The following is a 230,686-nucleotide window of genomic DNA, read 5'->3' as shown; positions in this document are numbered from 1 at the left end:
TGGAAGGCACTGATGATCGCGCCTTATAAGCAGGCAAATACCGCGATGAACCAGCAGCGGTTGATGATGACCCTCAGCAATATGCTGTTCATTTTTGCGCTGATGGTCGTTCTGGCGCTCATTATTTCTCACTTTACCGGCACCCTGAAAGAAGTGGCGGATAAAGTGCGGCCTGGCCTGATGCCGTGGACTAAACAGCCTAAACGGCTGTTCCCGGAAATTGCCAACCTCGATGAGGCGCTGAATAACGTCTCGCAGACCCTGCCTGGGGCCTTCGAAAATAAGCGTAAGAAGTTAGAAGAGGATCCGGAAACCGGCTTTTTAAACCGCAACGGCCTGCTGCTGACCGAGTCGCTGTATGACAACCGCAACCTGTTAGCGATGGTGCATGTCAGCAACTACAACTCGGTGAAGAACGTGCTAGGCAATGAGCTGGCACGCCAGTTTATCCGCCAGTTTGCCCTGCGTATCCGCGAGATCCTGCCGGAAGGGGCGCTGTGCTGCCGCGATCGTGAAGATCTGTTTATCATCGCGTTTGCCGGAACCTATGAAAGCAAAGATGTGGCCTATTACAGCTCATTGCTCTCCTCGATATTCCGCCTGGCGACGCCGGAGTCATCCGGTGATGCGCATATTTTCACCGGCCACGTCGGGATGGTTCAGGACACGCTGTCGCAGGAGAACATCAGCGAATGCCTGATGAACGTCAGTATTGCCTTACAGCATGCGCAACTTCAACGCAGCGGAGCCAGCGAGTTGTTTACCTCGCAAATGCGCGAAGAAGAGGTCAATAACCTGCGTCTGCACCAGGCCCTGTGCGATGACCTGCAGACCGAAGGTTTCCACCTGGTGTTGCAGCCCATCGTCTCCTTTGAAGAAGGCAGCCACTGCAAAGAGGGTGAATGCCTGATCCGCTGGCAGTCCAACGTGCTGGGCTTTGTGCCGCCGGACAAATTTATTGGTCTGGCCGAGCATACCGGCATGATTGTGCCGCTCGGTAAGTGGATTGTCGAAACCGCCTGTCGCGAACTGGCAGCCTTTATCGCCAACGGTGCGCCGCAGGACTTTAAACTGCATGTGAATATTTCCGCGGTGCAGCTACAACAACCTGATTTCTCGACTCATTTACTGGCTGCCATCCAGCGCTATGAGCTGATGAACAGCAATATTTGCATCGAAATTACGGAAAGCGTCCTGCTGCACGATACCCACCGGGTGGTGAAGATCCTCGCCTATTTGCGCCGTCTGGGCGTATCGGTGGCGATTGATGATTTTGGCTCTGGTTATTCCAGCCTCTCTTACCTGCATTCATTACCGTTTGACTGCCTGAAAATCGATCGCGGGTTTGTGAAAAACGTGCTGGATGACAAGAAGAGTGAGGCGGTGATCGCCTCCGTACTGATGCTGGCACAAAGCTTTGAAGTTCCGCTGGTTGCCGAAGGGGTCGAAACCGCAGAAATGGCGGCCAAGCTCAAGGAGATGGGATGTGACCTCGCTCAGGGTTACTACTACTCCCGACCGAAGGCCTTCGATCAATTCGCACCGGAAAACGGCATTTTGTTTGTCGAGCCGGAATAACGGCGGCACCTTCGGGAGACTCTATGCAAATTCTCAAGAAACAGTTTTCGATCAAGAGCTATCCGCTGTCGCTGGCGCACATGATTCCGTTAACGCTGCTTACTACCGTCATCGCGGTTTTGCTGATCGTTTATACTTTTCTCTACTTCCAGGGCTCGGCTTTTATTGATGAAGTCAGCCAGAGCATTCTCAGCGCCAGGCGAATCGCCATCGAAGAGGCCATCCACGACTATATCGATGTTCCGATCCAGTCGAATGCCATTATTGTTCATGCCATTGGCCGTGAAGAGGGCGATACCATCGAGGTTCGTCATCTGGTCAGCGATATCGCCAATACCCTCAACAATGTGTTTATCAATAAGCAGTATCTGAGCACCATTGAGTTTGGTAGCGTAAATGGCGACCTGGTTCAGGTGGCACATGATAAAGCGCATTCGGATAACGACTATCTCTCGCTCAAGGATGCGCAAACTCAGCATCAACTGACGGTCTACAACCATCTCAGCGTGAACGCCAGCGTCGATAAAACGATCGACAATGTGGATGTTTTACAGAGCGCGTGGTTTAAGCCTGTCGCACACAGCCAGAATGCTGGCTGGACAACCCCTTTTCAGAACGATGAGCATCGTCAGGAAATCGCGGTCGCGTACAGTTCCCCGGCGTTTAACCGTCAGGGGAAATTTGTCGGCGTGGTGGCCAGCGAAATGCATCTCGAAGAACTGAATCAGCAACTGGAAAAACTCAAACCCTTTCCGGGCAGCGTGCTGTTGATCGTCAACGAGCAGCAGCAATTGATCGCCTCATCCCTGCCGACGCTGGCGCACGGTATGTTGAAAAAAGAGGGGCAGAGCGCGCTCACGCTGCAAAAGCTGGATTCCCTCGACAACCCGGTTATCGTCGCGGCGAACGAGGCGATAAAACAGGCGCAGCAGCCAGGCCTGCAAGCGATGACGGTGCAGGGCAAAGATTATTACGTCGACGCCTTCCCGGTACGAGACCGCGAGTCATTACTGCAATGGCAGGGGGTGATTATCAGCCCGGCGAAGACCATTACCCACACGGTAGTGAAGTATTCGATGATGACGATGGCGGTGCAGTTTCTGGTGCTGATTACTGGCCTTCTGGTGGTGTTCTGGGTGTTGAAACGGGTGGCGAAACCGCTGCAGGATATCGTGCGTAAGTCCGACCAACTGGCGACACACCGCTGGACCCCGCCGGATAATAAGCGGCATTTCCCGGAGATTGTCTCCCTCGAAACCACCTTTATGGCGCTGTCGTACAAGCTGGCGGAAAGTTTTGAAAGCCAGCGGCGGAAAATTGAAGAGGATGAAAGCACGGGGCTTTTTACCCGGGCGGGGCTGCTGCAACAAGATGCGCTCTACAGTCGCCGCAACCTGCTGGGGCTGGTGAGTATCAGCAACATGAACACCATTATTAACTCGCTAGGGGCGGAGTACGGCAACACCTTTATTAATGAGTTTATCCGCCGTCTGCAGACATTGCTGCCGACGGACACGCTGCTCGCCCGCGATAAAGACGATAAGATCATTATTGTTTTCCCAGGGATGAATCAGCAAAAGGATTATCAACGCTACCGCGACATTTTATCGTCACTGTTTATCAGCGAAGAACTGGAGCACTATCCCTCAGATAAAAAGTATGTCTATACCGGTAATGTCGGGATGGTGTTCAGCGAGATCACCGCGCAGAACGTGACCCAGGTGCTGCAGGAAGCCTGGATTACGTTGAAGCAGGCGCAAAAGCAGGGCAATGGTGTGGTTACGCTGTTCTCCAGCGAAATGCGCGATCACGAACTGTTTAATATCCGCCTGCATGAGCACCTGAGCGATGCGATTCATCGGCAGGAGTTTCATCTGGTCCTGCAGCCTATTATCGATCAGGGCGATGAGGAACATTGCCGTGAAGGGGAGTGTCTGATCCGCTGGCATTCTGAGGTGCTGGGTGACGTTCCTCCTGACCGCTTTATTCCGCTGGCCGAAGAAACCGGGCTTATCATCCCGCTGGGGAAATGGATCATTGAAGAGGCGTGCCGTGAGCTGGCCGCGATGATTGCCCGCGGCGCGCCGAAAGATTTCGTTATCTATATTAATGTCTCGGCGATCCAGATCCTGCAGCAGGATTTTGCCTGGCACTTAATGGATTCCATCCGCCGCAATGGGCTGTCAAATGCCAACGTCTGCATCGAGATCACCGAACGCGTGCTGGCCAATAATGTTGAGCGGATTGGTAAGATGTTGAGCTACCTGCGTCGCCACGGTATATCGGTCTCGCTCGATGACTTTGGCGCCAATTTCTCCAGCCTGTCCTATTTGCATACGCTACCGTTCGACAGTATTAAAATCGACCAGCAGTTTATCAGCGATTATCTGGATGATGAGAAAGCGACATCGGTGATTAACTCGCTGATCGTGCTGGCTCGCGGGTTTAAAGTGCCGCTGATTGCTGAAGGGATAGAAGATGAGGGCGTGAAGCAGCAGCTGCAGAAGCTGGGGTGCCAGAAGGCGCAAGGGTACTACTTCCATCACCCGGCGGCCTTTTCCAGCTTCCGCTGCGAAACCGGGGCCTTCTATTACCAGAATGAGAGCCCCGCTGACGATGAAAAAGAGGGTGAACCTGCGTGAAATTGTGCGCAACAGGGAGGATAAAGGCGGCAATCTGACGCATAATCGATGGAGCCTGTAGACCGGCGTAGCAGGCGAATGCAACGCAAAGCAGCATTCATTTTTTAGTTAGTGTAGAATAGCCGCCCACGTAGACGGGCGGGCCCGGCTTTGGCTGAAGATAACGCCCCCCTTTGATGTAGAAAGCATCTACAAAACAACTGGTTATATAGCTATCCGGTTGTTTTATAAAGTATACCAGACGCCTGGGAAGGCGACACCTTAAGGAAGCTCAATGAGCGAGAAACTACAGAAAGTGCTGGCCCGCGCCGGCCACGGCTCCCGCCGTGAGATTGAATCTAAAATCGAAGCTGGCCGCGTCAGCGTCGATGGCAAAATCGCCACCCTCGGCGATCGCGTTGAAGTTGTACAGGGTATGAAAATTCGTATTGATGGTCATGTGATCTCGGTGAAAGAGTCTGCTGAGCAGATTTGCCGCGTCCTGGCGTACTACAAACCGGAAGGTGAACTCTGTACCCGTAACGATCCGGAAGGCCGTCCGACGGTGTTTGACCGTTTACCAAAACTGCGTGGCGCACGCTGGATTGCGGTGGGGCGTCTGGACGTCAACACCTGCGGTCTGCTGCTGTTTACCACCGATGGTGAACTGGCAAACCGACTGATGCACCCAAGCCGTGAAGTCGAACGTGAATACGCCGTGCGCGTGTTTGGTCAGGTTGACGAAGACAAACTGCGTCAGCTGTCTCGCGGCGTGCAGCTGGAAGATGGCCCGGCGGCCTTTAAAACTATCAAGTTTGCCGGCGGTGAAGGGATCAACCAGTGGTATAACGTCACGCTGACCGAAGGGCGTAACCGTGAAGTCCGTCGCCTGTGGGAGGCCGTCGGTGTTCAGGTCAGCCGTCTGATCCGCGTTCGCTACGGCGATATCCCGCTGCCAAAAGGCCTGCCTCGCGGCGGCTATACCGAGCTGGATCTGGCGCAGACCAACTACCTGCGTGAGCTGGTGGAGCTGCCGGCAGAAACCACCACTAAAGTAGCGGTAGAGAAAGATCGTCGTCGTGTGAAGGCGAATCAGATTCGTCGCGCTGTCAAACGCCATAGCCAGGTGGGCAACAGCAGCAATCGCCGCTCTGGTGGCAGCCGTAACAACGGCTAATCTCCTGATGTCCGGTGGGTTCCCGCCGGACACCTCTTTGCAGTAAATCTTCCTGTAGTGCCTCTACCGCTGTCGTCATTGACGCTGGCGTACCATCATGCGTGGTGGGTACGGCGAGCGCTTAGTAATCAATTCCCATCTGCGCTTTGATCCCGGCATCGAAGGCGTGCTTCACCGGCCGCAGCTCGCTGACGGTATCGGCCAGGTCGATTAACTCGCGATGACAGCCGCGCCCGGTGATAATCACCGTTTGTTGGGCAGGGCGGTTGCGCAGTGCCGACAGCACCTCTTCAAGCGGCAGGTAGTCGTAGGCCACCATGTAGGTCAGCTCGTCAAGCAGAACCATATCCAGCGTCTCGTCAGCCAGCATCCGCCGCGCGTGTTGCCAGACGGCGAGGCAGGCAGCGGTGTCGCTTTCCCGATCCTGGGTATTCCAGGTAAACCCGGTGGCCATCACCTGAAATTCAACCCCGTGTGGCTCCAGCAGGTTGCGCTCGCCATTGGGCCAGGTACCTTTAATAAACTGGATGACGCCGGCTTTTTTACCATGCCCGATGGCACGGGTGACGGTGCCAAAACCGGCGGTGGTTTTTCCTTTCCCGTTACCGGTGAACACGATAACAATGCCGCGTTCTTCCTGCGCTGCCGCCACTCGGGCGTCGACTTTATCTTTTACCCGCTGCTGGCGTTCACGGTAACGTTCATCACTCATTGTGCAATTCCTGGTTTGCGCCCGGGCTGGGCATCGAAGGTCATTCCCGTCTTACGACGGCTGTCATCGCCCATCAACCATAAATAGACCGGCATGATATCGGCGGGAGTTTTCAGCTTTTGCGGATCTTCCGTCGGGAAGGCATTGGCGCGCATTTTGGTGCGCGTGCCACCCGGATTAATGCAGTTCACCCGCAGGTGACGGCTCTGATACTCTTCGGCCAGCACCTGCATCATCCCTTCAGTCGCAAACTTGGAGGCAGCGTATGCGCCCCAGTTGGCGCGTCCCTGACGGCCAACGCTGGAGGAGGTGAAGACCAATGAGCCCGACTCGGACTTCAGTAATAAAGGAAGCAGGGCCTGGGTCAGCATAAAGGTGCCGTTGACGTTAACCTGCATTACCTGCTGCCAGACGTCCGGTTTTTGCTGGTCCATCGGACACACGTCGCCCAGCAGGCCGGCGTTATGCAGCACGCCATCGAGGCGCGGGTAGTGGATGCTTATCTGTTGCGCCAGCTGCTGACACGCCTGAGGGGTACAGGTGAGCAGATCCAGCGTAAACCACGGCGCGGGGATCCCGCCGGCCTGTTGAATTTCATGCGAGACGCTTTTCAGCTTCTCTTCGTTACGCCCGACCAGGATAACGCTGGCGTTGTAGCGCGCGTAGGTCAGCGCGGCTTCACGACCGATCCCATCGCTGGCGCCGGTAACCAGAATGATGCGATCTTTTAATAAATGACTCTGCGGCTGATAGTGCACGGCGACTCCTTGAGCAATCTGCAGACGATCGCACGGTGTATTCGGTATCTCACTTTTGCGTTTTATGCCTGAAACAGGCGGCTATTGCAATCGGCGAAGGGGGAAACACGTATCGAAATGAATATCTTGCAACGTTTTCAGCGTCGCTAAAAAAAAGAGGAACGAGCCTCGTACCGCACACAAAGCGCAGAGACTTCCTGAAGGCGGCTGATGTACACTGTGCTTCAACGTCAGTGGTTTACACAAGGTGAAAACGTGGAATTACTTGCTCAATATGGCCTGTTTTTGGCCAAAATCGTGACAGTGGTTGTCGCGATTGCGGTTATTGCCGCAATTATCGTTAACCAGGCTCTGCGCAAGAAACAGCGCGGTGAGCTGCGGGTGACTAATCTTAGCGAGCAATACAAGGATATGCGGGAAGAGCTGGCGGTAGCGCTGCTCGATGGCCCGCATCAAAAGCTCTGGCATAAAGCGCAAAAGAAAAAGCTCAAGCAGGAGGCGAAAGCCGCCAAAGCGCGAGCCAAACTGGGATCGGCGGAGCCGGACAGCAAACCGCGTGCCTGGGTGCTGGATTTTAAAGGCAGTATGGATGCGCACGAAGTCGGTAGCCTGCGCGAAGAGATAACCGCAGTGCTGGCGGCGGTAAAACCCCGCGACCAGGTTATTCTGCGTCTGGAAAGCCCCGGTGGCGTGGTCCACGGTTATGGCCTGGCAGCCTCGCAACTGCAGCGTCTGCGTGACAAAAAAATTCCACTCACCGTCGCGGTCGATAAAGTCGCGGCCAGCGGTGGCTATATGATGGCCTGCGTGGCGAACAACATTGTTGCCGCTCCCTTTGCCATCCTCGGCTCTATCGGTGTGGTGGCGCAGATCCCAAACCTTCACCGTTTCCTGAAGAGCAAAGAGATCGATATTGAGCTGCATACCGCCGGGCAGTACAAACGGACCTTAACACTGCTGGGTGAGAACACCGATGAAGGCCGCCGCAAGTTCCGCGAAGACCTGAACGAGACCCATCAGTTGTTCAAAGATTTTGTCCATGAAATGCGCCCCTCGCTGGATATCGAGCAAGTGGCAACCGGTGAACACTGGTATGGCGTGCAGGCGCTGGAGAAGGGGCTGGTGGACGCGGTGAAAACCAGTGACGAGCTGCTTCTGGGCCTGATTGACACTCATGACGTGATTGCCGTGCGTTACCAGCAGCGTAAAAAAATGCTCGACCGCTTTACCGGGAGCGCCGCGGAAAGTGCCGACCGGTTACTGCTCCGCTGGTGGCAGCGGGGACAAAAACCGCTGATGTAACTGACTTATCAAACAACAACGCGAGGCAAATGCCTCGCGTTGACATTATGGGCTTTGGATATATTACAAAGCCTAATCTGCCAGGTGGTATTTGTCTGACAGCGTATGCGCCAGATATTTGAACATATTAAATACCGCAGTGCTCCTGGGCGTTGGCAGGCCTTGCTCATCAAGATAAAACTCGCCGCTGAAAACCAGTACGCCATTACGTTGAACAACGTCGGTCGCTTCGATTCCGGCGAGCGTGTCTTCATGTTCACGAATGAGTTTATTCGCTACTTCAAGTAGTGTCTGGCGATCGATAGGTTGGGTTGTATCTTGCATAACGGACTCCTGTGTTTCTTCCTGCGATAGTTTACGCCGCGTGGCGAGCAGGGGCAAATTTTCCATTTAGAATACATGGATAATGGCAAGGGTCTAAGAAACATGACTTTACTGGCAGGATTTGCATTTGCATGCTAATAAAGTTGCGTAACGAATTTTATCAGGTACAGTGTGACGCTTTCGGCGATCTGGCAACAGATTTGCTTGACATTCGGCCAAAAATTCTTCGTGCTATGTCACCTGACGGGCAAACGTCAGTAAACTCAGCTATCTGGTTTTATGGATGTGAAACCAGACGTGCAAAGGGTTGATATCCATCGACGGCGTCGCAACATTTGACGTACGCCACCCATGGATGGTGAATCAACATGTGCGATCTATTCCTGGATGAATCAAATTAGGTAAAGGTGAATATGGGTAAAGCTCTCGTTATCGTTGAGTCCCCGGCAAAAGCCAAAACGATCAATAAGTATCTGGGTAATGACTACGTGGTGAAATCCAGCGTCGGTCATATCCGCGATTTGCCGACCAGTGGCTCAGCCTCCAAAAAGAGCGCCGACTCTACCTCCACCAAAGGGGCTAAAAAGCCTAAAAAGGATGAACGTAGCGCTCTGGTCAATCGTATGGGCGTCGACCCATGGCATGACTGGGATGCACAGTACGAAGTACTTCCGGGTAAAGAAAAGGTAGTTTCAGAACTCAAACAGTTGGCTGAAAAAGCCGACCATATCTATCTCGCAACTGACCTTGACCGCGAAGGGGAGGCCATTGCATGGCACCTGCGGGAAGTTATCGGTGGAGATGAAAAACGCTATAGCCGCGTGGTGTTCAATGAAATCACTAAAAACGCGATCCGTCAGGCATTTGATAAGCCAGGCGAGCTGAATATCGATCGTGTGAATGCCCAGCAGGCGCGTCGCTTTATGGACCGCGTCGTGGGCTATATGGTTTCTCCGCTGCTGTGGAAAAAAATTGCGCGTGGCCTGTCTGCCGGCCGAGTCCAGTCCGTTGCTGTGCGTCTGGTGGTTGAACGCGAACGCGAAATTAAAGCCTTCGTCCCGGAAGAGTTCTGGGAAATCGACGCCAGTACCACCACGCCGGGGGGCGATGCCCTACCGCTGGAAGTCACGCATAAGCACGACAAGCCATTCCGTCCGGTTAACCGTGACGAGACCATGGCCGCGGTGGCGTTGCTGGAAAAAGCCAGCTACAGCGTCCTCGAGCGTGAAGATAAACCGACCAGCAGCAAGCCGGGTGCGCCGTTTATCACCTCGACGTTGCAGCAGGCCGCCAGTACGCGTCTGGGCTTTGGGGTAAAGAAAACCATGATGATGGCGCAGCGTCTCTATGAGGCGGGCTACATCACCTATATGCGTACCGACTCCACCAACCTGAGCCAGGACGCGCTCAGCATGGTTCGCGGGTATATCGACGATAACTTTGGTAAAAAGTATCTGCCGGAAAACGCCAACCAGTACACCAGCAAAGAAAACTCGCAGGAAGCGCACGAAGCGATTCGTCCTTCTGATGTGAGCGTGATGGCTGAAGACCTGAAAGGGATGGAAGCGGACGCGCTGAAACTGTATCAGCTGATCTGGCGCCAGTTTGTCGCCTGTCAGATGACACCGGCGCAGTACGACTCCACCACGCTGACCGTGAAGGCCGGTGACTTCAAACTGAAAGCGCGTGGTCGTACCCTGCGCTTTGACGGTTGGACCAAAGTGATGCCGGCGCTGCGTAAAGGCGATGAAGATCGCACCTTACCGGTGGTCAATCAGGGCGAGAGCCTGACCCTGGTTGAACTGATGCCAGCGCAGCACTTCACCAAACCGCCGGCGCGCTTTAGTGAAGCGTCGTTGGTAAAAGAGCTGGAGAAACGCGGTATCGGCCGTCCGTCTACCTATGCGTCGATCATCTCGACCATTCAGGATCGCGGTTACGTGCGGGTAGAAAACCGTCGCTTCTATGCAGAAAAAATGGGTGAGATTGTCACCGATCGCCTCGAAGAGAACTTCCGCGATCTGATGAACTACGATTTCACCGCGCAGATGGAAGACCGTCTTGACCAGGTGGCTAACCACCAGGCCGAGTGGCGTAAGGTGCTGGACCACTTCTTTGGCGACTTCACCACCCAGCTGGAAACGGCTGAGAAGGATCCGGAAGAGGGCGGCATGCAGCCGAACCCGATGGTGCTGACCAGCATCGACTGTCCGACCTGTGGCCGCAAGATGGGTATTCGTACCGCCAGCACCGGTGTGTTCCTCGGCTGCTCTGGCTACGCGTTGCCGCCGAAAGAACGCTGCAAAACCACCATTAACCTGGTGCCGGAAAATGAAGTGCTCAACGTGCTGGAAGGCGATGACGCCGAAACCAACGCGCTGCGTGCCAAACGTCGTTGCCAGAAATGCGGCACGGCGATGGACAGCTACCTGATCGATCCGAAGCGCAAGCTGCACGTCTGTGGTAACAACCCGACCTGCGACGGCTACGAGATTGAAGAGGGCGAATTCCGCATCAAGGGCTATGACGGCCCGGTCGTGGAGTGCGAGAAATGTGGTTCTGAAATGCACCTGAAAATGGGGCGTTTCGGCAAATACATGGCCTGCACCAACGACGAATGTAAGAATACGCGTAAAATTCTGCGTAATGGCGAAGTGGCTCCGCCGAAGGAAGATCCGGTTCCATTACCGGAACTGCCTTGTGAAAAATCGGATGCCTATTTTGTGCTGCGTGATGGTGCGGCAGGGGTCTTCCTTGCGGCTAACACCTTCCCGAAATCACGTGAAACACGTGCGCCATTAGTTGAAGAACTGTACCGCTTCCGCGATCGTCTGGCCGAGAAACTGCGTTATCTCGCCGATGCACCGCAGCAGGATCCTGAAGGCAACAAAACGCTGGTGCGTTTTAGCCGTAAGACCAAGCAGCAGTACGTGGCCTCAGAGAAAGATGGCAAAGCGACCGGCTGGTCAGCCTTCTATATTGATGGCAAATGGACTGAAGCGAAAAAGTAAGCGCATGACTCTCCTTGAAAGGGCCGCATAGCGGCCCTTTTTCTTGCTGATTTTTCAGCTAAAATGGTTTTTATTCCCCGCCTGAACGCTGCCTTATAACCGGCTTATTATTTTTTGTTAGTGTCTATACACTGAAGGTATAAATGATATAGTGGTTATAGTTAATCTCTTTTTTATTATTAAATCGTCTTATACATCATCGTTTCAGCGTGCCTGATGGCGATATCACTGCAACCCGCAGGGATCGTCCTGGCGTGCAACAGACCTCAATCGATTGAAACGTTCATGTATCAAGCTGGCTCATTTTACGCGTTAACGGATATCAGCCATGAAATTACAGCAGCTCCGCTACATCGTTGAGGTGGTTAACCATAATCTGAACGTCTCTTCTACTGCCGAAGGCCTGTATACCTCACAGCCCGGCATCAGTAAGCAGGTTCGGATGCTGGAAGATGAACTTGGCATTCAGATTTTTGCCCGTAGCGGCAAACACTTAACTCAGGTCACTCCTGCCGGCCAGGAGATCATCCGTATTGCACGCGAAGTGCTGTCCAAGGTTGATGCGATTAAATCGGTGGCCGGCGAACATACCTGGCCCGACAAAGGCTCATTGTACGTGGCCACCACCCACACCCAGGCCCGCTATGCGCTCCCTGGCGTGATTAAGGGCTTTATTGAACGTTATCCTCGAGTCTCTCTGCATATGCATCAGGGCTCGCCGACGCAGATTGCTGAAGCGGTCTCAAAGGGCAATGCCGATTTCGCCATCGCCACCGAAGCGCTGCATCTGTACGATGACCTGGTGATGCTACCGTGCTACCACTGGAATCGCTCGATCGTGGTGACGCCGGAACATCCGCTGGCCTCCCGAGGCTCGGTGACGATTGAAGAGCTGGCGCAATACCCGCTGGTGACCTACACCTTTGGCTTTACCGGCCGCTCCGAACTGGATACCGCGTTTAACCGTGCCGGGCTGACGCCGCGTATCGTCTTCACCGCCACCGATGCCGATGTCATCAAAACCTATGTGCGTCTGGGCCTTGGCGTCGGGGTGATTGCCAGCATGGCGGTTGATCCGGTCTCCGATCCGGATCTCGTCAAGCTGGATGCTAACGGCATCTTCAGCCACAGCACCACCAAAATAGGCTTCCGTCGCAGCACCTTCCTGCGTAGCTATATGTATGATTTTATTCAACGTTTTGCGCCGCATTTGACGCGTGATGTGGTTGATACGGCGGTGGCTTTACGTTCGAATGAAGACATTGAGGCGATGTTTAAAGATATTAAACTGCCGGAAAAGTGAGAGCACTGCATATCTGGCATCCCCGGGTGGGATGCCAAATCCTATAATGGCCCTTAATTACATTTGTAAACGTCGTCTAAATCACAAAAATCATTATTTCTATTAACACGAATGCAAATATACCCGGTGGGGTCAAAATAATAATCAAAGATAATAGGAGAAATCAGAATTCACTGGATTAATTTATTATCTCTAATTAAGCTTTAACTGTACCTGATAATTTTAGCGATTGGTGGTGATAAAATGATTAGTGATATCGATTATATGAAGTTGGCGATGTCACAGGAAAGTGACAAAACGGAGATTGATCCTGTGTTGAGGAGTCGGGCCTGGAGCGCCGTACTCATCGGGTTAGCGATGTTCTGGAGTATCATCGCGCTCGTCGTCTGTAACGTTTGGATCATCAGCTGAGCGTACATTTTCTGGAAGGCGGTATGTTTCATTTTTATGACAGCGAAATCGTGAGAAATTATTTTAGTTAATAACCCGCGGCGACAAGGAGGATATATTTCGCGACCACAAGTTTTAAACAATCATCCCTTCTGTTGAACTAATCGTCAGACACCTGGCGATTAGTTCTTTCTGTACTCATGTACTAATACGATTCCCTCAGACATATTCCTTTCTATCAATTTCATTCGACAATATACCCTGTCTTTATTCAGGTTTTTTGTTTTTAGCGCTTTTGCCGATTTTAGCAATTTGGGTTGTTATCAAAGTGTTATGGCTGGGATGTGTTATCTTTATTATTAACCCTGAGGAGATTCAGGGCATGCCATCCCTGCAATAAAGGAGGAGCTATGTCGTCAACCCTACGAGCAGCCAGTAAGGATACGCTACAGGTCAAAAATAAAACCTACCATTACTACAGCTTACCGCTGGCCGCTAAACAACTGGGCGATCTGACCCGTCTACCCAAATCGCTCAAAGTACTGCTGGAAAACCTGCTGCGCTGGCAGGACGGTGACTCCGTGACCGCCGAAGACATTCAGGCCCTCGCGGGCTGGCTTGAACATGCGCATGCTGACCGGGAGATTGCCTATCGTCCTGCGCGCGTGTTGATGCAAGATTTTACCGGCGTCCCGGCAGTGGTCGATTTAGCCGCCATGCGTGAAGCGGTAAAACGGTTGGGAGGAGATACGGCGAAGGTTAATCCGCTGTCGCCCGTTGATCTGGTGATTGACCACTCGGTGACGGTCGACCGCTTTGGCCATCAGTCGGCGTTCGAAGAGAACGTCCGCCTTGAAATGGAACGCAACCACGAACGGTATGTGTTCCTGCGCTGGGGGCAGCAGGCCTTCAGCCGCTTCAGCGTCGTGCCGCCGGGCACCGGTATTTGCCACCAGGTTAACCTCGAATACCTCGGGAAAGCGGTCTGGAGCGAAGAGCAAAACGGCGAGTGGCTCGCCTGGCCTGACACCCTGGTGGGAACCGACTCGCATACCACGATGATCAACGGGTTGGGGGTACTCGGCTGGGGCGTCGGCGGCATTGAAGCGGAAGCCGCAATGTTAGGACAGCCGGTCTCCATGCTGATCCCGGATGTGGTGGGCTTTAAGCTCAGCGGTAAACTGCGCGAAGGGATCACCGCCACCGACCTGGTGCTGACGGTAACCCAGATGCTGCGCCAGCATGGCGTGGTTGGTAAGTTTGTCGAATTCTATGGTGATGGTCTGGATTCACTGCCGCTGGCGGACCGTGCTACCATCGCCAATATGGCGCCTGAATACGGGGCGACCTGCGGTTTCTTCCCGATCGACGCCGTCACCCTGAGCTACATGCGCCTGAGTGGCCGCAGCGACGAGCAGGTGGCGCTGGTGGAAGCCTATGCCAAAGCGCAGGGCATGTGGCGCCAGTCCGGGGATGAGCCGGTCTTCACCAGCACGCTGGCGTTGGATATGGTTTCGGTGGAAGCCAGCCTGGCAGGGCCGAAGCGGCCGCAGGATCGCGTGGCGCTGGGCGATGTACCCAAGGCATTCACCGCCAGCAGCGAGCTGGAAGTCAATCGGGCACAAAACGCTCGTCAGCCGGTAGACTATACGCTGAACGGACACCATTACGCTTTGCCGGACGGTGCAGTGGCCATTGCCGCCATTACGTCGTGCACCAATACCTCCAACCCCAGCGTGCTGATGGCGGCCGGTCTGCTGGCGAAAAAAGCGGTGGAACTGGGCCTCAAACCACAGCCGTGGGTCAAAGCATCGCTGGCGCCGGGGTCCAAAGTGGTCTCGGATTACCTGGCGCATGCCGGACTGACGCCGTACCTCGATGCGCTTGGTTTTAACCTCGTCGGTTATGGCTGCACCACCTGTATCGGTAACTCCGGGCCGCTGCCAGAACCGATCGAAGAGGCCATCAAAAAAGGTGATTTAACCGTCGGCGCGGTGCTGTCGGGTAACCGTAACTTTGAAGGGCGCATTCATCCGCTGGTGAAAACCAACTGGCTGGCGTCGCCGCCGCTGGTGGTGGCCTATGCGCTGGCCGGGAATATGAACATCAACCTGACGAGCGACCCGCTGGGTACCAGTAAAGAGGGGCAGCCGGTCTATCTGAAAGATATCTGGCCGAGCGGCCATGAGATTGCTCGGGCGGTGGAGCAGGTCTCGACCGAGATGTTCCACAAAGAGTACGCGGAGGTGTTTGAAGGTACTGCGGAGTGGAAAGCGATTGAGGTCGAACGCTCCGACACCTATGACTGGCAGGAAGACTCCACCTACATTCGCCTGTCGCCCTTTTTTGATGACATGGGGGTACAGCCGAAGCCGGTGGAAGATATTCACGGGGCGCGCATTCTGGCGATGCTCGGGGACTCGGTCACTACCGACCATATTTCCCCTGCCGGGAGTATCAAAGCCGACAGCCCGGCCGGGCGCTATTTGCAAGAGCACGGCGTGGCGCGCGCGGACTTTAACTCCTACGGCTCCCGTCGCGGTAACCACGAAGTGATGATGCGCGGTACTTTTGCCAACATCCGTATTCGCAACGAAATGGTACCGGGCGTTGAGGGGGGGATGACCCGCCACCTGCCGGGCAGCGAACCAATCGCTATCTATGACGCGGCGATGCAGTATAAACGCGAGGGCGTACCGCTGGCGGTGGTCGCCGGGAAAGAGTACGGCTCCGGCTCCAGCCGCGACTGGGCAGCTAAAGGGCCGCGTCTGCTGGGCGTGCGGGTGGTGATTGCCGAGTCCTTCGAGCGTATTCACCGTTCTAACCTGATTGGGATGGGGATCCTGCCGCTGGAGTTCCCGCAGGGCGTCACGCGCAAAACGCTGGGCCTCAGTGGTGAAGAGCAGATCGACATCGGCAATCTTCAGGCGCTACAGCCTGGTGCAACGGTTGAGGTGGTCTTAACGCGCGCGGACGGCAGGCGGGAAGTGCTTGACTGCCGCTGCCGCATCGATACCGCCACAGAGCTCACCTACTATCAGAATGACGGCATTCTGCATTATGTGATCCGCAATATGCTGTAAATGTTGTAAAAAAAGGGCCAGCAATCGCTGGCCCTGAATCTTTTCAGACACCTTACTTATTCAGCAGGTGACCCATCTTCGCGGCTTTCGTATCCAGATAATGGGCATTCTTCGGATTGCGGCCGACAATCAGCGGCACGCGCTCGACGATATTGATACCGGCTTCGGTCAGGATTTCGACCTTCTTCGGGTTGTTGGTCAGCAGACGAACCTGGTCAACATGCAGAAGTTTGAACATATCGGCACACAGCGTGAAATCGCGCTCATCGGCGGCAAAACCCAGCTGATGGTTCGCTTCTACGGTGTCGTAGCCCTGATCCTGTAACGCATAGGCGCGGATCTTATTCAGCAGACCGATATTACGGCCTTCCTGACGATGGTACAGCAGAATGCCGCGTCCCTCTTCGGCAATATGGGAAAGGGCCGCTTCCAGCTGAAAACCACAATCACAACGCAGACTAAAAAGGGCATCGCCCGTTAAGCACTCAGAGTGTACGCGAGCCAGGACGGGCTGCTGGCCCGAAATGTCGCCGAATACCAGTGCGACATGGTCCTGCCCGGTTGCCAGTTCTTCAAATCCCACCATCAGGAAATCGCCCCAGGGGGTTGGCAGTTTGGCTTCTGCCACACGTTTAAGCTGCATGTGATTCTCCAGATTTTGTCAGCACCTGAATGTGCTTTCTGTTTGCCGCTATTTTGCCACAATGCCGTGACGTTCTCCTAATTACGCACGGCTGCCTGCGCGTAAAGCGCACAAACGAACCACTTTCCGTTATGATAGTCGGAAGATGAAATAAGGAGATAAGATGCTGTCGATAGCCAGACGAACTGCCGTTGCGGCGACACTGCTCATTGTTATGCCCGCCGTGGTCTGGATATCCGGATGGAAGTGGCAGCCCGGACTGCATGGTGCCGAACTCAAACTGCTGTACTGGGTGACCGAGAGCGTGACCCAGCCGTGGGGAATTATCACCCATACGCTGTTATGCGGCTGGTTCCTGTGGTGTCTGCGTTTTCGCCTGCGCGCGGCCGTGGTGCTGTTTATGATACTGGCGGCGGCAATATTGCTGGGGCAGGGCATTAAATCCTGGATTAAAGAGCAGGCGCAGGAACCGCGCCCGTATGTGGTCTGGTTAGAAAAGAGTCAACAGGTGCCCGTCGATCAATTCTACGCGTTAAAACGCAAAGAACGCGCTAAACTGGTGCATGAACAGCTGGCGCAGCAGCAGGATATTCCTAAATTCCTGCGTAAGCACTGGCAAAAAGAAACCGGGTTTGCGTTCCCTTCCGGCCACACCATGTTTGCCGCCAGCTGGGCGCTGCTCGGCGTGGGGCTGCTGTGGCCGCGTCGGCGTTGGTTGACCATGGCCGTTCTGCTGACGTGGGCAACGGCGGTGATGGGCAGCCGCCTGGCGCTGGGTATGCACTGGCCGCAGGACCTGATTGTTGCAACGCTTATCTCGTGGTTGCTGGTGACGCTGGCGACCTGGCTCACGCAGCGGCTGTGCGGTCCGCTTACGCCACCGGGCGAAGAGGCCCAGGATATTAAGAAACGGGCGATAAAACAGGAATAGCGTTGATTTTCGCGCCAGCCGGACACATATCCTGACAGGGTGTCATGCTTTTCCATTTCACCACTGCAGCGAAAATGATACTTTATAGGGCTGAATGCGGGATTTTTTCGCTCAACCCACAAAACGGGAAGTAGTGTGAAATATTTACTTATTTTCTTACTGGTACTCGCCATCTTCGTCATCTCGGTGACGCTGGGCGCGCAAAATGATCAACAGGTCACCTTCAACTATCTGCTTGCGCAGGGTGAATTCCGTATTTCAACGTTGCTGGCGGTCCTTTTCGCCGCAGGTTTTGCGATTGGCTGGCTGATTTGCGGCCTTTTCTGGCTGCGGGTACGCGTTTCCCTGGTTCGCGCTGAACGTAAAATTAAGCGTCTCGAACATCAAATTGCTCCTGCCAGCACCACGCCGGCTGGCGCAGCCGTTCCTGCGCTGAAGGAATAATCATTTATGCTGGAGTTGTTGTTTCTGCTTTTGCCCGTTGCCGCTGCTTATGGATGGTATATGGGGCGCAGAAGTGCACAACAGTCCAAACAGGACGATGCGAGCCGCCTGTCACGTGATTACGTGACCGGGGTGAACTTCCTGTTGAGCAATCAGCAGGATAAAGCCGTGGATCTGTTCCTCGACATGCTGAAAGAGGACACCGGCACCGTTGAGGCCCACCTGACGCTGGGTAACCTGTTCCGCTCCCGCGGCGAGGTTGACCGGGCAATTCGTATTCACCAGAGCCTGATGGAAAGCGCCTCGCTGACCTACGACCAGCGACTGCTGGCCGTGCAGCAGCTTGGTCGCGACTACATGGCCGCCGGCCTCTACGACCGCGCGGAAGATATGTTCAAGCAGCTGGTAGACGAGACCGATTTTCGCCTTGGCGCGTTGCAGCAGTTGCTGCAAATCTATCAGGCCACCAGCGACTGGCAGTCTGCTATTGATGTCGCCGAACGGCTGGTTAAGCTCGGCAAAGAAAAACACCGGGGCGATATCGCCAACTTCTGGTGTGAGCTGGCGCTGCAGCAGATGGCAAACAGCGATATGGACAAAGCCATGACGCTGCTGAAGAAAGGCGCAGCGGCTGACCGCAACAGCGCCCGGGTATCGATAATGATGGGCCGGGTGTGGATGGAGAAGGGCGACTACGCTAAAGCGGTAGAAAGCCTCGAGCGGGTCATCAATCAGGATAAAGAGCTGGTGGGGGAAACCCTCGATATGCTGCAGACCTGCTACCAGCAGCTGGGGAAACTCGACGAGTGGGAGCAGTTCTTACGCCGCTGTGCCGATGAAAACACCGGCGCCACCGCCGAGCTGATGCTGGCGCAAATTCTTGAGCAGCGGGAAGGGATCGAGTCTGCGCAAAACTATGTGACCCGCCAGCTGGAGCGTCATCCGACTATGCGGGTGTTCCACAAGCTGATGGACTATCACCTCAATGAAGCCGAAGAAGGGCGCGCGAAAGAGAGCCTCGGCGTGCTGCGCAATATGGTGGGTGAGCAGGTGCGCAGTAAACCGCGCTATCGCTGCCAGAAATGTGGTTTCACCGCCCATACGCTCTACTGGCACTGCCCGTCCTGCCGCTCATGGTCAACCATTAAACCGATTCGCGGCCTCGACGGACAATAACCGCCGCAAGGTCTAAAAAAAGTCGCGTTTTAGTTACAACATACTAATGAGTTTATCGCGTTTCACCACTTCAGCGCCGCAGACAGCCTCGTCTGGCAGGGGATAAAAGCAGCCTGTCAATTTGCCGATATCGCAGGTAGAATGCTGCCCGTTTACCTTTTTTGCGCCAGACGGCGCCTATCAACAATTAAGGTCTGGTCACGATGTCTACTGCTACCTCTTCTCCTCGCGTTGTTACATCCTCTCCGGTTGTTGTTGCGCTCGATTATGATAACCGCGACAAAGCGCTGGCATTTGTTGACCTTATCGACCCGCGCGATTGCCGCCTGAAGGTGGGCAAAGAGATGTTTACGCTGCTGGGGCCGCAGTTTGTTCGCGATCTGCATCAGCGTGGCTTCGAGGTGTTCCTCGATCTGAAATTCCATGATATCCCGAACACCACCGCTCGTGCTGTGGCAGCGGCGGCAGAGCTTGGCGTCTGGATGGTTAACGTGCATGCCTCCGGCGGCGCGCGGATGATGACCGCGGCGCGTGAAGCGCTGCTGCCGTTTGGTAACGATGCGCCACTGCTGATTGCCGTAACCGTACTGACCAGTATGGAAGCCTGCGACCTGCAGGATCTCGGGATCACGTTATCGCCTGCCGATCATGCAGCGAAGCTGGCGGCATTAACCCAGCGCTGTGGTCTGGATGGCGTGGTGTGCTCGGCGCAAGAAGCGGTGCGCTTCAAGCAGGAGCTGGGCCAGGCATTTAAGCTGGTCACGCCGGGTATCCGTCCGCAGGGCAGCGACGCGGGCGATCAGCGTCGTATTATGACCCCGGAACAGGCACAGGAAGCCGGCGTTGACTATATGGTTATCGGTCGTCCGGTCACCCAGTCTGCGGACCCGGCTGCGACCTTACGCAGCATCAATGCATCACTGCACAAGGGGGCATAATGAGCGATTCTAATAGCCGGCTGGTCTATTCGACCGACAGCGGCCGCATCGATGAACCCAAGGCGGTGGTGGAACGTCCGAAAGGTGACGGCGTGGTACGCATTCAGCGCCAGACCAGCGGCCGTAAAGGTAAGGGCGTATGCCTGATCACCGGAATCGACCTCGATGATGATGCGCTGGCGAAACTGGCCGCTGAGCTGAAAAAGAAATGCGGCTGCGGCGGTTCAGTTAAGGACGGTATTATTGAGATTCAGGGAGATAAGCGGGATCTGCTGAAATCGCTGCTGGAAGCCAAAGGCATGAAAGTAAAACTGGCGGGCGGTTAATATGACAAGGCCACGGTAAATACCGTGGCCTTGATACTTTCAGGTGCGTAAGTCTGATGAAGTAAATTATTTTTATTGGTTGTTCAGTTTAAAACTTATTTGCCAACCTGGTGGCCGATAATCCCACCGACAGCCGCGCCACCCAGAGTCCCCAGGGTGCTACCATCGGTTAATACTGCGCCACCAATTGCGCCCGCACCCGCACCAATAGCGGTATTACGATCGCGTTTAGACCAGTTAGAGCAAGCGCTCAGAGACATTGCGACGGTGATAGCCAGTACTGCGGCAGCCATTTTTTTGCTCGTTGAAGTCATCATAATTTTTCTCCTGAATAATCTATTCATGGATCCAACTTCCCTTAAATCATAGCGTGATGCTCAGGCTTAAGGGCTATTCCATGAAACTTAAGTTGCGCAGGTGTTACTTTAATCACGCGGGTGATAGTCACTTCCTGTTATATCGCTAACATTAATTCTACTTTTTTTAAATTTTACCGGCAGGTAAAAACTCTTAATTGCCGGCTCGGAAAACTCTCAGATAGGCCGCGTGGCGCCTGCGCCCACGATGGTGGGCGGCGGAAGGAGAAGCGAAAGGAGAAGGGGATGACTGGGGAGAAATCAGCTGCAGCTGACGATATCAACGGTTAAACCATTGGCCGCCAGCTGCTGGCGTGCATCGTCACTCAGGTTTTCATCGGTAATCAGGCGGCTAAAGAGCGTCGTCGGCCCGAGCGGATACGGATGCACCACGCTGAACTTCGAACTGTCGCTCAACACAATGGCTTCACATCCTTTCGCCAGCACCGCGTTGACCACATCGGCGCGCATCATATCTTTCCCGGTAAAACCGGTTTCCGGCTGCCAGCCATCAATACCGATAAAGGCCTTGCTGAAATGCACCTGCTGGATAAATTGCCGGGTCAGGGGGCCGACCATGCTTTCGCTGCGTTTCTGGTACAGTCCGCCGAGCAGAATTACTTCGCCAGGGGTCTCCTTCAGCAGATGGGCAATATAGCTGCTGACGGTAATGATGGTGATATCCCCGCGCTCAGCCAGCGTACGGGCCAGCAGGGCGTTACAGCTGCCGTTTTCGATAAACACCGTCTCTCCGGCATTGACCAGGCTGGCGGCCCGGCTGGCGAGCTCTCGCTTGATAGAGAAGTAGGTCATCATGCGGGTTTCGACATCTTCACTGTCCAACGGAACGGCGAAACCGTGAGTCCGGCGCAGATAGCTCTGCTTTTCCAGTAAATTTAAATCCTGGCGAATCGTAACTTCGGAAACACCGGTCATTTTGGCGAGATCGGCCACGCTCATGCGGCCTTTATCGATGACCATTTGCAAAATACTTTGTTGTCGGGCGTTCATAGCAACATCGCAGTTAGAGGGCTATTTTGCCGACAATCGACTCCAGCGGGCGATTGTGGCGAGATGGACGTTCAGATTTCCCAGGGTGCTTTTGGCTGGCCGGGCTTTGTTTCCGCTTGATCGTCAGTGAGCGCCTGAAGCTCCGCTTTCAGGATCTCCAGATTGTGGATCGCAGAGTGATAATCTCCAGCAACCAGAATATCCAGCACGGTATCGATGCGTTGGGCGAGCAGGCGGGCATTCAATTCAGACATAGCATTATCCTGGTGACAAAAACGAATGAAATCAATGATGCAAAAAACGGATGAAAAAGAGAAGTGAAAAAATAGCACAACATAAATCATTCGAGCATAAATGGCGGAGAAATGCGGTCAAATGAGGTGATAAAAAGAGCGGCCCCTGGGTTCAGGAGCCGCTGAGGCGTGCTATCAGGCGAACGGACGCGCGATGACGCTGCGGGTTTCCATGCGAACTTCAGCAATCTTGACGTCGATAACGTCAGTCACCTTGTAGACGGTCTCACCTTTGATCTGGACGGTGCCGTTTTCCTGGCTGCAGACCAGCTCATCGCGGACGGCGTGCAGGAACGGCGCCGGGATAAAGGCGACGGCGCCGTTATCCACCAGACGTACGCGCATACCGCCACGGCTGATATCAATGATTTCAGCGGCAAAACGGGTATCGGTCCCCGCCTGCGGATTCAGATAACGGGCATACAGCCAGTCACCGACATCGCGCTCGGCCATGCGGTTCAGGCGACGACGCTCGGCCATCTGAACGGCAACTTCATCCTGCGGACGAGAGGCACTTTCACCTTTGATAATCGCTTTCAGCAGACGATGGTTAATCATGTCGCCATACTTACGAATCGGTGAAGTCCAGGTGGCATAGGCTTCCAGGCCAAGGCCGAAGTGCGGGCCTGGCTCGGTGCTGATCTCTGCGTAGGACTGGAAACGACGAATGCGGCTGTCGAGGAAGCCTGATGGTTGGGCATCCAGTTCGCGACGCAGTTTACAGAAGCCGTCGAGGGTCAGGACTTCGACCGGATCAACATGCACGTCATGCGTTTTCAGCAGTGCTGCCAGCTGCTCGGTGTTCGCCGGATCAAAACCGGTATGAACGTTATAAACACCAAAGCCCAGCTTGTCGCGCAGGACACGAGCGGCGCAGATGTTGGCGGCAATCATTGACTCTTCGACGATGCGGTTGGCGATGCGGCGCGGTTCGGCCACGATATCCAGCACTTCGCCTTTTTCACCCAGCACGAAACGGTAGTCCGGGCGGTCTTTGAACACCAGCGCATGGGTCTGACGCCATTGGCTGCGGCGCAGGCAGACATCCTGCAGCAGGTTAATCTGCTGTGCGATAGCGTCGCTTTCTGGCTGCCAGCTGCCGGTTTTTTCCAGCCAGTCGGAGACGTTGTCATAAGCCAGCTTCGCTTTTGACTCGATGGTAGCGGCGAAGAATTCAATATCATCTTCGATAGTACCGTCGGCGGCCAGCGTCATGCGGCAGGCCAGAACCGGGCGCACAACCTGGGGGCGCAGCGAGCACAGGTCGTCAGACAGTTCACGCGGCAGCATCGGGATATTGAAGCCCGGCAGATAGTTGGTGAACGCGCGGATTTTTGCGGTCTGATCCAGCTTGCTACCTTCAGCAATCCAGGCGGTCGGATCGGCAATCGCGACGGTCAGGTGCAGTTTGCCGTCGTCGGCTGTCTCGACATACAGCGCATCATCCATATCTTCGGTGCTGGCGCTGTCGATGGTGACGAAGTCCAGCGCCGTTAAATCGCGACGTTCCAGACCTTCATCCTGCATCTCGGTGGCGACGCCATCCGGGGCTTCTTTTTCCAGATTATGGCGTGCCAGCGTGACCCACCAGGGAACGAAATGATCGTCACTGAAGGTAATGAACTGGGTTAATTCCGCGTAAAAACCACGGTCGCCTTTCAGCGGATGACGGCGCATTTCTGCAACGGCCCAGTCACCCTGTTGAAAATCATGGCTCACGCTACGGTCGGCGCGGCAAGGGATAGCGTCTTTCAGCAGCGGATGATCGGGAACAATCGACAGGCGGTCATCTTTCTTATGCACTTTACCGACGAAACGCGTCAGGAAAGGCTCAATCAATGTTTCCGGCTCAGCGCTTTCGCGCTCTTTTTCAGTGTGGATCACGGCGCTGATACGGTCGCCATGCATCACTTTTTTCATTTGCGGCGGCGGAATAAAGTAGCTTTTCTGCGCATCAACTTCGAGGAAGCCAAAGCCTTTTTCCGTACCCTTTACGACCCCTTCAACACGAGGAGTCTGAGAATGCAGTTGCTGTTTAAGCTGCGCGAGCAGCGGGTTGTCCTGAAACATAATTAGGTATTTTCGTGGCTAAAAGAGCGGCTGACATTTTTACGCGATAATGCCTGTTGCAGCAAGCGATGTTTGGCATTTTAGGTCTGCTGACTCACATTCCCGAGGGCGATTTTCAGACGATTAATCCAGCCGCACAAACCGCACCACGCCAGAATATCGATAATCTCTCGCGGCGAAAGCCCCTGCTCGATCAACGGGGTTAATTGCGCAGCGCTTAACCGGGCAGGAGCGCGGGTTAAAAGTTGTGCCGCCTGCAGCAGCGCGTACTCATCGGGATGGTTTTTTCCCCAGTGCGTCAGGCCGTTATCGTCATGACGCAGCAGTGTGGACAGCGCGTCGCTTTCTCCGTCCGTCTGCACCCAGGCGTTAAAACAGCTGACGCTTCCGTTGATGCGGGCGGACAGCAGCGCCATCGACGCGGCATGGGGCTGAAGGTCGTGTAAACGGCCCAGCAGGGTATTCTGGGTTTTGAAAATGGCTTCGTGGGTCGCCAGCAGCGGCGCCAGCGCGGAAAATTCAGAGTGTGGCTGACAGCTTGCCAGCAGGGCCTGGCGATCATCATCCGCATAGCGCCATTCGGTTTCGTTCACATCGGGCTGCCAGCTGACGGGATCGGGCGAAAACAGCTCTGCCGGGGCATCGTCTTGCTGCGGCATACCCGGCATCCAGCGCACCGGGAAGCCCATTAGCGCGTGAAAGGTGGCAATGGTCCGCGCCTGAAAGCCGATAAAGCCAATAATTTGATTGATGAGGATGATATCGCGTGGGGTTAAGCCCACCTCATCGAGCTGGCTGCGGGACAGCGCGGTAATTACCGACGGGGAACTGGCTAACTGGCGGGCATATTGCGTAATTTGTGCCAGCCGGCGATTGCTTTCCCGGGAAGAGTCCGGGCCGGACAGCGGCGCGAGGCGTGCGGCATAATGATTACACAGCCGCTGGACGCCATACACCTGGGCGACGGTCAGGGCGGTGCTCAGGCGATCGTAGGCACTCAATGTATGTAATCGGTTGACCATCACGGTGGCAGGGAAAAAGGCATCGGCCAGCCGCCTGGCCGGCAGCAGCCAGCCTGCATGCACCTGGCTCCAGGCTTCCGGCAACGTCAGATCGAGTAAAAAGCGGTCTTCGACATCGGCGGCTTCAGGGACGAGTGGCAGTACATCGACCGGGCAGATGGTTGACTGGGTTTCATGATACCAGTGATTTTTGCCATAAACGCGGCGTTGCTCCATGGGCGTTCCTTGATAGGTATATGACTAGCCGCACTTTTGTGGGCCATATATGCATAACTATCCTGGCGTAACCCTGAGGCAGTAGAAAATATTGATCCGTGCTAACAAATAGCGGATTGGAATAACAGAAAGGGGAACAGGCGGGGGAGACCCCTCCTCAGAGACCCGAGGAGGGGAAGGAACTTATTTCAGTTCCAGCTCATTCATTGCCGCGATGCTAAAGCCACCATCGACATGAACGACTTCACCGGAGATACCGGCAGACAGGTCAGAGCACAGGAAGGCTGCGCTGTTGCCGACGTCTTCGGTAGTGACGGTGCGACGAATCGGGGTAACCGCTTCGCAGTGGGCCAGCATTTTACGGAAATCTTTGATCCCGGATGCTGCCAGAGTACGGATCGGACCCGCAGAGATAGCGTTGACGCGCACGCCTTCCGGACCCATCGCGTTCGCCATATAGCGTACGTTAGCTTCCAGGGATGCTTTCGCCAGACCCATGACGTTGTAGTTCGGGATTGCGCGCTCTGCGCCCAGGTAGGACAGGGTCAGCAGGGCCGAACCCGGATTCAGCATGCCGCGGCAGGCTTTCGCCATCGCCACGAAGCTGTAAGCGCTGATGTCGTGGGCAATTTTGAAGCCTTCACGGGTGACCGCGTTAACGTAATCGCCGTCCAGCTGATCCGCCGGTGCGAAACCGATGGAGTGAACGAAACCGTCAAACTTCGGCCACACGTTGCTCAGTTCAGTGAACAGAGACTCGATGCTCTCATCTTCAGCCACGTCGCACGGCAGTACGATGTTTGAACCCAGTGCCGCAGCAAATTCTTCCACACGACCTTTCAGTTTTTCGTTCTGATAGGTGAACGCCAGTTCAGCCCCTTCACGGTGCATTGCTTGCGCAATACCGTAGGCGATGGACAGTTTGCTGGCAACGCCAGTCACCAGAATGCGCTTACCGGAAAGAAAACCCATAGCTTTAATCCTTATCGTTATTGCTTATTTTTACTTTAACAATCATGGGGTTAAGGTTGTTATTTCAAAATAACTCAAATTTAGCCGAGAATTATATCCCACTGACGACCCCTTGTGTCACGCTATTTTCGTGTCTTCACACGTAATGACGACCGGACACCCTCCAGTATATCACCGGATATCAGCCCCGTTTGACGTCATTCACCCGGCCAATTTCACTCGGGTGACGGGTAATTTGGGCCAGCAATAACAGGGCATCGGCAGAGTCCGGCGTCATGATGCCAGGCGACTCCCCCTGCCAGCCGACCCCTGAGCGGGCATCATAGCTAGCGCCAGCCAGCTGCCAGCGTCCCTGCAGCACCCAGGCAATCCCTTCGCTGCCGGGCAGTTGCTGGTCGGAGACGATGCTGACGCTGGCGCTGGCCCGGCTGCGCTGGGTCATAATATTAAAATCCAGCCCCGGAGCGGTGATGCCTTCGCTCCTGAGCGCCCATTCGCCGGGAAATGCCCACGGCTGCTGATGCCTCAGCTGATGATTAATTCCGTCGCCCCGCAGCCACAGCGGTTCGCCTTCCAGCAGCATGATCACCCGATCGATGCCGGTAAACTGGGAGAACGGGCCGTCGCTTTGCAGCGTGGCGATGCTGGCGCGCCAGAGAAACGGCGCATCGGGGTCGGGTGACGGAACGCAGAGGATTTCACGTGTCGTACCGCCGCCGTTTTTCCACGGCGTCATCGGCAAAGAGGAGAAGGTAAAGGAAGTCAGCATCGCAGTTTCACCATCAGGTCAGTTTTTTGGTTGTGTAACGCTGCGTCATCATTGTGAGCGATGAGGGATTTGTCAATGCTTGTATAGACAAGTGCTGTTGGCGGAGGGGACAAAATTAAAAGCAGGTGTGGGCGATCGCGGGAAATGGAATATCCTGACGGCAGCGCCGTCAGGATAGTATACAGACGGTTATTTCCCGTCTTTACGCCAGGCATCGGCGGTGAGCGCTTCACCGAAGTGTCCGGCAATCAGGCGTCTGGTCAAATCGTGCAGCGGCGAAGCCAGCACGTCGGCGGTGCTGCCGCGCTCGACCACTTCCCCCTGGTGCATCACCAGCACCTGATCGCTGATATGTTTCATCATACCGAGATGCTGGGTGACATAGATATATGAAATTCCCTGTTTTTCCTGAAGCTCCAGCATCAGGTTAATCAGCTGCGAGCGCATCGACATATCCAGCGAGGCGAGGGCTTCATCGCAGATGATTACCTTCGGGCGCAGGATCAGCGCTCGGGCCAGACCCAGACGCTGTTTCTGTCCCGGTGCCAGCATATGGGGATAGTAGCTGACGTGATCCGGCAACAGGCCGACCATTCGCAGCGTTTCAATGATCTGCTTCTCCCGGGCCTCGGGTTCGAGGTCGGTATTCAGGCGCAGCGGAAAGTCGAGGATCTGCGAAATCCGCTGGCGCGGGTTAAGCGAAGTGGAGGGATCCTGGAAGATCATGCGAATCCGCTGGCTACGGAACGAGTAATCGCCAAACGCCAGAGGATGATCGTCGATCAGCAGGTCGCCGGAGGTCGGCTCAATCATCCCGGCCAGCATTTTCGCCAGGGTTGATTTCCCCGAGCCGTTCTCACCAATGATCGCCAGAGTTTGACGCTCGCGCAGGGTAAAACTCAGCGGTTTGACCGCTTCCACCGTCTGACGCCGAAACCAACCGGTACGGTAGCGAAAGGTCTTACTCAGATTGCGGACTTCGAGCAATGTTTCGACCATTTCACTCTTTCTCCATGTTCAACGGGAAATGACAGGCGTACAGATGCGTTCTGGCACCGACCAGACGCGGCGTCTCAATGCATTCTCGTTGCGCGTACGGGCAGCGCGGCCCCAACCGACAGCCGATCGGCAGTTGTTCAAGCAGGGGAATCGCGCCCGACAGGGTATTAAGACGGCTTTTATGCGGCAAGGCGCTACCGAAATCAGGGATCGCGCGGATCAATGCCTGGGTGTACGGATGGTGGGGCGTGTTCACCAGCTCTTCGCTGAGCGCCGTCTCCACCGTTTGCCCGCAGTACATCACATTGATTTTATCCGCCCACTTGCTGAGCATCTGCATATCGTGGCTGATCAGCAAAATCGTGGTGTTATTGTTCTGGTTCAAGCGGGTGAGCAGGCGGATGATCTGCGCCTGGGTCGTTGGCTCCATGGCGTTGGTCGGCTCATCGGCGATCAGCAGACGCGGCTGGTTGGCGAGGGCGATGGCAATCATCACCTTCTGACACTCCCCGTCGGTTAATTCATAGGGAAAACTGCGCATCGCATCTTTGTGGTCTTTGATCCCGACGCGATGGAGCAGTTCGATGGCCCGGCGTTTACGCCAGCCTATACGCTGCCACCAGTGGCCTTTAAAGGTCCAGCCGGGGATATTCTGCATCAACTGCAGACCGATGCGTTCAGACGGATCCAGACAGGATTGCGGCTCCTGGAAAATCATCGACACGTTGTGGCCGATAAGCTTGCGGCGCTCGCGGTTGGAGAGGCGCAGCAGGTCGATATCATCGAAGCGCATGCGGTCTGCGGTAACCCGCCAGTTATCTTTGGTCACCCCGCAGATCGCTTTGGCGATCAGGCTTTTACCGGAGCCGGATTCTCCCACCAGGCCACGAATTTCCCCTTCCGCGAGGGTCAGGCTGACGCGGTCGACGGCTTTGACCCAGCCTTCGTTGGTTTTGAACTCAATGGTTAAATTGCGAATATCGAGTAACGGCATTATTCCACCCCGGCGATAATGGCACGGCGGATACCGTCGCCCAGCAGATTGACCAACAGCACGCTAATCATGATTGCCGCACCGGGCAGCATGACCGTCCACGGGGCCACGTAGATAAGCTCCAGCGCGTCGCCTAGCATCGCGCCCCATTCCGGCGAAGGGAGCTGGGCACCAAGGTCGAGAAAACCGAGGGCGGCAATATCCAGAATGGCCATCGACAGGGCGCGGGTGATCTCCGTCACCAGCCCGGAAGCGATATTGGGCAGCACCGCAAACCACAAAATATTGAGGGTCGAGGCCCCGTCGAGACGGGCGGCGATGACGTACTCTTTTTCCAGTTCGTCATGCACCATGCTGTAGACCGAGCGGACGATGCGCGGCAGCAACGCCAGCCACACGGCAAACATCGCATGGCTCAGATGCGGCCCGGCAAAGGCGACGACGATAATCGCCAGCAGCAGCGACGGAATCGACAGCAGGGTATCGAGGATGTGGTTCAGCATCGCCGACAGCAGGCCGTGGGTCGAACCGGCGATAACCCCGAGCACCAGGCCGAACAGGGTGGCCGCGAAGGTCACCACAAAGGCGCCGCCCACGGTGGGAGCCGCGCCGCTTAACAGCCGACTCAGCACATCGCGACCGAGATCGTCGGTGCCGAGGAAGAACGACACTTCACCATAGCGCGACCATGATGGCGGCAGCAGCTGATAGCCGAGGAACTGCTGATCGATACCGTAGGGGGCAAACCAGCCGCCGAAAACACACAGCAGGATCAGAGCGGCACAGCCATACAGGCCGATCATAGCGGTGGTATCGCCGTAGAATTTCCGCCATACGGTACGCAGCGCGCCAGGCGGGCGCTTTTCCAGATAGACGCTATCGTAGGGCATATGAATCCGTTTTAAGTTTGTTAGTCATGCTTAATTTCTTTTCAAGAATCCCGCTATTATCAACGCCTTGTCAGTATGTAACGCTTTATTTTTGTGTGTTCTTCATAGATTTGAAGGTTATCAATTTACGCATAATGTGTACACTGATGTGTATATCTTCTTCCGGAGTGTACACATTGCTTACCGACACAAAATTAAGAAAAGCTCTTGGCAAAAAAAGAGACCAAATCGAGGTCATTTCAGACGCACATGGTCTGAATGTCAGGTTGTCTACATCCGGCAGTATAACATTCTTTTACCGCTACAGATGGAACGGGAAAGCCGCTCAACTAACGATTGGTGATTATCCAACCACCTCATTAGCTCATGCGCGAGAACGTAGGCAGCAGTTCAGGGCTTGGCTAGCGGAAGGGCTTGATCCTAGACGGCAAGTAGTACTCGAGAAACAGAAAAAAGTAGAAGCGCTTACAGTGAAAGAAGCATTCGATTACTGGGAGAAGTACTACTGCATCCCTGAAGGTCTGGTAAAAATCAAAGTTAACCGCCGCGACTTCAATAATCATATAGCCCCAGTGCTCGGAAATATGATTGTAGATCAGACAACTAAAGCTCACTGGCTAAATCTTTTTGACGGTATGGGGCGAAGAGTGGTTACAGGGCAAATGCTCGGTTTGATGCAGCGCACATTTCGTTTCTGTTCCAACCGTGGGGTAATTAACGTGAACCCTATTGAAAGCCTTAGACGATCAGATGTAGGGCTCACAGCAGCTGTAAAAGATCGCAGGTTAAGTGATGATGAAATCATTACAGTTTGGAATGCCCTGCCTGAGATGAAATATAGGCAGCAATTGATAATGAAGTTTCTCATTATGACTGGCTGTCGAAGTACAGAGATCAGAACAGCAAAATGGGAATGGTTTGATTTCAAGGAACAAACATGGACTATCCCGGCAAGTGACTATAAAACTGGGAAGTCGGTGAGAAGGGCGCTTCCTGAGGCTGTAATACAGATGATGGTAGCTGAAAAAGAAACATCAGTTTCAAAACATGTTGTGACGTTGTCACGATACAGGGGGCCAGAAGATGACAGGCCGCCACTTCAACCAAACGTGGCTCTGTTCTCTGCGCAGATAATTGCAAAAACAGGGATGAAACCTTGGTCGCTTCATGATTTGAGAAGAACAGTGGCGACGCGCCTTTCTGAATTAGGTGCGCCACCACATGTTGTGGAAATACTACTAGGGCATCATATGTCTGGAGTCATGGCGCGGTATAACCTCCACGATTATTTGGATGATCAGCGTCATTGGCTTGCTGTTTGGCAACGTCATCTTGAGAAGTTGATTGGCCAGCCTCTGGTTTGATACCCATGTTGTCTTCCCAAGCAAGAAGGTCTGACAAACGCCATCTTTTAGGACTGCCATTTATTTTTGGCTTCGGAAACGGCTGAGAAAAGTACGATGGCATCCGGGATGGTGTGCTCCAGAAATACAGTGTGCTGCGCGAAATTTTGTATCTGGACAGAATGTCACTGGTTATCAATATTTCATCTTGGAAATGAGATGCGTTATTCATAAAAGCCCCTTAGTTACATTGTCCAGGAAGATGCTGCAGCCTACGGGCGCAGCTCATGGCCGTCGCCACATAACTGCATTTTCTGTTTACAACTTCTACAGTGATCTTTGAGCCTTGAACCACCACCGTATAAGTTCTCTTCGTTTTCTGTCGCCCGTAGGCGCCATAAAGCTCAACATGTTTTGCCAGTGCGGCATCACAAGCCTGGCGGCCCAGCGGTGATTGCTTGCTTCGGTTTATCAGTCGCATATCCACCTCACACAAATATATCAACTGGATCGCCAGCTGCGCGCGCGTTGTCGTTCGCCTCCCGACGGAGGCCGAGAACATAGCCAACGGGATCCCAACTGGACAGAATTGCATTGAGCTCTTTCTGGCTGTGCCAGGTTGTCAGGCGTTTTTTAAGCTCGGTGGCGCAGGCGCGCAAGTTCTCCCGAGTAGGGCCGGCCATCTTCATGCACAAGCACAAAGTCAGAAGCAGATCCGAATATTCGTCGGCGGCCGCGCGCAATGCCGCAGGGTCGATGCTGGCTTACCGGGTTGATCCCGACTATCTTTACGGCTCTGGATACCGTATCCCGCGAACAGGTCGGTTTTATCCCGGCTGTATCGCGCAATGCGAAAGCTGATGCGGCGGCGAAGGATCAGACTGTTACTGCGCCAGTTGCTCCACCGGCAACCACAGTTGATATTACGCCGGGGGCTACTGCACCAAATGATGGCGACCAGACGATCGGTACCGTTGATGTCAAAATCACCAAATCCAAAATGGCCCCGGTCAAATGGAACGGCGAAGAGCAGTTGGCCCTTGGTCCGGCCGGTACTTACAACACCATCCTGGCGGATCAGTTCAAGCAAGCGTTCCGTGCGCTGGCAAATGAGATGGACTCGGATCTCGCGGCTTTGTATTTCGCTTCCTCCCGCGCTGTCGGTACGGCTGGTACTACTCCATTCGGGATTGCTGGCGATCTGTCGGATGCGGTAAATGCGCGCCAGGTATTGTCCGATAACGGCTCCCCGACTACCGATTTGCAGATGGTCCTTGGTTCCTCTGCGATTGCTAACCTCCGTGGTAAACAGTCAGTTCTGTTCAAGGTGAACGAGTCTGGTACCGATGCGCTGCTGCGTGAGGGTATCGTGGGGCGACTGGAAGGATTCAACATCCATGAATCCGCGCATGTTAAGAAACGCGCGGCATCGGCTGCCACTGATTATCTGGTAAATGGTGCAAAATCGGAGGGTGATATCCTGATCGCGATTGATAAAGGCCATGTTTTTTGCTCCAAAAAGAAGATTCGCCCAAACGAGGGTTTGAGCGAAAGTCAGGAGCTTTTTACAATCAGCTATTTCAAGGAGTTAGAGAGTGCTGATTGGCTATGCGAGGGTCTCAACGGTAGACCAAAACCTCGATTTACAGAAAAATGCACTAATTCGTGCAGAATGTGAGCTTGTTTTTGAAGATATGGCCAGCGGGAAAAATGCCAGGCGACCTGGTTTAAAGCGTGCGTTGCGCAGACTCAAGCCTGGTGATGTGCTGGTGGTCTGGAAGCTGGATCGGCTTGGGCGCAGCGTGCGCGACTTAATAACTATGGTATCGGAGCTACAGCAGCGCGGCGTAAACTTTCGCAGCCTGACTGACTCGATCGACACGTCGACCCCTGCAGGCCGTTTCTTCTTTCATGTCATGAGTGCGCTGGCAGAAATGGAACGAGAGTTGATCGTCGAACGTACTCGCGCTGGTTTAGCCGCAGCAAGGGAGCAGGGGAGAATTGGAGGGCGGCGTCGGGTAATGACGACTGATATCGTGGAACATTGCCGCCGGATGCTCGCAAATGGAGCTACCCGACAGCAGGCTGCAGATGTTATTGGGGTTGGGGTAAAGACGATTTACAAATATTTCCCTGTAGCTGGCGTAGGGAATTTTGAGAATCAGTAATCGTCAGGGATGTTGGAGATACCGCCCCACACGATAATCAGGCCAAGTATAGTCATGGCAAATAAGGTTACAGATACGCCTGAGATGATTAAAAATGTCATATAGTTCCTTGAGGTGTGTGTTGTCATTCATTAGACAGCAGGAACTGTAGAAGGTTGTGAGCTTTACAAATTTCTGGCAATCGTTTTTTGGTTAAGTAAACGGCCAATGGCTATATGTAAGAGTTAGTTGGGAACCACCAAGTACTTACTCGGGAACCTCTTGGTAAAGAATTGCAGGGATAATCGGAGATAGTTTGAAGACTACTAAGATATTTCCCCGGAAAACATTGCCTCATCCTTATAAACTTAAGGTTTTCAACGTGGTAAAGCCTGCTGCTATTACAAAGTAGTCAGCAAGATAGATTCATGGTACATGACAAGTAGAATGGTTCATTTATATAAAGAGGCTTCGCCTTCAGGACGCGTTTTGAATCTGCGATGCATCCACAGGTATTGCTCAGGGGCTCGGAGAATTTCATGCTCGATGATCTTATTCATATAACCCGCTGCGGCGACCTTGTCTTCCCCTGGATAGCCTGACAACGGATTGCTGATATACATGCGATAACCTTTTTTATCGCTACGTCGAATCATGCTAAGTGTGATCAGTTGTGCACCTGCGAGTTTTGACAGAGCATATGTTCCGTTCGTTGAGGCTGCTTTTTTTACCGAGAAAAAAGGTGCAAAAACGCTTCCCTTAGGCCCATAATCCTGATCTGGTGCAAACCACACGGCTTCACCAGCTTTCAATGCATGAACAAAACCAGATAAATTACGCCGATTAATCATCGCCTTATTTGAACGCATACGACCTTTTGTCTGTACCCATTCCATTAATAGATTATTGTGTGGGCGATACGTAGCCATCATAGGATGGCATAAACCCATTACTCTTCCACACAACTCAAGGGACATAAAATGAATCCCGACAACCATTACCCCTCTGGTCGCACCGGTCAGGTTTTCAAGCCCTTCGACATCAAACCATTTTTTGACTCTCGCATCACTCCAGAACCAGGCCATTCCTGTTTCCATCAGTCCCAGTCCGAGAGAAACAAAGTTTTTCTTGACCATCTGGTTTCGGGCAAACGGTGTCATTCCTGGAAAGCAGAGTTCGATATTTCTAATCGCAATTCCTTCCCGACGTTTCAGAAAGGGTCTGGATATTTTTCCAAGACCAGAGCCCAGAATATGTAAAACCGGGTAAGGAAGCTGAACGAGAAGCCACAGCAGACCCAAACCAGTCCAGGTAAGCCAGTAGCGGGGATGGAGTAAATTATAAGTAAAAGTCTGTGACATAAATTTCCTTAATGCTAATGGAGTTATAACGCAAAAGGGAAATGCTGAGAAAATTCGTCTTTAGCGATACTCATTCTTTTAGACAGTTTGAATTCGTATAAATTCAGAAGAAACAATTTCAATTACTGGCAACAGTTTTTGAATAGTCAGGGATACATTGTAAATCAGCAAAGTTATGCTGTTATAACTTCATGGGTTTTTCATTGATATTCAAGAAATTGTCTTCTGGATTCATCATCATCAAGGTACTCAAAAGAAAGAAGGCGAATTTTGGTAAGTTTATAAAACCACTCACAATCGTTTCGTTGAATAATTTCGCCTGGTATGAAACATATCCCGGATGCCACCCGGATAATGGCATATTTACCATTACTAAACCTGACCCGGTGAATACAGAAAGGTTGGCCAGCCTGCCCGTGACAGCTGTTCGACAGGATACGTCCTTCAATAAAAACAGATTTTTTAGATTTCATTATCATACCCTCGACAACTGCAGTACAGGAGGAACGTTGTCATTTTCCGACATCACTGACGTTAAGTGGCAGAAGCTAATCAGCCGCCGATACACCAGCATTCTGAAGGTCTGAACAACAGTCCGCAGGCAGGGCACTCAAGAACCGCATCTTTTCTTAGCTTACCTGCTTTCTGATCAGCTCTGTGTGCGCATACCGGGCAGGCAACATGAACCGGTCTTTCTTTAAAATATCTGAGCCCTTTTGTATAAGACATAAATGATTCTCTGAGGAATACAGTAATTATTATACGCTTTGATATAAAAATAACTGGCATAAGTTATGTTAAGTTGTGTCTGAATCAGGATGTAAGATATTGAAAATTGAACGTCTGATTTATGATACACTATCCTTCCGTGAGAAATTTATGATGAAATCAGAAGACACCCTTGACTGGTATCCGGCACAACTACCGCCAGTGAAAATTATTCTTGGTGAAGCCGTGCTGGCTGTGGGTAAACAGGGCAGACCGATTAATACCCGCACCTTGCTGGAATACCTTCAGGTCATGCAGGACAAACAAAAAAGGCGGGATGACAAAATCGCCATGCAGACTGCGATTGATGTTCTCAGGGATAATCAGCGCATTAACGGCAGACGTTAATGCACCTCCGGGATCAGTGTCAGTTCTGAATGATCTCAACCGTATGGTTTTGTCCATCATCCTTCAGCGGTATTCTGTCATCAGGGAGGAGAACACCATCCAGCGTCACGGAATATTCTGCATCGCCGCGTGAGACACTAATCTGATAGTGGCTTTCACCATACTGATAAGCAATAGAAAAAGACGGCCACGCATCCGGTAATAGGGCATGAACACTAAAGTCAGTGCCGGTGCGTTTTATCCCCAGTAATTCCTCGGTAAGTAAACGCCAGGCCCAGCCTGCAGAACCGGTGTACCAGCTCCAGCCTGCACGACCAGTATGGGGAGCTACGCTGTAGACATCAGCACTCATGACATAAGGTTCAGCTTTATAAATCCCGACAGAGCCCGCATTGAGAGTATGATTTACAGGGTTGAGCATTGACCAGAGTTGCCAGGCACGTTTGGCATTCCCCATCCGGGCAAATGCCATCACGGCCCAGATGGCGCCATGAGTATACTGCCCTCCGTTTTCCCGCACACCGGGCAGGTACCCCTGTATGTAGCCCGGATTTGGACCGTGTCCGTCGAAAGGAGGCGTTAACAGTTTGATCAGCCCGCCTTTGTTATCCACAAGGTGCTTATCCAGCGCCTGCAGGGCCTTTACGCACCGTCCCGGGCTCGCGGCACCGGACAATACAGACCAGCTCTGCGCAATCGCATCAATCCGGCAGTCCTGTGAGGTTTTCGATCCCAGGGGAGTACCATCGTCAAAATACCCGCGCCGGTACCATTCCCCATCCCAGGCGTGGGCTTCGAGATTGCTTTGCAGGCGCAGAGCCTGTGAATGGCACATCGCGGCGACGCTTTCATCCAGCCTGCGCTCCGCCAGCGCTGCAAACCGCTGCAAAATGTCGTACAGGAAGAAGCCCAGCCAGACGCTTTCACCTTTGCCTTCGATACCCACCCGGTTCATCCCGTCATTCCAGTCACCAGCCCCCATCAGCGGCAGGCCATGCCCCCCGAACCGAAGTCCATGGCGAATAGCTTTGACACAGTGTAACCAGAGAGTCTCTCCGATGCCGCTGATGACCGGCGTGTCATAGACAGACTCTTCACCAGGCGGAAGCGGGCGCCCCTCCAGATAAGGAATATGTATTCCCAGAGCCTCCATATCCCCCGTCGTTTCAACATAGTGGCAAACGGCAAGCGGCAGCCACAGGTAGTCATCTGAACAACGGGTACGGACACCGTTACCGTGTGGTGGGTGCCACCAGTGCTGCACATCCCCCTCGATAAACTGCCGGGAGGCACAGAGTATTATCTGTTCACGCAACCGGTTCGGATCAGCATGGCTCAGTGCCAGTGAATCCTGCAACTGATCGCGAAAACCATATGCACCGCCAGACTGATAGTAACCACTGCGGGCCATAAGGCGACAGGCGACTGTCTGATATAACAGCCAGCCATTGACCAGTAAATTTACTGACGTGTCGGGGGTGTTAACCACGATTTTATCGAGCACATTGTGCCAGTGGTTATGAATCCGGTTCAGCTCCTGGCGGACTGTATCCTCGTTCATGTAATGGGCCAGCGTCTCATTAGCACAAACATCATTCTCTTCTGCGCCGAGGATAAAAATAAACGTCCTCTGATCCCCATCAATTAATGTTACCGTCGATTGTACCGCCCCGCAGGGATCCAGACCGGCGCCCGTGTTACCTGAAAGCCTGCGCAGTTTCATGGCTGACGGCGCGTGAAGGGAACCATTACGGCCAATAAACTCCCGACGGTCCCCGGTCAGCGAACAGTCATTACCGCTGACGGCAAAAAATGCAGTTCGGCCTCCACCATTATCACCATAAAAGTTGTTCGCCAGCACCCCGCAACCGCCAGACGTTCTGGCCGCATGTGTCACAATGTGAGGAGCTGAGCGAGTTCGTGATCCTCCGAGCGTCCACTCTACATAACCTGTGACGGAGAGTTGACGTGTCCGTCCCGAAGAGTTACTGAGTGTCAGGAGCACCAGTTTAACTGGCGCCTCTTCGGCAACCAGGACCGTCAGCTCGCTGTCTATTCCACTCTCTCGATGGGTAAAAACGCTGTAGCCAAAACCATGCCGGGTCAGGTAATCACCGTGTCCGCGAACAGGCAACGCTGTCGGTGACCAGTTTTCCCCGGTCTCTTCATCACGCAGATAAAACGCCTCGCCAGAGCGATCGCTCACAGGATCGTTTTCCCAGGGTGTTAACCGGTATTCATGGGCATTCTCATACCAGGTATAGGCCTGTCCTGCCTCTGAGATCACGCTGCCAAAACGGGGATTTGCCAGTACGTTTGACCAGGGAGCCGGTGTCTGCGCATTTTCCCGCATAACAATTTGATATTCCCGTCCATCCTGAGAAAATCCACCGAACCCATTGAAATAGCATAACTGACTGATATCGGGGGGCCAGTCCGTATGTTGATTACGCTCGCGCACTGCACGCGGCATGAATGCTATGACCGGCGATTTCAGGGTATGGATACGCTGGTTAAGCTGCTCATTAATACTCCCTGCGCGGTCATCAAGATAAAGACAGGCCACGCTCATCAGAAGCAACTTATCTTCTGCGGAGAGATGCTCGCCATTACGGACAAAAAGACCGCCCGTTTTGTCCAGCAGACTGGCTTCAGACCCCGCATAAATTAATTCCATAATTTGATTTTGTAATCCCTGCTGGTAGCCACCGGGGCTGTTATTCAGGATAACCAAATCAACATCCAGTCCTTTCTGTCGCCAGTAACGGTGTGCCTGAATCAGTGTGGTCACTGAGGCGATACTTTCTTCGCCGGTTATACTGAGCAGTACTATCGGCAGATCGCCTGAAATTGCCCAGCCCCACAGACCGGACTGACCACGCCGGTTGCGGCTGATCACCTGGCCTTCAGCGCGTAGCTCCTGGACAGGGTAAAGCACAGCACTGGCGAGACGATTAAACAAAGTTGCATCATCTTCACTGGCATTCATCTGGCGTAATACCACCAGACTGTGAGACCAGGCCAGTTCAAAGACGCGATCGGCAATAGGGTAATCGCGATATTTTTCCAGCAGGGCCAGGCTCTGCTGGCGGTTCTCGCTGATACCATAAACGATATCAATCGTAACCGGATGCCCCGGCTGTAGAGTGATGGAGTGACGTATAGCCAGTATCGGATCCAGCACTGACCCCGACGTGTTGCTGAGCGTCCCTCCCGCCTCTATTGCCTGGGCATTCGCAGGATTTCTGCCACGTCCAATAAACCTTGCCCTGTCCGTTTCAAACGACACGTTATTTCGGTTATCGCCGTGCACCACCATCATGTGAAACAGGCAAGGATCCGGTTCATCCGGTGAGCGCGGGCGCCGGTGGCAAAGAATAGCGTCACGCTCAGGAGCCAGCTCAGTCTGAATAAACAGATTGCTGAATGCCGGGTGTGCCAGATCGCTGGCAGCCGCTGCCAGGACCACTTCAACATAGGTTGTCAGCTCCAGAGAGCGAGGCTTGCGACCACGATGAATCAGTGTGAGCCGTCGCAATTCAACATCATCCTCCGGAGAGATCACCACCTGAGTTTTGACGCTGAGTCCCCCGAAGCTGCGTCTGAATTCTGCCCCCGCATCGGTGAATAACACTTCCTCGTCTTGTCCGCTGATGTAGCCTGTCGGTTGCCAGGTATTGCTCCACACATCTCCCGTCTGGGTATCGCGGATATAGCAGAATGCTCCCCAGTTATCACGGGTGGTATCACTGCGCCAGCGTGTTATTGCAATATCGTTCCAGCGACTGTAACCGCCGCCGGCTGCGGTCAGCATCAGATGATAATGGCCGTTGGACAGAAGTTGAATATCCGGGGCAGGGGTATCCACGCTATAGAAAATACGGGGTTCATAGCGGATGGGTTTGACCCTGCCCTCATGAGATTCAAAATGACGGCGCGGACTGTACAGATCGACCGCATCCGGCACGCGCTCCTGTAACAGCAGACTCGCTGACCGGAATACCGTACTGGACATAAAGCGTTCAGTCATGGGGGCGTCAAGCAGCACATGAGCCAGCGCCTGAAATGCCATACCCTGGTGATGCGCCATCCAGGACTGTACCACCGCATAGAGCTGACCGGTTGCAAGACGTGAGGGGGTATAGTCCAGCGCTTCATAAAAACCGTATTCTCCGCGTGCACCATTTTTTTGCAGCCTGAACAGGTTCTCACAGGCTTTCTGCGGGGAAACCATCAGCGCCAGCAGCGTGGCGTAAGGAGCAACAACCATGTCATCGGCAAGCCCCCTGCGCAGACCGAGCCCCGGTACGCCAAATGCCTGATACTGATAATTATGCTGAACATCAAAAGCATGATAGCCAGACTCTGAAACACCCCATGGTACCCCGCGTTCTTTCCCCCAGTGAATCTGGCGCATAACCGCCGACTGACTCATTTCATCGAGCAGGCTGCCGGGCCAGGTGGGCATCACCAGATTCGGCATCAGATATTCAAACATGGATCCGCTCCATGACATCAGGGCCGTTTCATTATCAATCGTGGTAAACAATCGACCCAGCGCGTACCAGCTTTTAAGAGGCAGCTGATTAGTCGCAATGGCAAGAAAACTGGTCAGGCGGATTTCAGACGGCAGGAGATCGTAGTGGCTCTTGTCAGGTGTATTCGTGTCACAGTTATAACCGACGCTGAGCAGACTGGTTGCTTCACTGTACAGAAAGGCGAAATCCATCCGGGCATGCTCATCCAGCCGCTGTTCCAGCTCGGTGATAATATTGAGTCGCATTCGGGCCTGCTCCGCCACTGACGCCGGAGGCGTTTCTGTACCGGTTAATGTCGGACGGGCAAGCTCGCTCAGCGTCGGCAGCGTCTGCTCATTCCAGGATACAGGTAACCAGCCAAGCAACAGAGACCACTCATGGCAAAGCTGAACCAGTTGATGCTCCAGATGTCCTGCCCAGCGCATCTGAAGAGGTGACCCCTGATGGCATAACATGGTCAGATGGTTGCACTGGGTGCGCATGTTTTTCAGTTCGCTGATAAACGCCTGCGGAGAGAGCGACACCGCATTCAGGCAATGCTTGCGCAGCAGTCTCAGGCTGTCAGGTGGGTTCTTACCCCACTGTTTTTCCAGAATATCCAGCGTATCGTTCAGTCCTGCCAGTATCTGTTGGCTGCTTAAAACAGGCTGATGACGCATGGCGGACAGCCCTGCACGCAGCGTCAACAAATGCCCGGCCATGTTGCCGCTGTCGACGCTGGAGATATAGCGTGGACTGAGGGGGACCAGCGTACGGGTGTCATACCAGTTGTACAGATGGCCCCGGTAGTGCTCCATTTTATCCAGCGTGTCGAGTGTGAGCGACACGCGCCGGAGCACCTCTCCGCCGGGCAGGTAGCCAAAGTCCCATGCCGTCAGGTTAGCCATTAGTGAAAGACCAATATTGGTAGGAGAAGTTCGGTGTGCCACCGTCGGTTGTGGTATTTCCTGATAATTATCAGGCGGAAGCCAGTTCTCTTTTTCTGTGGCAAAGGTTTCAAAAAATGCCCAGATTTCACGGCTTGTCTGGCGTAACTGCTGTTTTTGTTCCTGACCTGGCGAAAAAACCTTACGCACGGGCTGACGACTCAGCCAGCTCATCAGCAACGGCGCCACACACCATACCAAACCGATCGGTAACACAATCCCCAGCAGCTGGGGGGCCAATTTTCCGGTCAGAATTATCAGCGTCACGCCACCGGCAACATTCAGCCACATCGCCTGATAAAAACGTGCAACAGTGGATCTGGCCTGATTGCTGTCCTGGCTGTGGCTGACCCACTGGCTGAGGTGACGCCTGCTTATCCCCAGTCGCCATAGCGTCACGGCGATCGCTTTCAGCGAATATCCGGCTTCGTGTGGCAGTATCGCAAAATTAAGGCTGATACCTGACAGACGCTTTAGCGCGCCCGCCCCCACCAGTAACAGATGCGGCTTCACGCGGCGACGCAGAGGTTTATGCAGAAGGTCATGGGTGATGCAGAGGAGGGCTGGCAACAGCCATATCAGCAACAGTATGCCCAGCCAGTAAACCGGATTGGGTACCCAAAGCAGAGCGAAGAACAGCAATATCAGTAAGGAGGGGGCGACCAGACTGCGACGTAGATTATCGAGTAATTTCCAGTAAGAAAGCGCGGTCAGCGGATTCCTGACCCGGGTTCCATCGGCTTTTCTGACGCGTGGTTTTAGCCAGTTAAGCAGTTGCCAGTCACCCCGGATCCAGCGTGAACGGCGTGCAACGTCCGACAGATAATTATTAGGGTACTGTTCGTAGAGTAACACCTCACTCAGCAGACCCGAGCGCGCATAGCATCCTTCAAGCAGATCGTGGCTGAGTACCAGATTTTCCGGGCAGATGTTCGTAGTGGCCTGCATAAAAATATCAACATCGTAAATCCCTTTGCCCACAAACGAGCCTTCCCCAAAGAGATCCTGATAAATATCCGAAGACATCATAGAATAGGGGTTATTACCCGGTATGCTGCTGCGCAGGGCGGCGTAACGCCCCTGACCGTTACGTGGTATCTCCTCAGCAAGACCGGGTTGTAAAATACCAAATCCTTTGACCACCCTCTGGCGTACCGGATCATACTCTGGCGTATTCAACGGATGGGCCATCGCCGCGACCAGTTTGTGAGCCGTATCGCGCGGCAACACCGTATCACTGTCCAGGGTAATGACGTATTTTATGTGACCCGGTAAAAGGTGGGCAGGCATGTCTGCAACGCTGACGAATTGCGTTCCGGGATGGCGCAACCAGCTGTTCAGTAACGCCAGTTTTCCCCGCTTGCGTTCATAGCCCATCCACGCTCCTTCCGAGGGGTTCCATTCAGGCTGGCGATGTAACAGATAAAAACGTGGTCGGCCGGAGGGGTAGCGGCGATTAAGCGCCTGCGTATCGGCGATAGCCTGTCTGAGCAGCGCGTGACTTTCCGGCGAGGGTTCATTTTCAGAATCAGCAAAATCAGTGAGCAGCGCGAACCTGAGATTTTCGTTTTCATTCCCCAACCAGCAGACTTCAAGACTGGTGAGGAGCTGGCTGAAACTTTCGTGGCTGGTCAACATGCAGGGAATGACTAACATGGTGGCACTGTCAGCGGGAATACCGGCTGAAAAATCCATCCCCGGCAAGGGTCGAGGAACGCGAAAACGGGTGGTTGCATCACTGAGCAAATCGCTCATTAACTGAGTTAAAGCGATAACCAGAGGTAATATCACCGCGATTAACAACCAACCTGCGCCCTGCATGGCAGTTTCGTGCAATATTGCCGCGGTCGCTGCGGTTGTCAACAACGCCAGGCTACCAAGCCATGACAGCAGGGTTATTCTGTTGAAACTGTGCCGCAAGCGTATGAGTCTTGAGGTGTCTGCCAGGAGATGTATATCCAGTGCCTGTCGACCTTCGCCGGCGAGATAATAACCAACATGATGTTCCGGTGTATTGGGGGCTTTTTCCTCTGAAAGCGCCAGCACCCTGTCAGCAACCTCAGGCTCGCTGAGCCCACTGTCTCTGGCCAGGACCTCAACTACGTGCCGGTAATGATCCCGGGTATTGAAGTGCATCCGGGGATAGATACCGGCAGGATCATTGCTTAATACCTGTTCGACGACGCTTATCGTTTCGGCGAAATCAGCCCAGTCCGTTTCACCCAGTAATCGCAGACCTGCGATGCTGTTACTGACAGACAGCTGGCTGGCGGCAAGCTGTTGATTGAAGTTATTTATGAGAATGTCAGTGGTGACTCCCTGTTCCCGAAGGCACTGATCAACCCAGGTAAGAGGTAACGACAGCGCGTTGCCGTGCCCCTGCAGACGCCGCACCAGTTCTGCGACAAACGCGCTGGATAACGGAGGACGGGAGCGCGCCAAATCGGCAACCACCATAATTAAATCACCAGGCGCACTCTCTGCACATTCGAAAATCCTGGTTATCCACGTATCTGCCAGGTTTCTGTCCTGTTGCGCTTTTATCACTTCCATACTGATACGACGAAGATTTTCAATCAGCGCCAGTCGAAGCATTCCCGGTAATGCCCAGACTTCACCCAGCGTCAGCGGCGTCACCTGTTGATAGGCAGCGAGATAGCTGGTCAGACTGGTGGCATCCCAGCGGCCATCACCGTGAGCAATGGCCTCTGATGCGATATGATAAATTCTTGGGCAATTCAGCGGCGACATCAGCGACGGGAGACCTTTACCAAAACTTTTCGGCAAGTGCTGGCGGACGGTACGGATTTGTTCCTCAATCAGATAATAATTGTCCAGCAACCACTCCCCGGCGGGCATGATACTGGTCTTTTTACCTGCATTAAGCTCATAGCAGTTTTGGGTGATAACGGCCTCATTGTCGCCAAGCCGTTTCAGAAGATAATAGGGATGTTTATCCGGTGATACTTTATGGGTCCGCGCCAGCTTCTGACCATAGCGTTCCATCTGGGCAGTCGAAAAGAGTTCTGACCGCGGAGTGCTTTCGCTTGCAGGATCGTTCGCCGAAAACGTTACGTTTTCGGCAGCATTCACCGGAATACGGGGGCGGTTAAACCACGCTCTGGGGTTCATTTTCATAGCATTGCTCTGATGCGACATTAGCGCGCAGGAGCAGTTGCGAAATCAGTTCAGAAACGTTCTCTCAGGATGGGCGTAAGGCATCAGGGATTTAACAGCTGCTGGGATTTAACTTAAGTATAGAAGATGGTTCTGTCCACGGCGGATCAGTTGATACTAGCGCCGTGAGATAAACAGGGCTTTACACCGAGGGCAAAGCATGGCCTGATTGCGCCGGATTTTTGCCATCGGTTGAACTGATTTGAAACCACAAACAGTGCAGACAACAGTGGCAGTAGATGCACCGCTGAAGAATTTCATTGCGTAATTGATAATAGACATAACCATTAACCTTTCAATGAATGAACTTCACCGTATCACATATGGTTAAGTTTTAATCTGTTTATTTTGTGACCCTGAAATTCAGGAGAGGTAAATGTTCGCAGCCACAGGCCCTCTGGGACCATTGATCCGACAGAATTCTATGCGGCTTCCTGGGATGAGTAATTCTGATTCGCGGGAGTTAACGGCTGAAATGTGAAGCAGAACATCTTTTCGCCCATCTGAAGGGATGATGAGGCCTTTACCACTGAGAATGTCAAAGCTTTTGACAATGCCTGTCATTTTATGGGACAAGTCGATTCCTTATTAAAAACACGTAAAGACTATACATTCAAAATAGTATATTGCCACACTTAATTTTCCTGCAGGACTTCTGGATGGCTAAAAAATAATTTGCGTATTAGTATCTCCCGTGTCTTAATGAATCCTGTTAGTTCAATGTACAAACGAACGTTAAACATTTTCTGGTCAGTCCTCATTACCAGGCGCTATCGCTGATATCCCCTCCTTTTGAGTCATACCTTTAATACTATACGTTTACTATTAATACTATCATGTATAACGGGAGTCAGTATGTCCACAAGAATTAAAGGTTTGGTAAAATGGTTTAACGAAGATAAAGGTTTTGGTTTCATTTCACCTCTTGACGGAAGCAAGGATGTCTTCGTCCATTTTTCCGCACTCCATGGTGAGAATTTCAATACCTTATTTGAAGGGCAGAAAGTTGAGTTCGCCATGCAGAGTGGTGAAAAAGGGCCTGCTGCTACAAACGTAATACTTTGCGATAAATGAAGATTTGTGGGCCCGCGACAACGATGAAGGATTATTCCTGAGTAGACAGGTCCATAAATTAAATCAGAGAAAGTCGGTTGTTTTTTTAATATCAGGTCAACATGTTTTTCGCAATTATGAGTGTGCTGACCGATGTGATGAAGTGCAGGACTGCTGCCTGAAAGCCTGAAAGCCTGAAAGCCTGAAAGCCTGAAAGCCTGAAAGCCTGAAAGCCTGAAAGCCTGAAAGCCTGAAAGCAGAAGCTAACTGCTTGTTAAATAATAAAGTGCGTAAGAGACGAGACTGCCTTCGAAAGCATCACGTCCCTGATTGTATTTTAATTGCATCGGCATTTATAGAAGAGAGTGACGGGAAAGACTAACAGAATTATGGTGGCATATGATAAAAGTACTCGTTTTCTTTAATACCGAATCCTGTAAAGTCATGACCGTTCCGGAGGGTACATCCTCAATCAGACAGGAATACCCAAACGGTGAAGAAATACATCTACAGATTATGTCTGCAGGCTTTCCTTCATTAACCGGTGATCATGATGTTATTTACGTAGCCTCTGACAGACAGTTAATGTCACAGGAAATACTCGATGCGTTCCGGAAATATTTATAGCATTTTCGTTATGTTCTCTGCTTCAAATTGAATTGCGTATTTACCCTATTTATCAGAAGCGAACAAAGAATGAGTTAAAATCTTTGTGGCTTGCTAATAGCAGGCTTTTTTTTACATGTTCATTTTTAATAATCGGTCTCATATAAGGAAGTCACTCTTTGTGCACTGACAAAATGCAGATATCTTTCTAACCTGATGACTTTGCTGCTGGAATGTTCATCATGCACGACTGAAGCCGCGAGTCATGGGGGGATACCTAAATATTTACCGGGAGGAACCCGGCATCATATTGATACATCCAGACAATGCAACAAGGGCTTTTTCACCGGATATTCCGTTTTCTGACCCAGTAAGTTATTATCGAAAAATTATTATTTATTTCCGCTTTTGGCATTAGGCGTACGTCTGGCTATGTGCATTTGATTGCCTCAATCAATTATTCCCCTGATTTTTCACATTTCTTACGGCGCGCGTCACTGCATGCCAGATAAATTTGTCTGCGGGCACGGTGCCATTCGCAGCTAACTCCTCTGACTCTTTCCCTCCAATGTCCTGCCTCATCCATTATCTTGCTGCTTCTGGCGACAGTACCAGAGGCTGGTGGTCGTGGATATCTATTAGACCTTTTTCTGTTGCTGCGGTGACGATCAGAAAGCCTTCTGTTTCGTCTCCACGTTCAAATGGTGTGCTTCCGATTGCCGCCATGAATATCGGCTGGCCATCGGCGCGATGGATAAAGTAGAGTGGGTTGCTTCTTGTCACCTTCTTTCTTCCATCCGAAGCCCCCATCAGCAAAGCAGATCGCCCGGCCATGTTGCCATAGCGCCTTAAACATCCTGCTGGTGGCCACAGTTTCAACACGCGCGTTAATCAGTGGAGCCTTATCCCACCACCCGGGCGCATAACCCCAGAAGACAGGATCGATATGCAGTTGTTCGTCGCGTTCGCTCAGGAGCAAAACCTTTGTACCTGGCGACACGTTGTACCGGCCGATTGGTTCGGGGTCATAAGCGATATCCCGCTCAGCCTCTTCAGCCAAATAAGCCAGGTACTCTTCACGGGTTTGTGATTGAGCAAAGCGTCCGCACATGGTTACCTCCCGTTTGCAGACTGAAAGTATAGAATGTGTGGAGGAGTAGGAAGAGAACTCCGACAGCAATCAAACTGATGACTGTCGGAGCTAACGTTAAAAACAATGTGTACAAAATTGTGTATTAAAGTCAGGAATATCGAAGAATTTTAAAATTTAACTCATTGTTTTTAATTGATAAAGGTTTTTGCTTTGTAGGTGCTATCGTAAGGCATACCATTCCTTATGTTTCAGCGGGTTAGCCATCGCTCCCAGAATGTCTGATATCACGTTGACGGTAATCACCAGTGCGCCAATCACCATCACGCCTGCCGAAATCGCGGCGTAATCCTGCTGGCGGATGGCATTAATCAACCAGCGGCCCAGGCCCGGCCAGCTAAAGACCATCTCGGTGATCATCGCCAGGGTCAGCATGGTTGAAAACTGCAGGCCAAGACGCGGGATCACCGGCGGCAGGGCGTTGTGCAGCACGTGGCGATGTAAAATCGTGCGTCGTGAAACGCCACGGGTGGCGGCGGCCTTAACATAGTTGGTGTCATACACTTCGCTGGTGCTGATGCGCATCAGGCGGATCACTTCGGTGGTAGGCGCCACCGCCAGCGTGAGGACCGGTAAAACCATATGGCGCGCGGCGCTAACGATCATCTCATGGCGCCACGGTGAATCGGAAAGCCAGGCGTCAATCAGTGCAAAGCCGGTAACGGTTTTCACTTCATAGAGCAAGTCAAAGCGCCCGGAAACCGGGAACCAGCCGAGCGTCAGGGAGAAAAACAGCGTCAGCAATAGCGCCAGCCAGAACACCGGAATCGAAAATCCCACCAGCGCGAGGGCGCTGATCAGGGTATCCGGCCACTTATTGCGCATGATGCCCGCCAGCATCCCCACCGGGATACCGATTAACAGCGCAAAGCCAAACGCGAGGATGCACAGCTCCATGGTCGCCGGGAACACCTCTTTCAACTGCTCTGAAATCAGCTGGCCGTTAATGCTGGAGACGCCGAAGTCCCAATGTAGCAGTCCGGTGAACCAGAACTGCCAGGCATTCCACAACGAGGCGCCCTGCAACGGGGCATGGGGCGTAAAATAGCTCAGGCTGAAGCCCACGAAGGTCAGGAAAAAGAGCGTCACCAGCAGGAGCAGCAGGCGGCGCAGGGTAAAAATAATCATGGTTTTTTCACCTCGTCTTTTTTCTCCCGCGAGACGCCCGCAAAGGAGGCGTTACCGAACGGACTCAGGATCAGACCTTTCATATCATAGCGGTAGGCCTGCAGGCGCAGCGATGACGCCAGCGGCAGCACCGGCAGGTCGCGAGCCAGGATATGCTGCGCTTCTTTATAAGCCTCAATGCGTGAAGCCAGTTGCTGTGAGCGTAGCGCTTTTTGCAGCACCTCATCGAATTCGCGGTTGCACCAGTGGGCAAAGTTGGTCTGCGAGGCAATGGCCGCGCAGCTCAGCAGCGGACGGAAAAAACTGTCCGGGTCATTACTGTCGGTAGCCCAACCGGAAAGGGTCAGATCGTGGTTCATGTCCATCAATCTGGCTTCCTGGAATCGGCCCTCCACCGGCACGATAATGACCTTCACGCCAATTTGCGCCATGTCCGCCTGGATAAGCTCCGCGGTTTTCAGCGGGCTGGGGTTCCAGGCCTGCGAGCTGGTCGGGACCCAGAGCTTCAGCGTCAGCTTTTCCAGACCTAGCGCTTTAAGCTGGGCCCGGGCTTCCTTCGGGTTGTATTCCGTGATTTTTGCGTCGTTATCGTAGGCCCACGAGGCGCGCGGCAGCATCGACGCGGCGGTTTCGGCGGTACCGTAATAAATGGACTGCATCAGACGCTGGTTATTAATGGCCAGCGCCAGCGCGTGGCGAACTTCGGGTTTATCAAGCGGCGGTCGGGCGGTATTGAACGCCAGCCACGCGATGTTCATGCCCGGGCGCAGCGTCAGGCGCAGGCGCGGATCGTCACGGAGGATCGTTAACTGGCTGGCAGCCGGCCAGGCCAGCACATCGCACTCACCGGTTAACAGTTTCGACAAACGCCCCGTGCCGCCAGAGCCGAGATCGACCACCACCTGCGGCATCAGCGGCTTACCGCGCCAGTAGCCAGGATGGCGCTGCAGGCGTACATACTGCCCCGCGCGATACTCTTCAAGCTGGAACGGACCGGTGCCGACCGGCTGGCGATCGAGCTGTTCCTGGCGATCGACTTTGGCCAGCTGTGCGCCATATTCCGCCGACATCACCGAGGCATAGTGGGTCGCCAGATGCCAGAGGAACGAGGCATCCGGCTGTTTCAGGCGAAATTCGACGGTTTGATTATCCAGCTTGCGCACGCTCTCAACGCTGTCGGCGAACTGCAAACTGTCGAAATAGGGGAAGCTGCTGCCGTTGACGTTGTGCCACGGATCGTCGCGCTTAAAAATGCGGTTGAAGGTGAAAATCACATCGTCTGCATTAAAAGCGCGAGAGGGCTTAAACCAGGAGGTTGACTGGAAAGCGACGTGAGGACGCAGATGGAAGCGGTATGTGGCACCGTTATCCAGCACTTCCCAGCTTTCCGCCAGCTGCGGCACCAGCCGGTAGGTATAAGGGTCGACATCCAGCAGGCGGTCGTAGAGTTGAGCCGCTAAGGTATCGACAATCAGCCCGCTGCTGACTTTCTGCGGGTTAAAGGTATTGACCTGACCGCTCACACAGTAAACAAAACCGCTGTCGCGGATGTCGGCATCTGGCGGCAACGTGGGCGCGGCCATTGCCTGCGTACACAGCAGCGATAGCGTCGCCAGCAGGGAGGAGAGTTTCAGGCGCATAATATTTTTTTGGTTATAGAGCAGAGCTCTGTTTTATTAATGTTCAATGACATATTCCATCACCTTAAACGCTCACAGGAACCATTTCGTCAGTCGCTGCGTTATGTGCAAGAGCACCACTCCTTCGAGTATACCTCGTAAACCCATCCGGCGTTTTTATCTGCCATTTCCCTGAATAAACGCGTAAAACCCGCGAGGGCGCAAGCCGCGCCGATCGTCATGCGTCCAGGGAGGTGACGGGTTGATATTCATCAAAAACCTGAGGGTATGGTGCTCTTTTAAGCGCTTCTCAGCATATTCATGCGTTGTATGGGGGATAATGAAACATGGTATCTTTTTATGGCTGAATTCTCCAGTAAGCTTGGTGATTACAGCGGAAGCAGGCGGTTATAACGCCCGATATACTCCTTGGGTGTGATTTCAATTTCTGAGCCTTCACGATGGGTGGCCACGAAAGTCCGCAATACCATCCCGCTGCGTTTCTCGCTAATTTCCCAGCCTTGCTGGCGATAGGCATCAAGAGTCGAACGAATACACAGGTCCGAGAAAATCATCATCACCGACAGCGCAGGTGAATGATGATGCTTCATGGTGTGGGTTAAGCTGACGTGGGCCGCATAGCGACTAAGAGTATGAATATTAACCGGAATCATGTGCGTTTTCAGTCCATTGAACGATGATGGCGCAGACTATAATTCACATTGACACATCTTGCCAGTTACAAATATTTAACCGCCAGTGTGCTGAAAACACAGGGCAATCTGGCCAGGCAGACGACGGGGGGTAAAATGCGGGTTACTGCTGTTGCGAGCGACCCGCATGGCATCGCGAAGGCTGGAATCAGGCGCTATCAGGTGAGCGAATGGGCCAGTCTGGTCAGGGCAAACTGCAGTACTTTTTCGCCATCAAAGGCGGCGTAGGGCAGGCTTTCAATCACCGCAATCTGCTGGTTATCCAGCAACACGGCAGCGATCTCATCGGTCTTATATTGAATATGTGGCGCCACTAAAACCGCGTGGTAGGCGGGAGCCACGCTAAAGACATTCTCCAGACCGACGGCGCTAATCAGCATATTCATCCCCTGAGCATCCGCGATTTTTTGCATTTTCTTCGCTAAGAGGTTCGCGGTTTCCCCGAACAAGCAACATATCAGTAGTTTTTTCACGGTGTGATCCTCGATGGAGTCCCGTGTCTACATTATGCCGCTGCGGTTGATGAAAATGCGCAGTGCATCAATTAGTGCAGCAAATTGTCTGATTAATCACCTAACGGGGTGAACTCATAAAGCACCAGCGCATTGCTGTCCAGGGAGTCGACAATATGCCAGCCGCTCTCCGGTGCCTCTTCCGAAACGCTCAGCGCCGGGCGGGCCTTGTGCATCAGCCAGTGATAATCCTCATCGTCCGGGCCGCTGTGGCTGCGAAAGGCTTCAAACAGCGGGAATAATGCGCCGTGATGCTGATCGAACAGATGCTGCTTCACCCGCCAGCGCCCGTCAAGTCCGGACAGTCGGACGCTGTAGGGCTGACGAAAGCGCTGGATAAACGCCTCTTCGCTGGAGAGCCAGGGGTTGAACACCACCGTATTACGCAGCAGAAGCTGATACTGATTACCGTGACGTAACAGCAACATTTTTTTGTCGTTAACCAGCACGTCGCCGCGCAGCCGTCGCCATAACCACAGCACCCAGTATACGGGACGGGGCAGGCCGTGGAGATAATGCAGCGCCAGGCTGGAGGTATCCAGCTTACCGGTAACGCTCGATTCCCCTTGCAGGCCAGAGTTGAGCCAGAAGCCCGCCAGCCATACCTGCTCCGCCAGCCCCAGCAGGTTATCCATCAGCAATGCGCCGCGGAAAAACCGACCGTTGGTGTCGCGGGTATTGCCGGTTAAGGTATTCCAGGACAGCAGCCAGACCGGCAGCGACAGCTGACGCTGGCGCAGGGCGCTGTGGATCTGCCGCAGCTTATGTACCGGATAGTTTTCGCTCGAGGCCAGCTTGCTGCTATCCAACTGGGCCAGATCCAGTAGCTCATTGGCGTCGGCCTGGCAGGCGAGAAAGCTGGCTTCGCTGAGGATGGGCGACTGCAGCAGCGGATCATCGCCAATGGCAAGCTCCGGGAAGCGGTGCCAGACCCCCAGCTGCGGCTGCGACAGATAAGTCTGTAAGGTCTCTCGCTGCTGCAGCCAGGCATGCTGGCGGGCCGCTTCGGTGGCCTGGGGAGACCAGTGCCAGACAAAACGCCAGCTGGCGAGGGTTGCCGCCGGGAAATGGTTGGCGGCGAGGCGCAAAAAGCGCTGTAGCAAATCGCAGCGGGTGGTCAGCCCGGTATGTAAAATCACCCCCCAACCCATTTTCGCCAGCCAGCTGAAAATCTGCTGCAGGTTATACCAGCAGGCGTAGCCGGCCATTTGCGGGTCGTCCCAGCCGGTGGCAAACAGCCGGCTGCTGAGAAAAGGATCGTTAATATCAATCGCGTAGACCGGCAGGCTGCGGTGCAGCTGCTCCAGCTCGCGGCGTACATCCTCACGCAGTAAATCATCCAGCTCCCGGACGGTGACCACCATGCGGGTGTGGCGTAAGGTGGCGACGCGGGCCGGCAGCTGGCGCAGATCGATCTGCCGGGTTTGCTGCGGGTTGAGCAGCGGCGGCGGGTTGTCCCAGCCATTCTGTTCCGGCTCGTTGAGGCGGGCATAGAGACGCTCGACGGCCACCGGCTGCCAGATATCCACCAGCCCGGTGCGCGGGCGCCCGGATTCGCCGCTGGTTTGCGGGTGCTGCTGGCGAAACTGACGCGGTGTCACCTCATGCAGGCGTTTAAACAGATCGCTCATGATGCGGGTGCTGGCGAAACCTTGTTCCTGGGCAATCTGCTGGACCGGTTTGCGGGTGGCGATCAGCTGCTCCGCCGCCTTATTGAGGCGCAGGGCGGTAATGTACTGCATGAAGCTCATGCCCACTTCCTTGCGAAACAGGCGCGACAGCCAGGCTTCAGAGACAAACTCGGCGGCGGCAACATCGTGGAGCGAAAGCCGACGCTGGTAGTTTGCATCGATACGCGCCACCACCCGCGCAATGCGCCGGCTCCACTTCTCGGCCCCGCGTTTGGGGCTGGAAGCCAGCGGGCGGGAGAAGCGGGTAGAGAGCAGCAGGGCAATCTCGCTCAGCCAGCGGTTGGCTTCAAGCCGGTAGCGGGCCTGATGATTCACCAGCTCTATCACCAGCAGCTGGCGCATTAACCGGCGGAGGTTATCATCGGCGTCGCGCGTTTCGTCGCTGACCTGGTAGCCCACGGCAAAGAACTCGCTATCGAGGCGTGTCAGCCAGCTGCAGGACAAGGTCAGGAGCATCACTGCGTTACCGGCCGCCGCGTGCAGGCGCCACCGACGATTGCGGTTTACGATGGCCAGCTCGTCAGGGTGCAGTATCTGCTGCCCGTCGCCGTCATGCAGCTCTACGCGACCTTCCAGCACCCAGATCAGGGTTAACAGCTCACTCTCCGGCTGATTGAACTGCCGAATATCGCGGACCGCGACGCTAAAATCGCCTGAATGATGCTCCACCGTCACCTCTTCTCAAGGACAAAAAACAACAGGTCATTTTTTGTCATAACCGATCAGTATGAAAAACACTCATGAATAATCCGTCAATATAAAACAAAAAACCGCACTTTAATGCTAATCGGACAGCATAAACTCGAAAGTGTCGCGCAAACACAATCAAGGAATAACAAAAATGACACATCCGCTTATTGAGGCATTACAGGTTAAAGAAGCATCGTTTATTGAGCTGCGCCGTCGATTCCATCAGCAACCGGAAATTGGCTTCGAAGAACATAAAACCAGCGATGAGGTGGCTCGTCTGCTGACGGAGTGGGGTTATGAGGTACACCGTGGTCTGGCAGGGACCGGAGTGGTCGGAACCCTGAAGGTGGGCAACGGCGAGCGTCGTCTGGGTCTGCGGGCAGATATGGACGCGTTACCGATGCAGGAGGCCAGCGGCAAGGCCTGGGCCAGCCAGACCGATGGCCGGTTTCACGGCTGTGGCCATGATGGACATACCACCACGCTACTCTACGCCGCCGAATATCTGGCGCGTACCCGGCAGTTCGACGGCACGCTGCATTTGATTTTCCAGCCGGCGGAAGAGTTGCTGTATGGCGGGCGGGTGATGGTCGAAGATGGTCTGTTCGATAAATTCCCCTGCGATATCCTGTTTGGCCTGCACAACATGCCGGGGCAGGCGCTGGGGAAAATTGGCCTGCGCGACGGCGCGATGATGGCCTCTTCCGATACGCTGCATATTGAAGTAAAAGGGGTCGGCGGGCATGGGGCAGTACCGGAACACACCGTCGACGCGACGCTGGTCGCCTGTCATATCACCCTCGCGCTGCAATCTATTGTGTCGCGCAATATCACCCCCTTTGAACCGGCGGTGGTGACCGTGGGCAGTATCCAGGCCGGGCATGCGCCCAATATCATCAACGACAAAGTGCTGATGAAGCTGACGGTACGTACCCTCAACGAACAGGTACGTGAAATGGTCCTCCAGCGGATCCACGATATTGCCGTTGCCCAGGCGGAAAGCTTTAACGCCACTGCCACTTTAAGCCACATCAACGGCAGCCCGGTGCTTAAAAACGATCCTGCCGCCAATGAGATGGTGCGCACGGTGGCAACCGCGTTGTTTGGCGAAGCGCAGGTCGGCGAAGTGAAGCCCTTTATGGGCAGCGAAGATTTCGCCTTTATGCTGGAGCATAACCCGCACGGAAGCTACTTCACCATCGGCGCCGGGGACGAAGCCGACCGCTGCATGGTGCATAACCCGGGCTACGACTTCAATGATGAGATCCTGCTCAAGGGCGCGGCGCTGTGGTGCGGCCTGACGGAACATTATCTGCGTTAACCACTCGCGATGGGGAGGACCCACTTATGAGTTCCGTATCTCTGACCGAAGCACCTTTTGTTGGTACCGACCGTCTGCTGGCGGGCATTGTATTGAGCGTGTTGACCTTCTGGCTGTTTGCCCAGTCGGTGATTAACGTCGTACCGGCAATGAAAAACAGTCTTGATATCTCCCTTGAAACGTTGACGCTGGCGGTGAGCCTCAGCGCGTTGTTCAGCGGTTGCTTTGTGGTGGCCAGCGGCGGGCTGGCGGATAAATTTGGCCGGATGCGCATGACCCATATCGGCCTGATGCTGAGTATTGGCGGCAGTGCTCTGCTGGTGCTGGCGCAGGGGCCGTGGTTGTTTCTGGCCGGGCGGGTCCTGCAGGGGTTATCGGCGGCCTGCATTATGCCGGCTACCCTGGCGCTGATAAAAACCTGGTACGAAGGCAAAGCGCGCCAGCGGGCGGTGAGCTTCTGGGTCATCGGTTCGTGGGGCGGCAGCGGCTTATGCTCGTTTGTCGGCGGGGCTATCGCGACCGGGCTGGGCTGGCGCTGGATCTTTGTCTTCTCCATTGCCGTGGCGCTGGTGGCCTTGCTGCTGTTGCGCGGCACGCCGGAGAGCCGTAGCGCCAGCGCGCAGGAGCACAAGCTGGATATCAGTGGTTTGTTGAGCCTGATCGTCTCGCTGGTGCTGTTTAATCTGTTTATCAGCAAAGGCCACAGTTGGGGCTGGAGCAGCGGCCTGTCGCTGGCGATGCTCGCCGGCTCGCTGGTATCGGGCGGGTATTTCATCCGCAGCGGGCTGCGTAAAGGGGAATCGGCGCTGATTGATTTTGCGCTGTTTCGCAACCGGGCCTACAGCGCTGCGGTACTGTCAAACTTTATGCTCAATGGCGCCGTCGGCACGATGATGATCACCAGCATCTGGCTGCAGAAGGGGCACAACCTGAGCCCGCTGGAAACCGGCGGAATGACGCTGGGCTATCTGGTCACCGTGCTGGCGATGATCCGCGTCGGTGAAAAGCTGCTGCAGCGCTACGGGGCCAGGCTGCCGATGATGACCGGGCCGGTCTTTACCGCGGTGGCGATCCTGCTGATCTCCTGTACCTTCCTCGATAAATCCGTCTATATCGTTACGGTCTTTCTCAGTAACGTGTTGTTTGGCCTTGGGCTGGGCTGCTACGCCACGCCGTCAACCGACACCGCGGTGGTGAACGCCCCGGAAAATAAAGTCGGTGTCGCTTCAGGGATTTACAAGATGGGCAGTTCGTTGGGCGGGGCGATGGGGATTGCCGTGACAGCGTCACTTTTCGCGCTGCTGTTACCGCTTGGCATGGCCAGCGCCGCGCAGTATGCCCTGTGGTTCAACGCGGCGATGTGCCTGGGCGCGACGGTAGTCAGCGCCCTGATGCTGCCGCGGCTGTCTCACAGCTGATGCTTTTTCAGCAACGCCCGTAGCTGGTGGTAGGTTAAGCCGAGCAACTGCGCCGCCTGTTTCTGATTGAACTTCGCCTGCTGTAGGCTTGCCTGCAGCAGGTTTTTTTCTTGCTCATGCTGGAAGTTTCGCAGATCCAGCGGTAGCGCAGTCCCGGCGGTTTGCAGGTCGGCATCGGCGCGCTGAGGTGACGACGCCGACGATTGTTGTTGATGAAAAGGGTTGATGATGATGTTGTCGAGTTCGCTGTCGCTGGTGCCATGGCGATAGACCGAACGCTCCACCACGTTTTTCAGCTCACGAATATTCCCCGGCCAGCGGTAGCCCAGCAGCGTGTCGCAGGCGTTTTCGCTGAATCCCGGAAACAACGGTAGCCCCAGTTCGCGGCACATCTGAATGGCAAACTGATTCGCCAGCAGCATGATGTCGCTTTGCCGTTCGCGCAGTGGCGGCAGCTGCACCACATCAAAGGCCAGGCGGTCGAGAAGGTCGGCACGAAAATGGCCGGATTCAACCATTGCAGGCAGGTCGGCATTGGTGGCACACACCAGCCGCACGTTGACCTGTAACGGCTGGCTGCCGCCGACGCGCTCCAGCTCACCATATTCAATCACCCGCAGTAGCTTTTCCTGTACCAGCATCGGCGCCGTGGCCAGCTCATCGAGAAACAGCGTTCCGCCATCGGCGCGTTCAAAGCGGCCGGGATGACGTTTGCTGGCGCCGGTAAACGCCCCGGCCTCATGACCGAACAGTTCGCTATCCAGCAGGTTTTCATTTAATGCCGCGCAGTTGAGGGAGATAAACGGCCCCTGCCAGCGGGAAGAGAGAAAGTGCAGGCGGTTAGCGATCAGCTCTTTACCAGTACCGCGCTCGCCAATGACCAGCACCGGTTTATCGAGCGGTGCCAGCCGCGAAACCTGTTCCAGTACCTCGATAAAGCTGTTGGCTTCGCCGAGCAGGTTGTCCTTGTAGTCCGCCATGATGAAATTCGCCATTTAATCGTGTGATTCACCAGGTTACTCTAGCAACCCGTTGTGCAGATAACAATCACTTCTTTTTAAATCAATAAGATAAAAACTTGGCACGCAACTTGTATTAATACTCTCAGTATTGCCACAGGCCACCGCCTGATATCAGAACTATGAGGATTATTATTATGGGTATTTTTTCTCGTTTTGCCGACATCGTGAACGCCAACATCAACTCCCTGCTGGAGAAAGCAGAAGATCCGCAGAAGCTGGTTCGCCTGATGATTCAGGAAATGGAAGACACTCTGGTGGAAGTACGTTCCACTTCGGCCCGCGCGCTGGCCGAAAAGAAACAGCTGAGCCGCCGTATCGAACAAGCCCTTGCCCAGCAGGCAGAGTGGCAGGAAAAAGCCGAACTGGCGCTGCGCAAAGATAAAGAAGATCTGGCTCGTGCGGCGCTGATCGAAAAACAAAAACTGACCGACCTTATTGCCAGCCTCGAAAATGAAGCGCAGATGATCGATGAAACCCTGACGCGCATGAAAAAAGAGATTGGCGAGCTGGAAAACAAACTGAGCGAAACCCGCGCGCGCCAGCAGGCGTTAACCTTACGTCATCAGGCAGCCAGCTCCTCTCGCGACGTACGTCGTCAGCTGGACAGTGGCAAAATTGATGAAGCGATGGCGCGTTTTGAATCTTTTGAACGTCGCATCGACCATATGGAAGCGGAAGCAGAGAGCCATGGTTTTGGCAAACAGAAAACCCTGGACCAACAGTTTGCCGACCTGAAAGCGGACGACGAAATCAGCGAACAGCTGGCGGCCTTAAAAAGTAAAATGAACCAAAACAACTAATGGAATACGCCCACGCCTTCGGCACATGCTGTGCAGTTCCGGCAGACTGAAGGCGCAGGTGTTGCGGCGCGATCATGCGCCGCCGTTCACTCACTGTAAGGAGTACACATGAGTACGCTTTTTATTGCCATACCCCTGACGCTGTTCGTGCTGTTCGTATTACCGGTCTGGCTGTGGCTGCACTACAACAACCGCAGCGCCAGCGGCAGTTTATCGCAGAACGAACAGCAGCGTTTATTGCAGCTGACCGATGATGCGAAGCGCATGCGCGAACGTATCCAGACGCTGGAAGACATTCTTGATGCCGAACATCCGAACTGGAGAGAAAAATAATGGGCGGACTGGACCTGAATAAAAAACTCTGGCGCGTGCCGCAGCTTGGCATGGTCAAAGGGGTCTGCGCCGGTATTGCGCAGTACCTGGATGTACCGGTCAAACTGGTGCGCTTAATTACTGTGCTGGCGATGATATTTGGCCTGTTTTTCTTTGTGGTGGTGGCGTACATCATCCTGACCTTCGTTCTCGACCCGATGCCGGATAGCGAACTGCATGGCGAGAAAATGCCCTCCAGCGGTGAACTGTTAGCCGCGGCGGACAGGGAGCTGGCGGCCAGTGAGCGCCGTCTGCGGGAAATGGAGCGTTACGTCACGTCAGATACTTTTACGCTGCGCAGCCGGTTCCGCCAGCTGTAGCCTAACGACGAGGTCACGCATGAATATCAAATGGCAGCAAACAGGACAAAAGATGAAGCCCGGTCTGAAAATCGTGGGCAAACTGGTGCTGCTGACGGCGTTACGCTACGGGCCGGCCGGCGTTGCTGGCTGGGCGGTGAAGTCGGTGGCGCGTCGACCGTTAAAAATGCTGCTGGCCGTTGCCCTTGAGCCGGTGCTCAGCCGCCTGGCCCATCGCTTTGCCCGCGGGATGAAATAAAAGGCCGGGCAGGCGTACCTGGCGCCTGCGGCACAGTCAGCAGAACTTTCTGCTTATCTTCACCTAATAGCTTATAATAAAAGCACTTTCCTTCAGCGCACTACAGGATGGCAATGAAGCGACTCAAAACAGAATTCAATGCGCTGGTCAACCGTGGGGTTGACCGGCATTTACGTCTGGCGGTGACCGGCCTGAGCCGAAGTGGTAAAACCGCCTTTATCACCGCCCTGGTAAACCAACTGCTGAATATTCACTCCGGCGCGCGTCTGCCGCTGCTCAGTGCGGTCCGTGAAGAGCGCCTGCTTGGCGTCAAACGCGTGCCGCAACGTGATTTCGGCATTCCTCGTTTTACCTATGATGAAGGACTGGCGCAGCTGTATGGCTCGCCGCCGGTGTGGCCGACGCCGACCCGCGGGGTCAGTGAAATTCGCCTGGCGCTACGCTACCGCTCCAGCGAATCGCTGCTGCGCCACTTTAAAGAAACCTCCACGCTGTATCTGGAAATTGTCGATTACCCAGGCGAATGGCTGCTCGATTTACCGATGCTGGCCCAGGATTACCTGAGCTGGTCACGGCAGATGACCGGCCTGTTGCAAGGGGATCGTGCGGAGTGGTCAGCCCGCTGGCGTCAGCTGTGCGAAGGGCTGGACCCGCTGGCGCCGGCGGATGAAAACCGTCTGGCGGAGATTGCCGCCGCGTGGACCGACTATCTGCACGCCTGCAAGCGTGAAGGGCTGCATTTTATTCAACCTGGCCGCTTTGTGCTGCCCGGCGACATGGCCGGGGCGCCCGCGCTGCAGTTTTTCCCGTGGCCGGATGTCGACGCGATCGGCGAAGCCAGGCTGGCGCAGGCCGACAGACACAGCAACGTCGGCATGTTGCGCGAGCGTTTTAAGTACTACTGCGAAAAAGTCGTGAAGGGCTTTTACAAGGATCATTTTCTGCGCTTTGACCGCCAGATCGTACTGGTGGACTGCCTGCAGCCGTTGAACAGCGGGCCGCAAGCCTTTAACGATATGCGCCTGGCGCTGACCCAGTTGATGCAGAGTTTTCATTATGGCCAGCGGACCCTGTTCCGCCGTCTGTTTTCCCCGGTGATCGACAAACTGTTGTTTGCCGCCACCAAAGCTGACCACGTCACCGTCGATCAGCACGGCAATATGGTCTCTCTGCTGCAGCAGTTGATTCAGGATGCCTGGCAAAATGCCGCCTTCGAAGGCATCAGCATGGACTGCCTGGGCCTGGCGTCGATTCAGGCGACGCAGAGCGGGTTAATCGAGGTTAACGGCGAGAAAATTCCCGCATTGCGCGGTGCCCGCCTGAGCGATGGTCAGCCCCTGACGGTCTATCCGGGTGAAGTACCGGCCCGTCTGCCGGGCCAGGCGTTCTGGCAACAGCAGGGGTTCCAGTTTGAGAATTTCCGTCCGCAGGTGATGGACGTTGATAAGCCGCTGCCGCATATCCGCATGGACGCAGCGCTTGAATTTTTGATCGGAGATAAATTGCGATGAGCGAACCGATAAAACCGCGTATCGACTTCGACGGGCCGCTGGAAGCGGAGAAAATAGATGCCCTGAAATCGGCCCGGGCCTTTGATGGCGTCGAGGCGGAGAAATTTGCCCCGGCCCGTCTCGACGCGCTGGAAGAAGAAGAGGGCGCAGCAGAGGCGGTGGTGGAGTCGGTGCTGCGGCCAAAACGCAGCCTGTGGCGGCGGATGGTCAGTGCCGGGCTGGCGATCTTTGGCGTCAGCGTAGTGGCGCAAGGGGTACAGTGGACCATGACCGCCTGGCAGACGCAGGACTGGATCTCCCTCGGCGGCTGCGTCGCCGGGGCGCTGATTGTCGGCGCCGGGGTCGGCTCGGTGGCGACCGAATGGCGGCGCTTGTGGCGTCTGCGCCAGCGCGCTCACGAGCGCGATGAGGCCCGGGATCTGATGCACAGCCATGCGGTCGGCAAAGGGCGCGCATTTTGCGAGAAGCTGGCCCAGCAGGCTGGACTGGATCAGGCCCATCCGGCGTTACAACGCTGGTACGCGGCCATCCACGAAACGCAGAATGACCGCGAAGTGGTCAGTCTGTACGCGCAGCTGGTGCAGCCGGTGCTCGATGCTCAGGCGCGCCGCGAAATCAGCCGTTCGGCGGCGGAATCGACGCTGATGATCGCCGTCAGCCCGCTGGCGCTGGTGGATATGGCGTTTATCGCCTGGCGTAATCTGCGGCTGATTAACCGCATCGCCACGCTGTACGGTATCGAACTGGGCTATTACAGCCGCCTGCGTCTGTTCCGCCTGGTGCTGCTGAATATCGCCTTCGCCGGGGCCAGTGAACTGGTGCGCGAAGTCGGTATGGACTGGATGTCGCAGGATCTGGCGGCGCGGTTATCGGCGCGCGCGGCCCAGGGGATCGGTGCCGGGTTGCTGACCGCCCGTCTGGGGATTAAGGCCATGGAGCTGTGCCGTCCGCTGCCGTGGATCGCCGACGATAAACCGCGGCTGGGTGATTTCCGCCGCGAACTGATAGGCCAGCTCAAGGATACGTTGCAGAAGGGTAAACCTCAGGCCTGATAGCGACGTCAATCATCAGGGCCGTCGGCTAACCGGCGGCTTTTTTGTTTCCGCGCGCCGGGTACAGCGCCAGTGAGCGGATATCTTTACGCCACAACGGCGCTTTTTCCGCCATGCTGTCAATATTTGTTGACAGCTATCTTCACGCCAGCAAATAACTGTCCTATTATTCATCCGTCATTGGCCTTTTTAGGGTGAAAACTCCCATGCGTCTTGAAGTCTTTTGTGAAGACCGTCTTGGTCTGACCCGCGAATTACTGGATTTGCTGGTGCTACGCGGTATCGATTTGCGCGGCATCGACATCGATCCTATTGGCCGAATTTACCTCAATTTTGCCGAGCTGGAGTTTGCCAACTTCAGCAGCCTGATGGCGGAAATCCGCCGCATTTCTGGCGTGACCGACGTGCGTACCGTGCCATGGATGCCGTCGGAGCGTGAACACCTGGCGCTGAGCGCGCTGCTGGTGGCGATGCCGGAGCCGGTGCTGTCGCTGGATACCAAAGGCAAGGTTGAACTGGCGAACCCCGCCAGCTGCCAGCTGTTTGCGCAAAGCCCGGAGCGGCTGCGTGATCATCCGGTCGCACAGTTAATTACCGATTTTAACGTTCAGCGCTGGCTGGAAAGCAGTCCGCAGGAGTCGCTGAGCGAACATGTGGTGGTGAACGGACAGAACTTCGTGCTGGAAATCACCCCGGTGTACCTCGAAGGTGAACACGGAGAACGGGTCCTGACCGGGGCGGTCGCGATGTTGCGTTCGACCGTGCGTATGGGGCGCCAGCTGCAAACCATGACCACCCAGGACACCAGCGCCTTCAGCCAGATTCTGGCCGTCGGGCCGAAAATGCGTCATGTCGTTGAGCAGGCGCGTAAGCTGGCGATGCTGAGCGCGCCGCTGCTGATTGTCGGCGATACCGGCACGGGCAAAGATTTGCTGGCGCATGCCTGCCATCTGGCAAGCCCGCGGGCGGCTAAACCCTATCTGGCGCTGAACTGCGGCTCGATTCCGGAAGATGCGGTAGAGAGCGAGCTGTTCGGCGACGCCATTCAGGGCAAAAAAGGCTTCTTTGAGCAGGCCAACGGCGGTTCGGTGCTGCTGGATGAAATCGGCGAAATGTCGCCGCGGATGCAGACCAAACTGCTGCGTTTTCTCAATGACGGCACCTTCCGTCGGGTCGGGGAAGATCACGAAGTTCATGTCGATGTCCGGGTTATCTGCGCCACCCAGAAGAATCTGGTGGAGCTGGTGCAAAAAGGGTTATTCCGCGAAGACCTCTACTATCGTCTGAATGTACTGACCCTGAATCTGCCGCCGCTGCGCGACTGTCCGCAGGACATCATTCCGCTGACCGAACTGTTTGTCGCCCGTTTTGCCGACGAGCAGGGGATCCCGCGCCCGAAACTCTCTGCCGATCTCAGTACCGTCCTGACCCGCTACAGCTGGCCTGGCAACGTTCGTCAGCTGAAGAATGCGGTCTACCGCGCGTTAACTCAACTGGATGGTTACGAGATGCGTCCGCAGGATATTTTGCTGCCGGACCACGATGCGGCCTCCCTTCCGGTAGGCGAAGAGGCCATGGAGGGATCGCTGGACGATATTACCCGTCGTTTTGAGCGCTCGGTGCTGACCCAGCTGTACCGTAGTTTCCCGAGCACCCGCAAACTGGCGAAACGTCTTGGGGTATCGCATACGGCGATCGCCAATAAGCTGCGCGAATACGGCCTCAGCCAGAAAAAAGGCGAGGAGTAAGTCTGCTACCGGCTGCCTGGCAGCCGGTTGATTATGACGAAGGGGCTGTCTTTCGCACCGTTCTGTATATACTCAGGTTTTACTCATTTTCCCAGGAATACGGATGTCGACTTCGCCGGGTCATCTGCTTCAGTGGATGAAACTGCTGGCTCTCTCTGCCGGACTCTCATGGCTGCTGTTCTGGCTTCATCTGCCAGCGGCGCTGCTGCTGGGGCCGATGATCGCCGGGATCGCCCTGAGCCTGCGCGGGGCCAACATCCGGGTACCCCGTCCCTTTTTTATTGCCGCTCAGGCCATTATCGGCTGCATGATCGCCCGCACGCTGACCCCCTCGATTTTTGGCGTGCTCATCGGACACTGGCCGCTGGTGCTGTTTATTCTGCTCTCCACGCTTGCCGTCAGCGCCCTGACCGGTTGGTTGTTGGTCCGTTATAGCTCGCTCCCCGGCGCGACCGGGGCGTGGGGTAGCTCGCCCGGCGGCGCCTCGGCGATGGTGGTGATGGCGCAGGATTACGGTGCTGACGTGCGGTTGGTGGCGTTGATGCAGTACCTGCGGGTGTTGTTTGTGGCCGGGGCTGCGGCGCTGGTGGTGCGTTTTACCCTTGGTGGTGAAGCCCAGGAGATGAGCCAGCAGATAGTCTGGTTTCCACCTGTAACCTGGCAACTGCCCGGTACATTGCTGCTGACCGCCGCCGCAGGATGGCTGGGGCTAAAAACGCGTTTTCCTTCCGGCGCCATGCTCTTTCCGATGCTGGCCGGCGCGCTGGTGCAAGGCGAGGGCTGGCTGATGCTGGAGCTGCCGGAATGGCTACTGGCGCTGGCTTATGCCGCGGTTGGCTGGAGCGTTGGTCTAAAGTTTAATAAGGCCATCTTTTTGCTGGCCCTCAAGACGCTGCCGCAGATTATCGCCTCGATTATCGGCCTGATTGTGGTCTGCGCGTTGATGGCGCTGGGGGTGACTCAGGTACTGCCGCTTGATTTTATGACCGCCTATCTGGCGACCAGTCCCGGTGGACTGGATACGGTGGCGATTATCGCCGCCGGCACGCGGGCTGATATGTCGTTTATCATGGCGATGCAGACCTTGCGGTTGTTTACTATTTTGCTGACCGGCCCGGCGATCGCGCGCGTTATTTCGCGCTATGCGCCGCAGAGATAGCGCCGTAGAAATAAAAAAGCCCCCGTCACCGGAGGCTTGTGTTTCGCGGGCTATCTTAGCCTTTCAGCGAAGCCAGGGCTGCATCGTAGTCCGGCTCTTCGGTGATTTCATTCACCAGCTGGCTGTATACAACCTGGTCATTTTCATCAACAACGACCACAGCACGTGCTGCCAGACCCGCCAGTGGACCGGCTGCAATAGCAACGCCGTAATCAGCCAGGAACTGCGGAGCGCGCAGGGTGGAGAGGGTGACGACATTGTTCAGGCCTTCCGCGCCGCAGAAACGAGACTGGGCGAACGGCAGGTCGGCAGAGATGCATAACACAACGGTGTTATCCAGCTCGGATGCCAGTTGGTTGAATTTACGTACCGATGCCGCGCATACGCCGGTATCGATGCTCGGGAAAATATTCAGTACTTTACGTTTGCCGGCGAACTGGCTCAGCGCGACGTCAGAGAGATCTTTGGCGACCAGCGTAAACGGCTGCGCTGCGGCGCCTGCCTGAGGAATGGTGCCCTGAACAGAAACGGGGTTGCCCTGGAAATGCACGGTTTGTGACATGTTTATCTTCCTGTTTACATATAGTTAACGTCACCGGTAGTGTATGACATCCGTTATCGGCACGGCAAATCCTATTTACTGTTTCCCCTGGAGGAACCTGGGAATGCGAAATCTGCGAGTGTATGAAGAAGCCTGGCCCTTACATACTCCCTTTGTGATTGCCCGCGGCAGCCGCAGCGAGGCAAAAGTGGTGGTGGTGGAAGTGGAAGAGAACGGCGTGAAAGGCGTCGGGGAGTGCACCCCCTACCCACGCTATGGCGAGAGCATCGCTTCGGTGATGGCGCAGATCCTCGCCATTGGCGAGCAGCTGGAGAGCGGCGTCACCCGCGAACAGCTGCAGCAGCTATTGCCGGCCGGCGCGGCGCGTAATGCCGTGGATTGCGCCTTGTGGGATTTGCAGGCAAGAGGCGTCGGGAAAACGATCCCGCAACTGCTGGGGGTGGGGCTGCCGAATCGGGTGGTCACGGCGCAAACCGTGGTGATTGGCACCCCGGAGCAGATGGCGGCCAGCGCCGCAGCGTTGTGGGAAAACGGCGCCCGGCTCCTGAAGGTGAAGCTGGACGATCATCTGATCAGCGAACGACTGATTGCCATCCGTAACGCGGTGCCGCAGGCCACGCTGATTGTCGACGCCAATGAGTCCTGGCACAGCGACGGGCTGGCGGCACGTTGCCAGCTGCTGGCGGATATCGGCGTAGCGATGCTCGAGCAGCCGCTACCGGCGGACGACGATGCCGCGCTGGAGAATTTTATTCACCCGTTGCCGATCTGCGCCGATGAAAGCTGCCATACCCGTGCCAGCCTGCCGAAGCTGCGCGGGCGCTATGAGATGGTGAATATCAAACTGGATAAAACCGGCGGTCTGACCGAAGCACTGTTTCTGGCTCAGGAGGCTGAGGAGCTCGGGTTTGAACGAATGCTCGGCTGCATGCTCTGCACGTCGCGGGCCATCTCTGCGGCGCTGCCGCTGGCACCGCTGGCGCGCTTTGCCGATCTGGATGGCCCTACCTGGCTGGCGATAGATGTTGAACCGGCGCTGCATTTCAGCACCGGCGTGCTTCATCTCTGAGGGTGCCAGTGCAGCAGGTCAGTCATCGCCGACAGATACTTTTCTGTCGCTTCGTCAGCTGAAACGGGCGGGAACTCGGCGGTAATGCAGGGCAGGCCGATATCGGCGCACCAGCTGCCAAAAGAGCCCGGCGTCTCGTAACCCACGCTGCTGACCAGCGGCAGCGTAAAGGCATCGGCCAGCCATTGCCCCAGTTCACTGTGGCCGGGGTCTTCAATGCAGGCCAGCGGATCGTGAAACGAGACCACCCACGCCGGGTGGATCTGGTGGATCAGCTGGCACAGCGCCTGGGTTTCGGGTTCCGAACCGGGCTTTTCTCCGGTCAGCAGCACCACGTCACGCTGCTCCGCGGCGCTATTCCAGCGATACACCGTTTCCCCTGCTTTCCAGTTTGCCGCTGGGAAGTTACGGTTCAGATCGACACCCCGGGCGTTGGCCCGCAGCCCCAACTGACAGCCGTCAGGGTTCACCGCCAGCACCACATGATGACGCCGTAATTCTGGCTTGAGCGTGCGCAGCGCGCAGGAGAGCGTGACCACCGAAGAGTTTTCATCACCATGGGTCCCGGCAAGAATCAGCCCGCTGCGGCTTTCCGCCAGCGGAGCAGGGAACCAGAGCAAGGGCGCCCCAAGATGGGACTGACCATAGCGTTGTGTGCCGGGCGGAAAGGCGCCGCGCAGTGGGCGAGGACGAGAAAGAGGCATAGGGCATCCTGTTAGCAGGTTATTTCCAGCAGTGTTGTGTAAAAGCGTCCCGGAATCAAATAGTTTCCTGTCGCCGTTAAAACACAAGAGAGGTCAATTTTCTCTCATAAGCCGTTTGCAATTTTCGATGATGAAACAAATAATTATCGTTCTGCCAGCTTTGGTTCTTTTATTTTAAAGGGGATCTCATGAAGTATCCTGTCACATTGACATGCGGCGCGCTGTGGTTAGCCAGCGTTTCTTCTCTTGCCTGGGCGGCGGATGTCCCTCAGGGCACCGTATTAGCGGAAAAGCAGGTGCTGGTACGGCACATTAAAGATGAGCCCGCGTCGTTAGATCCCGCCAAAGCCGTTGGTCTGCCGGAAATCCAGGTCATTCGCGATCTGTTTGAAGGTTTAGTCAACCAGGACGCAAAAGGCAATATTATCCCTGGCGTTGCAACCCGCTGGCAGAGCAACGACAACCGTGTCTGGACCTTTACCCTGCGCGATAATGCGCGCTGGTCCGATGGCTCGCCGGTCACCGCACAAGATTTTGTCTACAGCTGGCAGCGACTGGTCGATCCGAAAACCACATCGCCATTTGCCTGGTTCGCCGCGCTGGCGGGGATCAGCAATGCCCAGAATATTATCGACGGCAAGGCCGCGCCGGATACCCTGGGCGTCACCGCCGTGGATGCGCGTACCCTGCGCGTACAGCTCGATAAACCGCTGCCGTGGTTCAGTAATCTGACCGCCAGCTTTGCCTTCTATCCGGTTCAGAAAGCGAATGTTGAGAGCGGGGCCAACTGGACCCGTCCGGGCAGCCTGATTGGTAACGGCGCGTATGTCTTAAAAGACCGGGTGGTGAACGAAAAACTGGTGGTCGTGCCGAACAGCCACTATTGGGATAACGCCAAAACGGTGATCCAGCAGGTGACCTTCGTGCCGATCAACCAGGAATCGTCGGCGACCAAGCGTTATCTGGCCGGGGATATTGATATCACCGAGTCCTTCCCGAAAAACATGTATCAGAAATTGCTAAAAGATATTCCCGGTCAGGTGTACACCCCGCCGCAGCTGGGGACTTACTATTACGCCTTCAATACCCAAAAAGGGCCGACCGCCGATGAGCGCGTGCGTCTGGCGCTGAGTATGACTATCGACCGGCGTATCATGGCCGAGAAGGTACTGGGGACCGGTGAAAAACCGGCCTGGCACTTTACCCCGGACGTGACAGCCGGGTTTACCCCGCAGCCTTCGCAGATGGAAAGCATGAGCCAGGCCGAGCTGAACGCCCAGGCGAAAGCGCTGCTGCAGGCGGCAGGCTATGGTCCGGGCCGTCCTTTACAGCTGACGCTGCTGTATAACACCTCAGAAAACCACCAGAAAATTGCGATAGCGGTGGCGTCGATGTGGAAGAAGAATCTCGGCGTGGATGTGAAGCTGCAGAACCAGGAGTGGAAAACCTACATCGATAGCCGCAACACCGGTAATTTTGATGTGATCCGCGCGTCGTGGGTGGGGGATTACAATGAACCTTCGACCTTCCTGTCGCTGCTGACGTCGACTCATAGCGGCAATATTTCCCGCTTTAACGACCCGGCCTATGACAAAATTCTCAATCAGGCGGCGCTGGAAACCTCGGAAAAAGCGCGAAATGATGATTATAACGCGGCAGAAAAAATCATCATGAGCAAAGCGCCGATTGCGCCAATCTACCAGTACACCAACGGCCGGTTAATTAAGCCGTGGTTGAAAGGCTACCCGATTAACAACCCGGAAGACGTGGCCTATAGTCGCACGATGTATATCGAAAAGCATTAAGCTCCGGGTCTGCACCGGTATTTCACAATGGCGCGATGAATCGCGCCATTTTTTTGCCTGTACTGGCTGTGTCTCTCCTGACACGTCACAAAGTGATGGCGGCGGCTATCGCGCCATCTGCCGGTGGGCTACGCTTAAAAGTGCCTGCCATTCTTTCCTGTTACTGATACCCGTTCTCTCGGCTTTTTAAAGTGTTAAGAGGGATCCGCATGAACGCAGTGAGATCGCTTTCCCCGGTGTTGGTTATCGCGACCTTGTTGCTATTCAGTTCATTTTCCCAGGCTGCCGGGACAGAACCGGCTAAATGTCTCGATCCCCAACGGGTTAACGCGATGCTCGCTCACTTTCAGGTCAGTGCGCAGGATGACGATGGCAAAGAGGTGCGGCAATACAGCGTTAAGGATCATTGTGATAATGCTGACTTTACTAAACTCATCCTCGCACTTGAGCAAATTAAAACCGTTTCAAAAATAAAAGTCCCGTCAAAGGAACGGTCCGATTTCGGCAAAGCACAGTCGTTTGAATATATTACCGGCAGGATCAAAAATATCATTCTGTTGCCCCACAACGCGAACATTTGCGGGTTTCAGGAAGGCGGCGTGGTGCTGGATAGCGAAAAAGCAGACAAAACCATGCGGCTGTGTATGTTAGATGGCGGGGCGTCGGTCTCAGGCCTTGCTATGACCCTCGTCCACGAAGCCCGCCATATGGATGGGTTTAAGCATGTGAAATGTACCCATGGGATCTTTATGTCGTTATCCTATCCGGAGTGCGATAGGTCATTTGAAGAGCAGGGGAGTCATGCCTTTCAGCTTTCCTATTTATTGAAGCTGCATAAAACATTAAAAAACGACGGTGACAAATTTAAAGTGCGGATGCTGATCGTCCACACCGTAGAATATGCCTTCAACGATGCTCCCTTTGGCCTGAAGAAAGGCGGCCTGATTTTAGACAGCCAAAACAGAGTGCTATTTTTTGACGGGCAGCAATTGACGCTGATTAAAGCGTTCGAGGATAACATCGTGGCACTTGCCAACTATAATGGCTACCCGGTAGTTTTTCATGAAAATGGCAAAGTCGAAGCCTATACCTTTTTACCTGCCTGGGACCCGATAAAAGGACCAATAGTCAGCCATTACCAACAGCTTTCGCCGGAGGATCGCGCGGCCATTCTCGATGCTTACTTTGGCAATAAAGAACAGTGCTATCTGCTGCGGGCTAAGATAGCCTGCGTGCAGAAAGAAGGATTTACCCACTTTGTTTTCGACGGCATTACCCCGGTGGTGTTTTTTGACGAGCCGGATATGAGTCAGTACTTTCTGATGCGCATAATGAGTGATAGCGGGAAAATTTATAATATCCCGGGCTCAGTATTATTTACCAGCAAAGAGAAAAACTTCAATTCGGCATTTGAATTTAAAAAGGTGGTATATCCGCAAGGGGTATCATCTTACGCTGTGGATAACAGCGGCGGGCTTATTGGTATCAATCCGCAAGGAACCGTAGTGTATCGAGCGAATAATGAGCCATCATGGCGGGCAATTCCGGATTTCGATGGAATAACAGCCAAAAAGGTCATTCCTTATTACTGGTCACCACAGTTACAGACAATGCTGAACTGATGACGGCGTTGCGCTTGCAGACATCAGGTCATCACTGTCTTCTGGGTCAACAGAGCGATAGCGTATGACCTGATTCGTTTTATTAGCCACCTGATTATTGAAAATAATATAATTTGAGCTGACAGAATATACCCTGCACAACGAGTCATAACGTCTCGAAGGTGCATGAGATGACAGCGCTAATATGTTATTAAATAGTTAATATGGTTGTTATATTATGTATTAGTCTTTCTTATGCTTTGGCGTGTTAGTGGTGAGTAAAGCTTTTCCTGTTAGCTAAGCGCTGTGGTTAACGACGCTTCTTGAACGTAAACTGTTGTTTTTTCCTGTCTCTGATATAAGAAACGAGAGAAAAAACAGCGACCAGAAGCAGTATTATTGCCAGAATTAAAAATAGTAAGTTTGCCATTTTTTTATTCCCCGGGATGTTTATGGATATTATTGCTTTTATCAAATGCAATCTACTCCTGGGTTAAGAAAAATCCTAATTAAATATTTTGGCTTGTTTATAAAAATATGCTTTTATGCTGCATTGGTGGATTTTTTAGCGAGAAATACCAATAATCAATAAGTGGTATAGCATGTTATGGATACGACAGATGGATTTTTCACTTAAAAATTCCGGGCTAACTCGGCTTTAAGTAAGGTACAGTGCTGTACGATAAGTATGCAGTCAGGTTATGTATGTGTCTAAAAAATAACTATAAATTGCAAAATCGTTAAACACCTGAATGTGGGGCTGAAACGGGGGAATGGCAGATGCGATAAGCCCCTCAGTAAGACCTATTCAGTAGCACAATACGTGCGCCGTTTGCGCTGATGATGCCGAGGGGCTTCGATTATTGTCTGGGTAAGCACCAGATGGTGCGGCAAAAGCAGGATAGATTTGCCGGGCGTTAATCCACGTTGTTGAAGTAATCCCGGGCAACCGCCTCGACGCCCTTTGGCTCGAGACCGGTCTTGTCGGCAATCATTTCAATGAACTGTTTGAATTTATCGGTCATCACGTTACCACCATCCCAGTGGGCGACGTAGAAGCGACATTGATAACGATAAAAGTGGAGGGTGGTATCTCCTAACGTGTAGTACATAAACATCTCCAGTTCAGTCTCTCGGAAAAACAGCCGTCGTAATAGCAATAACCTATAACGCGCAGGTTTACCAGTCCATCCTCCTCCCAAACAGCGGAAATATCCAGAGATGTCGCTGGTGTGATGATGCTTTATTACTGACGTCCTGATCGGCGTGGACATTACGTTTATGCTCAATATGGCAGTGGCGAAAAGCGAGCTAAAGCGGGGAGAAAAGACAATAACGCATGGCCTGCGAGGTAGGCAGACCATGCGATTAAGAGCAGGGTGATTACAGCGCAGCCTGCTCGTCGGCGGTCAGGGCGACGGTTTGCACCGTGCCAGATTCCGCTGACTGAACCGCCGCTTCTAATACCGCCATCACTGCCAGTGCCTGCAGCGGCGATACCGGGTTGTCAATCGCCCCGGTTAAGGCATCGCGCACGTTAATATAGTACTGACGCTGATCGCCGCGCGGCGTCTCGTGCTGCTGAGTCTGTCCCGCGGCATCAAACATCACCATCTTGTCGTCGTCGTGGCCCCAGCTGTCGCTACCTGGGATCACGCCTGCCAGCAGTTGCGCTTCCTGCTGATCGGCTCTTTGTTTAACCACGCTGCCTTTATCGCCGTGCACGGTAAAGCGTGAAACGCCGCCGGCCACCAGCATGCTGCAATGCAGAATGACTTTGTGCTGCGGGTAATTGAGGACCACGTGCGCCCAGTCGTTGATCTCTGCGCCTTCACGCAGGGTGGCGATATTGCCCTGGATCGACTGCGGCAGGCCGAAAAGCTGTAGCGCCTGGTCGATCATATGCGGTCCGAGGTCAAACCATAAGCCGCTACCCGGGACGTTTTGCTCTCTCCAACGGACGCGAACTTCCGGGCGGAAGCGGTCAAAATGCGATTCAAAGTGCTTAACCTTGCCGATCAGCCCCTGCTCGATAGCCTGCTTAATGCCGAGGAAATCACTGTCCCAGCGGCGGTTATGGAACACCGACAGCAGCAGCTGTTTTTCCTTCGCCAGGGCGATCAGCTCGCGGGCTTCCTGCATATCCAGGGTAAAAGGTTTATCCACGACCACATGTTTACCGGCATTCAGCGCCAGTTTGGCTAACGGCGCATGGGTTGCGTTCGGCGAGGCGATCACCACCACATCAACATCCGGGTGCTGAATAGCCTCTTCCGGTGAAGCGATGACCGTCACATCCGGCAGATCCTGCTTAACCTTCTCTTCATTGCCGGAGGCGACTATCGCCAGCTTCAGCCCGTCGACCGACTGGATGAGCGGGGCATGAAACGTTTTGCCGACGAAGCCATATCCGATCAACGCGATATTGATCTCTTTACTCCCACGAGCGATGACTTTATTCATTACCTTCTCCACCTTGTTGAGCGCCAGCAATATTGACCTGCAGTGCGTTGTTGTCCCCCAGTTCTTCCCAGGGTCTGTCCAAAAAGAGTTGATCGATGTCGGCTAACCCGGCCACCAGATGCGGTTCACAGTGGTTTAGCTTCATATGATCGGCCACCAGCCAGTGTTCAGTACTGGCGGCGAGCATCGCACGTTTAATTTCCGCATCGGCTTCCTGGCTGGCGCTTAAGCCCAGCTGCGCATGAATAGCACAGGCGCCAAGAATAGCGATATCGGCGCGATAGCGAGCTAACAGCGCCAGGGTGGCGCTGCCGGCAAACAGTCGTTGTTGGCTGTCCCAGCTTCCCCCCAGCAGGATCAGCTGGATATCCGGGCGCGCGCTGAAATGTGACGCAATATCCAAAGAGGTGGTGATCACCGTAACCGGCACCATAATCTGGCTGGCGACGGCCAGAATCGTACTGCCGGCGTCTAAAAAAAGCGTCGAACCCGACGGGATTTTGTCGGCGACCAGGCGGCCCAGACGCTGCTTGGTTTCCGACAACAGGGCGTTTCTGCCCTGACGGTTCATCGCGGACAGATCGAGGGCAATCGCGCCGCCGTGATTCTTCTGCGCCAGGCCTTGTTTTTCGAGATCGCCGAGGTCGCGCCGGATGGTGTCCGCGGAAACCTGCAGCTTCTCCACCAGCTCGCTGATGCTAACCTGTCCATTTTCACTAATAATATCAAGTAGATATTTTTGTCTGGCGGTTTTATGCATGATGTTGAATCCAGCAAAATATTGCAATAAACAGCATAATACAGCAATTAGCGGCAAAGGGAACCTTGCATTACGCAGGGTTAACGGCGTGAAACCGCAGGACAGGTCGGGCAGAAGTGAGGCGCGGGGAAGACGGGGATCGGGAGGTTGCAGGCCCCGAACAACGGGGCCTGCCAGGCGCGGCTAGCGCATCACCCAGTGGCGTTCCCCCACCTGTTCGTAGCGGCGCTGCGGCGGCTGGTACGCTTTATCGCGAAACGGCGAAGGCAGCTCGTCGTTGCTGGCTTCACGCAACAGATGACGGCGGGAAGGATCGGTTTTTGGGATCGCCGCAATCAATTTTTGCGTATACGGGTGCTGCGGATTGGCAAAAATCGCCTGACGCGGGCCGATCTCCACGATCTCCCCGAGGTACATCACCGCCACCCGGTGGCTGATGCGCTCAATGACCGCCATGTCGTGGGAGATAAACAGAAAGGCGATCTGCAGGGTCCGCTGGAGCTCGATGATGAGATTCACCACCTGCGCCTTCACCGACACGTCGAGCGCCGATACCGACTCATCGGCGATAATCACTTTGGGGTTCATCGCCAGCGCGCGGGCAATGCAGATACGTTGGCGCTGACCGCCGGAAAACTCATGCGGATAGCGGTTGAGCACCTGCACGCTGAGCCCGACTTTCTCGATCAACTCCTGCGAGCGGGCCAGCGCCTGGCGGCGGGTAGCGAGGCCGTTTTCCAGCAGCGGTTCAATCAGCGCCTCCTGCACCTTCAGGCGCGGGTTCAGGCTGGCGAAGGGATCCTGGAAGATCATCTGCATATCCTGCCGCAGCCGTTTTTGCTGTGAACGGCTGGCCTGCAGGACATCATAACCATCGAGTATCACTTCGCCGGATTGCGCCTGAATCATGCGGATCAGGCTGCGCCCGGTGGTGGATTTGCCGCAGCCGGACTCGCCCACCAGCGAGAGCGTCTCCCCGGGCCACAAATCAAAGCTGACGTTTTCAACGGCATGGATATGACCGGTGAGCTGGTTAAAGAAGCCTATTTTGACCGGGAAACGGGTCACCAGATTTTTGACCGACAGCACCGGCGTCGTGGTGGCAGCGGCCAGCGGCGGCTCTGGCGAATAGCGCAGGGTCTCGCCGCTGTGCAGGTTGACCGACGGGAACTTGCACGGCGTGCTCATGGCATCCATCTCTCCCGCTGCGGGCACCGACGCCAGCAGCGCCCGGGTGTAGGGCTGCTGAGGCGCGGCAAACAGGCTGGTGGTCTGGGCGCACTCGATGGCATCGCCGCGATACATCACCAGCGTATGGTCTGCGGTTTCCGCCACCACCCCCATATCGTGGGTGATAAACAGCACCGCGGTGTTGTTTTCCGCCTGCAGGGTTTTAATCAGATCGAGGATTTGCCCCTGGATCGTGACGTCCAGCGCGGTGGTTGGTTCATCGGCGATCAGCAGTTTGGGTTTGAGCGCCAGCGCCATGGCGATCATCGCGCGCTGGCGCATGCCGCCGGAAAACTGATGGGGATATTCATCGAAACGCTGCGCGGCATGGGGGATCCGCACTTTCTCCAGCAGGGCGATGGTCTCCTGCCGGGCCTGGCGTTTTGATAACCCCTGATGATGAATAAAGACTTCTGCAATCTGCTGGCCGATGGTGAAGGCCGGGTTCAGGCTGGTCATCGGCTCCTGGAAGATCATCGCCACTTCCGAACCACGAATACGGCGCATGGCCTCTTCCGGTAGCGACAATAATGAGCGTCCGCAGAGTTCGACGCTGCCTTCGGTCCGGCTCTGGCGCGACGACAGCAGGCGCATCACCGCCATGGCGGTCACGCTTTTCCCCGAACCCGATTCGCCGACAATGGCTAAGGTCTCGCCCGGATAGAGGCTAAAACTGACATTGCGTACCACTTTTTGCCAGCTCTCGCCGCGGCGAAAGGAGACCGATAAATTATCAACGCTTAGCACCGGAGAAGGGGTCGGGGTGTTCATGAATCAGGACTCCTGGGAAAAAGGGGCTCTGGCGGAAACAAAAACCTGCGCCGTGAAGTCGAGGTCGCGGTCGAATGGCCAGGTGCGGGTCAGCATACGTTGACGTGGGACGCGTTCGATATCCTGATCGACCACGCCTTCCGAGAGCGCCATCAGGTTCGGGTTGGCGATCGGCGCCAGCTCCGGGGAGAGATAGCCGGATTTGACCACCACAATCCTGAACGCCTCGGGGTCTAAGCCAAGCTGGTGAAAATCGGCGATGTCGTGATAAGGACGGCGGCGATCGGCCACCACCACGGTGATGCCCTCTATCTGCAATACCGCCTGACTGGCGCTGCTGTGCGCGCCGGCAGGCAGCAGGTTTTTCACCGTGAAGCGACCGCTGACGCTTTCACCCGCCGGATCAAGCCGGGCGCCGACGGTCAGCGCCAGCTCTGCACCTACGCCAGCGGCAAAGGCGGCTTCGGTTGCCGGCGCATCGGTGATCCCGGCAACGAGGGTTTCGGTTGCCTGTTGTCGCTGCAGTTCAGCCAGCACATCGCCGCGATCGCCCACGCCGCCGCCGGTCGGATTATCGCCAGAGTCCGCGAGAATAACCGGGGAGGTGGGGCTGGCGATCGCCTCTTCGACACACTGCGCGACGCTGCCGGTGCGACAGCCGAAGACGAACGCTTCCCGGGCGTCCCAGTACGCCTGCGCCAGAATCGCTGCCTGCTGTTTCAGGACCGTAACGTCGGTGCCGGTGAAGATCGCCGCCGCGGTGGCGCGCGGCTCATCGGCCCAGACGTAGCCGACCATTAACGAGCTGTCGAGTACCCCTGGGAGCTGGTCGCTTGCCGTCAGGGTAGCGTAGAGGCTTTTCGCCGCTTCATCTTCGGTGCTGGTGCGCTCACCGGGCAGGATCACCGGCACTGGCGCCCAGACTACGCCGGGGCGAACGCCGCTCTGCAGGCTGTTTACCAGCATGGTGACCGCGCGGCGCATGGTCTCTTCGACATCAATATGCGGCGCGGTGCGGTAGGTCGAATACATGTCGATCGCGTCAATAATACGTTGCGTAACGTTACCGTGCAGGTCGTAGCTCACGGCGATCGGACAGTCCTCGCCAACGCAGGCTCTGGCGGCGGTGATCCAGTCGCCTTCGGCATCTTCCAGCCCTTCAACATACATCGCGCCGTGCATCGCCAGATACAGGCCGTCGATGGGCAGCGAGGCCTGCAGGCGGGTCAGAAACTCGGCTTTAAAATTTTCGTAGGTCTCCCGGGCCACCGGGCCGCCCGGAATCGCACGGGTATGCAGCGTTGGCAGAAACGTTGCCGGATAGTCGCCGAGAAACTGAAAGTAGGGCGCCTCCAGTAGGGCGTCACCTTTTACCGTTCGAAACTCGGCTTCGTGAGTCAATACGGGATTGAAAGTGCTGCATTCAATGTGTATTCCGCCAACGGCAATTCGCATAGAGACCTCGTTAATATCCGGGAAATAAAACGTGAGTAAGCGCCACGCTTGCGGCAGCGAGCGCCCAGCTGTCCTCGGCAAGGGGGCGATAAATAAGCGGGGTTTTGCCTGCCATACCGGGGAGCAGATAGGTTTCGATCGCCTGCTGCATCACGGTGTTCAACAGCCCCTGAAAACTCTCAGGTTGATGCGCCAGCATAATCGCCGCCGGATCGTTGTTCTGTATTTGGTGGGAGATGGCCATCCCCAGCGCATCGCCGGCCTGGTGCAGGATCTGGATCGCGCCGGAATGGCCTTTGCGGGCCAGCGCTTCCAGTTCATTGAGGCTCCCGGCCTCAATGCCTTCCATGCGCGCCTGTTCAAAAATGGCGGTCAGCGAGGCGATGGTGTCAAGGCAGCCGCGCTTGCCGCAGCGGCAGGGTTTGCCCGCCGGGACGATGGTGCAGTGGGCTATTTCCCCGGCTCCGCCGTGGGCGCCGCGCCAGATGCGCCCGTAGATCACCGCCGCGCTGCCGATACCGCTGCCGTGGGAGATAACCACCGCACTCTCTTGTTTTCGCAGGTGACCGAAGGTTTTTTCGTAGGTTGCCAGCGCCCGGGTGTCGTTTTCCACGATCACCGGGATCCCGCCGGTGGCCTCGCTCAGCAGACGTGCCAGCGGCACCTGATGCCAGCCCAGCAGCGCGGACTGCACGCAGACGGACTGACTGGCGTCAATAAAGGCCGAGAGGGCAAAACCGATGCCCACCAGACGCTGGCGATCGATGGCCGACTCCTCCAGCAGCAGGGCAATATCCTGCGCCAGCTGTTGAATCAGCTCCGGGATCTCGCTCGCCGGGGTGAACTGGCGCTGGCAAACTTTGCCGCCGACGGCGTTCATCAGCACCAGAACCAGTTGATGGTCGATCAGGGAAATACCGATGGCATAAGCGGCATCCGGCGCCAGGGAGAGCGTGACGGACGGGCGCCCCTGGCCAACGGAGGCGGCAATATCGCTCTCCTGCAGGACGCCATCGCTCAGCAGTTCTTTGACCAGCGCGCCAATGGCCGCTTTGCTCATCCCGGTTAAGCGTGCGAGGTCAGCGCGGCTGGCCCCCTCTTCGCTACAGACCAACTGGACGAGCTGTTGTTGGAGTTTGTTCAGCATAGTTACTCAGCCAGATGCTTTTTTTCTGAACATAATTGCGGGCTGGTGGTTTGGCAATCAGTTTCTTTCAAAAAATAACTAAATGCTCACATATAAGTTAAATTTATTACCTAATTAAGCGCTAATCATGGCTAATATCACATTTACGGAAATTTATTTTGGGTAAAAACAAAACTTAATAGCAACATAACAGCCACAACTGGCGACATAACATACAGGCAGGGGTTAGCAGATGAAGCGCTTTCTTTTGAATAAATATCGACTTGCCGTGCTGGCAGGCATGGTGGCAGCAAGCGGAACGATGTCATTGCAGGCCGCAACGCTCAACGTAATGCAGAATGAACCGCCGCGCAGTATGGACCCCGGCGATCAGACCGCGACCTTTACCGACACGGTCCTGCGGCCGATGTATGAAGGGCTGGTCGGCCTGACGCCAGATAACAAAATCGCCCCTGCGCTGGCAACGGCCTGGCAGGTGAGCGATGACGGCAAAGTCTGGACCTTCACCCTACGTCAACATGTCACCTTCCACGACGGCACGCCGTTTAACGCCGATGCGGTGGTGGCAAACATTCAGCGCCATATCGATCCCAAAGGCAGCCTGGCGGCCAGCTCGCGGATGCGCAACGTGATTGCCTCGGTGAAGAAAATCGACGACGGCAGCGTGGCGATCACCCTGAACAAAGTCTACCCCTCGTTCCTGAATCTGCTCACCGGCGGGGCGGCGAAAATGGTCAGCCCGGCGGCAGATAAAGCCGGCACCATTGGCCGCAAAGCGGACGGCACCGGCCCGTATATGCTGCAGGAGTATAAGACCGGGGAGTACGTGTTAGAGCAGAAGAACCCGCACTACTGGGGAGAAAATAAGGGCCCAGACCAGATTAAATGGACGTGGAGTTCGGAGCCTTCGGTGATGAACATGGCGCTGCTCTCCGGTCAGGTTGATGTGATTAACCCGGTTCCTCCGCAGTTTGGCCGTCAGCTGAAGAGCAATCCGCAGGTGACGCTGGAGCAGGGTGCAGGGGCCTCGGTGTTCTGGGTGGCGTTAAACGTCGAACGTAAACCGTTGAGCGATGTGCGGGTGCGTCAGGCGCTTAACCTGGCGACCGATAAAGAAGCGCTGCTGAAAGCGGTGATGTTTGGTTATGCATCGGCGGCCAACTCGCCTCTGGCGCCGGTCAACGAAGGTTATGATAAGTCGTTGAATGAATACCCCTATAACCTCGATAAAGCCCGGACGTTGCTGAAGGAGGCCGGCTATCCTGAAGGCTTCGCCATGAACATTGCCGTGCAGGGGCCGGATGCCCGTACCGCCCAGATTTTGCAGGCCATGTGGGGCAAAGCCGGCATCAAGCTTAATATCCAGCAGATGGAGAGCGGGGTGTGGAGTAAAGCGGCCTTTGCGCCGGTCGCAGAAAAAGAGGCCGGCAAAACCGATGCCATTCTCGCCTCATGGTCCTCCGGCCTGAACGGCTCAGACCTGCAGCTGCGTCCGCTGTACTACTCTCTCAGCGCGGCGCCGGTCGGGGCTAACCTCGGCTTCTATAACAACCCGCAGCTGGATCAACTGCTGGACAAAGCGGCCACCACGATGGATGACAAAACGCGTATTGCCGACTACGTGCAGGCGCAAAAAATCATTATGCAGGATGCGCCGCACGTCATGCTCTATTTCCAGGACGATCTCTATGCCACCCGCGCCGATATTAAAGGCGTGCGCATGGAGCCGGGCGGTGAAATCATCGTGGTGGATGCACAAAAACCGTAAAGCAGGATCTTTTCTGGAGTTGTTATGAAAGCTTACGTCATCAAAAAACTGCTTTCTTTGCCGCTTATCCTGCTGGGGGCCTCCCTGATCGTCTTCCTGGCGATCAGGATGCTTCCGGGCGATCCCGCGCGACTGATGGCAGGGCCTCAGGCAACGCAGGATGATGTGAGCCGGATGCACGCCCGCCTCGGGCTGGACGACCCGCTGGCGGTGCAGTACGGGCGCTTCGTCAGCGGGATGCTGCAGGGGGATTTTGGCACCTCGCTGAAATCCGGCCAGCCGGTCTCCGCCGAACTGGGCGAGCGGGCGCCGTACACCTTAGGGCTGGCGCTGCTGGCCTGGGTGATGGCGGTGGTGTTGGGGATCCCCATGGGCATGTGCGCGGCCATTTATCGCAACCATGTCGCCGACCATGTTCTGATGCTGGTAGCCATCGCCGGTGCGTCGATCGCCAACTTCTGGCTTGCGCTGATCGCCATGGATACCTTTTCGGTCAAGCTGGGCTGGCTGCCGTTACTCGGGGCCGATGGCTGGAAAAGCTACATCCTGCCGTCAATCTGCCTGGGGATTTTCCCCATGGCGGTGATGTCGCGCATGACGCGATCCAGCATGGTCGATGTCCTCGGGGAGGATTATATCCGCACCGCCAGAGCCAAAGGACTGGCGCCGTTTTATATCTATTTCAAACACGCCCTACGTAATGCCCTGATTCCGATTGTGACCATCATCGCGCTGAATTTCGGCAGCCTGATAGGCGGCGCGGTGGTGACGGAGTCGGTGTTTAACTGGCCGGGCATCGGGCGCTATCTGGTGGATTCCGTGCGTTATCGTGATTATCCGGTGATACAGGGAGTGACGATGATAACGGTCGCCAGCGTGGTGGTGATGAATCTGGTGGGCGAAATGATCATCGCCAGAATCAACCCGAAAATAAGGTTTGATTAATATGTCTGAACTCTCTGTCGTCAAATCGCGCAACAGCGTCATGCACAGTCTGCGCTGGGGGATGGCGCATCCCTCGGTAACCATCGGCGGGTTCATCGTCGGGGTGATCATTCTGAGCGCCCTGTTTGCGCCGTGGATTAGCCACTACGACCCTTATGCCCAGGACCTGCTGAATATTCTCTCGGCGCCCTCGGCGGAGCACTGGCTGGGCACCGATGACTACGGGCGCGATATTTTCTCCCGCATCCTGTACGGCGCCCGTATTTCATTGATTGAAGTGGTGGTCAGCGTGGCGCTGTCGCTGCTGATGGGGCTGCCGCTGGGGATCATGGCGGCGCTGTGCGGAAAAAGCGTCGACCACCTTATTATGTGGGTGATGGACGTGATCTTCGCCTTTCCCGGGATCGTGCTGGCGATTCTGCTGGTGAGCGTGCTGGGAGCCGGGCTGATGAATATGCTGCTGGCGATCGCCATTTTCTCGGTGCCGGTGTACGCCCGCTTAAGCCGTAACCTGACGCTGGGCATTAAGAATATGGAGTATATGGAGGCGGCGCGGGCGTTAGGCATCGGCTATCGTCGGCAAATCATCCACTATATTCTGCGTAATACCCTTGGCCCGATTACGGTGCAGGCGACGCTGACCGGCGGGTCGGTGATTCTGGCGGCGGCCTCTCTCTCGTTCCTCGGCATGGGGGTTCAGCCGCCGATGCCGGAGTGGGGCACGATGATGAGCGACGGGCGTAATTTCCTTGGCATCAGCCTCGGGATCTCCCTGTGGCCGGGGCTGGCTATCGTCTTCTCGGTACTGGGATTTAACGTTCTCGGTGACGGGCTGCGTGACTTACTGGACACCCGCTTATGAGCCGCCCTGTGTTGTGTCTGGATATTGGCGGCTCGTTCATCAAAAGCGCGGTTTCTGTGGCGGCGGGACGGATAAGCGACATCCGTCAGCGTCCGATTCCGACGCGCTGCTGGGATGATTTCAGCACGGCGATTGCGCAGATCGTCGCTGAGTATGGCGAAATGCTGGCGGCGGACAGCCCGGTAGCGCTCTCCTGCGCCGGGGTGGTGGATGTCGCCACTGACCGCATTCTGGCCAGCAACGTACCGCCGTTTCAGGGCGTCAATATCACCCGCACCCTCGTCGCGGCGCTGCGGCGTCCGGTGGTGATGGCGAACGACGCCGACTGTTTTACCCTGGCGGAGGCCAGCTTTGGGGCCGCGAAAGATCTCCCCGTGGTGCTAGGGATTATTCTCGGAAGCGGCATTGGCGGCGGGATTGCCATCGCCGGGAAAATTCATCATGGTCGCCAGGGCATCAGCGCTGAATGGGGCCATGGCCCGATCCTCCAGACCACGCTGCAGCTGGGGGAGCAACGGGTGAGCATCCCGCGTCTGCCGTGCGGCTGCGGTCAATGCGGCTGTCTGGATACCTTAGGCGGGGCGCGAGGCCTGGAGCGACTGCATCTGCTGTTGAGCGGCCAGGCCCTCGACAGCCGGGAGATAGTCGCCGCAGGCGTGCACGGCAGCGCGCAGCAGGCGTTCACCTTAGCGACGTGGGCCGAACTGGTCAGTGAGCCGCTGGCCCATACGGTCAATATTCTCGGGCCACATCGCATCGTGGCGGGCGGCGGGCTGGCCGCGCAGCCGGAGCTGCTGACCTTGCTGGACGAGGCGGTGCGGCGCAAGGTACTGATGAAGACCGGGGAACCGCTGGTGGTGGCAGGGCAGTATGCCAGCGAGGGCGGTTTGATGGGCGCTTCGGTACTGGGGCGAACGCTATTGTAATCCGGGTTTGCAAAACAGCCGGGACGGTCTACGCTTATCCTGCTTATCACAATGGAGGAAATAAACATGTGTACCCATCTGCACGACTACGCGCGTCAGTACGCACAAGAGAAAAAATGAACGACTCCTGCCAGCCTGCCTGTCCGCCAGCATAGTTTCTGGCGGTGGTTAATCCGGCGGGTTGGACACTTCATCGTTAAGCACACCCACGACCCGCCGCCGGCGGGTTCTTTATTTCTCCCTCTGTTGCGCCCTCCCCAGATTGCTTTTTCATCAGCAAATTCAGCACCCTGCTGCCATTAGCGCTTGATTAACCGAGGTGCCAGGCTAGACTAGCAAAAATACGCAATAACTGACGGAGGTCGGGTGGACGCCATTAAGGGATCGGAATTGAACGTACCGGATGCCGTTTTTGCATGGCAATTCGACGGGCAGGGCGGCGTTAAACCGCTGACTGACAGTGACGAGATTAATAAGGATCACCCTTGCTGGTTGCATCTGAACTATACCCACGCCGATAGCGCACAGTGGCTGACATCCACGCCGCTGTTGCCTAACAGCGTCCGGGACGCCTTAGCCGGCGAGAGCACCCGCCCGCGGGTGACCCGGGTCGGCGACGGGACCCTTATCACGCTGCGTTGCATCAACGGCAGCACCGATGAGCGGCCCGATCAACTGGTGGCTATGCGCCTGTATATGGACGAACGCTTAATCGTCTCGACCCGCCAGCGGCGGGTGCTGGCGCTGGATGATGTGCTCGGCGATCTGCGGGAGGGCACCGGGCCGGTGGATTGCGGCAGCTGGCTGGTGGAGATCTGCGATGCGCTAACTGACCATGCCAGTGAATTTATCGAGCAGCTGCACGACCGGATTATCGATCTCGAAGACAATCTGCTGGACCAGCAGGTGCCGCCGCGCGGTTTCCTGGCGCTGCTGCGCAAACAGCTGATCGTGATGCGCCGCTATATGGCCCCGCAGCGCGATGTGTACGCCCGTCTTGCCAGCGAACGCCTGCCGTGGATGAATGACGATCATCGTCGGCGGATGCAGGATATTGCCGACCGGTTGGGGAGAGGGCTGGACGAAATCGACAGCTGCATTTCGCGTACGGCAATCATGAGCGATGAAATCGCGCAGATTATGCAGGAGGCGCTGTCGCGTCGAACCTATACCATGTCATTGATGGCGATGGTGTTTCTGCCCAGCACCTTTTTGACCGGCCTGTTTGGCGTCAACCTTGGCGGGATCCCCGGCAACGAGTGGCATTTGGGCTTTTCTCTATTCTGCATAATGTTAGTCGTTCTCATTGGCGGTGTTACATGGTGGTTGCATCGTAGTAAATGGCTGTAAATAATCGTTTTTCATCGCCTGCCTGAACGTGAAAATCCGGTAATGTTTGAGCCAAATCAATAAACCATCTACCCATTCGGGGCAATATCTCTCTCGCAGGTGAATGCAACGTCAAGCGATGGGCGTTGCGCTCCATATTGTCTTACTTCCTTTTTTGAATTACTGCATAGCACAATTGATTCGTACGACGCCGACTTGATTAAGTCGGCTTTTTTTTGCTCTCTGGTTACCAGCTTCTACGCTTAATGGGTACACCCGCTCACAACCGGGAGAGTCGACATGCCATACCAGCCCCTGACATCAATACCTATTTCACCTGAACCGAACGACCCGACACCGCAGCCCGATCCGCGCCCACGCCCGCATCCACTGCCAGACCCGCCGCCGGATGATGAACCGATTAAATTGTCGCATCAGAGCCGCAGATCTGCGAGGATACGCGCCTGCCCTTTATGTGCCCGTTAAATCGAGAAACCATTGTGACCGCTTTTTCTACATTGAATGCTTTACCCGCCGCCCAGCTCGCTAATCTTACTGAACTGGGTTATCTCGCGATGACGCCTGTTCAGGCCGCGGCCTTGCCCACTATTCTGGCGGGCAAAGATGTACGCGTGCAGGCAAAAACCGGCAGTGGTAAAACAGCGGCATTTGGTCTGGGGTTGCTTCAGCATATTGAAGCGACTCTGTTCCAGACACAATCTCTGGTGCTGTGCCCGACCCGCGAACTGGCTGAACAGGTCGCGGGCGAGCTGCGCCGTCTGGCACGCTTTCTGCCGAATACCAAGATTTTAACGCTGTGCGGCGGGCAACCCTTCGGTGCCCAGCGTGATTCACTCCAGCACGCGCCGCATATTATTGTCGCCACCCCAGGCCGCCTGCTGGACCACCTGCAAAAAGGCACCGTGTCGTTGGATGCCCTGCAGACGCTGGTGATGGACGAAGCCGACCGTATGCTCGATATGGGCTTTAGCGACGCCATCGATGAGGTGATCCGTTTTGCGCCGGCCGATCGCCAGACGCTGCTGTTTTCTGCCACCTGGCCACCGGCCATCGCGGCGATTAGCGGCCGTGTGCAACGCGATCCGCTGGCCATTGAGATCGACTCCGTCGATGCGCTGCCAGCCATTGAGCAGCAGTTCTTTGAAACCTCTCAGCGCGGTAAAATCCCGCTGCTGCAAAAGCTGCTCAGCCAGCATCAACCGGCGTCCTGCGTGGTGTTCTGCAACACCAAAAAGGATTGCCAGTCGGTGTGTGATTCGCTGAACGCCGCCGGGCAGAGTGCGCTGTCGTTGCATGGCGACCTTGAGCAGCGCGATCGCGATCAGACGCTGGTGCGTTTTGCCAACGGTAGCTCGCGGGTGCTGGTGGCCACTGACGTCGCCGCCCGTGGTCTCGATATTAAATCGCTGGAGCTGGTGATTAACTATGAGCTGGCGTGGGATCCGGAAGTTCACGTACACCGTATTGGCCGTACCGCCCGTGCGGGCGAGAGCGGTCTGGCGATCAGCCTGTGTGCTCCGGAAGAGGCGCAGCGCGCGAATATTCTGTCCGAAATGCTGCAGCTGAAGCTCAACTGGATGACCGCACCGGCAGGCGATAATATCGCTCCGCTGCATGCAGAAATGGCGACGCTGTGTATTGATGGCGGCAAGAAGGCCAAAATGCGTGCTGGCGATGTGCTGGGAGCGTTGACCGGAGATATGGGCTTTGATGGCGCCGACATCGGCAAGATTAACGTCCATCCGGCGCATGTGTACGTGGCAATTCGTCAGGGCGTGGCGCAGAAAGCTTATAAGCAACTGCTAAACGGCAAGATCAAAGGCAAAAACTGCCGGGTCCGTCTGCTGAAGTAAAGGGTTTACCCAGCCTGAAGTAAGAAGGGTATCAAAACGCGTCTCAGCCACAACGCTGAGACGCAGGTTTGTTACTTCACTTCCACCACGTCCAGACGCAACTCTTCCAGTGGCGCAGCGTCTTCTTCCGGCTGCCAGCCCGCAGGCTGCAACGGAATGTCTTCCCGGTCAAAGGCCAGATCGCCGCCGTCCACCACCGCAGACTGGTGGTTAATCCCTTTAAAGTCGAACAGATTAATGTCGCTCAGATGAGACGGCACCACGTTTTGCATCGCGCTGAACATGGTCTCGATCCGCCCTGGGTAGCGTTTATCCCAGTCGCGCAGCATATCGGCAATAACCTGACGCTGGAGGTTCGGCTGCGAACCGCACAGATTGCACGGAATAATCGGGTAGCCTTTCGCCTGGGCGAAACGCTCGATGTCTTTTTCGCGGCAGTAGGCCAGCGGGCGAATCACGATGTGTTTCCCGTCATCGCTCATCAGCTTCGGCGGCATGCCTTTCATCTTGCCGCCGTAGAACATGTTGAGGAACAGGGTCTGCAAAATGTCGTCGCGGTGATGGCCGAGGGCAATCTTCGTCGCGCCCAGTTCGCTGGCGGTACGGTAGAGGATCCCGCGACGCAGGCGAGAGCACAGCGAGCAGGTGGTTTTGCCTTCCGGGATTTTCTCTTTCACAATCCCGTAGGTATTCTCTTCAACAATCTTGTACTCGACGCCCAGCTGCTCCAGATATTCCGGCAAAATATGCTCGGGGAAGCCCGGCTGTTTCTGGTCGAGGTTGACCGCCACCAGCGAGAATGAAATGGGCGCACTTTTCTGCAGATTGCGCAAAATTTCCAGCATGGTGTAGCTGTCTTTGCCGCCGGAAAGGCACACCATAATCCGGTCGCCGTCCTCAATCATGTTGAAGTCGGCAATCGCTTCGCCCACGTTACGGCGCAGGCGCTTTTGCAGTTTATCGATGTTGTACTTTTCTTTTTTGCTAATATCTTGATTTTGCAGCATTTAATAGTGGCTCAATTCATAGTGTGACCCACGCACGGTGCTTGCGGCGCGGCGTGTGGGCGCAATTAACGATGTCTGACGTTGATGAGTATATACCCTAAATAATTCGCGTTGCGTGTCGGCGGCAAGGCCGTAAACCCCCAGCAGCTTACTCAGGTAAGTGACCGGGGTGAACGGGGGCAGCCAACACCCAGGCAACTTGAAGGATGAAGGGGATAAGTCTGTGGCGTGTATGGTACGGATTCACGGGGGGGATGTCAGCACATTTCCGGCGTTTAGCCTGCCGGTGATGCAGATAAAAAGGCCCGCCGGGACGGCGGGCCAAAGCATTAACGCACGACCAGCACCGAGCAGTCGGCGTGCCGTACCACGGCAGCAGCGTTAGAGCCAAGCAGATAGGTGGTGATGTCCGGGCGGTGAGAGGCGATGATAACCAGATCCGCCGGCAGCGTTTTCGCCAGCTCCAGAATATTATCCTTCGGCGAGCCCTCTTTAACATGGAGCTGCACCCGGTCTTCCGGAATGGAAAACTGCGCCACGATCTCTTTCAGACGCGTTTCCGACTCCGCCTTGAACTCATCCATCGGCGGCAGTTCGGTGGTATAGGCCATCCCCAACGAAGCGTAATAGGGAAGGGATGGGATCACGGTCAGAAAATGCACTTCGGCATCATCAATGCGCGCTTCTGCCTCAACGTGGCAAATAACGCGTTGAGTTAATTCTTTATCTGAAATATCAATGGGTACAAGAATTATTCTGGCCATAAAACCTCCTGTTTAAGTAACCGCTTAAAGTATATGCCATTACGGGGCGGTTTGTCTTATGACCGGGTCACACTTTGGGGTTAGTTCCCGCGACGTTCGGTAAATTTTCCTTTGATTACGCCATCATAAAAACGCCCTTTAGAGACGACCTGCAGAAAATTTTGGAACAGACGTGCCGGTACGTTCTCGTACTGCAACGTGGAGCGGTCGTGAAAACGGATTTCGAGGGTGCCAGAAGCATCGTCATAGGCGACGGAGGCGATTCGGGATGATCTCACAGGATGATGGTGCATGACAGGCGTCCTCAACGACAGGCTTTACCGGTAATATATCATTCATCGGGTGACTATTTTAATACAGAAGATTTATTGTTTTGCTGAGATGGCCGCTGTTTAAGGCACGTTGATAATGCCCGCCGTCGCCGACGGGCCGGGACATCAGAACTGGTAAACCAGACCAAGGGCAACAACGTCATCCGTTGAGATACCGTTGTCAGAATAGAAGTGGTCATCTTCGTCAAGCAGGTTGATTTTGTAATCAATGTAGGTGGACATATTACGGTTAAAGTAATACGTGGCGCCGATATCTGCATATTTGACCAGATCTTTATCACCGTCGCTGGCGTTCAGATCTTTCCCTTTAGACATCAGGAAAGAGACCGCCGGGCGCAGTCCGAAGTCGAACTGATACTGTGCGGTGACTTCGAAGTTCTGTGTTTTATTCGCCACGCCATTGCTGTTGCCATACGGTGTCATATTGCGGGTTTCTGAATACATCGTGGCCAGATAAACACTGTTGGCATCATATTTCAGGCCTGCCGTCCACGCATCGGCTTTGTCGCCGCCAGCGGTGGTTTGCGTCATCTGATCGTTGGTACGGTCAGAAGAGGCGTAAGCGGCAGCGGCGCTGATGCCCATGCCAAAATCATAAGACGTCGACAGGCCAAAACCGTCACCGTTGGCATTGCGGACGCTGCGGTCACCGTTATTGGTGCCTTCGCCGCTGCCGGCATTTTCATTTTTACCCTGATACTGCAGCGCAAAGTTAAGGCCATTCACCAGACCGAAGAAATCGTTGTTGCGATAGGTCGCCACGCCATTGGCGCGGTTTGCCATAAAGTTATCGGCCTGGGAGTATGAGTCACCGCCGAACTCCGGCAGCATATCGGTCCAGCCCTCTACGTCGTACAGCACGCCATAGTTGCGACCGTAGTCAAATGAGCCGTAGTCGCCGAATTTCAGCCCGGCAAAGGCCAGACGCGTCCAGGACTGATTGCTGGTGCTTTCCGTGTTATTGGCCTGGACGTTGTATTCCCACTGGCCATAACCGGTCAACTTCTCGTTGATCTGGGTTTCACCTTTGAAGCCAAGACGAACGTAAGATTGATCGCCATCTTTTGAGGCGTCATCAGAAAAATAGTGCAGACCGTCAACCTTGCCATAGAGGTCTAATTTATTACCGTCTTTATTATAAATTTCAGCAGCGTGCACCGCACCTGCGGCTAATAATGCTGGAATAACGAGGGCCAGTACTTTTCTTTTCATTGAGATATTCCTTTGAGTGTTTTTATTTTTAACTTCCGCTGAAGAAGTGGTCACATGCTAAAGGAGGGAATTAAGATCCGATAAGAATCAATTGTTACGATATAAGTGAAATCTAAAATAAATAATACGATGGTTACGGTGATAATTCTCGTGAATGTATTGCATGAATGTATATAAAATAAAAATTATACATGCAGAAATCGTTGGCGTACTATCCGCCTGTTATATGCCTTTTTAGTCGCTGTTATTGATTATTACCGTCTTATATTTAAGCACGATATTTTCTGGCGGTAGAAGTGACAAGCCCGAATGGATATTCGGGCTTTTTTCTTTAGGGTATTACGCGGCTTTTATCCTAACTTTCACTGCCCGTTTTCTCCGCCTTGCCGGCCATTTGTGCCAGGAAGTCGTAGCGTTTTTGCAGATCCGCCGCCGCATCTTTCCATAACTGCTCCGCCACCTCCGGCTGCTGGGCGTTGAGACGACGGAAGCGTTGCTCGTTCAGCAGCGTTTCTGCCAGCGCGTCTGACGGCGGGCGTGAGTCCAGCGCCAGCGGCAGTTTCCCTTCATCTTCACGACGCGGGTCAAAGCGATACAGCGGCCAGAAGCCGGTAGCAGTGAGCTGACGCATCTGGTCGTGACTCAGCGCCAGGTCGTAGCCATGCTCCTCACACGGGCTGTAGGCGATGATCAGCGACGGACCCGGATAGGCCTCCGCCTCCTGAATCGCTTTCACCGTCTGATTGAACTGTGCGCCTAACGAGATTTGCGCCACATACACATGCCCGTACATCATCATGCTGACGCCGAGATCCTTGCGTGCTTTACGCTTGCCATGCTCACCGAACTTGGTCACTGCCCCAAGCGGCGTGGCTTTCGATGCCTGGCCGCCGGTGTTGGAGTAACACTGGGTATCGAGCACCAGAATATTGACGTTTTCGGTCAGGCTCAGCACATGATCGAGCCCGCCGAAACCAATGTCATAGGCCCAGCCATCGCCGCCGATAAGCCAGATGGATTTCTCTACCAGCGCGTCGGCATCGGTGAGCAACTCCTCGGCGCCCTCAACGTCAGCCAGCGCCAGACGTAGCGCTGTCACCTGCTCGCGGCGCAGCTCTGGAGTGGCTTGTGCCTGTAGCGCCTCGTTCAGCTCCGCCGGGATCTTATCGGCAAACTGGCTCAGCAGGCGCATTACCCGCTGGCGATGCTGATCGACAGAGAGTCGGAAGCCGAGCCCGAATTCGGCGTTATCTTCAAACAACGAGTTTGCCCACGCCGGACCGCGGCCGTTGGCGTCGGTGGTGTAGGGGGTAGACGGCAGGTTGCCGCCATAAATCGACGAACAGCCGGTGGCGTTGGCGATCAGCATCCGGTCGCCGTACAGCTGGGTCAGCAGCTTGATATACGGCGTTTCGCCGCAGCCGGAGCAGGCCCCGGAATATTCAAACAGCGGGCTGATCAGCTGAGAGGTGCGGATATCAATACGTTCCAGCTTACTGCGGTCAATTTCCGGCAGGTTGAGGAAGAAGTCGTAATTCACTTTTTCTTCTTCGACGTGTTCAAGGCGCGACATCATGTTGATGGCCTTGATCTGCGGATCCTGGCGGTCTTTCGCCGGGCACACTTCGACGCACAGGTTACAGCCGGTGCAATCTTCCGGTGCGACCTGCAGCACATATTTCTGCCCGCGCATATCGCGGGATTTCACGTCAAGGGCGTGCAGACTGGCAGGGGCGTCGGCCATCGCTTCCGGGGAAACCACTTTGGCACGGATTGCCGAATGCGGACAGGCCGCGACGCAGTGGTTGCACTGGGTACACAGCGACTCTTTCCAGATAGGGATCGCTTCGGCGATATTGCGTTTTTCCCAGCGGGTGGTGCCCATCGGCCAGGTGCCGTCCGGCGGCAGCGCAGAAACCGGGAGCGCATCGCCAAGCCCGGCCAGCATCGCGGCGGTGACGGTTTTTACGAAGTCCGGGGCGGCGTCGGACACCACCGGCGGACGGTTTGGGCTGGTGGCATCGACCGGCTGTAGCGGCACTTCAGCCAGCGACTCGCGGGCCAGCGCCAGCGCCTGCCAGTTGCGTTCAACCAGCTCCTGGCCTTTGCTGCTGTAGCTTTTGGCGATTGCCCCCTGCAGTTCGCTCAGCGCGCTGTCGCCCGGTAAAATATGCGTTAAGTGGAAAAACGCCATCTGCATCACGGTATTGATGCGTGCGCCCAGGCTGCATTCGCGGGCAATCTTCGCCGCGTTGACAATATAAAAGTGCGCTTTTTTCTGGTTCAGCGCCGCCTGGACTTCCTGCGGCAGGCGTGACCAGGCTTCATCTACCGGATAGGGCGTATTGAGCAGGAAAATGCCGCCCGGTTTGAGCCGTTCGACCATCTGATACTTATCAATAAACTGCAGCTGATGGCAGCCGACAAAATCCGCCTGGGAGATCAGATAGGAGGAGCGAATCGGTTTTTCACTAACCCGCAGGTGCGAGACGGTCAGCCCCCCGGCTTTTTTCGAGTCATAGACGAAATAGCCCTGCGAGAACCACGGGGTGGAGTTACCGATAATCTTGATATTGTTTTTGGTAGCCGAGACGCTGCCGTCGCTGCCAAGGCCATAAAACAGCGCTTCCAGCTTGGCTTGCGACGGCAAGGTGTTCTCGACCAACGGCAGAGAAAGGTTGGTCACATCATCATAAATGCCGACGGTGAAACGCGGTTTGGGGCGGGCTTCGTTCAGCTCATTGAACACAGCCAGCACGCACTCCGGGCCGAACTCTTTTGACGACAGGCCATAGCGCCCGCCGATGGTGCGCGGCAGGGTTTCGCGCTCGCCGCGGTTAAAGGCTTCCGCCAGCGCGCTCATCACATCGAGGTACAACGGTTCCGCCTGGGCGCCCGGCTCTTTGGTGCGATCCAGCACCGCGATGGCGCGGGCGCTCTCCGGCAGCACCGCCAGCAGATGCGCGGCGGAGAAGGGGCGATAGAGGCGAACTTTCAGAACCCCGACTTTTTCACCCCGGCTGAGCAGTTCGTCCACCACTTCTTCACAGGTGCCGATGGCCGAGCCCATGATCACAATCACTCGTTCCGCCTGCGGATGGCCGTAGAACTCAAACGGCTTGTACTGGCGTCCGGTGGCGCTGGCGAAATCGTCCATCGCCGTTTCGACATGGTCGTAGACCGCGTCGTACCACGGGTTGGTCGCTTCGCGGGACTGGAAATAGGTATCCGGGTTCGCCGAGGTCCCGCGGATCACCGGATGTTCCGGATTCAGCGCGCGCAGACGGTGCGCGTCGATGTCGGCCTGCGGCAGCAGGCTGCGCACAGTGTCGTCCGCCAGCGGGATGATTTTATTGATTTCGTGCGAGGTCCGGAAACCATCGAAGAAGTGAATAAACGGTACCCGACTTTTCAGGGTCGCAATATGGGAGATCAGCGCGAAGTCCTGCGCTTCCTGCACGCTGCTGGCGCACAGCATGGCGCAGCCGGTCTGGCGCACGGCCATCACATCCGAATGGTCACCGAAAATAGAGAGCGCGTGGGTCGCTACGGTACGGGCGGCGACGTGCAGGACGAACGGCATCAACTGCCCGGCCAGTTTGTACAGCGTCGGGATCATCAGCAGTAAGCCCTGCGATGAGGTGAACGAGGTCGACAGGGCGCCGGTCTGCAACGCACCGTGTACGGCCCCGATGGCCCCGGCTTCCGACTGCATTTCTACCACCCGAGGCACGTCACCCCATACATTTTTCAGCCCGTTTCCCGCCCAGGCATCCGCCTGTTCCGCCATGGTTGAACTGGGCGTAATCGGGTAGATGGCGATAACCTCACTGGTGCGAAACGCGACTGAAGCGGCCGCGCCATTACCGTCGATAGTAATCATAAGAAGACACCCTAACATTGCGCAAAAGAAGGGACCCGACAAACGGCCACAGGTCCTGTAATTATAGTCGTTAGTATAAGAGCATTATCTATACCCTTGAAGTTATGAGGCTTTCGAGTGCACAAATTGATCCATGAAACACAGGCGCGGCGGCGGGGATAGCACAGGATATCGCTATGATCTTAAACCGGACTTGCTGCGGTCTGCCGCTCATCATTCGAGGGGCGTCATCATGGCGCTATCGTTGAACAATAGGGGATTCAGGCCGTGAGATGCATGAGAAACCCTGTCGAGATCAAGGTTACGCCAGATATTTTGCTAAGAAATGTTAATGGGGCGCATAAATACGTATTTCGCCTCTCGACGTTCACGGCTGCGCTGCCTATTATTCTTGGGTTTGCTTATTTTTAGATATTGCTGAGGGGAAGTCGATGCGAGCTGCGTTTTTAGTGGGGTGTGCCGCGTTATTATTGTCGGCCTGTAGTAGTGAACCGGTTCAACAGGCGACAGCGGCACATGTGCCGCCTGGCATGCGTGCCGCAATGAGCAGCACCGGGCAGGCGAACTGCGCGATGATTGGCGGCTCATTATCGGTGGCACGGCAGCTTGATGGTTCAGCGATCGGGATGTGCGCATTACCCAACGGTAAGCGTTGCAGCGAGCAAGCGTTAGCGGGCGGCAGCTGCGGTAACTACTAGTTCACCAGATCCGCAAGTTTATAGACCAGCGTTTGATCGGCGGTGGCCAGCGTCAGCTGATTTTCCGTCAGGTCGACCTGTGCGCCATCGCGTAGCATTGTGCTCAGCGTATGATCCAGCGTATTGAGCTGCGAATCGCTGCACAGCATACGGGTCATGGCCAGCGCTTTGACCTTCAGCTCGCCGCCGCTGATGCTGCCTTTGCCGCTAAAGCCGTTACACATATTGCCTGAGACATACATATCCTCACCAAAACTCAGCTCCAGCGGCTTTCCTTGCGTATTCAGCGCCTGGCCGTTGACGCTGGTCAGAACAAAGCGATGGTGCTGAAGTTGCTCGGCGCCAGTTGATACCTTGCTGTTATACACACAACCCGATAACAGCATTCCCGTCGCCAGCAGTACAGCAAACTTATTCATTACTCCCCCAAATCATTAATGACGTTTATCAGATTTAGCCAACATTATTCGGGTTGCTTGCAGGCGGCAGGGCCGTCAATTCCCAGGGCCTGACGCAGGTCAGTGACTGGGGTTACGAATGCGGCCAATGCCCAAGCAACCTGAACGATGAATGACATAAGCGATTGTTAACTTTACTGCGGTCTTTTTCTGTGGGGGTTATCTGAAAGTGCCCCCCATAGCAGGAGGGCACAAAAGGAAAAAGAAATCAGACCAGTGCGTTCGGGCAGGTGTCGCCGGCATCTACCTGGCGCAGGTTGTCCAGCGTGGTTTGCGAAATGCTGATCAGCGCTTCGGCGGTCAGGAACGCCTGGTGCCCGGTGAACAACACGTTGTGACAGGCGGAGAGACGACGGAACACGTCATCCTGAATCACGTCGTTGGATTTGTCTTCAAAGAACAGGTCGCGCTCGTTCTCGTACACATCCATCCCCAGGGCGCCAATTTTCTGGTGTTTCAGGGCATCAATCGCTGCCTGAGAGTCAATCAACGCGCCGCGGCTGGTGTTGATCACCATCACGCCATCTTTCATCTGGTCAAACGCCGCATGGTTCAGCAGATGATAGTTCTCATCGGTCAGCGGGCAGTGCAGGGAGATCACGTCAGACTGCGCGTACAGTGTCGGCAGGTCAACATACTCAACCCCGAGATCCAGCGCCGCTGCGCTCGGATAGGGATCAAACGCCAGCAGACGCATGCCAAAACCTTTCAGAATACGCAGCGTCGCCACGCCGATTTTCCCGGTACCGATCACCCCGGCGGTTTTACCGTGCATGGTGAAGCCGGTTAAGCCTTCGAGGGAGAAGTTAGCATCACGGGTGCGCTGATAGGCGCGGTGAATGCGGCGGTTTAACGACATCATCATGCCGATGGCATGCTCTGCCACGGCTTCTGGCGAGTAGGCCGGGACGCGCACAACGCGCAGACCCAGCTCTTTTGCCGCCTCAAGGTCGACGTTGTTAAAGCCGGCGCAGCGCAGGGCGATGTACTTCACACCATGCGATTTTAACTCTTCCAGCACCGGGCGGCTTCCGTCGTCGTTGACGAAGATGCACACCGCTTCACAGCCGTTGGCGGTTTTCGCCGTTTTCTCGGTTAACAGAAAGTCGAAAAATTCAAGTTCAAAGCCATATGCATCATTAACATGCTGAAGGTACTTTTTATCGTACTGCTTTGTACTATACACAGCGATTTTCATAAGACTTTTCTCCAGTGATTATACCGGCACGGTAGCATATTTAAAATAATCATACAAATATTAAAAATAAGTTTGCCTTAACGGTGATACAGATAATTCTAGAGCATATCGCGGTGTTGAGGTATCTCTTTAAAACACAATGTGTTTTACCAAAAACTGAGGCTAAAGGCTCCCGGAGCCAGCAGCATCAGCGGCCACAGCAGCCCGGAACTGACGTTGGCCAGTTGAAATGACCAGAACGCGGTCCCGCTGGCGCCGCTGGCCAGCGGAAGAGTCGCGCGAAGCGGCGACAGAAAGCGGCCAAAAAACACCGCCCATGCCCCGTGACGTTGCAGAAACACCAGGCTGCGGGTCAATCGCTGGCCGCGCAACCAGCGTATGCTCGTCAGGCGGTGCCGGTTGCGCCGTCCCAGCCACCAGGAGAGCCAGAATCCGCCGATTGCCCCGAGGCTAGCGCTGAGCCACATTAATAAGAAATGGTTAAGACTGCCGGAGGCCAGCGGGCCGAGTAACAGCAACCCGGAGGTGCCCGGCACCAGCAGAGAAATCAGGGCGCAGGATTTAGTCAGGGTCAGCACAAACACCACCATCAAGAGCCATGAATAGTGGTGCTGGGCGTGTTCGATAAGCAAAACAAAAAAGTCCACGGGATCCACCGACGTCGGCAACGAAGACTTTGAGTGTGACAGGGGCCGATTAAATGACGGCTTAACGGGCGAAAGGCATAAATTCACGGTGGTGGTGGTGTGTACCAGCTATTCTTAAGCTGGATAGATCCTTTAACTCGCCAGTCGAACGTGCCACAATATGCACTTCTTTCGGCTTTTACTTTTGTTTAATCAGGATATTACTGCCCATGAAGGGTAAATATAAAGCCGCCATCGCGCTATTGTTAGCACTTATTCTGCTACCGCTGGCCATGTTGTCGACGCTTACCCATTGGGTGCCAACGCTTGCGGGGATCTGGCTGCCAGAGGGGACCCGCATCGCCTTTTCCGACAGCCCGCGACTGACGCGTTCTGCGTTACGCATTCCCGAATTACGCTATCTGGTCGGCGATTGTGAGCTGGCCCGGGTGACCAATGCCCAAATTTCTCATCCCAGCCGCTGGCGGCTGCATCTCGACGAACTCGATATCAATAGCGCCTGTCTGAGCAAACTGCCCGAAAGCGAACCGACGGTGGGCGCGCCGCGTACCCTGGCGGAGTGGCAGTCGATGCTGCCTTACAGCTGGCTGACCATTGAAAACCTGCGCCTCTCGCCATGGGAAAAGTGGCAGGGGCGACTGGTGATGTCGTTGACCCCGCAGCAGCAGGATATTGGCTACAGCGGCAAAGAGCTGACCTTGCAGGCGCGCCTGCGCGGACAGGCGCTCACCGTCAGCCATTTTTCCGCCCAGCTGGTCGACGAGCAACCGCCGGTGAAGCTGGCCGGCGAATTTCATATGCCGCTGGTTCCGGACGGCCTGCCGGTCGATGGCCATCTGCTGACTACCTTTGAATTCCCGCAAACCGGCGGGTTGGTTGATGCCGAGCTGGAGTGGCAGAAAAACCGCGGCCAGCTGGTGGTGACTCCGCGCGGTGAAGTGCAGCCGATACTCGATCTCCCCTGGGAAGTGACCCCTGAGCGCATTGTCATCAGCGATGGCCGCTGGAGCACCGACTATGCCGGCTATCCATTAAGTGGCCGTCTGGCGCTGTCGGTGGGCAACTGGCAGGAAGGCACCGAGCAGATGGAGGTGAGCGGTCGGCTCAACGTCCTCACCCAGGGCAAAGCCGGTAAAGGAAACGCCGTGCTGAACATCGGCCCCGGCAAACTGAGCATGGACAACAGCGACATGCCGTTACAGCTGACCGGCGAGGCGAAGCTGGGGGATCTGATTGTTTATGCCGTACTGCCGGCCAGGCTCAGCGGCCCGTTGACCGCCCCGGCATTGGCCTTCAACCCCGGCGCGCTGCTGCGTTCCCGCGGGCGGGTCGTCGATTCATTGAATATTGATGAAGTCCGTCTGCCGCTGGCGGGGGTCAAGGTGACCCAGCAGGGCGTGGACGGCCGTCTGCAGGCGATTCTGCGCGCCCATGAACAGCAGATGGGAGACTTCACGCTGCATCTTGACGGCCAGGCCGACAATTTTATGCCCGACAGCGGTCGCTGGCAGTGGCGTTACTGGGGCGACGGTCACTTCACACCGATGCAGGCGCGGTGGGACGTCAAAGGGGCGGGGGCATGGGTAGACAGCTCGATCGTCCTGAACAGCCTGTCGACGGGCTTCGATAAACTGCAATATGGCACCATGCTGGTGAGCGCGCCGCGCCTGACGCTGGATCAGCCGATCCACTGGTTGCGCAATGAGCAGCACCCGAAACTGACCGGCGCGCTGTCGCTGGATGCGGGGACCACCAGCTTTAGTCACGGCAGCGTGCTGCCACCTTCAACGTTAAAATTCACCATTGATGGCCGCGATCCGACCTGGTTTCAGTTTAACGGCGCGCTTCATGCCAACAAAATCGGCCCGGTTCGGGTCATCGGGCGCTGGGATGGCGAACGTCTGCGCGGTAAGGCATGGTGGCCGAAACAGTCGCTGACCGTGTTTCAGCCGCTGGTACCGCCTGAGTGGAAAATGAACCTGCGTGAAGGGATGCTGTACGCCCAGGTGGCTTTCTCGGCAGCAGCCGAACAGGGATTCGAAGCCGGGGGGCACGGCGTGCTAAAAGGCGGCAGCGCCTGGATGCCGGACAACCAGATCAATGGCGTCGATTTTGTCCTGCCGTTCCGCTTTAGCGAGGGGGTCTGGCAGCTGGGTACCCGTCGGCCGGTATCGCTGCGCATCGGCGAGATAGTCAACCAGGTGACGGCGAAAAACCTGACCGCGGACCTGCAGGGAGCCTGGCCGTGGAGCGAGAGCCAGCCGCTACAGCTGAGCAACGTCAGCGTGGATGTTCTCGGGGGCCAGGTGACCATGCAGCAGTTGCGGATGCCGCAGCATGACCCGGCGCTGCTGCGGCTGCAGCATATCTCCAGCAGCGAGCTGGTGAGCGCGGTCAATATCAAACAGTTTGCCATGTCCGGCGCCTTCAACGGGGCGCTGCCGCTGTGGCTGAACAACGAGAAATGGATCATCAAAGACGGCTGGCTGGGCAACCCCGGCCCGATGACGCTGCGCCTCGATAAGGACATGGCGGACGCGATGGTGAACGATAATATCTCCGCCGGCGCGGCAATCAACTGGCTGCGCTATATGGAGATCTCCCGCTCCTGGACGCGCATCGACCTCGATAACCTCGGGATGTTGACTTTGAAGGCGACCATCAGCGGCACCAGCCGCGTCGGGGATCAGAGTAATACGGTGCATTTAAACTATTCTCATCAAGAGAATATTTTTGACCTGTGGCGCAGTTTACGTTTTGGCGACAATTTACAGGCATGGTTTGAGCAGAATGCCGTGCTCCCCGTGCGCAGCTGTACGGACAGTAAAAAGTGTAAGGAACAACAATGATGAAATTGCTAACGGCGGTGCTGGTGCCGATGCTGCTGGCGGGCTGTACGCCGCGCATTGAAATCGCGGCATCCAAGGAGCCGATCACCATCAATATGAATGTCAAAATTGAGCACGAGATTCATATCAAAGTGGATAAGGATGTTGAAGCGTTACTGAAGTCGCGCAGCGATCTATTCTGAGGTGGCGATGAGAAAACGACTGAAAATCGCGGCGCTGACGCTGGTTCTCCTCAGTACGCCGGCGCTGGCTCTGACGCTGAGCGAAGCCCGGGAACAGGGGCGGGTCGGCGAAACGCTGAAGGGCTATCTGGCGCCATTGCGGCAGGATCAGGAAACTCTGGCGCTGGTCGCACGGATCAATACGGCGCGCAGTGAAAGCTACCAGCAACTGGCGGATGAAAATAATCTGCCGGTGGATGAAGTGGCCAAAATGGCCGGGCAGAAGCTGGTCAACCGGGCGCAGCCTGGGGAGTATGTCCAGGGTCTGAACGGCAAATGGCTACGCAAATAATTAGCGGCAGCGCTTGCGGTATTCCCCCGGCGACACGCCAAAACGCTGCTTGAACGCGGTGGAGAAGTGGCTGTGGTCGCTGAATCCCCAGCTGTAGCCAATCCCCGCCAGTTTCTCATCGTCATGGGCGCTACGTAGCGCCCGGGCGCAGAGGTCGAGCCGGCGGTTCTTAATATACTGAGCGACCACCAGTCCCTTGTCAGCAAACAGCCGGTACAGGCTGCGCAATGACATCCCGGTTTCGTTCGCCAGCCATTCCGGGCGCAGATGTTCTGCCTGAATCGACGCATCGATTAACTCAATAATTCTCTGGAACTGCTTCTCCCGACGAGACGGCTGGGCTTCCTGCTGATGCAGCATCGGGCGCAGCAGGCAGACGATGGCCTCCAGCGCCGCTTCGCTTTCGCTGTCCGACAGATCCGGGCTGTTCATGCTTTCCTGCAGCAGGCGCTGGCTGAGCTGAACCATCGGCAGCGATTTTTGCAGGCGCGAGGCAATGCAGATTTCGCTGCCGCGCAGCTGGTGTTCGATCAACTGCCGGGGCAGCAGCAGCGAGGCCTGGCGCGAGGTCTGCTGCCAGAAGATAGAGCAGGGGCGCGAGGCGTCAATCAGGGTTATATCACCGGCTTCCAGCATCACCTGGCGATCGTCCTGCTCAATGGCCGCCTGGCCGGCGAGCTGGAACACGGTATAAAACCAGTCGTCGTTGCTGCGTTTGATCTCGTTGCGGGTGCGGAACAAATTGACCCCGCAGGCGGTGACGGTGCTGACTTTCAGGTTCCCCGCGTAGCTGGCGTCAATCTCGCCGTGAAAGTTCCCCTCCAGCGGACGGGCGGCAAAATGGCCGCAGACCTGATTGATTTTCGCCAACCAGCGTTGGTAATCCTGTCCGTGTTCCGCCGTCGCCATAATGTTTCTCTTATCGATATAATGTTTCTGCATTGTTGCATTTACGTTGCGGCATACAAGAGCGGGAGCCGGAGTATATGAAAGAACTATTACCTGCGGCACACTTCTGGGTACGCAAAATGCTTAATTGCGGAGCCTGTCACAGCGGCACAAACGAATGTCACAGAGAAAAAAGCGCGGATGCCGACCTCGTCGTAGACTCAATTCACGACCCGAAAGGAATAAGGAAGCGATATGTCCACAGCACAGGTTGCGCTGCTCGCCAGCGTACAGCAGTTTTTAGACCGGCAGCATGGTTTGTATATCGACGGTAGCCAGCAGGAATCGCAAAGCGAACAGCGGCTCACCGTCTGGAACCCGGCCACCGGTCAGGCCATTGCCAGCACGGCGGATGCCAATGCCGCTGATGTCGATCGTGCGGTGATGTCGGCCTGGCGGGCATTTGTTGCCCGTAGCTGGGCGGGGCGTACCCCCGCCGATCGTGAGCGGATCCTGCTGCGTTTTGCCGACCTGGTCGAACAGCATGGCGAAGAGCTGGCGCAGCTGGAAACCCTGGAACAGGGCAAATCCATCAATATTTCCCGCGCGTTTGAAGTGGGCTGCACGCTGAACTGGATGCGCTACACCGCCGGGCTGACGACCAAAATCAGCGGGCGCACGCTCGATGTGTCGATTCCGTTCCCGCAAGGCGCACGTTACCAGGCGTGGACGAAGAAAGAGCCTGTGGGGGTTGTCGCCGGGATCGTCCCGTGGAACTTCCCGCTGATGATTGGCATGTGGAAGGTGATGCCGGCGCTGGCGGCCGGGTGTTCTATCGTGATTAAGCCGTCAGAAACTACTCCGCTGACCCTGCTGCGCGTTGCCGAACTGGCGACCGAAGCCGGGATCCCGGACGGGGTGTTTAACGTGGTGACCGGCAGCGGAAGCGAGTGCGGTGCGGCGTTAACGGCGCATCCGCAGGTGGCGAAGGTGAGCTTTACCGGCTCCACCGCCACGGGCAAACACATTGCGCGGGTGGCTGCCGATCGCCTGACCAGGGTGACGCTGGAGCTGGGCGGGAAAAACCCGGCGATCGTCCTCAAAGATGCCAACCCGGAATGGGTGATTGAAGGGCTGATGACCGGAAGCTTCCTCAACCAGGGCCAGGTGTGCGCCGCCAGCTCGCGGATCTACATTGAAGCGCCGCTGTTCGACACCCTGGTGAGCGGGTTTGAGCAGGCGGTGAAATCCCTGCAGGTCGGACCGGGAATGCTGGAAACCACCCATATTAACCCGGTGGTCTCGAAGGCCCACTGCGCCAAAGTGGCGGCCTATCTTGATGATGCCCGCCAGCGCAATGCTGAACTGATCAGCGGGCAGCTCGGGCCGGATAGCCAGGGCTACTACATTGCGCCAACCCTGGTGATTAACCCGGATGCCGGGCTGCGTCTGAGCCGCGAAGAAGTCTTCGGGCCGGTGGTGAATCTGGTGCGCGTCGCCGATGGCGAAGAAGCGCTGCGCCTCGCCAACGACAGCGACTTTGGCTTAACTGCCAGCGTCTGGACCGGCGATCTGACCCAGGCGCTGAGCTATACCGAACGCCTGCAGGCGGGCACGGTATGGGTCAACAGCCATACGCTTATCGATGCCAACCTGCCGTTCGGCGGCATGAAGCAGTCTGGTACCGGGCGCGACTTCGGCCCGGACTGGCTGGACGACTGGTGCGAGACCAAATCGGTCTGCGTACGTTATTAATCGTTAAACCCAGCGCCTGGTCATGCAGTACCGGGCGCTGCTCCCACCTTTTTTTCTCATTAATTACCGTTTTTTTCCTGCTGTTTTTTAATCATCAAAGAATCCAGCTGCTTAATGGACTCTGTTAACTGGGTTGACCATGATTGAGTTTCTTGTAGCTGTGCAAGGTGGATCGCATTAATAAACGCAGCAGCAATCTCGGTCGCTTGACGATAGTGCTCAGTTGGTTGCTGATGTTGGGTGCCATCGTTTTTTATCCACTCCGCAATAAATTCCGCATGGCGAGTCTCGATGACTATCATCGTATTAATGTAATTCATCCATCCACCAGTAATACGAAATGCTCTGTCGGCAGTAAATAGCAATACGGCAAGCGTTAGTAGTCCGAGGGATATTTGGGTAAACAACAGCTTAGTATCGACATCATTAATAAAAGGAAGCTTAAGGATCTGAATGCTACCGATGGCCACCATAATAATTAAGATTGCCAATAGCAGTAATACAGAGAGTCTGCGTTTTTTCTTGACCTCATTTTTATACCAGTTGGTAATATTTTGTTCGTACAGGGTAGTAATGCGAAAAATAGTGTTCAGCTTTTGTTCTGGGGGCAATGAATGTAATTTAGCTAACTCGTTGAGAGCCAGGTGGTAGTGCGTATCGGTTACCATGATGATCCCCGTAATAACATTGACTTAGAGCCTATCCCATTAGGCTGCTTTATTTGCCATTTTGGCCCTGGCAGTGCTCACCATCCTCACATACTGCGTGTACGTTCCGGCTGTTCCGCGCTGTTCGTGACCAAACTGGCTGTATCAATCTACGCCTACTGGGATAGACTCTTAATTATGGCGTGAGCCAGAAAAGATTCACGAGTGCCCACCAGCATCAGTCGATGCCGGGTATTACGGGCGTTTTTTCGTTTGAACTCTAGCTTCGATTACAGTCTGCTATTTTTAATCTGTCAATCCTGAACGCTTTTAATGCAGCCTGTGAAGAGGTTCCTATGAACTTACTGGTGTTTTGCGACGGTACCTGGAATACACCGCAACAGCTTGATGACGGTAAACCGGCCCCGACGAATGTGGTGAAGCTGAGAAATGCGGTGGCGGAAAATAATAGCCAGCGCGTCTATTACCATACCGGAGTGGGAACCGACGGCGGAGCGATCGAGCGCTACATCGGTGGCGGCATCGGCGAAGGCCTTGATAAGAATATCATTAGCGCCTATTACTGGCTGGCGACCAACTACCAGCCCGGCGATAAAATCTGGCTGTTTGGTTTTAGCCGTGGCGCCTATACCGTTCGCAGCCTCGGTGGAATGATTGCGCGCTGCGGTTTATTGAATGCTGCTAAGGCGGGAACCGGCGACGATAAAGTGTGGGAGGATATCAACACGCTGTTTGCCCATTACCGCCAGCCAGTTGGCAGCGTTCCGCCCATTATTGCCAGCGTGGGCCGGCCCTTTTATTCGGTGGCGACGGGGGATCCGACAAAAGGCAGTATCCCTGTCTTTTTTATCGGCGTTTGGGAGACGGTAGGGGCGCTGGGTATTCCTGACGATATGGCGTTAGCGAATCTGCTGGACGATCCGAAAAAATATGCCTTCCACGATACCTCCCTCAGTCCCATCGTGGAAAACGCCCGTCATGCTCTGGCGCTGGACGAGCAGCGCCAGAGCTTTATCCCCACGCTCTGGGATAACGTGGAGGGTAACCCGCGGGTCAAGCAGCGCTGGTTTGTCGGCGTGCATTCTGACGTTGGTGGGGGCTACGCACAATGCGGATTATCGGACATTCCCCTGCGCTGGATGATGTCAGAAGCCGAGGGCCTGGGCCTCGAACTGTTGCCGGGCATGGATTCACAGCTGGCACCCAACCCTCATGGGTTACTGCACGATTCGGTGACCGGCGTGTTTACGCTGCTGCATACCTGCCCACGGGCGGTGCCGCAGCTGGTGGCAGACGATCCCCGTGTCGATGACAGCGTGCTGCAACGTCAGAGTCTGCCCTCGCTGCTTAATGGGCGCTACCGGCCGGAGAAATCCCTGGTCGCAGGCCATTCGGCGACCGTTGACGTATTTGCTCGTGAACGCTGGAATGCCACCGGCGTGTGGCTGGAGGCTGGTATTGAATATCGTTTTAGCGCTACGGGAAAATGGCTGGACAGCTCGATTCCCTGTGATGCGGGCGGCACCGATGACGGGAAGTTTTATCCCGGTGAGGCGGCTCAGATTCTGGCTTCTGTCTCCGACAAACTAGAAACGTTGTGGAAAGGGGCCACTAAAAATCAGGATGTGGATTTTTGGCTGAGCAGACGTGTCGGCTCGGCACCGTGGTTCGCCCTCATCGGGGTGGTGGCAAATAGCGCCGCCGGCGCTTCTGCGGTACCTCAACAACAGCATCAGATTTTTGTTATTGGCACCGAATGCCGTTTTACCCCGGCGAAAAGCGGCTATTTTTACGCCTGGGCCAACGACGCGTGGCAAATGTACGATAACAATCGGGGAAGTGTCTGCCTGACGATAACCCGCTGACGGCGCCCGGACCAACGGGCTTGCTCAACGCTATCCTTTCTCGCTACTGTTGATTGCTGCCCGCCATCGGGCGGAGAAATCCTCAGGAGGCAGAAATGAGATCGCAAGAGCCAACCGTTGCCCTGATTGGGCCCGGCGCCATTGGTACCACTATCGCGGCGGCGCTGCATGAAGCCGGGCGTACGCCGCTGATCTGCGCCCGCACGCCCCATCCGCAACTGTCGCTACGCTTTGACGGCGGCCAGATTACCGTGCCCGGACCGCTGCTGAGCGATCCGGCGACGATACCCCGGCCGGTCGATGTGGTTTTTGTGGCGGTGAAGACCACCCAGATCCGCGCGATTGCGCCCTGGCTGGCCGTATTATGCGATAACAATACGGTGGTGTGCGTCCTGCAAAACGGCGTAGAACAGCAGGAGCAGTTTGCCCCGTGGGTTGCCGCTTCCCCGGTGTTGCCCTCGGTGGTGTGGTTTCCGGCGCTGCGCGAATCGGAAACCTCGGTGTGGCTACGGGCTGCGCCACGCCTGACGCTACCGGATGTGCCGCAAGCCCAACGGGTACAACACGCGCTGCGGGGAACCCGCTGTGCGGTGGATCTGGCCGCCGATTTTACCTCCGTGGCATGGCGTAAGCTGCTGCAAAATGCCGTCGCCGGGCTGATGGTGCTGACGGGGCGGCGGGCCGGTATGTTCTCCCGCGCCGATATCAGTGATGTTGCCCTGGCCTATTTGCGTGAATGCCTGACCGTCGCCCGCGCCGAGGGCGCGTCGCTGAGCGACAGTGTCCCGCAGGAGATCCTCGACGGCTTCCACCGTGCGCCCCCTGACCTCAGCACCTCGATTCTGATTGACCGTGAAGCCGGGCATCCGCTGGAGTGGGAGATCCGCAACGCCGTGATACCGCGGCGAGGCCGCCGCCACGGCATTCCGACGCCGATGAGCGATCTGATCGTCCCGCTGCTGGCTGCCGCCAGCGATGGTCCGGGCTGATGGTCCCGTCTTTGGCGGGAAACGTCCCGCCGAATCCTGCTATGATTGCGCCTCTGTTTTGCCGGAAGGTGGTAACTCCCCGCTATGCTGAACCACGCGCTTTGCTATGACACTTACGGGGCGCCGGCCGCGGCGCTTCGGCTGCGTACTACTCCCATGCTGCCGCTGGCGGCGGGAAAGGTGCGGGTTGCGATGCGCTATGCGCCGGTCAATCCTTCGGATCTGATCCCTATCACCGGGGCCTACAGCCACCGTACCCGGCTGCCGGCGACGGCGGGTTACGAAGGGGTTGGAGTCGTGGTGGAGGCGCCGCCCGGTGCCAGAGTTGCCCCCGGACAGCGGGTGCTGCCCCTGCGTGGCGATGGCACCTGGCAGCGTTATCTGGATATCCCCGAACGCTGGCTGGTGCCGGTGCCTGACGCCATCGACGATCTGCTGGCCGCCCGCGCCTATATCAACCCGTTAACCGCGCTGCTGATGCTCAACCGCTGGCCGGTAGCCGGGTGCAATATCGTGCTGACCGCGGCGGGGTCCAGTTGTGCCAGCCTGCTGGCGCAGTGGGCGTTGCATAAAGGGGCGCGATCGGTGAGTGGTGTTATCCGTTCGCCGCAGCATATTTCCCGGCTGGAGCAGCTGGGGGTCTACCCGCTGCTGGAAGCGGACCGACTGATGTTGGAGCAGGTCGGGCAGAATGCCGATTGGCTATTTGATGCGGTGGGCGGGGCGCTGGCGAACACGCTGCTATCGGTGCTGCCGGACCGCGCCGGACTGATCTCCTACGGGCTGTTATCCGGGCAGGCGCTGACCCAGACCCGACTGCTTCCGCGGGTGCACAAATTCCATCTGCGCGAGGCGCTGGCGACCCTGTCTGACGCGCAATGGCAGGCGGCGTTTGCAGGGATCTGGCGTCTGCTGCCGACGACAACGTTGCCGCCGGTGGAGGTGGTGCCGCTGCACCGCTGGCAGGAGGCCATCCGCGCCAGCAGCCACGGTAAATACCTTCTCGACTTCACCACCCTGTAGCCCGGATCAGGCGCTTGCGCCGCAATCCGGGGGCGGTTAAAAAAGCGGTCGGTCCGTCACTTGATCTCTTGCACGAGATAACTACGCTAAATAAGCGCCTGTCCGTGACCAAACTGGCCCTGCGCCATATTGATGGTGGTTATTCTCTATCGCTATTTTCCACCAGACGCTAAGTCTGATATTTATCATGTAATTGATCGAGGTCTAATATGATCCTTCTTTTATGATGATTTTTTATAAGAGAACTATTTCGCGTTTAAAATAGCGAGCTAACATGCCTGGCTCTCGGGAGGTGACGTTATTTTTTATCTGTAATAGCCTGTGGCGTTTAACATTACATTTATCATGCGAATCATTTCTTTATTAACTAACGTGAATATGACGGGGACGATATGCTTAAACTCGGTGATGAAGGCAGCGCAGTCGCGCAGCTAATAAATGATTTACGGAGATTATTTTTTGGCCTGGAGCCAGGTAATAAATTTGACCAGGTGGTTAAAAAGTCGGTAGAAGCCTTTCAGGTAGCCAACCTCGATGCCTCAGGCCAACCGCTGGTGGTCGATGGTAAAGTCGGCCCGCATACTCGCTGGGCGCTGGATGTGGCATTGGGCAAGCAGACGGTTGTGCCGGTGCCGGCGGCGCCTGCGTTGGTGAACGTCGAAGGCGGCAGTCCCGCAGGCCAGGCGGCGCTCAAGATAGCGCAGGGTGAACTTGGTCACGGCGAGCAGGGCTCCGACAACCACGGGCCGGATATTAAGAAGTACTTTTCCGGGCACGGTTCACAGGGGCAAAGCTGGTGTGCCGCTTTTGTCAGCTACTGTTTTAACCAGGCATCACCGGCGGTATTTGGTTATCAAACCTCCGCTCAGGCGCTGCATAATGAAATGAAATCATTGGGCTATGCCTATACCCCGTCATTAAGTAACCCACCGCAACCGGGCGATATTATCTGCTGGCTGAGAGTTGACCCGAAAAAACCGAAGGAGAGCGCCTGGCAGGGCCATGTCGGCATTGTTCAACGCTACGCTGACGGTATTTTGTGGACTATCGAAGGTAACCGCGGCGCTTATCCCTCGAAAGTGAATATCTTTCATTATTCGTGGTCAGTGTTAGTCGCATCTGCAACCAATGATAAATATAAAGGGCTGTATGGCGTGTCTCGTCACCCATAATATCCCCGTTATTTTTCAACGTGCAGGGTGTTGGCTGCATCGTGAAATTCATTGGGTGTAAGCATAATAAATCTCAGGAAAATAAAAATGGCTAATAATAAAGTGCCTTTTTTCCCTATTATTTACGTTCGTGGTTATGCGATGACGCAACGCGACGTTAATGAGACTACAGCAGATCCGTTTAATGGTTTTAATCTTGGATCAACGATGCTGCGTGCGTCGGCGAGCCAGAAAGATCGCCCCAGGAAGTTTTATTTCGAATCCCCGGTCATTCGTCTGGCCACGGAGTTTGGCTACAGCGATGTGTTCGAGCAGGGGCTGGATATCATGGATGAGGGCTGGGAGACCGATCCGGAGGGGAAACCCACCGGCAATGTACTGGATGATAAATCGGTGATCGTCTATCGCTATTATGATGACGCCTCGACACTGCTCGGGTCCGGTAAGACGCCGTCAATCGAGGACGCGGCCATCGGGCTATCGAAACTGCTGGTCAAGGTGCGGACGTTACTGCTGGCGAATCCCAACAGCGGCGTGAAGGTGGCGGGTGATTTTCGCTGCTATCTGGTGGCGCACTCGATGGGCGGTCTGGTATGCCGGGCGTTGCTGCAAAATCCGCGGCTCGATCCGGGCAGGATGGCGGCCAGTGTGGATAAATTTTTCACCTATGCGACGCCCCATAACGGGATTGAGTTCGCGGGGCTCAACGTTCCGGACCTGCCGTGGCAAAGCAGCGTCACCAATTTTAACCGCGAGCGGATGGCGGATTACCTTAACCTGCAACAGGCCTACCAACGCTATAACCGGGTCGATGTGATACCGGAATCCTGTCTGCCGTCCTCGCGGATTTTCACCATGGTCGGCACCAACCGCCTTGATTACGATGCCGCCGCCGCGCTATCGCGAACCTTTGTCGGCAACGGCAGCGATGGTCTGGTCAAAATCGAGAATGCCACGTTAACCGGCCTGAATGCCGATGGCTCTCCTGGCGCCCCCTGTGCGAAAGCCTTCACCTACCGCTCACACTCTGGCTATTTTGGTATTGTGAACAGCGAAGAGGCCTTCCAGAACCTGGCTCGCTTTCTGTTTGGCGATGTGCGGGTGGATATCTGGCTGGATATTGATGACATCCGCCTGCCGGAGGCGGCAATCAAAGCGGCGGGGGGCAATGCGTCGAAAATTGACGCCATCTATCAGATAGAGGCGATCGCCTCGCCTCGCGGCAAGCCGTGGTCGCTAACCCGTCGCGTCTCGGAAGAGGACTCCGTTGCCTGTCTGACGCAAAAAGAGTGGTTTGAGCAACAACGTGCGTCGCAGTATCTCTCCAGCGTGTTCTTGTCGAAGAGCGCGCGTGTCAATAAAAACCGGCGCTCGCTGGCCTACAGTCTGACGCTCGGGGTCAAAATGCCGGATTATGAAATCGAGAAGCGATTCTGGTTCAACGAACACTATGAAGGAGGGTATCTGTTCCGCAATTCGCTGATCCTCGAGATTGTCCCGCCGACCAACGATAACACGCCCTGGAAGATAAAATATGCCTGGCAGGACGCCGGATTTTCCAGCGCCGATATCGTTCTGCAACCGAAGGAAACGGCCGGCAAGGCCTGTGAGGTCACCATCCCGGTAGACAGCGTCACGCTCGATGCCAACGGCAAAAAACGCCCTTCGGTACCGGGCATTTCGGGGCGGTTGCGCTTTGTGGTGCAAAGCTGGAACGACGCCTCGTAAAAACGCGAGCGCCACGCGAGGGATTACCCTCGGTGGCGCTCACTCACAACATCATCATCCTACACCGTAACCCGGACAGGGCGCTTCGCCGCTATCCGGGTTGCCGGTATGAAATGTGGGCTACTTTTTCTTCTCGCCGAGGGTCGGCGTTTCGTCAAAGAAGTTCCACGGTTTCAACAACGCGTGCGCCCATTCGGTCGGCATAATCGGCCACTCTTCGGCGCGGGCCACGTGGGTGGTGCCGGTAGTGATCCACACGACGTCATCGTGGTTGGTCAGCGACTCGTCATCCTTGGCATAGGCGCCGAGACCGGTGTCATGGACTGAACGGTTCGGATACTTGCCTTCAGGATAACGCTCTTCCTGATGATAGCGGGTGACCCACAGCTGCTTATCCATAAAGCTCAGACGGTGATAGATCCACTCATCCGGGGCGAACTTGGCGCCGGTTGCTGCCGGGTGAGTCCCGCCAGCATACGGGATTATCTGATACGACACCGGGTTGCCCATCCGGTTCTCTTTGGTGGTGTTGCTCAGCAGGCGAATGGTGCCTGGGTCGAACTTCTGCGCCGCCTTCTGCTCATTGTCGATGGTGTACTGATTCACCTGCATGGTGCTGGTTCGCGGGCCACCGGCGGTGTTGGGTTTCACTTCCGGGTCCATAGCCACCAGGCTGTTGTTTTCGCCATCGACATCAAGATCCAGCCGGAAGTTGTAGATGTGCTGGTGGGTGGTGCCGACGATGTTATGGTCGATCAGCGTCCCGTAGCGGGTATCATCTTTGGCGCTCGGATCGTGCATGGTTTTCGCCATCACGCCTTTCACCGCTTCGATCCCGGTGGCGCCGGCATCGATGCCGATGGTGCCGTTCTCGTGGAATACCCAGTCAAAGATATAGTCGTAGTTGCCTACGGTACTGATCCAGCGGACCACCAGTTCGCGGCGCTCGGTGCTGACGTTCGGCTGCCCCATTTCCTGGTGCTTGTACTCCGGCCCGGCATAGCGTTCAAAAATTGCAATCGCGTGTGGGATCGTGGTGGGTTTACCGGTGTAATCGGCAATGGTTTCATCCAGCAGCACCGAGTTCGCAGGCGCATCTTTGCCGCGCACGATAGGCGAGGTCAGGGTGCCCATACCGTAATCGCCGGAGTCGAGATAGGCCTTAAAGTACCAGCCCACGTCCGGGTCACCGTAAGGCACGATCATGCCGCCCAGCGAACCTTCATACATCACCTGGCGTTTCTTCCCGTTGTCGTTGTAGGTGACCGTCGAGAGGATCGGCCCGACGCGGGAGTTCAGACGCAGGTGGAAATCCCAGTTCTGCCAGTGAATGGTGTCGCCGGTAATGGTGTAGTTTTTGCCTTCCGGCTCGGTGATATCCAGCGGTTTCACCGCGGAGGCGACGCGGTCGCGGCCATCATACGGGCGCGCTTCCATCGGCACCGGGATCACCGGGCCTTCTTCAATTTTGATGATCTTCTTCTGCTCAAGGTCGACCACCGCCACCAGGTTTTCAATCGGGTGCGCCCAGTAGTTGCCGTCGCCGGTATCCAGATAGCTCACCACTTTCAGCAGGCGCGAGTCCTGCTTCAGGCCATCTTTGCCGTCGAAGTAGCCCACGGTCAGCGGGGTGGTGATCACCTTTTTGGTATCGGTGATGCCGTGTTTTTTGAGGACCGCGGCAAATTCATCGCTGGCGTTAATGATGTTCTGCACGCTGACGAAATCGTCAATCAGCACCATGCCGTGGGCATCTTTAATTGGCTGCCAGGAGAGGATTTTTTTGTTCTGTAAGTCGACCACGCTTTCGATAACGTGCTTGCCATCGAGCATGATGACGTCAGCGGTGCGCGGGGCCGACACGGCGGTGCCCTGCAGCGCAAAAGCCCACACTGCGGCCTTATCCGGCTCGTGCAGCGAAATTTCGGTGAAGCGGGTATTGGGGCGGAACTCTGGCGACGCATTGACGATGGTGACGGCTTCGCTGATTTCCGCCGCGGTTAATGAGTTGAGCGGGTGCGGGCGTTTCTCGACCTGGAAGGTCTGGTCAAGTCCGGACTGGAAGACATCGTTGATAAAGGTCTCGGAGACCCACGCCTTGCCATTTTTCATCACCACCGGCACCTGCAGATTCAACGTTTTGCCGTTGACGATTGCGGTTTTGGCGCCGGGCTTCACTTTGACGTAGGCCCCGTCCTTCATCAGGGTAAACATCTGGGCATAATCATCCCACTGCACATCGGCGCCAAATTCCTGCAGCGTTTTATCCATCGGAACCATATGCGCTTCACCGCCATGGGCGAAAACCGGGCTTTGCCAGGCGCAGAACAGGGCAACAGCCAGCGCCAGAGCCGTTTTGCGGGGGGAACGAATCGCCATTGTGACCTCACCTAATTGTTGTGTTGTGCTTTGCCGCTGCGAAAGTCGGCTTGTGTATCGTTAACCTAGCAGTGCGCGATGACCAGGTGTTTGCCTGCGTATGCCAGGTTGTTTGTCAGTTTTGCCAGTTATAAAAAATGCCTCCGCAGAGGCATTGTGGTGGTGTGGATCATGGCCGTATCGGCGAGTCTCAGGCCGGGAAATCCCCGTGCTGACGGGCTACCAGCGTCAGAATCGAGTAGAGCGCTACCGGCTGCTGATGCTGGTTCGCAATCTCAACTGCCCACTCCACGACGCCGGTCGCTTTCTCATCGGCATTGCGCTGACGCTTCACCGTCTTGCGTTTACAAGTCAGGCGAACCTGGATGGTATCGCCCGGTTTGACCGGTTCGATAAAGCGCAGATTTTCCATGCCGTAGTTGGCGATGACCGGCCCGACGCCTGCATCAACAAACAGCCCGGCGGCGGCAGAGATCAGGAAATAACCATGCACAACGCGTTCGCCGAAGATCGACTCGGCGGCGGCAATTTTATCCATGTGGGCGTAGAAGTGATCCCCGCTCAGACAGGCAAAGTTGACGATATCCGCTTCGGTCAGGGTCCGGCGCGGCGTCAACAGGCTATCGCCGGGCTGGATCTCTTCGAAATATTTGCGGAACGGGTGGACCCGGTCTTCGCTCACCTGAGCGCCGCGCACCCACTGTTGACCGATGGTCGCCAGCATCGTCGGGCTGCCCTGGATCGCGGTGCGCTGCATGTAGTGTTTCACCGCCCGCAGTCCGCCCAGCTCTTCACCGCCGCCGGCGCGGCCCGGTCCGCCATGGACCAGTTGCGGAAGCGGTGAGCCGTGGCCGGTGGACTCCACCGCCGACACCTGGTCGAGAACCTGGATACGGCCGTGACAACGGGCAGCCCCGAGAATAAATTCGCGCGCCAGTTCACCGCTGGCGGTGACCAGCGTACCGACCAGACTCCCTTCACCGGCGCGGGCCAGCGCCAGCGCGTGGTCGCGATGCTGATAGGGCATCAGGGTTGCCACCGGGCCGAACGCTTCGACGGCGTGCACCGCCGGGGTTTCATCCGGCTGCGGGCAATACAGCAGGGTCGGTGGGAAAAAGGCGCCGCTGGCGTTGAGATCGGCCTGACCGCCAAGCAGCACCTCGCACCCGGCCTGAACCAGGGTGTTGACCTTATCCTGAACGTCCTGTCGCTGGTCGTGGCTGACCAGCGCGCCCATCTTGACCCCTTCCTGCGCCGGATCGCCGACCACCACTTTTTGCAGACGGGCGATCAGCGCCTCGCTGACGGCTTTCACCTGAGCTTGCGGCACGATAATCCGGCGGATAGCGGTACATTTCTGTCCCGCTTTGGTGGTCATTTCGCGCACGACCTCGCGGATAAACAGCGCAAACTCCGGCTGTTCCGGGGTGATGTCATCCCCGAGCACGCAGCAGTTTAGTGAATCCGCCTCCATGGTGAAGGGGATCGATTTTGCCACCAGATTCGGGTGAACGCGCAGCTGCTGGCCGGTCTGTGCCGAACCGGTAAAGGTCACCACGTCCTGGCTATCAAGCTGTTCGAGCAGATCCCCCGCGCCGCCGCAAATCAGGCTGATGGCGCCCGGCGGTACCAGCCCGCTGTCGACAATGGATTTGACCATCGCCTGGGTCAGCTGGGCCGTGGCGGTGCCCGGTTTGACGATCGCCGGCATACCCGCAAGCCAGGTGGGCGCCAGTTTTTCCAGCATCCCCCAGCACGGGAAGTTAAAGGCGTTGATGTGCACCGCGACGCCGGATTTTGACGTCAGCAGGTGACGGGCCGCGAAGCCACCCTGTTTCGACAAGGGGATCAGTTCATCTTCCGGCCACAGTGTATCGTCCGGCAGCTCACGGCTGCCGAGGCTGGCGTAGGTGAACAGCGTACCAATCCCGCCCTCGATATCCACCCAGCTATCGGCCCGGGTCGCCCCGGTCTGCGCCGAAAGCGCATAGAAGGACGCTTTCTCTTCCAGCAGGTGCTTCGCCACCGCTTTCAGCATCGCGCTGCGTTCGATAAAGGTCATGGCCTGCAACGCCTTGCCGCCGTGGTCGATGGCAAACCGGCGCGCCTGCGCCATATCCAGCCCGTCGCTGGTGACTTCCCAAAGCGCGTCACCGCTGATGGCGTGGCGAATAGTGCGGGCGCGGCCCCGGCCGGTCTGCCAGGTGCCGGATAAGAAGCTGGCTAACTGCTGCATTGCGACTCTCCAATGTGTTACGTGAAATCTCTATAAATAGTTATTTTATGAATCATAAAACGCAAGCTGATATTTAATAATTTATTAACATTGTGATCGTGGGCGCGAGACGGCGCGGCGCTATATCGTTGTGTTCTGGCGAGTTTACGCAATATTTTGCGGTAGCTATCACAAAAAGAACAAACAAAATTTGTGGTTCTATTTAACCTGCATGTAACTTTTATAAAACAAAGTGATTCACAAATGATGATTTGTTGAATTTATCGGAATCATAAAGGTGATGACGTGACACAAGAACAACGCTTTGACCAGCGCATCGCGCAGGATACGGCCATCGAACCGCAGGACTGGATGCCGGAGGCCTACCGTAAAACGCTGATCCGCCAGATTGGCCAGCACGCGCACTCTGAAATTGTCGGCATGCTGCCAGAAGGCAACTGGATTACCCGTGCGCCAACGCTGCGCCGCAAGGCCATTCTACTGGCCAAGGTGCAGGACGAGGCCGGGCATGGCCTGTATCTCTACAGCGCGGCGGAAACCCTCGGCTGCGCCCGGGAAGATCTGTATCAGAAAATGCTGGATGGCCAGATGAAGTACTCCTCGATCTTTAACTACCCGACCCTGAGCTGGGCCGATATCGGGGTGATCGGCTGGCTGGTCGACGGCGCGGCGATCGTCAATCAGGTAGCGCTGTGCCGCACCTCCTACGGCCCCTACGCCCGGGCGATGGTCAAAATCTGCAAAGAAGAGAGCTTCCATCAGCGCCAGGGTTTTGAAGCCTGTATGGCGTTGGCCGAGGGCAGCGAGGCGCAACGCCAGATGCTGCAGGATGCCATCAACCGTTTCTGGTGGCCGGCGCTGATGATGTTTGGCCCGAGCGACGATAACTCGCCGAACAGCGCCCGCAGCATGGCGTGGAAAATCAAACTGCACTCCAACGACGAACTGCGTCAGCGCTTTGTCGATAACACCGTACCGCAGGTCGCGATCCTCGGCATGACCGTGCCGGACGCCGATTTACAGCTTGATGAGGCCACCGGGCACTACCGCTTTGGCGCTATCAACTGGCAGGAACTCAATGAAGTGATTAACGGGCGCGGCATCTGCAACCACGAACGTCTGGCCGCCAAGCGTAAAGCCTGGGAAGAGGGGGCATGGGTGCGCGAAGCCGCGCTGGCGCATGCCCAAAAACAACACTCCCGCGATGCGGCATAAAGGAGAAGCATGATGAGCAACGTTTACTGGCCGTTATATGAAGTATTTGTCCGCAGCAAACAGGGGTTATCCCACCGTCACGTGGGTAGCCTGCATGCCGCCGACGATCGGATGGCGCTGGAAAACGCCCGCGACGTGTACACCCGTCGCAGCGAAGGCTGCTCGCTGTGGGTGGTGAAAGCCAGCCAGATCATCGCCTCCCAGCCGGATGAGAGCGGCGAGTTTTTTGACCCGGCGGAGAGCAAAGTCTACCGCCATCCTACTTTCTACAACGTGCCGGACGGCATGGAACATATGTGAGGCAACGATGAATAACCTGAATCCCGTTGCAACTTATGCCCTGCGTCTCGGCGATAACGGCCTGGTGCTGGCCCAGCGCTTAGGCGCCTGGTGCGGCCATGCGCCGGAGCTGGAAATCGACCTGGCGCTGGCCAATATCGGCCTCGACCTGCTTGGCCAGTCCCGCAATTTCCTCAGCTACGCGGCAGAGCTGGCGGGCAGCGGTGACGAAGACACCCTGGCCTTCGGTCGCGATGAACGGCAGTACCGCAATCTGCTGCTGGTGGAGCAACCCAACGGTAACTTCGCCGACACCATTGCCCGCCAGTGCTTTATCGATGCCTGGCACGTGGCGCTGTTCAGCCGTCTGACGGCGAGCCGCGATGCGCAACTGGCCGCCATTGCCGCCAAAGGGCTGAAAGAGGTGCGCTATCACCTGCGCTTTAGCCGCGGCTGGCTGGAGCGTCTGGGCAACGGCACGGCGGTATCGGCGCAGAAAATGCAGCAGGCGGTGGATGACCTGTGGCGCTTTACCGGCGAACTGTTCCATGCCGATGACTTAGAGCTGGCGCTGGTTGAACAAGGCATTGCCGTTGACCCGCGCGACCTGCAGGAAGAGTGGCAAAGCACGATCCACACCGCGCTGCTCGAAGCCGGGCTGCAGATCCCGCAGGAAGCCGCGTTTCGTCACGGCGGCAAACAGGGGTTGCACAGCGAACATCTCGGGCCGCTGCTGGCAGAAATGCAGTATCTGCAGCGCGCGTATCCCGGTCAGCAGTGGTAACTGGAGGTGACTATGCAACGTCTTGCCGATATTGCTCCCGCCGAGGTCCATGCGATTTGGGCGTTGCTCAGTGAGATCCCCGACCCGGAAGTACCGGTGCTGACCATTACCGATCTCGGCATGGTGCGCAACGTCACGCCGCAGGGGGAAGGTTGGGTTATCGGCTTTACGCCGACCTACTCAGGCTGCCCGGCGACCGAGCATCTGCTGGGGGAGATCCGCGCGGCGATGACCCGCCACGGCTACACCCCGGTGCATATCGTCCTGCAACTGGATCCGCCGTGGACCACCGACTGGATGAATCAGGACGCTCGCGAGCGTCTGCGCCAGTACGGCATCAGCCCGCCGCAGGGACACGCCTGCCATGCCGGGCTGCCGGGCGAGGTGGTTTGCCCCCGTTGCGGCAGCGTCCACACCACGCCGATCAGTGAATTCGGTTCAACGGCCTGCAAAGCGCTCTACCGCTGCGACAGCTGCCGTGAACCCTTTGATTACTTTAAATGTATTTGAGGTTGCCATGACGACGTTTCATTCGCTTACCGTGGCGAAAGTGGAGCCGGAAACCCGCGATGCGGTGACCATTACCTTCGCGATCCCCGACGCGCTGCAGGCCGCGTATGCCTTCCGACCGGGCCAGCATCTGACGGTCAAAACCCGCCTCGGCGGGGAAGAGCTCAGACGTTGCTACTCCATCTGCCGCAGCCGCTCGCCGGCGGAAATCAGCGTGGCGGTCAAAGCCATCGACGGCGGACGATTCTCCCGGTATGCGCAGCGCGATATCTGCCAGGGGATGGCGCTGGAGGTGATGGTGCCGCAGGGACACTTCGGCTACCAGCCGCAGGCCGGGCGCGAAGCCGACTACCTGGCGATTGCCGCCGGTTCCGGGATTACGCCGATGATGGCGATTATTGCCGCTACCCTCGCCACCGAAGCGCACAGCCGCTTCACTCTGATCTACGGCAACCGCAGCAGTAGCAGCATGATGTTTCGCCAGGCGCTGGCGGACCTGAAAGACCGTTATCCGCAGCGGCTGCAGGTGGTGCATCTGTTCAGCCAGGAGTCGATGGACAGCGACCTGCTGCAGGGGCGAATCGACGGCGACAAGCTGCACGCGCTCTCGGCAAAACTGCTCGACTTCAGCCGCTTCGACGAGGCGTTTATCTGCGGTCCGGCGGTGATGATGGACGAGGCGGAAGCCGCGCTGCGCGCGCTGGGAATGGCGGATGGCCACATCCACCTCGAACGCTTTAACACGCCGGGGAGCAGCGTTAAGCGTGCTACCGGCGTGCAGGCCGAAGGCCGCACGGTGACGATTCGTCAGGACGGCCGCGACCGGTTGATTTCCCTCGGGGCGGATGATGACAGCATTCTCGATGCGGCGCTGCGCCAGGGGGCGGATTTACCCTTCGCCTGCAAAGGCGGCGTCTGCGCTACCTGCAAATGCAAAGTGCTGCGCGGTGAAGTGGCGATGGCGGCGAACTACAGCCTTGAAGCCGACGAACTGGCGGCCGGGTATGTCCTGAGCTGCCAGGCGCTGCCGACCAGCGGCGATGTGGTGGTCGATTTTGACGCGAGGGGAATGGCATGAGCGATCTGCTGATAGCCCGCCACAAGCAGGTGTTGCACCTGACCCTTAACCGTCCGCAGGCGCGTAATGCCCTGAATAATGCGCTGCTTACCCAGATTGCCGATGCGCTGGACGCGGCGGCCGTTGATCCGCAGATCAACGCCTGCGTAATCAGCGGCAACACGCGTTTCTTTGCTGCGGGCGCCGATCTTAACGAAATGGCGGAGAAAGATCTCCCCGCCACGCTGGACGATATTCGCCCTCGTCTGTGGGCGCGCATCGACGCTTTCCCGAAACCGCTGATTGCCGCCGTTAACGGCTATGCCCTCGGCGCGGGCTGCGAACTGGCGCTGCTGTGCGATGTGGTAGTGGCGGGAGATAACGCCCGTTTCGGCCTGCCGGAAATCACCCTCGGGCTGATGCCGGGAGCCGGTGGCACCCAGCGGCTGATCCGCAGCGTCGGCAAAGCGCTGGCTAACCGCATGGTGCTGAGCGGCGAAAGTATCGATGCCCAACGGGCGCAGCAGGCCGGTCTGGTGAGCGACATCACGCCGGCGCTGTTAACCGACGAATACGCCCTGACGCTGGCAGCGACAATGGCGAAGCATGCGCCGCTGGCGCTGCGTGCCGCCAAACAGGCGCTGCGTCAGGCTCAGGAAGTGAGCCTTCAGGCCGGACTTCAGCAGGAGCGCCAGCTGTTTACGCTGCTGAGCGCCACTGACGACCGCCGCGAAGGGATCGCCGCCTTCTTACAAAAACGAACCCCGGAATTTAAAGGACGCTAATCGTGGACGCATTTATTCTCAGCGAAGTTGAACAGGGTGTGATGACGATTACCCTTAACCGCCCGGATCGTCTGAATAGTTTTAACGACCTGATGCATCAGCAACTGGCGGCCTGTCTGACTCAGGCCGAGCGCGACGACGCCGTGCGCTGCCTGTTGATTACCGGCGCCGGACGCGGTTTTTGCGCCGGTCAGGATCTCAATGACCGCAACGTCGACCCCAGCGGGCCGGCGCCGGATCTCGGTCTCTCCGTTGAGCGTTTCTATAACCCGCTGGTGCGCCGTCTGGCGGCGCTGCCGAAGCCGGTGATTGCCGCCGTGAACGGGGTTGCGGCCGGGGCCGGGGCGACGCTGGCGCTGGGTTGCGATCTGGTGCTCGCCGCCCGCTCGGCCAACTTTGTGATGGCCTTCAGCAAACTGGGGCTGGTGCCCGACTGCGGCGGTAGCTGGTTCCTGCCGCGGGTGGCCGGGCGCGCACGGGCAATGGGGCTGGCGCTGCTGGGCGAAAAGCTCAGCGCCGAACAGGCCGAGCAATGGGGGATGATCTGGCAGCTGGTGGAGGACGCCGAACTGGCGGACACCAGCCGTCAGCTGGCGCGCCATCTGGCGACGCAGCCCACCTTTGGCCTCGGGCTTATCAAGAAAGCGCTGCTGGCATCGGAAACGCAAGGTCTTGATGCACAGCTGGATCTTGAACGCGATTATCAGCGCCTGGCGGGACGCAGCGACGATTACCGCGAAGGGGTTAGCGCCTTCCTCGCTAAACGTCCACCACAGTTCAGCGGGAAATAAATTATGGGAAACGCACAGCACACCGTCGCCGTGATTGGCGGCGGCACGATGGGGGCAGGTATTGCGGAAGTGGCCGCCGCCGCCGGGCATCAGGTTCTGCTCTACGATATCGCCGCCGAAGCGCTGACCCGCGCCGTTGACGGTATTCGCCAGCGCCTGGCATCCCGGGTGGCACGCGGCAAGCTGGCGGCGGATCAGGGCGAAGCGTTGGTCGCGCGGATTGTACCGGTGACGTCCTTAACGGCGTTGTCTGACGCCTGGCTGGTGATCGAAGCCGCGTCGGAACGCCCGGACGTCAAAAAAGCGCTGTTCTGCCAGCTGGCGGAGATCTGCTCCCCGTCGACGCTGCTGACCAGCAACACTTCGTCGATCTCAATTACCGCCATTGCCGCCGATGTGAAACATCCTGAGCGCGTGGCCGGACTGCATTTCTTTAACCCGGCGCCGGTGATGAAACTAGTGGAAGTGGTCAGCGGGCTGGCCACCTCGCCGGAAGTGGTTGAACAACTGTGCCAGTGCGTCAGCGCCTGGGGCAAACAGCCGGTACGCTGCCGGTCAACGCCGGGCTTTATCGTCAACCGGGTGGCGCGTCCGTTCTACGCCGAGGCGTGGCGGGCGCTGGAAGAGCAGGTGGCGAGCGCCACGGTCATTGACGCGGCGCTGCGCGACGGCGGCGGTTTTCCGATGGGGCCGCTGGCCCTGACTGACCTGATTGGTCAGGACGTCAACTTTGCCGTGACCTGCTCGGTGTTTAACGCATTCTGGCAGGATCGGCGCTATCTGCCGTCACTGCTTCAGCAGGAGCTGGCGCTGGCCGGACGGCTGGGTAAAAAGAGCGGGCAGGGCGTTTATCGCTGGCCCGTTGAACCCCAGTCAGACGTGGCGCTGGCCGCCGTACCCGCCGCATCCGGGGCGCAGGCAATACGCACTAAAGGTGACGGTGTCACTGGTGAAGTGCGAATTGAGCTTGACGACCTGCGGCTGGTGGAAACCACCGGTGCGACCGCTCAGGCCCTGAGCGTGCAGCATGGCTGCCCGGTGGTGGTGTACGACTACTGTGCCGGCGAGACGGTGGTGCTGGCCGCGGCGGCCACCAACCCGTCATCGGCTACCGACAAAGCGGTGCGCTATTTCCAGCAGCAGGGCAAGAGCGTGCTGCAGATTGCCGACTATCCCGGCCTGCTGGTCTGGCGCACCGTCGCCATGCTGGTCAATGAAGCGCTGGACGCGGTACAGAAAGGGGTTGCCAGTGCGGCAGATATCGATACCGCAATGCGCCTCGGGGTCAACTACCCGCATGGGCCGCTGGCGTGGGGTCAGACACTAGGCTGGCCGCGCGTACTACGCCTGCTGGAGAACCTGCAACAGCATTATGGCGAAGAGCGTTATCGCCCCTGTTCCTTGCTGCGCCAGAAGGCGCTGGAGAGTGCTCATGAGCAATGAGGCCTGGCGCAATGCGCGCGCGATGTACGAACACGACAGCTGTGCCAGAACCCTTGGCATCGAGATTATAGAGATGGATGACGGCTACGCGCAGATGAGCATGACCGTCTCGCCAGCGATGCTCAACGGGCATCAGACCTGCCACGGCGGGCAGCTGTTCTCGCTGGCCGATACCGCCTTCGCCTACGCCTGCAACAGCCAGGGGCTGGCGGCGGTCGCGTCAGCGGCCAGCATCGATTTCCTGCGCCCGGCCTTCGCCGGCGACCGTCTGGTCGCTACTGCAAGGGTCAAGCAGCAGGGGAAACTGACCGGCGTCTACGACATTGAAATCGTTAACCAACAACAAAAGATTGTGGCCCTGTTTCGCGGCAAATCGCACCGCATCGGCGGCACAATCACGGGAGAAGTCTGATGCGTGACGCCTTTATCTGTGATGGGATTCGTACCCCGATTGGCCGCTACGGCGGGGCGCTCGCCAGCGTGCGCGCCGACGACTTAGCCGCCATCCCGCTGCGTGAGTTGCTGAGCCGTAACCCGGGGCTGGATCCGTCGTGCATCGATGACGTGATTTTCGGCTGTGCTAACCAGGCCGGGGAAGATAACCGCAATGTCGCGCATATGGCGACCTTGCTGGCGGGATACCCGACGTCGGTCTCCGGGACCACCATCAACCGGCTGTGCGGCTCCGGCCTTGATGCGATTGGCTTTGCCGCACGGGCCATCAAAGCCGGCGATGCCGACCTGATGGTCGCCGGCGGAGTCGAGTCGATGTCGCGGGCGCCGTTTGTGATGGGCAAAGCCAGCACGCCGTTCCAGCGTCAGGCTGAACTGTTTGATACCACCATTGGCTGGCGTTTTGTGAACCCACTCATGCAGCAACAATTTGGCACTGACAGCATGCCGGAAACAGCAGAGAATGTAGCTGAATTGTTAAATATAAGCCGGGCCGATCAGGACGCCTTTGCCCTGCGCAGCCAGCAGCTGACGGCGAAAGCGCAGCGGGCGGGGATCCTGGCGCAGGAGATCGTCCCGGTGCAGATTATCGGCAAGAAGGGAATGGTGAGCGCGGTGCGCGACGACGAGCACCCGCGCGCGGAGACCACCCTGGAGCAACTGTCGCAGCTTAAGACGCCTTTCCGTAAAGGCGGGGTGGTGACCGCCGGTAACGCCTCCGGGGTGAACGACGGCGCGGCGGCGCTGATCATCGCCAGCCAGCAGCAGGCCGAGGCCCAGGGGTTAACCCCGCGGGCGCGCATTGTGGCGATGGCGACCGCAGGCGTTGAGCCGAAGTACATGGGTCTTGGGCCGGTGCCTGCGGTACGTAAAGTGCTGGAGCGCGCGGGTCTGAACATCAACGATATGGACGTCATCGAACTGAATGAAGCTTTTGCGGCCCAGGCGTTGGGCGTGCTCAGGCAACTGGGCGTGGCGGATGATGCCCCGCATGTTAACCCCAACGGTGGCGCCATCGCCTTAGGCCATCCGTTGGGCATGAGCGGTGCGCGGCTGGCGCTGAGCGCCACTCTGGAGTTGCAGCGTCGCAACGGGCGCTATGCGCTGTGTACGATGTGTATTGGCGTGGGTCAGGGCATTGCCATGATCCTCGAGCGAGTGTGAGCTAATTTACCTGCGAGTACCCTAAAATGATAACTACTACAAAATTAGATCCGATTGAAACTGCTTCTCGTGACGAATTACAGGCTCTGCAGACCCAGCGTCTGAAGTGGACGCTGAAACACGCCTATGAAAATGTGCCAATGTACCGCCGTAAATTTGATGCGGCGGGCGTGCATCCCGACGATTTTCATGAACTGAGCGACCTGAGCAAGTTCCCGTGCACCACCAAACAGGATCTGCGCGATAACTATCCGTTTGATACCTTTGCGGTGCCGATGGAGCAGATTGTGCGCATCCACGCCTCCTCGGGTACCACCGGTAAACCGACGGTGGTGGGCTACACGCAAAATGACATCGACACCTGGGCCAATATTGTTGCCCGTTCCCTGCGTGCCGCAGGCGGGACGGCAAAAGATAAAATTCATGTTGCCTACGGCTACGGCCTGTTCACCGGCGGCCTCGGGGCGCACTACGGCGCGGAACGTCTGGGGGCGACGGTGATCCCGATGTCCGGCGGCCAGACAGAGAAACAGGCCCAGCTGATCCGTGATTTTAAGCCAGATATGATCATGGTGACGCCGTCTTACTGCCTCAATCTGATTGAAGAACTCGAGCACCAGATGGGCGGCGACGCCAGCGGCTGCTCCCTGCGGGTGGGCGTGTTCGGCGCCGAGCCGTGGACGCTGGCAATGCGGGCGGAGATCGAGCGTCGTCTGGGGATCTCCGCGCTGGATATCTACGGCCTGTCGGAAGTGATGGGGCCGGGAGTGGCGATGGAGTGTCTGGAAACCGCCGATGGCCCGACTATCTGGGAAGATCATTTCTTCCCGGAAGTGGTGAACCCGGACGACGGCACGCCGCTGGCGGACGGGCAACACGGCGAGCTGCTGTTTACCACTCTGACCAAAGAGGCGCTGCCGGTGATCCGCTACCGCACCCGCGACCTGACCCGTCTGCTGCCGGGGACCGCGCGCACCATGCGCCGGATGGATCGCATCAGCGGTCGCAGCGACGATATGCTGATTATCCGCGGGGTCAACGTCTTCCCGTCGCAGCTGGAAGAAGAGATCCTCAAAGTGGAGCATCTGTCGCCGCATTACCAGCTGGAGGTCAATCGTCGTGGTCATCTTGATTCGCTTTCGGTGCGCGTTGAGCTAAAAGAGAGCAGCTTATCGCTGAGCCACGAGCAGCGCTGCCAGATCTGCCATCATCTGCGTCATCGTATTAAGTCGATGGTGGGGATCTCGACCGACATCAGCATCGTCAACTGCGGCAGCATTCCGCGCTCAGAAGGCAAAGCCTGCCGCGTATTCGATCTGCGTAAGGTTGCCGCCAACGGTTAATGTTTTACCCCGGCTTGCCGCGTTGTTCCCGGTGGCGCTTCGCTGACCGGGCTACGGATTCACGGTAGCCCGGACAGGTGCGCAGCACCGCCTCCGGGGAAGGTGGAATATTTACAGCCGCCAGCAGGTCGGTAGCCCGGACAGGTGCGCAGCACCGCCTCCGGGATTTCCTGTGCTATGATTCGAAAAGGACAAAAACAACAACAGAATGAATCAGATGAGTAAACTCGACACCTTTATTCAACAGGCGGTGACGGCGATGCCGATTAGCGGAACCTCGCTGATTGCCTCGCTGTACGGGGATTCGCTGCTGCAACGCGGGGGCGAAGTGTGGCTGGGAAGCCTGGCGACGTTGCTGGAGGGGCTGGGTTTTGGCGAACGCTTTGTGCGTACCGCATTGTTTCGCCTGAACAAAGAGGAGTGGCTGGACGTGGTGCGCATCGGCCGCCGTAGCTTCTACCGGCTGAGCGACAAAGGACTGCGCCTGACGCGCCGGGCGGAGCATAAAATTTATCGCGCCAGCGCCCCGGAATGGGACGGCACCTGGCTGTTGTTGCTGTCGGAAGGGCTGGAGAAAACCCAGCTGGCGGAAGTTAAAAAACAGCTGCTGTGGCAAGGTTTTGGCGCACTGGCGCCGAGCCTGCTGGCGTCACCATCGCAAAAAATGGCCGATGTACAGTCGCTGTTGCACGAAGCCGGCGTGGCGGAGAATGTGATCTGCTTTGAGGCCCATTCACCGCTGGCGCTCTCCCAGGCGGCGCTGCGCGCCCGGGTCGAAGAGTGCTGGCACTTAACTGAACAAAACGCGATGTATGAGACCTTTATTGCGCTGTTCCGTCCGCTGTTGCCGCTGCTGCGTGAAGCCGATGCCGAAGAGCTGACGCCGGCGCGCTGTTTCCAGATCCAACTGTTGCTCATTCATTTCTATCGCCGGGTGGTGCTGAAAGATCCGCTGCTGCCGGAAGAGCTGCTGCCTGCCCACTGGGCCGGGCAAACCGCCCGTCAGCTGTGTATCAATATTTATCAGCGGGTCGCGCCGGGAGCGCTGACCTTCGTCGGCGAAAAAGGCGAAAGCTCGGTGGGGGAACTGCCCGCGCCGGGACCGCTCTATTTTCAGCGTTTTGGCGGTTTGCCAGGCGCCTAAGGAGGCTCAATGCCGATTTATCAGATTGACGGTATGACCCCTGTCGTACCGGATGAGAGCTATGTCCATCCCACGGCGGTTCTGATTGGCGATGTGATCCTCGGTAAAGGGGTTTACATCGGTCCGAATGCCAGCCTGCGCGGTGATTTTGGCCGTATCGTGGTGAAAGATGGCGCCAACATTCAGGATAACTGCGTGATGCACGGCTTCCCCGGTCAGGATACGATCGTCGAAGAGGACGGGCATATCGGTCACGGGGCGATTCTTCACGGCTGCGTGATTGGCCGCAACGCGCTGGTCGGTATGAGCGCGGTGATTATCGACGGGGCGACGATCGGCGAAAACAGCATTGTCGGCGCGTCGGCGTTTGTCAAAGCCCGCGCGGAAATGCCGGCGAACCATCTGATAGTCGGCAGCCCGGCCAAAGCCATTCGTACCCTGAGCGAGCAGGAAATCGCGTGGAAAAAGCAGGGAACCCGGGAGTATCAGGTGCTGGTGGAACGCTGCCAGCAGACAATGCATCAGGTGGAGCCGTTAAAACAGGCGGAGCCAGACCGCAAGCGGCTGGAATTTGACGATAACCTGCGGCCAAAATCGCAGAGTTAATGCACTAAGCCCGTCTCGTCATATCGCCCTGTAGCCCGGCTAAGCAACGCGCCAGCCGGGATTTCTGCACCTCACCGGGCAATCTGCATCTGCTGGGGCTTAATGCTCCGCCAGTTCGCGAAAGAATGCCGGGTTAGCCTGAATAACCGCCAGCACTTTTGCCGCCAGGCCTGTCGGGTTACGACGTCGGGATTCCCAGCTTTTGATAGTATCCACGCTGGTTCCCAGCGCTTTTGCCATTTCCGCCTGCGAAACATTGAGCTGCGCTCGAATGGCTTTCACGTCAGCAATCTCATAGCGAGTCACGCGGGCCGGGGCTGTATCGCCATTTTTGATATCAACGGCTTCTTTAAGAGACGTTTGAAGCTCATCAAAAAAACTCATATCACACCTCATTTTTCAGTCGTTTTGCTAGTTTTTTGAGCTGTGCTTTTTCAGCATTGGTCAGGTCATCTTTGGTGCTTTTCGGGTAAGCCAACACCAGATAGATAATCTCAGCGGTTGCGAGGAAATAAATAACCCTCGTGCTGCCACTTTTCCCCTGAGAGCCTGTCGCCATCCTGATTTTCCGTAGACCACCTGTATTCTGGATAATATCCCCGGCATCCGGATTACCAATAAGTTCTTTCTGCAGCGCTCGAAGCTCATCGTCAGTAGCAAGCTGTTTTATCTGTCGGGTAAACAGTGGCGTTTCGATAAATTCAATCGCATGGCACACGGGTAACCTCCTGTTAAGGTACCATGTACACCTCGATGTGTACATAGTACCTGTTCCTGATGTTCAGCCATCGCAACGTTGGCTGCCAGCTGTCTGATATCTTCCTGAAACACGGGGGTCAGACGAGAGAGGCTAGCGTATAAGCAGGGAGAAAAAGGTGTTGGATTGGGTGCTGATTTTAGAAGACGACGCGCAAACTGATGGTGAGAGGGGATAAAAAACTCCCACCGGGCGGTGGGAGCGAAGTCTTATGCGGCAACGACGCTGTCGATTGCTGCTTTGGCGTCGGACTGGGCTTTCGCTGCCACGTCCGGACCGTACGCGATGCCTTCTGCGAAGACAAAGTTCACGTCGGTGATACCGATGAAGCCGAGGAAGGTAGACAGATACGGGGTCACCAGATCGGTCGGGGTATCTTTATGGATGCCGCCGCGGCTGGTCAGAACCACTGCACGTTTACCAGTCACCAGACCTTCCGGCCCTTTTTCGGTGTAGCGGAAGGTCACGCCAGCGCGCGCCACCAGGTCAAAGTAGTTTTTCAGCTGCGTCGGGATGTTGAAGTTGTACATCGGGGCGGCAATGACGATCACGTCATTTGCCTGCAGTTCAGCAATCAGCTCGTCAGACAGCGTCAGCGCTTCCTGCTGACGCGGGGTCAGCGGGGTGTCGCTCGGACGCAGCGCGCCAACCAGTTCGCCATCCAGTACCGGGATTGGGTTCGCTGCCAGGTCACGCACGGTGATAACGTCATCAGCGTGCTGTTCACGCCATTGTTCAACAAAATAGTCGGACAGCTGACCGGATTGCGAGTAGCCTGCCAGAATACTGGATTTCAGAACGAGTACTTTGCTCATGGGTGTTTCCTTATATGAGATTGACGGGTCAATGCCCTGGTGCTTGCTGACACTTTATTCACAATCATGCCACAGAGAAAGCGCAATAAATCGAACCCTGTATTCAGTTTTTTTGAACAAGGCATGGGAATTACAGATGTGGTAATATACAGCAATACATCAAAAGAGATTTTGCCCGGCAGTGCACTGCCCGATAACGCTATGACAGAACAACAAAAGTTCACCTTCTCTCAGCTATTCCAGCAGCTTGATGGCCTGATGCTGCGTGACAGATCACGCTTCTCCCGTCGCCTGCACGGCGTGAAAAAGGTTAAAAATCCTGAATCCCAACAGGCCATTCTTCAGGAGATGGCGCAAGAGATTGAACAAGCCGCAGGGAGAGTCCTGCTGCGCGAAGCGTCGCGTCCGGCGATTACCTACCCGGAAAACCTGCCGGTCAGCCAGAAAAAACAGGAGATCCTGCAGGCGGTTCGCGACCATCAGGTGGTGATTGTCGCCGGGGAGACCGGTTCCGGTAAAACCACTCAGTTGCCGAAAATCTGCATGGAGCTGGGGCGCGGGGTAAAAGGGCTGATTGGCCATACCCAGCCGCGTCGTCTGGCGGCGCGTACCGTCGCCAACCGTATTGCCGAAGAGCTGCAAAGCGAGCCGGGCGGCTGCATCGGCTATAAAGTCCGCTTTAGCGATCACGTCAGCGACAACACGATGGTGAAGCTGATGACCGACGGTATTCTGCTGGCGGAAATCCAGCAGGACCGGATGCTGATGCAGTACGACACCATCATTATCGATGAAGCGCACGAACGCAGCCTCAATATCGACTTCCTGCTCGGCTACCTGCGAGAGCTGCTGCCGCGTCGCCCGGATCTGAAAGTGATCATCACCTCGGCGACCATCGACCCGGAACGCTTCTCGCGCCACTTTAACAATGCGCCGATTATCGAAGTCTCCGGGCGGACCTATCCGGTGGAAGTGCGCTACCGGCCGATTGTCGAAGAGGCGGACGATACCGACCGCGACCAGCTGCAGGCGATTTTTGACGCGGTGGATGAGCTGGGTCGTGAAAGCCCGGGCGATATTCTGATCTTTATGAGCGGCGAGCGCGAAATTCGCGACACCGCCGACGCGCTCAATAAGCTCAATCTGCGTCATACCGAAGTGCTGCCGCTGTATGCGCGGCTGTCGAACAGCGAGCAAAACCGCGTCTTCCAGTCCCATAGTGGGCGGCGCATCGTGCTGGCGACCAACGTCGCCGAAACCTCGCTGACCGTGCCGGGCATCAAGTACGTTATCGACCCCGGTACCGCGCGTATCAGCCGCTACAGCTTCCGTACCAAAGTCCAGCGCCTGCCGATTGAGCCGGTGTCTCAGGCCTCCGCCAACCAGCGTAAAGGCCGCTGCGGCCGCGTGTCGGAAGGGATCTGTATTCGTCTCTATTCCGAAGATGATTTCCTGTCACGGCCGGAATTCACCGACCCGGAAATTCTGCGCACCAACCTGGCGTCGGTCATTTTGCAGATGACCGCCCTGGGGCTGGGCGACATCGCCGCGTTTCCGTTTGTCGAAGCGCCGGACAAGCGCAATATTCAGGACGGCGTGCGGCTGCTGGAAGAACTCGGTGCCATCACTACCGATGAACAGCAAACCGCCTACAAGCTGACGCCGATGGGCCGCCAGCTGAGCCAGCTCCCGGTGGATCCGCGTCTGGCAAGAATGGTGCTGGAAGCGCAAAAACAGGGTTGCGTGCGCGAAGCGATGATTATCACCTCGGCGCTGTCGATTCAGGACCCGCGTGAACGTCCGATGGACAAACAGCAGGCTTCCGACGAGAAACACCGCCGCTTCCACGATAAAGAGTCGGACTTCCTGGCATTTGTGAACCTGTGGAACTACCTCGGCGAGCAGCAAAAAGCGCTGTCTTCGAACCAGTTCCGCCGCCAGTGCCGCACCGATTTCCTCAACTATTTGCGGGTACGCGAGTGGCAGGACATCTACACCCAGCTGCGTCAGGTGGTGAAAGAACTCGGGCTGCCGATTAACAGTGAACCGGCGGAGTATCGCGAGATCCATACCGCGCTGCTGACCGGGCTGCTGTCGCATATCGGTATGAAAGATACCGACAAGCAGGAGTTTACCGGGGCGCGCAATGCACGTTTCTCGATCTTCCCGGGTTCCGGTTTATTCAAGAAACCGCCGAAGTGGACGATGGTCGCCGAGCTGGTGGAAACCAGCCGTCTGTGGGGACGCATTGCCGCACGTATCGACCCGGAATGGGTCGAGCCGGTGGCGCAGCATCTGATCAAACGTTCCTACAGTGAGCCGCACTGGGAGCGGGCGCAGGGCGCGGTCATGGCTACGGAGAAAGTGACGGTTTATGGCTTGCCAATCGTCGCCGCCCGTAAAGTGAACTACAGCCAGATTGACCCGGCGCTGTGCCGCGAGCTGTTCATCCGCCACGCGCTGGTGGAAGGTGACTGGCAGACCCGGCATGCCTTCTTCCGCGACAACCTCAAGCTGCGCACGGAAATCGAAGAGCTGGAGCACAAATCGCGCCGCCGCGACATTCTCGTCGATGACGACACGATGTTTGAGTTCTACGACCAGCGCATCAGCCATGAGGTGATCTCGGCGCGCCACTTCGATAAGTGGTGGAAACAGGCCAGCCGCGAGACTCCGGACCTGCTCAACTTTGAAAAGAGTATGTTGATCAAAGAGGGCGCGGAGCAGGTCAGCAAGCTGGACTACCCGAACTTCTGGCATCAGGGCAACCTGAAGCTGCGGTTGAGCTATCAGTTTGAACCGGGCGCCGACGCCGATGGGGTGACGGTGCATATTCCGCTGCCGCTGCTGAACCAGGTGGAAGAAGCCGGGTTCGAGTGGCAGATCCCGGGCCTGCGCCGGGAGCTGATCATCGCGCTGATTAAGTCGCTGCCGAAGCCGGTGCGCCGCAACTTTGTGCCGGCGCCGAACTACGCCGAGGCATTTTTAGGCCGCGTGACGCCGCTGGAGCTGCCGTTGCTGGATTCGCTGGAGCGCGAGCTGCGGCGGATGAGCGGCGTAACCATCGACCGCGAGGCCTGGCACTGGGATCAGGTGCCCGATCACCTGAAAATCACCTTCCGGGTGGTGGACGACAAGAATAAGAAGCTGGCCGAAGGCAGTTCGCTGGCGGAGTTAAAAGCCTCGCTGAAAGGCAAGGTGCAGGAGACGCTGTCGGCGGTTGCCGATGACGGTATCGAGCAGAGCGGGCTGCATATCTGGAGCTTCGGGCAACTGCCGGAAAGCTATGAGCAGAAACGCGGCAACTATAAGGTGAAGGCCTGGCCGGCGCTGGTGGATGAACGTGACAGTGTCGCGATCAAGCTGTTTGATAATCCGCTGGAGCAGCAGCAGGCGATGTGGCAGGGGCTGCGACGACTGCTGCTGTTGAATATTCCTTCTCCGATCAAGTACCTGCACGAGAAGCTGCCGAACAAAGCCAAGCTGGGGCTCTACTTTAACCCTTACGGTAAAGTGTTGGATCTGATTGATGACTGTATCTCCTGCGGCGTGGATAAGCTTATCGACGAAGCGGGCGGCCCGGTGTGGAGCGAAGAAGAATTCGCGAAACTGCACGACAAAGTGCGCGCCGAGCTGAACGACACGGTGGTGGAGATTGCCAAACAGGTCGAGCAGATCCTGACCGCGGTGTTCAACATCAATAAACGCCTGAAAGGGCGCGTGGATATGAGCATGGCGCTGGGGCTGTCGGATGTTAAAGCGCAGATGAGCGGGCTGGTGTATCGCGGCTTCGTCACCGGCAACGGTTTCCGCCGGCTCGCTGATACCCTGCGTTATCTCCAGGCTATTGAAAAACGGCTGGAGAAAATGGCGATTGATCCGCACCGCGACCGGGCGCAGATGCTGAAAGTGGAGAGTGTCCAGCAGGCCTGGCAGCAGTGGCTGAATAAGCTGCCGCCGGGGCGTCGTGGCGATGAGGGTGTGCAGGAGATCCGCTGGATGATCGAGGAGCTGCGCGTCAGCTTCTTCGCCCAGCAGCTCGGTACGCCGTATCCGATTTCCGATAAGCGGGTGCTGCAGGCGATGGAGCAGATTGTCGCGTAAGCGATGCCCGAAACCTGCGCACTTCCCCCGGTGGCGCTGCGCTGACCGGGCTACGGGTGCTGCGTTGGCCTGTAGCCCGGACAGGTGCGAAGCACCGCCTCCGGGGCGCGTGGTGATGAGGAAGTGCAGGAGATCCGCTGGATGATTGAGGCGTTGTGCTTCAGCGGTGCCAGCAACCTGCGCACTTTCTCCGGTGGCGCTGCGCTGACCGGGCTACGGGTGCTGCGTTGGCCTGTAGCCCGGACAGGTGCGAAGCACCGCCTCCGGGGCAAGGTTACCGAGCGTTCACCCACGCCAGGGTGAAGCCGTCCCAGCCTTTGCTGCCAACGGTTTGCAGCGCCGTGACCGTCAGGCGCGGGTCGCTGGCCATCATCTCGATAAAACGCCGTACCCCCTGCACGCGATCGTCGTCGCTGTGGGGGTTCACCACCTCACCATCACGCACCACGTTATCGCCGATAATCAGCGTTCCCGGCCGGGAATAGCGCAGGGCCCAGCGCAGATAATCGGGGTTACTGGGTTTATCCGCATCGATAAAAATCACATCGAACGCAGGACAGTCGCCGAGGGATTCCAGGGTTTGCAGCGCCGGACCTTCCCGCAGCGTGACCCGGTCGGCCACGCCTGCCAGGCGGAGGTTTTCCCGCGCCACCGCGGCATGATGTGGATCGGCCTCCAGCGTCAGCAAAGTGCCATCTTCAGGCAGCTCGCGGGCCATCCAGATGGTGCTGTAACCGCCGAGCGTGCCAATTTCCAGGACCCGGCGGGCACGTACCATACGGATCAACAGCGCCAGAAATTGACCCTGGTTGGCGGCAACGTCGAACGCGGGCAGTCCGGCGCGTTGGTTGTTTTCCAGCACCTGAGCGAGCACCGGGTCGTCAGGAATTAACGCATTAACAAGATAGCTATCTACAGCAGACCATTTTTGTTGCATAAACGATTTCCTGCGTTACGTCCCTGATGAGTCAGACCAGCCACCTCCCAGTGCCCGGTACAAATCCACCTGCGTCAACAGCAGGTTGTTCTTCACCTGCACAACGCTAATCTGCGTGGCGAACAGCGTCCGCTGGGCATCCAGTACGTCAAGATATGAGGAGTAGCCGTTGCGGTAGCGGTTCTGCGCAATACGTAGCGTTTCCTGCGCAACCTCCTGCTGGCTGAGTAATTCGGTTAACTGCTCGCCATAGCGGGTGATGGCATCAAGGCTGTCATTTACTTCCCGAAATGCACCGCGCACCGTTTTCTCATAACCGTACAGCGCCTGGTTGCGCTGCGCCATCGACACATCAACCTGAGCATTCAGCGCCTGTCGGTTGAGCAGCGGGGCGAGAATACTGCCGCCGACGCTCCAGAGCCGGAGCGGGTTATCGAGCAGGTCTGGCAACGTCCGGTCCTGCAGGCTCCCGGTGGCGGTCAAATTGAGCGACGGCAGCAACTGCGCCTGTGATGAGGCGAGCGTCGCATCGGCGGCAATCAGTTGCCGCTGGGCCTGGACGATATCCGGTCGACGGTTCAGTAGCGTAGACGGCAGCTGCGATGGCAGGACGAGGGGTGTCAGTTGGGCGAACGCTTGCCGCTTAATGTTGCCGGGGTTACTACCGATCAGCACGCTCAGGGCATTCTCCTGTTGCGCAATCTGATGCTGTAGCGGCGGGATCTGCGAGCGTGTCGAACGCAGTTCCGAGTCGGCCTGCATTAATTCCAGCCGCGACGTATAGCCGGTCTCAAACTGGCGTTTGGCCAGCTTGTAGGCATCTTCACGCGATTTCAGCGTCTGCTGCGTCACCTGCAGCTGATCGTCCAGCGATAGCAGGGTCAGATATCCCACGGCCACCGAAGTGGCGACGGTGAGATCGGCGGCCGCAGCGGCGGCTTTTTGCGCCTCCAGGCTCGCCTGTGCGGCGCTGGCGGCGCTGCGGTTAGCTCCCCAGAGATCCACATCATAGCTGGCGGTTAATCCACCTTTATAGACCGTACTGTGTATGGGCAGGCCGGTTGCCGCAGACTGCGCCCGCGCGCGAGTGCCGGTCAGTCCGGCATCCAGCGACGGAAACAGCGTGCTGTCGGCGGCATAGGCCCGGGCCTGATACTCGTTAACCCGTTCGCGGGCGATCAGGACATCGCTGTTGTAGCGTAGCGCCTGATCAACATAGTGGTTAAGCTGGCTGTCGTGAAAGTTGCGCCACCATACACCTTCAACCGTACTGGCTGGCCCGATATCAGCGCGCCAGGCGGCCGGGATCTGTAATGACGGCTCGGCACGCTGAACGTCCGCTGATTGACAGCCGAGCAGAGCGAGCGCCAGCGCGAGGGTGAGCGGGCGAATCATGGCTGCGCTCCCTCACGAGTATCAATAGTGACCTGCACCGACATCCCAGGACGCAGCCGGGTGCTGTTCTTCTGCCCCTCATTTACGGCGATACGCACCGGAATTCGCTGTGCGATTTTGACGAAGTTACCGGTGGCGTTATCCGGGGAAATCGCGCTGAATTCAACCCCGGTCGCCGGGGAGATGCTCTGAACGGTGCCGTTGAACGTTTCGCCGTTTAGCGCATCAACGCTAAAGGTCGCGGCCTGGCCGATACGAATTTGCGCCAGTTGAGTCTCTTTCATATTCGCAATCACCCAGTGCTGCGGCGGCACCAGCGAGGTTAAGTGGGTGCCGGAACTGACGTAGGCACCGAGGCGTACTGAAATCTGTCCGAGCTGGCCGGCGGTGGGCGCGACGATCCGGGTGTTGTTCAGGTCGATCTCCGCCAGCTCCAGCGCGGCATGAGCGCTGGCAACATCGGCCTCCAGCGCATCGCGGTTAACGATAGTCGATTGCCGATCCTGGCGTGACATCTCCAGCGTCGCCTTTGCCTGTTCGATATCGGCGGTACCCTGCGCCGCGCTGGCCCTGGCGGAATCGCGTTCGCGAATGGATAACGATCCGTCGGCGGTCAAATCCTGAACGCGCTTTAAGTCCGCCTGGTTTTTCTGGTTCTGCGCACGGGCATTTTGCAGCGCGGCTTCATTGCGCTGAATGACCGCCTCCGCACTTTTGCGTTGCTGAAGGTTGTTGTTTAACGCCGCCTCTTTCATCGCCAGCGTCGCCTGCGCCTGATGAACGCGCTGTTTGTAGATCCGATCATCAATCTGGAACAGTACCTGTCCCGGCTTAACGTAATCAAAATCCTGCACGTTCACAGCCGTCACATAGCCACTGACCTGAGGGCTGATAAAGGTAGTTTGCCCGCGAACATAGGCGTTATCGGTAAACTGACTGTGCCGGGTAAACGGCGGCAGCTGCCAGGCGTATAAAATCACAAGTACGCCGATGAGGCCGATGGCGGCGGCGGTAAAAATGGATACTACGCGGATATTGTTGCGGGTGTTGGCCTGTTGCCTGGCCGCATCCTGCTGACTCATAACGACTCCAGAGTAAAAATTATCAGTGTTATTTGCTTCCCGTTGCGCGTTTCAGCGCGATATGGGCGGTAATACGCAGTCTTATCAACCGCCAGAACACCCAAATAAGCGTTCCGGCGGAAATCGCCGCGGTCAGAAGATAGGTATCATTGTAGGCAAGAATATTAGCCTGCAGCGTCGAGGCGTTTTGCAGCAGCGTGCTGGCCTGTACGCTCAACAAGGTGCTGTCGCCAATCTGGTTTTGATACAGTTGGCTATATTGCTGCAGGCGCTCGGTAATCAACGGATTCAGCGTGGTCAACTGGTCGGCCAACTGGCTGGAGTGAAATTTCTCCCGCCAGGTCTGGAAGGTCCCGAGTATTGCCGAGCCGAGCAGTCCGCCGATGTTCTGGCTCATGCCAAACAGCACCGAAAAACTCACCAGGTTACGCGGGTCGGCAATGACGCCGCCGATCCCCGCCAGCATCGCCGGGGCAAGGAAAAAGGCGCTGCCGAAGCCGAGCAAGAACTGGCTGAACATCAGCTGCTCCGGACGGGTCAGAATAGTGGACTGGCTGTCGAGCAGCGAGGCGACCATGATAAACGCCAGCGCGGTGGCGATAGGCCAGTAGAGCCGCTGCGGATTCAGGGTCAGGCAGCTGGCAACAATCCCACTGAGAATACCGGCGAAAATCGACCACGCGAGGGTGTTCATCTGCTCGTTTTGCAGGCCTGCATACTGTAGCCAACCGATAACCCCGGTGTTTTGCTCCGCAAGCACGATACGGATCAACAGCATAATCAGTCCCAGGCGCAGGATACTGCCGCTGGAAAGCCAGTGTGTGTTAAGCAGCGGGTTGCTTCGGTTGTGCTCAAAGACGATAGCCGAAACAATAAGCACCACCGCGCCGGCTAACGACCAGCCAATCCACGGGGCTTCAAACCACCAGTCAAGACGCCCCAGCGAGAGGACGGCGCAGACCAGTGCCATGCCGGGTGCCAGCAGCATAAAGGTGATGAAATCCTTTTTCTCAAACACTTTTTGGCGATCGCTGGGCGGCAGCTTCAGGGCGATCACGCAGGCAAGCGAGATCAGTGCCAGCCCCAGCTCAAAAAAGTAGAGCCCGCGCCATTCATCGATCTGTAGCAGCTCGGTGGAGAACAGGCGAGCAATAGGGATGGCCAGTGACGATCCGGTAATGCCAATGGTCAGCGCTTTCAGACGATGGCGGGCGGGCCAGGCCTGAACCTGATAGTAGATACCCAACGAGCTAAGCGCCGCTGCCACCATGCCGTGGGCGGCCCGGACCATGATAGCCGAGCTGAGATCGTTAACGAAAAGGTGGAAAAAGGTCACCAGGACATACAGCACCAGGAAGCCTTCAGTAAAGGCGCGCAGGCCGAACTGCTGGCGAAATTTCACCAGCAGCAGGTTGATCGATACGTTAGTCATAACGTAAACGGCTGGCAGCCAGGCTATCTCCGTCGACCAGGCGGCGAAAGTACCCTGCAGGTTTTGCAGGTTAGCGGTGACCACCGCATTACCCAGTGCGCCGGTCAGGCAGACCAGCAGCCCGACAATACCGTAGGCAACACGTTTTGGGGGGCTGTGAATGGGCGTTGACGGCGAACCGAGCAGGGCGGGTTTTTCGTGCGCTGCCCACTCGTGAGGCACATAGGGGTTACTCTTGCGACGTGGCATTACTTTTTCTCCACCTCGCGCAGCAGTTTTTCCAGCACCCGCTGGGTTTGCTCGCGCTCCTCGGCAGTGAGGGTGCTGAGGATCTCTTCGCGCAACGCGTCCGCAACGGCTTTGACCTGGAGATAGACCTCAAGTCCTTTTTCCGTGGCGACCAGCAGACGCTTGCGTTTATCGCGCTCGGTGATGACGCGCTCGACCAGCCCCTGTTCGACAAGGCGATTGACCAGCGGGACCACGGTGGCGCTTTCTACGCCAAGCTCCTGGGCAAGCTCAATTTGCGAGAGCGGATCTGCGTTGCGGGCAATGGCCGCAACTGCGACCCAGCTCGCCTGGCTCATACCGAGGTCTTTTAAGCGACGATTGACCGCCAGCCGCCAGTGGTGGGCCGTGAGATACAGGAGATGGGAAAAGGTAAGCTGCCGGTTATCCATAGTGTCTTGACATCAGGTAATTATAAAATAGTTAGAGCTCTAATGATTCTATTCCTGATAGAAAGAGAAATTCAAGGGAGAGGCTAAAAAATGGTTAACGCTGCGTGTGCTTAGCAAGAGGAATACGCAACCACTGCGGGCAAAAAAAAGCCCGGGCCATGGCCCGGGCATTGATCAACGGAAGAACTTAACCCGGATAGATACCGCGATCTTTACGCGCCATCAGGATGCGTTCACAGGCCACGATATAGGCCGCCGTGCGCAGAGAACACTCTTTCTCAGACGCTTTTTCGCACACGTGGATGGTCGCATCGGTCATGATACGGTCCATTTTGGCGTTGATCTCTTCTTCGCTCCAGAAGAAGCTCGCCATGTCCTGCACCCACTCGAAGTAGCTGACGGTCACGCCGCCGGCGTTACAGATAACGTCCGGCACCACGACCACGCCGCGCTCGGCCAGCACATCATCCGCTTCCGGATAGGTCGGGCCGTTTGCCCCTTCCAGCACCAGCTTACAGGTCAGCTTCTCGGCACGTTCGCGCGTGATCTGGCCTTCCAGGGCGGCAGGGATCAGAATATCCATCTGGGTGGTCCAGAAATCATCTTTATCGATTTCACGGGCGCCCGGGAATCCGGCAATCTGTTTCTTCTCGGCCTGCCATGCGGTCAGGGCCGCCATATCAATGCCGCCTTCGTTATACAGAGTGGCGGTATGGTCCTGGATCACAACGATGCGAGCGCCGACGCCAGCAAACAGACGGGCTGCTTCGCTACCGACGTTACCGAAGCCCTGCAGGGCCACTTTCGCGCCTTCGATTTCAATCCCGAAACGACCAGCCACTTCACGACCGCTAATAAAGACGCCGCGACCGGTGGCTTTTTCACGACCCAGCGAACCGCCGAGGTGAATCGGCTTGCCGGTGACCACGCCGGTAATAGTGGTGCCATGATTCATGGAGTAGGTGTCCATCATCCACGCCATCACTTTACCGTTGGTGCCGACGTCCGGCGCCGGGATATCTTTCTGCGGCCCGATAATCAAACCGATCTCACTGGTATAACGGCGGGTCAGGCGTTCCAGTTCGCCTTCGGACAGGCTGAACGGGTCAACGCGCACGCCGCCCTTGGCTCCGCCATACGGAATATTGACTGCGGCACACTTGATGGTCATCCAGGCAGAAAGTGCCATCACTTCATTCAGGTCTACATCTGGATGGTAGCGAACACCACCTTTACCCGGTCCACGCGATAGATTGTGCTGTACGCGATAACCTTCGAAATGGCGGATGGAGCCATCATCCATCTGCACCGGGATATCGACGATCAGCGCGCGTTTCGGGTGGCGTAGGGTTTCAACCCAGTAGGCGAGATCGCCCAGGTAAGGCGCGACGCGGTCGATTTGGCGCAGGTAGGTTGTCCATGGAGATGTAGTACTTTCAGATGCGTAAGATAACTTTTCCATAAGAGTCCTGTTCTTAATGTTTTTTGTTTCGTGTAAAACCGTGGAATACATACAGCAGTAAACTCTGTGCAATGAATCTTATCACCAATTTTATAAACCGGTATTTGACCGCCGTTGCGAATTTTACATTTTTGTTAGAATTTTGGTTTTTTGATTGCATAAATAAGCACGGCAAAGTACCGCCATATCGTGCATCGATATGCATATTTTATGCAGTTAAGTGAATAGGCAAATAATTTTTCCATATTTATCATTATCTTGATAGCTATCAAAAAGTGAATAAAATGCAGGTGGGTGTATTGACTTTATTGTGTGTCCCGGTCCAGCATGAGAACACGCAACACACAAGGTATTAACTGTGAATTAACAAATACCCACAAATATAAAAAGGCTTTATTTGATTGCGGTGAATTTACATTCATCGTAACGGGCGCGCTCGTCATCAAATCAGGGCCGGGGAATTGTTAATGTCGACCACCCCTGACTGGTCAATAAATTCAGGCCAGTCATCGTTCCGGAGAATTGTTATGTCAGGCTGTATGACTCGTGAAGATTTTAATGCGTATATGGTGCCCTGTTTTGCCCCGGCTCCTTTTATTCCGGTGAAGGCGGCGGGTTCAACCGTTTGGGATCAGCAGGGGAAAGACTATATCGATTTGGCGGGCGGGATTGCCGTCAATTCACTCGGTCATGCTAACCCGGCGCTGGTGGCGGCGCTAAAGTCGCAGCTCGATAACCTGTGGCACATCGGTAACGGCTACACCAACGAGCCGGTACTGCAGCTGGCCAAAACGCTGGTGGAATCTACCTTTGCCGACAAAGTGTTCTTCTGCAACTCCGGTGCGGAAGCCAACGAAGCGGCGCTGAAGCTGGCGCGTAAATACGCCCACGATAAATGTGGTCCCGATAAAAGCGAAATCATCGCCTTCCAGAATGCCTTCCACGGCCGCACCCTGTTTACCGTGACGGTCGGCGGTCAGCCAAAATACTCCTGTGATTACGCGCCGCTGCCGCAGGACATTACCCATCTGCCGTATAACGACATTGCCGCCGTGAAAGCCGCGATCTCGGACCGCACCTGCGCGGTGATCGTCGAGCCGATTATCGGGGAAGGCGGCGTGAGACCGGCTGACCCGGCATTCCTGCAGGTGCTGCGCGAGCTGTGCGACCAGCACGACGTCACGCTGATTTTTGATGAGGTACAGACCGGTGCCGGACGTACCGGGTCGCTCTATGCCTACCAGCACTACAATGTGATCCCGGATATTCTCACCAGCGCGAAAGGGCTTGGTGGCGGCTTCCCGATTGGCGCGATGCTGACTAAAGAGGCGTGGGCGCAGGTTTTCCAGCCGGGCACTCACGGCACCACCTTTGGCGGTAACCCGCTGGCGGCAACGGTCGCCAACGGCGTGCTGGCGCAGATGGATAGCGAACTGCTGGCCGGGGTCAACGTTCGTCACGATCTCATCGTCGAAAAACTGAATGCCCTGAACGCGCGTTACGATCTCTTCAGCGCGGTGCGCGGAATGGGGCTGTTGATTGGCGCCGAGCTTGCCAGCCACCTGCGCGGTCAGGCCAAAACGCTGACTAACCTCGCGGCGGAAGAGGGGCTGATTGCGCTGATCGCCGGGCCGGACGTGCTGCGCTTTGCACCGGCGCTCAATATTCCGCTGGCGGATATTGAGGAGGCTTTTGTGCGCCTTGAGCGCGCCGTCGCCCGCCTGACAGCCTGATCCGGGAGACGGTTTATGATGCTATTTCGTCCCGTTCGGGAAAATGACCTCGACGATATTATCCGCCTCGCGTCGCGGGCGGGTGTCGGTATGACCTCGTTACCCAACGATCCCGTGCGGCTGGCCGCACGGATCCAGCGCAGCGTGGAAACCTTTGACGGCAAGCTGTCGCGCGGCCAGCAGGGCTTTCTGTTTGTGCTGGAAGATACCCACGCCGGTCGGGTGGTGGGCGTCAGCGCTATCGAAGTGGCGGTGGGGCTGGATGAGCCGTTTTACAATTTCCGCCTGCAGCGCACCGTCCGCGCCTCGAAAGAGCTGGGGGTCTATAAAAACCAGGAGCTGCTCAACCTTAGCTATGACCATACCGGTCACAGCGAGCTGTGTACGCTGTTCCTAGACCCGGAATACCAGAAAAACCGCAACGGTCTGTTCTTATCTAAGGCGCGCTTCTTATTTATCGCCGCCTTCCGCGAACTGTTTTCGCCTCATCTGTTTGCTGAGCTGCGCGGACGCAGCGACGAGCAGGGCAATTCGCCGTTCTGGGATGCGCTGGGGCACCACTTTTTCGACATTCCCTTCGCCGACGCCGACCGTCTGACCGGCACCGGCATGAAGACCTTTATTGCCGAGCTGATGCCGGCGTACCCGATCTACGTGTCGCTGCTGCCGGAAAACGCCCGGGCGGTGATTGGTGAAGTGCATGCCAACACCTCACCGGCGCGGGCGATTCTGGAAAAAGAGGGATTCAGCTGGCGAGGATCGGTGGATATTTTCGATGCCGGCCCGGTGCTGGAGGCGGAAACCGACGCCATCAGAGCGGTCAGCGAGAGCCAGTTCATTCCGGCGCTGCAGCTGAAGGCCTCGGGGTCGTCGCCGCTGATTGTCGCCAATAACCAGTTTGCCCAGTTCCGCGCGGTGCTGCTATCGCCGGAAGACCAACCTGAACTTAACCAATCCATGCTGGATGCGCTGGCGGTCAATGATTCCGAGCGGGTCCATGCGGTGACTTTACACCCGGAGGCAAGAACATCATGGCGCTAAATGCACAGTTTATCGCAGGACAATGGTTGCAGGGCGCCGGCGCGCTGCTGACGAAGCTGGCGCCAGAAGACCAGTCGCTGTTATGGCAGGCCGCCAGCGCGGGTGCGGCGGATGTTCAGGCCGCCTGCAGCGCCGCCCGTGGTGCCTTTTACGCCTGGTCCCACCGGCCAGTGACCGAACGTATTGCCTGTGTTCAGCGCTTTGCGGCACTGCTGGAGAGCGAAAAAGAGCAGCTGGCGACGTTGATTTCCCGTGAAACCAGCAAACCGCTGTGGGAAACCCGCACCGAAGTGCAGGCGATGATCGGCAAAGCCGGGATCTCGATTGAGGCTTACCACGAACGTACCGGCCAGCGCGAAACGGCGATGCCGGACGGCAAAGCGCTGCTGCGCCATAAGCCGCACGGCGTAATGGCGGTGTTTGGCCCCTATAACTTCCCCGGTCATCTGCCGAACGGCCACATTATTCCGGCGCTGATTGCCGGCAATACCGTGGTCTTCAAGCCGAGCGAACTGACACCGGCTACCGCAGAACTGACGGTGCAGCTGTGGCAGCAGGCCGGGATCCCGGACGGGGTGATCAACCTGATTCAGGGTGGCAAAGAGACCGGCCAGGCGCTGCTGGAAAACCGGGATATCGACGGCGTGCTGTTTACCGGTAGCGCTTCGGTCGGGTTCCATTTCCACCGTTACCTCGGCGGCCAGCCGGAGAAAATGCTGGCGCTGGAGATGGGCGGCAATAACGCGCTGATCGTCGCCGACGTGGCCGACAACGACGCGGCGCTGAATGTGATTATTCAGTCGGCCTTTATCTCTGCCGGGCAGCGCTGCACCTGCGCGCGTCGGCTGCTGGTCCCGCGGGGTGCCGAGGGTGATGCGCTGCTGCAGCGGTTGGTTGAGGCCAGCGCCCGTATCCGGGCTGGCAAATGGGATGCCGAGCCGCAGCCGTTTATGGGCGGAGTGATCTCGCTGACGGCGGCGCAGGGGATGCTGGCGGCGCAGGACAAGCTGGCCGGACTGGGGGCAACGGTGTTGCTGCGCATGCAGCAGCCGGACCCGCAATCGACGGTATTAACGCCGGGCATTATCGACGTCACCGGGATTGATGTTCCTGATGAAGAGTACTTCGGTCCGCTGCTGACCGTTATCCGCTACGACGCGTTTGAGGAGGCGATACGCATTGCCAACGCCACCCGTTACGGGCTGGCGGCGGGGCTGATCTCCGCCGACCCGGCGCTGTTTGAACGCTTTGCCGATGAGGCGCGGGCCGGGATCGTCAACTGGAACAAGCCGCTGACCGGCGCCTCCAGTAAAGCGCCGTTTGGCGGCGTGGGCGCCTCGGGCAACCATCGTGCCTCGGCGTGGTATGCCGCCGATTACTGCGCCTGGCCGATGGCCTCGTTGGTCAGTGACACGCTGACGCTGCCGGCGACCACGTCGCCTGGCCTGCCATTCTGATAACGGATCCTGAGAGGACACTATGTCTGGTTTTGAAGCTAATTTTGATGGCCTGGTCGGGCCAACGCACCACTACGCCGGGCTGTCGGTCGGTAACGAAGCCTCGCAAAACAACCGTGACGGGGAGTCGAACCCGAAGAAAGCGGCGTTGCAGGGGCTGTTTAAAATGAAAACCCTGGCGGATAAGGGCTTCATTCAGGGGATTTTACCGCCGCAGCCGCGACCGAATATGACCGCGCTGCGCGCTCTGGGTTTCCAGGGCAGCGACGCCGAGGTTATCCAGAGCGCCGCGGCACAAGCGCCGCAGCTGCTGTCGGCGTTTAGCTCTGCGTCATCGATGTGGACCGCCAACGCCGCGACGGTATCGCCTTCCGCCGACAGCGCCGACGGCAAGCTGCATTTTACGGTCGCCAACCTGAACAACAAACTGCATCGCTCGCAGGAAGCACCGACCACCGCGGCCATTCTGCGTGCCACCTTTGCTGATGAAACCTGCTTCAGCCACCACGCCGCGCTGCCGCAGCATGAGTATCTGGGGGATGAAGGCGCGGCTAACCACAACCGTTTTTGTCGCGACTATGATCGCCAGGGCGTCCAGTTTTTTGTCTACGGCAAGCGCGCCAGCGGCGGCGTTGCGCCGGTGAAATATCCGGCCCGTCAAACCCTGGAGGCCAGCCAGGCCATCGCCCGGCTGCATCAGCTGAACCCGGACTATACCGTTTTCGCCCAGCAGGACCCGGCGGCTATCGACCGCGGCGTGTTCCATAACGACGTCATTGCGGTCAGCAACCGTCACGTGCTGTTCCACCACCAGCATGCCTTTTTAAATCAGCAGGCAGTGCTGGATCAGCTGCGGGAGAAGACCGCGCGGCTGGATATTCCGTTTACCAGCGTTGAAGTGCCGCAGGCGCAGGTCAGCCTCGACGATACCGTGGCCTCCTACCTGTTCAATAGCCAGCTTCTGAGTAAGGCGGACGGCAAAATGTTGATCGTGGTGCCGGAAGAGTGCCGCCAGCGCAGCAACGTCTGTCAGTATCTGAGCGGGCTGGTCAGCGACAGCGCTTCACCTATTAATGAAGTGGCGGTATTCGACCTGCGCGAAAGTATGCGTAACGGCGGTGGCCCGGCGTGTCTGCGTTTGCGGGTGGTGCTCAACCATCGCGAACTGGCGGCGGTTAACCCCCAGAGCCTGATGAATGATGAGCGTTATCAGCAACTTACCCGCTGGGTTGAAAAACACTACCGTGACCGGCTGCACGCTCGCGACCTTGGCGACCCGCAGCTGCTGGGCGAGGTGTACCAGGCCCTCGATGAACTGACGCAAATTTTAGGTCTGGGGTCGGTCTATGACTTCCAGCGCTAAGGGGCCTGCAATGGAAAAGTGGGTGAACGATTTACATCACTGTCGCCTGTCGAGCTGGCCGTTTCCGCCGGATATCGAGGCGCGCTGGCTGGCGGATGGCGTGCTTCAGCTGCTGCCGGTGAAGCCGTGGAGCCAGGCCACGGTGGTGTCGGCGGGGATCCACGGTAACGAAACCGCACCGATTGAGATCCTGCTGCAGGTAATGCACGGCCTGAGCGAAGGCCAGCAGCCGCTACAGCATGCGCTGCTGCTGATCTTCGGCAACCTGCCGGCGATGCGCGCCAGCCGTCGTTACTGGCATTACGACCTGAACCGCCTGTTTGGCGGGCGGCACCGTGCCGTGGCGCCGGGTAACGAGTCGCGGCGCGCGCAGGAGCTGGAAAGCGTCGTGGAAGCCTTCTTTACCACGGCGGACAGCCAGGGCGCGGTTCCGCGCCAGCATCTGGATTTGCATACCGCCATTCGCGGCTCGCGCTACCGGCAGTTTGCGCTGCTGCCGGCTCACGACGGCGATTACGGTGCTGATTTTTACCAGCTGTTGCAGGCCAGCGGAATGGACGCCATCGTGCGCCATACCGAACCGGGAGGCACCTTTACCCACTTCACCAGCGAGGTGTTTGGCGCGCAGAGCGCTACGCTGGAGTTGGGTAAAGTCATGCCGTTCGGGGAGAACGACCTCGCGCTGTTCGCCGCCACCGAGACGGCGATCCGCGCGCTGATTGCCGATGCGCCGCTGCCCGCGAGGGCGAAAGCGCCGGCGGACTATTTTCTGGTGCAGGAGAGCATCATCAAGAGCGATCGCGATTTCACGCTCAACCTGGATCCGAAAATTGAAAACTTCACCGCGCTGCCCGCCGGGTATGAGATTGCCCGCCAGCCGGAAAGAACGTGGGTGGTTCAGGCTCACGCGCCGTACATCTTATTTCCGAATGCGGGAGTGGCGACCGGTCAACGTGCCGGTTTGTTACTGAAGTCTGCCGCGCCATGCCTTTCTTTGCCTGCCTGAAGGAATCGACATGACTCAACATCAACGCGAGGGGCAGACCACGTCTGCCATCGAGGGGGAGCGCCCGTCGCAGCTCAAACGCGGCCTTGGCGCCCGGCACATTCAGATGATTGCGCTGGGCGGGGCTATCGGGACAGGCCTGTTTATGGGGGCGGGAAGAAATATTGCCGTAGCGGGGACCTCGATCCTCGTCATCTATGTGCTGGTGGGCTTCTTTACCTATATGGTGATGCGGGCGATGGGTGAGGTGCTGCTCACCCGGATGGACTATCGCTCCTTCGCCGATTTCGTCGGCGAGTATCTCGGCCCGCAGGCCAGCTTCTATCTGGGCTGGACCTACTGGCTGAGCTGGGTGGTGACCTGCATCGCCGACGTGGTGGTCTGCGGCAGCTACATGCAGTACTGGTTTCCCGAGATGTCGGCCTGGATGCCGGCGCTCAGTACCCTTGGGATCCTGTTCCTGTTTAACCTGCTGTCGGTGAAAATGTTTGGCGAGGCCGAGTTCTGGTTTGCGCTGATCAAGGTGATTACGATTATTGCGCTGATTATTACCGGGGCGTGGATGATCGCGATTGGCTGGACCTCGCCGGACGGGGTGAAAGCCTCGCTGAACCATATCACCGACCCGGCGGTGTTTATGCCGCACGGCGTTACCGGGTTCTTCGCCGGTTTCCAGATAGCCATATTCTCCTTCACCGGGATTGAACTGCTCGGCACCATGACCGCCGAAACCCGCGACCCGCAGAAGATTTTACCGAAGGCGATCAACGCGCTACCGCTGCGCATTATCATTTTTTATCTGCTGTCGATGGTGGTGATTATTGCCGTGGCCTCCTGGCCGGGCGTCTCGCCGGATGCCAGCCCCTTCGTGACGCTGTTTGCCAACGCCGGGCTGCCGGCAGCGGCGGCGGTGATCAACTTTGTGGCGCTAACCTCGGCGATGTCATCGGCCAACAGCGGGGTCTACTCCAGTACCCGCATGCTGTACGGTCTGTCAGTGGAAAAGCACGCCCATGGTCAGTTCCGCATTCTGTCTCGCTCCACGCGGATCCCGGTGCGCAGCCTGCTGTTCTCCTGCTTCTGCATGCTCAGCGGTACGCTGCTGCTGTTCCTGGTGCCGAACGTGATGACCCTGTTCACCATCGTGTCGACGCTGGCGGCGATTATGGTGGTGTTCAGTTGGGGAATGATTCTGGTGGCCTATCTGGTGTATCGCCACAAGCGCCCGGATCTGCATCAGCAGTCGACCTTTAAGATGCCGGCGGGCGTGGTGATGAGCTGGGTGAGCCTGTTGTTTTTCGCCTTCGCCATCTTCATCATGATTTTCGACCCGGACACGCTGAAAGCGCTGCTGGCGACGCCGTTGTGGTTTATCGCGCTGTGGCTGTGCTGGAAGATCAAGCATAAGCGGGAAGGGCAACGCCAGCTTGAGAGGCTCAACGTCTAGCGCTACGCCTGGAGCAACGCCGACAACAGCAGGACTGTTGTCGGCGTTTGTTTCATTGATTATCGATTTTTTACAGCTGACCGGCCTGGGCAACCGGGGTTGCCGGGGTCTGCTTCAGACGGCTGGCGCAGAAGATAGCGATCAGCGAAATCACCACCGTACCGCTCAGATACCATGCCACCGGCACCCAGTCACCGTCATATTTCGCCAGCAGTCCGGTGGCGATAAGCGGAGCCGTTCCGCCCGCCAGCGCCGCGCCAAGCTGATAGCCCAGCGTAATCCCGGTGTAGCGTACGTTGGCGCTGAAAATTTCCGAACACAGGGTTCCCAGTACGGCGGTTACCGGCGCCCACAGCACGCCGAAAGCAATCACCGTGGCTAACACAATGCCCCAGGTGGTTTGGGTATCCAGTAGCAGGAACCACGGAACGATAAACAACCCGAGCAGCAACACGCTAATGGAATACATTTTCTGGCGGCCGATTTTATCGGAAAGCAGCCCCATCAGCGGGATCATCACCGTGGCCACCAGCGCGCCAAGGGTCACGGCCTCCAGCGCCTGAGATTTTTGATAGGTCAGGGTGTTGGTGGCATAGCTGACAATAAAGGTCGAGAAGATATAGAACGGGGCGGTTTCGACAACTTTCAAACCGGCGGCAATCAGCACTTCGCGCCAGTGGAACTTGAGGGTATCGCGCAGCGGCGCTTTCGCCACCTGACCAGATTTTTTGACCTGCTTAAAGGCCGGTGTTTCATCGATATCTTTACGGATCCACAGGCCCAGCAGCACCAGCACCGAGCTTAACAGGAACGGAATACGCCAGCCCCAGGAGAGGAACTGCTCTTCGCTAAACAGCGTCATCAGAGAAACGATAAAGGTCGCCATCAGCATGCCGATGGTGACGCCAGCCTGCGGAATACTGCCGAAAAAGCCTTTGCGCTTTTCCGGGGCATATTCGTAAGCCAGCAGCAGGGCGCCGCCCCATTCGCCGCCGATCCCCATCCCCTGGACGATACGTAGGGTAATCAGCAGCGCCGGCGCCCACAGGCCGATCATCTCATAGGTGGGCAGCAGTCCGATGGCCACCGTAGCGCCACCCATCAATGACAGCGTCAGTACCAGCGTTTTTTTACGTCCAATCCGATCTCCAATGTGAGCGAACAGCACCCCTCCGATAGGGCGAATAAAGAAGGTTAATGAGAACGAAAGCCATGAGAGAATCAATCCGATGACCGGGTCGACCATCGGAAAGAAAATCTTATTGAACACCAGCGCCGCCGCGGTGCCATAGAGGAAATAGTCGAACCATTCGATGGCGCTACCAGTGAGACTGGCAATCAGCACCTTCTTGTTTTTTTTAAGGATGGATGTGGTACTGCTATCGTGTATTGTCATTATTCACTCGACTCCGCCATGGACGTAACGTTCCAGGTAGCACCTGCGGTGATTGAGGTGCAACCTGACACCAGAAAAGGTTGTGTAATTGTTAAGCAACTTAGGGTGGAGTGTTATTTTTAGCAAGTCATCAGACGAGTTAATCGAGTGAAAACAGCGGTTTTATGCCCTATATCACACGGTGTTTGTTCTATCTTGTGCGTATTTCTGCTGTTTAATGGCGTCATCGTGGTGAGTTATTCAGGTGCAACCCGATGATTTTTAGATGTTTCTTGTTATTTCTTTTTTGTTACACATTGCCGTCAATATACCGATGGCCCCAGGAAGGGTTTACGAAGTGGTGACACCTCGGGACCCAATAAGTAGTCATAAAAAGGAGTGAGTATGACAGAGCATTTTCCAACCCTCGCGGAAGAGACACTCGAGGCCGCTAACCTTGTGGGACAATGGTTGGCGCTTGACGATTTCAGTGTGCAGCAACCGCTGCCCGCTATAGATGTAGTGGTTCTAGCGGGTAATGCCGTGATCCCAACGATAGATACCGCCTGTCTCTTAGCGTTACAGAGCGGGGCGCCGCTGCTAATCAGTGGGGGGATCGGCCATTCAACATCTTTTCTCTATCAGGCGGTACAGCAGGATCCGCGCTATCGCGAGCTGCCGGTGGACGGTCGCCCGGAAGCGCATATCCTCGCCGATATCGCGCATCAGTTCTGGCACACTCCACGGGAGCAGCTGGTGGTAGAAGACCGCTCCAGCAACTGCGGTGAGAACGCGCTATTTACCCGTCAGACCCTTGAGGCGCGCGATATGGTGCCGCGTTGCGGCGTAGTGATTCAGGACCCGACCATGCAGCGACGCACCATGGCGACCTTTGCCCGCATCTGGCAAGACGCAGCGGCGGCTCCGCAGTGGTTCAGTACCCCGGGCTTTACGCCGCGCCTGTACAACACGCCGCAGGGGGTTGCATTTAGCCATGAGGTTGATGGCGTGTGGCCGGTCGGGCGTTACCTGTCGCTGATCCTCGGAGAGCTGCCGCGCCTGCAGGATAACCCGCAAGGTTATGGTCCGCGTGGTAAAGGCTTTATCGTTCATGTCGATATCCCGGCGCAGATCGTTGCCGCCGGGGAACGTCTGCGTGCAGACAGTCTGCTGACTGAAGCGCTGCAGGCGCGCACGCTGGCGTGATGACTGCCCGTTTGCGAGCGTTTTTTCGCAAACGGGCAGCTCTTGTTGCCAGAATGTAATTTCCTGGCCGTGATCAACGGCGTTTTTTATGAACTGATTCACAAAACCGCGCGTATGCGCTGGGTTTATTACGTTCCGTGGATAAATTTTTAACAAAACAATTACTTGTTAAAAACACTAAATCTACAGGAGCAGGCCATGACAGCACCCGTTCAGCATCAGATGTATATTGATGGTCAGTTTGTTGCCGGGCGCGGTGACGCCTGGATCGATGTGCACAATCCGGCGACCGAAACGCTGCTGTCGCGCATCCCCGATGGCACGGCTGACGATGCGCGTCGGGCAATTGACGCCGCTGAACGCGCACAGCCAGCCTGGGAAGCGCTGCCGGCGATTGAGCGTGCCGGCTGGTTGCGTAAAATTGCCGCCGGGATCCGTGAACGCGCCGACGATATTGCCGGGCTGATTGTCGCGGAAGGTGGCAAAATCCAGCAGCTGGCGGCGGTGGAAGTGTCGTTTACCGCCGATTATCTTGAGTATATGGCTGAGTGGGCGCGCCGCTATGAAGGCGAGATCGTCCAGAGCGACCGTCCGGGCGAGAACATCCTCGTATTCAAACGCGCATTGGGAGTTACTACCGGAATTTTGCCGTGGAACTTCCCGTTTTTCCTGATTGCCCGCAAACTGGCGCCGGCGCTGATCACCGGCAACACCATCGTCATTAAACCAAGCGAATTTACCCCTAATAACGCCGTCGCTTTTGCGCAGATTGTCGATCAGATTGGCCTGCCGAAAGGGGTCTTTAACCTGGTGCTGGGCCGCGGGGAAACCGTTGGTCAGGAACTGGCGGCCAACCCGAAAGTGGCGATGGTCAGCATGACCGGCAGCGTTGGCGCTGGCGAAAAAATCATGGCCGCGGCGGCGAAAAATATCACCAAAGTGTGTCTTGAACTGGGCGGTAAAGCTCCGGCTATCGTGATGGATGACGCCGACCTTGAGCTGGCGGTAAAAGCGGTGGTCGATTCGCGGGTGATTAACAGCGGACAGGTCTGCAACTGCGTTGAGCGGGTGTATGTGCAAAAAGGCATTTACGATCGTTTCGTCAATCGTCTGGGCGAGGCGCTCAAAGCGGTGGCGTTTGGCGACCCGAGCGTGCGCGACGATATCGCGATGGGGCCGTTGATCAATGCCGCCGCGCTGGAGCGCGTCGAGCAGAAAGTGGCGAAAGCCCTGTCACAGGGGGCGCGTCTGGCGCTGGGTGGTAAAGCGGTGGCGGGGCAAGGGTACTTCTACCCACCGACTCTGCTGCTGGATGTACGCCAGGAGATGGACATCATTCACGAGGAGACCTTTGGCCCGGTGCTGCCGGTGGTGGCGTTCGACACCCTGGAAGAGGCGCTGACCATGGCCAATGACAGTGATTATGGCCTGACCTCGTCCATTTATACCCGGGATCTGAATGTCGCCATGAAAGCGATTAAAGGGCTGAAATTCGGCGAAACCTACATCAACCGCGAAAACTTTGAAGCGATGCAGGGCTTCCATGCGGGCTGGCGTAAATCGGGGATCGGCGGCGCTGACGGACGTCATGGCCTCAACGAATACCTGCAAACTCAGGTGGTCTACCTGCAATCGTAAGCATCGCCGTGTGGGGAAAGAAAAGCGGATAGCCTGGCTATCCGCTTTTTGCTTTCAGGGCGCCGCTAGCGGGCAAATTTATCCAGTACGCGAATCAACTGGGTGACAAAACCGTATTCGTTATCGTACCAGGCAACGGTTTTCACCAACTGGACGTCGCCGGCTTCGGCGATTTCAAGCTGGGTGGCGTCATAGATCGAGCCGAAATGGCTGCCGATAATATCGGACGAGACAATCTCTTCTTCGGTGAAACCGAAAGCGTCGTTGTTCTCGGCCGCACGCTTCATGGCCTGATTGACCTCTTCGGCAGTGACTTTTTTCTCAAGGATGGAGACCAGTTCAGTGACCGAGCCGGTTTTGGTCGGCACGCGCTGGGCGTGGCCCTTGAGCTTGCCGCTGAGCGCCGGGATCACCAGGCCAATCGCTTTTGCCGCCCCGGTGGTGTGCGGAATGATGTTTTCCGCCGCCGCGCGTGAGGCGCGTAAATCCTTGCCGCGCGGGCCATCCACCAGAGACTGGGTACCGGTATAGGCGTGGATCGTGGTCATGGTGCCGAGCTTGATACCGAAGGCGTCGTGGAGCACTTTAGCCATCGGCGCCAGGCAGTTGGTGGTGCAGGAGGCGACGGAAATAATGGTGTCATCGGCGGTCATGGTGTCGTCGTTGACGTTAAAGACGATGGTTTTCATGTCGCCGGCCGGCGCGGAGATCAGCACTTTTTTGGCACCCGCGTCGAGGTGAGCCTGGGCTTTTTCGGTCGAGGTGTAGAAGCCGGTGCATTCGACAATCAGCTCTGCGCCCACCGTTTTCCACGGAATGTTTTTGGCCTCTTTTTCCGCATAGACATTGATGGTTTTGCCGTTCACAATCAGCGCGTTATCCGTAAAATCAACGCTCCACGGGAACGGGCCGTAGTTCGAATCATGCTTTAACAAATAGGCCAGCACTTTCGGCGAGGTGAGATCGTTGATCGCCACCACCTCCAGCGGGCTGTCAACTTCCAGCAAACGGCGCAATACCAGACGTCCAATACGACCAAAGCCATTAATTCCAAGTTTGCTCATGTAAAGCCTCCTGACAGGATGGAGTGTGAGGTTGAGGGTATACAAGACACACCAGGCATACGCCAGGAATGACGAATCGGCAACCCGGCTTGCAAAGCGCTGGCAAGCCGGCGAGGCAAAAGTGGCTGAATATTCAGGGACACAGGCTATGTCGCGGGGCGGAAAAAAATTTTGTTGCTGTCTGATACCCGCCGCATATTGGCGATGGTCATGGGGAAGAGGCCGCATGCCTTGCTAAGTGTCCGCTTCCCCCGTATTTTGGCTCTTTCCGGCCGCTCGCGGCATTGATGGTGGTGGTGAAGAGGGATCATGGAACGTTTATTTGTCTACGGGACCCTGCGTCCGGGTCACGAGAATGCCTTTATTCTGGAGAATATCGGCGGTGAATGGCTGACGGGCCAGGTGAAAGGCACCTTTTACGCGCGCGGATGGGGCGAGGCGGCGGATTTCCCCGGCATCGTGCTCGATCCTGACGGCGCGCCCGTCGACGGCTATCTGTTTGTCTCCGATAAGCTCCCGGCGCACTGGCCGATGCTGGATGCGTTCGAAGCGGGCTACGATCGCGTGACGGTCACGGTGACCACCGCGACAGGGGAGCAGGTGACCGCATGGGTGTACCAGCTTCAACCGCGGGTCGGGCCGGCACAGTAACCGCAAATGTGAGCTCCCGGCGCGGCGTTGACAGCAGCAACGTCGCGCCGGGCCGCGAATATAACCATCAGCAATCAGCATTCTTTGTTAGTCTCCCATATATAAAACATATGGATATTGCTGTTTGCAGTCTATAGCTCACCGGCGTTCCCACAATTACTATCAACACTATTCGGGCACCCTATTTATGCCGACGAATGCATCCTGAAATATCTTCTGAAAAACCCACTTCTCGATAATTAACCTCATCGAGGGGTATTGCTGTTTTTAAATGTTGGATGCGTTAAATGATGATCGCAAATGTGCGAGCGCTGTTGAAAGGTTGTGATAACGTTAAATGCCTCTTTGTTTATTGATTGTGAGCGGTCTCTGCTGGTTCACATTGTGCAAATTATTCACGTGGTTATTGGGAGAGGGGAAATTAGCCCCTTGTATCTTCGCATTTATATTTATTGTAATGGCCTGGTGCCTGTGGTTAGCCGATCCGGTTGCCGGGACGTTTATTTAAGGTAATGATGAAATCGTTAATGTTGACTCCGGAAGCCTCCGCGGCCTTTAGCTGGATGCTGGATAATATGCCCGACCGTTTATTCAATGTGTTTGCTCTGGAGCTGGAGGCATCGCTGCGCAACACTGCTCTGCGATTTGGGCTCAATGAGGAACTACTCAAGACCTTTAATGTGAACGCGCTGGTGGCCAGGCGTGACGATCTGACGCTGGATGATGTCCACCAAACCCTTGAGGCCAATATCTACGCCGGGAGCAAACGCTATGCGGTATTGAGCAGCGGCAGAGTCTACTGCCAGTGCCAGCGGGGAAGCTGGCGACCTTCGCTGTTAACTCCCGATGACGTGAAAAAGCAGAGCGTGACCTGCGAATGCCTGCGCATAAAAATCAAACAAAAATATCTCTGAGCAGCCACGCCTCGCCATTAATGTCGGTGGTTTAAACGAACATTTTTAAGAAGTGGTTTACCGCGGGCGAACGCTCATTAACCCGACTGATGATCGACAGCGGCACGTTGGCATTTTTATGGTTAATTTTCACAAAGGCGACATCAATTCCGGCGCTGGCGTTATTTTCCAGTGAAGCAGGGACGATTGAAATCCCCAGTCCCGCCGATACCAGGTTAATAATCGAGGCCACCGTCGGTGTCGTGCGCTTATAGGTGAGAGTGACGCCTTCCTCATCCGAGATACGGCGGATGGTACTGTGTAAAAAGCGGCTGCGTTCCTGCGGGCACATAATCAGCGGTTCTGCGGCGATCTCATGCAACGAAATCTCACTGCGTTGTGCCAGGGGATGATCCATCGGTAAGGCCACCACCAACGGTTCGTGCAGGATGACCTGCAGGCGCAAGGCGGTTTCGGCAAGGTGCTCGGTTCTGACGAAAGCCACGTCCAGCGTGCCATTGTTGACGCTGTTGATCAGCATATTGGTGTGGGTTTCTTCGAACTGCATTTCGAGCGACGGATATTTCTTGCTGAAGGTTTTTACGGACTGGGTAACCGCCCGGTTAAATACCGACGAGGTGGTGAAACCGACTTTGAGGATCCCGGACTCACCGCGTGAGGCCTTGAGCGCTGCGGTTTTGGCGGTTTCTACCAGTTCGGGAATGGCTTTTACCACCTGGTAGAACTCATTCCCGGCCGGGGTCAGTTCGACCCCGCGGGCAACCCGGTGAAAAAGCTCGGTTCCGACCTCTTTTTCCAGATCGCGGATCTGCATACTGAGGGGCGGTTGACCAATGCCCAGGGTTTCTGCGGCGTGGGTAAAGCTTTTAGCATTGACTATCGCGAGAAAGTACCTGAGATGTCTGAGTTCCATTATTTCCTCTAACACACTGAATCATGGCCAATAAATGGCTGGCGTGACAACGCTGTCTGGAACAGATTTGAACGCTGTGAGCTGCGGCCCTGTAAAGGGTGAGGCTCATGACTGCGCCGAATAACGGGTGCAGCCAACACCCAGGCGACGTGAAGTATAACGGGTATATATATTTTATATATAACTTCTCATCTGGAAAGTGAATATCTCATCCTGAGCCTCAGGGATATACTCTTTTTATCGCGCAACCTTGCTCTGACCTTCTTTTCTGCGAGCGGAAGGGCACGTTGCCGATGGCGGTGATGATGGTTATTTCTGATCTGACTTCTGGCTGATTAAATACGCATCAATTGTTCTCTATTTTATAAGCAAGACTCATATTGCTTAACAAATTAATAAACAGAATACCCATTATCATGACTATTTTAAATTCATTCGCGCAGTTAAAAACCGTGCCGGGTTTACTGTTTCAGGAACTGGTTGACGGGGCGAGAAATAAAGCCCGAGTGATTGATAGCGGCGAGGCGGTGGTCTCGGTGCTCTGCGCTATTTTTATGGCTCATCAGCTTCAGCTTCCACATGTTGGTTGGGCGGCATTCAGCGGTTATATGGTGATGCGCTCGCATGTCTGGATCAGCCTTGAACGCGGAATGTTGCGGGTCATGGGCACCATTTCCGGGGCGCTGCTGGCCGAATTTCTGGCGGTGGGCAGCCGCGGAACGCTGTACAGCAGTCTGGTATTCGGTCTGGTGGCCACCGTGTGTCTCTACCTCGCGCTGACCACCCGACACGGCTATGCCTGGTTGTTTATGGGGATTACCTTCACCATGGTCAGCATGGATGGGATCGAACATGGGATGCATACCGTCCCGTACTTCGCTCAGGCGCGTATTTTTGAAGTCAGCATCGGCACATCCTGTTCGATCGTGGTGAGCGCGCTTTCCACCGTGCTGATCCGCCGGCGGCTGTTTGCACTGACCGACGCGGGTAGGGTGAAAGCCAGCGGGTCTGCTCCCTATTTTTGCTGGCATAAAAAAGCCGGGTTCCATGCCTTGCAGGGTGGGATTGCGCTGGCGCTGGTGCCCATCGCCTGGCGCGAGTTGAGCATCGCGTCACTATCGCAAACGGTGATTACGATCATGGCGGTGATGACCATTCCGCTCAACGCCATCGATATCTCACGTCATCCTTCCAGTATTAAAATCACCCATCGCTTTCTGGGCTGTTTTCTGGGGGCGAGTCTGGCGTTTATCGCCATTACCCTCGGTCAGATTAATCCCGGCCTGATCTATGCGGTGCTGGTGTTGGGGATTTTTATCGGGCGCACGATTGAAAACAGCGGCACCCTGACCTTTAAGTATGTCGGCACGCAACTGACGCTGGCGCTGCTGGTATCGTTGACCCCCGACCACGCGCATTTTATCAACGTCGATCCGGGGTTTAGCCGGCTGTCGGGGATCATGATGGGGATACTGCTGCTGGAACCGACCCGGTTATTGACCCTGAAAGTGCTGACGATGTGCCGTAAGCCTCATTCGGGGGCGTGTGTGGGTTATAGACGGTAGTTTTGAGCGAGGAACGACGTAAATCTCACCCGGAAATTCTCTGTTTGTCGGAAGCGCGCGTAAAGTGGACCGCTCAAATGAGCGGAACAGTTAGACTTTCAGTGCGGCAAGGATGGCGGTTTCCATTTTCTCCGGGGTGGTGAACGGTGCGAAACGCTTAAGCGGTTTGCCATCGCGTCCGACCAGGAACTTCGTGAAGTTCCATTTAATTCGTCCACCCAGCACGCCGGGCAATTCGTCTTTCAGGTAACGAAACAGCGGGTGGGCAGCAGCGCCGTTGACCTCGACTTTCTCGAACATCGGGAAGCTCACGCCGTAGTTGATATGACAGGTCTGCGCGATTTCCTCGGCACCTCCGGGTTCCTGCTTGCCGAACTGGTTACAGGGGAAACCGAGCACCACCAGCCCCTGGGAGGCGTACTTCTTGTAGAGTGCCTCAAGGCCGGCATATTGTGGCGTGAAGCCACAATGGCTGGCGGTATTCACCACCAGCACCAGTTTGCCAGCATAGTCGGCCATAGAGATAGGCTGGCCCTGCAGGCTGGTGGCGGTAAGTTGATAAAAGGTAGTCATATCAGGGTCCTCAGAACGAAATCAGTTAGATGTCGACATTGTTACTCATCCCGGCGTAGTTGTTTGTTATAAGTACGTAAAAGTTAATGAATTTTTAATAAAAGGTCGTTATGTTGTCGACATCACAGTTTTATTAAGGGTTTATCATGCGCGATAAATACACTGGCCTGCAAATCGGCATCCACTGGCTGGTCTTTTTATTGGTTATTGGCGCCTACGCCACCATGGAGCTGAGAGGCTTCTTCCCACGCAGCGACCGGCCGCTCATCAACATGATCCACGTCTCCTGCGGCATCTCGATTCTGGTGCTGATGGTGGCGCGCCTGCTGGTGCGGCTGAAATATCCGGCGCCGCCGATTGTCCCGAAGCCTTCGCCGATGATGACCGGCTTTGCCCACCTCGGGCACCTGGTTATCTATCTGCTGTTTATTGCCCAGCCGATTATCGGCCTGGTGATGATGTATAACCGTGGCAATCCGTGGATAGCCTTCGGCCTGACCATGCCGTTTGCTCCGGAAAGCAATTTTGAGCTGGTCGATACCCTGAAGGGCGTCCACAGCCTGCTGGCGAATACCGGTTACTTTCTTATTGGCTTGCATGCTCTGGCCGCGCTGCTGCACCACTATCTGTGGAAGGACAATACCTTGCTACGGATGATGCCGCGCAAGCGCTAAACCCGGTACTCATACTGCACAGACCCCGCCACATGGCGGGGTTTTTTTATCGCTTTTATCACGGGCTGTGGTACATCTGGTATGGACTGACACACAAGGAGCGCCAATGAATATCAGACTTGCCGTACCCGATGAAGCCCCCGCGCTGTGGGTCATCCGTAATCAGGCCATCCGCAGCGGCTGTCGCGAGAGCTACGGCGCCACCGTGGTGGATGCCTGGACGCCGGATCGTATGCCGGAAGGCTATCGCGAGGCGGTGCAGGACAATCCTTTTTATGTGGTGGAAGACGAGGGTGGGAAACCGGTCGCCACCGGCTATCTCGATATCCACACCGCCAGCGTCGAAGCTATCTTTACGCTGCCTGAATGGGGCGGGAAAGGCTGCGCCGGGATGATCATCAATGCGGTGATTGCCGAAGCGCGACGGCGCAAATTTCGGGTGATTACGCTGGAGGCGACGCCAAACGCCGCCGGTTTTTATCTGCGCCACGGCTTTGTGGCGGTGCGCGAAAAGCTGCTGCCGTCAAAACTGGCGCAGGCGGATCTGCGCTGCGTGGAGATGGCGCTGGAGCTCGACTAAACTCAATGACTGGACGCTTTATCGCGGCGTCAGACGACGTTTCAGTTTGCCTCATCGGTCAATAAAATATAGTATACCCCCCTATATGATATTGAGGGCGGCAATGTGCCACATTCACCTGAAGACAAAAAACGCGCGCTGAGTCGCGTACGTCGCATTCGCGGGCAGGTTGAAGCCCTGGAAAGGGCGCTGGAGTCCGGCGAATCCTGCATGTCGATACTGCAGCAGATTGCTTCTATCCGCGGCGCCACTAACGGCCTGATGGGGGAGATGGTGGAAATCCATCTCCAGGATGAGCTGGTCAACGGCGAAACCACCCCGGACCAGCGCGCGGTCAGAATGGCGGAAGTGGGCCATCTGCTACGATCCTACTTAAAATAAATCATCACGAAGGAAGAGACGGTTATGAAATCACGTGCAGCTGTCGCGTTTGGCCCAGGCCAGCCGCTGAAGATTGTTGAGATTGATGTCGCGCCGCCGAAAAAAGGCGAAGTGCTGGTCAAAATTACCCACACCGGCGTCTGCCATACGGATGCGTTTACGCTCTCCGGTGACGATCCGGAAGGCGTGTTCCCGGCGGTGCTGGGTCACGAAGGCGGCGGTATCGTGGTGGAAGTCGGTGAAGGCGTGACCAGCCTGCAGCCCGGTGACCACGTGATCCCGCTGTACACCGCCGAGTGTCGCGAGTGTAAATTCTGTAAATCCGGCAAAACCAACCTGTGCCAGGCGGTACGCGCCACTCAGGGCAAAGGCCTGATGCCGGACGGCACCACCCGTTTCTCCTATAACGGCGAGCCGATCTATCACTACATGGGGACCAGCACCTTCAGCGAATACACCGTGTGCGCCGAGATTTCTCTGGCGAAGGTCAACCCGCAGGCGCCGCTGGATAAAGTCTGTCTGCTGGGCTGCGGCGTGACGACCGGTATTGGTGCCGTTCACAACACCGCGAAAGTCAAAGAGGGCGATACCGTTGCGGTCTTCGGCCTGGGCGGCATTGGTCTGGCGGTGATTCAGGGCGCGGTACAGGCGAAAGCCGGGCGCATCCTGGCGATTGATACCAACCCGGAAAAATTCACCCTCGCAAAAGAGATGGGCGCGACCGATTTTATCAACCCGAAAGATTACGATAAGCCGGTGCAGGATGTGATCGTCGAACTGACCGACGGCGGCGTGGACTTCAGCTTTGAATGTATCGGCAACGTCAACGTCATGCGCGCGGCGCTGGAGTGCTGCCATAAAGGCTGGGGCGAAAGCGTGATTATCGGTGTTGCTGGTGCCGGGCAGGAGATTAAAACCCGTCCATTCCAGCTGGTGACCGGGCGCGTCTGGCGCGGGTCGGCGTTTGGCGGCGTGAAAGGCCGTACCCAGCTGCCGGGGATGGTGGAAGATGCGATGGCCGGTAAAATCGACCTCGATCCGTTTATCACCCACCGCATGCCGCTGGAGCAGATCAACGAAGCCTTTGATCTGATGCACGACGGTAAATCCATCCGCACCGTGATCCACTTCGGCGACCAGTGATCGACAGGTGCTCAGTGCCGTCAGGCAGATGAGCACCGTTATTCATCCTGCTGAGCAAAAACCAGCGCAACTCTCTGACAGGTTACGCTGGTTTTTTTTACTTCTGGTCAGGCAGGGCGTAGGCGATGATGTAGTCGCCGCGGTCCGGAGACTGACGGGCGCCGCCGGCGTTGATGATAATGTACTGTTTGCCGGTTTTCGGCGAGACATAGGTCATCGGGCCAGACTGGCTGCCAACCGGCAGACGTGATTTCCAGATTTCTTTGCCGTTAGCGGTATCAAACGCGCGCAGGTAGAAATCCTGAGTACCGGCGAAGAACAGCAGGCCGGACTGGGTCGACAGCGACGCGCCGAGGGTTGGCATACCGATAGGGATTGGCATATGCATACGGATCCCCAGCGGCCCGGTGTCTTCCACGGTTCCCACCGGCACCTGCCACACCAGCTTACCGGTTTTCAGATCCACCGCGGACATGGTGCCGAACGGCGGTTTCTGGCACGGAATACCCAGCGGCGACAGGAAGCGCTCGCGCATCGCACCAAACGGCGTCCCTTCCATCGGGACAATCCCCATCTCAATGCCGCTGGCGTTTTTGGCGACTTTTTCGCGCGGAACCATATAGTTCGCCAGTCCCAGACGCATATCGTTGACGAACATCAGGCTGTTGTTCGGATCGACCGAGACGCTGCCCCAGTTCATACCGCCCAGCGAGCCAGGATATTGCAGTGAACGATCTTCGCCCGGTGGGGTGAAGACGCCCTGATGGCGCATGGCTTTAAAGGCAATCCGGCACATCAGCAGGTCCACCGGCGTGGCGCCCCACATATCCGACTCTTTCAGCGTATCGTTACCGATCATCGGCATGCCGACGGAGTAAGGCTGTGTCGGAGAGTAGCGCTCGCCTTTAATATCACCGGCAGGGACCGGACGTTCTTCCACTTTGGCGACCGGTTCCCCGGTGGCGCGGTTGAGCATAAAGATCATGCCCTGTTTACTGGTCTGCACCAGTACCGGCGTGGTGCCGCCTTTACCATCAGGAAGGTCATACAGCAGCGGCTGCGACGGCAGGTCGAAGTCCCACAGATCGTGGTGGGTGGTCTGGAAGTGCCAGCGCACCTGTCCGGTGGTGGCGTCAACGGCGACGATCGACGAGCTGTATTTATCATCCAGCGCGGTACGTTCCCCACCGAAGAAGTCCGGGGTGGCGTTGCCGGTTGGCAGATAGATCAGGTTGAGCTTCGCGTCATAGGACATGGCGGACCAGACGTTCGGCGTCCCGCGGGTATAGGTCTGGCCTTCCGGCGGCAGGCCGGTCAGCGCAGGGTTGCCTGGATCCCAGGCCCATGCCAGCTTGCCGGTATGCACATCATAGGCACGCACGACGCCCGGAGGCTCGCCGGTGGAGAAGTTATCCGCCACGCGGCCGCCGACGACGACGACGTTGCCAGCCACCAGAGGGGTAGAGGTCTGCTGGTAGTAGCCCGGTTTGATTTCACCCATCCCGACGCTCAGGTCGACGGTACCGTGGTCACCGAAGTTTTCACAGGCTTTACCGGTGTCGGCGTCGATGGCGATCAGACGAGCATCGGTGGTCGGCAGGAACAGACGGCGGGCGCAGGCGGCGGGCTGAGTACCCGCGGTTGCTGCGGCCTGCAGGCTGTCTTCGGCATAGCCCAGACCCCGGCAGCGCTGCCAGTTTGGCGCGGTGGCTTTGGGATCGTAACGCCATTTTTCTTTACCGCTGTCGACATCCAGCGCCAGCACTTTGCTGTATGGCGTACAGACGTACAGGGTATCGCCGATCTGCAGTGGGGTGTTCTGGTCTTCCGCGCCGGAGCCGTTGCTTTGCGGGATATCGCCGGTATGGGCGACCCAGGCAACCTGCAGCTGGTTGATATTCTGCTTGTTAATCTGGTCGAGGGCGGCAAAACGATCGCCGTGGGTAGTGTTACCCCAGTGCTCCCAGTTCTTCTGCTGCTCGCCGGGGGCGACCGGTTTGACCGGCACCGCTTCGATGGCGCTCACCAGCGGCTGTGATTTGAACATCCAGCCGAAGCTGGCGGCCAGCACCACGGCGAGGAGCGCGGCCAGCGTAAAGGCCGGGCCTTTCTTCGCCGGCTGGGGCGAGAGATAGGGCCAGACCAGCGCCGAAAGGCAGGCCAGCGCGCCGAGAGCGAACAGGCGCGAGAACAGCGGCCAGTAGGTCCAGCCAGCATCAGAGATCGCCCAGAAAATGGAGGCGATAAAAGCGATGGCGTACAGCACAATCCCGATCCGACGACGGCGGAAAATCAGCACCGAGGCGATGACCATCACCAGTCCCATAATGGCGAAATAGAGCGTACCGCCGAGCGTCGCGAGTTTAACCCCAAGAATACCGATAGCCAGACCGATGATCAGCATCAGCCCGGCGAGCAGCCACAGCAGGATCCGGGGGAATCCGCGTGGTACAGCGAAAGTTGCCATTTTGTCTCCTTAACCATCTGTTGTCAGATGTGAACCAAATGAATCAATTAATAAAATATTATGTTTTGAGTGAAGGCGCTGAAACCTTCGTTGTTGCAGTTAATGGGATAATTTCTGAATTGCGTATGAACCATATGGTGAAATAAAGGCAATGATATGACTGTTAATGAACTTGATGCAATTGTTAAAAAATAATTGCGCATTAATTGATTGTTTTGATGGTTTCGCCATCACTCGCGCGCAGGGCTGAAGAGTGATGCCAGGTGCGTAAGAAAGAGCCAAGGGCAGGGGAAGAGAAGCCCGGATAAGGCGCTGGGCGCGTTATCCGGCGATCGTCAGGCAGGCATCGATTTGCGAATGGCGCTCAGTAACGTTTGTGCGCCGGAGGAGAAGGTCGCGTCCACGCGGGTCAGAATACCAATCGGCTCCCCCGCGCCTTCGGTCGGGATCGGCAGGGTAGCCAGCAAGCCCCGGCGCAGATCGTCTTTAACCGCACCGGACGGAACGAACCAGATGTAGTCATAGTTGACGGTCAGCTGGCGCGATAACGACGCGGAGAGCGTCTCGATACAGCCGGCAGGGATTTTACACCCCTGGCTTTGCAGCAGGGTTTCGGCATTCTGGCGCGGGATAGTGCCTTTGGGTGACACCACTACCGGCCACTCCATCACCCGACTGAGGGTGACGGTCTCCTGCAATAAAGGGTGTCCGGGACGAACCACCAGCTTCAGGGATTCGAGGAACAACAGCTCATAGTTCAGGCCGCTCATCAGTTCCGGGTCAGACATCCGCCCGATACCGATGTCAATTTCACCGGATTTCAGGCCCGCCAGCAGCATGGTGTTATTCATGGTGGCGACCTGCAGGGTGATATCTTTTTGTTGTTGGTGGAACTGGCCAATGACCGTGGGCAGGATCCCCAGCGCGGCGGTGGGCAGCGCGCCGATGCGCACCACGTCATTATTCAACCCCTCTTTACGGTTAAGCGCCTGGCCCGCCGTATTGAGCGCGTCGAGGACTTTTACCGCATGAGTGAGGAACTGTTCGCCGACCAGCGTCAGCTGAGCCCCGAGGCGTCCGCGTTCAAACAGTCGCGTGCCGGTCAGCTGTTCCAGTTCATTGAGCGTTTTAGATAACGCAGGCTGGCTGAGATTGAGGGTTTCAGCCGCGCGCCCCAGAGTTCCCTGTTGAGCGACGGCCACGAAAGTGTGTAGATGGCGCAAGCGAATGCGCTGACTGAAAAGACCATTTTTTTCCATAATCGATGTTAAAAACAGAGCAGCATAGGTGACAAGCGAAGTTATTGAATTTTGATAACCTGATAGCAAAATATTATTAACATTTCATCTTGATGTATTACAAGTTTTTTCATTTTGTACAAAAAACAGACGCCCCGAGCCAGGTCGGGGCAAATCAGGCGAGAAAGCACTCAAAGATCAAAGAAGACGGTTTCGTTGTCACCCTGCAGGTGAATATCAAACCGGTAGACAGTCTCGTTGCCGCGCACTTCGCGCTGGGCAATCAAGGTCTGGCGCCGCACTTCCCACTCAATCAGATTGAGTACCGGGTCATTGAGGTTGGCGTCCTGCTCGTCAGAGAAGTACAGCCGCGTGTTGAGGCCGATGTTGATCCCGCGCGCCACCACCCAGACATTGATATGAGGTGCCATCATGCGGCCATCGCGACCAACCACGGCGCCGGGTTTGATGGTTTCAAAACGCCAGATCCCGGTGGCGAAGTCGGAGCAGCTGCGGCCCCAGCCGCGAAACGCCGGGTCGACCTTTTTGCTCTGCTGGCGATCGTCGGGGTGGTGATAGCGCCCGGCGGCGTTGGCCTGCCAGATCTCCAGCAGCACATCACGTACCGGGGTTCCGGAACCATCGATCACACGACCTTCAAGCGTAATACGCTCGCCTTCGGTATCGGCGGTCGTGAGGTCAGGGCCGAAGTTCTTTTCAAAAATATGGAACCCGGCGGCCTCGGGGGCCAGGCCGATATGCACGTACGGTCCGGCGGTCTGCGAGGCGGTTTCGGCTAAATAGTCTTTCATCGGGTAGCCCCCTGAGTGCGGTTTTCAAACAGCGTGGCGCGATGGCCGCGCAGCACAAGGTCAAAGCGATAGGCCAGGCAATCCAGCGGCACTGCGGCATGAGTATCGAGTTCGGCAATCAGCGTGCGCACCGCGTCATCGTTATTAATGGTTTTGACGATCGGGCACTGCTTAATCAACGGGTCGCCTTCGAAGTACATCTGGGTAATCAAGCGCTGCGCCCACGCATCCCCGGAGAGGGAAAAGTGGATATGGGCCGGACGCCAGTCGCTGACCTGGTTACGCCACGGATAGGGGCCGGGCTTGATGGTACGAAAACAGTAATAACCGTTTTCATCCGTCAGCACGCGCCCGCAACCGCCAAAGTTGGGGTCGATGGGGGCCAGATACTGATCTTTTTTATGCCGGTAGCGGCCGCCGGCGTTCGCCTGCCAGACCTCCACCAGGGTTTTTTTCATCGGTCGACCAAAGCCGTCGCGGACGTAGCCGTGGACGATAATGCGCTCGCCAATCGGCAGGCCTTCTTTGGCATAGTTGAGGATCAGGTCATTATCCAGAGGACCGAGATCGTCATGGCTGAAGACCGGACCGGTGATTTCAGACAGCGAATTTTGCAGCGAGATCAGGGCATTGCGCGGCGAGCGCAGCACGCTGGTTTTGTAGCCCGGTGCGTAAGCCGGGGGATGGTTATTATAGTCGCGATGAATAACCTCGCGCGGTGACCATTTATCGTTCATAGGGTACGGACTCCGTATCTATCGGTAGAGGGGCTTCTTATTGTGTTATCGCCAGAAACAGTGTGTGTAAATGTAATGTTAATTTAAAGTGAAATTAAAGGGTGTTTTCCATAACTTTAGGTTATGTCACAAACGGACGAAAAGCGGGAGGCAGGTTATCCTCATCACAATTTGTAAATTCTTCCCGCCGCCGCCATCGGCCTTTTCTACACTCCAGGAAGTATCCACTGGAGGTAAGGCATCATGGCGAACACCATCACGGCTGATGAGATTCGGGAACACTTTTCGCAGGCAATGTCGGCGATGTACCAGCAGGAAGTTCCACAGTACGGGACGTTACTGGAGCTGGTGGCGGACGTAAATCTGGCGGTGCTGGAGCAGCATCCGAAACTCCATGAACAACTGGCTAATGCGGACGAGCTATCGCGGCTGAATGTGGAACGCCACGGCGCAATTCGCGTCGGCACGGCGGAGGAGCTGGCGACGTTGCGCCGGATGTTTGCCATCATGGGGATGTTCCCCGTGAGCTATTACGATTTATCGCAGGCGGGTGTGCCGGTGCATTCCACGGCGTTTCGCCCGATTGATGACGCGGCGCTGGCGCGTAATCCGTTCCGTATCTTTACCTCGCTGCTGCGCCTGGAGCTGATTGCCAGCGCTGAACTGCGCCAGCGGGCGGCGGAGATCCTGGCCCGACGCGACATCTTCACCCCGCGTTGCCGCGAGCTGATCGCCCGGCATGAAGAGCAGGGCAGCTTTAGCCCTGCCGAGGCCCGGGAATTTATCCGCGAGGCGCTGGAGACCTTCCGCTGGCACAGCCATGCGACGGTCGACGCCGACAGCTATCACGCACTGAGTAACGAACACCGGCTGATTGCCGATGTGGTGTGCTTCCCCGGCTGCCATATTAACCACCTGACGCCGCGTACTCTCGATATCGACCGGGTGCAGTCCCTGATGCCCGAGTGCGGGATTGTCCCGAAAGCGTTAATCGAAGGGCCGCCGCGCCGCGAGGTGCCGATTTTACTGCGGCAGACCAGTTTTAAAGCCCTCGAAGAGCCGGTGATGTTTAACGGGGAGCAGCAAGGCACCCACACCGCGCGCTTTGGCGAAATCGAGCAGCGCGGGATCGCCTTAACGCCGAAGGGCCGCGCGCTGTATGACCGTCTGCTGAACGAAGCCGGGGTTGGCAAAGATAACCTGAACCACCAGCGCCATCTGCAGGAGGTGTTCAGCCAGTTCCCGGACAGCGAATTCCTGCTGCGTCAGCAGGGGCTGGCGTGGTTCCGCTACCGTCTGACGCCGGCGGGGGAAGCCCACCGTCAGGCATTCGGTCACGGGGACGATCCGCAGCCGCTCATCGAACGCGGCTGGCTTATCGCCCAACCGATTATTTATGAAGATTTTTTACCGGTGAGCGCCGCCGGGATTTTTCAGTCGAATCTCGGCAATGAAACCCAGGCCCGCAGCCACGGCAATGCCAGCCGCGAGGCCTTCGAAACGGCGCTCGGTTGCCCGGTGCTGGATGAGTTCACCCTCTACCAACAGGCGGAGGAGCGCAGCAAACGCCGTTGCGGTCTGCTCTGAAACCGGTACTCTGCTGACATGAACCATTGACGACCGCAAAAGGAATCAGGTCATGCAGACGTTGTCGACTCCGCTGGTTAACACCCGGCAAGGGACGTTATCCGGAACCACCGAACAGGGGATCCACATCTGGCGCGGGATCCCCTTTGCCGCGCCGCCGGTCGGCGCACTCCGCTGGCGCGCCCCTCAGCCTCCCGCGCGCTGGCAGGGCGTGCGCGATGCCACCACTTTTTCCGCTGCCAGCTGGCAGGACATTGAATACTGCCGCGAGCTGGGCGGCGGCGATCCGGGCCGTTTCTCAGAAGATTGCCTGTACCTGAACGTCTGGGCGCCGGCGACGCGTTCACAGCCGCTGCCGGTGATGGTCTGGCTACACGGCGGCGGTTTCACGATCGGCGCCGGCAGCCTGCCGCCTTACGATGGCGCCGCGCTGGCGGGGCGCGACGTGGTGGTGGTAACCGTTAACTACCGGCTTGGCCATCTGGGGTTCTTTGCCCACCCGGCGCTGGAAGGGGAAGATGGCGAACGAGTCTATAATTTTGCCCTGCTCGATCAAATCGCGGCGCTGCAGTGGGTGCAGGAGAACATCCATGCCTTCGGCGGCGACGCCACCAACGTGACCCTGTTTGGTGAATCAGCCGGTGCGCGCAGCGTGCTGTCGCTGATGGTGTCGCCAAAATCCCGTGGTCTGTTCCATAAAGCCATTATTCAGAGCGGCTATACGCTGCCGGACCTGCCGCGCGACAAGGCGCTGGAGAAGGGGCAACGGTTAGCCGAACACTTTTCGCTTCCTGAAGCCAGCGCGGAACAGCTGCGGGCGATCCCGGCGGAGGCTTTCTGGTCGCTGACCGCACCGTTGACCATCGGCCCGGCGCCGATCGCCGGTGACGCGGTGCTGCCCCAGCCGATGCTGGAGGCCTTTTTTGCCGGTCGTCAGCATCCGCTGCCGGTGATGATTGGCTCGAATAGCGATGAAGCCAGCGTGATGGCGGTGTTTGGCGTCGATATCGCCGGGCAGATCCAAAAGCTGCGTCGCGAACGGCGCCTGGGACTGGGGCTGATTAAGCTGCTCTATCCGGGGGTTAAGGGGGACGAAAACCTCGGACGCGAAGTGTGTCGCGACATGGCGTTTACCACCCTCGGCTATGTAGTGATGCAGGCCCAGCAGCGCGTGGGACAACCGTGCTGGCGCTACTGGTTTGACTATGTTCCGCAGGGTGCCGAGGAGACCTGCCCGCACGGGGCGTGGCACGGCGATGAAGTGCCGTATGTATTTGATACTCTCAGGCTTTCCGAACCAGTGCGCACCTATGCCAGCGATGACGATAACGCCTTTGCCGCCGAGGTCGCCAACTACTGGGTCAATTTTGCGCGCCTGGCGGGGCACCACTGTCGCGAACTGCCGGGTGTCGTGCGCTGGCCGGCCTGCCTGCGTGGGCGGGATCGACTGCTGCGCATCGGGTTGCATAAGCGCGCCGGTTTTAAACTGGAAAACCGCTTTATGCGCGCGCGACTGGCGCTATTTCGCCGGGTGATGCGCCACCACGTTACGCTGGATTAAGCAGTTCTTCGCGAAAGCGCGTCAGTCCCTCGGCCTTGCTCGGCACGTGGCGCAGCACCAGCCGGTAGCTGGCGCCGGTTTTCACGCTTAAGGGGAAGGGGCGCGCCAGGCGACCCGCCCGCACATCTTCCGCCACCAGCGTGGCGTCCGCCATGGCGATCCCCAGCCCCTGCATGGCGGCGGTGATCGCCAGATCCATGGTGTCAAAGTGCTGATTTTTGCGCATCGCCAGCGGCGTGTCCGGTGAAAAGGTGGTCAGCCACAGCGACCAGTCGGTCTTATCCCGCGTCGGGTGCAAAAAGGTGACGTCGCTGAGGGTGTCGTCGCAGGCGAGGCTGCCGTTGCTCACCGGCGTCAGCGCCTCTTCAAACAGCAGATCGCCGGCGCTGTGCTGGGTACCGAATACAATCGCCGCATCGTAGGGTTCAGTTCTGAAGTTCACGCTATGTTCCGTGGTGGTGGTGAGCGCAATCTGCAGCTCCGGATGGCGCTGCTCGATAGCCACCAGCCGGGGAACCAGCCAGCGAATGGCGCAGGTCGGGGCCTTCAGGCGCACCACGGTCTGCTGCTGACGCGCCTGTTCCGCCACCGCCACCAGCTGGCCGAATGCCGACTGCAGTTCCGGGTAGAGGGCGCTACCCTGCGGGGTCAGATGCAGCCCGCGGGCGTGGCGGGCAAAAAGCGCAAAACCAAACCAGGCCTCCAGCGCGGCGATCTGGCGGCTGACCGCCCCCTGGGTCAGGCACAGCTCACGCGCGGCATGGGTCAAATTAAGATGCCGGGCGGTCACCAGAAAGGTTTCCACGGCATGAAAAGGCAGGGCGCTTCGCGACATCGTTGCTCCAGCTATGCAATTTGATCATAGGCAGTATGCCAGCTTCGTTCAGAGAATGGGACAATGCGTTCTACTTTCGACGGCTAATCCTCCGCCAGTAACTGAACTATGATTTGCCATGAGTTGTAAGCATCTGCCCGCGCAGGAGCGCTGGCGGGGATAACCTGATAGTTAAATGAGGAAGAGATCATGGCTAAACCCTACGTTCGTCTGGATAAAAATGATGCAGCTGTCCTGCTGGTGGATCATCAGGCCGGGCTATTATCGTTAGTGCGCGATATCGACCCGGATAAATTCAAAAACAACGTGCTGGCGCTGGGGGACATGGCGAAATACTTTGGCCTGCCGACCATCCTGACCACCAGTTTTGAAAACGGCCCCAATGGCCCGCTGGTGCCGGAGCTGAAAGCCCAGTTCCCGGATGCCCCTTATATTGCCCGTCCGGGGAATATTAACGCCTGGGATAACGAAGATTTCGTCAAAGCCGTAAAAGCCACCGGCAAGAAACAGCTGATTATCGCCGGGGTGGTCACCGAGGTTTGCGTGGCATTCCCGGCGTTGTCGGCGATAGAAGAGGGATATGAGGTCTTCGTTATCACCGATGCGTCCGGCACCTTTAACCCGATTACTCGCGACGCCGCCTGGGATCGTATGTCGCAGGCCGGGGTGCAGCTGATGTCATGGTTTGGTGCCGCCTGTGAACTACATCGCGACTGGCGCAATGATGTGGAAGGGCTGGGGACGCTGTTCTCCAACCATATTCCGGACTACCGCAACCTGATGACCAGCTTTAACACCTTAACCAGCAAGTAATTTTCCCCTCCGGCCAGCCTCTGCTGGCCGTCTCTTTTCTCAAGGCATGATCAGAATGCATGGCTACTATGACAACAATTCGTTTGTCGCCGGGTAGCGCTTTGGATTGAATGGTTATGCAATTAAAATGAGAAAGGATTAACTATGAGTCTTACCTCCCCGGTGACAACCCGCTCCAAATTACCGGATGTCGGCACCACGATTTTTACCGTAATCGGTCAACTTTCCGCCCAACATAAGGCCATTAACCTTTCTCAGGGCGCCCCCAATTTTGCCTGTGATGCCGGGCTGATCGCCGGCGTCACCCAGGCGATGGAAGCCGGGCACAACCAGTATGCGCCGATGACCGGCCTGCCGGTGCTCAAAGAGCGCATTGCTGAAAAAATCGCGACGCTGTACGGCACCCGCTACGATGTCGACAGTGAAGTGCTGATTACCGCCAGCGCCAGCCAGGGGATCTACTCGGCGATTGGCGGGCTGGTGCACCCGGGAGATGAGGTTATCTACTTCGAACCCTCTTTTGACAGCTATGCGCCCATTGTTCGTCTGCAGGGGGCCACGCCGGTCGCCATCAAGCTGACGGTGCCGGATTTTAGCGTCAACTGGGATGAGGTCCGCGCCGCCATCACTCCGCGTACGCGGATGATTATCGTCAACACGCCGCATAATCCCAGCGGGCAGGTGTTCTCCCGGGAGGATTTGAACCAGCTGGCGGCCCTGACGCGCAACACCGACATCGTGATTTTGTCCGATGAAGTGTACGAACATGTGGTCTTTGACGGCGAGCAACACCACGGGATGGCGACCCATCCGCAGCTGGCAGAGCGCAGCGTCATCATCTCGTCGTTTGGCAAAACCTACCACGTAACCGGCTGGCGCGTAGGGTACTGCGTGGCGCCCGCCGCGCTGATGGACGAGATCTGCAAAGTCCACCAGTTCCTGATGTTCTCCGCCGACACGCCGATGCAGTACGCTTTTGCCGGGCATATGACCGACCCGCAAAGCTGGCTGTCGCTGGCGGCGTTCTATCAGCAGAAACGCGATCTCCTCCAGCGACTGCTGGCCGATTCGCCATTCCGCCTGCTGCCGAGCGCGGGCTCGTTCTTCATGCTCGCCGACTACAGCCACTTCAGCGATGAAAGCGACAGCGAGATGGTCAAGCGACTGATCACCGATTATGGGGTGGCGACGATCCCCCTGTCAGCGTTTTATACTGATGGCACTGATAACAAACTGATTCGCCTCTCTTTTGCTAAAGATGAAGCCACATTGCTGGCCGGTGCTCAGGCACTGTGTCACGTTAAGCCGCGTTAAGGAGCCCCATGATGAAATTGAAAGCCCTCACCCTTGCACTGGGGATGTTCTGTACCTTCTCTTCGCTGGCGGCCAGCGAGCTGCGCTACGGGGTAGAAGCCGAATACCCGCCGTTTGAAAGCCGCAACACCGCAGGGGAGCTGGTCGGTTTTGATATTGAGCTCGGGAATGCGATTTGCCAGGCGGCCGGGCTGAAATGCCGCTGGGAAGAGACTTCGTTTGATGCGCTGATCCCAGGGCTGGTGGCGAAAAAGTTCGACGCCATCAACTCGGCGATGAATATCACCGAGCAGCGGCGCAAAAGCATCGACTTCACCCAGCCGATTTACCGTATCCCTTCGCAGCTGGTAGGCAAAGCGGATAGCGGCATGCAGGCGACGCCGGAAGGGCTGAAAGGCAAAACCATCGGCGTGCTGCAGGGATCAATTCAGGAAACCTTCGCCAAAGAGCACTGGGAAAAACACGGCGTGACGGTGGTGTCGTACAAAGATCAGAACATGGCGTGGGCGGATCTGCTGAACGGCCGTATCGACGCCTCGCTGGTGATGTCCGCCGCCGGGCAGGCCGGTTTCCTCAGCAAGCCGCAGGGCAAAGGGTTCGGTTTCATTGGCGCGCCGGTGGCTGACGATACCATTCTCGGCAGCGGGATCGGCTACGGTCTGCGTAAAGGAGACGAGGTCACCAAAAAGCAGCTGGATGCGGCGATCGATAAGGTGCGCGCCGATGGCACCATCACCCGTCTGGCGGCCAAATATTTCCCGGGTATTGACGTCAGCGTCAAATAACCCGTCAGCCCCCGCGGCGTAAAAGCATCGGGGGCTTTGTCAGTTAAAATATTCATCATTTTTATACTTACAACAATTGGATTATCAATCGTTTTTGTCTAGAGTGGGCGAAATTCACGACGCATCTGTTTGTCGCGTTGCGTATCAATTGACACAACAGAAGGACGCTTTCTCAGGCATGAATCGCAGACGTTTTCTCAAATCTTCCATGGCTGTTGCCGCCGTATGCAGCACGTCAGGAGTCGCATCACTTTTCTCTAACGCCGCGCTTGCCGAAGATTCGGGCATTGCTGATGGGATGACGCGCCGTTTTGACTTTTCCGTTTTGCAATCAATGGCGCACGATCTCTCTCGTCAGCCGTGGGGAGGTGCGCCGCGCGCGCTGCCGCCGACTCTGGCGAACCTGACCCCGCAGGCTTACAACAGCATCCAGTACGATGCGGGACATTCGTTGTGGAACAATATTGACGAACGCAAACTGGACATCCAGTTTTTCCACGTTGGCATGGGCTTCCGTCGCCGCGTGCGCATGTTCTCGTTAGATACGCAGACCCAACAGGCGCGGGAAATTCACTTCCGTCCGGAGCTGTTTAACTATAACGACGCCGGCGTCGATACCTCGCAGCTGGTGGGGCAGACCGACCTCGGCTTCGCCGGGTTCCGAGCCTTTAAAGCGCCGGAGCTGGCGCGGCGTGACATCGTCGCCTTCCTGGGGGCGAGCTACTTCCGTGCGGTTGACAGCACCTACCAGTACGGGCTGTCCGCGCGTGGTCTGGCGGTTGATACCTTCACCGACACCCCGGAAGAGTTCCCGGACTTTACCTCCTTCTGGTTCGAAACGGTTAAACCGGGCGCCACGGTGTTTACCGTATACGCGCTGCTCGACAGCCCGAGCGTCACCGGGGCCTACAAGTTCGTGATCAACTGCCAGGAGACGCAGGTGATTATGGATGTGGAAAACCACATCTACGCCCGCAAAGATATCAAACAGCTGGGCATTTCGCCGATGACCAGTATGTTCAGCTGCGGCAACAACGAGCGCCGGATGTGCGACACCATCCACCCGCAGATCCACGACTCCGATCGTCTCGCGATGTGGCGTGGCAACGGCGAGTGGGTCTGTCGTCCGCTGAACAACCCGCAAAAGCTACAGTTCAACGCCTTCCAGGACAAAAACCCGCGCGGATTCGGTCTGCTGCAGCTTGACCGTGATTTCACGCATTATCAGGACATCATGGGCTGGTATAACAAACGCCCGAGCCTGTGGGTCGAGCCGCGTAACCAGTGGGGCAAAGGGGCCGTCTGTCTGATGGAGATCCCGACCACCGGTGAAACCCTGGATAACATCGTCTGCTTCTGGCAGCCGGAAAAAGCCATCAAAGCCGGCGACGAGCTGGACTTTAGCTACCGCCTGTACTGGAGCGCGCAGCCGCCGGTGCGTTCACCGCTGGCCCGCGTAATGGCAACCCGTACCGGCATGGGCGGTTTCCCGGAAGGCTGGGCGCCGGGCGAGCATTACCCGGACAAGTGGGCTCGTCGTTTTGCCATCGACTTTGTCGGCGGCGATCTGAAAGCCGCGGCCCCGCGTGGCATTGAGCCGGTGATTACCCTCTCTAACGGTGAAGCGAAGCAGGTCGAGATTCTGTACGTTGAGCCGTTCGACGGCTATCGCATCCAGTTTGACTGGTATCCCACCAATGACTCCACCGATCCGGTGGAAATGCGTATGTTCCTGCGCTGTCAGGGCGCGGCGATCAGTGAGACCTGGCTGTATCAGTATTTCCCACCGGCACCGGATGAACGACGCTACGTTGATGACCGGGTCATGAAATAATCGCAGATTCCCCCGCGGCGGCGCGATGTCGTCGCGGAGGAACCTTGCCGTGAGAGAGCGCTATGTCTGACCAAACCCCTCCCGTCCCTGAAGCAATCCCGGTAACTGACCAGCTGACGCTGCGCGCGGTGGATGAACGCTACGTCAGCGCATTACATCAGCTGGTTGAAAAAAATAAGCACTGGTTACAGCACACTTTAAGCTGGCCGGCGGCGGTAAGCAGTGAGGATGAAACCCGCCGTCATGTGCAGGGGAACGTCATGCTGCATCAGCGCGGCTACGCCAAAATGTTCTTGCTGTTTGTCGGGGATGAGATGGTCGGCGTGCTGTCGTTCAACCAGATCGAACCGCTGAATAAGACCGGCTATATCGGTTACTGGATTGATGAACATCACCAGGGCCAGGGGCTGCTTTCGCAGGCGCTGCAGGCCTTTATCCAGCATTATGCGCGCAGCGGTGAAGTGCGACGCTTTGTGATTAAGTGCCGGGTGGCGAACCACAAGAGCAATCAGGTGGCGCTGCGCAACGGCTTCAGCCTGGAAGGGTGCCTGAAGCAGGCGGAGTACCTGAACGGCAGCTATGACGACCAGAATATCTACGGACGGATTATCGACAGCGCCGGGGAGTGAGAGCGGTTCCCCGGCAGTTGGCGTTCCGCCTTAGCCGGGCTGCGAACGTGGACTACAGTGAGCCCAGCAGCGGCGTGCGGGTGATGTGGCAGCTGCCGTTGATCACCTTGCGGCCACGCAGATGGATGGCATCGCCGTGGCGGGCATCGATGTGGGCGCTGTCGCCAATTTCAACCTGGTGTTCGATCACCACATCGCCGCTGATGCAGGCGTGGCCCTGAATCAGCACCTCGTCATCCAGCAGAATCGGGCCGCCGCTGAGCCTGGCATGACCGCCTACCATCACCCGATGTTTGAGCACGCAGTTTCCCTCGACCACCGCGTTCTCCGCCACCTGCGAACTGTAGCGCAGGGTCGGGATGGCATCTTCGCCACGTCCGGCGACGATCCGCGCATGGTCGTAAACCCGGGCGTTATCGCAGACCCAGACATCATTGTCTTCGTTACCCTCCAGCCGTGCATGGTCAAAGATCTCCGCCCGATGTTCGACAAAAGCGTGCTCGACGAAGGCATCCCCGTAGATTTGCGCCTGATGCACGATACGCGAGGCGCTGACGGTGGCCCGCTGATAAATTTGCAGATACTTGTCGCGATCGGCGGTCAGACCCTGGGCGGCAACGATCAGGCAGTGGGGGAGAATACGTGCGCGATCCGCCAGACGGCAGTAGCCACGGATATGGGAATGTTCGACAGTGACGTTGTCACGTATTTCAGCATGATGGCTGACCTCGGCGTGATCGACCCAGGCCTCGCCGCGGATCCGCGCGCCATGGCTGACGATACAGGTGCCGGTGAGGCGCGCGTTATCTTCCACCCGCGCGCCGGCAAATACTGCGCTGTTGGGGTCATAGATCCAGCAGTCGCCTTCATGGCTGAGCGCCGACTCTTCGTCCAGCCAGCCGCCTTCGCTCCCGGCCTGCACGTCAGCAAAATCACGTAAGGCCACAATTTGCCGCAGATTTACGCTATGTTTAATCCCGTCCTCTTGATAGTGAAACAGGCGAACGTGCGCGCTGAGACGATATTTGTTCATCAAGGTTTCTCTTTACTTTTGGTTAACATAAACATAGCAAAAAATGCCGTAGCGCGTTTTATAAGGTTCTTTTAAAATGCACCTTAAAGATAAATTGAAAAATTAAACAAAATGAATAATAAACAGCAGGGACAGCAGGCCCTGAATTTACCTGCGGGCTATTTCGGGATGGTACTGGGTCTTATCGGGATGGGCTTCGCCTGGCGTTACGCCAGCACCCTGTGGCCGGTAAGCCGCAGCATTGGCGACGGGCTGGTGCTGCTGGCGGCGACGATATGGGCGCTGCTGGCGCTGGCGTTTATCCTGCGCGCGATCCGCTATCCGTGGAGCGTTGTGCAGGAGGCCCGGCACCCGATCGCCGGCAGTTTCGTCAGCCTGTTCCCGGCCACCACCATGCTGGTGGCGATCGGCTTTGTGCCGTGGCTGCGTCCGCTCTCGCTGGTGCTGTTCGCCATCGGCGTGGTGCTGCAACTGGGGTATGCCGCCTGGCAAAGCGCCGGGCTGTGGCGGGGCAAGCACCCGGCAGAGGCGACGACGCCAGGTCTCTATTTACCGACGGTCGCCAACAATTTCATCAGTGCTATGGCCTGCGGCGCGCTGGGCTTTACCGACGCCGGGCTGGTTTTTCTTGGCGCCGGCGTTTTCTCATGGCTCAGTCTGGAGCCGGTTATCCTGCAACGACTGCGTAGCCACAACGAGCTGCCCGCCGCGCTGCGGACCTCGTTGGGTATTCAACTGGCCCCGGCGCTGGTGGCCTGTAGCGCCTGGCTAAGCGTCAACGGTGGGGAGGCGGATACCTTCGCCAAACTGTTGTTCGGCTACGGCCTGCTGCAGCTGCTGTTTATGCTGCGCTTGATCCCGTGGTATATCCGACAGCCGTTTAACGCCTCCTTCTGGAGCTTCTCATTCGGTATTTCCGCGCTGGCCAGCACCGGGCTGCATCTCGGGCATAGTCATCCGGACGGCTTTTTCCATTACCTGGCGATCCCGCTGTTTGTCTTCACCAATCTGGTGATTGGGCTGCTGATCATTCGCACCGTTCTGCTGCTGGTGCAGGGCAAACTGCTGATTCGCGTCGACCGGGCGACCTTATTAAAAAACAAGGACTCATTATGATTATCCGTGACGAAAACTACTTTACTGACAAATACGGCCTGACCCGCACCCACTCCGAAGTGCTGTATGCCGCCACCCAGGTTGCGCCAGGAAAGACGCTGGATCTGGGCTGTGGCAACGGGCGCAATAGCCTGTACCTGGCGGCTAACGGCTACGACGTGACCGCGTGGGATAAAAACGCCATGAGCATCAGCACGCTGGAGGGGATCCGCGAGGCGGAAGGGCTGAGCAATTTACAGACCGCGGTGCAGGATCTTAATACCCTCAGTTTCGACGGCGAGTATGACTTTATTCTCTCCACCGTGGTGCTGATGTTCCTTCAGGCGGACACCATCCCAGGCCTGATCGCCAACATGCAGCGCTGTACCAAACCGGGCGGCTATAACCTGATCGTCGCGGCGATGGATACTGAGGATTATCCTTGCACCGTTGGCTTCCCGTTTGCCTTTAAATCTGAGGAACTGCGGCGCTATTACGCCGGCTGGACGTTCCTCAGATATAACGAAGAGGTGGGCGAACTGCACCGCACCGACGCCGATGGCAACCGCATCAAGCTGCGGTTTGCCACCATGCTGGCGCAAAAACCGGCTTAACGGGCCGCCAGCAGGCACAGCTGCATCGCGGTCTGGTATGACGCTTCGAAGGCGCGCAGCGGCAGAAACTCAAATTTTGAGTGGAAGTTATGCGCGCCGGTGAAAAAGTTTGGCGTGAGCAGGCCTTTGGCAGATAACGCTGCCCCGTCGGTCCCGCCGCGCATCGGCGTCGGTTTCGGCGTAACGCCAATGCTCTCCATCGCTTCAAACATCAGGTCAATGGCCCGGCGGTCGTCGCCAATGGCGTTGCTGATATTGCTGTAGGTGTCGCTGATGGAGAACTCGACGTTGGCGGTCGGGTAGCGGGCGGCAATGATTTCAGCGACCTCGCCGATCTGCTGTTTGCGGCGTAAAAAACTGTCGCGGTCGAAATCACGAATGCTGGCCTGTAGCAAGGTGCGGTTTTGGTCGCCCTGAATCCCATTGAACCACACGTAGCCCTCGCGCCCGGCGGTATGCTCCGGCGTTTGCTGACGGTCAAAATGGCTGATGTAATCGGCGGCCATCAGCAGCGGATTCACCAGTACGCCTTTCGCCGACATCGGATGGGCGGTCACGCCGGTAAAGCGGATCTCCGCCGCCGCGGCGTTGAAGTTTTCATAGACAATCTCCCCCAGCTCGCAGCAGTCGATGGTCCAGGCAAAATCGACGGCAAAGCGGCTGAGATCCAGCGCTTTCGCCCCCCGCAGCCCGACTTCCTCATCGGGGACAAAGGCCACCACGATATCGCCGTGGCGATGGTCCGCCGTCAGGTTTTCCAGCACCGTCATTACCACCGTCACCGCTGACTTGTTATCGGCGCCCAGCACGCTGGTGCCGTCGCTGAAAATAATCTCTTCATTCGGGTAGGCGAGGATTTCCGGGTGTTCACTCACGCGCAGCCAGATATCTTTTTCGCTGTTCAGGCACAGGTCTTCCCCGGAAAAGCGCAAAATCTGCGGATGAATATCCGGAGACAGGCCGACATCAACGGTGTCGATATGGGTAATAAAACCAATCCGCGGCGCGCCCGGAACATTGCCTTTTTTCACCGCCGTAACGGTGGCATGTTCATCGATCACGATATCGTCCAGGCCGAGACGCTGTAGCTCATCGGCCAGTTCACGCGCCATGTCATGCTGTCCCGGCGTGGTGGGCAACGTGGTGGCGCGCGCGTCGCTCTGGCTGCTGATGGCGAGGTAGCGGAAGAAGCGCTGGGTCAGTTGGCTGGTGAGAGGTGATGACATAGTGATTCCTTCTTTATTTATATTTTCAGGTGTTTGCAATCTGGCTTTAGTGTTATGTATGGGATGGAAAACAACAAGCTATTCATTAGCTGACAAATTAAAAAGGAAACGTTATGCAACGCAAACTCACCATGCTTGCTCTGACATTAACGGCGCTCACGTTCGGTTCCAGCGTGAGCGCAAAGACGCTGGTTTACTGCTCCGAAGGATCGCCGGAGAATTTCAACCCACAACTCTATACCTCCGGAACCAGCGTCGATGCCAGTGCGGTGCCGGTTTATAACCGCCTGGTCGACTTTAAGGTAGGCACCACCGAACTGCAGCCGAGCCTCGCAGAAAGCTGGGAGGTGAGTGAAGACGGCAAGGTCTACACTTTCCATTTGCGTAAAGGGGTGAAGTTTCAAAGCAATAAATATTTCACGCCCACCCGCGATTTTAATGCCGATGACGTGATCTTCTCTTTTATGCGGCAAAAAGATCCGCAGCACCCTTATCATAATGTCTCCAACGGTAACTACTCGAATTTCGAAAGCCTCGAGTTTGGTCAGTTAATTACCGCAATTGATAAGCCTGATGAATATACCGTGCGCTTTACCTTAGCCCGTCCCGAAGCGCCGTTTGTCGCCGACCTGGCATGGTATTTCGCCTCTATTTTATCGGCGGAATATGCTGACGCGATGCTAAAAGCCGGCACGCCGCAGCGTGTCGATTCCGACCCCATTGGCACCGGGCCGTTTAAACTGGCGCAATACCAGAAAGATTCCCGCATTTTATTTACGGCTTTTCCACAGTACTGGCAGGGGAAAGCCAAAATTGATCGCCTGATATTTAGTATTACCCCGGATGCATCGGTGCGTTACGCCAAACTGGAGAAGAACGAATGCCAGGTCATGCCGTTCCCGAACCCGGCAGATTTGCCGAGAATGAAAGAAAACAAAAACATTACCTTGATGAGTAAGGCGGGTCTGAATACCGGTTTCCTGGCGTTTAATACCCAAAAGCCGCCGCTGGATAATGTCAAAGTTCGTCAGGCACTGGCGCTGGCGATTAATAAACCGGCGATAATTGAAGCGGTATTCCACGGTACCGGCAGCGCCGCGAAAAACCTGCTGCCGCCGGGGGTGTGGAGTGCCGACAGCGAGTTAAAAGATTACGATTACGATCCGCAAAAAGCGAAAGCGCTGTTGCAGGAAGCGGGCCTCAGCGGGCCTGTGACCATTGACCTGTGGGCGATGCCGGTGCAGCGTCCTTATAACCCCAACGCCAAACGTATGGCCGAGATGATTCAGGCCGACTGGGCGAAGATTGGCGTGCAAACTAAAATCACAACCTATGAGTGGGGTGAATACCTCAAGCGTGTCAAAGACGGTGAACACCAGGCGGCGCTGATGGGCTGGACCACCGCTACCGGCGATCCGGATAACTTCTTCGGGCCGTTGTTTACCTGCCAGTCGGCGAACGGCGGATCGAATTCGGCAAAATGGTGTTATCCGCCATTTGACCATATTATTGCCGAAGCGAAATCGATTACCGATCGGCAAAAACGAGAGGCGCTGTATAAACAGGCACAGCAAATGATGCACGATCAAATGCCGGCGGTAATGATTGCCCATTCGACTATTTTTGAACCCGTTCGCAATACGGTTTCTGACTACGAAATCGATCCTTTTGGCAAGCATATTTTCTATCAGGTCGATATAAAATAATTTGGAAATGTGAATCCGCCCACCGTGGCGGATTTATTTTTGCAAACGTTTGACGAACCCCATTTTTTGTCACAAAACTTAGTCTGGTAGTTTGCTATAAATCGCGCCGACAACTGCATTTACAGGGATTCACTCATGCGTACTCATTTCATTTTTAAAGTGGCGGCACTCGCTGGTCTGTTAGCACTCGCGGGTTGCGCCTCAAAAATTGCTTCGCCAGAAAAGTATTCTGGGTTTTTAAAAGATTATTCCAAATTAAAAGAAACCACCTCGGCATCGGGAAAACCGGAACTGCGCTGGATTTCTGCGGACTATAACCCGAAAAATTACGATAACGTGGTTTTTAACCCGGTTATCTATTATCCGGTGCCAAAACCGACGACTCAGGTGGGCGAAAATGCACTGCGCAATATTCTCAATTACACCAACCAACAGCTGAAGCAAGCAATTGGCGAGCGCAAACCGCTGGCGGCAACCCCTGGTCCGCGCAGCCTGATTTTCCGCGGCGCTATCACCGGTGTGGATTCGAGCAAAGAAGGGCTGCAGTTCTATGAAGTGATTCCGGTGGCGATGGTGGTGGCAGGCACAGAAATGGCCACCGGGCATCGCACCATGAACACCAGTCTGTACTTTGAAGCGGAGCTGATCGACGCGGCGACCAACAAGCCGGTGATGAAAGTGGTCCGTAAAGGCGAGGGCAAAAATCTGGCGAACGAAAATACGCAACTGACCGCCGATACCCTGAAACAGGTGATTGACGAGATGGCGATCGACGCCGTCAAATTCGATCCGACCCAGAAGTAGCACTCATTGTTTGACAAAAAAAGGCGCCTTCCGGGGCGCCTTTTTTCTGTTAGCCAGCCATCGCGGCGTTACGCCAGCCTGCGGCGCAGGAACCACTGCTCGGGGCGGGCAAACATCACCAGGTTACCCACCAGAATCAGCGCCAGGCCGACAACTGCGTTACTGTGCCAGACATAGCCTTCGTAAAAGGTCGAGATGGTCAGGGCCACCAGCGGGAACAGCAGCGTGCTGTAGGCGGCCTTGCCGGCGCCGATACGACCCACCAGGGTGAAATACGCACCAAACGCAATTACCGAACCGAACAGAGCCAGATACAGCAGCGCCCCCATATAGCTTAGCGTCCACTGCGGGGTAAAATCATCGCCGCGCAGCAGGGCGATGGCGCCCATTACCAGCGTGCCGTACAGCATCGCCCAGCTGTTGGTGGTCAGCGTTTCCAGACCGCGGCGCTGGTGGCGCATACTGAGCATATTACCCAGCGAAAAGCCGTAGGTCCCCAACGCGCTCAGGCCAATACCCCACAGCAGCGAGGCGTTGAGCCCGTTACTCAGGAGGTCGTCCCAGAACAGGGTCACAATCCCGGCGAGACCGAGAGCGGCGGCGAGCCAGAAGCGTGCCGGAGGCTGCTGGCGGAAGAAAATAAAACCGTTAATGGCGTTAAACAGCACCGCCATGGAAAAAATGACTGACTCGAGGCCGGTATTGATGTGCGCCGCCGCGGTGTAAAAGCACCAGAAGTTAAAGCAGAACACGCAGCAGCCCTGCAGCACGCAGAACAGATGATCGCGCAGCGCCAGCGGACGCAGGCGGCGGGTGACCAGCAGAATCGCCAGCATCGTGACGCTCGCGACGGCAAAGCGCCAGAAAATGGATACCGGGGCAGCGACCGGTCCCTGTTGTAAAAAGATGGCAATCCACGTGGTGCCCCAGATAATCACCACCAGTCCGTACAGTAATGCGTTCAACTTCTCTCTCCCGTAAACACGCCAGCGGGTAGTGTGTCACCGGTTGAGCGTCGGCGCTGTCATCTGCCGGGGCGCAACTTGCAAATTCTTGCGCTTATTTTTGCCCAGGGGCGGGAGAGTTCTGGTATCCGGCGCCGACTCTTCATAGACTAGAGGTTTACGGAATCGGATGTGTAAAGGCTATGGCTTACGGGACTTTCGAAACATTACGTCGACAAAACGCGGTCCTGCGGGAAACGGTGGAGCTGAACTCCGGTATCCAGCTGGCGGCGTGGTATAACAATCTCGATACGGTGACCGTTCGAAGCAACCATCACACCCTGAGCCTGTACGTAGCCGACGGCTACGAAAGCTATCAAAAAACGCCGCAGGGCTGGAAAAACGGCGGCGGTCCGGATCGTTTCTGCCTGATGCCAAAAGGGGCGGAGAGCACCTGGGATATTCGCGGCGACCTCTCTTTCGTCCATCTCTACTGCACCGACGAGCACCTGCGCAAGGTTGGGGAGCAGATCTGGGATCGCAGCCCGGCGTCGTTCAGCCTGCAGGAACAGACCTTCTCCCAGGATGATAAAATTACCGCTGTCTATCGCCAGTTCCTGCTCGATTACGACTGGCAGCAGCAGGCTAACCAACTGATGTTAAGCTCCGCCAGCACGCTGCTGCTGACTCACCTGATTCAGCACTATTCAAACGTGCAGTGGCGTTTACCCACGGTCTCCGGTGGCCTGGCGCCGCACGTGCTGCGTAATCTGCTGGCGCGGATTGAAGAGCAACTGGATCAACCGCTCACCCTGGCGGATCTGGCGCAGGAAGCGGCGCTCAGCGAGTATCACTTCGCGCGCATGTTCCGCCAGTCGATGAATATGGCGCCGCATCAGTATGTGATGCAGCGGCGAATGATTAAGGCCCAGGAGCTGATCTGCCGCAGCACTCAGTCGCTGACCGAGATCGCCATGGCCTGTGGGTTCAGCTCCGCCAGCCATTTTAGCAACCGGGTGAAGAGCGCCACGGGCCTGACGCCGTCGCAGCTACGTGCGGCGCAGCGTTGACAGCAGGGCGAAGCTCAATCCCCCCAGCACCAGCCCCCAGAAGGCCGAACCAATCCCTGCTAAGGTGATGCCGCTGGCGGTCACCAGAAACGTCACCACCGCCGCATCCCGTTCATTTTCCTGATTCAATGCCTGAAACAGGCTCCCGCCAATGGTGCCGAGCAGCGCCAGCCCGGCAAGCATCTGGATCCATGCCGTCGGCAGTGCCGCCATCAACGCAGTGATCGAACCGCCGAACAGCCCGGCGAGGAGATAAAAACCGCCCGCCGCCGCCGCAGCCAGCCAGCGCCGCTGCGGATCGGGATGCGCTTCCGGACTTTGGCAGATGGCCGCGGTAATAGCAGCAATACAGATCGAATAGACCCCAAACGGCGACAGAATCAGCGCCAGCGCGCCGGTGGCGACAATCAGCGCCGACGTCGGCACCCGATAGCCGGAAGCCTGCATAGTGGCAAAACCGGGGGCGTTTTGTGAGGCCATAGTCACCAGGAAGAAGGGCAGCCCGACGCTGAGCAGCAGAGAAGGGGTAAACTGCGGCGCGATATACTCCGGCATGACCAACAACTGCGTGATATGACCGCCGACGATCTCACCGGACATCCCGGCGATAGCCCCGCCAACCAGCAGCGCTGCAATCACCGCGAAGCGCGGGTAGCAGGCTTTACACAGCAGCCAGGCGGCGAGCATCCCGCCGCACAGCAGCAGGTGTCCCTCGAGGGTGGCGAAAGCCTGAAGACCAAAGCGCAGAAGGATCCCTGCCAGCATCGCTGCCGCCAGCGAATGCGGGATGATTTTCATCAGCCGGGCAAACAGACCGGTGACCCCGCACAGCACAATCAACGCATTGGCAAAGATAAAGACGCCAACCGCCTGGTTCAGCGTGACCCCTTGCAATCCGCTGACCAGCAGCGCCGCGCCGGGCGTCGACCAGGCGGTGAGGATCGGCACTTTGCGCCACAAGGTCAGGGCCAGGGTGCTGACCCCCATGCCCAGCCCCAGCGCCGTCATCCAGCCAGCTATCTGCTGTGCGTTGGCCCCGGCCGCGGCGGCGGCTTGCCAGATAATGGCGGCAGAGCTGGCATAGCCCACCAGCACGGCGATAAAACCGGCGAGCAGCGTCGGCAGGGGGAGTGAAAACGAGCGCATAGTGACCTCTTGTGCGTTATAACATCCGCCACACTGTAGCACTGGCCGTTATAACGCACAATCGTCTTCCGCCAGCTGTGCTTACCCCGATGCGGTCCGCTGAAAAATGTGATCGCTATCGACTCCCCACGGCGATAGCAGATTGCTCTATGTTGCTAGCAGCTAATTTCATCCGTTCCCGATGATTCTGCGTTATGTTTCCGGTAACACAAAGGAGCGAATAATGAATCAATTTTGGTATGGTGCTGCGTATTATCGAGAATATTTAGCGGAAGAGCGATTGCAGGAAGATATTGCCTTAATGAAAGAGGCGGGTATTAACTATGTGCGTATCGCGGAAAGTACCTGGAGCACCTTTGAACCACGGGAAGGCGAGTTCGATTTTAGTTCGGTAACCACGGTACTGGATGCGATGTACCACAATAATATTGCGGTAATTATCGGTACGCCGACCTATGCGATCCCCGCCTGGCTTGCTAAAAAATATCCTGAAGTGATGGCAACGACCCCGCAGGGGAAAAATCTGTATGGCCACAGACAAAAGATGGATATCACCCACCCGACTTATTTATGGTATGCCGAGCGGATTATACGTCAGTTATTACAGGCGACAGCACAGCATCCGGCCGTTATTGGTTTTCAAATTGATAATGAAACAAAATACTACGACACCTGTTCGGAGAATGTACAAATTGAATTTGTGCAATCATTAAAGAAACGCTTTGGTAATAATCTTGATGAACTTAACGCCGCTTTCGGCCTTGATTACTGGAGTAACCGCATTGGCGCATGGGAAGATTTCCCGTCAATGAACGGCACCATCAACGCCAGCCTCGGGAGCGCCTTTAAAACGTTCCAGCGGTCGCTGGTGACGCGTTTTCTTAGCTGGCAGGCTGACCTGGTCAGAGAATATAAAAACGATCGACAGTTTATTACGCATAACTTTGATTTTGACTGGCGCAACTGGTCGTACGGGGTCCGCGCAGAAGTCGACCATTTTAAAACCTCGGCGGTGGTCGATATTACCGGCGTGGATGTTTATCATCCCAGCCAGTTTCACCTGACGGGCGCCGAAATTGCCTTTAGCGGCGATATCGCGCGGGTGACAAAAGACCGCCGCTACATGGTGCTGGAAACTCAGGCTCAGGCATTTAAGGACTGGACGCCGTTCCCCGGCCAGCTACGGCTGCAGGCCTGGAGCCACGTCGCTAGCGGCGCCTGCCTGCTGGGGTACTGGCACTGGCACTCTCTGCATAATTCGTATGAAACCTACTGGAAAGGGATTCTGAGCCATGATCTGAAACCCAATCCGATTTATCAGGAGGTGTGCCAGACAGGGGCTGAACTGCGCGACTTCGCCCCGCAGGTGATGGCCTATGCACGCAAAAGTCGTATCGCCCTGGTGGTCAGTAATGAATGTCTTACGGCGATTGACTGGCACCCCTGGCGCGGGCATCAATTTAGCCGGGACACCCAGCATCAATATAATGATATTTTCCGTCTCTATTATGACACGCTGTATCGCATGAATATCGAAGTGGATATTCTGGCGGTCGACGATCCGCGGATATTCAGCTATGAAATGCTGATCTGCCCGCTGCTTTATACGGTCAGCGATGAGATTCTGCATCAGATTACTGATTATATTAAAGCGGGCGGTCATGCCATCTTCTCCTTTAAATCGGCATTCGCGGATGAAAATATGAAGGTGCGGACCTGCGAGCAGCCAGGCATTATCTCCGCGGCCGTCGGGGCGAGTTATCAATTATTTGTTGAGCCGGATCGCACGACCCTGACCTCAGCGTGTTTATCGTTATCCGGGCTGGATACCACCGTTGACGACTGGATGGAATTACTGGTGCCAGAAGATAATGCGACAGTCCTGGCTCGCTACGAACATCCTTACTGGAATAAATATGCTGCTGCCACATTTAACCGTTATCAGCAGGGTAGTGCGGCGTATATCGGCTGTCATCTATCTACTGAGGTATTACGTGAAATGATGCGCTATATACTGCAAGAAACGTTGCCGACGGCAGTACCAGACGACAATATCACTTTCCCCATTATTATGCGTCATGGCGTTGATGAGAATAATAAGGAGCTGATCTATTTCTTTAATTATAGTGCCGAGCCACAACGCGTTACCTTTAATCAGCCTCACGGGCGAATGCTCTTTACTGGCGATGCGATTCATGCCGGAGATGACATTCTCTTAAGTGATTGGGATGTGCAAATTATTCTTCTGGAGAACAGAGCATGAGTTCCTTATCAATAGCGCAGGCGCAGTCGACCAACGAACAGCCCGGTTTTCGTGAACGGCTGGCATTTGGTTTAGGCGATTACGGCACCAACCTGACCTATACCATGATGGTAACATTCCTGGCCTGGTTTTATACCGATATCGTCGGCATCTCGGCCGCCCTGATCGGATCGTTAATGTTTTTTGCTCGCGTCGTGGACGGTGTGATCTGCGTGTTCGTCGGGATCCGCATTGATAAAACCGATACCCGGCTGGGGAAAGCGCGGCCGTGGGTGCTGTGGACGGCGGTGCCATTTGGCTTATCGGCGTTTTTGATGGCGACGGTTCCCGGCATTGGCGACAATGGCAAAATAATCTATGTCTGCGTGACCTACCTGCTGGCGAATATTTTCTTCACCGCCAACAATATTGCCTATGGCTCATTACTGGCACTGATCACCCGTGATACCTGGCAGCGTGGGGTGCTCAGCGTCTTTCGTAAGGGGCTGTCGACCTGTGGTTCGTTGACCGTTGGCGTCTTTACGCTGCCGATGGTGGCGGCATTGGGCAATGGCCAGACGGCGTGGATCATTGTCTTCGCTATTTTTGGCTTCTTCACTGCCCTGTGTCTGTTGCTCACCGGCGCCTGGACCCGCGAACGCATCAAGCCGGTTAATCAGGAAAACCGCCACCATATTCAGACCCGGGAAGTGATCCGCTCGATCGTCGGCAATCGGTACTGGTTGATGATCTTCTTCTATCTGCTGATCACCTTTACCAGCCTGACCGCGCTTTCCACGGTAAGCGTCTACTACTCACGCTATATCCTGCAGGACGTCTCTCTGATGTCGTGGATAAGTCTGGCGCAATACACCCCGGGCCTGATCACGCTGCTGATTATTCCGTGGCTTATCAGACGACTGGGCAAACGTAACCTGGCGTTGCTGGGGCTGACGGTGTGCAGCATCGCCTATTTGCTGCCGCTACTCGATAAAACCAATTCGCTGTACATCATTCTGGCGACGGCGGTGCGCAGCGTCGGTTTCTGCGGCATCGGCGCGACGATGTTTGCCTTCCTCGCGGATACCATCGATTACGGGGAGTGGAAAACCGGCCTGCGGATTGAAGGGATCCTGTTTAGCGCGGGTACCCTGGGGCAGACTCTGGGAATGGGGCTGGGCAGCGCAAGCGTTGGCTGGATGCTGGGCGCTGCCGGATTTGTCAGCGGCGGCAATGCGGTTCAGTCACCGCAGGTGATCACCATGATTGAGTTTTTGTTTATCGCCTTTCCCTTTGCACTGGCGTTAATCAACATGGTCATCATGTATTTCTACCGGCTGGACGCGATGTACGAGCAGGTCTCTGAAGATCTTTCGCAAGGGAAGCTGGCGCAATAACCGGCGGGCGCAATCCTGGGGTTGCGCCATCCACTCAACCAGGCAAAATGGCAGAATGGTCTAGAAAGCAATGTGGTTGCCGACAATGAATAGCGAAATGGCGGATGATGATCTGGTGATCTATTCGCCGCTGATGCGCAGTTTTACCTTTAACGCCTGGCTGGTGGCAGGCTATACGCCGATCGTACAGGGCAATAAACTGGACACCTTTATCCAGCGAGAGCTGGGCATGAAAGGCTACATCATTAATATTACGCTCCGTGGCGCCGGCGTAGTGCATCGTAATAATGAGACCTTTATTTGTCGCCCCAACGATGTCCTGCTGTTTCCTCCGGGCTGCCCTCATCATTATGGCCGCGAGCCTACGAGCGATAGCTGGCAGCATCTGTGGATTTATTTTATGCCCCGGCCTTACTGGATTGACTGGCTAAAGTGGGACCGACAGTGGCATGACGTGGGGATAACGCAAAGCGTCGACGAGGCGTTTTTGCAGCGCCTAAAGGCTGACTTCAAAGAGGTTATTCGCCTGTACTCGTCGTCGGACCGTCTGGATGCCATTCTGGCGGTGAATTGCCTGGAGCGGATCCTGCTGCACTGCTTTAAATTGCAGCCGGGCAGCAACTGCGTCTCGCTTGACCCGCGGATCATCGCTATCTGTCAGTTTCTTGATGAGCATCTGGAAGAGAAAATCACCATCGATACGCTGGCGGCACGGGCGTTTCTGTCGCCTTCCCGGTTGGCGCATCTGTTCCGCCAGGAGACCGGTATGACGATTTTCGCGTGGCGGGAAAAACAGCGAATGAACCGCGCCTCATTGCTTTTGCAGCATGCGCAACTGACGATAGCGCACATCGCCCAACTGGTGGGATATGACGATGCGCTCTATTTTTCACGTTTATTTAATCAGCAGTTTGGCGTCGGGCCGCGCGAATACCGCAAACGGTTTTCGCAATTAAATGCCCTGTAGAATCATATCAATGCGCGTATAATTTCCCCTGAGATAATCTGGAGGTGGAATGAATATTGCGCAACATCTGGCGACAACCCTGAAATCACTGCGCCAACAGCGCGGCTGGAGCCTGTCGCGGTTGGCGGAAGAGACCGGCGTATCGAAAGCGATGCTGGGGCAGATTGAGCGGAATGAGTCCAGCCCGACGGTCGCCACGTTGTGGAAAATCGCCACCGGCCTGAATGTGCCGTTCTCGACTTTTATTGTGGCGGACGCATCAACCGCGCCGTCAGCCTTTGACCCGCAGCAGCAGGCGATGGTGGTGACCCCGGTTTTCCCGTGGGACCCGGAGCTACGTTTTGACCATTTCTCGATAACCCTCGCCCCCGGCGCGCTGAGTGAATCGACGCCGCACGAAAAAGGGGTCATTGAACACGTGGTGGTGATCGATGGGGTGCTGGATCTGTGTCTGCAGGGCGAATGGCACGTCTTAGCGCCGGGAGAGGGGCGTCGGTTTGCCGGGGATCTGGCGCATGCCTACCGCAACAGCGGCGGGCAAACCGCTCATTTTCATTCGCTGATCCATTACCCAAAAGAAAAAGCCGCAGGGGTTTAACCTGCGGCCAATCAAAACGATCGATAATAACCACTCACAACGTGACGAGGAAAATCCGGAATACGTGATGAGAGTAACGCCGGTCGTTTTGAGAGGGAAATACCTTTTTCTTCAATGCTTTGCCGGGAAGTGAAAATTCACCCACTGCGGGTGGTGGAAAATGTTTTCGTCTCCGGCCACTTCTGACTACAATAGCCGCCATTTCGACCCCCTATAACGGATAACAACGAGCGTATGCGCCTGCAAAACCATCATCTTGAACTTCTTAGCCCAGCCCGCGACGTCGGGATCGCCCGTGAAGCGATTTTACACGGTGCGGACGCGGTCTATATCGGCGGGCCAGGCTTCGGCGCGCGTCACAATGCCAGCAACAGCCTCAGCGATATCGCGGCGCTGGTGCCGTTCGCCCATCGCTATGGCGCGAAGATCTTTGTGACCCTGAACACGATCCTTCACGATGATGAACTGGAACCGGCGCAGCGCCTGATTACCGACCTGTATGAAACCGGCGTTGATGCGCTGATCGTGCAGGATATGGGAGTGATGGAGCTGGATATTCCACCGATTGAGCTTCATGCCAGTACCCAGTGCGATATCCGCAGCGTGGAGAAAGCGAAGTTTCTCTCCGACGTGGGATTCAGCCAGATCGTGCTGGCGCGCGAGCTGAATCTGCAGCAGATCAAAGCGATTTACGACAACACCGATGCGACCATCGAGTTCTTTATTCACGGCGCGTTGTGCGTGGCTTATTCCGGCCAGTGCAACATCTCGCACGCGCAGACCGGGCGCAGCGCCAACCGCGGCGATTGCTCTCAGGCCTGTCGTTTGCCTTACACCCTGAAAGACGATCAGGGACGAGTGGTGGCCTATGAAAAGCATCTGCTGTCGATGAAAGATAACGACCAGACGGCCAACCTGGCGCAGCTGATTGACGCCGGCGTACGCTCCTTCAAAATTGAAGGGCGCTACAAAGATATGAGCTACGTAAAAAATATCACCGCGCACTATCGCCAGATGCTCGATGCCATTATTGAAGATCGCGGTGACCTGGTGCGCTCGTCCGCCGGGCGTACCGAACACTTCTTCGTGCCTTCCACCGATAAGACCTTCCATCGCGGCAGCACCGACTATTTCGTCAATGCGCGCAAAGGCGACATCGGCGCTTTTGACTCGCCGAAATTTATCGGCCTGCCGGTAGGGGAAGTGCTGAAAGTGGGCAAAGACCATCTCGACGTTGAAGTCAGCGAAGCGCTGACCAACGGCGATGGCCTCAACGTAATGATTAAGCGCGAAATCGTCGGTTTCCGCGCCAATACGGTAGAAAAAACCGGTCAAAATCGCTACCGCGTGTGGCCGAACGAGATGCCGGCAGATCTGTATAAAGCGCGTCCGCATCAGGTGCTGAACCGTAACCTCGACCATAACTGGCAGCAGGCGCTGCAAAAAACCTCCAGCGAACGCCGGATTGCGGTGGATATTACCCTCAGCGGCTGGCAGGAGCAGCTGGTGCTGACCATGACCTGTGAGGATGGCGTCAGCGCGACCCATACCCTGGACGGCGAGTTTGCCGAGGCGACTCAGGCCGACAAAGCGCTGGCGAACCTGCGCGACGGTATTGCTAAGCTGGGGCAGACCATCTATTTTGCCCGCGATGTGCAGGTTAATCTGCCTGGTGCGCTGTTTGTGCCGAACAGCCTGTTGAACCAACTGCGCCGGGAAACGGTAGAATTGCTCGACGAAGCGCGTCTCAACGCCGCTCCGCGTGGCCAGCGTAAAGCGGTTTGCGTGCCGCCGCCGGTGTACCCTGAGACTCATCTGTCGTTCCTTGCCAACGTCTATAACCATAAAGCGCGTGAATTCTATCAGCGCTACGGCGTGAAGCTGATCGATGCGGCCTATGAAGCGCATGAAGAGAAGGGCGACGTGCCGGTGATGATCACCAAGCACTGCCTGCGTTTCGCCTTCAATCTGTGCCCGAAACAGGCGAAAGGTTCGATTAAGAGCTGGAAAGCCACGCCGATGCAGTTAATTCATGGCGATGAAGTACTGACGCTGAAATTTGACTGCCGTCCTTGCGAAATGCACGTGATCGGCAAGATGAAAAACCACATCCTGAAGATGCCGCTGCCGGGAAGCATTGTGGCCTCCGTCAGTCCGGATGAACTGCTGAAGACCTTACCTAAGCGCAAAGGCGCCTGATCGCCGACGATCGCTACTGGCGAAAGAACGTTTGCGGCTTTCGCGCGTTCTGCCAGTGGTGACGTTCACGGAGGTCGGCGGCGGCCTCGTCACACTGGCTGCGCAACTCATCACTATCGGCCTCGTGTAGCAATTGCTGTTCGAGGCTCTGCACCGGAAAGTATTCGTGTCCCTGTTGCCGGGCCAGCAGGTGGCCGGAAAATAACGCGCACATCAGTACCAACGTCGAAACGCATCTCTTAAGCATATCCTGTACCAGTGGCAGGTGAGTGAGGCTACTATGCCTCTGATTTTTTGAGCTTTATTGTGGCGTTATCAAAGAAGGGCAAAGATTGTGTCAGGTTGTCCTGACGAAAGGCGAAAAAAAGCCCGGCGGTATCAATCGCCGGGCGGAGGCCGTTATTTTTTCGGCGGTAACGGTTTGCCGTTATGCTGACCACCGTCTTTCGGTGGCTGCTTGCCGTTGTGCTGGTTGTTTTTTGACGGTTGCTTGCCGTTATGCTGGCCATCTTTTGGTGGCTGTTTGCCGTCGTGCTGACCACCTTTTTGCGGCTGCTTGCCGTTGTGCTGGCCGTCTTTTTGCGGTTGCTTACCGTCATGGTGCTGACTGTTAGCTGCGTTTCCCGGCGGTGGTGGCGGGTTATCGGCCGCAAACGCAAAAGAAGAGAGCGCAAACGTCATCGCGGCAGATAACAAAACAATTTTTTTCATCACTACATCCTTTATTTTTATGTGCCTTAAGATTTCAGCAAAAAAATGTGGAGACAAAATGGAGGTTCTGTTATTCAGAATCGTCTTATCCGTACAGGATTAAACTTTCAGTCCCGCCGCCGTCATCAGCAGTCGAAAAAGCATACTGATTGCCGCCAGCGCCAGTACGCTTCCTCCCCATAATGCGACCATCCACAATAACTGTTTGAGCCTGGATTGATTCATCAATGATACCCCTCACCATGTTGGACTTTGCCGCGAAAGACGTAATAACTCCAGAAGGTGTAGCCAAGGATCACCGGGATAATAAGCAGGGCGCCCACCAGCATAAAGCCCTGGCTCTGCGGCGGAGCGGCGGCCTGCCACAGCGTAATATTGGGCGGAATAATATAGGGCCAGATGCTGATCCCCAGGCCGCTGAAGCCAAGGAACACCAGCCCGAGGGTCAGGATAAAGGGCCGCGCGTGGCTATTGCGGTTGCCCAGGATTTGCCATAACCAGAATCCGATGACCGCCACCAGCAGAGGAACGGGCAGCAGGAAGAACAGATCCGGCAGGCTGAACCAGCGGGCGGCGATGGCCGGCTGCGCCAGCGGGGTCCACAGGCTGATAATGGCGATCGTCGTCAGCAACGCCAGCAGCAGGCCGCGCGAGGTGCGACGCATCTTATCCTGCAGCGGGTTCTCGCTTTTCATCACCAGCCACGTGGCGCCGAGCAGCGCATAGGCCACCGTCAGCCCCAGGCCGCAGAACAGGGTAAAAGGCGTCAGCCAGTCGAACATCCCGCCGCTGAAGGCGCGTCCGCTCACCGAAAAGCCGTTGATCACCGCCCCAACAACGATGCCCTGGGTAAAGGTGGCCAGCAGCGAGCCGCCAAGGAACGCCGAGTCCCAGAACGGGCGGTGCGACGGCGTGGCCTGGAAGCGAAACTCAAACGCCACGCCGCGGAAAATCAGGCCAATCAGCATCAGCGTCAGCGGGATCGCCAGCGCGTCGATAATCACCGCGTAGGCCAGCGGAAATGCCCCGAACAGCGCGGCGCCACCGAGCACCAGCCAGGTTTCGTTGCCGTCCCAGACCGGGGCGACGCTATTGACCATCACGTCACGGTCTTCGCCGTCACGGGTGGTGCTGAACAGGATGCCGATCCCTAAGTCAAAACCATCCATCACGATATACATCAGGGTGGCGAAGACGATGATCACAAACCAGATAACCGATAAATCGATCCCCATTAGTGGGACTCCTTATGCTGAAAACCTTCCGTTGCGGCGGAGAGCGGGCGAGCCGGTGTGCCGGAATGCGGCGGATTGACCGCCTGCGGGCCTTTGCGGATCAGGCGCAACATATAGCTGTAGCCGACGCCGAACACTGCGCTGTAGACCACGAAAAAGGTCAGCAGGCTGACGGTCATATGCAGGTCGCCGTGAGCGGAGACGGCGTCAGCGGTTCGCTGTACGCCATAGACCACCCAGGGCTGACGGCCCACTTCGGTGGTGACCCAGCCGGCCAGAATCGCGATCAGCCCGGACGGCCCCATCCAGAGCGCGAAGCGCAGGAACGGCCTGGACTGGTACAGACGATGGCGGTAGCGCAGCCACAGCGCCATTACCCCGAGCAGGATCATCAGCATGCCGAGGCCGGCCATCAGGCGAAATGACCAGAAGACGATGGTTGAGTTCGGGCGATCTTCCGGCGCGAACTCTTTCAGGGCGGGTACCTGTTTATCGAGACTGTGGGTCAGGATCAGGCTGCCGAGCGCCGGTATTTCCAGGCCGTAACGGGTACGTTCCTGCTCCATATCCGGCAGGCCAAACAGCAGCAACGGAGTGGGTTCTCCCGGACGGTTTTCCCAGTGGCCTTCGATGGCCGCAATTTTCGCCGGCTGATGCTTCAGGGTGTTCAGGCCGTGCATGTCGCCAATCATCGCCTGAATGGGGGCGACGATAAGCAGCATCCACAGGGCCATGGAGAACATCGCGCGGATCGCCGGGATGTTATTGCCGCGCAGCAGGTGCCACGCCGCCGAGGCGCCGACAAACAGCGCGCTGCTGAGAAAGGCGGCGACCGTCATGTGCAGCAGGCGATATGGGAACGACGGGTTAAAGATAACTTTAAACCAGTCGACCGGGACCACCTGGCCGTTGACGATCTCGAAGCCCTGCGGGGTTTGCATCCAGCTGTTAGAGGCGAGGATCCAGAAGGTTGAAATGATTGTCCCGAGGGCCACCATGCAGGTGGCGAAGAAGTGCATTCCGGGGCTGACCCGGTTCCAGCCGAACAGCATGACGCCGAGGAAGCCGGCTTCAAGGAAGAAGGCGGTCAGGACTTCATAGGTCAGCAGCGGGCCGGTAATGCTGCCGGCAAATTCAGAGAAACCGCTCCAGTTGGTGCCGAACTGATAGGCCATCACGAGGCCGGACACCACGCCCATGCCAAAGTTGACGGCGAAAATCTTCGACCAGAAGTGGTACAGCGAGCGCCAGACCGGATTTTTGGTTTTTAACCATAATCCTTCCAGCACCGCCAGATAGCTGGCCAGCCCAATGGTGATGGCGGGAAAGATGATGTGGAAAGAGACGGTAAAGGCGAACTGGATTCGCGCAAGGTGGAATGCATCAAGACCGAACATGCAGTACTCCGCAAGAAAATTGATTCAGCGCAATTTTAAAGGGCGGCAGCAGGGGGTTGCAGAGGCAGAAGCGGGCTTTTTTATGATAACAGTTGTGTGACTGTTATGATTTTACGCGGGTGCTAATGGTGGAACAGCGCCCGCGTCGGACGTGAGCGAGTGTCGGGGATCAGACCGCAACGGGGCCCCAGGCATACAGCCAGTATCCGCCCGCCAGCACGATAATGTTCAGTATCACGCTGATCATAAAGTAGGTTTTAAAGGGCTGCTTTTGGGTTTTATGGCGAAAACACTGCTGACCCACGATTGCGCCAGGCCATCCACCGACGAAGCCAAATACCAGCAGCGTGGCTTCAGGGACGCGTCGCCATGCCTTACGGGCAGCGGTTTTATCCATCCCGTAGAGCGCCAGCGTCAGGAGATTGACCAGCAGGAACCACATGATCAGCGGGTGAGGCAGGAACAGGCTGCCAGCCGCCGCGAGGCCCAGCAGAAGATAACAGAAGCGATTGAGATTCATAGGGAGGAAAATATGGACCGAAGTGAAAGAGGACCAGTATACCCGATTCTGGCGAGGCGGTGATGCTGGCCTGTCTGACACAATTACTCGGGTAATCTCTTTATACCTTAAAATGTATACTATTCAGGTAATGGTTTCGATGAATGGGTCTGAGAGTAAATATGTCAGGAATAGCTGAATCCCCGACGTCTGGCGACTGGATAGATTTTCGTCGCGATTCGGAAACCGGGATCGAGAGCGTCAACGCCCATTTCAAAGGGCATGCGTACGATGACCACGATCACGAAGAACTGCTTCTGGGGGTGACGCTGCAGGGGTCGCAAAGATTCAGTTGCCATCGGGCCGTCCACACCAGTACCCCCGGCAAAGCCATTCTGATTGAGCCAGGTGCCGTGCATGACGGTTATGCGGCACAGCCGACAGGCTTTACCTATGCCATGCTGTATATTCCCCAGAACTACGTCGCCGATAGCCTGAGCCGCTACGGAATGGGGGATATCTCGGTTGTTCAGGCCGCATTTCGCCATACGCTGACTGAAGATCGCCAGCTGATCGTCGCCATCTCCCAGGCGTTTGACGCCATTCACAACAATGAAGGCCGACTCGCGCGTGATGAAGGGCTGGATCGCCTGATGGCGCACCTTATGCCGCATGTTGAACGGAAACCGGCCATCGCGCTCACCGAATCATTGCTGAAGATGAACCGGGTGCGGGACTATCTGCATGAACATCTCGCCTAGAACCCGGGGCTAGATGAACTGACCCGCATCAGCGGCATCGATCGCTTCCGGCTCAGCAGGCAGTTTAAGGCCGCTTTCGGTCAATCGCCCCATGCCTATCTTGTCCGGTTACGCTTGCGTACTGCCCGCCAGCTGTTAGCGAGCGGTCTCTCCCCGGTGCTGGTTGCTTCGCAAACCGGTTTTGCCGATCAGAGCCATTTGGGACGCTGGTTTAAACGCGCCTACCGGATCACGCCGGCCACCTTCCAGAGCAACTGCACAAACGTTCTATACTGACCACCGGTCCCTGAGCGAAGATATTTTTTCGTATGACAGACGGGACTTTTTAAACATGTTTGATACCAAGATTGCCTATATTCTGCGCGACGATTTGCCAACCTGGCAGCGTCTTAATGTGGTCGCTTTTCTGGCCACCGGGATCGCATCTGCGGCGCCGGAGATAATGGGTCAACCCTATATTGATTCTCTGGGACGAACCTACGGCAATATGTCCGGGCAGCCGATGCTGATATTTGAGGCGAATCTCGACAAGCTGAAAACGGTGCATCGCAAAGCGCTTGAGCGGGGCGTAACCCTTATTCCTTACATTCATGCGATGTTTTCCACCGGCCATGATGAGGCTAACCGGGAAGTATTCCGCGCGGCAGATGGCGATAATCTGGATCTGGTGGGAATTGGTCTGCGTGGCCCCAAAAAAGAGGTCGATAAGGTGATTAAAGGGATCGCTCTGCACAAATAGTATTACCGCCCGGCGGGATCTGACCGCCATATTCATCCTGGTCTTCTGTTTATTTTCAGAAGGCCAGCCGCGCATACTTGCTTCATTTCAGTCCATCAGCTAATTTCCTCTGAGGCTTGTGCTGCCTGCCGCTCGCGTCCTCACGGAAAGGTGAAAGCACGTCATTATCCCGGTTTTGCTTCATTCATCTTTTTTGACGATCGGGGTCTGGTAATGCGAGCACCGGTGTGCCCTGACGACAGGAGAGAATGTTTTCTATCGCACAAGCAAAACTGATGGCCACAAAATTACGCGCTGAGCTGGCGTCACGCGAGGTCACGATTTCCCACTCAGCCGCTCTCGAAATCGTCTCTCAGCAGATGGGCTTTAGGGACTGGAATACGGCATCGGCAACGTTAGCCCCTCAGGCCGCCGACGCGGTTGTGTCGTTTGAAAAGTGCATTCCTATTTTGCGCATGTTTGATGAACGCAAAGCCCGTGAGTTTTACCTTGATTTCCTTGGGTTTACGGTGGAATTTGAGCACCGTTTCGAAGCGGACCTGCCGTTGTATATGGGCATTAGCCGTAACGGCTTGCAGCTCCATCTGAGCGAACATCATGGCGATGCCAGCCCGGGGGCCACGCTTTTTGTTCCCATGAATCACATCGCGTTATTCCGGGATGAGTTAAATCTTAAACAATACGGCTATGGCCGGCCCGAAATCGTCCAGCAAGAGTGGGGAAAAATCCTCGAGGTGTACGATCCGTTTGGCAACAGAATACGCTTCTGCGAGAGCTGAATGAACGCCGCCGTTGACATGACTGCCCGCGACATTGCGGGCAGTATTTAACTGCTGGATTATTGACAGCCAGCGCTACCCACCATTTTCTCATCGCTGATATCCACCAGCGCGCTGCGGAAAGAGGCGGTGAACATCGGGCCATGGCCCAGGCCGGGGAAATCCCAGTAGGCAGTATTGACGCCTTTCTCTTTCAGCGTGGTGAGCGAGGCGTGAATTTTCGTCAGTATCCCGTCGAGGTGCTTTTCACGGTTATCGTTCGGCATCGCCGATCCTTCCATGATCGACAGGTGTTTTGCGCAGTATTGTGCCGGATTGACCGCCGTAATACGGCTCAGCAGTGCGTCATTGCCTCTGCCCAATGACGGGCTGGCGCTGTAGTACCGCTGAAACAGGGAGGACGACAGCCAGGCATCCAGGACCAACAGGCCGCCGAAGGAGTGCCCCCACAGGCCGCGGCGCTGGGGATCGATGTTCAGCCCTTGTTCTGCCTTCACGGCAATACGCGTTTCGAGTAACTGGCGGAAATCGTTGCTACCGCCGCTCTTACGATTCGCGCGCTCGCCGCTGGTGCTGGTTTTGCCGCTTTGTACGCCTGCTGGCGTATAGTCGTAGGCGCGGGCGTTGAGGTCAAAGGGAAGGTTGGTTTGATATCCGACCGCCACGATCACCGGCGGTGATTTGTCTGCCAGCTGCCGGAGCAGGGCTTCATCCAGCCGGTCCATGACCGCATTGCCGTCGAGCATATACAACACCGGGTAGCCCGACGCCGGCGCGGCTTTATTGGGGACGGCGGTCCAGACCCGATAATGGCGGGAGCCATCGGCAGAATCGAACTGATTGACGCTGAAGTGGTAAACCGCGGAGCCCTTATCCGCGATACTCGGTCCCAGCGGCTGCATATCCGGCCTCGCCAGACTTTGCGTGCTGACGATTAAGGTCAAACAAGAAACAAGAGAAAACAACGCCTTACTCGGACGTGGTGCACGATACTCACGGGCATACATCTGATGATTATTCCTTTTCCGCTGGTGGTATCGTCGTTCCGGCCCTGTGGTGTTCCCCTGGACGCCGGTATACCGTACCAGATAACTCATTAATGCAAATGATAATAATTACCAATGTCATTCAATGATTGCAACCTTAATTAAAGGCCTCGTAGAAAAGTAAGACCCGGCAGGAACGATCGCTGGTGGCAAGGTAGTCTGAATCTGGTAGGTCATCTTGAGTACGATGACCTGAGAGATGTATGCTTTTCATCCACATAAAATCTTGCAGGAGCAACTATGTCGGAAGTGCCAGGAATGCCACCGTTGTTCTACCGTGCCGAAGGGGAAGGCCCCTTAGTCATCATGCTTCATGGTCTTTTGATGAATGGGCGGTGTTGGGACGATAACGGTTTTATCGCGGCCATCAGCCCCTTTTTTAATGTCGTATGTCCGGATTTGGCAGGACACGGTGCCAGCGAAAAGTCTGATATTCAGGACTTCTACCGCAGAGAAAATCAGGCATTAGCGGTTGTGAAACTGATGGATGAACTCGGTTATGAAAAAGCACATCTGGTAGGTTATTCAGCAGGGTCGTGGTTGGCGATGGAACTGTTAAGGTCTTATCCGGAGCGGCTAAGTTCAGTAGTATTAGGGGGATGGGATTGCTTAAAAGGGCTTCCCGATATATCCGGCAGCAAACTCACTTTTGAAATGTTTATGTCGTACGCTCGCCAGGTCGCGCCAGAACTCACGGAAACGCTGTCATCTAAAGATGAAATAAGTGCAGGATGCTTTTTTAACGAACTACGCAAACCTGTTGCAGGTGATGCTAATTTATTCCCCTGCCATACCCCGGTAATGTTCTGGGCAGGTAGTCGCGATCCTTATTACGCTTCAATGGCTGAGCTGGCCGGACAACATGCAATACCATTGATCTGCGGTGAAGGCGATCATTTGGGCGAGATAAATCATCCAGACAGTTCGACCATCGCTCAGGTACTTAACTATATAAAAGGCCAATGATTTTCGGGCGCAAAGGCATTATTTTGTCAGACCCTTCGTGTTGCTGGTCGCCCGGTGACATTGTGGCGCCAGGATACCGATAGGTTACTCTCAGCAGGTGGAACCGAATTGTTTGACCAGGGAAAATCATGACGCATCAGGAGATAGTGCAGCGCATATTGGCAGATGACCCGCTGAGAATGGCGGCGCTCCGCGCCGTGCAGGCGTTGCAGTTGCCTGACGGCTGGATCGGGGCAGGGTTTGTGCGAGATGCCGTGTGGGATCATCTGCATGGATATGGGCAACGCCCGATCTCCGGGGATGTCGATGTGGTCTGGTTCGATGCGGCTCAGCGCGATCCTGAACAGGACTACGCCCTGGAAGCGCAGCTTAATCGGCACCTGCCGGCATTTAACTGGTCGGTGAAGAACCAGGCCAGAATGCATCAACGCCACGGTCACAATCCGTATCGCTCAACGCGGCATGCCCTGCAGTTCTGGCCGGAGACCGCCACGGCGGTGGCGGTCAGGCTTGGGGAGACGACCGCTATCGAGATGATTGCCCCCTATGGGCTCGACGATCTGTTTGCCCTGCGTCTACGGCCTACGCCGTCATTTGAGCATGAAAAGCTGGCTGTTTTCCGGCAACGCGTCATCGCAAAGCGCTGGATGGAACGCTACCCCGGATTGCAGCTGCTCATCCCCCGTTAGAATTACTTATCCCGGCTTTAAGCGCCGCTTATTGGCTAAAAAAGCAGCGAACGATATCTTTCATAACATCAACTGACGTGAGATTATTTATGAAAGATATCTATTTTCAGGCAAAAGTCGAAATGGCAAAAACGTTGTGTACCCATGGCGTCGGCTTGCCGTTAATATCAACCGCAACGGGCCTGACGTTGCATCAAATTAAATGTGAATTAAAAAAAGCATCAAAATTTAAAAGACGCAGTCGCCAACTATTCAACCATTCCTGCCAATCGTTCACTTCATTTCATCACCATATCATGTATAAATTTGTGGATATTGTTGCTGGCATACAGGCGTCTTTATAATGAACGGCTATGAACATGAATATCGCCAATTGATAGCAAATGGGGCTATCGCGTGGGCAGGTGAGGGGTATCAGCGGGCAAAACAACAACAGGAGCTCATTTTTCAGTGGCTCAAGGCTGCGCAATATCTTCCGCCTCCGGGCGCTGCGGTACTTGAATTGGGGTGTGGAAATGGCGCAATGGCAGCGCAGTATCTTGCGCAGCAGGGATATGCCGTGTGGGGAATCGATATATCTGCAACCGCAATTTGCTGGGCGGAAAAGCGCTTTCAACAAGCCGGTCTCCCGGCACACTTTCTGGTCGGTGATGTCGGTCATATCGACCAATGCGAAGACGCTACTTTTGAACTCATTATGGACGGCAGCTGTTTACATTGCCTGATTGATGGCGCCCGGACTCGCTGCTTTGCAGAGGTGAGAAGATTGCTCAAGCCTGGCGACCGGTTTGTGATCGGTTCTATGTGCGGCACTCCTCGCTATGCTCAGGATATTGCGGCGTACGATCCAGTCTGCCAGCATTTACTGAAAAATGGACAACCCTGGCGTACGCTGAAGCCGCTTCAGGCGTTAATCGATGAGGTAGAAGATGCTCACTTTAAGGTGCTGGCGGTCCGGGTGAATCACAATCCGTGGTGGGATCATGCCACTTTGGTCTGTGCAGCCGATTCATCGTCGGGGTAAGGGCGTCAGGGCCGCAAACTGAGCTATAACAGTTTTTATAAACGACTATTTTTTTATGGCTGATATACTGTCAGGCACATCAGATCTCCCGGACCGTGCCATGAAAAAATACCAGCAGCTTGCGCAGCAGTTAACCGAACAGATGGCGCTTGGCGTCTGGCAACCCGGCGACCGCCTGCCGTCGCTGCGTGAGCAGGTGGTCAGCAGCGGGATGAGTTTTATGACCGTCAGCCATGCTTACCAGTTGCTGGAAAGTCAGGGGCGGATTATTGCCCGGCCGCAGTCCGGTTACTATGTGGCGCCGAAGCCGGTCAAGCTACGCCAGCCGGCCCCACCCGCGCAGGTGACCCGCGACGAAGCGGTGGATATCAATACCTACATTTTTGAGGTACTGCAGGCCAGCCGCCGGGCCTCGATGCTGCCGTTTGCCTCGGCCTTTCCCGACCCGCGCCTGTTCCCGCTCCAGCAGCTAAACCGCTCGCTGGCGCAGGTGAGTAAAACGGCGACGGCGATGAGCGTCATTGAAAACCTCCCGCCGGGAAATAGCGAACTGCGCCACGCGATCGCCCGCCGCTATGCCCTGCAGGGGATGAATATCTCGCCGGATGATATCGTGATCACCGCCGGCGCCCTGGAGGCGCTGAATCTCAGCCTGCAGGCGGTGACCGAACCGGGCGACTGGGTGGTGGTGGAAAATCCCTGTTTCTACGGCGCATTGCAGGCGCTGGAGCGATTGCGCTTAAAAGCGCTGTCGGTGGCGACGGACGTCAAAGAGGGGATCGATTTAGACGCCCTGGAGCAGGCGCTGCAAAACTACCCGGTCAAAGCCTGCTGGCTGATGACCAACGGACAAAACCCGCTCGGCTTTACCCTCAGCGCCGAGAAAAAAGCCCGGCTGGTAGAGCTGCTGACGCGTTATAACGTGGTGCTGATCGAAGACGATGTCTACAGCGAGCTCTATTTTGGCCGGGAAAAGCCGCTGCCGGCGAAATACTGGGACCACCATGAGATGACGTTGCACTGCAGCTCGTTTTCAAAATGTCTGGTGCCGGGCTTTCGTATTGGTTGGGTGGCGGCAGGTAAACACGCCCGACGGATTCAGCAGCTGCAGCTCATGAGTACCCTTTCGACCAGCTCGCCGATGCAGCTGGCGCTGGTGGATTATCTCTCTACCCGGCGCTATGACGCGCATCTTCGCCGTCTGCGCCGCCAGCTTGCCGAACGCAAACAGCTGGCCTGGCAGGCGCTGCTGCGCCATTTACCCGCCGAGGTCAAAATTCATCATAGCGATAGCGGCTATTTTCTGTGGCTGGAGCTACCGGAAGGCGCTGATGCCGGTGAACTGAGCGCCCGTGCGCTGCAGGATAATATCAGCATCGCGCCGGGGAAAATGTTCTCCACCACCGCCAACTGGGCCTCATTTTTCCGTTTTAATACCGCGTGGGGTTGGGGTGAAAGAGAAGAACAAGGAGTGAAACGCCTCGGTGAACTTATTCGCGAGCTGCTGAGCTGAATCCCGGCCAACACCCCCTGAATTTTAAAAGACGACGGGTATAAATATTATTATCCAGGCCTGTCGGTAAATATTTTACCGACACCGGCCATAGGAAATATGCATAGTCATATTCAGCCTCTAACTCCTTGTCTATAATCCATATTGTTCCCCAGGGTTCGCGGAATGCGCCCCTTGTCACAACCTGAATAAATTTCTCCAGGAGGTCACAGGGCGCCGTCTACCCTTTTTAAGGGAGATATTTTTACGGCATGGCTGCCGCTAATTTTATTGTGACAGGAGTAACACCCAATGAGCAAAAAAATAGCCCGTGGCAGCCTTTATGCACTGGGTATGGCCTGCCTGACCGTGCAGGCCGCGCAACCGCCAACTTCGCTGGATAAAGGAGAAGGTCGGCTCGATATTATTGCCTGGCCGGGCTATATCGAACGCGGTCAGACCGACAAAAACTATGACTGGGTGACCCAGTTTGAAAAAGAGAGCGGCTGCCAGGTGAATGTGAAAACCGCCGCGACCTCTGATGAAATGGTCAGCCTGATGGCGAAAGGCGGTTATGACCTGGTCACCGCCTCTGGTGATGCCTCCCTGCGCCTGATTATGGGCAAGCGAGTGCAGCCGATTAATACCGCGCTTATCGCTAACTGGCACACCCTCGACCCACGGGTCGAAAAAGGCGCCTGGTTTAACGTCGACGGAAAAGTTTACGGCACGCCGTACCAGTGGGGGCCGAACCTGCTGATGTACAACACCCGGGTCTTCCCGACGCCGCCGGACAGCTGGAACGTGGTGTTTGTCAAACAGGATCTCTCTGACGGTAAAAGCAACAGCGGGCGCATTCAGGCCTATGACGGCCCGATCTATATCGCCGATGCGGCGTTGTTCGTCAAAGCGACGCAGCCGCAGCTGGGTATCAGCGATCCCTACCAGTTAACCGAAGCGCAGTATCAGGCGGTGCTCAAGGTCCTGCGCGATCAACGCAAACTGATCCACCGCTACTGGCACGACACCACCGTGCAGATGAGCGACTTCAAAAACGAAGGCGTGGTGGCCTCCAGCGCCTGGCCGTACCAGGCCAACGGCTTAAAAAGCGAAGGCCAGCCGATAGCCACCGTTTTCCCGAAAGAGGGGGTCACCGGCTGGGCCGACACCACTATGTTGCACAGCGAGGCCAAACATCCGGTGTGCGCCTATAAATGGATGAACTGGTCGCTGACACCGAAGGTACAGGGCGACGTCGCGGCCTGGTTTGGTTCGCTGCCGGTGGTGCCGCAGGGCTGTAAAGCCAGCACGCTGTTGGGGGATAAAGGCTGTGAAACCAATGGCTACAACGAGTTTTCGAAAATCGCCTTCTGGAAAACACCGGTTGCCGAAGGGGGCAAATTCGTACCTTACAGCCGCTGGACACAGGATTATATCGCCATTATGGGCGGTATTTGACTGGCCGGAGGCTGAGCATGACCTATGCAGTAGAGTTTCATAACGTCTCGCGTTTCTACGGCGATGTCCGCGCGGTGGATGGCGTCAGCATGGGGATCCGTGATGGCGAGTTTTTCTCAATGCTGGGGCCGTCAGGCTCCGGCAAAACCACCTGCCTGCGGCTGATCGCCGGTTTCGAACAGCTCTCCGGCGGGGAGATTTCAATCTTTGGCCGCAAGGCCAGCGAACTGCCGCCGTGGCAGCGCGATGTGAACACCGTCTTCCAGGACTATGCGCTGTTTCCCCATATGACCATCCTCGATAACGTCGCTTACGGGCTGATGGTGAAAGGGATCGGCAAAAAAGAGCGCCATTTTCGTGCGCAGGAAGCGCTTGAAAAGGTCGCCCTGGGGTTCGTCCATACCCGCAAGCCGTCACAACTCTCCGGCGGCCAGCGCCAGCGGGTGGCGATTGCCCGGGCGCTGGTCAACGAACCACGGGTTCTGCTGCTTGACGAACCGCTGGGGGCGCTGGATTTAAAACTGCGTGAACAGATGCAGCTGGAGCTGAAAAAGCTCCAGCAGGCGCTGGGGATTACTTTTATTTTTGTCACCCACGATCAGGGCGAAGCGCTGTCGATGTCTGACCGGGTGGCGGTCTTTAATAACGGGCGCATCGAGCAGGTGGATGCCCCGCACGACCTTTATCTGCGTCCCAAAACCGCTTTTGTTGCCGGTTTCGTCGGCACTGCCAACGTGTTTGATAGCGATCTGGCTTCGCGTCTGTGCGGGATGCACGGCGTCTGGTCTCTGCGCCCGGAACATATTTGCCTTAACCGGGAAGGAGAAGTGCAGGTGGAGGGTACCGTGCAGGCGGTGCAGTACCAGGGCGCCGCCACGCGGATCGAACTGAAACTGGCGGGCGGCGGCAAGCTGTTGGTCAGTCAGGCCAACAGCGATAGCGGCATGGCGCTTAGCGTACCGCAGGCCGGGCAAACGGTGCTGGCCTCGTGGTCGCGGGCGGCGATGGTGCCGCTGGAACGGGGAGGCTGATATGACAATGGTCGTTCCGCGCCCCGCGTCCGGGCGCCTTTCCGGACTGTTCTGGCGCAAGCCGTCGCTCGGCCTGTTTTTGCTGCTGCTGGGACCGCTGATGTGGTTCGGGATTGTCTATCTGGGATCGTTGCTGACGCTGCTGTGGCAAAGCTTCTATACCTTTGACGATTTCACCATGTCGGTCACCAGCGACCTGACTCTCGCCAACCTCAAGGCATTATTTAATCCGGCAAACTACGACATCATTATCCGTACCCTGGTGATGGCCCTGTCGGTGACCATTGCCAGCGCCGTGCTGGCGTTGCCGATGTCGTGGTATATGGCCCGTTATACCCACGGCAAAATGAAAGCCTTCTTTTACATCGCGGTGATGCTGCCGATGTGGGCGAGCTACATTGTTAAAGCCTACGCCTGGACGTTGCTGTTGGCGAAAGATGGCGTGGCGCAGTGGTTTCTCGGGCATCTGGGGCTGGAAGGACTGCTGAACCTGGTGCTGACGATCCCGGCCATCGGAGGCAATACGCTATCGACCTCCGGCCTGGGGCGTTTCCTGGTGTTCGTCTATATCTGGCTGCCGTTTATGATCCTGCCGGTACAGGCGGCGCTGGAGCGTTTACCACCGTCTTTGCTGCAGGCCTCCGCCGATCTTGGCGCCCGCCCGCGCCAGACCTTCCGCTACGTGGTGCTGCCGCTGGCGATCCCCGGCATCGCCGCCGGTTCGATTTTTACTTTCTCGCTGACGCTGGGGGACTTTATCGTGCCGCAGCTGGTGGGGCCGCCGGGCTTCTTCATCGGCAACATGGTCTATTCGCAGCAAGGGGCGATAGGCAATATGCCAATGGCCGCCGCCTTTACCCTCGTGCCGATTGTGTTGATTGCCCTGTATCTGGCGTTCGTGAAACGCCTGGGAGCGTTTGATGCACTCTGAACGCGCACCATTGTTTCTGAAAATAGCCACCTGGGGCGGGGTGATCTTCCTTCATTTCCCGCTGGTAATAATCGCCCTGTATGCCTTCAATACCGAAGATGCGGCCTTTAGTTTTCCCCCGCAGGGGCTGACGCTACGCTGGTTCAGCGAGGCCGCCGGACGCAGCGATATTATCGAATCGGTGACGTTGTCACTAAAAATTGCAGCGCTGTCTACCGCTATTGCGCTGGTACTTGGCACGTTGGCTGCAGGAGCACTGTGGCGCAGCACCTTTTTTGGCAAGAACGCCGTGTCGCTGTTGCTGCTGTTGCCGATTGCGCTACCGGGCATTATCACCGGGCTTGCGCTGCTGACGGCGTTTAAGGCCGTTAATCTGGAACCCGGCCTGCTGACTATCGTGGTGGGGCACGCCACGTTCTGCGTGGTGGTGGTGTTCAACAATGTGATTGCCCGCTTTCGCCGGACCTCGTGGAGCCTGGTGGAGGCGTCAATGGATTTAGGCGCTACGGGCTGGCAGACCTTTCGCTATGTGGTGCTCCCCAATCTGGGGTCGGCGCTGCTGGCGGGCGGCATGCTGGCGTTTGCCTTATCGTTTGACGAAATTATCGTCACCACCTTTACCGCCGGACACGAGCGCACGTTGCCGCTGTGGCTGCTCAATCAACTGGGGCGCCCGCGCGATGTACCGATCACCAACGTGGTTGCGCTGTTGGTCATGCTGGTGACGATGATCCCTATTTTGGGAGCCTGGTGGCTCACCCGTGACGGCGACACGAATGCTGAAAACGGCAAATAATTCTCATGTACAGGATAATACTATGCAACATAACCTTTTGATTAACGGTGAGTTAGTGGCGGGTGAAGGCGAAATGGTGCCGGTATTCAATCCTGCCAGCGGTGAGGCCATCCTCGAGATCGCCGAAGCGACTGCAGCGCAGGTCAATGCAGCGGTTGAGGCGGCAGACCGGGCTTTTGACAGCTGGAGCCAGACCACGCCGAAGAGCCGCTCGGAATATCTGCTGAAGCTGGCGGATACCATCGACGACCATGCCGAGACCCTGGCGAAACTGGAATCCTTAAACTGCGGCAAACCGCTGCACTGCGTGATTAACGACGAGCTGCCCGCCGTCGCCGATGTGTTCCGCTTTTTTGCCGGGGCAGCCCGCTGCCTGCCGGGGATGGCGGCCGGGGAATATCTCGAAGGGCATACCTCGATGATCCGCCGCGACCCGGTTGGCGTCGTCGCTTCTATCGCACCGTGGAACTACCCGCTGATGATGGCGGCATGGAAGCTGGCGCCCGCGCTGGCCGCCGGTAACTGCGTGGTGATCAAACCTTCAGAAATCACGCCATTAACGGCGCTGAAGCTGGCCGAGCTGGCGAAAGATATTCTGCCGCCTGGCGTGCTGAACGTGCTGTTTGGCCGCGGACAAACCGTGGGCGACCCGTTAACCGCGCACCCGAAGGTGCGCATGGTGTCGTTGACCGGCTCGATCGCGACCGGGGCGCATATTATCGGGCATACCGCTGCCTCGATAAAACGTACTCATATGGAGCTGGGCGGCAAAGCGCCGGTGATTGTCTTCGATGACGCGGATATCGACGCGGTTGTGGAAGGGGTTCGCACCTTTGGCTTCTATAATGCCGGGCAGGACTGTACGGCCGCCTGCCGGATTTACGCCCAGCAGGGGATTTACGACCGCCTGGTCGAGAAACTGGGCGCCGCGGTGGCCAGCCTCAAGGTCGGCCAACCGGACGACCCGGCAACCGAACTGGGGCCGCTCAGCTCTCAGGCCCATCTGGAGCGGGTTAGCGCTGCCGTCGAGGCCGCGCGCGGCCTGGCACACATCAACGTGGTCACGGGCGGTAGCAAGGTGGATGGCAAAGGCTACTTCTATCAACCGACGCTGCTGGCAGGGGCAAAACAGGAAGATGCGATCGTCCAGCGGGAAGTGTTTGGCCCGGTAGTCAGCGTGACCTCGTTCAGCGATGAAGATCAGGTTCTGGCATGGGCTAATGATTCGCAGTATGGCCTGGCCTCATCGGTATGGACTCAGGATGTGGGAAGAGCCCACCGGCTAAGCGCGCGTTTACAGTACGGCTGCACCTGGGTAAACACCCACTTTATGCTGGTGAGCGAGATGCCGCATGGCGGGCAGAAACTCTCCGGCTACGGCAAGGATATGTCGATGTATGGTCTGGAGGACTATACGGTGGTGCGCCACGTGATGATAAAGCACTAATAGCAATATAAGTAGCTGTAATGTAATCAATTTATATTGCAGCTACTCATCGCCTCGTCCCGATCGCCTACGACGCCCCCACCGATTTTGCAAAGACTATGGGTCGCGCTTTTTAACGCGACCCATAGTCTTTGCAAAGTGAGCGCTACAGAATCTATCTCTATAAAAACACGTTATGCCACCGGCGAAGTTGCATGGGTTTATTTAAGTGTTAAGTGAAAGGTTATTTGTTTTGAAATGTCTTATTTGATCAAGAACATCTTTTAAATAAAAGTGTTTGAGGATAAATTACTCATTCATGAGTCATGAGCAATTCTTTATAAATGAACCCGGCAAATCAAAATATTATGATTGTTTTAAATCAAATGCGAAATCGATTTGACCTGGCCGAAGATTTGCGGTGAAACGGTAGTCACCGATATAAACGGTTATTTTTTGCAATGTGAGTTTGGATGTCAAGACACTGATGCATTACACAATGAATGCCGGTTCGGATTATTATTAAAAAGGGACGAAGTTATGACAACAAAACGTGTTTTTTTGATGGCGCTATTTCCTGGGTGGGAGAGAGGCCGGTGCTGGTTTATGTGAACGACTACGGCCACCACCCGCGTTAACCTTCCACTGTTCTGGCACGATTTGCAAGGTAAATGAGAGCAAACCGGGTGAGTAAGAAAAGTAAGGGTAATTATTGCCGTGCAATCACAATATTAATAATTGTCATGCTGCTGCGGTAACCATTCAAACTAAGTAGATTTCAATGATGAATAATAAAAAAATCACCTGTTTTATTTTTCTCACAATGATGTTATTGCTTGCAAAACCACTGCAGGCCGAGCCCCGCCTTATTGTTGTGAATGCCTTTATGATTGATAAACATGTTGTTTTATCTAACCTTTCAGTGTCGTGGGATACTATCGATTCCGGTGCTGGTTATCCAACGAGCATTCATCCATACGACGAGGGGTTTCGTTATTATGGTCCTGCTTTGCAGGGGCGTGATTATGATGATTCGACAGAAACGAATTATAAGGATTACTGGGATACTGATTTTTCTGCTGGTAGAACTATGATACCGATAGAACCAGAAGATACATGGGTAACGCTGGCTGAAAAATATGGTAGTGTTGCTGGTGCAAAAGGAGCAGGGACTTATATACACTATACGCCATCAAGTTATTATGCACTGGTAAGATCGTGCACTGTTGTAACACGGTCAGTGATAGCAACAACCTATCTTGATTCAGATGTAAAATTTGACCCTTTATCGTGCAGTAACATTCCGCAAGTACCCGATCCGGCCCAATGTGACCTTGAATTAGTGGGGTCAAATACAATAGATCATGGAACCTTGCTAGATACAGAAGTTAACGGACACACGAAAACGACGACCATTACTCTTCGATGCACAAAGCCAGCAGCTGTGGAATTCAGGCTTCTGGACCAGCCTGTAGCACTTGGTAGTGGGATCACATCGACGGTGACCATCGAAGGTAGTGAATCACCGGTTATTGATGTTAATGATTTCAAAATATAACTATCGCATCGCGGTTGTCCGCACTCAATCCAGTAGCGGGTCCTTTTAAAGGAAATGTTGTTCTTATCGCGAACGTTAAGTAAAGAATATTTATAATGAAACAGATGCGTTTTTTCCTCAATCCTCTCAGCGGTGTGGAGCTATTTGTTTTTTGAGTTTACCCGTGGGCATGGGTGGTGGACATGATGATAAAGAATTCATCGATAAGTAAGCGGCTGTAATGTGATGCATTCATGTTTCAGCCGCTTGATGTGGGGCATGAGTGGGTGAGTGAAGCTCAATTCGCATCCCTCGTTCAACCGGAAAGTGCACCTGTCAGCCATCTGGCGGGTTTTTTGCTTATGAAACAAATTTTGTGGAGTGGAATGCAAACAGTGATCTAAATCAAAATGATACGCATCCAACTTAAGGAAGATTAAGGAACTGTAAATATTCCTTATGAGTGGTGGGTTTATGGCGTTAAGAGACTTTTTTGTACAAACTGAACCTCGCAGACGGCGTTATGGTGTTGCATTGTTTGTTGGGCTTATCTCAGGGGTGGTTTCGGCATTCGTAAAATGGGGCGCTGAAGTCCCGCTTCCTCCACGTAGTCCTGTGGACATGTTTACCAGTGCGTGTGGGCCAGAATCGTTAATTCGGGCTGCCGGACAAATTGACTGCTCCAGGAACTTCCTCAACCCCCCCTACATTTTTCTACGCGATTGGCTGGGGCTGGCAGATCCTAATGCAGCGGTCTATACCTTCGCAGGGCATGTGTTCAACTGGGTGGGCGTAACACACATCATATTTTCCATTGTGTTCGCAGTTGGATATTGTGTTGTTGCTGAAGTATTCCCTAAAATTAAGTTATGGCAGGGGCTGCTAGCCGGTGCACTCGCTCAATTATTCGTTCATATGATTTCATTCCCGCTGATGGGCTTAACTCCGCCTCTTTTCGACCTTCCATGGTATGAAAACGTTTCTGAGATACTGGGCCACTTAGTATGGTTCTGGTCTATTGAGATAATCCGTCGGGATCTCCGAAACAGAATTACGCATGAACCTGATGCGGAAGTTCCGGTGAATACGGCATTCAGATAAGTGAATAGCAGGGCTTATAATGGCTCGCATTAGCGGGCCATTTTTATCGATGATCGTTAGTCTGTTGCTGGGCTTGTGCGCAGTGGGGGCTAATTATTGTTACTTACTGATCCTTGTCGTTATTGATATCGTCATCCTCAGCGGGCGGTGTGCGGTCTGTTTCATGGTCATTTACAGAGTAGCAACGTACCGGTGATGTATCTGATGGCCTGTCTTTATCAGATATTGTGGTTATTTTACACACCTCACCATCAGCGGTATTAAATAAAAGAACCTCGATGACATCTCCGTCAGGGCCTTTCTTTTTATCAATGAGTTGCCATGTTCCTGTGTGGCTTTCGAATTTACTATGCAGTTCGTTGGGAAACGGTGGCGGGGATTGTCTGGCATCATCGCATCCAGAGATACCTATTATGGCAAGAACCGGGAAAATAAATCTCATGTGATTAAACCTGCTTTGCTTGAGTTCATCGGTCAGACGTTAGATGCTCATGAAAGTTCACTGCTGGCGCCCCCAAATCTTAATAGGGCCAGAGCTGTTGCAGGATATCAGCGTAGAGGTTGTAAGCGGTATCGGCCGACGAGTCATACTTTCCCGTCGGTTCCGGTGATATCCCTGGTCTGGTTTTAGCGTGTTTGAGCAGGAAAGTGGCATCCTGTCTGCGGGTGAGACAGGCTACATTGGCAGGACGCTCATCATCAGGTAGGCCATCAGAATACAGATTAGCGTCATATACCAGACAAAACTCATTTAATTACCTTAACTATCCATGGATCGCAGACGGCTTATGCTGCCGGGTCCGCGCTACAGCGAGAGGCCAATGACCGTGTTAACAATGTCAGAAGCCATCAATACACGACCTATGATAAGGCATGTTCGTTCTCTTCTGAAAGCCCTCAGAACCAGCAAAGTCACTGAAACCGCGAAAAAGGGGATAGCAATGATGCTGAAGGTGGACAACCGACTTCCGGGCCAACATTTTGTCATCGGTGAGACTATCACACACTACGCTCATTAGCTTGCTAATAATCACAATGGCAGTTATTGCTAAAACAAATATGAAGAGATATGAGATGATTCTTATGCCCCTTCAAGAGCTAAGCCACAGTGAGTGCCGGAGATAAGCGCCGGGTGGGGCGCGTAACCCAATTTGAGGTTGCCAGAGCTGCGACCTGCATAAGAACCCTGCATATGATGCAGGGTTTTTTTTACCCTATCGGGAGGCCCGTTTTACATAAGTAGCACACCTTGAAGGGGGGCTGTTACTAGCAATTAAATGACTTTCCCGGGTAACTGTCTGATTCATTGTGGATAAAAGGAACGTGGCAAGATTATTTAGCCTGGGGAGACAATGATGACGTTGTGGATATTTCAGGCTAGCGTTTATTCTTTTTCGTCGGCAGGGTGGAGTGACGACGTTCGCGAATGTATGAATAAAGATTGTATACTGCAAGGACCAGCAATATTAGCGCCACAACCAGCACAATAATTCCGGACATGAGCCACCTCAAAAATAAAATGAACACTAAAAAAGTGAAAAAAGCGCACCTGAATATAAATTCGCAAGCCTAATAAGGCAAATACTATTTTTCGCTATTTTTATTACAACAGTTTATTAACAAGGTAGTGCTAACTTATTGCGCTGTATCGATTTTTGTGAGGGTTTGTGTCACGACGTTAACAACATGAGTTGCAAGGGCTTATGAGCGTAATATATCCCATGCAATTGTCATTGTTATTGTTTTTTTTGCCAACGTCCATAGCTTTATTGAGGGCGTTTTTCGAAGCGCCATAACCATTTTTATATTGCATCATGTTGACTCTGTTGCTTTTAAACTAAAAAAATCAATTGCACCCAATTTTATTCAGGCTTACAGATTATTCGCATTTCATAATTAAACGGAAATGGTTAGCTGGCAGGAAATAGTGGCGGTGATTGCGCATTGTCCCAAAAAGAGAATGTAGACAAAATGTTAAAAAATATCTGGCAAGTCCGATACTGAACGGAAAAGAGAGCGTTTGAAATTTGACTTTGCACACACCCGCATGCGACCATTTATCATAATTTGTTACTTTAACGTTGAACTTGTTTTGAAAAAGATAGTATTTCTCCTGTCGGTGGCCTGCGCCACGGCACTGCTATACGGTCATTTACCGGCACAGCATATTCGGGGTTGTGAACAGCAAGGGGCCAGCGAAGCCATTTGCGTTGCAGCAGAGTGGGATAGTGAAAAAGTTAATTTGCTACCTAAATATGACCCTGATTATAACCGGGTTATTGCTGTGCAACAGGCCCAGTCTCAGACCAGTGTTGATAAAACAGCCGCGATAAAATCGTAAAAAAGCAGCCCATGGAGGCTGCTTTTTTAGGTTTCTTTGCTGAGTAAATCAGTAAAACCAACCAAAACGAACAGATAACAGGCTGATAAGCGCAAACGCTGCACCGACATTAATCAGAATTACGGTTTTGCTGGAAACATCCATAACGCCACCTTTATGAGTAAGCCTCTACAGGTATAGTACGAGGTGAAAGGAAGTGCTATCAGACAAGGATGAATTGGGCGTTAAATACCGTAATATTTATGTGGTGATGTGAATGGTCTGGTACCGCTTGAGTATATAAAGCATGTACCTTGATGGCGCTTGTCAGGGAAGGAATAAGAATGACCCTATACCAGAAAATGCTGGTCTTTTACGCAGTTATGGGATGTATCTGCGCAATAATAAGCTGGTTTTTAACCAAAGAAAGCCGATTTATCCGCCTGCTGGCGGCCTTGTTGATCGGTGCTACATGGCCATTTAGTTTCCCAATGGCGCTGCTGGTCTCACTGTTCTGATCTTATAAAGTCGCTGGCAATCAGTATATTGGTACTGTATAAAAATACAGTCTATGCTGATGGAGTGATATGATGAACGGCTTTTTCTCCTCCCTGGCTGGCGCGACAGTGCGCTGGCTCGATCTCCCTGGGCGCGGCGAACCGGTGGTCTTTATTCATGGCCTGGGTTGCGCGTCTTCCTACGATTATCCCCGCGTGGTGACCGACCCGGCGTTTCATGGGCGACGGGCGTTGCTGATCGATCTCCCGGGGTATGGCTATAGCGATAAGCCTCCACAGTTTGGCTACAGTACTGGTCAGCAGGCCCAGGTGGTGGTGGAGCTACTCGATCATCTTCAACTGAGCCGCTGTTATCTCTACGGCCACAGCATGGGTGGCAGTATTGCCATCGAAGCGGCTGAGCACCTCGGCGATCGCATTCTGGCCCTGCTGGTGGCGGAGCCTAATCTGTATGCCGGAGGCGGAATGTTCAGTCGGGCTATCGCCGCGCAACCGGAAGCTGAATTTGTCGCCAGCGGCTATGCCGACATGCTGGCAGCAGAGACCTCTCCCTGGGCCGGGTGTCTGCAAAACAGCGCGCCCTGGGCGGTATGGCGGGGGGCCAGCAGCCTGGTAGCCGGTGTGGCGCCGTCGTGGTTCAGCCGTTTTCAACAATTAACCTGCCACAAAGCCCTGATTTACGGCGCGCTGTCATTACCCGCCCAGGAAGCCGATGATGTTCAGGCCGAGGGTATTACCTTGCTGACGGTGCCGGATGCCGGGCATTCGATGGCCTGGGAAAACCCCGCCGCGTTGGCTGACAGGGTTGCCAGTTTTTGCGCGCGGGTGGAAGCAGAAACGTAAAGCGTGATCCCGGCACGATTAAAGGAACGGCATTTCATTAATATTGGTCATTCATTCCAATAATATATGGTGCCCGATAAATGCCGAAGATCCCGATACCTGCGCTCTCCCTGTTGATTAGCATGTCCTTCGTTATGCAAGGATGTTCAACCCCGACGCCAGGCGGAAGCGAACGTGGAAGTGAAACGCGCCCGTTACTCACCGCCGCAGAAGCGAGCGCCTTTACCCAGGCGAACTATTTTGCGCGCGGCGGCTTATTAGCATCTCCTGACGGCCCGTGGACGCCGTCGCCGGAGGTACTGAAAGCACAGGACACGCCGTGGCGGGTGGCCCACAGCGGCGCCCCGTACACCAGCGTTCAGCAGGCGTTAAATGCCGCACTCCGCCAGCAGGCAGGCGATCGCCAGCGCATTACCATTCGGGTGGAGCCGGGCGTCTACCACGAAACGGTCTATATCCCGGCCGACGCGCCGCCGGTCACCATCTACGGCAGCGGGGCCGATCCCCAGGCGGTGAGAATCGAACTGCCGCTGGATTCACAATTCTCGCCGCAACGCTATCGTCAGGTGGTTAACGCGCAGCAGCAATACCGTCCGGGAGATCCAGCCTGGTACCAGTACGCGCTGTGCGCCGAGCGGACCACCCCGATGATTGGTACCAACTGCGCGGCGGTGATGTGGGCGCAAAGCGCCGATTTTCAGCTGGCGAATATCAGCATCGTGAACAGCTTGCTCGACAACGTCGATGGCGGAACCCACCAGGGCGTGGCATTGCGCACCGATGGCGACCGGGTCCAGCTGCAGAACGTCCGCCTGCTGGGGCGTCAGGATACCCTCTACCTGAATACCAGCGATCAACGTAACGCCGCCGTCACCGACCGGATCAGCCGGGTTTATATCAAAGACAGCTACGTCGAAGGGGATGTTGATTATGTCTTTGGTCGGGCGAATGTGGTGTTTGATCGGGTGCATTTCCATACCGTCTCTACGCGTCACTCGCCGGAAGCCTATGTGCTGGCGCCCAACACCTTGCCGGACAACCCCTACGGTTTCCTGGTGCTGAACAGCCGCTTTACCGGCGATAGCGGCTATCAGGGGGTGTTTAAAGCGAAGCTGGGGCGCGCCTGGGATCAGGGAGCAGGGAAGACCGGTTATCTGCCGGGCAATACCGCCAATGGCCAACTGGTGATTGCGCACAGCACCATTGACGGCAGTTACGATAAGCTTGCGCCGTGGGGCGCTGCCGCAACCACGTCGCGACCGTTCCGCGGCACTATCGCCGCAGAACGTCAGCTGAATGATGTGGCCTATAACCGCCTATGGGAATTTGCTAACCACACGCAGCCGGAATGATTAAAACGGCAGTTCGCGCGGGCGGGTCTGCAGGGTTATCCAGCGCAGTTCGGTAAACTCAGCAATGCCTGCCCGACCGCCGAAGCGCCCGTAGCCCGAAGCTTTACAGCCGCCAAACGGCATCTGGGCCTCATCGTGCACGGTGGGGCCGTTAATATGGCAGATACCGGTTTGCAGCGCCTGAGCCACGTTCCACGCCCGGGCGCTGTCACGGCTGTAGACCGCAGACGAGAGCCCGTATTCGCTTTCGTTAGCGACGTCCAGCGCCTCTTGTTCACTCCTGACGCGAATTATCGCTTTCACCGGCCCGAAGGATTCTTCCTGCCAGATACGCATCTCGCGGGTGACGCCATCAAGCAGGGTGGCCTGCATCTGTGGAGAGTCGGCCTTACCGCCGGTTAACAGCCGCGCGCCTTTTGCCAGCGCATCGTCAATCAGTGCATTACAGCGCGCCACGGTTTTCATATCGACAACCGGGCCTATCAGCCCGGCGGGCAGGGTTGCCGCCCGGCGGCTCAATAGCGCGATAAACGCCTCGGCAATAGACTCATCGACGATGATCCGCTCGGTCGACATACAGATCTGCCCGGCGTTGGCAAAGGCCCCGAATATTGCCCCGGCCGCCGCCTGGTCGAGGTCGGCGTCGTCGAGCACCAGCAGCGGGGCTTTGCCGCCCAGTTCAAGCACCGCCGGCTTCAGATACTGACCGCAGGTACGGGCGATAATACGGCCTACTGCGGTGGAACCGGTGAAATTGACCCGACGCACCGCCGGGTGGGCGATCAGCGCTTCGACCAGCGCCGGGGCATCTGCCGGAGCGCAGGTCAGATAGTTCACCACTCCGTCCGGTAACCCGGCTGCCGCCAGCGCGTCGACGATCAGCGCCTGGCTGGCGGGGGATATTTCTGCGCCTTTAAGGATCACCGTGTTTCCGCAGGCCAGCGGCGTGGCAATGGCGCGGGTGGCGAGGATCAACGGCGCATTCCACGGCGCCATGCCCAGCACCACGCCAGCGCCCTGACGCACCGCCATCGCCAGATTGCCCGGCACGTTTGAGGCAATGACCTGGCCCTCGATCTGGGTGGTGAGGGCGGCCGCTTCACGCAGAATATCGGCCGCCAGATGGACGTTAAAACCGGCCCAGTGGGCCGTGGCGCCGGTTTCTGCCGCCATGGCGGCGATAAACTTCGCCTCGCGCAGCAGTAGCTGTTCCGCCGCTTCCAGCAGCAGACGGCGTCGCTCAACTGGCGCCGTGTCACGCCATTGCGGGAAGGCCGCTGCTGCGGCCTCGACGCTGCGTCGGGCATCGGCAAGGCTTGCCGCAGAGGCGACAGAAGCGGTCTCTTCGCTCAGCGGATGGTGGCGGCTGAAAGTGGCCTGGCCTTCGGCATCGTGCCATTGGCCGTTGGTGTATAACGTGCAGGTTATTGTCATGGGAAGCCTCACTGGTCTGCGATTTTCCGAGTGTACCGGGTGGCGCAAGCGTGCGGTAAAAGCAGGGCGGTTATCGCACGTTTTTTTCCCGGTTTTGTAGGCAGTTCACAACTTCTGCGAACCGGAGGGAGGGGTTGCTGAATTAATCAACGAAAACACCGCATTGCGCATAACCTGATGCCAATTGATTATTTGCCGGTTGGATCATGCTGTGCTGTTATACCCGTCATACTTCAGGCTGCATCTGTGTTAGCTGGTTCTGTGAGCCTTTATGCAGCCTGAATTATTTAGGATACATTTAATACACATATAACAAATTGATAAGGTTTATAACCATGTCTACAGGGAAAACGTTACTTGCGCTGGCATTAAGCGCATTACTACCGGCGGGTGCCGCATGGGCGGCCGGGAACGATACGCTGGTTTATTGCTCTGAAGCTTCACCGGAATCTTTTAACCCGCAAATTGCCAGCTCCGGCCCCTCTTTTGTTGCCAGCTCTCAGGTGCTGTATAACCGCCTGATTACCTTCGATCCGCTGAAAAACACGCCGGTTCCGTCGCTGGCGACCGCGTGGACCGTTTCCCCGGATGGCAAAACCTGGACCTTCACCCTGCGTCAAGGCGTGAAGTTCAACAGCAACAAATACTTTACGCCGACCCGCGATTTTAACGCCGATGACGTGCTGTTCTCCGTGCTGCGCCAGCAGGATGCCAAACATCCGTACCACAACGTGTCGCAGGGGCAGTATGAATATTTCCACGACGTCGGTCTGGATAAGCTGATTAAAGAAGTGAAAAAGGTCGACGACTACCACGTCCAGTTTGTGCTGGCGGAGCCGAATGCCGCCTTCCTCGCCGACTGGGGGATGGATTTCGCCTCTATTCTTTCGGCGGAATATGGCGACGCCATGCTGAAAAAAGGCACGCCGGAGTACGTCGATACCTGGCCAATTGGCACCGGGCCTTACGCGCTGCAGCAATATAAAGTCGACTCGTTGATTCGCTATATTGCCAACCCGCATTACTGGGACGGCGAGGTGCCGACAAAACACCTGATCTTCTCTATTACCCCGAACGTCGAGACGCGTCTGGCGAAGCTGCAAACCAACGAATGCCAGATTATCCCGGCGCCGTCGCCGGTACAGTTCCCGGTCATCAAAGGGAATAAGGATCTGGCGCTACATTCGGTTGAAGCACTCAACGTCGGCTACCTGGCATTTAATACCGAGAAAAAACCGTTTGATAACGTGCTGGTGCGTCAGGCGCTGAATTACGCCACCGACAAACAGGCGATCGTCCGCGCGGTATTTTTAGATTCTGGCGCCGTCGCCAAATCGCCGCTGCCGGCAAACATGCTCGGCTATAAGAAAGATCTGCCGGATTACGATTACGATCCGCAAAAGGCTAAAGCATTGCTGAAACAGGCGGGGCTGGAAAAAGGGGCCGAAGTGACCCTGTGGTCAATGCCGGTGCAACGGCCGTACAACCCCAATTCGCGGCGCATTGCTGAAATGATCCAGAGCGACTGGAGCAAAGTGGGCATCAAGGCCAACATCGTGACTTATGAATGGGGCGAATACCTTTCCGGCATGCGCAAAGGGGAGCACGACAGCGCGCTGTTTGGCTGGATGTCGGACAACGGCGACCCGGACAACTTTGCCGGCACCCTGTTGAGCTGTGATAATATTAAGACCGGCTCTAACGTGGCCCGCTGGTGTGATAAGTCCTATGACGCGCTGGTGAAAAAAGCGATTCTGGTCAGCGACCCGCAGCAGCGTGCCGCACTGTATGGCCAGGCGCAGGAGATCTTTTACCAGCAGGCACCATGGATCACTCTGGCAACAGGCAAAACCTTCTACGCCACGCGCAGCAACGTCACGGGCTATAGCGTGAGCCTGATGGGCAGCGATTTTTCGAAAGTAAAACTGAATTAAAGCGAAAGGAGAACAGAATGGCGCATCTGGATGACGTTATCGCCCGCGTGGATGCGGCGATTGCCGAAGGGGTCATCACCCATATGAATGAACTGCTGATCGCGCTTAGCGATGACGCTGAGCTGAGCCGCGACGAGCGCTTTACCCAGCAGCAGCGGTTGCGCACCACCATTGCACATCACGGGCGTCAGCACCATGAAGAGCAGGAGGCGCGCCGCGAGCAGTTAAACAAGGGTGGCGCCATTCTCTGACCGACCGCCTCAGAACTGGCGTCTGGCTACCAGCCAGGCGCCTGCTACCAGCATCACTGCGCCGCACAGCGGCCCCAGCAACGCCCGCCATGGCACCCCGTGCGCGCGGATAATATCGATGACTAATCCACCCACCAGCTGGCTGGCGATCAGCACCGCAATGGTGGTGGCCGCGCCGACGTTTTGATAGCCGCTGATGCTGGCGAAGACAAAAAATGACCCCAGCAGGCCCGGGATCAAGGTCCACCATTTGATACTGACCGCCAGCTCCTGAAATCCTGCGGCCCCGTGGCGCAGCATCAGGATCGTCACGAAAATAACAATCCCGACCAGCGAGTTAAGCAGCATGGCGATCAGGATAGTGGACGCCGACTGGGTGATGCGCACCATCAGGGTATTCTGCACCACCAGCCCGATGCCTGCGGCAATCAGGCAGGCAAGGGTCAACGACTGGTTCATGCACTGCCGTCCGGATCGCGGCGATCGTCAAGCTGCAGCTGCATAAAGGTCAGATCCAGCCAGCGACCAAATTTAGTCCCCACCTGCGGCATCTGCCCGGTAGTGACAAACCCCAGCGTTTCATGGAGATGCAGCGAGGCCTGATTTTGCGCTTCGATCCCGGCCACCATCACATGTTTATTGAGCCGACGGGCTTCGTTAATCAGCGCTACCAGCAGGGCGCGGCCCAACCCTTTACCCTGATGATCGGGGTGCACATAGACCGAATGCTCTACGGTATGTCGAAAACCGTCAAAAGCGCGCCAGTCGCCAAAAGAGGAGTAACCGGTAACCACACCATCTTCTTCGCTGACCAACACCGGAAAACCGGCCAGCTGCCGGGCTTCAAACCACGCAAGGCGGTTATGGGTATCGACGGTTTTATCATTCCAGATAGCGGCGGTGTGCAAGACCGCGTGGTTGTAGATTTCGGCGATCGCAGCGCAATCTTCTTTGCCAGCGTAACGAATGGACATAGCAGACCTCAGTAACTGTTCACTATAGTAGTACGACATTATTACAATACTGTACGTGACGCTGTCATCTGTTTTAGCGAAAAATTTCTTATCCCGTTCAATGTAAGGGCTTGCGAGCAATGAGACAGGCTAAGGATTTCGGAGGACATCATCTTGTTGCGGGTCAATTCATACACTATAGTACTACGCTATGAACACGACTGAAGACAATATGAATCAGCGCATTAGCGCACGCATACGCATCGAACGCGAATCTCGCGGCTGGTCGCTTAGTGACCTGGCCGAGCGTGCCGGTGCCTCTCGGGCGATGATCCACAAGATCGAGCGCGGTGAAAGCAGCCCGACGGCCTCGATGCTCGGGCGGCTTTCCGGCGCCTTTGGCATCAGTATGTCCACCCTGATCGCCAGAGCGGAGATGCAGGAAGGGAAACTGCTGCGTTTTGCCCAGCAGCCGGTCTGGCGCGATCCGCAAAGCCACTATCTGCGGCGCCACGTCTCTCCGCGCAGCGATCTGCCGATCGATCTGGTGCAGGTGGAGCTGCCGGCGGGCAGCGACGTGCCGATGCCGGCGGCGTCATACGCGCTGGCGCGCCAGCTTATCTGGCTGCAGCAGGGGGAGCTGGTTTTTGTCGAGGGCGCCACCCGGCATGAGATGCGGGCCGGCGACTGCCTCGAACTGGGGCCGCCAAACGACTGCCGGTTTATCAATGAATCCAACGCATCCTGTACCTACCTGGTGGTGCGGTTAAATCAATCTGCCTCATAATGCCAATGTGCGCGGCGCCAATTGCGACTAGCCTTGGTACAGGCTTTTAACTGGAGGAGTTTGCTATGGCTTTTCATCCACAGCGTCATCGTCGACTGGTGCTGGCTTCCCGCCCGCACGGCGAACCGACCGGGGATAATTTCCGTCTGGAAGAGGGCGATGTGCCGACCCCAGGCCCAGGCCAGCTACTGTTGCGCACGGTGTATCTGTCATTGGATCCCTATATGCGTGGCCGGATGAGCGATGCGCCATCCTATTCGCCGCCGGTGGAGATTGGCGCGGTGATGGTCGGCGGTACGGTGAGCCGTGTTGAAGTCTCCCATCACGCTGATTTTAAAGCTGGTGAATGGGTACTGGGCTATAGCGGCTGGCAGGACTATGAACTCTCCGACGGGAGCGGGCTGGTAAAGCTGGGCACCGACCCGCAGCATCCTTCCTGGGCGCTGGGGGTACTCGGCATGCCTGGGTTTACCGCCTATATGGGGCTACTGGATATCGGTCAGCCGAAGGCCGGTGAAACGCTGGTGGTGGCTGCCGCGACCGGGCCAGTAGGCGCCACGGTCGGGCAGATTGCCAAACTCAAAGGCTGCCGTACGGTGGGGATCGCCGGGGGCAGCGAAAAATGTCGCTACGCGGTGGAGACGCTCGGGTTTGATGTTTGTCTCGATCACCATGCGCAAGATTTTGCCGCCCAGCTGGCTGCGGCCTGCCCGCAGGGGATTGATATCTACTATGAAAACGTCGGCGGTAAGGTGTTTGATGCCGTTCTGCCGCTGCTCAATACCTCGGCGCGCGTGCCGGTCTGCGGCTTAGTCAGCGGCTATAACGCCACCAGCCTGCCGGAAGGGCCGGATCGTCTGCCGCTGCTGATGGGGACGCTGCTGAAAAAACGCATCCGCATGCAGGGTTTTATCATCGGTCAGGACTACGGCCATCGTATTGCTGAGTTCCAGGCTGAAATGGGCCGCTGGGTGCAGGAAGGTAAAATCAAATATCGCGAGCAGCTGATCGATGAGCTGGAACGTGCGCCCGAGGCGTTGATCGGCCTGCTGAAGGGTAAGAACTTCGGTAAAGTGGTGGTCCGCGTTTCGCCCGACGATTAACTTCGCGTCACGCTTTGCAAAACGACGATAAGCAAAACCCGGATAACGCCAGCTATCCGGGTTTTTTAGTGTTATCCCCCGGTGGCGCTGCGCTTACCGGGGAGATAAAAGCGTTACTCGAACCGCCAGGCGAGGTTCAGGCCGACGCCGTAGTTACGCCCTGGTGCTGGCTCGTAGTAGCGACCGTTGGACTCGTTAACGATAACCGAACCGACGTAACTGCGGTCAAACAGGTTGTCGATGCGGCCGAACAGATCCATATCCATCTTGCCGTAGCTCCATTTATACCCGGTGGTGAGACCGACTACCGTCCATGATGGCGCTTTGGCGGTGTTCTCATCGTTGGCCATAATATCGCTCATATAGCGGATATCGCTGCCGGCGTACCAGCCGCGGTCCGGCTGATAGCCGAATGAGGCGTACCCCATATTGCGCGCGATGCCCGGAATCCGATTGCCGTTGCAGTTGCTGTCGTCACAGACGTTGGTGCGGTAGGTCGCATCCAGCCACGTCCACGCGGCTTTCAGGCGCCAGTTCTCAGCAAACTGCTGATCCAGCCCCAGCTCCAGCCCCTGGCGGCGCGTCTTACCGGCGTTCTTATAGCTGGTACGCCCGCCGCTGCTGGCATCCACCACAATCTCGTTATCGGTATTGGTCTGGAACAGGGCCGCGGTAAACAGTCCGTTGCCGATCCGCGTCTTGCTGCCGATCTCGACCGTTTCATTGGTCGACGGCTGCAGGCCGAAGTTGAGGCCGCTCTGGTTATCCGAACGGTAGGAGAGCTCGTTAATGGTCGGCGTTTCAAAGCCGCGACCGGCGGAGAGATAGACGTTCCAGGCATCGGTCACCGCGTACTTCAATGAGCCTGCCGGCAGCCATTTGTGGTAGCTGGCCTCGCCGCTGTCATCGCCATTGCCAGTCGTAATGTACTGATCGTTGGAGTCGAACCACACCGAACTGTAGCGCACCCCGGCATCGAGGGAGAGCTTCTCCGTCAGCTGCCACTGGGTCTGCAGATAGGGATCGAGGTTCCACATCAGGTTACGTTCATTGCGACGCAGGCTGCCTTCTTCGCCGTACTGCGGCGCGCCGTTGACCATCACATAGTTTTCATACCCTTTGCGGCGCTCGCTCATGTTTTCATAGTCGAGCCCGGTGGTGAAGGTGACCGGCACCAGCAGTTCGCCGCGGTGGGTCCAGCGGGTATCAATGCCCTGATAATGGCGCGTCAGATCGATAACCCCGCCGGCATGGGTTGGGTTGAGCTGCGGCGCCCGGGGAATTGACTGATACTGTGTGGTCTCGCGCTCCCCGGCATACATCATGACGCTCAGGTCATCCTGCTCGCTGAGCGCTCTTTCGTAGCGCAGCCCCGCCTGGGTCTGTTTCGTCGATTTACGGGTGTTGTACTGGTCGCCACGAGGCGACTGGCGCGGATTACTCTGCCACTCGTCGTAGCTCAGCCCGCCGGCGTCATTGGCTTTGATATCCACGCTGTTAAACAGCAGGGTCAGCTTGCTGACATCATTGATGCGCACGCCGAGCTTAGCGTTGGCCAGGTTTTTACGGGCGCCGCTGTGGTCGCGATAGCCATGGGTGGTGAAGCGGTTGGTCGAGACGGTGTAATCGACGTCGCCGGCGTGGGTTCCGTCGCCGACGGACCCGGTCGCCTTCAGGCCGTAGTGCCAGGTTCCGAAACTGCCGTAATAACTGCTGGCTTCGATGGTCGGCGGCTGGCTGCCGGTCTGGGTCGACACATTGATCACCCCGCCGGAGGAGTTGCCGTACAGGGCAGAGAAGGGCCCGCGCAGGACCTCAAGGCTCTCCACGCTGCCAATATCAATATTCGAGGTTTGCCCCTGGCCGTCGGGCATCGTGGCCGGAATGCCGTCAACGTAGATCCGCAGTCCGCGCACGCCGTAGGTTGAGCGGGAACCAAAACCGCGAATCGATAATTGCAGATCCTGGGCGTAGTTCTGTCGGTTCTGCACCTGCAGCCCCGGCACCGCACCCAGCGACTCGGAAAGGTTCACCCGTGGGGCGGCCTGGCGCATCTCATCCCCGTTAACCACGCTGACGGCGGCGGGGGTATCAAGTTCGGACACCGTGGTCGGTGCGGCGGTGACGACCATGGTTTGTTCGTTGCTCTCGGCCAGGGCAAAGAGAGGTAACAGGAGGGCAGGAAGCGCAACCGTGCGCACGGAAAGGATTTTCATGACAGCTACTCGTAAAACGAACCAAACGGAACATATGCGCACATGTTAATCCTTTTGTAATTTTTTGAAAATTATTAACGGCATTTTAGTTAAATAATGGCACCGAATGGCTATTTTCGCGTCGTGGATGCAGAAATAGCGCTCCACTTTACCTCAAATAATGATTACTATTCGCATTTGAAAATAACGCAAAGCCATGACTTTGCATCACGGAAGCCATGTTGAGCAGGCACATAGTTGTTTTATCAAAGGGAGTCGTCATGTCATTACGTCATCTGTCCGCGCCGCGTCTGCGCCGTTCACTGCTGTTAACCTCTTTACTGCTGGCGGGGAGCTTTAGCGCTCATGCGGCAGACGAAATGCTGCGCAAGGCTGTGGGTAAGGGCGCATACGAAATGGCTTACAGCCAGCAGGAAAATGCACTGTGGGTCGCTACGTCACAAAGCCGCGCGCTGGATAAAGGCGGGATTGTTTACCGTCTGGATCCCACCACCCTCGAAGTTACCCAGATCATCCATAACGATCTGAAGCCGTTCGGCGCGACCATCAACACCACCACGCAAACGCTGTGGTTTGGTAACACCACCGACAGCACCGTCACCGCAATTGATGCGAAGACCGGTGCCGTGAAAGGCCGTCTGGTGCTCGACGACCGCAAACGCAGCGAAACCGTGCGCCCGCTGGCGCCCCGTGAGCTGGCGGTCAATGAAAAAACCAACACCGTCTACATCACTGGTCTGGGTAAAGAGAGCGTGATCTGGGTTGTGGACGGCGACAAGCTGACCCTGAAAGATACCATCACCAATACCGGCGCCATGGCTACCGGCCTGGCGGTAGATGCTGACGCCAAGCGTATTTACACCACCAATGCCGATGGCGAACTGCTGACCATCGACAGCGACAGCAACAAAATCATCAGCCGCAAAAAGCTGCAGGATGACGGCAAAGAGCACTTCTATCTGAACCTGAGCCTGGATACCGCCGGTCACCGCGCCTTTATCACCGACGGCAAACAGCCGGAAGTTCTGGTAGTCGATATCCGCGATGGCAAAGTGCTGCAGAAAATTGCCGCGCCGGAATCGCTGGCGGTGCTGTTCAACCCGACGCGTAACGAAGCCTATGTGACCCATCGTAAAGCCGGTGAAGTGAGCGTGATTGACGGCAAAACCTACAAGGTCGTTAAAACCTTCAAAACCCCGACTCACCCGAACAGCCTGGCGCTCTCCGCCGACGGTAAAACGCTGTACGTCAGCGTGAAGCAGGAATCCAGCCGTCAGAAAGAAGCCACCCAGCCGGATGACGTTATCCGTATAGCGCTGTAAATCGTTATTGAGGAGGGGGCAACCCCTCCCACCCGCCTGAATCACCCTCTGTTACAATCACCGATTGGCCTGATGAATGTAATGACATTACAATCAATACTTTCCCCGCCGTTGCGGGGCGATGGTTATCATTCCGGAGGAAGTATGAATAAGCCATTTATGGTGCTGTGCGCTGGCGCGATGCTGGCACTGCTCGCAGGTTGTAGTTCAAACTACGTCATGACAACGAAAAGTGGGCAGACCATTGTGACTCAGGGCAAGCCGCGTCTGGATAAAGACACCGGTATGACCAGCTATGTCGATGAATCTGGCAACCATCGCCAGATTAACAGCAGCGAGGTGTCGCAGCTGGTGGAAGATAATTAAGTGACAGCAGGTGGTTTGCCCGTTTCCGGGCAAACCACACCAGGTTTATTTCTGTAACGTCTGCACGCCAGGCGCTTCGCTATGAATAGCATGAACGCGTTTGCGCACGCCAAACCAGCCAGCCACCAGCACTACCGCAATCAGCGGAATCGAACCGATGGTATAGGTACCGTTCGGGTAATCGAAAGCCATCAGCACCAGCACGCTGAGCAGGAACAGCAGGGTCAGCCAGGAAGTAAACGGCGCACCCGGCATTTTAAAGCTCACATCCGCCGCTTTACCTTGCTTAATCGCCTGACGCAGTTTCATCTGACACACCACGATAAAGGCCCATGAGGCGATAATCCCCAGCGATGCCACGTTCAGCACGATCTCAAACACCTGCGACGGCACCAGATAGTTCAGAAACACCCCGAAGACATACACCACCAGCGTCGCCAGAATCCCGGCGTACGGCACGTGATGACGGCTCATCTTCGACATGAACTTCGGCGCAGAACCGCCCATCGACATCGAACGCAGAATACGCCCGGTGCAGTACAGGCCGGAGTTCAGGCTGGACAGCGCGGCGGTCAGCACCACGATGTTCATCACGCTACCGATGTACGGCACGCCCAGCTTCGTGAAGAAGGTAACGAACGGACTTTGCCCGGCCTGATAGGCATTCCACGGCAGCAGCAGCACCAACAGCACGACTGAACCGACGTAGAACAGGCCGATACGCCAGATCACGCTGTTGATTGCGCGCGGCACTACGGTCTGCGGATCTTTACACTCACCAGCGGCGGTACCCACTAATTCGATAGAGGCAAAGGCGAATACCACGCCCTGAACCAGCACCAGCGCCGGCATCAGTCCGTGCGGGAACAGGCCACCGTTATCGGTGATCAGATGGAAACCGGTGGCGTTGCCGTCCAGCGGCTTACCGCTGCCGAGGAACACCGTCCCCACCACCAGGAAGGCGACAATCGCCAGCACTTTGACCAGCGCAAACCAGAACTCCATTTCGGCGAACCACTTCACGCCGATCATGTTCATGGTGCCGACGATCGCCAGCGCGCCGAGGGCGAAGACCCACTGCGGGACATCGCCGAAGGCACCCCAATAGTGCATATACAGCGCTACGGCGGTGATATCGACAATCCCGGTCATCGCCCAGTTAACGAAGTACATCCATCCCGCCACGTAGGCCGCTTTTTCACCTAAGAATTCGCGGGCATAGGAGACGAAACTGCCGCTGGAGGGGCGATGCAATACCAGTTCGCCGAGGGCGCGTAAGATAAAGAATGAGAACAGGCCGCAGACCAGATAAACCAGCGCCAGGGCTGGCCCGGCCATCTGTAAACGCGCACCAGCGCCGAGAAACAGACCGGTACCGATAGCCCCGCCGATGGCGATCATCTGTACCTGACGGTTGCCCATCGCTTTGTGATAACCCGCTTCCTGAGAGTTTAGCCAGTGACGCTTGGCGGCGTGATGTTCCGCCGTTGTGTTTTGCTTAGTATTCATTGTGGTACCCATTTTCCTGTCAATGTCCATGAGTGGTTCTGCGCACTGCGTAGACGCAGTACGTTATGCTGGCTTTCCCATCATTCTGACGTAGGAGATAAGCAGAGCATGGCGCAGCATCCTACACGTAACGAGATAGTCACGCACGTAAAACATCACTGCACCGCACTTGCTTAAATATCAATGAGTTCAACGACGAAGGTGTGCTAACAGCAGGCTAAAGGCGGTGGTATGTTGCCGACGCCCGGGGTAATAGAGGTGATATCCGGAGAAAGACGGGGTCCAGTTTTCCAGCACCCGCACCAGCCGTCCCTTGGCCAGCGCCTCTTCGACGCTGTCCTCAGGAACGTAGGCCAGACCCAGCCCCGACTCAGCGGCGTCGATACGCTGCGGGAGGCTGTTTAAGATGATTTGCCCCTCGACGCGCACGCGTACTTCGCGGCCATCCTGCTCAAACTCCCAGGCATAAAGCCCGCCGAGGGTCGGCAGACGCATATTGATGCAGCGATGCTGTTCGAGATCGTGAGGGGTCTGCGGGGTACCATAGCGCTGCAAATAGCCCGGGGAGCCGATCACCGCCATGCGCATATCGGGGGCGATACGCACGGCAATCATATCTTTGGCCACCTGTTCGCCGAGGCGAACCCCGGCGTCAAAGCGGCCATCAACGATATCGGTCAGGCCGTTATCCACGGTAATTTCGATATTGATATCCGGGTACTGCAGCATGAAGGTTTTCAGCGCCGGCCACAGCAGGGCGCTGGTGGCATGCTCGCCGGCGGTCAGGCGAATGTTACCCGCAGGCTGGTCACGGGTATCGCGCAGGGCGGCCAGCTCCTGCTCAATCTCCATCAGATGCGGGCTCAGACGCTGGAACAGCCTTTCTCCCGCTTCCGTCGGGGCGACGCTGCGGGTCGTGCGGGAAAGCAAACGCACGTCGAGGCGGGATTCGAGATTGCGCATCGCGTGGCTGAGGGCCGACTGAGATATCCCAAGCTGGGCAGCTGCGCGGGTAAAACTGCGCTCGCGGGCCACCACCATAAACGACAGCAGGTCGTTAACGTTATCTTTTAACATCGGTTTTCCAGATTAATGAATTCTGCTCATGGTTTCTCTCTTATTTTGTAGTCTAATCAGCGCCGTGGTTTTTCGCTACTTGCAACACACCGCGCATGGTGAGAGGAACGATGATGAAGATGACTCGCAGCGGCTCGCTACATCCTGAAAAGAGCCGATGAAGACCGGCCAGCACCACATTTTTGCCGGTGAGCTAATAGCGCGCATCTCCCTTCCAGGCTAGAATATTCGGCCGCAAAAATGGCCGGGAGACAGCCATGAAAATCAACATAGTGGGTACCAGCGGCTCGGGCAAATCGACCCTGGCGCGCCGGCTGGCGCAGACGCTATCGGTTCCCTGTATTGAGATGGACACCCTGTACTGGCAGCCGCACTGGCAGGGCACGCCGGATGACGCTTTCTTTGACAAACTGGCGGCGGCCATCGACCGCCCCGACTGGGTGCTGGACGGCAACTACAACCGCAGCCGCCCGCTGAAGTGGCGTGACGTCGACATGGTCATCTGGGTTGACTACGGCTTCTGGCGGACCCTCAGGCAGGCCGTTTTCCGCGCCGTTTCCCGCGCGCGTTCACAGCAGGAACTGTGGCCGGGTACCGGCAACCGCGAAAGCTTCCGCCGCTCCTTTTTTAGCCGCGAATCCATTCTCTGGTGGACCATCACCACCTGGAAAAAGAACCGCCTGCGTTATCAAATGGATATGGCCGACCCGACCTGGCAGCACATCCGCTTTATTCGTCTGCGCGACCAGCAGCAGACCGAGGCCTTCGTGCGTCAGCTACAGCAGCAGTTTGCCGCGCACCCGGCGCCAGACTGATCCGCCGACAGCGGCAGGCGCAAAGCCTGTATATCTATTTTCCGGCAGAGCACATGTAAATAAATTGTTTCTCAACGACCGCGGCTGATTCTAATAATGCAGGCATGTTAGTTAATACGAGCCTGCGAAATGTCTTATCGAATCAGTATTCTGGATAAAAGTCCGCTGGCGGCGGGGGAAACCGCTGCACAGGCGCTGACGCGTACATTAACGTTGGCGCAACAGGCAGAAACCTGGGGCTATCACCGCTTCTGGGTTGCCGAACATCACAACACCGATCAACTTGCCAGCCCGTCACCGGAAGTGGTGATCGCCTGGATCCTCGGCCAGACCCGGCAGATTCGCGTCGGATCCGGCGGCGTCATGTTGCAACACTACAGCCCCTATAAAGTGGCGGAAAACTTTAATCTGCTGGCCGCGCTTGCCCCGGGTCGCGTAGACCTGGGTGTGGGTAAAGCGCCGGGCGGTCTGCCGCTATCAACCCGGGCGTTGCAGCAAGGGGTTCACGCCGAAGAGAAAGGGACCTTTGCCGACAGCCTCGCCCAACTGGATAACTGGCTGTCGCTGACGGAGGACACCGGCGAAGAGAGCCTGCGTGCGACGCCGGTTCCTCCACGCCGTGCCGACGGCTTTCTGCTGGGTGCCAGCCTCGAAAGCGCGGAACTGGCCGCCCGGTTGGACTGGCATTTCGTGTTTGCCGCCCACCTGAACGGCGACAAAACCCTGCTGCGCGATGTGCTGACCCGCTGGCGAGCCCTGAGCCGTCGCCAGACCATCGTGGCGGTGCAGGCGATCGTTGCCGCAGACCGGGCCACGGCGCTGGCGCTGGCAAAACAGGTCGAGGTGTGGGGCGTGGAGCTGGAAAACGGCCAACGGGTGACCGTCGGGAGCGAGGCCCAGGCGCTGGCCTTTGCCCGCCAGGCCGGAAGCCCGCCGACGCACATTGCCCGTCGGGAATCATCGCTGCTGGCCGGCACCGCCGACGAGGTGAAAGCCCGGCTCGATGCGCTGCACGCCGCCTGGCAGATCGACGAATTTATTATCGATACCCCAGTGAGTGAAGGGCAGGCGCGGCTGG

The 230,686-nt window shown here is 56.3% G+C and carries 208 protein-coding genes and 3 pseudogenes (2 of these 211 only partly in view); 123 read left to right on the top strand and 88 right to left on the bottom strand.

What is annotated here, in order from left to right; translation table 11 throughout:
- From HF679_RS07855 to rluB, 3 genes are all read left to right on the top strand, one after another.
- Positions 1-1,578, top strand: the 3' portion of a protein-coding gene (locus tag HF679_RS07855; RefSeq protein ID WP_227540096.1) for an EAL domain-containing protein. 768 nt of this gene lie to the left of the window's left edge; 1,578 of the gene's 2,346 nt are visible here — the last part of the coding sequence; the start codon falls outside the window, past its left edge; its stop codon occupies positions 1,576-1,578.
- Between the two features lie 23 nt (positions 1,579-1,601).
- Positions 1,602-4,220, top strand: coding sequence for an EAL domain-containing protein (locus HF679_RS07850; protein WP_187042815.1), 2,619 nt, complete (start codon positions 1,602-1,604; stop codon positions 4,218-4,220).
- A 274-nt stretch (positions 4,221-4,494) separates the two neighbouring features.
- Entirely contained in the window at positions 4,495-5,376 is an 882-nt protein-coding gene (gene rluB, locus HF679_RS07845) for a 23S rRNA pseudouridine(2605) synthase RluB (protein WP_123754035.1), read from the top strand.
- 121 nt (positions 5,377-5,497) lie between these two features.
- Here the strand turns inward: rluB and cobO are convergent, their stop codons facing one another.
- Positions 5,498-6,088 (bottom strand): cob(I)yrinic acid a,c-diamide adenosyltransferase, encoded by a 591-nt coding sequence (gene cobO / locus HF679_RS07840; RefSeq protein WP_154143692.1) that lies wholly within the window; start codon positions 6,086-6,088, stop codon positions 5,498-5,500.
- A complete protein-coding gene (locus HF679_RS07835) occupies positions 6,085-6,846 on the bottom strand; it encodes a YciK family oxidoreductase (protein WP_123754037.1) in 762 nt (253 codons plus the stop codon). Before HF679_RS07835 ends, cobO begins: the two co-directional genes overlap by 4 nt.
- 255 nt (positions 6,847-7,101) lie before the next feature.
- On the opposite strand from HF679_RS07835, the gene sohB reads away from it, so the two are divergent.
- The gene (gene sohB / locus HF679_RS07830; RefSeq protein ID WP_187042814.1) at positions 7,102-8,148 is read left to right on the top strand and encodes a protease SohB; all 1,047 of its coding nucleotides are present in this window, start codon (positions 7,102-7,104) and stop codon (positions 8,146-8,148) included.
- Positions 8,149-8,220: 72 nt separating this feature from the next.
- Here the strand turns inward: sohB and HF679_RS07825 are convergent, their stop codons facing one another.
- The gene (locus HF679_RS07825; protein WP_123754038.1) at positions 8,221-8,472 is read right to left on the bottom strand and encodes a YciN family protein; all 252 of its coding nucleotides are present in this window, start codon (positions 8,470-8,472) and stop codon (positions 8,221-8,223) included.
- A gap of 413 nt (positions 8,473-8,885) precedes the next feature.
- On the opposite strand from HF679_RS07825, the gene topA reads away from it, so the two are divergent.
- From topA to acnA, 4 genes are all read left to right on the top strand, one after another.
- On the top strand, positions 8,886-11,483 hold the full coding sequence (gene topA, locus HF679_RS07820) for a type I DNA topoisomerase (protein ID WP_123754039.1): 2,598 nt from the start codon (positions 8,886-8,888) through the stop codon (positions 11,481-11,483).
- Positions 11,484-11,811: 328 nt separating this feature from the next.
- Positions 11,812-12,786, top strand: coding sequence for an HTH-type transcriptional regulator CysB (gene cysB / locus HF679_RS07815; RefSeq protein WP_004861036.1), 975 nt, complete (start codon positions 11,812-11,814; stop codon positions 12,784-12,786).
- Positions 12,787-13,029: 243 nt separating this feature from the next.
- On the top strand, positions 13,030-13,197 hold the full coding sequence (locus HF679_RS07810; protein WP_123754040.1) for a YmiA family putative membrane protein: 168 nt from the start codon (positions 13,030-13,032) through the stop codon (positions 13,195-13,197).
- A gap of 389 nt (positions 13,198-13,586) precedes the next feature.
- The gene (gene acnA, locus HF679_RS07805; RefSeq protein ID WP_187042813.1) at positions 13,587-16,259 is read left to right on the top strand and encodes an aconitate hydratase AcnA; all 2,673 of its coding nucleotides are present in this window, start codon (positions 13,587-13,589) and stop codon (positions 16,257-16,259) included.
- Positions 16,260-16,311: 52 nt separating this feature from the next.
- Here the strand turns inward: acnA and ribA are convergent, their stop codons facing one another.
- Positions 16,312-16,902: a GTP cyclohydrolase II gene (gene ribA, locus HF679_RS07800; RefSeq protein WP_123754042.1), complete on the bottom strand. Its 591-nt coding sequence runs from the start codon at positions 16,900-16,902 to the stop codon at positions 16,312-16,314.
- Positions 16,903-17,065: 163 nt separating this feature from the next.
- On the opposite strand from ribA, the gene pgpB reads away from it, so the two are divergent.
- The 5 genes from pgpB (at position 17,066) to yciH (ending at position 20,717) form a co-directional block, all read left to right on the top strand.
- The gene (gene pgpB / locus HF679_RS07795) at positions 17,066-17,833 is read left to right on the top strand and encodes a phosphatidylglycerophosphatase B (protein ID WP_123754043.1); all 768 of its coding nucleotides are present in this window, start codon (positions 17,066-17,068) and stop codon (positions 17,831-17,833) included.
- 135 nt (positions 17,834-17,968) lie between these two features.
- Positions 17,969-18,277 (top strand): LapA family protein, encoded by a 309-nt coding sequence (locus tag HF679_RS07790; protein ID WP_174508913.1) that lies wholly within the window; start codon positions 17,969-17,971, stop codon positions 18,275-18,277.
- 6 nt (positions 18,278-18,283) lie between these two features.
- Positions 18,284-19,453: a lipopolysaccharide assembly protein LapB gene (lapB, locus tag HF679_RS07785; protein WP_123754045.1), complete on the top strand. Its 1,170-nt coding sequence runs from the start codon at positions 18,284-18,286 to the stop codon at positions 19,451-19,453.
- A gap of 203 nt (positions 19,454-19,656) precedes the next feature.
- Complete coding sequence (pyrF, locus tag HF679_RS07780; RefSeq protein ID WP_123754046.1) at positions 19,657-20,391, top strand: orotidine-5'-phosphate decarboxylase; 735 nt, start codon at positions 19,657-19,659, stop codon at positions 20,389-20,391.
- Positions 20,391-20,717, top strand: coding sequence for a stress response translation initiation inhibitor YciH (gene yciH / locus HF679_RS07775; protein WP_174508910.1), 327 nt, complete (start codon positions 20,391-20,393; stop codon positions 20,715-20,717). Before pyrF ends, yciH begins: the two co-directional genes overlap by 1 nt.
- Before the next feature lie 95 nt (positions 20,718-20,812).
- On the opposite strand, the gene osmB is transcribed toward yciH, so the two are convergent.
- The 10 genes from osmB to sapC form a co-directional block, all read right to left on the bottom strand.
- On the bottom strand, positions 20,813-21,031 hold the full coding sequence (gene osmB, locus HF679_RS07770) for an osmotically-inducible lipoprotein OsmB (RefSeq protein ID WP_123755455.1): 219 nt from the start codon (positions 21,029-21,031) through the stop codon (positions 20,813-20,815).
- A gap of 303 nt (positions 21,032-21,334) precedes the next feature.
- Positions 21,335-22,084, bottom strand: coding sequence for a DNA-binding transcriptional regulator YciT (locus HF679_RS07765; RefSeq protein WP_123754049.1), 750 nt, complete (start codon positions 22,082-22,084; stop codon positions 21,335-21,337).
- A gap of 71 nt (positions 22,085-22,155) precedes the next feature.
- Entirely contained in the window at positions 22,156-22,338 is a 183-nt protein-coding gene (locus HF679_RS07760; RefSeq protein ID WP_123754050.1) for a hypothetical protein, read from the bottom strand.
- A 174-nt stretch (positions 22,339-22,512) separates the two neighbouring features.
- Positions 22,513-24,447, bottom strand: coding sequence for an exoribonuclease II (locus tag HF679_RS07755; protein WP_123754051.1), 1,935 nt, complete (start codon positions 24,445-24,447; stop codon positions 22,513-22,515).
- 80 nt (positions 24,448-24,527) lie between these two features.
- Positions 24,528-25,685: a CMD domain-containing protein gene (locus tag HF679_RS07750; protein WP_187042812.1), complete on the bottom strand. Its 1,158-nt coding sequence runs from the start codon at positions 25,683-25,685 to the stop codon at positions 24,528-24,530.
- A gap of 183 nt (positions 25,686-25,868) precedes the next feature.
- Complete coding sequence (gene fabI, locus HF679_RS07745; RefSeq protein ID WP_123754053.1) at positions 25,869-26,657, bottom strand: enoyl-ACP reductase FabI; 789 nt, start codon at positions 26,655-26,657, stop codon at positions 25,869-25,871.
- A gap of 181 nt (positions 26,658-26,838) precedes the next feature.
- A complete protein-coding gene (locus HF679_RS07740) occupies positions 26,839-27,426 on the bottom strand; it encodes a HutD family protein (protein ID WP_187042811.1) in 588 nt (195 codons plus the stop codon).
- Between the two features lie 189 nt (positions 27,427-27,615).
- Positions 27,616-28,425, bottom strand: coding sequence for a peptide ABC transporter ATP-binding protein SapF (gene sapF / locus HF679_RS07735; protein WP_154143701.1), 810 nt, complete (start codon positions 28,423-28,425; stop codon positions 27,616-27,618).
- A gap of 1 nt (position 28,426) precedes the next feature.
- Positions 28,427-29,419, bottom strand: coding sequence for a putrescine export ABC transporter ATP-binding protein SapD (gene sapD, locus HF679_RS07730; RefSeq protein WP_123754056.1), 993 nt, complete (start codon positions 29,417-29,419; stop codon positions 28,427-28,429).
- Complete coding sequence (sapC, locus tag HF679_RS07725) at positions 29,419-30,309, bottom strand: putrescine export ABC transporter permease SapC (RefSeq protein ID WP_123754057.1); 891 nt, start codon at positions 30,307-30,309, stop codon at positions 29,419-29,421. The genes sapD and sapC overlap by 1 nt, the downstream gene beginning before the upstream one ends.
- Positions 30,310-30,455: 146 nt before the next feature.
- Between sapC and HF679_RS07720 the strand changes: the two genes are divergently transcribed.
- Positions 30,456-31,673, top strand: a complete 1,218-nt coding sequence (locus HF679_RS07720; RefSeq protein WP_187043041.1) for a tyrosine-type recombinase/integrase — start codon at positions 30,456-30,458, stop codon at positions 31,671-31,673.
- A 220-nt stretch (positions 31,674-31,893) separates the two neighbouring features.
- On the opposite strand, the gene HF679_RS07715 is transcribed toward HF679_RS07720, so the two are convergent.
- Both HF679_RS07715 and HF679_RS24975 read right to left on the bottom strand, forming a co-directional pair.
- A complete protein-coding gene (locus HF679_RS07715; protein ID WP_072056188.1) occupies positions 31,894-32,133 on the bottom strand; it encodes a DUF4060 family protein in 240 nt (79 codons plus the stop codon).
- Between the two features lie 7 nt (positions 32,134-32,140).
- Positions 32,141-32,410, bottom strand: a complete 270-nt coding sequence (locus HF679_RS24975) for a hypothetical protein (RefSeq protein WP_315970247.1) — start codon at positions 32,408-32,410, stop codon at positions 32,141-32,143.
- Between HF679_RS24975 and HF679_RS07710 the strand changes: the two are divergent.
- Positions 32,395-33,153, top strand: a pseudogene (locus tag HF679_RS07710) (P22 phage major capsid protein family protein); the annotation flags it as partial. The gene HF679_RS24975 and the pseudogene HF679_RS07710 sit on opposite strands and share 16 nt — an antisense overlap.
- Positions 33,154-33,247: 94 nt before the next feature.
- Positions 33,248-33,820: a recombinase family protein gene (locus HF679_RS07705; protein WP_123755457.1), complete on the top strand. Its 573-nt coding sequence runs from the start codon at positions 33,248-33,250 to the stop codon at positions 33,818-33,820.
- Between the two features lie 431 nt (positions 33,821-34,251).
- On the opposite strand, the gene lpxP is transcribed toward HF679_RS07705, so the two are convergent.
- From lpxP to HF679_RS25015, 3 genes are all read right to left on the bottom strand, one after another.
- Complete coding sequence (gene lpxP / locus HF679_RS07700; RefSeq protein WP_047053427.1) at positions 34,252-35,160, bottom strand: kdo(2)-lipid IV(A) palmitoleoyltransferase; 909 nt, start codon at positions 35,158-35,160, stop codon at positions 34,252-34,254.
- Positions 35,161-35,360: 200 nt separating this feature from the next.
- Entirely contained in the window at positions 35,361-35,633 is a 273-nt protein-coding gene (locus HF679_RS07695) for a hypothetical protein (protein WP_187042810.1), read from the bottom strand.
- Between the two features lie 79 nt (positions 35,634-35,712).
- Entirely contained in the window at positions 35,713-35,889 is a 177-nt protein-coding gene (locus HF679_RS25015) for a YnfU family zinc-binding protein (RefSeq protein WP_213193702.1), read from the bottom strand.
- 153 nt (positions 35,890-36,042) lie between these two features.
- On the opposite strand from HF679_RS25015, the gene HF679_RS07690 reads away from it, so the two are divergent.
- Positions 36,043-36,276, top strand: coding sequence for a hypothetical protein (locus HF679_RS07690; protein ID WP_004132711.1), 234 nt, complete (start codon positions 36,043-36,045; stop codon positions 36,274-36,276).
- A gap of 19 nt (positions 36,277-36,295) precedes the next feature.
- On the opposite strand, the gene HF679_RS07685 is transcribed toward HF679_RS07690, so the two are convergent.
- From HF679_RS07685 to cspF, 3 genes are all read right to left on the bottom strand, one after another.
- On the bottom strand, positions 36,296-44,878 hold the full coding sequence (locus HF679_RS07685) for a GH36-type glycosyl hydrolase domain-containing protein (RefSeq protein WP_187042809.1): 8,583 nt from the start codon (positions 44,876-44,878) through the stop codon (positions 36,296-36,298).
- A 156-nt stretch (positions 44,879-45,034) separates the two neighbouring features.
- Complete coding sequence (locus tag HF679_RS24750) at positions 45,035-45,199, bottom strand: YnfU family zinc-binding protein (RefSeq protein ID WP_213191361.1); 165 nt, start codon at positions 45,197-45,199, stop codon at positions 45,035-45,037.
- 81 nt (positions 45,200-45,280) lie between these two features.
- On the bottom strand, positions 45,281-45,493 hold the full coding sequence (gene cspF / locus HF679_RS07680) for a cold shock-like protein CspF (RefSeq protein WP_071787615.1): 213 nt from the start codon (positions 45,491-45,493) through the stop codon (positions 45,281-45,283).
- A gap of 279 nt (positions 45,494-45,772) precedes the next feature.
- Between cspF and HF679_RS07675 the strand changes: the two genes are divergently transcribed.
- A complete protein-coding gene (locus tag HF679_RS07675; RefSeq protein WP_023279058.1) occupies positions 45,773-45,991 on the top strand; it encodes a cold shock domain-containing protein in 219 nt (72 codons plus the stop codon).
- A gap of 378 nt (positions 45,992-46,369) precedes the next feature.
- Positions 46,370-46,597: a hypothetical protein gene (locus HF679_RS24855; RefSeq protein WP_072051401.1), complete on the top strand. Its 228-nt coding sequence runs from the start codon at positions 46,370-46,372 to the stop codon at positions 46,595-46,597.
- Between the two features lie 432 nt (positions 46,598-47,029).
- Here HF679_RS24855 and HF679_RS07670 read toward each other — a convergent pair.
- The 6 genes and pseudogenes from HF679_RS07670 to HF679_RS07645 all read right to left on the bottom strand — a co-directional run bounded on the left by HF679_RS07670 (position 47,030) and on the right by HF679_RS07645 (position 54,058).
- Positions 47,030-47,687: pseudogene (locus HF679_RS07670) on the bottom strand (SOS response-associated peptidase).
- A 201-nt stretch (positions 47,688-47,888) separates the two neighbouring features.
- A complete protein-coding gene (gene sapB, locus HF679_RS07665) occupies positions 47,889-48,854 on the bottom strand; it encodes a putrescine export ABC transporter permease SapB (protein WP_123754060.1) in 966 nt (321 codons plus the stop codon).
- The gene (gene sapA, locus HF679_RS07660; RefSeq protein WP_123754061.1) at positions 48,851-50,494 is read right to left on the bottom strand and encodes an ABC transporter substrate-binding protein SapA; all 1,644 of its coding nucleotides are present in this window, start codon (positions 50,492-50,494) and stop codon (positions 48,851-48,853) included. Before sapA ends, sapB begins: the two co-directional genes overlap by 4 nt.
- A 368-nt stretch (positions 50,495-50,862) precedes the next feature.
- Positions 50,863-51,147 (bottom strand): hypothetical protein, encoded by a 285-nt coding sequence (locus HF679_RS07655; protein ID WP_123754062.1) that lies wholly within the window; start codon positions 51,145-51,147, stop codon positions 50,863-50,865.
- Positions 51,148-51,344: 197 nt separating this feature from the next.
- Positions 51,345-51,659 carry a PTS sugar transporter subunit IIB gene (locus HF679_RS07650; protein WP_123754063.1) on the bottom strand — a complete coding sequence of 105 codons (315 nt, stop codon included), beginning with the start codon at positions 51,657-51,659 and terminating at the stop codon, positions 51,345-51,347.
- Between the two features lie 92 nt (positions 51,660-51,751).
- Positions 51,752-54,058 carry a helix-turn-helix domain-containing protein gene (locus HF679_RS07645; protein ID WP_123755458.1) on the bottom strand — a complete coding sequence of 769 codons (2,307 nt, stop codon included), beginning with the start codon at positions 54,056-54,058 and terminating at the stop codon, positions 51,752-51,754.
- 172 nt (positions 54,059-54,230) lie between these two features.
- Here HF679_RS07645 and HF679_RS07640 point away from each other — a divergent pair, with 172 nt between their 5' ends.
- Positions 54,231-55,400, top strand: coding sequence for a M20 aminoacylase family protein (locus HF679_RS07640; protein WP_187042808.1), 1,170 nt, complete (start codon positions 54,231-54,233; stop codon positions 55,398-55,400).
- Between the two features lie 26 nt (positions 55,401-55,426).
- A complete protein-coding gene (locus HF679_RS07635) occupies positions 55,427-56,818 on the top strand; it encodes an MFS transporter (protein ID WP_123754065.1) in 1,392 nt (463 codons plus the stop codon).
- Here HF679_RS07635 and pspF read toward each other — a convergent pair.
- The gene (pspF, locus tag HF679_RS07630) at positions 56,809-57,813 is read right to left on the bottom strand and encodes a phage shock protein operon transcriptional activator (RefSeq protein ID WP_187042807.1); all 1,005 of its coding nucleotides are present in this window, start codon (positions 57,811-57,813) and stop codon (positions 56,809-56,811) included. The genes HF679_RS07635 and pspF overlap by 10 nt on opposite strands.
- A 161-nt stretch (positions 57,814-57,974) precedes the next feature.
- On the opposite strand from pspF, the gene pspA reads away from it, so the two are divergent.
- The 8 genes from pspA to HF679_RS07590 all read left to right on the top strand — a co-directional run bounded on the left by pspA (position 57,975) and on the right by HF679_RS07590 (position 65,040).
- Positions 57,975-58,640 (top strand): phage shock protein PspA, encoded by a 666-nt coding sequence (gene pspA, locus HF679_RS07625; RefSeq protein WP_123754066.1) that lies wholly within the window; start codon positions 57,975-57,977, stop codon positions 58,638-58,640.
- A 108-nt stretch (positions 58,641-58,748) separates the two neighbouring features.
- Entirely contained in the window at positions 58,749-58,973 is a 225-nt protein-coding gene (gene pspB / locus HF679_RS07620; protein ID WP_123707669.1) for an envelope stress response membrane protein PspB, read from the top strand.
- Positions 58,973-59,332, top strand: a complete 360-nt coding sequence (gene pspC / locus HF679_RS07615) for an envelope stress response membrane protein PspC (RefSeq protein WP_123754067.1) — start codon at positions 58,973-58,975, stop codon at positions 59,330-59,332. The genes pspB and pspC overlap by 1 nt, the downstream gene beginning before the upstream one ends.
- Positions 59,333-59,351: 19 nt before the next feature.
- Positions 59,352-59,570 carry a phage shock protein PspD gene (gene pspD / locus HF679_RS07610; protein WP_123754068.1) on the top strand — a complete coding sequence of 73 codons (219 nt, stop codon included), beginning with the start codon at positions 59,352-59,354 and terminating at the stop codon, positions 59,568-59,570.
- A gap of 113 nt (positions 59,571-59,683) precedes the next feature.
- A complete protein-coding gene (locus HF679_RS07605; RefSeq protein ID WP_123754069.1) occupies positions 59,684-61,081 on the top strand; it encodes a YcjX family protein in 1,398 nt (465 codons plus the stop codon).
- Positions 61,078-62,133, top strand: a complete 1,056-nt coding sequence (locus HF679_RS07600; protein ID WP_123754070.1) for a TIGR01620 family protein — start codon at positions 61,078-61,080, stop codon at positions 62,131-62,133. Before HF679_RS07605 ends, HF679_RS07600 begins: the two co-directional genes overlap by 4 nt.
- A gap of 206 nt (positions 62,134-62,339) precedes the next feature.
- Positions 62,340-63,881, top strand: a complete 1,542-nt coding sequence (tyrR, locus tag HF679_RS07595; protein ID WP_154143708.1) for a transcriptional regulator TyrR — start codon at positions 62,340-62,342, stop codon at positions 63,879-63,881.
- A 103-nt stretch (positions 63,882-63,984) separates the two neighbouring features.
- The gene (locus HF679_RS07590; protein WP_187042806.1) at positions 63,985-65,040 is read left to right on the top strand and encodes an AbrB family transcriptional regulator; all 1,056 of its coding nucleotides are present in this window, start codon (positions 63,985-63,987) and stop codon (positions 65,038-65,040) included.
- Positions 65,041-65,095: 55 nt separating this feature from the next.
- Here HF679_RS07590 and tpx read toward each other — a convergent pair whose 3' ends face one another.
- Entirely contained in the window at positions 65,096-65,602 is a 507-nt protein-coding gene (gene tpx, locus HF679_RS07585; protein WP_123754072.1) for a thiol peroxidase, read from the bottom strand.
- A gap of 103 nt (positions 65,603-65,705) precedes the next feature.
- Here tpx and ycjG point away from each other — a divergent pair, with 103 nt between their 5' ends.
- A complete protein-coding gene (gene ycjG / locus HF679_RS07580) occupies positions 65,706-66,671 on the top strand; it encodes an L-Ala-D/L-Glu epimerase (RefSeq protein ID WP_187042805.1) in 966 nt (321 codons plus the stop codon).
- On the opposite strand, the gene mpaA is transcribed toward ycjG, so the two are convergent.
- Positions 66,662-67,375 carry a murein tripeptide amidase MpaA gene (gene mpaA / locus HF679_RS07575; protein WP_123754074.1) on the bottom strand — a complete coding sequence of 238 codons (714 nt, stop codon included), beginning with the start codon at positions 67,373-67,375 and terminating at the stop codon, positions 66,662-66,664. The two genes, ycjG and mpaA, sit on opposite strands and share 10 nt — an antisense overlap.
- 188 nt (positions 67,376-67,563) lie before the next feature.
- On the opposite strand from mpaA, the gene HF679_RS07570 reads away from it, so the two are divergent.
- Both HF679_RS07570 and HF679_RS07565 read left to right on the top strand, forming a co-directional pair.
- The gene (locus tag HF679_RS07570; protein WP_123754075.1) at positions 67,564-69,180 is read left to right on the top strand and encodes an ABC transporter substrate-binding protein; all 1,617 of its coding nucleotides are present in this window, start codon (positions 67,564-67,566) and stop codon (positions 69,178-69,180) included.
- A 209-nt stretch (positions 69,181-69,389) separates the two neighbouring features.
- Positions 69,390-70,802: a hypothetical protein gene (locus HF679_RS07565; RefSeq protein WP_187042804.1), complete on the top strand. Its 1,413-nt coding sequence runs from the start codon at positions 69,390-69,392 to the stop codon at positions 70,800-70,802.
- 289 nt (positions 70,803-71,091) lie between these two features.
- Here HF679_RS07565 and HF679_RS07560 read toward each other — a convergent pair whose 3' ends face one another.
- The 7 genes from HF679_RS07560 to HF679_RS07530 form a co-directional block, all read right to left on the bottom strand.
- The gene (locus tag HF679_RS07560) at positions 71,092-71,211 is read right to left on the bottom strand and encodes a small membrane protein (protein WP_148060370.1); all 120 of its coding nucleotides are present in this window, start codon (positions 71,209-71,211) and stop codon (positions 71,092-71,094) included.
- Positions 71,212-71,698: 487 nt separating this feature from the next.
- A complete protein-coding gene (locus HF679_RS07555) occupies positions 71,699-71,893 on the bottom strand; it encodes a hypothetical protein (protein ID WP_123754077.1) in 195 nt (64 codons plus the stop codon).
- 271 nt (positions 71,894-72,164) lie between these two features.
- Positions 72,165-73,244, bottom strand: coding sequence for an oxidoreductase (locus HF679_RS07550; protein ID WP_187042803.1), 1,080 nt, complete (start codon positions 73,242-73,244; stop codon positions 72,165-72,167).
- Positions 73,237-74,004, bottom strand: a complete 768-nt coding sequence (locus tag HF679_RS07545; protein ID WP_187042802.1) for a DeoR/GlpR family DNA-binding transcription regulator — start codon at positions 74,002-74,004, stop codon at positions 73,237-73,239. Before HF679_RS07545 ends, HF679_RS07550 begins: the two co-directional genes overlap by 8 nt.
- Positions 74,005-74,187: 183 nt before the next feature.
- Positions 74,188-76,005 (bottom strand): ABC transporter ATP-binding protein, encoded by a 1,818-nt coding sequence (locus tag HF679_RS07540; RefSeq protein ID WP_187042801.1) that lies wholly within the window; start codon positions 76,003-76,005, stop codon positions 74,188-74,190.
- 3 nt (positions 76,006-76,008) lie between these two features.
- Positions 76,009-77,460 carry a M81 family metallopeptidase gene (locus HF679_RS07535; protein ID WP_123754081.1) on the bottom strand — a complete coding sequence of 484 codons (1,452 nt, stop codon included), beginning with the start codon at positions 77,458-77,460 and terminating at the stop codon, positions 76,009-76,011.
- A 10-nt stretch (positions 77,461-77,470) separates the two neighbouring features.
- The gene (locus HF679_RS07530) at positions 77,471-78,607 is read right to left on the bottom strand and encodes an ROK family protein (RefSeq protein WP_154143713.1); all 1,137 of its coding nucleotides are present in this window, start codon (positions 78,605-78,607) and stop codon (positions 77,471-77,473) included.
- Between the two features lie 232 nt (positions 78,608-78,839).
- On the opposite strand from HF679_RS07530, the gene HF679_RS07525 reads away from it, so the two are divergent.
- The 7 genes from HF679_RS07525 to dbpA all read left to right on the top strand — a co-directional run bounded on the left by HF679_RS07525 (position 78,840) and on the right by dbpA (position 86,311).
- On the top strand, positions 78,840-80,375 hold the full coding sequence (locus HF679_RS07525; protein ID WP_187042800.1) for an ABC transporter substrate-binding protein: 1,536 nt from the start codon (positions 78,840-78,842) through the stop codon (positions 80,373-80,375).
- A 24-nt stretch (positions 80,376-80,399) separates the two neighbouring features.
- Positions 80,400-81,320, top strand: a complete 921-nt coding sequence (locus tag HF679_RS07520; RefSeq protein WP_154143714.1) for an ABC transporter permease — start codon at positions 80,400-80,402, stop codon at positions 81,318-81,320.
- Position 81,321: 1 nt separating this feature from the next.
- On the top strand, positions 81,322-82,182 hold the full coding sequence (locus tag HF679_RS07515) for an ABC transporter permease (RefSeq protein WP_123754084.1): 861 nt from the start codon (positions 81,322-81,324) through the stop codon (positions 82,180-82,182).
- A complete protein-coding gene (locus tag HF679_RS07510; protein ID WP_187042799.1) occupies positions 82,179-83,108 on the top strand; it encodes an ROK family protein in 930 nt (309 codons plus the stop codon). Before HF679_RS07515 ends, HF679_RS07510 begins: the two co-directional genes overlap by 4 nt.
- A gap of 366 nt (positions 83,109-83,474) precedes the next feature.
- Positions 83,475-84,458 (top strand): zinc transporter ZntB, encoded by a 984-nt coding sequence (gene zntB / locus HF679_RS07505; protein ID WP_123754086.1) that lies wholly within the window; start codon positions 83,475-83,477, stop codon positions 84,456-84,458.
- A gap of 279 nt (positions 84,459-84,737) precedes the next feature.
- Positions 84,738-84,923 carry a hypothetical protein gene (locus HF679_RS25010; RefSeq protein WP_370453873.1) on the top strand — a complete coding sequence of 62 codons (186 nt, stop codon included), beginning with the start codon at positions 84,738-84,740 and terminating at the stop codon, positions 84,921-84,923.
- Between the two features lie 14 nt (positions 84,924-84,937).
- Positions 84,938-86,311, top strand: a complete 1,374-nt coding sequence (dbpA, locus tag HF679_RS07500; RefSeq protein WP_123755462.1) for an ATP-dependent RNA helicase DbpA — start codon at positions 84,938-84,940, stop codon at positions 86,309-86,311.
- A gap of 71 nt (positions 86,312-86,382) precedes the next feature.
- On the opposite strand, the gene ttcA is transcribed toward dbpA, so the two are convergent.
- The 5 genes from ttcA to nifJ form a co-directional block, all read right to left on the bottom strand.
- Positions 86,383-87,318, bottom strand: coding sequence for a tRNA 2-thiocytidine(32) synthetase TtcA (gene ttcA, locus HF679_RS07495; protein WP_123754087.1), 936 nt, complete (start codon positions 87,316-87,318; stop codon positions 86,383-86,385).
- Between the two features lie 329 nt (positions 87,319-87,647).
- Positions 87,648-88,082, bottom strand: a complete 435-nt coding sequence (uspF, locus tag HF679_RS07490; protein ID WP_123754088.1) for a universal stress protein UspF — start codon at positions 88,080-88,082, stop codon at positions 87,648-87,650.
- A gap of 80 nt (positions 88,083-88,162) precedes the next feature.
- Positions 88,163-88,375, bottom strand: coding sequence for a KTSC domain-containing protein (locus tag HF679_RS07485; protein WP_123754089.1), 213 nt, complete (start codon positions 88,373-88,375; stop codon positions 88,163-88,165).
- A gap of 144 nt (positions 88,376-88,519) precedes the next feature.
- Entirely contained in the window at positions 88,520-89,626 is a 1,107-nt protein-coding gene (gene ompC / locus HF679_RS07480) for a porin OmpC (protein WP_154143719.1), read from the bottom strand.
- Positions 89,627-89,981: 355 nt separating this feature from the next.
- Complete coding sequence (gene nifJ, locus HF679_RS07475) at positions 89,982-93,509, bottom strand: pyruvate:ferredoxin (flavodoxin) oxidoreductase (protein WP_123754091.1); 3,528 nt, start codon at positions 93,507-93,509, stop codon at positions 89,982-89,984.
- A gap of 431 nt (positions 93,510-93,940) precedes the next feature.
- Between nifJ and HF679_RS07470 the strand changes: the two genes are divergently transcribed.
- Entirely contained in the window at positions 93,941-94,207 is a 267-nt protein-coding gene (locus HF679_RS07470; protein WP_123754092.1) for a DUF333 domain-containing protein, read from the top strand.
- Here HF679_RS07470 and hslJ read toward each other — a convergent pair.
- From hslJ to HF679_RS07455, 3 genes are all read right to left on the bottom strand, one after another.
- Positions 94,204-94,626, bottom strand: coding sequence for a heat shock protein HslJ (gene hslJ / locus HF679_RS07465; protein ID WP_123754093.1), 423 nt, complete (start codon positions 94,624-94,626; stop codon positions 94,204-94,206). The genes HF679_RS07470 and hslJ overlap by 4 nt on opposite strands.
- Before the next feature lie 247 nt (positions 94,627-94,873).
- Complete coding sequence (locus HF679_RS07460) at positions 94,874-95,863, bottom strand: 2-hydroxyacid dehydrogenase (RefSeq protein ID WP_123754094.1); 990 nt, start codon at positions 95,861-95,863, stop codon at positions 94,874-94,876.
- A gap of 146 nt (positions 95,864-96,009) precedes the next feature.
- Positions 96,010-96,453, bottom strand: coding sequence for a DedA family protein (locus HF679_RS07455; RefSeq protein WP_154143934.1), 444 nt, complete (start codon positions 96,451-96,453; stop codon positions 96,010-96,012).
- Positions 96,454-96,719: 266 nt separating this feature from the next.
- On the opposite strand from HF679_RS07455, the gene HF679_RS07450 reads away from it, so the two are divergent.
- Genes HF679_RS07450 through HF679_RS07440 form a run of 3 tightly spaced genes read left to right on the top strand, consistent with a single transcriptional unit; the run spans position 96,720 to position 99,872 of the window.
- Positions 96,720-99,359, top strand: coding sequence for a YdbH family protein (locus tag HF679_RS07450; protein ID WP_187042797.1), 2,640 nt, complete (start codon positions 96,720-96,722; stop codon positions 99,357-99,359).
- Entirely contained in the window at positions 99,356-99,541 is a 186-nt protein-coding gene (locus tag HF679_RS07445) for a YnbE family lipoprotein (protein ID WP_123754097.1), read from the top strand. The genes HF679_RS07450 and HF679_RS07445 overlap by 4 nt, the downstream gene beginning before the upstream one ends.
- Before the next feature lie 7 nt (positions 99,542-99,548).
- Complete coding sequence (locus tag HF679_RS07440) at positions 99,549-99,872, top strand: YdbL family protein (RefSeq protein ID WP_123754098.1); 324 nt, start codon at positions 99,549-99,551, stop codon at positions 99,870-99,872.
- On the opposite strand, the gene feaR is transcribed toward HF679_RS07440, so the two are convergent.
- Complete coding sequence (gene feaR, locus HF679_RS07435; RefSeq protein ID WP_187043040.1) at positions 99,873-100,784, bottom strand: transcriptional regulator FeaR; 912 nt, start codon at positions 100,782-100,784, stop codon at positions 99,873-99,875.
- Positions 100,785-101,015: 231 nt separating this feature from the next.
- Between feaR and HF679_RS07430 the strand changes: the two genes are divergently transcribed.
- Positions 101,016-102,515: an aldehyde dehydrogenase family protein gene (locus tag HF679_RS07430; protein WP_123754099.1), complete on the top strand. Its 1,500-nt coding sequence runs from the start codon at positions 101,016-101,018 to the stop codon at positions 102,513-102,515.
- Between the two features lie 59 nt (positions 102,516-102,574).
- Here HF679_RS07430 and HF679_RS07425 read toward each other — a convergent pair whose 3' ends face one another.
- Complete coding sequence (locus HF679_RS07425; protein ID WP_123754100.1) at positions 102,575-103,183, bottom strand: SLATT domain-containing protein; 609 nt, start codon at positions 103,181-103,183, stop codon at positions 102,575-102,577.
- 335 nt (positions 103,184-103,518) lie between these two features.
- Here HF679_RS07425 and HF679_RS07420 point away from each other — a divergent pair, with 335 nt between their 5' ends.
- The 5 genes from HF679_RS07420 (at position 103,519) to HF679_RS07400 (ending at position 109,960) form a co-directional block, all read left to right on the top strand.
- Entirely contained in the window at positions 103,519-105,048 is a 1,530-nt protein-coding gene (locus tag HF679_RS07420; RefSeq protein ID WP_187042796.1) for a DUF2235 domain-containing protein, read from the top strand.
- Between the two features lie 95 nt (positions 105,049-105,143).
- Positions 105,144-106,037 (top strand): oxidoreductase, encoded by an 894-nt coding sequence (locus HF679_RS07415; protein ID WP_123754102.1) that lies wholly within the window; start codon positions 105,144-105,146, stop codon positions 106,035-106,037.
- Between the two features lie 84 nt (positions 106,038-106,121).
- Entirely contained in the window at positions 106,122-107,060 is a 939-nt protein-coding gene (locus HF679_RS07410; RefSeq protein WP_123754103.1) for a zinc-dependent alcohol dehydrogenase family protein, read from the top strand.
- A gap of 392 nt (positions 107,061-107,452) precedes the next feature.
- Positions 107,453-108,232 (top strand): CHAP domain-containing protein, encoded by a 780-nt coding sequence (locus HF679_RS07405; protein ID WP_123754104.1) that lies wholly within the window; start codon positions 107,453-107,455, stop codon positions 108,230-108,232.
- Positions 108,233-108,319: 87 nt separating this feature from the next.
- The gene (locus HF679_RS07400) at positions 108,320-109,960 is read left to right on the top strand and encodes an esterase/lipase family protein (RefSeq protein WP_123754105.1); all 1,641 of its coding nucleotides are present in this window, start codon (positions 108,320-108,322) and stop codon (positions 109,958-109,960) included.
- A 120-nt stretch (positions 109,961-110,080) separates the two neighbouring features.
- Here HF679_RS07400 and tynA read toward each other — a convergent pair whose 3' ends face one another.
- Both tynA and paaZ read right to left on the bottom strand, forming a co-directional pair.
- On the bottom strand, positions 110,081-112,339 hold the full coding sequence (gene tynA / locus HF679_RS07395) for a primary-amine oxidase (RefSeq protein ID WP_187042795.1): 2,259 nt from the start codon (positions 112,337-112,339) through the stop codon (positions 110,081-110,083).
- Positions 112,340-112,529: 190 nt separating this feature from the next.
- Positions 112,530-114,575, bottom strand: a complete 2,046-nt coding sequence (paaZ, locus tag HF679_RS07390; protein WP_123754107.1) for a phenylacetic acid degradation bifunctional protein PaaZ — start codon at positions 114,573-114,575, stop codon at positions 112,530-112,532.
- Positions 114,576-114,860: 285 nt separating this feature from the next.
- Here paaZ and paaA point away from each other — a divergent pair, with 285 nt between their 5' ends.
- From paaA to paaY, 13 genes are all read left to right on the top strand, one after another.
- A complete protein-coding gene (gene paaA, locus HF679_RS07385; protein ID WP_123754108.1) occupies positions 114,861-115,790 on the top strand; it encodes a 1,2-phenylacetyl-CoA epoxidase subunit PaaA in 930 nt (309 codons plus the stop codon).
- 12 nt (positions 115,791-115,802) lie between these two features.
- Positions 115,803-116,090, top strand: coding sequence for a 1,2-phenylacetyl-CoA epoxidase subunit PaaB (gene paaB, locus HF679_RS07380; RefSeq protein ID WP_123754109.1), 288 nt, complete (start codon positions 115,803-115,805; stop codon positions 116,088-116,090).
- 7 nt (positions 116,091-116,097) lie between these two features.
- Positions 116,098-116,853: a 1,2-phenylacetyl-CoA epoxidase subunit PaaC gene (gene paaC / locus HF679_RS07375; protein ID WP_123754110.1), complete on the top strand. Its 756-nt coding sequence runs from the start codon at positions 116,098-116,100 to the stop codon at positions 116,851-116,853.
- Positions 116,854-116,865: 12 nt separating this feature from the next.
- Positions 116,866-117,363, top strand: coding sequence for a 1,2-phenylacetyl-CoA epoxidase subunit PaaD (gene paaD / locus HF679_RS07370; RefSeq protein WP_123754111.1), 498 nt, complete (start codon positions 116,866-116,868; stop codon positions 117,361-117,363).
- Between the two features lie 7 nt (positions 117,364-117,370).
- Positions 117,371-118,441: a 1,2-phenylacetyl-CoA epoxidase subunit PaaE gene (gene paaE / locus HF679_RS07365; protein ID WP_123754112.1), complete on the top strand. Its 1,071-nt coding sequence runs from the start codon at positions 117,371-117,373 to the stop codon at positions 118,439-118,441.
- The gene (gene paaF / locus HF679_RS07360; RefSeq protein WP_187042794.1) at positions 118,438-119,205 is read left to right on the top strand and encodes a 2,3-dehydroadipyl-CoA hydratase PaaF; all 768 of its coding nucleotides are present in this window, start codon (positions 118,438-118,440) and stop codon (positions 119,203-119,205) included. The genes paaE and paaF overlap by 4 nt, the downstream gene beginning before the upstream one ends.
- A 2-nt stretch (positions 119,206-119,207) precedes the next feature.
- Positions 119,208-119,996: a 2-(1,2-epoxy-1,2-dihydrophenyl)acetyl-CoA isomerase PaaG gene (paaG, locus tag HF679_RS07355; RefSeq protein WP_123754114.1), complete on the top strand. Its 789-nt coding sequence runs from the start codon at positions 119,208-119,210 to the stop codon at positions 119,994-119,996.
- Between the two features lie 3 nt (positions 119,997-119,999).
- Positions 120,000-121,439, top strand: coding sequence for a 3-hydroxyacyl-CoA dehydrogenase PaaH (paaH, locus tag HF679_RS07350; protein ID WP_187042793.1), 1,440 nt, complete (start codon positions 120,000-120,002; stop codon positions 121,437-121,439).
- On the top strand, positions 121,429-121,851 hold the full coding sequence (gene paaI, locus HF679_RS07345; protein ID WP_123754116.1) for a hydroxyphenylacetyl-CoA thioesterase PaaI: 423 nt from the start codon (positions 121,429-121,431) through the stop codon (positions 121,849-121,851). The genes paaH and paaI overlap by 11 nt, the downstream gene beginning before the upstream one ends.
- On the top strand, positions 121,851-123,056 hold the full coding sequence (pcaF, locus tag HF679_RS07340) for a 3-oxoadipyl-CoA thiolase (protein ID WP_123754117.1): 1,206 nt from the start codon (positions 121,851-121,853) through the stop codon (positions 123,054-123,056). Before paaI ends, pcaF begins: the two co-directional genes overlap by 1 nt.
- Positions 123,057-123,082: 26 nt before the next feature.
- Entirely contained in the window at positions 123,083-124,399 is a 1,317-nt protein-coding gene (gene paaK / locus HF679_RS07335) for a phenylacetate--CoA ligase PaaK (protein WP_187042792.1), read from the top strand.
- 217 nt (positions 124,400-124,616) lie between these two features.
- Positions 124,617-125,543, top strand: coding sequence for a phenylacetic acid degradation operon negative regulatory protein PaaX (gene paaX, locus HF679_RS07330; protein ID WP_174508843.1), 927 nt, complete (start codon positions 124,617-124,619; stop codon positions 125,541-125,543).
- Positions 125,544-125,552: 9 nt separating this feature from the next.
- Positions 125,553-126,149, top strand: coding sequence for a phenylacetic acid degradation protein PaaY (paaY, locus tag HF679_RS07325; RefSeq protein WP_123754120.1), 597 nt, complete (start codon positions 125,553-125,555; stop codon positions 126,147-126,149).
- A gap of 99 nt (positions 126,150-126,248) precedes the next feature.
- Here the strand turns inward: paaY and nadS are convergent, their stop codons facing one another.
- The 3 genes from nadS to azoR all read right to left on the bottom strand — a co-directional run bounded on the left by nadS (position 126,249) and on the right by azoR (position 127,721).
- Entirely contained in the window at positions 126,249-126,533 is a 285-nt protein-coding gene (gene nadS / locus HF679_RS07320) for a NadS family protein (protein ID WP_123754121.1), read from the bottom strand.
- Position 126,534: 1 nt separating this feature from the next.
- Positions 126,535-126,867, bottom strand: coding sequence for a type II toxin-antitoxin system RelE/ParE family toxin (locus tag HF679_RS07315; RefSeq protein ID WP_123754122.1), 333 nt, complete (start codon positions 126,865-126,867; stop codon positions 126,535-126,537).
- A gap of 248 nt (positions 126,868-127,115) precedes the next feature.
- The gene (azoR, locus tag HF679_RS07310) at positions 127,116-127,721 is read right to left on the bottom strand and encodes an FMN-dependent NADH-azoreductase (RefSeq protein WP_174508841.1); all 606 of its coding nucleotides are present in this window, start codon (positions 127,719-127,721) and stop codon (positions 127,116-127,118) included.
- Positions 127,722-127,922: 201 nt separating this feature from the next.
- Here azoR and hrpA point away from each other — a divergent pair, with 201 nt between their 5' ends.
- Together hrpA and HF679_RS07300 are read left to right on the top strand one after the other, a co-directional pair.
- Entirely contained in the window at positions 127,923-131,825 is a 3,903-nt protein-coding gene (gene hrpA / locus HF679_RS07305; protein WP_187042791.1) for an ATP-dependent RNA helicase HrpA, read from the top strand.
- 84 nt (positions 131,826-131,909) lie between these two features.
- Entirely contained in the window at positions 131,910-132,128 is a 219-nt protein-coding gene (locus HF679_RS07300; RefSeq protein ID WP_187042790.1) for a hypothetical protein, read from the top strand.
- Here HF679_RS07300 and HF679_RS07295 read toward each other — a convergent pair.
- From HF679_RS07295 to HF679_RS07270, 6 genes are all read right to left on the bottom strand, one after another.
- Positions 132,100-132,762: an O-methyltransferase gene (locus HF679_RS07295; protein WP_123754125.1), complete on the bottom strand. Its 663-nt coding sequence runs from the start codon at positions 132,760-132,762 to the stop codon at positions 132,100-132,102. The genes HF679_RS07300 and HF679_RS07295 overlap by 29 nt on opposite strands.
- Positions 132,763-132,777: 15 nt before the next feature.
- The gene (locus tag HF679_RS07290; RefSeq protein WP_187042789.1) at positions 132,778-134,157 is read right to left on the bottom strand and encodes an efflux transporter outer membrane subunit; all 1,380 of its coding nucleotides are present in this window, start codon (positions 134,155-134,157) and stop codon (positions 132,778-132,780) included.
- The gene (locus HF679_RS07285) at positions 134,154-135,239 is read right to left on the bottom strand and encodes an HlyD family secretion protein (protein ID WP_123754127.1); all 1,086 of its coding nucleotides are present in this window, start codon (positions 135,237-135,239) and stop codon (positions 134,154-134,156) included. Before HF679_RS07285 ends, HF679_RS07290 begins: the two co-directional genes overlap by 4 nt.
- A 28-nt stretch (positions 135,240-135,267) precedes the next feature.
- Positions 135,268-136,920 (bottom strand): MFS transporter, encoded by a 1,653-nt coding sequence (locus HF679_RS07280; protein ID WP_123754128.1) that lies wholly within the window; start codon positions 136,918-136,920, stop codon positions 135,268-135,270.
- Positions 136,920-137,351, bottom strand: a complete 432-nt coding sequence (locus tag HF679_RS07275) for a MarR family winged helix-turn-helix transcriptional regulator (RefSeq protein WP_123754129.1) — start codon at positions 137,349-137,351, stop codon at positions 136,920-136,922. The genes HF679_RS07280 and HF679_RS07275 overlap by 1 nt, the downstream gene beginning before the upstream one ends.
- A gap of 187 nt (positions 137,352-137,538) precedes the next feature.
- Positions 137,539-138,813 (bottom strand): Glu/Leu/Phe/Val family dehydrogenase, encoded by a 1,275-nt coding sequence (locus tag HF679_RS07270; protein ID WP_123754130.1) that lies wholly within the window; start codon positions 138,811-138,813, stop codon positions 137,539-137,541.
- Positions 138,814-139,340: 527 nt separating this feature from the next.
- Between HF679_RS07270 and HF679_RS07265 the strand changes: the two genes are divergently transcribed.
- Genes HF679_RS07265 through HF679_RS07240 form a run of 6 tightly spaced genes read left to right on the top strand, consistent with a single transcriptional unit; the run spans position 139,341 to position 146,860 of the window.
- A complete protein-coding gene (locus HF679_RS07265) occupies positions 139,341-140,546 on the top strand; it encodes a bifunctional succinylornithine transaminase/acetylornithine transaminase (RefSeq protein WP_123754131.1) in 1,206 nt (401 codons plus the stop codon).
- Between the two features lie 18 nt (positions 140,547-140,564).
- Positions 140,565-141,587 (top strand): arginine N-succinyltransferase, encoded by a 1,023-nt coding sequence (gene astA, locus HF679_RS07260; protein WP_187043039.1) that lies wholly within the window; start codon positions 140,565-140,567, stop codon positions 141,585-141,587.
- Positions 141,578-143,044, top strand: a complete 1,467-nt coding sequence (astD, locus tag HF679_RS07255; RefSeq protein ID WP_123754133.1) for a succinylglutamate-semialdehyde dehydrogenase — start codon at positions 141,578-141,580, stop codon at positions 143,042-143,044. The genes astA and astD overlap by 10 nt, the downstream gene beginning before the upstream one ends.
- 22 nt (positions 143,045-143,066) lie before the next feature.
- Positions 143,067-144,407, top strand: coding sequence for an N-succinylarginine dihydrolase (astB, locus tag HF679_RS07250; RefSeq protein WP_187042788.1), 1,341 nt, complete (start codon positions 143,067-143,069; stop codon positions 144,405-144,407).
- Positions 144,408-144,417: 10 nt separating this feature from the next.
- Positions 144,418-145,413, top strand: a complete 996-nt coding sequence (gene astE, locus HF679_RS07245) for a succinylglutamate desuccinylase (RefSeq protein WP_123754135.1) — start codon at positions 144,418-144,420, stop codon at positions 145,411-145,413.
- Between the two features lie 10 nt (positions 145,414-145,423).
- A complete protein-coding gene (locus HF679_RS07240; protein ID WP_187042787.1) occupies positions 145,424-146,860 on the top strand; it encodes an amino acid permease in 1,437 nt (478 codons plus the stop codon).
- Between the two features lie 70 nt (positions 146,861-146,930).
- On the opposite strand, the gene HF679_RS07235 is transcribed toward HF679_RS07240, so the two are convergent.
- Positions 146,931-148,256 carry an MFS transporter gene (locus HF679_RS07235; RefSeq protein ID WP_123754137.1) on the bottom strand — a complete coding sequence of 442 codons (1,326 nt, stop codon included), beginning with the start codon at positions 148,254-148,256 and terminating at the stop codon, positions 146,931-146,933.
- A gap of 384 nt (positions 148,257-148,640) precedes the next feature.
- Between HF679_RS07235 and HF679_RS07230 the strand changes: the two genes are divergently transcribed.
- Positions 148,641-149,441: a YdcF family protein gene (locus HF679_RS07230; RefSeq protein ID WP_261802985.1), complete on the top strand. Its 801-nt coding sequence runs from the start codon at positions 148,641-148,643 to the stop codon at positions 149,439-149,441.
- Between the two features lie 198 nt (positions 149,442-149,639).
- Positions 149,640-151,079, top strand: a complete 1,440-nt coding sequence (gene aldA, locus HF679_RS07225; protein ID WP_123754139.1) for an aldehyde dehydrogenase — start codon at positions 149,640-149,642, stop codon at positions 151,077-151,079.
- 65 nt (positions 151,080-151,144) lie between these two features.
- Here the strand turns inward: aldA and gap are convergent, their stop codons facing one another.
- Positions 151,145-152,143 (bottom strand): type I glyceraldehyde-3-phosphate dehydrogenase, encoded by a 999-nt coding sequence (gap, locus tag HF679_RS07220; RefSeq protein ID WP_187042785.1) that lies wholly within the window; start codon positions 152,141-152,143, stop codon positions 151,145-151,147.
- Between the two features lie 309 nt (positions 152,144-152,452).
- Between gap and HF679_RS07215 the strand changes: the two genes are divergently transcribed.
- Positions 152,453-152,794, top strand: coding sequence for a gamma-glutamylcyclotransferase family protein (locus HF679_RS07215; protein ID WP_123754141.1), 342 nt, complete (start codon positions 152,453-152,455; stop codon positions 152,792-152,794).
- Between the two features lie 512 nt (positions 152,795-153,306).
- Positions 153,307-153,708 carry a hypothetical protein gene (locus HF679_RS07210; protein ID WP_148060373.1) on the top strand — a complete coding sequence of 134 codons (402 nt, stop codon included), beginning with the start codon at positions 153,307-153,309 and terminating at the stop codon, positions 153,706-153,708.
- A gap of 31 nt (positions 153,709-153,739) precedes the next feature.
- Here HF679_RS07210 and HF679_RS07205 read toward each other — a convergent pair whose 3' ends face one another.
- The gene (locus tag HF679_RS07205) at positions 153,740-154,621 is read right to left on the bottom strand and encodes a LysR family transcriptional regulator (RefSeq protein ID WP_154143738.1); all 882 of its coding nucleotides are present in this window, start codon (positions 154,619-154,621) and stop codon (positions 153,740-153,742) included.
- A 416-nt stretch (positions 154,622-155,037) separates the two neighbouring features.
- Between HF679_RS07205 and HF679_RS07200 the strand changes: the two genes are divergently transcribed.
- Positions 155,038-156,186, top strand: a complete 1,149-nt coding sequence (locus HF679_RS07200) for an FUSC family protein (RefSeq protein ID WP_187042784.1) — start codon at positions 155,038-155,040, stop codon at positions 156,184-156,186.
- Between the two features lie 90 nt (positions 156,187-156,276).
- Here the strand turns inward: HF679_RS07200 and HF679_RS07195 are convergent, their stop codons facing one another.
- Positions 156,277-156,759, bottom strand: a complete 483-nt coding sequence (locus HF679_RS07195; protein ID WP_187042783.1) for a glutathione peroxidase — start codon at positions 156,757-156,759, stop codon at positions 156,277-156,279.
- 146 nt (positions 156,760-156,905) lie between these two features.
- Between HF679_RS07195 and cybB the strand changes: the two genes are divergently transcribed.
- The 4 genes from cybB to HF679_RS07175 all read left to right on the top strand — a co-directional run bounded on the left by cybB (position 156,906) and on the right by HF679_RS07175 (position 159,537).
- Positions 156,906-157,433, top strand: coding sequence for a cytochrome b561 (cybB, locus tag HF679_RS07190; RefSeq protein WP_123754146.1), 528 nt, complete (start codon positions 156,906-156,908; stop codon positions 157,431-157,433).
- Between the two features lie 106 nt (positions 157,434-157,539).
- Positions 157,540-158,013, top strand: coding sequence for a GNAT family N-acetyltransferase (locus HF679_RS07185; protein WP_123754147.1), 474 nt, complete (start codon positions 157,540-157,542; stop codon positions 158,011-158,013).
- Between the two features lie 105 nt (positions 158,014-158,118).
- A complete protein-coding gene (locus HF679_RS07180) occupies positions 158,119-158,394 on the top strand; it encodes a metal/formaldehyde-sensitive transcriptional repressor (protein ID WP_123754148.1) in 276 nt (91 codons plus the stop codon).
- A gap of 24 nt (positions 158,395-158,418) precedes the next feature.
- Complete coding sequence (locus HF679_RS07175) at positions 158,419-159,537, top strand: S-(hydroxymethyl)glutathione dehydrogenase/class III alcohol dehydrogenase (RefSeq protein ID WP_123754149.1); 1,119 nt, start codon at positions 158,419-158,421, stop codon at positions 159,535-159,537.
- A gap of 97 nt (positions 159,538-159,634) precedes the next feature.
- Here the strand turns inward: HF679_RS07175 and HF679_RS07170 are convergent, their stop codons facing one another.
- The 4 genes from HF679_RS07170 to pcaH form a co-directional block, all read right to left on the bottom strand.
- Positions 159,635-162,004: a membrane-bound PQQ-dependent dehydrogenase, glucose/quinate/shikimate family gene (locus tag HF679_RS07170; RefSeq protein ID WP_154143742.1), complete on the bottom strand. Its 2,370-nt coding sequence runs from the start codon at positions 162,002-162,004 to the stop codon at positions 159,635-159,637.
- 335 nt (positions 162,005-162,339) lie between these two features.
- Positions 162,340-163,263: a LysR substrate-binding domain-containing protein gene (locus HF679_RS07165; RefSeq protein ID WP_123754151.1), complete on the bottom strand. Its 924-nt coding sequence runs from the start codon at positions 163,261-163,263 to the stop codon at positions 162,340-162,342.
- A 170-nt stretch (positions 163,264-163,433) separates the two neighbouring features.
- The gene (pcaG, locus tag HF679_RS07160) at positions 163,434-164,054 is read right to left on the bottom strand and encodes a protocatechuate 3,4-dioxygenase subunit alpha (protein ID WP_123754152.1); all 621 of its coding nucleotides are present in this window, start codon (positions 164,052-164,054) and stop codon (positions 163,434-163,436) included.
- Complete coding sequence (pcaH, locus tag HF679_RS07155) at positions 164,051-164,791, bottom strand: protocatechuate 3,4-dioxygenase subunit beta (protein ID WP_187042782.1); 741 nt, start codon at positions 164,789-164,791, stop codon at positions 164,051-164,053. Before pcaH ends, pcaG begins: the two co-directional genes overlap by 4 nt.
- 243 nt (positions 164,792-165,034) lie before the next feature.
- On the opposite strand from pcaH, the gene HF679_RS07150 reads away from it, so the two are divergent.
- Together HF679_RS07150 and HF679_RS07145 are read left to right on the top strand one after the other, a co-directional pair.
- Positions 165,035-166,378: a VOC family protein gene (locus HF679_RS07150; RefSeq protein WP_187042781.1), complete on the top strand. Its 1,344-nt coding sequence runs from the start codon at positions 165,035-165,037 to the stop codon at positions 166,376-166,378.
- A 52-nt stretch (positions 166,379-166,430) separates the two neighbouring features.
- Positions 166,431-167,939, top strand: a complete 1,509-nt coding sequence (locus HF679_RS07145) for a carboxylesterase/lipase family protein (protein WP_123754155.1) — start codon at positions 166,431-166,433, stop codon at positions 167,937-167,939.
- Here HF679_RS07145 and HF679_RS07140 read toward each other — a convergent pair.
- Complete coding sequence (locus tag HF679_RS07140; protein WP_123754156.1) at positions 167,926-168,774, bottom strand: LysR family transcriptional regulator; 849 nt, start codon at positions 168,772-168,774, stop codon at positions 167,926-167,928. The two genes, HF679_RS07145 and HF679_RS07140, sit on opposite strands and share 14 nt — an antisense overlap.
- A gap of 189 nt (positions 168,775-168,963) precedes the next feature.
- Here HF679_RS07140 and ycaC point away from each other — a divergent pair, with 189 nt between their 5' ends.
- The 5 genes from ycaC (at position 168,964) to rimL (ending at position 174,149) form a co-directional block, all read left to right on the top strand.
- Positions 168,964-169,587: an isochorismate family cysteine hydrolase YcaC gene (gene ycaC, locus HF679_RS07135; protein ID WP_123754157.1), complete on the top strand. Its 624-nt coding sequence runs from the start codon at positions 168,964-168,966 to the stop codon at positions 169,585-169,587.
- Positions 169,588-169,731: 144 nt separating this feature from the next.
- Positions 169,732-170,901, top strand: a complete 1,170-nt coding sequence (locus HF679_RS07130; protein ID WP_123754158.1) for a pyridoxal phosphate-dependent aminotransferase — start codon at positions 169,732-169,734, stop codon at positions 170,899-170,901.
- Between the two features lie 11 nt (positions 170,902-170,912).
- Complete coding sequence (locus HF679_RS07125) at positions 170,913-171,686, top strand: transporter substrate-binding domain-containing protein (protein WP_123754159.1); 774 nt, start codon at positions 170,913-170,915, stop codon at positions 171,684-171,686.
- A 178-nt stretch (positions 171,687-171,864) separates the two neighbouring features.
- Positions 171,865-173,520: a glucan biosynthesis protein D gene (locus HF679_RS07120; RefSeq protein WP_123754160.1), complete on the top strand. Its 1,656-nt coding sequence runs from the start codon at positions 171,865-171,867 to the stop codon at positions 173,518-173,520.
- 62 nt (positions 173,521-173,582) lie between these two features.
- Positions 173,583-174,149, top strand: coding sequence for a 50S ribosomal protein L7/L12-serine acetyltransferase (gene rimL, locus HF679_RS07115; protein WP_123754161.1), 567 nt, complete (start codon positions 173,583-173,585; stop codon positions 174,147-174,149).
- A gap of 52 nt (positions 174,150-174,201) precedes the next feature.
- Here the strand turns inward: rimL and ydcK are convergent, their stop codons facing one another.
- A complete protein-coding gene (gene ydcK / locus HF679_RS07110) occupies positions 174,202-175,182 on the bottom strand; it encodes a YdcK family protein (protein WP_123754162.1) in 981 nt (326 codons plus the stop codon).
- Between the two features lie 111 nt (positions 175,183-175,293).
- On the opposite strand from ydcK, the gene tehA reads away from it, so the two are divergent.
- Positions 175,294-176,298, top strand: coding sequence for a dicarboxylate transporter/tellurite-resistance protein TehA (gene tehA, locus HF679_RS07105; protein WP_123754163.1), 1,005 nt, complete (start codon positions 175,294-175,296; stop codon positions 176,296-176,298).
- Complete coding sequence (gene tehB / locus HF679_RS07100) at positions 176,295-176,891, top strand: tellurite resistance methyltransferase TehB (RefSeq protein WP_123754164.1); 597 nt, start codon at positions 176,295-176,297, stop codon at positions 176,889-176,891. The genes tehA and tehB overlap by 4 nt, the downstream gene beginning before the upstream one ends.
- Here tehB and pepT read toward each other — a convergent pair.
- Complete coding sequence (gene pepT, locus HF679_RS07095; protein ID WP_187042780.1) at positions 176,888-178,117, bottom strand: peptidase T; 1,230 nt, start codon at positions 178,115-178,117, stop codon at positions 176,888-176,890. The two genes, tehB and pepT, sit on opposite strands and share 4 nt — an antisense overlap.
- A 113-nt stretch (positions 178,118-178,230) precedes the next feature.
- Here pepT and HF679_RS07090 point away from each other — a divergent pair, with 113 nt between their 5' ends.
- Entirely contained in the window at positions 178,231-179,823 is a 1,593-nt protein-coding gene (locus HF679_RS07090; RefSeq protein ID WP_187042779.1) for an ABC transporter substrate-binding protein, read from the top strand.
- A 135-nt stretch (positions 179,824-179,958) separates the two neighbouring features.
- Positions 179,959-180,627, top strand: a complete 669-nt coding sequence (locus HF679_RS07085; RefSeq protein ID WP_123754166.1) for a DUF3313 domain-containing protein — start codon at positions 179,959-179,961, stop codon at positions 180,625-180,627.
- A 68-nt stretch (positions 180,628-180,695) separates the two neighbouring features.
- On the opposite strand, the gene HF679_RS07080 is transcribed toward HF679_RS07085, so the two are convergent.
- Positions 180,696-181,592, bottom strand: coding sequence for a DMT family transporter (locus tag HF679_RS07080; protein ID WP_123754167.1), 897 nt, complete (start codon positions 181,590-181,592; stop codon positions 180,696-180,698).
- 182 nt (positions 181,593-181,774) lie between these two features.
- Here HF679_RS07080 and HF679_RS07075 point away from each other — a divergent pair, with 182 nt between their 5' ends.
- Positions 181,775-182,641: a helix-turn-helix domain-containing protein gene (locus HF679_RS07075; RefSeq protein WP_123754168.1), complete on the top strand. Its 867-nt coding sequence runs from the start codon at positions 181,775-181,777 to the stop codon at positions 182,639-182,641.
- Here the strand turns inward: HF679_RS07075 and HF679_RS07070 are convergent.
- Positions 182,621-183,787, bottom strand: a complete 1,167-nt coding sequence (locus HF679_RS07070) for a benzoate/H(+) symporter BenE family transporter (RefSeq protein ID WP_187042778.1) — start codon at positions 183,785-183,787, stop codon at positions 182,621-182,623. The genes HF679_RS07075 and HF679_RS07070 overlap by 21 nt on opposite strands.
- A 223-nt stretch (positions 183,788-184,010) precedes the next feature.
- Here HF679_RS07070 and HF679_RS07065 point away from each other — a divergent pair, with 223 nt between their 5' ends.
- From HF679_RS07065 to HF679_RS07045, 5 genes are all read left to right on the top strand, one after another.
- On the top strand, positions 184,011-186,050 hold the full coding sequence (locus tag HF679_RS07065) for a beta-galactosidase (protein WP_187042777.1): 2,040 nt from the start codon (positions 184,011-184,013) through the stop codon (positions 186,048-186,050).
- A complete protein-coding gene (locus tag HF679_RS07060) occupies positions 186,047-187,426 on the top strand; it encodes an MFS transporter (protein ID WP_123754171.1) in 1,380 nt (459 codons plus the stop codon). Before HF679_RS07065 ends, HF679_RS07060 begins: the two co-directional genes overlap by 4 nt.
- A 97-nt stretch (positions 187,427-187,523) precedes the next feature.
- Positions 187,524-188,393, top strand: a complete 870-nt coding sequence (gene araC / locus HF679_RS07055; RefSeq protein WP_227540097.1) for an arabinose operon transcriptional regulator AraC — start codon at positions 187,524-187,526, stop codon at positions 188,391-188,393.
- Between the two features lie 49 nt (positions 188,394-188,442).
- A complete protein-coding gene (locus HF679_RS07050; protein WP_123754173.1) occupies positions 188,443-188,991 on the top strand; it encodes a helix-turn-helix domain-containing protein in 549 nt (182 codons plus the stop codon).
- A gap of 234 nt (positions 188,992-189,225) precedes the next feature.
- Positions 189,226-191,190, top strand: a complete 1,965-nt coding sequence (locus tag HF679_RS07045) for a peptidase U32 family protein (protein WP_123754174.1) — start codon at positions 189,226-189,228, stop codon at positions 191,188-191,190.
- Positions 191,191-191,203: 13 nt separating this feature from the next.
- On the opposite strand, the gene HF679_RS07040 is transcribed toward HF679_RS07045, so the two are convergent.
- The 6 genes from HF679_RS07040 to HF679_RS07015 all read right to left on the bottom strand — a co-directional run bounded on the left by HF679_RS07040 (position 191,204) and on the right by HF679_RS07015 (position 195,053).
- Positions 191,204-191,437 (bottom strand): DUF2554 family protein, encoded by a 234-nt coding sequence (locus HF679_RS07040; RefSeq protein WP_123754175.1) that lies wholly within the window; start codon positions 191,435-191,437, stop codon positions 191,204-191,206.
- A gap of 152 nt (positions 191,438-191,589) precedes the next feature.
- Complete coding sequence (locus tag HF679_RS07035) at positions 191,590-191,901, bottom strand: hypothetical protein (protein ID WP_123754176.1); 312 nt, start codon at positions 191,899-191,901, stop codon at positions 191,590-191,592.
- Between the two features lie 99 nt (positions 191,902-192,000).
- Complete coding sequence (locus HF679_RS07030) at positions 192,001-192,126, bottom strand: DUF2474 domain-containing protein (RefSeq protein ID WP_123754177.1); 126 nt, start codon at positions 192,124-192,126, stop codon at positions 192,001-192,003.
- A complete protein-coding gene (gene cydB, locus HF679_RS07025; protein WP_123754178.1) occupies positions 192,126-193,136 on the bottom strand; it encodes a cytochrome d ubiquinol oxidase subunit II in 1,011 nt (336 codons plus the stop codon). The genes HF679_RS07030 and cydB overlap by 1 nt, the downstream gene beginning before the upstream one ends.
- The gene (locus tag HF679_RS07020; protein ID WP_123754179.1) at positions 193,136-194,533 is read right to left on the bottom strand and encodes a cytochrome ubiquinol oxidase subunit I; all 1,398 of its coding nucleotides are present in this window, start codon (positions 194,531-194,533) and stop codon (positions 193,136-193,138) included. Before HF679_RS07020 ends, cydB begins: the two co-directional genes overlap by 1 nt.
- 169 nt (positions 194,534-194,702) lie before the next feature.
- Positions 194,703-195,053: a DUF1294 domain-containing protein gene (locus HF679_RS07015; RefSeq protein WP_154143750.1), complete on the bottom strand. Its 351-nt coding sequence runs from the start codon at positions 195,051-195,053 to the stop codon at positions 194,703-194,705.
- A 161-nt stretch (positions 195,054-195,214) separates the two neighbouring features.
- On the opposite strand from HF679_RS07015, the pseudogene HF679_RS07010 reads away from it, so the two are divergent.
- From HF679_RS07010 to HF679_RS07000, 3 genes and pseudogenes are all read left to right on the top strand, one after another.
- Positions 195,215-196,069 (top strand): annotated as a pseudogene (locus HF679_RS07010) (AraC family ligand binding domain-containing protein).
- A gap of 55 nt (positions 196,070-196,124) precedes the next feature.
- A complete protein-coding gene (locus HF679_RS07005; RefSeq protein ID WP_123754182.1) occupies positions 196,125-196,532 on the top strand; it encodes a DUF2000 domain-containing protein in 408 nt (135 codons plus the stop codon).
- Between the two features lie 248 nt (positions 196,533-196,780).
- A complete protein-coding gene (locus HF679_RS07000; RefSeq protein WP_174508798.1) occupies positions 196,781-197,311 on the top strand; it encodes a glyoxalase superfamily protein in 531 nt (176 codons plus the stop codon).
- 59 nt (positions 197,312-197,370) lie between these two features.
- Here HF679_RS07000 and HF679_RS06995 read toward each other — a convergent pair whose 3' ends face one another.
- Positions 197,371-198,318, bottom strand: coding sequence for an alpha/beta hydrolase (locus HF679_RS06995; RefSeq protein ID WP_123754184.1), 948 nt, complete (start codon positions 198,316-198,318; stop codon positions 197,371-197,373).
- 279 nt (positions 198,319-198,597) lie between these two features.
- Between HF679_RS06995 and HF679_RS06990 the strand changes: the two genes are divergently transcribed.
- From HF679_RS06990 to HF679_RS06935, 12 genes are all read left to right on the top strand, one after another.
- Positions 198,598-199,323: an alpha/beta fold hydrolase gene (locus HF679_RS06990; RefSeq protein WP_123754185.1), complete on the top strand. Its 726-nt coding sequence runs from the start codon at positions 198,598-198,600 to the stop codon at positions 199,321-199,323.
- Between the two features lie 128 nt (positions 199,324-199,451).
- Positions 199,452-200,012 carry a nucleotidyltransferase family protein gene (locus tag HF679_RS06985; protein ID WP_187042776.1) on the top strand — a complete coding sequence of 187 codons (561 nt, stop codon included), beginning with the start codon at positions 199,452-199,454 and terminating at the stop codon, positions 200,010-200,012.
- An 89-nt stretch (positions 200,013-200,101) separates the two neighbouring features.
- Entirely contained in the window at positions 200,102-200,356 is a 255-nt protein-coding gene (locus HF679_RS06980; RefSeq protein WP_187042775.1) for a hypothetical protein, read from the top strand.
- Positions 200,356-201,036, top strand: a complete 681-nt coding sequence (locus HF679_RS06975) for a class I SAM-dependent methyltransferase (protein WP_187042774.1) — start codon at positions 200,356-200,358, stop codon at positions 201,034-201,036. The genes HF679_RS06980 and HF679_RS06975 overlap by 1 nt, the downstream gene beginning before the upstream one ends.
- 100 nt (positions 201,037-201,136) lie before the next feature.
- Positions 201,137-202,549 carry a PLP-dependent aminotransferase family protein gene (locus HF679_RS06970; RefSeq protein WP_123754188.1) on the top strand — a complete coding sequence of 471 codons (1,413 nt, stop codon included), beginning with the start codon at positions 201,137-201,139 and terminating at the stop codon, positions 202,547-202,549.
- Between the two features lie 291 nt (positions 202,550-202,840).
- Positions 202,841-203,986, top strand: coding sequence for a putative ABC transporter substrate-binding protein YdcS (ydcS, locus tag HF679_RS06965; protein ID WP_123754189.1), 1,146 nt, complete (start codon positions 202,841-202,843; stop codon positions 203,984-203,986).
- 17 nt (positions 203,987-204,003) lie between these two features.
- Positions 204,004-205,017, top strand: a complete 1,014-nt coding sequence (locus tag HF679_RS06960; protein ID WP_123754190.1) for an ABC transporter ATP-binding protein — start codon at positions 204,004-204,006, stop codon at positions 205,015-205,017.
- Position 205,018: 1 nt separating this feature from the next.
- Positions 205,019-205,948 (top strand): ABC transporter permease, encoded by a 930-nt coding sequence (locus tag HF679_RS06955; protein ID WP_123754191.1) that lies wholly within the window; start codon positions 205,019-205,021, stop codon positions 205,946-205,948.
- Entirely contained in the window at positions 205,938-206,744 is an 807-nt protein-coding gene (locus HF679_RS06950) for an ABC transporter permease (RefSeq protein WP_123754192.1), read from the top strand. The genes HF679_RS06955 and HF679_RS06950 overlap by 11 nt, the downstream gene beginning before the upstream one ends.
- A 22-nt stretch (positions 206,745-206,766) precedes the next feature.
- On the top strand, positions 206,767-208,191 hold the full coding sequence (gene patD / locus HF679_RS06945; protein ID WP_187042773.1) for an aminobutyraldehyde dehydrogenase: 1,425 nt from the start codon (positions 206,767-206,769) through the stop codon (positions 208,189-208,191).
- Positions 208,192-208,951: 760 nt separating this feature from the next.
- Entirely contained in the window at positions 208,952-209,728 is a 777-nt protein-coding gene (locus HF679_RS06940; RefSeq protein WP_187042772.1) for a hypothetical protein, read from the top strand.
- Positions 209,729-210,181: 453 nt separating this feature from the next.
- Positions 210,182-210,808, top strand: a complete 627-nt coding sequence (locus HF679_RS06935; protein WP_123755465.1) for a YagU family protein — start codon at positions 210,182-210,184, stop codon at positions 210,806-210,808.
- 103 nt (positions 210,809-210,911) lie between these two features.
- On the opposite strand, the gene HF679_RS06930 is transcribed toward HF679_RS06935, so the two are convergent.
- Positions 210,912-211,250: a hypothetical protein gene (locus HF679_RS06930; protein ID WP_123754194.1), complete on the bottom strand. Its 339-nt coding sequence runs from the start codon at positions 211,248-211,250 to the stop codon at positions 210,912-210,914.
- Between the two features lie 935 nt (positions 211,251-212,185).
- Positions 212,186-212,308 carry a small membrane protein gene (locus tag HF679_RS06925; protein ID WP_148060375.1) on the bottom strand — a complete coding sequence of 41 codons (123 nt, stop codon included), beginning with the start codon at positions 212,306-212,308 and terminating at the stop codon, positions 212,186-212,188.
- 520 nt (positions 212,309-212,828) lie between these two features.
- On the opposite strand from HF679_RS06925, the gene HF679_RS06920 reads away from it, so the two are divergent.
- A complete protein-coding gene (locus HF679_RS06920; RefSeq protein ID WP_370453874.1) occupies positions 212,829-213,149 on the top strand; it encodes a hypothetical protein in 321 nt (106 codons plus the stop codon).
- A 48-nt stretch (positions 213,150-213,197) separates the two neighbouring features.
- Here HF679_RS06920 and yncL read toward each other — a convergent pair whose 3' ends face one another.
- On the bottom strand, positions 213,198-213,293 hold the full coding sequence (yncL, locus tag HF679_RS06915; protein WP_071844919.1) for a stress response membrane protein YncL: 96 nt from the start codon (positions 213,291-213,293) through the stop codon (positions 213,198-213,200).
- Between the two features lie 179 nt (positions 213,294-213,472).
- On the opposite strand from yncL, the gene HF679_RS06910 reads away from it, so the two are divergent.
- The 3 genes from HF679_RS06910 to HF679_RS06900 all read left to right on the top strand — a co-directional run bounded on the left by HF679_RS06910 (position 213,473) and on the right by HF679_RS06900 (position 215,841).
- Positions 213,473-213,646: a GhoT/OrtT family toxin gene (locus tag HF679_RS06910; protein WP_123754195.1), complete on the top strand. Its 174-nt coding sequence runs from the start codon at positions 213,473-213,475 to the stop codon at positions 213,644-213,646.
- 72 nt (positions 213,647-213,718) lie between these two features.
- Positions 213,719-214,489 carry an alpha/beta fold hydrolase gene (locus HF679_RS06905; protein WP_123754196.1) on the top strand — a complete coding sequence of 257 codons (771 nt, stop codon included), beginning with the start codon at positions 213,719-213,721 and terminating at the stop codon, positions 214,487-214,489.
- Between the two features lie 80 nt (positions 214,490-214,569).
- Entirely contained in the window at positions 214,570-215,841 is a 1,272-nt protein-coding gene (locus HF679_RS06900; RefSeq protein ID WP_154143757.1) for a putative acyl-CoA thioester hydrolase, read from the top strand.
- On the opposite strand, the gene HF679_RS06895 is transcribed toward HF679_RS06900, so the two are convergent.
- On the bottom strand, positions 215,842-217,275 hold the full coding sequence (locus tag HF679_RS06895) for an aldehyde dehydrogenase (RefSeq protein ID WP_187042771.1): 1,434 nt from the start codon (positions 217,273-217,275) through the stop codon (positions 215,842-215,844).
- 335 nt (positions 217,276-217,610) lie between these two features.
- Here HF679_RS06895 and HF679_RS06890 point away from each other — a divergent pair, with 335 nt between their 5' ends.
- Positions 217,611-219,209, top strand: a complete 1,599-nt coding sequence (locus HF679_RS06890; protein WP_187042770.1) for an ABC transporter substrate-binding protein — start codon at positions 217,611-217,613, stop codon at positions 219,207-219,209.
- Between the two features lie 17 nt (positions 219,210-219,226).
- Positions 219,227-219,460: a YdcY family protein gene (locus HF679_RS06885; protein WP_123754200.1), complete on the top strand. Its 234-nt coding sequence runs from the start codon at positions 219,227-219,229 to the stop codon at positions 219,458-219,460.
- Positions 219,461-219,469: 9 nt separating this feature from the next.
- Here the strand turns inward: HF679_RS06885 and HF679_RS06880 are convergent, their stop codons facing one another.
- Complete coding sequence (locus HF679_RS06880; RefSeq protein WP_123754201.1) at positions 219,470-219,919, bottom strand: DMT family transporter; 450 nt, start codon at positions 219,917-219,919, stop codon at positions 219,470-219,472.
- Positions 219,916-220,434, bottom strand: a complete 519-nt coding sequence (locus HF679_RS06875; protein ID WP_123754202.1) for a GNAT family N-acetyltransferase — start codon at positions 220,432-220,434, stop codon at positions 219,916-219,918. Before HF679_RS06875 ends, HF679_RS06880 begins: the two co-directional genes overlap by 4 nt.
- A gap of 190 nt (positions 220,435-220,624) precedes the next feature.
- Here HF679_RS06875 and HF679_RS06870 point away from each other — a divergent pair, with 190 nt between their 5' ends.
- Complete coding sequence (locus HF679_RS06870) at positions 220,625-221,200, top strand: helix-turn-helix domain-containing protein (RefSeq protein WP_123754203.1); 576 nt, start codon at positions 220,625-220,627, stop codon at positions 221,198-221,200.
- A 65-nt stretch (positions 221,201-221,265) separates the two neighbouring features.
- Positions 221,266-222,303, top strand: a complete 1,038-nt coding sequence (locus tag HF679_RS06865; RefSeq protein ID WP_123754204.1) for an NADP-dependent oxidoreductase — start codon at positions 221,266-221,268, stop codon at positions 222,301-222,303.
- Between the two features lie 113 nt (positions 222,304-222,416).
- Here the strand turns inward: HF679_RS06865 and pqqU are convergent, their stop codons facing one another.
- Positions 222,417-224,519 carry a TonB-dependent receptor PqqU gene (pqqU, locus tag HF679_RS06860; protein ID WP_187042769.1) on the bottom strand — a complete coding sequence of 701 codons (2,103 nt, stop codon included), beginning with the start codon at positions 224,517-224,519 and terminating at the stop codon, positions 222,417-222,419.
- Between the two features lie 260 nt (positions 224,520-224,779).
- On the opposite strand from pqqU, the gene HF679_RS06855 reads away from it, so the two are divergent.
- Positions 224,780-225,841 (top strand): YncE family protein, encoded by a 1,062-nt coding sequence (locus HF679_RS06855; RefSeq protein ID WP_123754205.1) that lies wholly within the window; start codon positions 224,780-224,782, stop codon positions 225,839-225,841.
- A 144-nt stretch (positions 225,842-225,985) separates the two neighbouring features.
- Positions 225,986-226,207 (top strand): YgdI/YgdR family lipoprotein, encoded by a 222-nt coding sequence (locus tag HF679_RS06850; RefSeq protein ID WP_123754206.1) that lies wholly within the window; start codon positions 225,986-225,988, stop codon positions 226,205-226,207.
- A gap of 45 nt (positions 226,208-226,252) precedes the next feature.
- Here the strand turns inward: HF679_RS06850 and ansP are convergent, their stop codons facing one another.
- Together ansP and HF679_RS06840 are read right to left on the bottom strand one after the other, a co-directional pair.
- Positions 226,253-227,716, bottom strand: a complete 1,464-nt coding sequence (gene ansP, locus HF679_RS06845; protein WP_123754207.1) for an L-asparagine permease — start codon at positions 227,714-227,716, stop codon at positions 226,253-226,255.
- Between the two features lie 189 nt (positions 227,717-227,905).
- On the bottom strand, positions 227,906-228,793 hold the full coding sequence (locus HF679_RS06840; protein WP_154143762.1) for a LysR family transcriptional regulator: 888 nt from the start codon (positions 228,791-228,793) through the stop codon (positions 227,906-227,908).
- A 257-nt stretch (positions 228,794-229,050) separates the two neighbouring features.
- Between HF679_RS06840 and HF679_RS06835 the strand changes: the two genes are divergently transcribed.
- Positions 229,051-229,608, top strand: a complete 558-nt coding sequence (locus HF679_RS06835) for a (d)CMP kinase (protein ID WP_123754209.1) — start codon at positions 229,051-229,053, stop codon at positions 229,606-229,608.
- 129 nt (positions 229,609-229,737) lie between these two features.
- Positions 229,738-230,686 carry the 5' portion of an LLM class flavin-dependent oxidoreductase gene (locus HF679_RS06830; protein WP_187042768.1) on the top strand. It continues 53 nt past the right edge of the window, so only the first 949 of its 1,002 coding nucleotides appear in the window; its start codon is at positions 229,738-229,740; the stop codon falls past the right edge of the window.

The organism is Enterobacter sp. JUb54 (genome assembly GCF_014298075.1).
In the GTDB taxonomy this organism is placed as follows: Bacteria; Pseudomonadota; Gammaproteobacteria; order Enterobacterales; family Enterobacteriaceae; genus Klebsiella; species Klebsiella lignicola.
This window is presented reverse-complemented; position numbering and strand designations above follow the sequence as displayed.

What these genes read in the sequence shown, in the direction of transcription:
- HF679_RS07405 (WP_123754104.1), top strand. Translation starts at nt 107,453, where the DNA reads ATGCTTAAACTCGGTGATGAAGGCAGCGCAGTCGCGCAGCTAATAAAT.
- HF679_RS06935 (WP_123755465.1), top strand. Translation starts at nt 210,182, where the DNA reads ATGGCGTTAAGAGACTTTTTTGTACAAACTGAACCTCGCAGACGGCGT.
- HF679_RS06880 (WP_123754201.1), bottom strand. Translation starts at nt 219,919, where the DNA reads ATGAACCAGTCGTTGACCCTTGCCTGCCTGATTGCCGCAGGCATCGGG.
- HF679_RS07410 (WP_123754103.1), top strand. Translation starts at nt 106,122, where the DNA reads ATGCTGAACCACGCGCTTTGCTATGACACTTACGGGGCGCCGGCCGCG.
- HF679_RS07685 (WP_187042809.1), bottom strand. Translation starts at nt 44,878, where the DNA reads ATGAAAATGAACCCCAGAGCGTGGTTTAACCGCCCCCGTATTCCGGTG.
- aldA (WP_123754139.1), top strand. Translation starts at nt 149,640, where the DNA reads ATGACAGCACCCGTTCAGCATCAGATGTATATTGATGGTCAGTTTGTT.
- HF679_RS06840 (WP_154143762.1), bottom strand. Translation starts at nt 228,793, where the DNA reads ATGTTAAAAGATAACGTTAACGACCTGCTGTCGTTTATGGTGGTGGCC.
- patD (WP_187042773.1), top strand. Translation starts at nt 206,767, where the DNA reads ATGCAACATAACCTTTTGATTAACGGTGAGTTAGTGGCGGGTGAAGGC.
- tehA (WP_123754163.1), top strand. Translation starts at nt 175,294, where the DNA reads ATGAATAATAAACAGCAGGGACAGCAGGCCCTGAATTTACCTGCGGGC.
- HF679_RS07125 (WP_123754159.1), top strand. Translation starts at nt 170,913, where the DNA reads ATGAAATTGAAAGCCCTCACCCTTGCACTGGGGATGTTCTGTACCTTC.
- pepT (WP_187042780.1), bottom strand. Translation starts at nt 178,117, where the DNA reads ATGTCATCACCTCTCACCAGCCAACTGACCCAGCGCTTCTTCCGCTAC.
- paaI (WP_123754116.1), top strand. Translation starts at nt 121,429, where the DNA reads ATGAGCAATGAGGCCTGGCGCAATGCGCGCGCGATGTACGAACACGAC.
- HF679_RS07550 (WP_187042803.1), bottom strand. Translation starts at nt 73,244, where the DNA reads ATGAATAAAGTCATCGCTCGTGGGAGTAAAGAGATCAATATCGCGTTG.
- HF679_RS07545 (WP_187042802.1), bottom strand. Translation starts at nt 74,004, where the DNA reads ATGCATAAAACCGCCAGACAAAAATATCTACTTGATATTATTAGTGAA.
- azoR (WP_174508841.1), bottom strand. Translation starts at nt 127,721, where the DNA reads ATGAGCAAAGTACTCGTTCTGAAATCCAGTATTCTGGCAGGCTACTCG.
- HF679_RS06855 (WP_123754205.1), top strand. Translation starts at nt 224,780, where the DNA reads ATGTCATTACGTCATCTGTCCGCGCCGCGTCTGCGCCGTTCACTGCTG.
- fabI (WP_123754053.1), bottom strand. Translation starts at nt 26,657, where the DNA reads ATGGGTTTTCTTTCCGGTAAGCGCATTCTGGTGACTGGCGTTGCCAGC.
- HF679_RS06955 (WP_123754191.1), top strand. Translation starts at nt 205,019, where the DNA reads ATGACAATGGTCGTTCCGCGCCCCGCGTCCGGGCGCCTTTCCGGACTG.
- HF679_RS07590 (WP_187042806.1), top strand. Translation starts at nt 63,985, where the DNA reads ATGTCGACTTCGCCGGGTCATCTGCTTCAGTGGATGAAACTGCTGGCT.
- HF679_RS06910 (WP_123754195.1), top strand. Translation starts at nt 213,473, where the DNA reads ATGACCCTATACCAGAAAATGCTGGTCTTTTACGCAGTTATGGGATGT.
- HF679_RS06865 (WP_123754204.1), top strand. Translation starts at nt 221,266, where the DNA reads ATGGCTTTTCATCCACAGCGTCATCGTCGACTGGTGCTGGCTTCCCGC.
- pspC (WP_123754067.1), top strand. Translation starts at nt 58,973, where the DNA reads ATGGGCGGACTGGACCTGAATAAAAAACTCTGGCGCGTGCCGCAGCTT.
- rimL (WP_123754161.1), top strand. Translation starts at nt 173,583, where the DNA reads ATGTCTGACCAAACCCCTCCCGTCCCTGAAGCAATCCCGGTAACTGAC.
- hslJ (WP_123754093.1), bottom strand. Translation starts at nt 94,626, where the DNA reads ATGAATAAGTTTGCTGTACTGCTGGCGACGGGAATGCTGTTATCGGGT.
- HF679_RS07130 (WP_123754158.1), top strand. Translation starts at nt 169,732, where the DNA reads ATGAGTCTTACCTCCCCGGTGACAACCCGCTCCAAATTACCGGATGTC.
- pgpB (WP_123754043.1), top strand. Translation starts at nt 17,066, where the DNA reads ATGCTGTCGATAGCCAGACGAACTGCCGTTGCGGCGACACTGCTCATT.
- HF679_RS07175 (WP_123754149.1), top strand. Translation starts at nt 158,419, where the DNA reads ATGAAATCACGTGCAGCTGTCGCGTTTGGCCCAGGCCAGCCGCTGAAG.
- HF679_RS07445 (WP_123754097.1), top strand. Translation starts at nt 99,356, where the DNA reads ATGATGAAATTGCTAACGGCGGTGCTGGTGCCGATGCTGCTGGCGGGC.
- HF679_RS07050 (WP_123754173.1), top strand. Translation starts at nt 188,443, where the DNA reads ATGAATATTGCGCAACATCTGGCGACAACCCTGAAATCACTGCGCCAA.
- HF679_RS06950 (WP_123754192.1), top strand. Translation starts at nt 205,938, where the DNA reads ATGCACTCTGAACGCGCACCATTGTTTCTGAAAATAGCCACCTGGGGC.
- HF679_RS25015 (WP_213193702.1), bottom strand. Translation starts at nt 35,889, where the DNA reads ATGTCTTATACAAAAGGGCTCAGATATTTTAAAGAAAGACCGGTTCAT.
- paaX (WP_174508843.1), top strand. Translation starts at nt 124,617, where the DNA reads ATGAGTAAACTCGACACCTTTATTCAACAGGCGGTGACGGCGATGCCG.
- HF679_RS07765 (WP_123754049.1), bottom strand. Translation starts at nt 22,084, where the DNA reads ATGAACGCCCGACAACAAAGTATTTTGCAAATGGTCATCGATAAAGGC.
- astB (WP_187042788.1), top strand. Translation starts at nt 143,067, where the DNA reads ATGTCTGGTTTTGAAGCTAATTTTGATGGCCTGGTCGGGCCAACGCAC.
- HF679_RS07675 (WP_023279058.1), top strand. Translation starts at nt 45,773, where the DNA reads ATGTCCACAAGAATTAAAGGTTTGGTAAAATGGTTTAACGAAGATAAA.
- pspB (WP_123707669.1), top strand. Translation starts at nt 58,749, where the DNA reads ATGAGTACGCTTTTTATTGCCATACCCCTGACGCTGTTCGTGCTGTTC.
- HF679_RS07720 (WP_187043041.1), top strand. Translation starts at nt 30,456, where the DNA reads ATGTGTATATCTTCTTCCGGAGTGTACACATTGCTTACCGACACAAAA.
- pspD (WP_123754068.1), top strand. Translation starts at nt 59,352, where the DNA reads ATGAATATCAAATGGCAGCAAACAGGACAAAAGATGAAGCCCGGTCTG.
- HF679_RS07420 (WP_187042796.1), top strand. Translation starts at nt 103,519, where the DNA reads ATGAACTTACTGGTGTTTTGCGACGGTACCTGGAATACACCGCAACAG.
- lpxP (WP_047053427.1), bottom strand. Translation starts at nt 35,160, where the DNA reads ATGTCACAGACTTTTACTTATAATTTACTCCATCCCCGCTACTGGCTT.
- ribA (WP_123754042.1), bottom strand. Translation starts at nt 16,902, where the DNA reads ATGCAGCTTAAACGTGTGGCAGAAGCCAAACTGCCAACCCCCTGGGGC.
- HF679_RS07460 (WP_123754094.1), bottom strand. Translation starts at nt 95,863, where the DNA reads ATGAAAATCGCTGTGTATAGTACAAAGCAGTACGATAAAAAGTACCTT.
- HF679_RS07825 (WP_123754038.1), bottom strand. Translation starts at nt 8,472, where the DNA reads ATGCAAGATACAACCCAACCTATCGATCGCCAGACACTACTTGAAGTA.
- HF679_RS07000 (WP_174508798.1), top strand. Translation starts at nt 196,781, where the DNA reads ATGTTTTCTATCGCACAAGCAAAACTGATGGCCACAAAATTACGCGCT.
- HF679_RS07655 (WP_123754062.1), bottom strand. Translation starts at nt 51,147, where the DNA reads ATGATTCCGGTTAATATTCATACTCTTAGTCGCTATGCGGCCCACGTC.
- topA (WP_123754039.1), top strand. Translation starts at nt 8,886, where the DNA reads ATGGGTAAAGCTCTCGTTATCGTTGAGTCCCCGGCAAAAGCCAAAACG.
- HF679_RS07605 (WP_123754069.1), top strand. Translation starts at nt 59,684, where the DNA reads ATGAAGCGACTCAAAACAGAATTCAATGCGCTGGTCAACCGTGGGGTT.
- paaE (WP_123754112.1), top strand. Translation starts at nt 117,371, where the DNA reads ATGACGACGTTTCATTCGCTTACCGTGGCGAAAGTGGAGCCGGAAACC.
- HF679_RS07070 (WP_187042778.1), bottom strand. Translation starts at nt 183,787, where the DNA reads ATGCGCTCGTTTTCACTCCCCCTGCCGACGCTGCTCGCCGGTTTTATC.
- HF679_RS07210 (WP_148060373.1), top strand. Translation starts at nt 153,307, where the DNA reads ATGATGAAATCGTTAATGTTGACTCCGGAAGCCTCCGCGGCCTTTAGC.
- HF679_RS07060 (WP_123754171.1), top strand. Translation starts at nt 186,047, where the DNA reads ATGAGTTCCTTATCAATAGCGCAGGCGCAGTCGACCAACGAACAGCCC.
- ansP (WP_123754207.1), bottom strand. Translation starts at nt 227,716, where the DNA reads ATGAATACTAAGCAAAACACAACGGCGGAACATCACGCCGCCAAGCGT.
- astD (WP_123754133.1), top strand. Translation starts at nt 141,578, where the DNA reads ATGGCGCTAAATGCACAGTTTATCGCAGGACAATGGTTGCAGGGCGCC.
- HF679_RS07085 (WP_123754166.1), top strand. Translation starts at nt 179,959, where the DNA reads ATGCGTACTCATTTCATTTTTAAAGTGGCGGCACTCGCTGGTCTGTTA.
- HF679_RS07510 (WP_187042799.1), top strand. Translation starts at nt 82,179, where the DNA reads ATGAGCCGCCCTGTGTTGTGTCTGGATATTGGCGGCTCGTTCATCAAA.
- lapB (WP_123754045.1), top strand. Translation starts at nt 18,284, where the DNA reads ATGCTGGAGTTGTTGTTTCTGCTTTTGCCCGTTGCCGCTGCTTATGGA.
- HF679_RS06895 (WP_187042771.1), bottom strand. Translation starts at nt 217,275, where the DNA reads ATGACAATAACCTGCACGTTATACACCAACGGCCAATGGCACGATGCC.
- HF679_RS07240 (WP_187042787.1), top strand. Translation starts at nt 145,424, where the DNA reads ATGACTCAACATCAACGCGAGGGGCAGACCACGTCTGCCATCGAGGGG.
- HF679_RS07270 (WP_123754130.1), bottom strand. Translation starts at nt 138,813, where the DNA reads ATGGAAAAGTTATCTTACGCATCTGAAAGTACTACATCTCCATGGACA.
- HF679_RS07425 (WP_123754100.1), bottom strand. Translation starts at nt 103,183, where the DNA reads ATGGTAACCGATACGCACTACCACCTGGCTCTCAACGAGTTAGCTAAA.
- HF679_RS06990 (WP_123754185.1), top strand. Translation starts at nt 198,598, where the DNA reads ATGTCGGAAGTGCCAGGAATGCCACCGTTGTTCTACCGTGCCGAAGGG.
- rluB (WP_123754035.1), top strand. Translation starts at nt 4,495, where the DNA reads ATGAGCGAGAAACTACAGAAAGTGCTGGCCCGCGCCGGCCACGGCTCC.
- paaF (WP_187042794.1), top strand. Translation starts at nt 118,438, where the DNA reads ATGAGCGATCTGCTGATAGCCCGCCACAAGCAGGTGTTGCACCTGACC.
- HF679_RS07740 (WP_187042811.1), bottom strand. Translation starts at nt 27,426, where the DNA reads ATGCTGACTTCCTTTACCTTCTCCTCTTTGCCGATGACGCCGTGGAAA.
- HF679_RS06925 (WP_148060375.1), bottom strand. Translation starts at nt 212,308, where the DNA reads ATGTCCGGAATTATTGTGCTGGTTGTGGCGCTAATATTGCTGGTCCTT.
- HF679_RS07520 (WP_154143714.1), top strand. Translation starts at nt 80,400, where the DNA reads ATGAAAGCTTACGTCATCAAAAAACTGCTTTCTTTGCCGCTTATCCTG.
- HF679_RS25010 (WP_370453873.1), top strand. Translation starts at nt 84,738, where the DNA reads ATGCCATACCAGCCCCTGACATCAATACCTATTTCACCTGAACCGAAC.
- HF679_RS24855 (WP_072051401.1), top strand. Translation starts at nt 46,370, where the DNA reads ATGATAAAAGTACTCGTTTTCTTTAATACCGAATCCTGTAAAGTCATG.
- mpaA (WP_123754074.1), bottom strand. Translation starts at nt 67,375, where the DNA reads ATGCCTCTTTCTCGTCCTCGCCCACTGCGCGGCGCCTTTCCGCCCGGC.
- yciH (WP_174508910.1), top strand. Translation starts at nt 20,391, where the DNA reads ATGAGCGATTCTAATAGCCGGCTGGTCTATTCGACCGACAGCGGCCGC.
- HF679_RS06870 (WP_123754203.1), top strand. Translation starts at nt 220,625, where the DNA reads ATGAACACGACTGAAGACAATATGAATCAGCGCATTAGCGCACGCATA.
- HF679_RS07430 (WP_123754099.1), top strand. Translation starts at nt 101,016, where the DNA reads ATGTCCACAGCACAGGTTGCGCTGCTCGCCAGCGTACAGCAGTTTTTA.
- osmB (WP_123755455.1), bottom strand. Translation starts at nt 21,031, where the DNA reads ATGACTTCAACGAGCAAAAAAATGGCTGCCGCAGTACTGGCTATCACC.
- HF679_RS07760 (WP_123754050.1), bottom strand. Translation starts at nt 22,338, where the DNA reads ATGTCTGAATTGAATGCCCGCCTGCTCGCCCAACGCATCGATACCGTG.
- HF679_RS07065 (WP_187042777.1), top strand. Translation starts at nt 184,011, where the DNA reads ATGAATCAATTTTGGTATGGTGCTGCGTATTATCGAGAATATTTAGCG.
- cydB (WP_123754178.1), bottom strand. Translation starts at nt 193,136, where the DNA reads ATGGGGATCGATTTATCGGTTATCTGGTTTGTGATCATCGTCTTCGCC.
- ompC (WP_154143719.1), bottom strand. Translation starts at nt 89,626, where the DNA reads ATGAAAAGAAAAGTACTGGCCCTCGTTATTCCAGCATTATTAGCCGCA.
- hrpA (WP_187042791.1), top strand. Translation starts at nt 127,923, where the DNA reads ATGACAGAACAACAAAAGTTCACCTTCTCTCAGCTATTCCAGCAGCTT.
- HF679_RS07040 (WP_123754175.1), bottom strand. Translation starts at nt 191,437, where the DNA reads ATGCTTAAGAGATGCGTTTCGACGTTGGTACTGATGTGCGCGTTATTT.
- ydcS (WP_123754189.1), top strand. Translation starts at nt 202,841, where the DNA reads ATGAGCAAAAAAATAGCCCGTGGCAGCCTTTATGCACTGGGTATGGCC.
- HF679_RS07600 (WP_123754070.1), top strand. Translation starts at nt 61,078, where the DNA reads ATGAGCGAACCGATAAAACCGCGTATCGACTTCGACGGGCCGCTGGAA.
- HF679_RS07265 (WP_123754131.1), top strand. Translation starts at nt 139,341, where the DNA reads ATGTCAGGCTGTATGACTCGTGAAGATTTTAATGCGTATATGGTGCCC.
- HF679_RS07565 (WP_187042804.1), top strand. Translation starts at nt 69,390, where the DNA reads ATGAACGCAGTGAGATCGCTTTCCCCGGTGTTGGTTATCGCGACCTTG.
- HF679_RS07400 (WP_123754105.1), top strand. Translation starts at nt 108,320, where the DNA reads ATGGCTAATAATAAAGTGCCTTTTTTCCCTATTATTTACGTTCGTGGT.
- HF679_RS07005 (WP_123754182.1), top strand. Translation starts at nt 196,125, where the DNA reads ATGTTTGATACCAAGATTGCCTATATTCTGCGCGACGATTTGCCAACC.
- HF679_RS07200 (WP_187042784.1), top strand. Translation starts at nt 155,038, where the DNA reads ATGACTATTTTAAATTCATTCGCGCAGTTAAAAACCGTGCCGGGTTTA.
- HF679_RS07555 (WP_123754077.1), bottom strand. Translation starts at nt 71,893, where the DNA reads ATGTACTACACGTTAGGAGATACCACCCTCCACTTTTATCGTTATCAA.
- ttcA (WP_123754087.1), bottom strand. Translation starts at nt 87,318, where the DNA reads ATGCTGCAAAATCAAGATATTAGCAAAAAAGAAAAGTACAACATCGAT.
- HF679_RS07450 (WP_187042797.1), top strand. Translation starts at nt 96,720, where the DNA reads ATGAAGGGTAAATATAAAGCCGCCATCGCGCTATTGTTAGCACTTATT.
- pcaG (WP_123754152.1), bottom strand. Translation starts at nt 164,054, where the DNA reads ATGAAAGACTATTTAGCCGAAACCGCCTCGCAGACCGCCGGACCGTAC.
- ycjG (WP_187042805.1), top strand. Translation starts at nt 65,706, where the DNA reads ATGCGAAATCTGCGAGTGTATGAAGAAGCCTGGCCCTTACATACTCCC.
- HF679_RS07030 (WP_123754177.1), bottom strand. Translation starts at nt 192,126, where the DNA reads ATGAATCAATCCAGGCTCAAACAGTTATTGTGGATGGTCGCATTATGG.
- HF679_RS07020 (WP_123754179.1), bottom strand. Translation starts at nt 194,533, where the DNA reads ATGTTCGGTCTTGATGCATTCCACCTTGCGCGAATCCAGTTCGCCTTT.
- HF679_RS07295 (WP_123754125.1), bottom strand. Translation starts at nt 132,762, where the DNA reads ATGCAACAAAAATGGTCTGCTGTAGATAGCTATCTTGTTAATGCGTTA.
- HF679_RS07120 (WP_123754160.1), top strand. Translation starts at nt 171,865, where the DNA reads ATGAATCGCAGACGTTTTCTCAAATCTTCCATGGCTGTTGCCGCCGTA.
- HF679_RS07690 (WP_004132711.1), top strand. Translation starts at nt 36,043, where the DNA reads ATGAAATCAGAAGACACCCTTGACTGGTATCCGGCACAACTACCGCCA.
- HF679_RS07415 (WP_123754102.1), top strand. Translation starts at nt 105,144, where the DNA reads ATGAGATCGCAAGAGCCAACCGTTGCCCTGATTGGGCCCGGCGCCATT.
- HF679_RS07285 (WP_123754127.1), bottom strand. Translation starts at nt 135,239, where the DNA reads ATGAGTCAGCAGGATGCGGCCAGGCAACAGGCCAACACCCGCAACAAT.
- HF679_RS07165 (WP_123754151.1), bottom strand. Translation starts at nt 163,263, where the DNA reads ATGGAAAAAAATGGTCTTTTCAGTCAGCGCATTCGCTTGCGCCATCTA.
- HF679_RS07215 (WP_123754141.1), top strand. Translation starts at nt 152,453, where the DNA reads ATGGAACGTTTATTTGTCTACGGGACCCTGCGTCCGGGTCACGAGAAT.
- HF679_RS24750 (WP_213191361.1), bottom strand. Translation starts at nt 45,199, where the DNA reads ATGTCTATTATCAATTACGCAATGAAATTCTTCAGCGGTGCATCTACT.
- pcaH (WP_187042782.1), bottom strand. Translation starts at nt 164,791, where the DNA reads ATGAACGATAAATGGTCACCGCGCGAGGTTATTCATCGCGACTATAAT.
- paaH (WP_187042793.1), top strand. Translation starts at nt 120,000, where the DNA reads ATGGGAAACGCACAGCACACCGTCGCCGTGATTGGCGGCGGCACGATG.
- HF679_RS07235 (WP_123754137.1), bottom strand. Translation starts at nt 148,256, where the DNA reads ATGACAATACACGATAGCAGTACCACATCCATCCTTAAAAAAAACAAG.
- HF679_RS07750 (WP_187042812.1), bottom strand. Translation starts at nt 25,685, where the DNA reads ATGGAGCAACGCCGCGTTTATGGCAAAAATCACTGGTATCATGAAACC.
- HF679_RS07470 (WP_123754092.1), top strand. Translation starts at nt 93,941, where the DNA reads ATGCGAGCTGCGTTTTTAGTGGGGTGTGCCGCGTTATTATTGTCGGCC.
- HF679_RS07185 (WP_123754147.1), top strand. Translation starts at nt 157,540, where the DNA reads ATGAATATCAGACTTGCCGTACCCGATGAAGCCCCCGCGCTGTGGGTC.
- HF679_RS06930 (WP_123754194.1), bottom strand. Translation starts at nt 211,250, where the DNA reads ATGAGATTTATTTTCCCGGTTCTTGCCATAATAGGTATCTCTGGATGC.
- HF679_RS07275 (WP_123754129.1), bottom strand. Translation starts at nt 137,351, where the DNA reads ATGGATAACCGGCAGCTTACCTTTTCCCATCTCCTGTATCTCACGGCC.
- pcaF (WP_123754117.1), top strand. Translation starts at nt 121,851, where the DNA reads ATGCGTGACGCCTTTATCTGTGATGGGATTCGTACCCCGATTGGCCGC.
- yncL (WP_071844919.1), bottom strand. Translation starts at nt 213,293, where the DNA reads ATGGATGTTTCCAGCAAAACCGTAATTCTGATTAATGTCGGTGCAGCG.
- HF679_RS07015 (WP_154143750.1), bottom strand. Translation starts at nt 195,053, where the DNA reads ATGAATCTCAATCGCTTCTGTTATCTTCTGCTGGGCCTCGCGGCGGCT.
- HF679_RS07230 (WP_261802985.1), top strand. Translation starts at nt 148,641, where the DNA reads ATGACAGAGCATTTTCCAACCCTCGCGGAAGAGACACTCGAGGCCGCT.
- HF679_RS07695 (WP_187042810.1), bottom strand. Translation starts at nt 35,633, where the DNA reads ATGAAATCTAAAAAATCTGTTTTTATTGAAGGACGTATCCTGTCGAAC.
- HF679_RS07535 (WP_123754081.1), bottom strand. Translation starts at nt 77,460, where the DNA reads ATGCGAATTGCCGTTGGCGGAATACACATTGAATGCAGCACTTTCAAT.
- HF679_RS07715 (WP_072056188.1), bottom strand. Translation starts at nt 32,133, where the DNA reads ATGCGACTGATAAACCGAAGCAAGCAATCACCGCTGGGCCGCCAGGCT.
- HF679_RS07140 (WP_123754156.1), bottom strand. Translation starts at nt 168,774, where the DNA reads ATGTCGCGAAGCGCCCTGCCTTTTCATGCCGTGGAAACCTTTCTGGTG.
- cobO (WP_154143692.1), bottom strand. Translation starts at nt 6,088, where the DNA reads ATGAGTGATGAACGTTACCGTGAACGCCAGCAGCGGGTAAAAGATAAA.
- HF679_RS07530 (WP_154143713.1), bottom strand. Translation starts at nt 78,607, where the DNA reads ATGCTGAACAAACTCCAACAACAGCTCGTCCAGTTGGTCTGTAGCGAA.
- HF679_RS06980 (WP_187042775.1), top strand. Translation starts at nt 200,102, where the DNA reads ATGAAAGATATCTATTTTCAGGCAAAAGTCGAAATGGCAAAAACGTTG.
- tehB (WP_123754164.1), top strand. Translation starts at nt 176,295, where the DNA reads ATGATTATCCGTGACGAAAACTACTTTACTGACAAATACGGCCTGACC.
- HF679_RS07540 (WP_187042801.1), bottom strand. Translation starts at nt 76,005, where the DNA reads ATGAACACCCCGACCCCTTCTCCGGTGCTAAGCGTTGATAATTTATCG.
- astE (WP_123754135.1), top strand. Translation starts at nt 144,418, where the DNA reads ATGGAAAAGTGGGTGAACGATTTACATCACTGTCGCCTGTCGAGCTGG.
- paaK (WP_187042792.1), top strand. Translation starts at nt 123,083, where the DNA reads ATGATAACTACTACAAAATTAGATCCGATTGAAACTGCTTCTCGTGAC.
- HF679_RS07205 (WP_154143738.1), bottom strand. Translation starts at nt 154,621, where the DNA reads ATGGAACTCAGACATCTCAGGTACTTTCTCGCGATAGTCAATGCTAAA.
- HF679_RS06940 (WP_187042772.1), top strand. Translation starts at nt 208,952, where the DNA reads ATGATGAATAATAAAAAAATCACCTGTTTTATTTTTCTCACAATGATG.
- HF679_RS06995 (WP_123754184.1), bottom strand. Translation starts at nt 198,318, where the DNA reads ATGTATGCCCGTGAGTATCGTGCACCACGTCCGAGTAAGGCGTTGTTT.
- HF679_RS07810 (WP_123754040.1), top strand. Translation starts at nt 13,030, where the DNA reads ATGATTAGTGATATCGATTATATGAAGTTGGCGATGTCACAGGAAAGT.
- astA (WP_187043039.1), top strand. Translation starts at nt 140,565, where the DNA reads ATGCTATTTCGTCCCGTTCGGGAAAATGACCTCGACGATATTATCCGC.
- ydcK (WP_123754162.1), bottom strand. Translation starts at nt 175,182, where the DNA reads ATGAACAAATATCGTCTCAGCGCGCACGTTCGCCTGTTTCACTATCAA.
- HF679_RS06890 (WP_187042770.1), top strand. Translation starts at nt 217,611, where the DNA reads ATGTCTACAGGGAAAACGTTACTTGCGCTGGCATTAAGCGCATTACTA.
- HF679_RS07570 (WP_123754075.1), top strand. Translation starts at nt 67,564, where the DNA reads ATGAAGTATCCTGTCACATTGACATGCGGCGCGCTGTGGTTAGCCAGC.
- HF679_RS07090 (WP_187042779.1), top strand. Translation starts at nt 178,231, where the DNA reads ATGCAACGCAAACTCACCATGCTTGCTCTGACATTAACGGCGCTCACG.
- HF679_RS07150 (WP_187042781.1), top strand. Translation starts at nt 165,035, where the DNA reads ATGGCGAACACCATCACGGCTGATGAGATTCGGGAACACTTTTCGCAG.
- HF679_RS07485 (WP_123754089.1), bottom strand. Translation starts at nt 88,375, where the DNA reads ATGCACCATCATCCTGTGAGATCATCCCGAATCGCCTCCGTCGCCTAT.
- paaD (WP_123754111.1), top strand. Translation starts at nt 116,866, where the DNA reads ATGCAACGTCTTGCCGATATTGCTCCCGCCGAGGTCCATGCGATTTGG.
- HF679_RS06850 (WP_123754206.1), top strand. Translation starts at nt 225,986, where the DNA reads ATGAATAAGCCATTTATGGTGCTGTGCGCTGGCGCGATGCTGGCACTG.
- cysB (WP_004861036.1), top strand. Translation starts at nt 11,812, where the DNA reads ATGAAATTACAGCAGCTCCGCTACATCGTTGAGGTGGTTAACCATAAT.
- HF679_RS07560 (WP_148060370.1), bottom strand. Translation starts at nt 71,211, where the DNA reads ATGGCAAACTTACTATTTTTAATTCTGGCAATAATACTGCTTCTGGTC.
- acnA (WP_187042813.1), top strand. Translation starts at nt 13,587, where the DNA reads ATGTCGTCAACCCTACGAGCAGCCAGTAAGGATACGCTACAGGTCAAA.
- pspF (WP_187042807.1), bottom strand. Translation starts at nt 57,813, where the DNA reads ATGGCGAATTTCATCATGGCGGACTACAAGGACAACCTGCTCGGCGAA.
- tyrR (WP_154143708.1), top strand. Translation starts at nt 62,340, where the DNA reads ATGCGTCTTGAAGTCTTTTGTGAAGACCGTCTTGGTCTGACCCGCGAA.
- HF679_RS06905 (WP_123754196.1), top strand. Translation starts at nt 213,719, where the DNA reads ATGAACGGCTTTTTCTCCTCCCTGGCTGGCGCGACAGTGCGCTGGCTC.
- HF679_RS07525 (WP_187042800.1), top strand. Translation starts at nt 78,840, where the DNA reads ATGAAGCGCTTTCTTTTGAATAAATATCGACTTGCCGTGCTGGCAGGC.
- nadS (WP_123754121.1), bottom strand. Translation starts at nt 126,533, where the DNA reads ATGAGTTTTTTTGATGAGCTTCAAACGTCTCTTAAAGAAGCCGTTGAT.
- paaZ (WP_123754107.1), bottom strand. Translation starts at nt 114,575, where the DNA reads ATGCAGCAGTTAGCCAGCTTCTTATCCGGCACCTGGCAGACCGGCCGG.
- sapA (WP_123754061.1), bottom strand. Translation starts at nt 50,494, where the DNA reads ATGCGCCTGAAACTCTCCTCCCTGCTGGCGACGCTATCGCTGCTGTGT.
- cybB (WP_123754146.1), top strand. Translation starts at nt 156,906, where the DNA reads ATGCGCGATAAATACACTGGCCTGCAAATCGGCATCCACTGGCTGGTC.
- HF679_RS06975 (WP_187042774.1), top strand. Translation starts at nt 200,356, where the DNA reads ATGAACGGCTATGAACATGAATATCGCCAATTGATAGCAAATGGGGCT.
- paaC (WP_123754110.1), top strand. Translation starts at nt 116,098, where the DNA reads ATGAATAACCTGAATCCCGTTGCAACTTATGCCCTGCGTCTCGGCGAT.
- uspF (WP_123754088.1), bottom strand. Translation starts at nt 88,082, where the DNA reads ATGGCCAGAATAATTCTTGTACCCATTGATATTTCAGATAAAGAATTA.
- sapD (WP_123754056.1), bottom strand. Translation starts at nt 29,419, where the DNA reads ATGCCGTTACTCGATATTCGCAATTTAACCATTGAGTTCAAAACCAAC.
- HF679_RS07455 (WP_154143934.1), bottom strand. Translation starts at nt 96,453, where the DNA reads ATGGTGGTGTTTGTGCTGACCCTGACTAAATCCTGCGCCCTGATTTCT.
- HF679_RS07045 (WP_123754174.1), top strand. Translation starts at nt 189,226, where the DNA reads ATGCGCCTGCAAAACCATCATCTTGAACTTCTTAGCCCAGCCCGCGAC.
- HF679_RS07290 (WP_187042789.1), bottom strand. Translation starts at nt 134,157, where the DNA reads ATGATTCGCCCGCTCACCCTCGCGCTGGCGCTCGCTCTGCTCGGCTGT.
- araC (WP_227540097.1), top strand. Translation starts at nt 187,524, where the DNA reads ATGGCGGATGATGATCTGGTGATCTATTCGCCGCTGATGCGCAGTTTT.
- HF679_RS07075 (WP_123754168.1), top strand. Translation starts at nt 181,775, where the DNA reads ATGGCTTACGGGACTTTCGAAACATTACGTCGACAAAACGCGGTCCTG.
- sapC (WP_123754057.1), bottom strand. Translation starts at nt 30,309, where the DNA reads ATGCCCTACGATAGCGTCTATCTGGAAAAGCGCCCGCCTGGCGCGCTG.
- sapF (WP_154143701.1), bottom strand. Translation starts at nt 28,425, where the DNA reads ATGGTCGAAACATTGCTCGAAGTCCGCAATCTGAGTAAGACCTTTCGC.
- HF679_RS07035 (WP_123754176.1), bottom strand. Translation starts at nt 191,901, where the DNA reads ATGAAAAAAATTGTTTTGTTATCTGCCGCGATGACGTTTGCGCTCTCT.
- tpx (WP_123754072.1), bottom strand. Translation starts at nt 65,602, where the DNA reads ATGTCACAAACCGTGCATTTCCAGGGCAACCCCGTTTCTGTTCAGGGC.
- paaB (WP_123754109.1), top strand. Translation starts at nt 115,803, where the DNA reads ATGAGCAACGTTTACTGGCCGTTATATGAAGTATTTGTCCGCAGCAAA.
- HF679_RS06875 (WP_123754202.1), bottom strand. Translation starts at nt 220,434, where the DNA reads ATGTCCATTCGTTACGCTGGCAAAGAAGATTGCGCTGCGATCGCCGAA.
- HF679_RS07440 (WP_123754098.1), top strand. Translation starts at nt 99,549, where the DNA reads ATGAGAAAACGACTGAAAATCGCGGCGCTGACGCTGGTTCTCCTCAGT.
- ycaC (WP_123754157.1), top strand. Translation starts at nt 168,964, where the DNA reads ATGGCTAAACCCTACGTTCGTCTGGATAAAAATGATGCAGCTGTCCTG.
- HF679_RS06885 (WP_123754200.1), top strand. Translation starts at nt 219,227, where the DNA reads ATGGCGCATCTGGATGACGTTATCGCCCGCGTGGATGCGGCGATTGCC.
- HF679_RS07170 (WP_154143742.1), bottom strand. Translation starts at nt 162,004, where the DNA reads ATGGCAACTTTCGCTGTACCACGCGGATTCCCCCGGATCCTGCTGTGG.
- paaY (WP_123754120.1), top strand. Translation starts at nt 125,553, where the DNA reads ATGCCGATTTATCAGATTGACGGTATGACCCCTGTCGTACCGGATGAG.
- HF679_RS07195 (WP_187042783.1), bottom strand. Translation starts at nt 156,759, where the DNA reads ATGACTACCTTTTATCAACTTACCGCCACCAGCCTGCAGGGCCAGCCT.
- HF679_RS07640 (WP_187042808.1), top strand. Translation starts at nt 54,231, where the DNA reads ATGACACATCCGCTTATTGAGGCATTACAGGTTAAAGAAGCATCGTTT.
- HF679_RS07145 (WP_123754155.1), top strand. Translation starts at nt 166,431, where the DNA reads ATGCAGACGTTGTCGACTCCGCTGGTTAACACCCGGCAAGGGACGTTA.
- pqqU (WP_187042769.1), bottom strand. Translation starts at nt 224,519, where the DNA reads ATGAAAATCCTTTCCGTGCGCACGGTTGCGCTTCCTGCCCTCCTGTTA.
- HF679_RS07635 (WP_123754065.1), top strand. Translation starts at nt 55,427, where the DNA reads ATGAGTTCCGTATCTCTGACCGAAGCACCTTTTGTTGGTACCGACCGT.
- HF679_RS06970 (WP_123754188.1), top strand. Translation starts at nt 201,137, where the DNA reads ATGAAAAAATACCAGCAGCTTGCGCAGCAGTTAACCGAACAGATGGCG.
- pspA (WP_123754066.1), top strand. Translation starts at nt 57,975, where the DNA reads ATGGGTATTTTTTCTCGTTTTGCCGACATCGTGAACGCCAACATCAAC.
- HF679_RS07755 (WP_123754051.1), bottom strand. Translation starts at nt 24,447, where the DNA reads ATGTTTCAGGACAACCCGCTGCTCGCGCAGCTTAAACAGCAACTGCAT.
- pyrF (WP_123754046.1), top strand. Translation starts at nt 19,657, where the DNA reads ATGTCTACTGCTACCTCTTCTCCTCGCGTTGTTACATCCTCTCCGGTT.
- tynA (WP_187042795.1), bottom strand. Translation starts at nt 112,339, where the DNA reads ATGGCGATTCGTTCCCCCCGCAAAACGGCTCTGGCGCTGGCTGTTGCC.
- HF679_RS07515 (WP_123754084.1), top strand. Translation starts at nt 81,322, where the DNA reads ATGTCTGAACTCTCTGTCGTCAAATCGCGCAACAGCGTCATGCACAGT.
- gap (WP_187042785.1), bottom strand. Translation starts at nt 152,143, where the DNA reads ATGAGCAAACTTGGAATTAATGGCTTTGGTCGTATTGGACGTCTGGTA.
- HF679_RS06835 (WP_123754209.1), top strand. Translation starts at nt 229,051, where the DNA reads ATGAAAATCAACATAGTGGGTACCAGCGGCTCGGGCAAATCGACCCTG.
- nifJ (WP_123754091.1), bottom strand. Translation starts at nt 93,509, where the DNA reads ATGATTACTATCGACGGTAATGGCGCGGCCGCTTCAGTCGCGTTTCGC.
- sapB (WP_123754060.1), bottom strand. Translation starts at nt 48,854, where the DNA reads ATGATTATTTTTACCCTGCGCCGCCTGCTGCTCCTGCTGGTGACGCTC.
- HF679_RS07850 (WP_187042815.1), top strand. Translation starts at nt 1,602, where the DNA reads ATGCAAATTCTCAAGAAACAGTTTTCGATCAAGAGCTATCCGCTGTCG.
- HF679_RS06900 (WP_154143757.1), top strand. Translation starts at nt 214,570, where the DNA reads ATGCCGAAGATCCCGATACCTGCGCTCTCCCTGTTGATTAGCATGTCC.
- HF679_RS06985 (WP_187042776.1), top strand. Translation starts at nt 199,452, where the DNA reads ATGACGCATCAGGAGATAGTGCAGCGCATATTGGCAGATGACCCGCTG.
- HF679_RS06960 (WP_123754190.1), top strand. Translation starts at nt 204,004, where the DNA reads ATGACCTATGCAGTAGAGTTTCATAACGTCTCGCGTTTCTACGGCGAT.
- HF679_RS07280 (WP_123754128.1), bottom strand. Translation starts at nt 136,920, where the DNA reads ATGCCACGTCGCAAGAGTAACCCCTATGTGCCTCACGAGTGGGCAGCG.